This window comes from Variovorax sp. PEI5 (assembly GCF_056679935.1).
The window spans coordinates 227,751-450,787 of record NZ_JBWXPH010000003.1; the positions used below are offsets into that span (position 1 = coordinate 227,751).

The 223,037-nt window shown below is 70.6% G+C and carries 203 protein-coding genes and 1 pseudogene (2 of these 204 cut by a window edge); 103 read left to right on the top strand and 101 right to left on the bottom strand.

Annotated elements, in window-relative coordinates:
- From AC1MLT_RS20525 to AC1MLT_RS20555, 7 genes are all read right to left on the bottom strand, one after another.
- Window positions 1-1,196: the start of a response regulator gene (locus AC1MLT_RS20525; protein WP_481036103.1), read on the bottom strand. Its footprint begins 1,357 nt before the window's first position; 1,196 of the gene's 2,553 nt are visible here — the first part of the coding sequence; its start codon is at window positions 1,194-1,196; the stop codon falls past the left edge of the window.
- Window positions 1,189-1,647, bottom strand: a complete 459-nt coding sequence (locus tag AC1MLT_RS20530; protein ID WP_481036104.1) for a response regulator — start codon at window positions 1,645-1,647, stop codon at window positions 1,189-1,191. The genes AC1MLT_RS20525 and AC1MLT_RS20530 overlap by 8 nt, the downstream gene beginning before the upstream one ends.
- Entirely contained in the window at window positions 1,640-3,880 is a 2,241-nt protein-coding gene (locus AC1MLT_RS20535) for an ATP-binding protein (RefSeq protein WP_481036106.1), read from the bottom strand. The genes AC1MLT_RS20530 and AC1MLT_RS20535 overlap by 8 nt, the downstream gene beginning before the upstream one ends.
- Window positions 3,881-4,002: 122 nt before the next feature.
- Window positions 4,003-4,458, bottom strand: coding sequence for a Cu(I)-responsive transcriptional regulator (gene cueR, locus AC1MLT_RS20540; protein WP_481036108.1), 456 nt, complete (start codon window positions 4,456-4,458; stop codon window positions 4,003-4,005).
- Entirely contained in the window at window positions 4,455-6,800 is a 2,346-nt protein-coding gene (locus tag AC1MLT_RS20545; RefSeq protein ID WP_481036109.1) for a heavy metal translocating P-type ATPase, read from the bottom strand. Before AC1MLT_RS20545 ends, cueR begins: the two co-directional genes overlap by 4 nt.
- Before the next feature lie 89 nt (window positions 6,801-6,889).
- Window positions 6,890-8,866, bottom strand: a complete 1,977-nt coding sequence (locus tag AC1MLT_RS20550) for a putative bifunctional diguanylate cyclase/phosphodiesterase (RefSeq protein WP_481036111.1) — start codon at window positions 8,864-8,866, stop codon at window positions 6,890-6,892.
- Window positions 8,867-9,007: 141 nt separating this feature from the next.
- Window positions 9,008-9,871 (bottom strand): SDR family oxidoreductase, encoded by an 864-nt coding sequence (locus AC1MLT_RS20555; protein ID WP_481036113.1) that lies wholly within the window; start codon window positions 9,869-9,871, stop codon window positions 9,008-9,010.
- A gap of 258 nt (window positions 9,872-10,129) precedes the next feature.
- Between AC1MLT_RS20555 and treF the strand changes: the two genes are divergently transcribed.
- The 3 genes from treF to AC1MLT_RS20570 are packed head-to-tail and all read left to right on the top strand — an operon-like array spanning window position 10,130 to window position 12,977.
- Entirely contained in the window at window positions 10,130-11,782 is a 1,653-nt protein-coding gene (treF, locus tag AC1MLT_RS20560) for an alpha,alpha-trehalase TreF (RefSeq protein WP_481036114.1), read from the top strand.
- On the top strand, window positions 11,779-12,627 hold the full coding sequence (locus AC1MLT_RS20565) for a PA4780 family RIO1-like protein kinase (protein WP_481036115.1): 849 nt from the start codon (window positions 11,779-11,781) through the stop codon (window positions 12,625-12,627). Before treF ends, AC1MLT_RS20565 begins: the two co-directional genes overlap by 4 nt.
- A 14-nt stretch (window positions 12,628-12,641) precedes the next feature.
- Window positions 12,642-12,977 carry a DUF1090 family protein gene (locus tag AC1MLT_RS20570; protein WP_481036117.1) on the top strand — a complete coding sequence of 112 codons (336 nt, stop codon included), beginning with the start codon at window positions 12,642-12,644 and terminating at the stop codon, window positions 12,975-12,977.
- A gap of 87 nt (window positions 12,978-13,064) precedes the next feature.
- Here AC1MLT_RS20570 and AC1MLT_RS20575 read toward each other — a convergent pair whose 3' ends face one another.
- The 6 genes from AC1MLT_RS20575 to AC1MLT_RS20600 all read right to left on the bottom strand — a co-directional run bounded on the left by AC1MLT_RS20575 (window position 13,065) and on the right by AC1MLT_RS20600 (window position 19,462).
- Entirely contained in the window at window positions 13,065-15,353 is a 2,289-nt protein-coding gene (locus tag AC1MLT_RS20575; RefSeq protein WP_481036118.1) for a xanthine dehydrogenase family protein molybdopterin-binding subunit, read from the bottom strand.
- Window positions 15,353-16,369 carry an FAD binding domain-containing protein gene (locus AC1MLT_RS20580; protein ID WP_481036120.1) on the bottom strand — a complete coding sequence of 339 codons (1,017 nt, stop codon included), beginning with the start codon at window positions 16,367-16,369 and terminating at the stop codon, window positions 15,353-15,355. The genes AC1MLT_RS20575 and AC1MLT_RS20580 overlap by 1 nt, the downstream gene beginning before the upstream one ends.
- On the bottom strand, window positions 16,366-16,908 hold the full coding sequence (locus AC1MLT_RS20585) for a (2Fe-2S)-binding protein (RefSeq protein ID WP_481036121.1): 543 nt from the start codon (window positions 16,906-16,908) through the stop codon (window positions 16,366-16,368). Before AC1MLT_RS20585 ends, AC1MLT_RS20580 begins: the two co-directional genes overlap by 4 nt.
- Window positions 16,909-17,077: 169 nt before the next feature.
- Window positions 17,078-18,172 (bottom strand): TAXI family TRAP transporter solute-binding subunit, encoded by a 1,095-nt coding sequence (locus AC1MLT_RS20590; RefSeq protein ID WP_481036123.1) that lies wholly within the window; start codon window positions 18,170-18,172, stop codon window positions 17,078-17,080.
- Between the two features lie 25 nt (window positions 18,173-18,197).
- Window positions 18,198-18,824 carry a hypothetical protein gene (locus AC1MLT_RS20595; protein WP_481036124.1) on the bottom strand — a complete coding sequence of 209 codons (627 nt, stop codon included), beginning with the start codon at window positions 18,822-18,824 and terminating at the stop codon, window positions 18,198-18,200.
- Window positions 18,825-19,072: 248 nt separating this feature from the next.
- Window positions 19,073-19,462 carry a hypothetical protein gene (locus AC1MLT_RS20600; protein ID WP_481036125.1) on the bottom strand — a complete coding sequence of 130 codons (390 nt, stop codon included), beginning with the start codon at window positions 19,460-19,462 and terminating at the stop codon, window positions 19,073-19,075.
- Between AC1MLT_RS20600 and AC1MLT_RS20605 the strand changes: the two genes are divergently transcribed.
- The 5 genes from AC1MLT_RS20605 to AC1MLT_RS20625 all read left to right on the top strand — a co-directional run bounded on the left by AC1MLT_RS20605 (window position 19,461) and on the right by AC1MLT_RS20625 (window position 26,330).
- Complete coding sequence (locus AC1MLT_RS20605) at window positions 19,461-24,203, top strand: RHS repeat-associated core domain-containing protein (protein WP_481036127.1); 4,743 nt, start codon at window positions 19,461-19,463, stop codon at window positions 24,201-24,203. The genes AC1MLT_RS20600 and AC1MLT_RS20605 overlap by 2 nt on opposite strands.
- 18 nt (window positions 24,204-24,221) lie before the next feature.
- A complete protein-coding gene (locus AC1MLT_RS20610; RefSeq protein WP_481036128.1) occupies window positions 24,222-24,530 on the top strand; it encodes a hypothetical protein in 309 nt (102 codons plus the stop codon).
- Between the two features lie 351 nt (window positions 24,531-24,881).
- Window positions 24,882-25,613, top strand: coding sequence for an RHS repeat-associated core domain-containing protein (locus AC1MLT_RS20615; protein ID WP_481036130.1), 732 nt, complete (start codon window positions 24,882-24,884; stop codon window positions 25,611-25,613).
- A 15-nt stretch (window positions 25,614-25,628) separates the two neighbouring features.
- Entirely contained in the window at window positions 25,629-26,027 is a 399-nt protein-coding gene (locus AC1MLT_RS20620) for a hypothetical protein (RefSeq protein ID WP_481036132.1), read from the top strand.
- Window positions 26,028-26,156: 129 nt separating this feature from the next.
- Window positions 26,157-26,330 carry a hypothetical protein gene (locus tag AC1MLT_RS20625; RefSeq protein WP_481036133.1) on the top strand — a complete coding sequence of 58 codons (174 nt, stop codon included), beginning with the start codon at window positions 26,157-26,159 and terminating at the stop codon, window positions 26,328-26,330.
- Between the two features lie 670 nt (window positions 26,331-27,000).
- Here the strand turns inward: AC1MLT_RS20625 and AC1MLT_RS20630 are convergent.
- The 3 genes from AC1MLT_RS20630 to AC1MLT_RS20640 form a co-directional block, all read right to left on the bottom strand.
- Complete coding sequence (locus AC1MLT_RS20630) at window positions 27,001-27,507, bottom strand: universal stress protein (RefSeq protein ID WP_481036135.1); 507 nt, start codon at window positions 27,505-27,507, stop codon at window positions 27,001-27,003.
- An 88-nt stretch (window positions 27,508-27,595) separates the two neighbouring features.
- Entirely contained in the window at window positions 27,596-28,753 is a 1,158-nt protein-coding gene (argE, locus tag AC1MLT_RS20635) for an acetylornithine deacetylase (protein ID WP_481036136.1), read from the bottom strand.
- A 149-nt stretch (window positions 28,754-28,902) separates the two neighbouring features.
- Window positions 28,903-30,222, bottom strand: coding sequence for an MFS transporter (locus AC1MLT_RS20640; protein WP_481036138.1), 1,320 nt, complete (start codon window positions 30,220-30,222; stop codon window positions 28,903-28,905).
- Between the two features lie 211 nt (window positions 30,223-30,433).
- Here AC1MLT_RS20640 and AC1MLT_RS20645 point away from each other — a divergent pair, with 211 nt between their 5' ends.
- Window positions 30,434-31,741, top strand: coding sequence for an MFS transporter (locus tag AC1MLT_RS20645; RefSeq protein WP_481036139.1), 1,308 nt, complete (start codon window positions 30,434-30,436; stop codon window positions 31,739-31,741).
- Here the strand turns inward: AC1MLT_RS20645 and AC1MLT_RS20650 are convergent.
- Window positions 31,704-32,678: a LysR family transcriptional regulator gene (locus tag AC1MLT_RS20650; protein WP_481036140.1), complete on the bottom strand. Its 975-nt coding sequence runs from the start codon at window positions 32,676-32,678 to the stop codon at window positions 31,704-31,706. The genes AC1MLT_RS20645 and AC1MLT_RS20650 overlap by 38 nt on opposite strands.
- 139 nt (window positions 32,679-32,817) lie before the next feature.
- On the opposite strand from AC1MLT_RS20650, the gene AC1MLT_RS20655 reads away from it, so the two are divergent.
- From AC1MLT_RS20655 to AC1MLT_RS20670, 4 genes are read left to right on the top strand one after another with little or no spacing between them, the layout of a single operon-like run.
- On the top strand, window positions 32,818-33,792 hold the full coding sequence (locus AC1MLT_RS20655) for a tripartite tricarboxylate transporter substrate binding protein (protein ID WP_481036142.1): 975 nt from the start codon (window positions 32,818-32,820) through the stop codon (window positions 33,790-33,792).
- Window positions 33,793-33,818: 26 nt separating this feature from the next.
- Window positions 33,819-34,832: a Bug family tripartite tricarboxylate transporter substrate binding protein gene (locus tag AC1MLT_RS20660; protein ID WP_481036143.1), complete on the top strand. Its 1,014-nt coding sequence runs from the start codon at window positions 33,819-33,821 to the stop codon at window positions 34,830-34,832.
- 34 nt (window positions 34,833-34,866) lie between these two features.
- Window positions 34,867-35,946 (top strand): isocitrate/isopropylmalate dehydrogenase family protein, encoded by a 1,080-nt coding sequence (locus tag AC1MLT_RS20665; RefSeq protein ID WP_481036144.1) that lies wholly within the window; start codon window positions 34,867-34,869, stop codon window positions 35,944-35,946.
- Window positions 35,933-36,820 (top strand): amidohydrolase family protein, encoded by an 888-nt coding sequence (locus AC1MLT_RS20670; RefSeq protein ID WP_481036145.1) that lies wholly within the window; start codon window positions 35,933-35,935, stop codon window positions 36,818-36,820. Before AC1MLT_RS20665 ends, AC1MLT_RS20670 begins: the two co-directional genes overlap by 14 nt.
- Before the next feature lie 76 nt (window positions 36,821-36,896).
- Here AC1MLT_RS20670 and AC1MLT_RS20675 read toward each other — a convergent pair whose 3' ends face one another.
- The gene (locus tag AC1MLT_RS20675) at window positions 36,897-37,433 is read right to left on the bottom strand and encodes a pyridoxamine 5'-phosphate oxidase family protein (protein ID WP_481036146.1); all 537 of its coding nucleotides are present in this window, start codon (window positions 37,431-37,433) and stop codon (window positions 36,897-36,899) included.
- Between the two features lie 193 nt (window positions 37,434-37,626).
- On the opposite strand from AC1MLT_RS20675, the gene AC1MLT_RS20680 reads away from it, so the two are divergent.
- The 4 genes from AC1MLT_RS20680 to AC1MLT_RS20695 are packed head-to-tail and all read left to right on the top strand — an operon-like array spanning window position 37,627 to window position 42,537.
- Window positions 37,627-38,289 (top strand): (2Fe-2S)-binding protein, encoded by a 663-nt coding sequence (locus tag AC1MLT_RS20680; protein ID WP_481036147.1) that lies wholly within the window; start codon window positions 37,627-37,629, stop codon window positions 38,287-38,289.
- Window positions 38,290-38,291: 2 nt separating this feature from the next.
- A complete protein-coding gene (locus AC1MLT_RS20685) occupies window positions 38,292-39,293 on the top strand; it encodes an FAD binding domain-containing protein (protein ID WP_481036148.1) in 1,002 nt (333 codons plus the stop codon).
- Window positions 39,294-39,316: 23 nt separating this feature from the next.
- Window positions 39,317-41,593 (top strand): xanthine dehydrogenase family protein molybdopterin-binding subunit, encoded by a 2,277-nt coding sequence (locus tag AC1MLT_RS20690; protein ID WP_481036149.1) that lies wholly within the window; start codon window positions 39,317-39,319, stop codon window positions 41,591-41,593.
- A gap of 38 nt (window positions 41,594-41,631) precedes the next feature.
- Window positions 41,632-42,537, top strand: a complete 906-nt coding sequence (locus AC1MLT_RS20695) for a hypothetical protein (protein ID WP_481036150.1) — start codon at window positions 41,632-41,634, stop codon at window positions 42,535-42,537.
- A gap of 33 nt (window positions 42,538-42,570) precedes the next feature.
- Here AC1MLT_RS20695 and AC1MLT_RS20700 read toward each other — a convergent pair whose 3' ends face one another.
- The 3 genes from AC1MLT_RS20700 to AC1MLT_RS20710 all read right to left on the bottom strand — a co-directional run bounded on the left by AC1MLT_RS20700 (window position 42,571) and on the right by AC1MLT_RS20710 (window position 46,127).
- Window positions 42,571-43,548 carry a Bug family tripartite tricarboxylate transporter substrate binding protein gene (locus AC1MLT_RS20700; protein ID WP_481036151.1) on the bottom strand — a complete coding sequence of 326 codons (978 nt, stop codon included), beginning with the start codon at window positions 43,546-43,548 and terminating at the stop codon, window positions 42,571-42,573.
- Window positions 43,549-43,624: 76 nt separating this feature from the next.
- A complete protein-coding gene (locus tag AC1MLT_RS20705) occupies window positions 43,625-44,890 on the bottom strand; it encodes a DUF1254 domain-containing protein (protein WP_481036153.1) in 1,266 nt (421 codons plus the stop codon).
- Window positions 44,891-44,918: 28 nt separating this feature from the next.
- Complete coding sequence (locus AC1MLT_RS20710; protein WP_481036154.1) at window positions 44,919-46,127, bottom strand: CaiB/BaiF CoA transferase family protein; 1,209 nt, start codon at window positions 46,125-46,127, stop codon at window positions 44,919-44,921.
- Between the two features lie 91 nt (window positions 46,128-46,218).
- Between AC1MLT_RS20710 and AC1MLT_RS20715 the strand changes: the two genes are divergently transcribed.
- Together AC1MLT_RS20715 and AC1MLT_RS20720 are read left to right on the top strand one after the other, a co-directional pair.
- Window positions 46,219-47,202: a LysR family transcriptional regulator gene (locus AC1MLT_RS20715; protein WP_481036155.1), complete on the top strand. Its 984-nt coding sequence runs from the start codon at window positions 46,219-46,221 to the stop codon at window positions 47,200-47,202.
- A 144-nt stretch (window positions 47,203-47,346) separates the two neighbouring features.
- Complete coding sequence (locus AC1MLT_RS20720) at window positions 47,347-47,493, top strand: hypothetical protein (protein ID WP_481036156.1); 147 nt, start codon at window positions 47,347-47,349, stop codon at window positions 47,491-47,493.
- A 45-nt stretch (window positions 47,494-47,538) separates the two neighbouring features.
- Here the strand turns inward: AC1MLT_RS20720 and AC1MLT_RS20725 are convergent, their stop codons facing one another.
- Window positions 47,539-47,943 carry a Fur family transcriptional regulator gene (locus AC1MLT_RS20725; protein ID WP_481036158.1) on the bottom strand — a complete coding sequence of 135 codons (405 nt, stop codon included), beginning with the start codon at window positions 47,941-47,943 and terminating at the stop codon, window positions 47,539-47,541.
- A gap of 197 nt (window positions 47,944-48,140) precedes the next feature.
- On the opposite strand from AC1MLT_RS20725, the gene AC1MLT_RS20730 reads away from it, so the two are divergent.
- The 6 genes from AC1MLT_RS20730 to AC1MLT_RS20755 all read left to right on the top strand — a co-directional run bounded on the left by AC1MLT_RS20730 (window position 48,141) and on the right by AC1MLT_RS20755 (window position 55,560).
- Entirely contained in the window at window positions 48,141-50,288 is a 2,148-nt protein-coding gene (locus AC1MLT_RS20730; protein WP_481036159.1) for a TonB-dependent receptor, read from the top strand.
- Window positions 50,289-50,292: 4 nt separating this feature from the next.
- Entirely contained in the window at window positions 50,293-51,825 is a 1,533-nt protein-coding gene (locus tag AC1MLT_RS20735; RefSeq protein ID WP_481036161.1) for a PepSY domain-containing protein, read from the top strand.
- Between the two features lie 70 nt (window positions 51,826-51,895).
- A complete protein-coding gene (locus tag AC1MLT_RS20740) occupies window positions 51,896-52,909 on the top strand; it encodes a CobW family GTP-binding protein (RefSeq protein ID WP_481036162.1) in 1,014 nt (337 codons plus the stop codon).
- A 112-nt stretch (window positions 52,910-53,021) separates the two neighbouring features.
- Window positions 53,022-53,795 carry a metal ABC transporter ATP-binding protein gene (locus tag AC1MLT_RS20745; RefSeq protein ID WP_481036163.1) on the top strand — a complete coding sequence of 258 codons (774 nt, stop codon included), beginning with the start codon at window positions 53,022-53,024 and terminating at the stop codon, window positions 53,793-53,795.
- Window positions 53,792-54,670, top strand: a complete 879-nt coding sequence (locus tag AC1MLT_RS20750) for a metal ABC transporter permease (protein WP_481036164.1) — start codon at window positions 53,792-53,794, stop codon at window positions 54,668-54,670. Before AC1MLT_RS20745 ends, AC1MLT_RS20750 begins: the two co-directional genes overlap by 4 nt.
- Window positions 54,667-55,560 carry a metal ABC transporter substrate-binding protein gene (locus AC1MLT_RS20755; RefSeq protein WP_481036166.1) on the top strand — a complete coding sequence of 298 codons (894 nt, stop codon included), beginning with the start codon at window positions 54,667-54,669 and terminating at the stop codon, window positions 55,558-55,560. Before AC1MLT_RS20750 ends, AC1MLT_RS20755 begins: the two co-directional genes overlap by 4 nt.
- Window positions 55,561-55,582: 22 nt before the next feature.
- Here the strand turns inward: AC1MLT_RS20755 and AC1MLT_RS20760 are convergent, their stop codons facing one another.
- The 4 genes from AC1MLT_RS20760 to AC1MLT_RS20775 all read right to left on the bottom strand — a co-directional run bounded on the left by AC1MLT_RS20760 (window position 55,583) and on the right by AC1MLT_RS20775 (window position 60,805).
- The gene (locus tag AC1MLT_RS20760) at window positions 55,583-57,472 is read right to left on the bottom strand and encodes an AI-2E family transporter (protein WP_481036167.1); all 1,890 of its coding nucleotides are present in this window, start codon (window positions 57,470-57,472) and stop codon (window positions 55,583-55,585) included.
- Window positions 57,473-57,710: 238 nt separating this feature from the next.
- Window positions 57,711-58,298, bottom strand: coding sequence for a hemerythrin domain-containing protein (locus tag AC1MLT_RS20765; RefSeq protein ID WP_481036168.1), 588 nt, complete (start codon window positions 58,296-58,298; stop codon window positions 57,711-57,713).
- A 496-nt stretch (window positions 58,299-58,794) separates the two neighbouring features.
- Window positions 58,795-60,306 carry a tripartite tricarboxylate transporter permease gene (locus tag AC1MLT_RS20770; protein WP_481036169.1) on the bottom strand — a complete coding sequence of 504 codons (1,512 nt, stop codon included), beginning with the start codon at window positions 60,304-60,306 and terminating at the stop codon, window positions 58,795-58,797.
- Window positions 60,307-60,316: 10 nt separating this feature from the next.
- The gene (locus AC1MLT_RS20775) at window positions 60,317-60,805 is read right to left on the bottom strand and encodes a tripartite tricarboxylate transporter TctB family protein (RefSeq protein WP_481036171.1); all 489 of its coding nucleotides are present in this window, start codon (window positions 60,803-60,805) and stop codon (window positions 60,317-60,319) included.
- Between the two features lie 221 nt (window positions 60,806-61,026).
- Here AC1MLT_RS20775 and AC1MLT_RS20780 point away from each other — a divergent pair, with 221 nt between their 5' ends.
- Complete coding sequence (locus tag AC1MLT_RS20780; protein WP_481036172.1) at window positions 61,027-61,443, top strand: MarR family winged helix-turn-helix transcriptional regulator; 417 nt, start codon at window positions 61,027-61,029, stop codon at window positions 61,441-61,443.
- A 33-nt stretch (window positions 61,444-61,476) separates the two neighbouring features.
- Here the strand turns inward: AC1MLT_RS20780 and AC1MLT_RS20785 are convergent, their stop codons facing one another.
- A complete protein-coding gene (locus AC1MLT_RS20785; protein WP_481036426.1) occupies window positions 61,477-61,935 on the bottom strand; it encodes an Lrp/AsnC family transcriptional regulator in 459 nt (152 codons plus the stop codon).
- A gap of 220 nt (window positions 61,936-62,155) precedes the next feature.
- Between AC1MLT_RS20785 and AC1MLT_RS20790 the strand changes: the two genes are divergently transcribed.
- Complete coding sequence (locus AC1MLT_RS20790; RefSeq protein ID WP_481036174.1) at window positions 62,156-64,186, top strand: aminotransferase class V-fold PLP-dependent enzyme; 2,031 nt, start codon at window positions 62,156-62,158, stop codon at window positions 64,184-64,186.
- Here AC1MLT_RS20790 and AC1MLT_RS20795 read toward each other — a convergent pair.
- Window positions 64,173-65,075 carry an MBL fold metallo-hydrolase gene (locus tag AC1MLT_RS20795; protein ID WP_481036176.1) on the bottom strand — a complete coding sequence of 301 codons (903 nt, stop codon included), beginning with the start codon at window positions 65,073-65,075 and terminating at the stop codon, window positions 64,173-64,175. The two genes, AC1MLT_RS20790 and AC1MLT_RS20795, sit on opposite strands and share 14 nt — an antisense overlap.
- A 236-nt stretch (window positions 65,076-65,311) precedes the next feature.
- Between AC1MLT_RS20795 and AC1MLT_RS20800 the strand changes: the two genes are divergently transcribed.
- The 6 genes from AC1MLT_RS20800 to AC1MLT_RS20825 all read left to right on the top strand — a co-directional run bounded on the left by AC1MLT_RS20800 (window position 65,312) and on the right by AC1MLT_RS20825 (window position 71,555).
- Entirely contained in the window at window positions 65,312-66,319 is a 1,008-nt protein-coding gene (locus AC1MLT_RS20800) for a LysR substrate-binding domain-containing protein (RefSeq protein WP_481036177.1), read from the top strand.
- A complete protein-coding gene (locus tag AC1MLT_RS20805; protein ID WP_481036178.1) occupies window positions 66,316-67,761 on the top strand; it encodes an NAD(P)-binding domain-containing protein in 1,446 nt (481 codons plus the stop codon). The genes AC1MLT_RS20800 and AC1MLT_RS20805 overlap by 4 nt, the downstream gene beginning before the upstream one ends.
- Window positions 67,758-68,378: a DsbA family protein gene (locus AC1MLT_RS20810; RefSeq protein WP_481036180.1), complete on the top strand. Its 621-nt coding sequence runs from the start codon at window positions 67,758-67,760 to the stop codon at window positions 68,376-68,378. Before AC1MLT_RS20805 ends, AC1MLT_RS20810 begins: the two co-directional genes overlap by 4 nt.
- 29 nt (window positions 68,379-68,407) lie before the next feature.
- Entirely contained in the window at window positions 68,408-69,421 is a 1,014-nt protein-coding gene (locus tag AC1MLT_RS20815) for a membrane dipeptidase (RefSeq protein ID WP_481036181.1), read from the top strand.
- 66 nt (window positions 69,422-69,487) lie between these two features.
- Complete coding sequence (locus tag AC1MLT_RS20820; RefSeq protein WP_481036182.1) at window positions 69,488-70,552, top strand: porin; 1,065 nt, start codon at window positions 69,488-69,490, stop codon at window positions 70,550-70,552.
- 31 nt (window positions 70,553-70,583) lie between these two features.
- On the top strand, window positions 70,584-71,555 hold the full coding sequence (locus AC1MLT_RS20825) for a Bug family tripartite tricarboxylate transporter substrate binding protein (protein ID WP_481036184.1): 972 nt from the start codon (window positions 70,584-70,586) through the stop codon (window positions 71,553-71,555).
- Window positions 71,556-71,597: 42 nt separating this feature from the next.
- Here the strand turns inward: AC1MLT_RS20825 and AC1MLT_RS20830 are convergent, their stop codons facing one another.
- From AC1MLT_RS20830 to AC1MLT_RS20845, 4 genes are all read right to left on the bottom strand, one after another.
- Complete coding sequence (locus tag AC1MLT_RS20830; RefSeq protein ID WP_481036185.1) at window positions 71,598-72,587, bottom strand: Bug family tripartite tricarboxylate transporter substrate binding protein; 990 nt, start codon at window positions 72,585-72,587, stop codon at window positions 71,598-71,600.
- Window positions 72,588-72,604: 17 nt separating this feature from the next.
- Window positions 72,605-73,642, bottom strand: coding sequence for a tripartite tricarboxylate transporter substrate binding protein (locus tag AC1MLT_RS20835; protein WP_481036186.1), 1,038 nt, complete (start codon window positions 73,640-73,642; stop codon window positions 72,605-72,607).
- A gap of 85 nt (window positions 73,643-73,727) precedes the next feature.
- Window positions 73,728-74,231: a MaoC family dehydratase gene (locus tag AC1MLT_RS20840; protein WP_481036187.1), complete on the bottom strand. Its 504-nt coding sequence runs from the start codon at window positions 74,229-74,231 to the stop codon at window positions 73,728-73,730.
- Window positions 74,228-75,466, bottom strand: a complete 1,239-nt coding sequence (locus tag AC1MLT_RS20845; RefSeq protein WP_481036427.1) for a CaiB/BaiF CoA transferase family protein — start codon at window positions 75,464-75,466, stop codon at window positions 74,228-74,230. Before AC1MLT_RS20845 ends, AC1MLT_RS20840 begins: the two co-directional genes overlap by 4 nt.
- A gap of 144 nt (window positions 75,467-75,610) precedes the next feature.
- Here AC1MLT_RS20845 and AC1MLT_RS20850 point away from each other — a divergent pair, with 144 nt between their 5' ends.
- On the top strand, window positions 75,611-76,525 hold the full coding sequence (locus tag AC1MLT_RS20850) for a LysR family transcriptional regulator (RefSeq protein WP_481036189.1): 915 nt from the start codon (window positions 75,611-75,613) through the stop codon (window positions 76,523-76,525).
- On the opposite strand, the gene AC1MLT_RS20855 is transcribed toward AC1MLT_RS20850, so the two are convergent.
- Window positions 76,522-77,457 (bottom strand): LysR family transcriptional regulator, encoded by a 936-nt coding sequence (locus tag AC1MLT_RS20855; RefSeq protein ID WP_481036190.1) that lies wholly within the window; start codon window positions 77,455-77,457, stop codon window positions 76,522-76,524. The two genes, AC1MLT_RS20850 and AC1MLT_RS20855, sit on opposite strands and share 4 nt — an antisense overlap.
- Before the next feature lie 61 nt (window positions 77,458-77,518).
- Window positions 77,519-78,313 (bottom strand): crotonase/enoyl-CoA hydratase family protein, encoded by a 795-nt coding sequence (locus AC1MLT_RS20860; RefSeq protein ID WP_481036192.1) that lies wholly within the window; start codon window positions 78,311-78,313, stop codon window positions 77,519-77,521.
- 248 nt (window positions 78,314-78,561) lie between these two features.
- Here AC1MLT_RS20860 and AC1MLT_RS20865 point away from each other — a divergent pair, with 248 nt between their 5' ends.
- From AC1MLT_RS20865 to AC1MLT_RS20915, 11 genes are all read left to right on the top strand, one after another.
- Window positions 78,562-79,785 (top strand): CaiB/BaiF CoA transferase family protein, encoded by a 1,224-nt coding sequence (locus tag AC1MLT_RS20865; protein ID WP_481036193.1) that lies wholly within the window; start codon window positions 78,562-78,564, stop codon window positions 79,783-79,785.
- 59 nt (window positions 79,786-79,844) lie between these two features.
- Window positions 79,845-80,822 carry a Bug family tripartite tricarboxylate transporter substrate binding protein gene (locus tag AC1MLT_RS20870; RefSeq protein WP_481036194.1) on the top strand — a complete coding sequence of 326 codons (978 nt, stop codon included), beginning with the start codon at window positions 79,845-79,847 and terminating at the stop codon, window positions 80,820-80,822.
- 31 nt (window positions 80,823-80,853) lie between these two features.
- On the top strand, window positions 80,854-81,309 hold the full coding sequence (locus tag AC1MLT_RS20875) for a MaoC family dehydratase (RefSeq protein WP_481036195.1): 456 nt from the start codon (window positions 80,854-80,856) through the stop codon (window positions 81,307-81,309).
- A 16-nt stretch (window positions 81,310-81,325) separates the two neighbouring features.
- Window positions 81,326-82,126, top strand: coding sequence for an enoyl-CoA hydratase/isomerase family protein (locus AC1MLT_RS20880; protein ID WP_481036196.1), 801 nt, complete (start codon window positions 81,326-81,328; stop codon window positions 82,124-82,126).
- Window positions 82,127-82,248: 122 nt separating this feature from the next.
- Window positions 82,249-82,560 carry a Zn-ribbon domain-containing OB-fold protein gene (locus tag AC1MLT_RS20885; protein ID WP_481036429.1) on the top strand — a complete coding sequence of 104 codons (312 nt, stop codon included), beginning with the start codon at window positions 82,249-82,251 and terminating at the stop codon, window positions 82,558-82,560.
- Between the two features lie 16 nt (window positions 82,561-82,576).
- On the top strand, window positions 82,577-83,734 hold the full coding sequence (locus AC1MLT_RS20890; protein ID WP_481036197.1) for a thiolase: 1,158 nt from the start codon (window positions 82,577-82,579) through the stop codon (window positions 83,732-83,734).
- A gap of 38 nt (window positions 83,735-83,772) precedes the next feature.
- On the top strand, window positions 83,773-84,549 hold the full coding sequence (locus AC1MLT_RS20895) for an SDR family NAD(P)-dependent oxidoreductase (protein ID WP_481036198.1): 777 nt from the start codon (window positions 83,773-83,775) through the stop codon (window positions 84,547-84,549).
- A complete protein-coding gene (locus tag AC1MLT_RS20900) occupies window positions 84,546-85,703 on the top strand; it encodes an acyl-CoA dehydrogenase family protein (RefSeq protein ID WP_481036199.1) in 1,158 nt (385 codons plus the stop codon). The genes AC1MLT_RS20895 and AC1MLT_RS20900 overlap by 4 nt, the downstream gene beginning before the upstream one ends.
- Window positions 85,704-85,723: 20 nt before the next feature.
- Window positions 85,724-86,734 carry an acyl-CoA dehydrogenase family protein gene (locus AC1MLT_RS20905; RefSeq protein WP_481036200.1) on the top strand — a complete coding sequence of 337 codons (1,011 nt, stop codon included), beginning with the start codon at window positions 85,724-85,726 and terminating at the stop codon, window positions 86,732-86,734.
- Window positions 86,735-86,813: 79 nt separating this feature from the next.
- On the top strand, window positions 86,814-88,289 hold the full coding sequence (locus tag AC1MLT_RS20910; protein WP_481036202.1) for a CoA-binding protein: 1,476 nt from the start codon (window positions 86,814-86,816) through the stop codon (window positions 88,287-88,289).
- A gap of 11 nt (window positions 88,290-88,300) precedes the next feature.
- Complete coding sequence (locus AC1MLT_RS20915) at window positions 88,301-89,296, top strand: Bug family tripartite tricarboxylate transporter substrate binding protein (RefSeq protein ID WP_481036203.1); 996 nt, start codon at window positions 88,301-88,303, stop codon at window positions 89,294-89,296.
- Window positions 89,297-89,305: 9 nt separating this feature from the next.
- Here AC1MLT_RS20915 and AC1MLT_RS20920 read toward each other — a convergent pair whose 3' ends face one another.
- From AC1MLT_RS20920 to AC1MLT_RS20970, 11 genes are all read right to left on the bottom strand, one after another.
- Window positions 89,306-90,172 carry an SDR family NAD(P)-dependent oxidoreductase gene (locus AC1MLT_RS20920; RefSeq protein WP_481036204.1) on the bottom strand — a complete coding sequence of 289 codons (867 nt, stop codon included), beginning with the start codon at window positions 90,170-90,172 and terminating at the stop codon, window positions 89,306-89,308.
- Window positions 90,173-90,248: 76 nt separating this feature from the next.
- Window positions 90,249-91,343: a CoA transferase gene (locus tag AC1MLT_RS20925; protein WP_481036205.1), complete on the bottom strand. Its 1,095-nt coding sequence runs from the start codon at window positions 91,341-91,343 to the stop codon at window positions 90,249-90,251.
- Window positions 91,336-92,670: a phenylacetate--CoA ligase family protein gene (locus AC1MLT_RS20930; RefSeq protein ID WP_481036207.1), complete on the bottom strand. Its 1,335-nt coding sequence runs from the start codon at window positions 92,668-92,670 to the stop codon at window positions 91,336-91,338. Before AC1MLT_RS20930 ends, AC1MLT_RS20925 begins: the two co-directional genes overlap by 8 nt.
- Window positions 92,624-93,328, bottom strand: coding sequence for a TetR-type transcription factor C-terminal domain-containing protein (locus tag AC1MLT_RS20935; RefSeq protein WP_481036209.1), 705 nt, complete (start codon window positions 93,326-93,328; stop codon window positions 92,624-92,626). Before AC1MLT_RS20935 ends, AC1MLT_RS20930 begins: the two co-directional genes overlap by 47 nt.
- A 36-nt stretch (window positions 93,329-93,364) precedes the next feature.
- Window positions 93,365-94,528 carry an acyl-CoA dehydrogenase family protein gene (locus AC1MLT_RS20940; protein ID WP_481036211.1) on the bottom strand — a complete coding sequence of 388 codons (1,164 nt, stop codon included), beginning with the start codon at window positions 94,526-94,528 and terminating at the stop codon, window positions 93,365-93,367.
- Window positions 94,525-95,541 carry a branched-chain amino acid ABC transporter permease gene (locus AC1MLT_RS20945; RefSeq protein WP_481036212.1) on the bottom strand — a complete coding sequence of 339 codons (1,017 nt, stop codon included), beginning with the start codon at window positions 95,539-95,541 and terminating at the stop codon, window positions 94,525-94,527. The genes AC1MLT_RS20940 and AC1MLT_RS20945 overlap by 4 nt, the downstream gene beginning before the upstream one ends.
- Window positions 95,541-96,413, bottom strand: a complete 873-nt coding sequence (locus tag AC1MLT_RS20950) for a branched-chain amino acid ABC transporter permease (protein WP_481036213.1) — start codon at window positions 96,411-96,413, stop codon at window positions 95,541-95,543. The genes AC1MLT_RS20945 and AC1MLT_RS20950 overlap by 1 nt, the downstream gene beginning before the upstream one ends.
- A complete protein-coding gene (locus tag AC1MLT_RS20955) occupies window positions 96,410-97,162 on the bottom strand; it encodes an ABC transporter ATP-binding protein (RefSeq protein WP_481036215.1) in 753 nt (250 codons plus the stop codon). Before AC1MLT_RS20955 ends, AC1MLT_RS20950 begins: the two co-directional genes overlap by 4 nt.
- Window positions 97,159-97,947 (bottom strand): ABC transporter ATP-binding protein, encoded by a 789-nt coding sequence (locus tag AC1MLT_RS20960; protein ID WP_481036430.1) that lies wholly within the window; start codon window positions 97,945-97,947, stop codon window positions 97,159-97,161. Before AC1MLT_RS20960 ends, AC1MLT_RS20955 begins: the two co-directional genes overlap by 4 nt.
- Before the next feature lie 63 nt (window positions 97,948-98,010).
- Window positions 98,011-99,168: an ABC transporter substrate-binding protein gene (locus tag AC1MLT_RS20965; protein WP_481036216.1), complete on the bottom strand. Its 1,158-nt coding sequence runs from the start codon at window positions 99,166-99,168 to the stop codon at window positions 98,011-98,013.
- Window positions 99,169-99,222: 54 nt separating this feature from the next.
- The gene (locus tag AC1MLT_RS20970; protein ID WP_481036218.1) at window positions 99,223-100,374 is read right to left on the bottom strand and encodes an ABC transporter substrate-binding protein; all 1,152 of its coding nucleotides are present in this window, start codon (window positions 100,372-100,374) and stop codon (window positions 99,223-99,225) included.
- Window positions 100,375-100,568: 194 nt separating this feature from the next.
- Here AC1MLT_RS20970 and AC1MLT_RS20975 point away from each other — a divergent pair, with 194 nt between their 5' ends.
- The 4 genes from AC1MLT_RS20975 to AC1MLT_RS20990 all read left to right on the top strand — a co-directional run bounded on the left by AC1MLT_RS20975 (window position 100,569) and on the right by AC1MLT_RS20990 (window position 104,752).
- Complete coding sequence (locus AC1MLT_RS20975; protein ID WP_481036219.1) at window positions 100,569-101,333, top strand: crotonase/enoyl-CoA hydratase family protein; 765 nt, start codon at window positions 100,569-100,571, stop codon at window positions 101,331-101,333.
- Between the two features lie 67 nt (window positions 101,334-101,400).
- Entirely contained in the window at window positions 101,401-102,642 is a 1,242-nt protein-coding gene (locus AC1MLT_RS20980; protein ID WP_481036220.1) for a CaiB/BaiF CoA transferase family protein, read from the top strand.
- Window positions 102,639-103,628 (top strand): NADPH:quinone oxidoreductase family protein, encoded by a 990-nt coding sequence (locus AC1MLT_RS20985; RefSeq protein WP_481036221.1) that lies wholly within the window; start codon window positions 102,639-102,641, stop codon window positions 103,626-103,628. The genes AC1MLT_RS20980 and AC1MLT_RS20985 overlap by 4 nt, the downstream gene beginning before the upstream one ends.
- The gene (locus AC1MLT_RS20990; protein ID WP_481036222.1) at window positions 103,625-104,752 is read left to right on the top strand and encodes an NAD-dependent epimerase/dehydratase family protein; all 1,128 of its coding nucleotides are present in this window, start codon (window positions 103,625-103,627) and stop codon (window positions 104,750-104,752) included. Before AC1MLT_RS20985 ends, AC1MLT_RS20990 begins: the two co-directional genes overlap by 4 nt.
- Here the strand turns inward: AC1MLT_RS20990 and AC1MLT_RS20995 are convergent.
- From AC1MLT_RS20995 to AC1MLT_RS21005, 3 genes are all read right to left on the bottom strand, one after another.
- Window positions 104,724-105,713, bottom strand: a complete 990-nt coding sequence (locus AC1MLT_RS20995) for a Bug family tripartite tricarboxylate transporter substrate binding protein (protein ID WP_481036223.1) — start codon at window positions 105,711-105,713, stop codon at window positions 104,724-104,726. The two genes, AC1MLT_RS20990 and AC1MLT_RS20995, sit on opposite strands and share 29 nt — an antisense overlap.
- A 56-nt stretch (window positions 105,714-105,769) precedes the next feature.
- The gene (locus AC1MLT_RS21000; RefSeq protein ID WP_481036224.1) at window positions 105,770-106,792 is read right to left on the bottom strand and encodes a cyclase family protein; all 1,023 of its coding nucleotides are present in this window, start codon (window positions 106,790-106,792) and stop codon (window positions 105,770-105,772) included.
- Between the two features lie 170 nt (window positions 106,793-106,962).
- A complete protein-coding gene (locus AC1MLT_RS21005; RefSeq protein WP_481036225.1) occupies window positions 106,963-107,643 on the bottom strand; it encodes a TetR-type transcription factor C-terminal domain-containing protein in 681 nt (226 codons plus the stop codon).
- Between the two features lie 715 nt (window positions 107,644-108,358).
- Here AC1MLT_RS21005 and AC1MLT_RS21010 point away from each other — a divergent pair.
- Entirely contained in the window at window positions 108,359-108,694 is a 336-nt protein-coding gene (locus tag AC1MLT_RS21010; protein ID WP_481036227.1) for a LysR family transcriptional regulator, read from the top strand.
- A gap of 9 nt (window positions 108,695-108,703) precedes the next feature.
- On the opposite strand, the gene AC1MLT_RS21015 is transcribed toward AC1MLT_RS21010, so the two are convergent.
- The 6 genes from AC1MLT_RS21015 to AC1MLT_RS21040 all read right to left on the bottom strand — a co-directional run bounded on the left by AC1MLT_RS21015 (window position 108,704) and on the right by AC1MLT_RS21040 (window position 116,183).
- Entirely contained in the window at window positions 108,704-109,675 is a 972-nt protein-coding gene (locus tag AC1MLT_RS21015) for a DUF707 domain-containing protein (protein ID WP_481036228.1), read from the bottom strand.
- 255 nt (window positions 109,676-109,930) lie between these two features.
- Window positions 109,931-111,256, bottom strand: coding sequence for an MmgE/PrpD family protein (locus AC1MLT_RS21020; RefSeq protein ID WP_481036229.1), 1,326 nt, complete (start codon window positions 111,254-111,256; stop codon window positions 109,931-109,933).
- 67 nt (window positions 111,257-111,323) lie between these two features.
- Complete coding sequence (locus tag AC1MLT_RS21025) at window positions 111,324-112,202, bottom strand: alpha/beta fold hydrolase (protein WP_481036230.1); 879 nt, start codon at window positions 112,200-112,202, stop codon at window positions 111,324-111,326.
- Window positions 112,203-112,213: 11 nt separating this feature from the next.
- Window positions 112,214-114,301: an acetate--CoA ligase family protein gene (locus tag AC1MLT_RS21030; protein WP_481036432.1), complete on the bottom strand. Its 2,088-nt coding sequence runs from the start codon at window positions 114,299-114,301 to the stop codon at window positions 112,214-112,216.
- 44 nt (window positions 114,302-114,345) lie between these two features.
- Window positions 114,346-115,158, bottom strand: a complete 813-nt coding sequence (locus AC1MLT_RS21035) for an enoyl-CoA hydratase/isomerase family protein (protein WP_481036232.1) — start codon at window positions 115,156-115,158, stop codon at window positions 114,346-114,348.
- Window positions 115,159-115,184: 26 nt separating this feature from the next.
- Window positions 115,185-116,183, bottom strand: a complete 999-nt coding sequence (locus tag AC1MLT_RS21040) for a tripartite tricarboxylate transporter substrate binding protein (RefSeq protein ID WP_481036233.1) — start codon at window positions 116,181-116,183, stop codon at window positions 115,185-115,187.
- 167 nt (window positions 116,184-116,350) lie between these two features.
- On the opposite strand from AC1MLT_RS21040, the gene AC1MLT_RS21045 reads away from it, so the two are divergent.
- The 5 genes from AC1MLT_RS21045 to AC1MLT_RS21065 all read left to right on the top strand — a co-directional run bounded on the left by AC1MLT_RS21045 (window position 116,351) and on the right by AC1MLT_RS21065 (window position 120,855).
- Window positions 116,351-117,154 carry an IclR family transcriptional regulator gene (locus AC1MLT_RS21045; RefSeq protein ID WP_481036235.1) on the top strand — a complete coding sequence of 268 codons (804 nt, stop codon included), beginning with the start codon at window positions 116,351-116,353 and terminating at the stop codon, window positions 117,152-117,154.
- 219 nt (window positions 117,155-117,373) lie between these two features.
- A complete protein-coding gene (locus tag AC1MLT_RS21050; RefSeq protein WP_481036236.1) occupies window positions 117,374-117,565 on the top strand; it encodes a CsbD family protein in 192 nt (63 codons plus the stop codon).
- Window positions 117,566-117,749: 184 nt separating this feature from the next.
- Window positions 117,750-119,228, top strand: a complete 1,479-nt coding sequence (locus AC1MLT_RS21055; protein ID WP_481036237.1) for a helix-turn-helix transcriptional regulator — start codon at window positions 117,750-117,752, stop codon at window positions 119,226-119,228.
- Window positions 119,221-119,571 (top strand): hypothetical protein, encoded by a 351-nt coding sequence (locus AC1MLT_RS21060; protein ID WP_481036238.1) that lies wholly within the window; start codon window positions 119,221-119,223, stop codon window positions 119,569-119,571. Before AC1MLT_RS21055 ends, AC1MLT_RS21060 begins: the two co-directional genes overlap by 8 nt.
- A gap of 90 nt (window positions 119,572-119,661) precedes the next feature.
- Window positions 119,662-120,855: a GAF domain-containing sensor histidine kinase gene (locus tag AC1MLT_RS21065; RefSeq protein WP_481036239.1), complete on the top strand. Its 1,194-nt coding sequence runs from the start codon at window positions 119,662-119,664 to the stop codon at window positions 120,853-120,855.
- Between the two features lie 64 nt (window positions 120,856-120,919).
- On the opposite strand, the gene AC1MLT_RS21070 is transcribed toward AC1MLT_RS21065, so the two are convergent.
- From AC1MLT_RS21070 to AC1MLT_RS21120, 11 genes are all read right to left on the bottom strand, one after another.
- Window positions 120,920-121,909, bottom strand: a complete 990-nt coding sequence (locus AC1MLT_RS21070) for a Bug family tripartite tricarboxylate transporter substrate binding protein (protein ID WP_481036241.1) — start codon at window positions 121,907-121,909, stop codon at window positions 120,920-120,922.
- A 17-nt stretch (window positions 121,910-121,926) separates the two neighbouring features.
- Window positions 121,927-122,658: an L-threonylcarbamoyladenylate synthase gene (locus tag AC1MLT_RS21075; protein ID WP_481036242.1), complete on the bottom strand. Its 732-nt coding sequence runs from the start codon at window positions 122,656-122,658 to the stop codon at window positions 121,927-121,929.
- A gap of 228 nt (window positions 122,659-122,886) precedes the next feature.
- Entirely contained in the window at window positions 122,887-123,585 is a 699-nt protein-coding gene (gene arsH, locus AC1MLT_RS21080) for an arsenical resistance protein ArsH (RefSeq protein WP_481036433.1), read from the bottom strand.
- Window positions 123,586-123,589: 4 nt separating this feature from the next.
- Window positions 123,590-124,021, bottom strand: coding sequence for an arsenate reductase (glutaredoxin) (arsC, locus tag AC1MLT_RS21085; protein WP_481036244.1), 432 nt, complete (start codon window positions 124,019-124,021; stop codon window positions 123,590-123,592).
- A 70-nt stretch (window positions 124,022-124,091) separates the two neighbouring features.
- Window positions 124,092-125,378, bottom strand: coding sequence for an arsenic transporter (locus AC1MLT_RS21090; protein WP_481036246.1), 1,287 nt, complete (start codon window positions 125,376-125,378; stop codon window positions 124,092-124,094).
- A gap of 66 nt (window positions 125,379-125,444) precedes the next feature.
- Window positions 125,445-125,768 carry an ArsR/SmtB family transcription factor gene (locus AC1MLT_RS21095; protein WP_481036248.1) on the bottom strand — a complete coding sequence of 108 codons (324 nt, stop codon included), beginning with the start codon at window positions 125,766-125,768 and terminating at the stop codon, window positions 125,445-125,447.
- Window positions 125,769-125,814: 46 nt separating this feature from the next.
- Window positions 125,815-127,017 (bottom strand): MFS transporter, encoded by a 1,203-nt coding sequence (locus AC1MLT_RS21100; protein WP_481036250.1) that lies wholly within the window; start codon window positions 127,015-127,017, stop codon window positions 125,815-125,817.
- Between the two features lie 101 nt (window positions 127,018-127,118).
- On the bottom strand, window positions 127,119-127,571 hold the full coding sequence (locus AC1MLT_RS21105) for a type 2 periplasmic-binding domain-containing protein (protein WP_481036251.1): 453 nt from the start codon (window positions 127,569-127,571) through the stop codon (window positions 127,119-127,121).
- Window positions 127,568-128,911 carry a hypothetical protein gene (locus AC1MLT_RS21110; RefSeq protein WP_481036252.1) on the bottom strand — a complete coding sequence of 448 codons (1,344 nt, stop codon included), beginning with the start codon at window positions 128,909-128,911 and terminating at the stop codon, window positions 127,568-127,570. The genes AC1MLT_RS21105 and AC1MLT_RS21110 overlap by 4 nt, the downstream gene beginning before the upstream one ends.
- A gap of 89 nt (window positions 128,912-129,000) precedes the next feature.
- The gene (locus AC1MLT_RS21115) at window positions 129,001-130,008 is read right to left on the bottom strand and encodes a Bug family tripartite tricarboxylate transporter substrate binding protein (RefSeq protein WP_481036253.1); all 1,008 of its coding nucleotides are present in this window, start codon (window positions 130,006-130,008) and stop codon (window positions 129,001-129,003) included.
- 11 nt (window positions 130,009-130,019) lie between these two features.
- The gene (locus AC1MLT_RS21120; RefSeq protein WP_481036254.1) at window positions 130,020-130,985 is read right to left on the bottom strand and encodes a Bug family tripartite tricarboxylate transporter substrate binding protein; all 966 of its coding nucleotides are present in this window, start codon (window positions 130,983-130,985) and stop codon (window positions 130,020-130,022) included.
- A gap of 258 nt (window positions 130,986-131,243) precedes the next feature.
- Between AC1MLT_RS21120 and AC1MLT_RS21125 the strand changes: the two genes are divergently transcribed.
- The 3 genes from AC1MLT_RS21125 to AC1MLT_RS21135 all read left to right on the top strand — a co-directional run bounded on the left by AC1MLT_RS21125 (window position 131,244) and on the right by AC1MLT_RS21135 (window position 134,292).
- A complete protein-coding gene (locus AC1MLT_RS21125) occupies window positions 131,244-132,164 on the top strand; it encodes an amidohydrolase family protein (protein WP_481036256.1) in 921 nt (306 codons plus the stop codon).
- Window positions 132,165-132,235: 71 nt separating this feature from the next.
- On the top strand, window positions 132,236-133,276 hold the full coding sequence (locus tag AC1MLT_RS21130; RefSeq protein ID WP_481036257.1) for a porin: 1,041 nt from the start codon (window positions 132,236-132,238) through the stop codon (window positions 133,274-133,276).
- Between the two features lie 38 nt (window positions 133,277-133,314).
- Window positions 133,315-134,292 carry a Bug family tripartite tricarboxylate transporter substrate binding protein gene (locus AC1MLT_RS21135; protein WP_481036258.1) on the top strand — a complete coding sequence of 326 codons (978 nt, stop codon included), beginning with the start codon at window positions 133,315-133,317 and terminating at the stop codon, window positions 134,290-134,292.
- On the opposite strand, the gene AC1MLT_RS21140 is transcribed toward AC1MLT_RS21135, so the two are convergent.
- Window positions 134,261-135,202 (bottom strand): LysR substrate-binding domain-containing protein, encoded by a 942-nt coding sequence (locus AC1MLT_RS21140; protein ID WP_481036260.1) that lies wholly within the window; start codon window positions 135,200-135,202, stop codon window positions 134,261-134,263. The genes AC1MLT_RS21135 and AC1MLT_RS21140 overlap by 32 nt on opposite strands.
- A gap of 59 nt (window positions 135,203-135,261) precedes the next feature.
- Here AC1MLT_RS21140 and AC1MLT_RS21145 point away from each other — a divergent pair, with 59 nt between their 5' ends.
- The 6 genes from AC1MLT_RS21145 to AC1MLT_RS21170 all read left to right on the top strand — a co-directional run bounded on the left by AC1MLT_RS21145 (window position 135,262) and on the right by AC1MLT_RS21170 (window position 142,877).
- Window positions 135,262-136,029 (top strand): substrate-binding domain-containing protein, encoded by a 768-nt coding sequence (locus tag AC1MLT_RS21145; protein ID WP_481036261.1) that lies wholly within the window; start codon window positions 135,262-135,264, stop codon window positions 136,027-136,029.
- A gap of 24 nt (window positions 136,030-136,053) precedes the next feature.
- Complete coding sequence (locus AC1MLT_RS21150) at window positions 136,054-137,091, top strand: amidohydrolase family protein (RefSeq protein ID WP_481036263.1); 1,038 nt, start codon at window positions 136,054-136,056, stop codon at window positions 137,089-137,091.
- On the top strand, window positions 137,084-137,767 hold the full coding sequence (ligK, locus tag AC1MLT_RS21155) for a 4-carboxy-4-hydroxy-2-oxoadipate aldolase/oxaloacetate decarboxylase (RefSeq protein WP_481036265.1): 684 nt from the start codon (window positions 137,084-137,086) through the stop codon (window positions 137,765-137,767). Before AC1MLT_RS21150 ends, ligK begins: the two co-directional genes overlap by 8 nt.
- A gap of 175 nt (window positions 137,768-137,942) precedes the next feature.
- Complete coding sequence (locus AC1MLT_RS21160) at window positions 137,943-139,445, top strand: aminotransferase-like domain-containing protein (RefSeq protein ID WP_481036267.1); 1,503 nt, start codon at window positions 137,943-137,945, stop codon at window positions 139,443-139,445.
- Between the two features lie 106 nt (window positions 139,446-139,551).
- Window positions 139,552-142,146 (top strand): putative bifunctional diguanylate cyclase/phosphodiesterase, encoded by a 2,595-nt coding sequence (locus tag AC1MLT_RS21165; protein WP_481036269.1) that lies wholly within the window; start codon window positions 139,552-139,554, stop codon window positions 142,144-142,146.
- Complete coding sequence (locus tag AC1MLT_RS21170) at window positions 142,146-142,877, top strand: response regulator (RefSeq protein ID WP_481036270.1); 732 nt, start codon at window positions 142,146-142,148, stop codon at window positions 142,875-142,877. The genes AC1MLT_RS21165 and AC1MLT_RS21170 overlap by 1 nt, the downstream gene beginning before the upstream one ends.
- 83 nt (window positions 142,878-142,960) lie before the next feature.
- Here the strand turns inward: AC1MLT_RS21170 and AC1MLT_RS21175 are convergent, their stop codons facing one another.
- From AC1MLT_RS21175 to AC1MLT_RS21195, 5 genes are all read right to left on the bottom strand, one after another.
- Window positions 142,961-144,214: an MFS transporter gene (locus AC1MLT_RS21175; protein WP_481036272.1), complete on the bottom strand. Its 1,254-nt coding sequence runs from the start codon at window positions 144,212-144,214 to the stop codon at window positions 142,961-142,963.
- Window positions 144,215-144,216: 2 nt separating this feature from the next.
- On the bottom strand, window positions 144,217-144,669 hold the full coding sequence (locus AC1MLT_RS21180) for a MarR family winged helix-turn-helix transcriptional regulator (RefSeq protein WP_481036274.1): 453 nt from the start codon (window positions 144,667-144,669) through the stop codon (window positions 144,217-144,219).
- Between the two features lie 145 nt (window positions 144,670-144,814).
- Window positions 144,815-146,566 carry an IlvD/Edd family dehydratase gene (locus AC1MLT_RS21185; RefSeq protein ID WP_481036275.1) on the bottom strand — a complete coding sequence of 584 codons (1,752 nt, stop codon included), beginning with the start codon at window positions 146,564-146,566 and terminating at the stop codon, window positions 144,815-144,817.
- Window positions 146,567-146,608: 42 nt separating this feature from the next.
- Window positions 146,609-147,610, bottom strand: a complete 1,002-nt coding sequence (locus AC1MLT_RS21190) for a Bug family tripartite tricarboxylate transporter substrate binding protein (RefSeq protein WP_481036277.1) — start codon at window positions 147,608-147,610, stop codon at window positions 146,609-146,611.
- A 138-nt stretch (window positions 147,611-147,748) separates the two neighbouring features.
- Entirely contained in the window at window positions 147,749-148,723 is a 975-nt protein-coding gene (locus AC1MLT_RS21195) for a LysR family transcriptional regulator (RefSeq protein WP_481036278.1), read from the bottom strand.
- Window positions 148,724-148,869: 146 nt separating this feature from the next.
- Here AC1MLT_RS21195 and AC1MLT_RS21200 point away from each other — a divergent pair, with 146 nt between their 5' ends.
- The 10 genes from AC1MLT_RS21200 to AC1MLT_RS21245 all read left to right on the top strand — a co-directional run bounded on the left by AC1MLT_RS21200 (window position 148,870) and on the right by AC1MLT_RS21245 (window position 160,399).
- Window positions 148,870-149,790: a dihydrodipicolinate synthase family protein gene (locus tag AC1MLT_RS21200; RefSeq protein WP_481036279.1), complete on the top strand. Its 921-nt coding sequence runs from the start codon at window positions 148,870-148,872 to the stop codon at window positions 149,788-149,790.
- A 281-nt stretch (window positions 149,791-150,071) separates the two neighbouring features.
- On the top strand, window positions 150,072-151,004 hold the full coding sequence (locus tag AC1MLT_RS21205; protein WP_481036280.1) for a MurR/RpiR family transcriptional regulator: 933 nt from the start codon (window positions 150,072-150,074) through the stop codon (window positions 151,002-151,004).
- A gap of 142 nt (window positions 151,005-151,146) precedes the next feature.
- Complete coding sequence (locus AC1MLT_RS21210) at window positions 151,147-152,133, top strand: isoaspartyl peptidase/L-asparaginase family protein (RefSeq protein WP_481036281.1); 987 nt, start codon at window positions 151,147-151,149, stop codon at window positions 152,131-152,133.
- 59 nt (window positions 152,134-152,192) lie between these two features.
- Window positions 152,193-154,094 carry a dipeptide ABC transporter ATP-binding protein gene (locus tag AC1MLT_RS21215; protein ID WP_481036283.1) on the top strand — a complete coding sequence of 634 codons (1,902 nt, stop codon included), beginning with the start codon at window positions 152,193-152,195 and terminating at the stop codon, window positions 154,092-154,094.
- Between the two features lie 90 nt (window positions 154,095-154,184).
- Window positions 154,185-155,735, top strand: a complete 1,551-nt coding sequence (gene gsiB / locus AC1MLT_RS21220) for a glutathione ABC transporter substrate-binding protein GsiB (protein WP_481036284.1) — start codon at window positions 154,185-154,187, stop codon at window positions 155,733-155,735.
- Between the two features lie 85 nt (window positions 155,736-155,820).
- Complete coding sequence (gsiC, locus tag AC1MLT_RS21225; protein ID WP_481036285.1) at window positions 155,821-156,741, top strand: glutathione ABC transporter permease GsiC; 921 nt, start codon at window positions 155,821-155,823, stop codon at window positions 156,739-156,741.
- Between the two features lie 28 nt (window positions 156,742-156,769).
- Window positions 156,770-157,714 carry a glutathione ABC transporter permease GsiD gene (gsiD, locus tag AC1MLT_RS21230; protein ID WP_481036287.1) on the top strand — a complete coding sequence of 315 codons (945 nt, stop codon included), beginning with the start codon at window positions 156,770-156,772 and terminating at the stop codon, window positions 157,712-157,714.
- Window positions 157,711-158,781 carry a P1 family peptidase gene (locus AC1MLT_RS21235; protein WP_481036288.1) on the top strand — a complete coding sequence of 357 codons (1,071 nt, stop codon included), beginning with the start codon at window positions 157,711-157,713 and terminating at the stop codon, window positions 158,779-158,781. Before gsiD ends, AC1MLT_RS21235 begins: the two co-directional genes overlap by 4 nt.
- A complete protein-coding gene (locus AC1MLT_RS21240) occupies window positions 158,778-159,599 on the top strand; it encodes a M55 family metallopeptidase (protein WP_481036289.1) in 822 nt (273 codons plus the stop codon). Before AC1MLT_RS21235 ends, AC1MLT_RS21240 begins: the two co-directional genes overlap by 4 nt.
- Before the next feature lie 80 nt (window positions 159,600-159,679).
- Window positions 159,680-160,399: an aspartate/glutamate racemase family protein gene (locus AC1MLT_RS21245; protein ID WP_481036435.1), complete on the top strand. Its 720-nt coding sequence runs from the start codon at window positions 159,680-159,682 to the stop codon at window positions 160,397-160,399.
- 28 nt (window positions 160,400-160,427) lie between these two features.
- On the opposite strand, the gene AC1MLT_RS21250 is transcribed toward AC1MLT_RS21245, so the two are convergent.
- Window positions 160,428-161,327 (bottom strand): LysR family transcriptional regulator, encoded by a 900-nt coding sequence (locus AC1MLT_RS21250; protein ID WP_481036290.1) that lies wholly within the window; start codon window positions 161,325-161,327, stop codon window positions 160,428-160,430.
- 70 nt (window positions 161,328-161,397) lie between these two features.
- Between AC1MLT_RS21250 and AC1MLT_RS21255 the strand changes: the two genes are divergently transcribed.
- The 4 genes from AC1MLT_RS21255 (at window position 161,398) to AC1MLT_RS21270 (ending at window position 164,895) form a co-directional block, all read left to right on the top strand.
- On the top strand, window positions 161,398-162,519 hold the full coding sequence (locus AC1MLT_RS21255; protein ID WP_481036292.1) for a TauD/TfdA family dioxygenase: 1,122 nt from the start codon (window positions 161,398-161,400) through the stop codon (window positions 162,517-162,519).
- Window positions 162,516-163,487 (top strand): tripartite tricarboxylate transporter substrate binding protein, encoded by a 972-nt coding sequence (locus AC1MLT_RS21260; protein WP_481036294.1) that lies wholly within the window; start codon window positions 162,516-162,518, stop codon window positions 163,485-163,487. Before AC1MLT_RS21255 ends, AC1MLT_RS21260 begins: the two co-directional genes overlap by 4 nt.
- Window positions 163,484-164,356 (top strand): isocitrate lyase/PEP mutase family protein, encoded by an 873-nt coding sequence (locus tag AC1MLT_RS21265; protein WP_481036295.1) that lies wholly within the window; start codon window positions 163,484-163,486, stop codon window positions 164,354-164,356. The genes AC1MLT_RS21260 and AC1MLT_RS21265 overlap by 4 nt, the downstream gene beginning before the upstream one ends.
- A gap of 263 nt (window positions 164,357-164,619) precedes the next feature.
- A complete protein-coding gene (locus AC1MLT_RS21270) occupies window positions 164,620-164,895 on the top strand; it encodes a hypothetical protein (RefSeq protein ID WP_481036297.1) in 276 nt (91 codons plus the stop codon).
- Between the two features lie 121 nt (window positions 164,896-165,016).
- On the opposite strand, the gene AC1MLT_RS21275 is transcribed toward AC1MLT_RS21270, so the two are convergent.
- From AC1MLT_RS21275 to AC1MLT_RS21285, 3 genes are all read right to left on the bottom strand, one after another.
- Window positions 165,017-165,673, bottom strand: a complete 657-nt coding sequence (locus AC1MLT_RS21275) for a hypothetical protein (RefSeq protein WP_481036298.1) — start codon at window positions 165,671-165,673, stop codon at window positions 165,017-165,019.
- 50 nt (window positions 165,674-165,723) lie between these two features.
- The gene (locus AC1MLT_RS21280) at window positions 165,724-168,324 is read right to left on the bottom strand and encodes a two-partner secretion domain-containing protein (protein ID WP_481036299.1); all 2,601 of its coding nucleotides are present in this window, start codon (window positions 168,322-168,324) and stop codon (window positions 165,724-165,726) included.
- 65 nt (window positions 168,325-168,389) lie between these two features.
- On the bottom strand, window positions 168,390-170,075 hold the full coding sequence (locus AC1MLT_RS21285; RefSeq protein ID WP_481036300.1) for a ShlB/FhaC/HecB family hemolysin secretion/activation protein: 1,686 nt from the start codon (window positions 170,073-170,075) through the stop codon (window positions 168,390-168,392).
- Between the two features lie 356 nt (window positions 170,076-170,431).
- On the opposite strand from AC1MLT_RS21285, the gene AC1MLT_RS21290 reads away from it, so the two are divergent.
- Both AC1MLT_RS21290 and AC1MLT_RS21295 read left to right on the top strand, forming a co-directional pair.
- Entirely contained in the window at window positions 170,432-170,776 is a 345-nt protein-coding gene (locus AC1MLT_RS21290; protein WP_481036301.1) for a hypothetical protein, read from the top strand.
- An 85-nt stretch (window positions 170,777-170,861) separates the two neighbouring features.
- Window positions 170,862-171,593, top strand: coding sequence for a TorF family putative porin (locus AC1MLT_RS21295; RefSeq protein WP_481036302.1), 732 nt, complete (start codon window positions 170,862-170,864; stop codon window positions 171,591-171,593).
- Here AC1MLT_RS21295 and AC1MLT_RS21300 read toward each other — a convergent pair.
- Genes AC1MLT_RS21300 through AC1MLT_RS21315 form a run of 4 tightly spaced genes read right to left on the bottom strand, consistent with a single transcriptional unit; the run spans window position 171,571 to window position 176,381 of the window.
- Window positions 171,571-172,527, bottom strand: a complete 957-nt coding sequence (locus AC1MLT_RS21300) for a LysR family transcriptional regulator (protein ID WP_481036303.1) — start codon at window positions 172,525-172,527, stop codon at window positions 171,571-171,573. The two genes, AC1MLT_RS21295 and AC1MLT_RS21300, sit on opposite strands and share 23 nt — an antisense overlap.
- A 25-nt stretch (window positions 172,528-172,552) precedes the next feature.
- On the bottom strand, window positions 172,553-173,836 hold the full coding sequence (locus tag AC1MLT_RS21305; RefSeq protein ID WP_481036305.1) for an aspartate aminotransferase family protein: 1,284 nt from the start codon (window positions 173,834-173,836) through the stop codon (window positions 172,553-172,555).
- Window positions 173,833-175,407 carry a M81 family metallopeptidase gene (locus tag AC1MLT_RS21310; protein ID WP_481036307.1) on the bottom strand — a complete coding sequence of 525 codons (1,575 nt, stop codon included), beginning with the start codon at window positions 175,405-175,407 and terminating at the stop codon, window positions 173,833-173,835. The genes AC1MLT_RS21305 and AC1MLT_RS21310 overlap by 4 nt, the downstream gene beginning before the upstream one ends.
- Window positions 175,408-175,409: 2 nt before the next feature.
- A complete protein-coding gene (locus tag AC1MLT_RS21315; RefSeq protein WP_481036308.1) occupies window positions 175,410-176,381 on the bottom strand; it encodes a Bug family tripartite tricarboxylate transporter substrate binding protein in 972 nt (323 codons plus the stop codon).
- 392 nt (window positions 176,382-176,773) lie between these two features.
- On the opposite strand from AC1MLT_RS21315, the gene AC1MLT_RS21320 reads away from it, so the two are divergent.
- From AC1MLT_RS21320 to AC1MLT_RS21335, 4 genes are all read left to right on the top strand, one after another.
- Window positions 176,774-177,748: a Bug family tripartite tricarboxylate transporter substrate binding protein gene (locus tag AC1MLT_RS21320; protein ID WP_481036310.1), complete on the top strand. Its 975-nt coding sequence runs from the start codon at window positions 176,774-176,776 to the stop codon at window positions 177,746-177,748.
- 17 nt (window positions 177,749-177,765) lie between these two features.
- On the top strand, window positions 177,766-179,295 hold the full coding sequence (locus AC1MLT_RS21325) for a M81 family metallopeptidase (protein ID WP_481036311.1): 1,530 nt from the start codon (window positions 177,766-177,768) through the stop codon (window positions 179,293-179,295).
- Window positions 179,296-179,351: 56 nt separating this feature from the next.
- Window positions 179,352-179,900 carry a cupin domain-containing protein gene (locus AC1MLT_RS21330; protein ID WP_481036312.1) on the top strand — a complete coding sequence of 183 codons (549 nt, stop codon included), beginning with the start codon at window positions 179,352-179,354 and terminating at the stop codon, window positions 179,898-179,900.
- 145 nt (window positions 179,901-180,045) lie between these two features.
- Window positions 180,046-180,618 carry a 2,4'-dihydroxyacetophenone dioxygenase family protein gene (locus tag AC1MLT_RS21335; RefSeq protein ID WP_481036313.1) on the top strand — a complete coding sequence of 191 codons (573 nt, stop codon included), beginning with the start codon at window positions 180,046-180,048 and terminating at the stop codon, window positions 180,616-180,618.
- Between the two features lie 26 nt (window positions 180,619-180,644).
- Here the strand turns inward: AC1MLT_RS21335 and AC1MLT_RS21340 are convergent.
- Window positions 180,645-183,143 (bottom strand): annotated as a pseudogene (locus AC1MLT_RS21340) (PAS domain S-box protein).
- A 111-nt stretch (window positions 183,144-183,254) separates the two neighbouring features.
- Window positions 183,255-184,148, bottom strand: a complete 894-nt coding sequence (locus tag AC1MLT_RS21345) for a LysR substrate-binding domain-containing protein (RefSeq protein ID WP_481036314.1) — start codon at window positions 184,146-184,148, stop codon at window positions 183,255-183,257.
- A 113-nt stretch (window positions 184,149-184,261) separates the two neighbouring features.
- On the opposite strand from AC1MLT_RS21345, the gene AC1MLT_RS21350 reads away from it, so the two are divergent.
- The 4 genes from AC1MLT_RS21350 to AC1MLT_RS21365 all read left to right on the top strand — a co-directional run bounded on the left by AC1MLT_RS21350 (window position 184,262) and on the right by AC1MLT_RS21365 (window position 189,473).
- Window positions 184,262-185,251 carry a Bug family tripartite tricarboxylate transporter substrate binding protein gene (locus tag AC1MLT_RS21350; protein WP_481036316.1) on the top strand — a complete coding sequence of 330 codons (990 nt, stop codon included), beginning with the start codon at window positions 184,262-184,264 and terminating at the stop codon, window positions 185,249-185,251.
- 16 nt (window positions 185,252-185,267) lie between these two features.
- A complete protein-coding gene (locus tag AC1MLT_RS21355) occupies window positions 185,268-186,284 on the top strand; it encodes a M14 family metallopeptidase (protein WP_481036317.1) in 1,017 nt (338 codons plus the stop codon).
- 211 nt (window positions 186,285-186,495) lie between these two features.
- Complete coding sequence (locus AC1MLT_RS21360) at window positions 186,496-187,305, top strand: alpha/beta fold hydrolase (RefSeq protein ID WP_481036319.1); 810 nt, start codon at window positions 186,496-186,498, stop codon at window positions 187,303-187,305.
- 50 nt (window positions 187,306-187,355) lie between these two features.
- Window positions 187,356-189,473 (top strand): EAL domain-containing protein, encoded by a 2,118-nt coding sequence (locus tag AC1MLT_RS21365; RefSeq protein ID WP_481036321.1) that lies wholly within the window; start codon window positions 187,356-187,358, stop codon window positions 189,471-189,473.
- 49 nt (window positions 189,474-189,522) lie between these two features.
- Here the strand turns inward: AC1MLT_RS21365 and AC1MLT_RS21370 are convergent, their stop codons facing one another.
- Both AC1MLT_RS21370 and AC1MLT_RS21375 read right to left on the bottom strand, forming a co-directional pair.
- Window positions 189,523-191,121 (bottom strand): sensor domain-containing diguanylate cyclase, encoded by a 1,599-nt coding sequence (locus AC1MLT_RS21370; RefSeq protein ID WP_481036322.1) that lies wholly within the window; start codon window positions 191,119-191,121, stop codon window positions 189,523-189,525.
- Between the two features lie 91 nt (window positions 191,122-191,212).
- Window positions 191,213-192,178 carry a GGDEF domain-containing protein gene (locus AC1MLT_RS21375; RefSeq protein WP_481036324.1) on the bottom strand — a complete coding sequence of 322 codons (966 nt, stop codon included), beginning with the start codon at window positions 192,176-192,178 and terminating at the stop codon, window positions 191,213-191,215.
- A 304-nt stretch (window positions 192,179-192,482) separates the two neighbouring features.
- Here AC1MLT_RS21375 and AC1MLT_RS21380 point away from each other — a divergent pair, with 304 nt between their 5' ends.
- On the top strand, window positions 192,483-194,009 hold the full coding sequence (locus AC1MLT_RS21380; RefSeq protein WP_481036325.1) for a protein adenylyltransferase SelO: 1,527 nt from the start codon (window positions 192,483-192,485) through the stop codon (window positions 194,007-194,009).
- Here AC1MLT_RS21380 and AC1MLT_RS21385 read toward each other — a convergent pair.
- The 3 genes from AC1MLT_RS21385 to AC1MLT_RS21395 all read right to left on the bottom strand — a co-directional run bounded on the left by AC1MLT_RS21385 (window position 193,985) and on the right by AC1MLT_RS21395 (window position 196,099).
- Complete coding sequence (locus AC1MLT_RS21385; protein ID WP_481036327.1) at window positions 193,985-194,566, bottom strand: CinA family protein; 582 nt, start codon at window positions 194,564-194,566, stop codon at window positions 193,985-193,987. The genes AC1MLT_RS21380 and AC1MLT_RS21385 overlap by 25 nt on opposite strands.
- A gap of 231 nt (window positions 194,567-194,797) precedes the next feature.
- Window positions 194,798-195,661, bottom strand: coding sequence for a glucose 1-dehydrogenase (locus AC1MLT_RS21390; RefSeq protein WP_481036328.1), 864 nt, complete (start codon window positions 195,659-195,661; stop codon window positions 194,798-194,800).
- Between the two features lie 12 nt (window positions 195,662-195,673).
- Window positions 195,674-196,099 (bottom strand): response regulator, encoded by a 426-nt coding sequence (locus AC1MLT_RS21395; RefSeq protein WP_481036330.1) that lies wholly within the window; start codon window positions 196,097-196,099, stop codon window positions 195,674-195,676.
- An 852-nt stretch (window positions 196,100-196,951) separates the two neighbouring features.
- Between AC1MLT_RS21395 and AC1MLT_RS21400 the strand changes: the two genes are divergently transcribed.
- From AC1MLT_RS21400 to paoC, 5 genes are all read left to right on the top strand, one after another.
- Complete coding sequence (locus AC1MLT_RS21400; protein ID WP_481036436.1) at window positions 196,952-197,395, top strand: (R)-mandelonitrile lyase; 444 nt, start codon at window positions 196,952-196,954, stop codon at window positions 197,393-197,395.
- 88 nt (window positions 197,396-197,483) lie between these two features.
- Window positions 197,484-198,155 carry a carboxymuconolactone decarboxylase family protein gene (locus AC1MLT_RS21405; protein WP_481036332.1) on the top strand — a complete coding sequence of 224 codons (672 nt, stop codon included), beginning with the start codon at window positions 197,484-197,486 and terminating at the stop codon, window positions 198,153-198,155.
- Window positions 198,156-198,364: 209 nt separating this feature from the next.
- Complete coding sequence (gene paoA / locus AC1MLT_RS21410; RefSeq protein WP_481036334.1) at window positions 198,365-199,015, top strand: aldehyde dehydrogenase iron-sulfur subunit PaoA; 651 nt, start codon at window positions 198,365-198,367, stop codon at window positions 199,013-199,015.
- Window positions 199,012-199,965: an FAD binding domain-containing protein gene (locus AC1MLT_RS21415; protein WP_481036336.1), complete on the top strand. Its 954-nt coding sequence runs from the start codon at window positions 199,012-199,014 to the stop codon at window positions 199,963-199,965. The genes paoA and AC1MLT_RS21415 overlap by 4 nt, the downstream gene beginning before the upstream one ends.
- Window positions 199,966-199,969: 4 nt before the next feature.
- On the top strand, window positions 199,970-202,186 hold the full coding sequence (gene paoC, locus AC1MLT_RS21420) for an aldehyde oxidoreductase molybdenum-binding subunit PaoC (RefSeq protein ID WP_481036337.1): 2,217 nt from the start codon (window positions 199,970-199,972) through the stop codon (window positions 202,184-202,186).
- A gap of 13 nt (window positions 202,187-202,199) precedes the next feature.
- On the opposite strand, the gene AC1MLT_RS21425 is transcribed toward paoC, so the two are convergent.
- The gene (locus tag AC1MLT_RS21425) at window positions 202,200-203,123 is read right to left on the bottom strand and encodes a LysR family transcriptional regulator (RefSeq protein WP_481036339.1); all 924 of its coding nucleotides are present in this window, start codon (window positions 203,121-203,123) and stop codon (window positions 202,200-202,202) included.
- Window positions 203,124-203,227: 104 nt separating this feature from the next.
- On the opposite strand from AC1MLT_RS21425, the gene AC1MLT_RS21430 reads away from it, so the two are divergent.
- Window positions 203,228-203,989: a putative quinol monooxygenase gene (locus AC1MLT_RS21430; protein WP_481036340.1), complete on the top strand. Its 762-nt coding sequence runs from the start codon at window positions 203,228-203,230 to the stop codon at window positions 203,987-203,989.
- A gap of 24 nt (window positions 203,990-204,013) precedes the next feature.
- Window positions 204,014-204,415 (top strand): DUF1330 domain-containing protein, encoded by a 402-nt coding sequence (locus tag AC1MLT_RS21435; RefSeq protein WP_481036341.1) that lies wholly within the window; start codon window positions 204,014-204,016, stop codon window positions 204,413-204,415.
- A gap of 213 nt (window positions 204,416-204,628) precedes the next feature.
- Here the strand turns inward: AC1MLT_RS21435 and AC1MLT_RS21440 are convergent, their stop codons facing one another.
- A complete protein-coding gene (locus AC1MLT_RS21440) occupies window positions 204,629-205,519 on the bottom strand; it encodes a LysR family transcriptional regulator (RefSeq protein WP_481036342.1) in 891 nt (296 codons plus the stop codon).
- Window positions 205,520-205,537: 18 nt separating this feature from the next.
- Window positions 205,538-206,437, bottom strand: coding sequence for a LysR family transcriptional regulator (locus AC1MLT_RS21445; protein ID WP_481036343.1), 900 nt, complete (start codon window positions 206,435-206,437; stop codon window positions 205,538-205,540).
- Between the two features lie 117 nt (window positions 206,438-206,554).
- On the opposite strand from AC1MLT_RS21445, the gene AC1MLT_RS21450 reads away from it, so the two are divergent.
- The gene (locus AC1MLT_RS21450; protein WP_481036345.1) at window positions 206,555-206,773 is read left to right on the top strand and encodes a hypothetical protein; all 219 of its coding nucleotides are present in this window, start codon (window positions 206,555-206,557) and stop codon (window positions 206,771-206,773) included.
- On the opposite strand, the gene AC1MLT_RS21455 is transcribed toward AC1MLT_RS21450, so the two are convergent.
- From AC1MLT_RS21455 to AC1MLT_RS21485, 7 genes are read right to left on the bottom strand one after another with little or no spacing between them, the layout of a single operon-like run.
- Window positions 206,766-207,281 (bottom strand): MarR family winged helix-turn-helix transcriptional regulator, encoded by a 516-nt coding sequence (locus AC1MLT_RS21455; RefSeq protein WP_481036346.1) that lies wholly within the window; start codon window positions 207,279-207,281, stop codon window positions 206,766-206,768. The two genes, AC1MLT_RS21450 and AC1MLT_RS21455, sit on opposite strands and share 8 nt — an antisense overlap.
- Before the next feature lie 38 nt (window positions 207,282-207,319).
- On the bottom strand, window positions 207,320-208,516 hold the full coding sequence (locus AC1MLT_RS21460) for a Gfo/Idh/MocA family protein (RefSeq protein ID WP_481036437.1): 1,197 nt from the start codon (window positions 208,514-208,516) through the stop codon (window positions 207,320-207,322).
- An 11-nt stretch (window positions 208,517-208,527) separates the two neighbouring features.
- Window positions 208,528-209,499 carry a PDR/VanB family oxidoreductase gene (locus AC1MLT_RS21465; RefSeq protein WP_481036348.1) on the bottom strand — a complete coding sequence of 324 codons (972 nt, stop codon included), beginning with the start codon at window positions 209,497-209,499 and terminating at the stop codon, window positions 208,528-208,530.
- A gap of 10 nt (window positions 209,500-209,509) precedes the next feature.
- Window positions 209,510-210,487, bottom strand: a complete 978-nt coding sequence (locus AC1MLT_RS21470; protein ID WP_481036349.1) for a Bug family tripartite tricarboxylate transporter substrate binding protein — start codon at window positions 210,485-210,487, stop codon at window positions 209,510-209,512.
- 35 nt (window positions 210,488-210,522) lie between these two features.
- Window positions 210,523-211,512 (bottom strand): substrate-binding domain-containing protein, encoded by a 990-nt coding sequence (locus AC1MLT_RS21475; RefSeq protein ID WP_481036351.1) that lies wholly within the window; start codon window positions 211,510-211,512, stop codon window positions 210,523-210,525.
- 4 nt (window positions 211,513-211,516) lie between these two features.
- Window positions 211,517-212,836 carry a Rieske 2Fe-2S domain-containing protein gene (locus tag AC1MLT_RS21480; RefSeq protein ID WP_481036352.1) on the bottom strand — a complete coding sequence of 440 codons (1,320 nt, stop codon included), beginning with the start codon at window positions 212,834-212,836 and terminating at the stop codon, window positions 211,517-211,519.
- Window positions 212,837-212,866: 30 nt separating this feature from the next.
- Window positions 212,867-213,349 carry a bacteriohemerythrin gene (locus AC1MLT_RS21485; RefSeq protein WP_481036354.1) on the bottom strand — a complete coding sequence of 161 codons (483 nt, stop codon included), beginning with the start codon at window positions 213,347-213,349 and terminating at the stop codon, window positions 212,867-212,869.
- Window positions 213,350-213,529: 180 nt separating this feature from the next.
- Here AC1MLT_RS21485 and prpF point away from each other — a divergent pair, with 180 nt between their 5' ends.
- A complete protein-coding gene (gene prpF / locus AC1MLT_RS21490) occupies window positions 213,530-214,717 on the top strand; it encodes a 2-methylaconitate cis-trans isomerase PrpF (protein WP_481036356.1) in 1,188 nt (395 codons plus the stop codon).
- A gap of 12 nt (window positions 214,718-214,729) precedes the next feature.
- On the opposite strand, the gene AC1MLT_RS21495 is transcribed toward prpF, so the two are convergent.
- Complete coding sequence (locus AC1MLT_RS21495) at window positions 214,730-215,623, bottom strand: LysR family transcriptional regulator (protein WP_481036357.1); 894 nt, start codon at window positions 215,621-215,623, stop codon at window positions 214,730-214,732.
- Window positions 215,624-215,753: 130 nt separating this feature from the next.
- Between AC1MLT_RS21495 and AC1MLT_RS21500 the strand changes: the two genes are divergently transcribed.
- The 5 genes from AC1MLT_RS21500 to AC1MLT_RS21520 all read left to right on the top strand — a co-directional run bounded on the left by AC1MLT_RS21500 (window position 215,754) and on the right by AC1MLT_RS21520 (window position 220,445).
- The gene (locus tag AC1MLT_RS21500) at window positions 215,754-216,755 is read left to right on the top strand and encodes a Bug family tripartite tricarboxylate transporter substrate binding protein (protein WP_481036358.1); all 1,002 of its coding nucleotides are present in this window, start codon (window positions 215,754-215,756) and stop codon (window positions 216,753-216,755) included.
- A gap of 71 nt (window positions 216,756-216,826) precedes the next feature.
- Entirely contained in the window at window positions 216,827-217,876 is a 1,050-nt protein-coding gene (locus tag AC1MLT_RS21505) for an Ldh family oxidoreductase (protein ID WP_481036359.1), read from the top strand.
- Between the two features lie 3 nt (window positions 217,877-217,879).
- Entirely contained in the window at window positions 217,880-218,869 is a 990-nt protein-coding gene (locus AC1MLT_RS21510) for a Bug family tripartite tricarboxylate transporter substrate binding protein (protein ID WP_481036361.1), read from the top strand.
- 2 nt (window positions 218,870-218,871) lie between these two features.
- Window positions 218,872-219,675: an MBL fold metallo-hydrolase gene (locus AC1MLT_RS21515; protein WP_481036363.1), complete on the top strand. Its 804-nt coding sequence runs from the start codon at window positions 218,872-218,874 to the stop codon at window positions 219,673-219,675.
- Window positions 219,672-220,445, top strand: coding sequence for an ABC transporter substrate-binding protein (locus AC1MLT_RS21520; RefSeq protein ID WP_481036364.1), 774 nt, complete (start codon window positions 219,672-219,674; stop codon window positions 220,443-220,445). The genes AC1MLT_RS21515 and AC1MLT_RS21520 overlap by 4 nt, the downstream gene beginning before the upstream one ends.
- Here AC1MLT_RS21520 and AC1MLT_RS21525 read toward each other — a convergent pair.
- The 4 genes in view from AC1MLT_RS21525 to AC1MLT_RS21540 are tightly spaced (at most 31 nt apart) and all read right to left on the bottom strand, a layout consistent with a single transcriptional unit that may run on beyond the window.
- Window positions 220,442-221,437: a Bug family tripartite tricarboxylate transporter substrate binding protein gene (locus tag AC1MLT_RS21525; protein ID WP_481036366.1), complete on the bottom strand. Its 996-nt coding sequence runs from the start codon at window positions 221,435-221,437 to the stop codon at window positions 220,442-220,444. The two genes, AC1MLT_RS21520 and AC1MLT_RS21525, sit on opposite strands and share 4 nt — an antisense overlap.
- Entirely contained in the window at window positions 221,434-222,135 is a 702-nt protein-coding gene (locus AC1MLT_RS21530; protein WP_481036368.1) for a flavin reductase family protein, read from the bottom strand. The genes AC1MLT_RS21525 and AC1MLT_RS21530 overlap by 4 nt, the downstream gene beginning before the upstream one ends.
- Before the next feature lie 31 nt (window positions 222,136-222,166).
- Window positions 222,167-222,787 (bottom strand): glutathione S-transferase family protein, encoded by a 621-nt coding sequence (locus AC1MLT_RS21535; protein ID WP_481036369.1) that lies wholly within the window; start codon window positions 222,785-222,787, stop codon window positions 222,167-222,169.
- Window positions 222,787-223,037 carry the end of a CaiB/BaiF CoA transferase family protein gene (locus AC1MLT_RS21540; protein WP_481036370.1) on the bottom strand. The gene runs 979 nt beyond the window's last position, so the window shows 251 of its 1,230 coding nt (coding positions 980-1,230); its start codon lies beyond the right edge, outside the window; the stop codon is at window positions 222,787-222,789. Before AC1MLT_RS21540 ends, AC1MLT_RS21535 begins: the two co-directional genes overlap by 1 nt.

The following is a 223,037-nucleotide window of genomic DNA, read 5'->3' on the forward strand; positions in this document are numbered from 1 at the left end:
TCGGGATGGACCAGATCGCGGAAGGGCGTGCGGCGGATCTCGTCGCTGCTCCAGCCCAGCACGGCCTCCCAGGCCGGATTCACGCTCTCGAAGAAGCCATGCGGATTGGCCACGCCCAGCAGGTCCTGGTTGAGCTTCCAGGTCCGGTCGCGCTCGTAGGTGCGCTCCTCGACCTGGCGCTCCAGCGAGGCGGCGAAGCGGGCCAGTTCGATCTGCGCCGTGCGGCGGGCGATGGCCGCGCGCACCCGCTCGCCGATCTCGCGGATGAAGGCCAGGTCCTCGGCCGGCCAGCCGCGCACCGTGCCGTGGTTGGCATAGAGCAGGCCGACCACGCCACCCTTCTCGATCAGGGGCATGTTGACGGTGGCGCGGGCCTGGATCGCCACCAGCGCATCGGCATTGGCGGCCGTGCGGGCATCGACGAAGGCATCGCCGAAGGCCACCGTCACGCCCCGGCGCAGGTCGTCGATGTAGGAGCCGTAGTCGCGGAAATGCAGCACGCCCGCCAGACTCGGCACGCCCGGCGCGGTCCAGTCGCGCTCGATGGTGATGGTCTCGGCGGTGGTGTCGACGATGCCGTAGCCGGCGCGGTCGACCTGCAGCTGGCGCCCCAGGATCTCGGCGGCGGCATAGGCCAGCTCCCCGGGATCGTCCAGGTCGCGGATGCGGTCGCTCAGTTCGACCAGCGCCATGCGCCGCGACTCGACCCGCGTGAAGGCGTCGTCGGCCTCGCGCAGGCGGCTCTCGGCGGCGCGCCGGGCGGCCAGTTCCGCCGCCTCGCGCAAGGCGCGGTCGAGCACCACCGGCAGGCGCGCCATGCGGCTCTTGCTGACATAGTCGGTGGCGCCGCGCTTGAGCAGCTCGACCGCGTTGTCCTCGCCGATCACGCCCGAGACGAAGACGAACGGCACCTCGGGGCGCAGGGTGCGCGCGAAGTCCAGCGCCTGGGCGCCGGAGAAGCCCGGCAGCTCGACATCCGACAGGATCAGGTCGAACGGCTGCGTCGACAAGGCGTCGACGAAGCCGTCCTCGTCGCGCACCAGCGTCGTCGCCGCGTGCGGATAGACCTTCTTCAAGGCCTCCAGCACCAGTTCGGCATCGAAGCGCGAGTCCTCCAGCAGCAGCACGCGCAGGGACTGCGGCGGGGCCGGCGACACCGGCCGATGGTCGGGGTTGGCGTCCGGCCGGCTACTCATTGCGTCGCGCGGTCTTGAGCGAGCCGGGTGGCGGCTCGTTGAGCACGGCCCAGAACACGCCCAGTTCGGAGATGGCGGAGACGAAGCGGTCGAACGCCACCGGCTTCACGACATAGGCATTGACGCCCAGCTGGTAGCTGCGCAGCACGTCCGACTCCTCCTGCGAGGAGGTCAGCATCACGACCGGCACGCTGCGCAGCGACGGGTTGGCCTTGATCGCCTCCAGCACCTCCAGCCCGGTGACCTTGGGCAGTTTCAGGTCGAGCAGGATGACGGCCGGGTTGCCCTCCTCCCGGTCGGCGTGGTCGCCCTCGCGCAGCAGGTAGTCCAGCGCCTGGGCGCCGTCGCGCAAGGCCACCACCTCGTTGGCCAGCTGGCTGCGTTCCAGGGCGATCAGGGTCAGTTCGAGGTCGCGCTTGTCGTCCTCGACCAGCAGGATGGGTTTAAGCATGAGTTGTTCCTCCTCCTTCGACGGCGGACCCTTCGAGGGCCGTCCGGCGGGGCAGCACGAAGCCGAAGCACGCCCCGATCTTGATTTCTCCACGGCCCCAGACGGTGCCCCCATGGCGCTCCACGATGCGCCGCACGTTGGCCAGGCCGATGCCGGTGCCTTCGAACTCCTCGGCCGCGTGCAGGCGCTGGAAGACGCCGAACAGCTTGCCGACGTACTTCATCTGGAAGCCGACGCCGTTGTCCTCGATCTCCAGGCCGTCGCCATCGTCGCGCCGCACGGCACGCACCGCGATGCGCGCCGGCTGGCTGGCGCGCGAGTACTTGACCGCATTCTCGAGCAGGTTGCGCACCGCGATCTGCAGCAGCAACGGATCGGCCTGCAGCACCGGCAGGTCGGGCGCGATCGACCAGACGATCTCGCGCCCGGGCTCCATCCGCGTGAGTTCGGCGGCCAGGTCCTCGACCAGCGCGGCGGTCTCGGTGGCGCGGATCTTGAGGGCGGCGCGGCCCATGCGCGAGAAGTCGAGCAGGCCGTCGACCAGCTGGCCGGCGAAGGCGGAAGCCTCCTTGGCGTGCGCCAGGTAGCGCAGCGCGCGCTCGCCGAGGCGCGCGCCCTCGCTCTCCACCACCAGGTCGACATAGCCGGCGATGTGGCGCATCGGCGCGCGCAGGTCGTGCGAGACGGTATAGGAGAAGGCTTCGAGTTCCTTGTTGACGCGCCCGAGCTCGGCGGCGACCTGGGCCATCTCCTCGGCGCGCCGCAGCACGATGCCGATCAGCGCCTGGCGCAGTTCGGCGGCGGCGCCGAGCTGGGCCCCGGTCCAGGGCGCGGCGCGGCCCCGGATGGTCTCGACCCAGCTGTCGAAGCTGCGGCGCGGATGGATGCGGCCGTCGCCGGCGGCGGCATCGGCCTTGCGCGGATCGCCGGCCCAGGTGATGGTCTGCAGCAATTCCGGGCGGAACCACAGCACCAGATGCCGGTGGACCTGGGAGATCGAGATCGCCAGCACGCCGGCCGCGACCCGCCGCAGGTCCGGCGCGGCCGGCAGCCCGTCAGCCAGGGTGGCGGTCGCGTGGACGTCGTGGTGGAGCCCGCCGATCCAGTCGGCGATCAGCCGGATGTCGGCGGGCGCGGGCACGTCGCCGACGGTCCACAGCTGGTCGTCCAGCACCACGGCGGCGCCGGTGGCGCCGGCGAGCTCCAGCATCGGCGCCGGGGGCTCGACCAGCCGCGCCAGCGTGGCGTCGCTGTCGGAGAGCCGAGCGACGATGGCCATGGTGAGGCGCCGCAGCTCCAGCCGCTCGGCGACCGATCGATTGGCCTCCAGCGCCTGGATCTGCAGCGCCAGCAGCTGGCCCAGGTGCTCGCAGGCCAGGCGGGACGCCGGCGCCAGGCTGCGTGGATCGTGGTCGTGGCAGGAGATCAGGCCCCAGAGCCGGCCCTCGATCACGATCGACACCGACATCGAGGCCAGCGTGCCCATGTTGCGCATGTATTCCAGGTGCACCGGCGAGACGCTGCGCAGCTGCGCCTGCGACAGGTCGATGCGGCGCACCGCGGCCGCGTCGATCCCGGGCCGGCCGGGCGCGGCGACCAGCGGCACCGGGTCGTAGCGCGCATCGGCGATCAGCCGGAACGGATTGAGCACATACAGCTCGCGCGCCTGGCGCGGGATGTCGCCGGCCGGGAAGTGGTGGCCGGCATAGCTCGTGTAGCCGGGATCGCAGCGCTCGGCCAGCACCTCGCCGTCGCCATCGGCGTCGAAGCGATACACCAGGCAGCGGCCGAAGCCGCTCAGATGCTTCATCTCGCTGGCGACCAGGTCGGTCAGTGCCACCAGCGAGCCGGCGCCCTGCAGGCGCGGCAGGAACACCCGCGTGAGCGAATAGATCGGCGCCTCGCCGGCCGGAGGTTCCGGCGGTGCCTCCTCGTATTCCAGCAGCAGGTGCGCGCCGCTGCGGTGGGCCGACAGGGCCCAGGACCGGTCGCCGAGCCGCACCGCACCGAGCAGCGTCGGCGCCCGGCCATCGACCAGGTCCGCCAGCATCGCGCGCGGCAGCTCGGCCAGCGCGCCGGACAGCTCGTCCGCCGGCCAGTTCGCGCTGTGGGCGAGCGGCATCGAGCCATCCGCCGGATCGGCGGCGAGCACCAGCATCCGGCCATGCGGCTGGATGGCGCCGGGGACGCGGATCGGTTCGAGGTCGCAGGCCGTCAGGTCGGCGACGGACACTGGCGAGGCGGCGTGTTCAGGCGATGGATGGAGCAGCGTCGGCACGGTCGGGGCCGCCCCGGCGACGGGGTCGCGGGACAGGCAAGAAAAGTCTCGGATGATGCCAGTTTCGCGGCTTCCCCTCACGCCCGCGGGACACCGCCGGAATGGTCACGCGGCACGCCTTCGAGCTCCTCCAGGATCGGGCAGTCGGGCCGGCCGTCGCCATGGCAGCATGCCACCAGCTGCTCCAGCGTGCGACGCATCGTCGTCAGCTCGGCGATCTTGCGCTCCAGCTCCTCGACGTGCCGGCTGGCGATGCGGCGCACGCTGGCGCTGGCGCGCGCGCGGTCCTGCCAGAGCCGCAGCAGCTCGGCGATCTCGGCCATCGAGAAGCCCAGGTCGCGGGCGCGGCGGATGAAGCGCAGGGTGTGCACCTCGCGGTCGGTGTAGAGGCGGTAGCCGGCCTCGGTGCGGTCCACCGCCGGCAGCAGGCCCAGGGCCTCGTAGTGCCGCACCATCTTGGCCGACACGCCCGAGCGCGCGGCGGCGATGCCGATGTTGAAGCGGGCGCCGCCCGGGTCGCCGTCGGTCGTCACGTGCGGGTTCCCTTCCAGCGCCGCAGCCACAGCGCGTTGGTCACCACGCTGACGCTGCTGAAGGCCATGGCGGCACCGGCGAGCATGGGGTCGAGCAGGCCCAGTGCGGCCAGCGGCAGTCCCACCACGTTGTAGACGAAGGCCCAGAACAGGTTCTGCCGGATCTTGGCGCGCGTGCGGCGCGCGATGTCGATGGCATCGGCCACCAGTGCCGGGTTGCCGCGCATCAGCGTCACGCCGGCGGCCTGCATGGCGACCTCGGTGCCGGTGGACATCGCGATGCCGACATCGGCCGCCGCCAGCGCCGGGGCGTCGTTGATGCCATCGCCCACCATCGCCACGGTATGGCCGCCGGCGCGCAGCCGCTCGACCAGCGCCGCCTTGTCGGCCGGCAGCACCTCGGCGTGGACCTCGTCGATGCCCAGCGCGCGCGCCACGGCATGGGCGCTGCCGGCGTTGTCGCCGCTGACCAGCACAGTGCGCACGCCCTGGGCCCGCAAGGCCTCGACGGCGACGCGCGCGGTCGGCTTCAGGCTGTCGCCGAACGCCAGCAGGCCGCGCAGGCGCGGCACGGCGCCACCGGCGACCGGCACCTCGGCGAGCCAGGACACCGTGCGACCCTCGGCCTCCAGCGCCGCCGCGCGCGCCGCCAGCGGCGCCAGGTCGATGCCCGACTCGCGCATCCAGCGCGTGCTGCCCAGCCGCAACGGGCGCCCCCCCACCTCCGCCGCCACGCCGCGTCCGGGCACGGCGCGCGCATCCGTGGCCGGTGCCGCCGCTGCCGCCTCGGTCCGCGCCGCCTCCAGCACCGCGCGGGCCAGCGGGTGCGCGCTGCCGGCCTGGAGCGCGGCCGCGTCCGCCAGCAGGCCCGGCCGGTCGCCATCGGCGGCCTCGGCCGCCACCAGCACGGCCCGGCCCTCGGTCAGGGTGCCGGTCTTGTCGAAGGCGACGACATCGACGCGATGCGCCACCTCCAGCGCCTCGGCGTCCTTGATCAGGATGCCGCGCCGCGCGGCCGCCCCGGTGCCGGCCATGATCGCCGTCGGGGTCGCCAGGCCCAGCGCGCACGGGCAGGCGATGACCAGCACCGCCGCCGCGTTGAGGATCGCGCGCGACCAGTCGCCGGTGGCCAGCCCCCAGCCGAGCAAGGTCAGCACGGCGATGCCGACCACGACCGGCACGAAAACCGCGCTGACGCGATCGACCAGGCGCTGGATCGGCGCCTTCTTGGCCTGCGCCGATTCGACCAGCCGCACGATGCGCGCCAGGGTCGACTCGGCGCCCAGGGCGGTGGTGCGCACCCGCAGCAGGCCGTCGGCATTGACCGCGCCGCCGGTGACGGCATCGCCGACGCCACGCGCCACAGGCAGGCTCTCGCCGGTGATCAGCGACTCGTCGACGTGGCTGGCGCCCTCGACGACCACGCCGTCGACCGGCACGCGATCGCCGGGCCGCACCACGACGACGTCGCCGACCACGACCCGGGCCAGCGGCAGCTCGACCTCGATGCCATCGCGCCGCACGCGGGCGGTCTCCGGCCGCAGGGCGTTCAGCGCGCGGATGGCGGCGGTGGTCTGGTGCTTGGCCCGGGTCTCCAGCCACTTGCCCAGCAGCACCAGCGTGACGACGACGGCGGAGGCCTCGAAGTACAGGTGCGGCGTGGCGCCATGGCCGGCCCCGGCGGACGCGTGTCCGGCGGCGGCGAGGAGCTGGTACACGCTCAGGCCATAGGCCGCCGAGGTGCCCAGCGCGACCAGCAGGTCCATGTTGCCGGCGCGCGCCTTCAGGGCCGACCAGGCGCCGCGATAGAAGCGCGCGCCGAGGCCGAACTGCACCGGTGTCGCCAGCGCCAGCTGCCAGAGGCCGGGCAGCGCCCAGTCGGCGCCCAGGAGCATGCCGAACATCGGCGCCACCAGAGGCAGCGACAGCAGTGCCGAGACCACGATCGGCCACGCCGCCGGTCGCGCGCGCGCCACGGCGGGCGCGCGACCGGCGGTGTCGGCGGCGGCGGCGCCGAGGTCATCGCCATCGCCCGCCCCGGAGCCCGCTGGTGACGGCGCCTCGATCACCGCATAGCCGGCCTTGCGCACCGCCGCATGCAGCGCCTCGGCGCCGACGCCGGCCTCGGCGCGGACCGTCGCCACCTCGGTCGCCAGGTTGACGCCCGCCTCGACGACGCCCGGCACGCCGCGCAATGCCTTCTCGACCCGGCCGGCGCAGGCCGCGCAGCTCATGCCATCGATCGGCAGGCTCCATTCGGTCGCCGGCCCGGTGGGGACGGCGACGCTCGTGGCGCCGGCGGGGGAGCCGGCCGTGCCGGAGGGGAGGATGGCGGTGTTCATGCGATACGTCCTGGTCCCGCACATGCGGGCATGCGACGCAGTCTCAACCCTCCCATGATGGAAAGGTCAAGGCATCCACCCGCGCCGCGTCAGGCGGTCGCGGTCCGCCGGCGCGCGGCCCAGGCCACGACCTCCGGCAGCGGCGCCGGCCGGGCGAAGTGGTAGCCCTGTCCGAGCCGGCAGCCGAGGGTGCGCAGCACGTCGAGTTCGTCGACCGTCTCGATGCCCTCGGCCACCACCTCGATGTCGAGCGCGCGGCCCAGCTGCACGATGGCATTGACCAGCACCCGGTTGCCCGACGAGCCGCCCAGCCCGGCGACGAAGCTGCGGTCGATCTTGACCTGCCGCACATAGTGGTCGCGCAGCGAGGCGAGCGAGGAATAGCCGACGCCGAAATCGTCCACCACGATCGTCACGCCACCCGCCGCCAGCGCGTTCAGGCAGCCGCGCGCGGCCGGGGTGTCGAGCGCGATCTCCTCGGTGATCTCGATCTTCAGGCGCCGCGCGGCGATGCCCTCGCGCTCGAGCGAGCCGAGCACCAGGCGATCGACCGCCAGCTGGGCCATCTCGCGCGGCGAGACGTTCAGCGCGATCGGCACCGCCGCCAGGTCGCCGCCCACGGCGTCGAGCTCGCGCAACGCCGCGCAGACCTCCTCCACGATGTAGCGCAGCAGGGCCTCGGCCAGCCCGGTGCCGGCGGCGGCGAAGATCACCTGCTCGGGCGGCATGCGGCCGTGGCGCGGGTGATCCCAGCGCAGCAGGGCCTCCAGGCTGTGGACACGCAGGGTGTCGAGCGAGACGATCGGCTGGTACCAGAGCCGGATGGCGCGCGCCGCCATGGCGTCCTGCAGGTCGCGCTCGATGTCGCGGCGCACCGCCAGCCGCTTGTTGAGCGCGTCGTCGACGATCCGGCAGCGGTTGCGCCCGGCCCGCTTGGCCTCGTAGAGGGCCTCGTCGGCCAGGCTGATCATGTGGACGACGTCGGCATCGCGGCTGATGGCGATGCCCACGCTCATGCCCATGTGGCCGCCGCTGGAGGCCATGGCCCCGGGCAGCGAGGCGATCAGCGACTGCGCCAGCGCCGCCGGCGCCTGGGCCCGGTCCTCGTCGTGGTCGCAGAAGACCACGAACTCGTCGCCGCCCCAGCGTCCGACGGTGGCCTGCAGGCCATCGAGCTCGCGCTCCAGCCACCGCGCCACGTCCTGCAGCACATGGTCGCCGGCCTGGTGACCGAAGGCGTCGTTGACGCCCTTGAAGCCATCGAGGTCGAACAGGAACAGGCAGTGCGCCCGGCCGGGCCGCTCGCCGATGCGGCGCGTCGCCGCCTGGGTGAAGCCCTCGCGGTTGAGCAGGCCGGTGAGCGCATCGTGCGAGGCCCGCACCGCCAGGCGCCGGGTCGACTTCTGCAGCGCGTCGTGGGCCTCGCCGAGCTGCGCCGCCATGGCGGTGGCCTCGTTCTTCAGGCGGCAGCCCGAACGGATGCCGCGCTCGCTCTGCATCGCGGCCCGCACCAGTCCGGTGTAGTACACCACCACCATCGCCGCCAGGCAGCTCCGGTCGAAGCCGCCCGCCACCGTCAGGCAGACCGCCGTCGTCAGCAGAGGCGGCGTGATGAAGCCGATCGGCACCGCCGCGTAGGCGATGCCATAGCTCACGGCGCCGGCGCAGATGCCGCACACCACCACCAGATAGAACAGCGTCTGGTCCGAGGTGTAGCCGGCGCACAGCCACGGCACCAGCGCCCAGACGCCGCCCGAGGCCACCGCCGCCACCACCATCCGCCGCAGCTGCCGCTCCACGCCCGATGCCGAATCCTCGAACGATTGCCGGCACAGCATCCGGCGCAGCAGGTTGGCCACCAGCGAGAGCACGAACCAGAGCACGCCCTGGACGATCAGCCCGCCATGGATCGCCACCAGCATCGCCGTGACGCCGAGCACCAGGTTGATCGGGATCGCCGATTGCACGGTGCGCCGCAGCATGACCAGCTGGTCGCGTCGCACCATGCGCGACAGCAGCGTCTGATCGATGGCGGCGAGGGGCTGGGGCGGCGGGCTGGTGTTCATGGCGGGGACGGGGCGATGCGAGCCGGGTCCGGCCGTCGATCCGGCAAGAGGATACGGAGCTTCCCGCGCGCCGAAATCCCGAACAGGCCAGGAATCCCGCCACTTCTTTAGCGTTCGGCGCCCTGGCCCGGCCCTCCGCGATCACCCGCCGTGGGCGAATTCCGGGTAGAGCGCCATGCCGCCGTCGACGAACAGCGAGCTGCCGGTCACGTAATCCGACGCATCGGAAGCCAGCCACACCGCCGCCTGGCCGATGTCGTCGGGCTCGCCGATGCGGCCATAGGGCACCAGCTTCATCAGGTCGTCATAGGCCGCCGGCGTGCGCCAGGCGTCGGTGTTGATCGGCGTGCGGATGGCGCCGGGCGCGATCGAGTTGACGCGGATGCGCCGTGGCGCCACCTCCTGCGCCAGGGTCTTCATGAGCATCATCACGCCGCCCTTGGAGGCCGCGTAGTTGGCGTGACCGGCCCATGGGATGACTTCGTGGACCGAACTCATGTGGATGATCTTGCCGGCCGCGCGCGAGACCCCCTGGTCGACGCCACGGCGCATGAACTCGCGCACCGCGGCGCGCGCGCACAGGAACTGCCCGGTCAGGTTGATGCCGATGACGGTATTCCACTGGTCGAGCGTCATCTCGTGGAACGGCGCGTCCTTCTGCAGGCCGGCGTTGCACACGACGACATGCAGCGTGCCGAAGGTCTCGACCGCCCGCGCGAACATCGCCTCGACCTCCTCCTCCCGGCTGACATCGGCCTGGACGGCGAAGGCGCGCCGGCCGCAGGCCTCGATGTCGGCCACGGCGGCGGCGGCGCCCTCGTGGTCGTGCGCGTAGTTCACCACCACGTCGGCGCCGGCGCGGGCCAGGGCCAGCGAGACCGCGCGGCCGATGCCGGAGCTGGCGCCGGTGACGAGCGCCGGCTGGCCGCGCAGCACCGGGGCCGGCGCTGCGGCCGGTGCGGGGGAGGACGAGGAATCGGGGGAGCTGACGGTGGTGGTGTTCATGGTCTGGCCTCGAACGCGAGGTCGCGGCGTTGGGAAGGGTGAGGGGTGGACTGCGCCGGCGCGCTGCACCGATGGCGTCCACATCGAGCATGCGCCGCCACGGGCGATGCCGGGTGCCAGCGTTCCCGCCCACGCGCCGCCGGACAAGACGCGGAGCGGAGCGCCGACGCGCCCGACATCCGGTCGGCGCGCCGTCCTGCCGCCACTGGCTGGCCGGTCGATCGGGCGCGAGGCGCCGCGCTGCGGCAGAGTCCCGTCATGCAGAGTCCTCCTCCCGACACCACCGCGCGGCATGCCGCCGCCGCCGCCGCGCCGCCGGCCGACACCCACTCCCCGGCCGACCGCTATGCCGAGCTGTTCGTCGCCGTCCAGCGCGCGCGCGTGTTCGACGACTCCAAGACCTTCGTCGACTGCGCCCCCCGGCGACCGCCCGAGGAGATCCTGGCGGCCTACCGGCGCGAGTGCCGGGCACCGGGTTTCGACCTGGCGGCCTTCGTCGGCGCGCATTTCCAGGCCGAACGCCCGCGCGCCCAGCACCCTGGCGAGGTCGCCCCCGGCCTGCCCTTGGAAGCCCACATCGACGCCCTGTGGGACGAGCTGACCCGGCACCCGGCGCACCATCCGCATCGCGGCTCGCTGCTGGCGCTGCCGCATGCCTACGTGGTGCCGGGCGGGCGCTTCGTGGAGATGTACTACTGGGATTCGTATTTCACGATGCTGGGCCTGTCGGCGAGCGGACGGGCCTCGCTGCTGCACGCGATGACCGACAACTTCGCCTACCTGATCGACACCCACGGCCACGTGCCCAACGGCACCCGCACCTACTACCTGAGCCGCTCGCAGCCGCCGGTCTTCGCCCTGATGGCCGAGCTGTGCGAGTCGCACCAGGGTTGCGGCGCGGCGCGCTACCTGCCGCAGATGCGGCGCGAGCATGCCTTCTGGATGGATGGCGCCGATGCGCTGGCACCGGGCGGCGCGCATCGCCGCGTGGTGGCGTTGCCCGATGGCGCCCGGCTCAATCGCTACTGGGACGATCGCGACACGCCACGCGACGAATCCTGGCGCGAGGACGTCGCCACGGCCTCGCGCAGCGACCGGCCGGCGGCGCAGGTCTGGCGCGACCTGCGGGCGGCGGCGGAGTCGGGCTGGGATTTCAGCTCGCGCTGGCTCGACGAGACGGCGCCCGGGGGTGACGAGCACGGGGGTGGCGGCGCGGCCGGGCTGGCGACGATCCGCACGACCTCGATCCTGCCGGTCGACCTCAACGCCCTGCTGCACAAGCTGGAGACCACCATCGCCCGGCTCTCGCGCGACACCGGCGACGACGCCGCCGCGCGCGAGTTCGAGCAGCGGGCCGAGGCGCGGCGCGCGGCCATGACGGCCGTCTTCTGGTGCGACGACACCGGCGCCTTCCACGACCACGACTGGACCACCGGCCAGCGCCGCCGGGGCCTGAACGCCGCCACGGTGGCGCCACTGTTCACCGGCACGGCGACGCTGGAACAGGCGCGCGCCCTGGCCGCGACCGTGCGCTCGCGCCTGCTGGCGCCGGGCGGCCTGTCGACCACCGAGATCGCCAGCGACCAGCAATGGGACCGGCCCAATGGCTGGGCGCCCCTGCAGTGGCTGGCGGTGGAGGGTTTCGAGGCCTATGGCTGCCACGACCTGGCCAACGACATCCGCGAGCGCTGGCTCGACACGGTGGAACGGGTCTACGAGCGCGAAGGCAAGCTGGTCGAGAAGTACGCCCTGCGGGGCATCGCCCGCGATGCGCCCTGCGGCGGCGGCGGTGGCGAGTACCCGCTGCAGGACGGCTTCGGATGGACCAATGGCGTGGTGCGCCACTGGCTGGAGGGGCGTGGCGCCGGTCCCGCACGGGCGGCCGCCCGAGCACCGACAATGGCGCCATGAAAGCACCCGCGCGCTTGCAGACCCTGATCGACGAAGGCCTGATCGACGAGGTGGTGCGCCAGCTCATGAGTGGCAAGGAGGCCATGGTCTACGTGGTGCGCTGCGGTGGCGAGACGCGCTGCACCAAGATCTACAAGGAAGCCACCCAGCGCAGCTTCCGCCAGGCCGTCGACTACACCGAGAACCGGCGGGTCAAGAACACCCGCCTGCAGCGCGCCATGGCCAAGGGCACGAAATTCGGCAAGCAGGCCACCGAGGCCGCCTGGCAGAGCGCCGAGGTCGATGCGCTCTATCGCCTGGCCGATGCCGGCGTGCGGGTGCCGCAACCCTACAACTTCGCCGATGGCGTGCTGCTGATGGAACTCGTCACCGATGCCGATGGCGCCGCCGCGCCCCGGCTCAACGATGTCGTCTTCACGCCCGAGGACGCACTGCGCCATCACGCCAGCCTGATCGGCGAGGTGGTGCGCATGCTGTGCGCGGGCATCGTGCATGGCGACCTGTCGGAGTTCAACGTGCTGCTCGCCGAGGACGGGCCGGTGGTGATCGACCTGCCGCAGGCGGTGGATGCCGCCGGCAACAACCATGCGCGCCGCATGCTGCTGCGCGACGTCGACAACCTGCGGGTCTTCTTCGGTCAGTTCGAGCCCCGCCTGCTGCCGACGCGCTACGGCGAGGAGATCTGGCAGCGCTACGAACGCGGCGAACTCGAACCAGGCTCGGAGCTCACCGGGCGCTTCGAGGCGCCCCGCAAGGCGGTCGACGTCGGCGGCGTGCTGCGCGAGGTCGACGACGCCCGCGCCGAGGAAGCCGCGCGGCGTCTGCGGATGGGACTCGGGCGTTGAAGGCGAGCGTCGTCATGCGACATCGCTGCGCCCATGCCCTCGCGTCCCTCGCGCTGTCGTGGGCCGGGGCTGCCGCCGCCGAGGCGGCACCGACCGCGCAGGACGCGGCCTGCCGCACCGAGGAGGCCACGCTGCAGCAGGAGATCGATGCCGCGCGCGCCCGGGGCCGCATGCTGCAGCGCCGCCAGCTCGCCGATCAGCTGGAGGCGGTGCAGATCCGCTGCGGCACCCTGCCGCCGGCGCAGAACCGCGAGGCGGTCATCGAGCGTTTGAAGTCGGACATCCTGGAATTGCGCAAGGAACTCGACCGCGCCGAGACCGAGCTGCGCAAGATCAGACAAGGCCTGTAGGACGACGCGGGCCCGGGCCACCCGTCGCGGATCGCCCGGGCCCACGCCCTCATCGAAGCGCGCCGGCGAGCGCCGGCGCGTGCCGCCTCACAGCAGCTTGTCGATCGTCACCGGCAACATGCGCTGGCGCTTGCCGGTCGCGTGGAAGATCGCGTTGGCGACCGCGCCGGCGGTGCCGACGATGCCGATCTCGCCCAGTCCCTTGACGCCCAGCGGCGTCACGTTCGGATCGGGTTCGTCGACGAAGATCACTTCGATGTCGTGGATGTCGGCGTTCACCGGCACGTGGTACTCGGCGAAGCTGTGGTTCATGACGCGTCCCAGGCGATGGTCGGTCATGCCTTCCTCGTGCAATGCCATGCCGATGCCCATCACCACGCCACCCAGGATCTGGCTGCGCGCCGTCTTGGGATTGATGATGCGGCCGGCCGCGACCGCGCAGACCACGCGCGTGACCCGCACCACGCCCAGTTCCTCGTCGACCTTGACCTCGACGAAGATCGCGCTGTGAGTGTTGCGCGCCTTGACCATCATGCTGACCATGTCGCCGACGCCGGGCTTGGCGGTCTGCTCCTCCTCCAGCACGTCCTTGCCGGTGGCGGCCATGGCCTCGGCCAGGCTGACCGAGCGCGAGGGGTCGGCCTTGACGGTGATGCGGCCGTCCTTGAACTCGACCTCGTCGAACTTGACCTTGCCCAGTGGCGCGCCCTCGATCTCCAGCGCCGCGTCGTGCAGCTTCAGGGCGATCATCCGACAGGCCAGCTGCGTCGCCGCGCCGGTCGAGGCCGCGCCCCAGGAGCCACCCTCCACCGGCGAGGCCGAGAGGTCGCTGTCGCCGAGCCGGGCGGTCACGCGCTCGAGCGGCACGCCCAGGGTCTCGGAGGCGATCTGCGCCACCACGGTGTAGGTGCCGGTGCCGATGTCCGAGCCGGCGCTGGAGACCTCCAGGTCGCCGGCCTTGGTGAAGCGTGCCTTGGCGGCGGTCTTCATGAACAGCGCGTCCCACATGCCGGTGGCCACGCCCCAGCCGACCAGGTCGCGGCCTTCCTTCATCGAACGCGGCTCGTGCGAGCGGGCCGACCAGCCGAAGCGCGCCGCACCCTCGTCGTAGGCCTCGCGCAATGCCTTCGACGTGTAGGGCTTGTCGTTCATGGCGTCGACTTCGGAGTAGTTCAGCCGGCGGAACTCGAGCGGATCGAGCTTGGCGGCATAGGCCATCTCGTCGACCGCCATCTCGAACAGCGTCATGCCGGTGGCGGCGCCGGGCGCGCGCATGTCGCCCGGCGTATAGGTGTCGACGGGCGCGATGGTGTAAGTGGCCGATGCGTTCTCGCAGGCATAGTTCATCAGCCCCCAGTTGCACACCACTTCCATGTAGTTCTCGAAGCGCGAGGTGGCGGTGGTGGCGTCGTTGATGATCGACTGCAGGCGCCCGTCCGCGTCGGTCGCCAGCGAGACCGACTGGATCGCCTCGGGCCGGTGCACATGGCTGAACATCTGCTGGCGCGTCAGCACCACCCGCACCGAACGCTCCAGCATCTTGGCCGCCAGGGTCGCCAGGTAGACGTGGTACTGCGGCCGCAGGCCCGAACCGAAAGCGCCACCGACATAGGCATTGACGACCCGCACGTCGTCCTTGGAGAAGCCGAAGATCGACGACAGGTAGCCCTGCACGTTCTGCGAACCCTGGGTCTTGTCGTACACCGTGATCTTGCCGCCGCCCTCCCACACCACGGTCGAGGCATGCATCTCCATCGGATTGTGGAAATGCGGCGTGACGCGATAGGCGCCGGTATGCTTCACGGCGGCGGCGTCGAACGCGGCCTTGGCGTCGCCGCGCGGCTTCGGCGGAATGAAGGTGCTGCGCTTCTTGGATGGCTCGAACTTCTCGCGCATGGCGGTGGCGAAGTCGGTGTTGTGCGACTCGATGTCGTACTCGACCCGCAGCAGCGCGGCGGCATCGCGCGCGGCTTCGAGCGAGTCGGCCACCACCAGCGCGATCGGCTGGGCGCTGAAGGCGATCTTGTCGTCGTAGAGCGCGCGGAACGGCGATCCGGGCACCGAGACCTCGTCCATGTAGTTGCTGTCGCGCAGCGGCAGGTGCGGCCGGTTGGCGTGGGTGATGATCTCCACCACGCCCGGCACGGCGCGGGCCCGGGTCTCGTCGAAGGCCACGATGCGGCCCTTGGCGATGTCGCTGGAGATCACCCAGCCATAGAGCAGGTCGCTCGCCGCGTATTCGGCGGCGTAGCGGGCGCGGCCGGTGACCTTGGCGAGTCCGTCGACGCGGTTGAAGGCATCGCCGATGCGCACGCTGGTGCCGGCCTCGGGCGCCTTCGTGGAGGTTGCTGTCTGGGTTGCAGTCGTCGTGTTCATCAGGCCACCCGCTTGTCGGTTTGGGATTGCGGCGTGCCATCGGCCGCCTGCTGGAGCGCGCGCACGATGGCGCGGCGTGCCAGCTCGATCTTGAATTCGTTGTCGCCGCGGCCGACGGCGCCCTGCAGCACGCGCTGCGCGGCACCGGCGAAGGCCTCGTGCGAGGGCGTCGCGCCGACCAGCGCCGCTTCGGCCTCCGGCACGCGCCACGGCTTGTGGGCCACGCCACCGAGCGCGATGCGGACCGTCTCGATGCGGCCGTCCGCGCCCAGCTTCATGGCCACCGCGACCGACACCAGCGCGAAGGCGTAGGACAGCCGGTCGCGCAGCTTCAGGTAGGTGTAGTGGGTGCCGAAGTCCTCGGCTGGCAGGTCGATGCCGGTGACCAGCTCGCCCGCCGCCAGCGTGTTGTCGCGCGTCGGATCGTCGCCCGGCAGGCGGTGGTAGTCGGCGAACGGGATGGTGCGCTCGCCATCCGGTCCCTCGACCCGCACCGTGGCCTCCAGCGCGGCCAGGGCCACGCACATGTCGGAAGGATGGGTGGCGATGCATTGCTCGCTCGATCCCAGGATGGCGTGGATACGCGTCACGCCGCCCAGCGCGCCGCAGCCCGATCCCGGCTCGCGCTTGTTGCAGGCGGTCGCGGTGTCGTAGAAGTAATAACAGCGCGTGCGCTGGTTCAGGTTGCCGCCGTTGGTGGCGCGATTGCGCAGCTGCGGGCTGGCGCCGGCCAGGATGGCGGAGGCCAGCAGCGGATAGCGCTCGGCCACGCGCGCGTCGTAGGCGGTGTCGGCATTGGTGGCCAGGGCGCCGAGGCGCAGGCCGCCGCCGTCGATGTCCTCGATGGCGGCGCAGGGCAGGCGCTGGATGTCGATCACCGAGGTCGGGCGCTCGACGTTCTCCTTCAGCAGGTCGACCAGGTTGGTGCCACCGGCCAGGAAGCGCGCGCCGGCGGCGGCGCCCAGACGCACCGCCTCGGCGCTGTCGTGGGCGCGGGCATAGTCGAAGCGGTTCATGACGTGGCTCCTTCGCGCTTGAGCACATGCATCACGGCATCGGCGATGTTGGTGTAGGCGCCGCAGCGGCACAGGTTGCCGCTCATGAGTTCGCGCACTTCCTCGCGCGTCTTGGCATGGCCTTCGCTGATCAGGCCGCGGGCCGAGCAGATCTGGCCGGGCGTGCAGTAGCCGCACTGGAAGGCGTCGTGGTCCATGAAGGCCTGCTGCAGCGGATCGAGCTCGCCGCCCTCCTCGCCACCGGCCAGGCCTTCGATGGTCCGCACCTCGGCGCCATCGGCCGAGACGGCCAGCACCAGGCAGCTGTTGACGCGCTTGCCGTCCAGCAGCACCGTGCAGGCGCCGCACTGGCCGTGGTCGCAGCCCTTCTTGGTGCCGGTCAGATGCGCTTCCTCGCGCAGCAGATCCAGCAGCGTGACCCAGGGCTCGACGCGCGTCGGATGCGCCTTGCCGTTGAGCTGGAGGGTGATCGGAAAGGTGACGTCGCGGGAGCTCTCGGGCGTCACGGCGAGGGTCGCGGGGTGAACGGTGTCGTCCATGGGGAATCCTTGTGGGGCGGGTCGTGGGGTCGTTCTGGTGCGGCAGGACAACCCGCCGTCCATGAAAACTAACGACCGCCTTTGGCGCCATTTGTAGGACGACCTCCGAAGGCATCCCGGACAAGCCTCACACGACGATCCGCCAGGCGGCGACGGACCGCTCCGGGACTCAGCCCTTGCAGATCCCCAGCACCTTTTCCTGCTCCGTGCAGGCGCGCGCGGCCGGTTGCGGCCGGGTCGACGTTCCCGCGGCCGCGCCCGCGCGTTCCGGCGCCTGCCGCGCCGCGATGCACTTGCGCAGGCGGCGCTCCATCGGCGCGAAGTAGCGCCAACCCTGGCTCAGCGCCGGCAGCTCCAGCCGCACCTGCTTCCACTTCGGATGACCGTTGGCCTGCAGCTGGTCGAAGTTGGCGCACAGCGACTCGGCGAAGCGGTTGAGGCCGTCGACGGTCGAGTGCAGGCCGTAGTCGTAGGTCACCAGATAGGCCCGCACGCTCAGGGTCGGCACGTCGCCGGCCAGCCAGGTCGGATAGCTCTGCGCGCGCAGGGTGGCCGGGAAATAGGTCTTCTTCGCCCGCGCGCTCTCGGGCGCGGCATCGTCGAGCTTGAGGATCTTGATGTACTTGCGCGCCTCGGGCTTCATGTCGGCGAACAGCTTGGCGGGCTGGCCGGCGACGATGATGGCGACGTCGATCGACTTGTCGACGGTGAGCTTGGCCAGCGCCTCCTCGTTGCTCAGGTAGTGGGCGTTGGCCGTCGGCAGGGTCTCGCCGAACATCATCTGGTAGAGCGTACGCGAGGTCAGCGCCGTGCCGCTGCCGATCGGCCCGACGCCGATGCGCTTGTCCTTGATCTCGTGGATGGCATTGATCGGCGCGTCGGCGCGGGCGACGAAATAGATCTCCTCGTCGTAGAGCGGCATGATCAGGCGCAGCGGCCGGATGATGTTGCCGGCTTCCGCGTTGCCGGCCTTGGCCTCGTCGAGGAAGGCCTGATAGACGTCCGACTGCACCAGCGCCATGCGCACGCCGGGCTCGAAGCGCATGCGCTGCACGTTCTCGGCCGAGCCCTTCGACTCCAGCACCTCGAGCTCGATGCCCGCCGGCGCCGCGACCCATTTCGCCAGGTCGTTGCCGATCTGGATGTACGTGCCGGCCCTGGACGCCGTGACGATCTTGAAGGGGGTGGCGGGCGGCGCCGCGAGCGCCGGCGGCACGATCGCGGCGAGCATCAGCAGCCCGGCGAGGATGGATCGGACGGTCATGCGGACTCCTTCGGAAGCGGATGGATCAGGGAACGGTGCACAGGGACAGCGCGGCGAGGGCCTCGTTGCAGGACGACGACGCCGTGCCCGGGGCGCTCTCCCTCGCATCGGCCGACGCCGCTGGCGTCACGGATGCCGATGCCGGCGCGCCGGTCGGGTTCGCCGCCGGCGGGGACACGGCCACGGCCGGGGTCCGCACGACCGGGCCGGTGGCGGTGGCCGAGCGGGGCGGCGTCGGGCGCTCCTCGCGCGATGTCGGCCCCGCGACGGATGACGTCGATGGCGATGTCGCCGCGCTCTGCTGCTTCACATAACGGTCGTAGGCCATGCCCAGCAGCAGCACGCCCGCCAGCAGCGCCACCACGCCGATCGCCTTGCGGCGCCGTCGCGCGGCTCCGCCATCGTCGGCCCGGGCGCCGAGACCCGCGCGCGTGAAGTCGCCGGCGCCGGCATCCGCGGCGAGCGGCAGCGGTCCGAATGCATCGGTGGCGCCGGATGCGAGCGCCGGTGGCTCGCTGGCACCGGCCTTGTCCGGCGCGACCGTCTGGTCCTTGCCGCAATGCGGACAAATGCGGTCCTGTTCGGGCAGCAGGTCGCCACAGTGGCGGCAAGGTACCAGGAACGACGTGTCCAGATCAGCCAGATTCGCCATGGTGGTCGTGATGTCCTCGAGCGCGATGCGCAGGTCTTGCGTGCGGGAGGCGCGCGTTCGTTAAGAGTATCCCCTACGTCCGCGAGCTCCATGAATCGGGTTTTCGCGCAGCGTGGTCCTCGCGATGCGGCCGGGCCGGGGTTCCGAGGAGCGTCGCATGGCACCGGGGCCGGCTCGGGATCGCCATGCGCTGCCTGCCCTTGGACGGGCGAATTGCGGATCCGCCAATTTCTTTTGGCAAGGTTCAGTCAATTGCTTGGAATTGCCAATTGTTCAAACTCATTCCTGGGCATCGCGCTTAAAAACCTCCGCCACGGCATCGGAATACCGATGAATTTCCTGGGCGCGACGGACAACAGAATGAATGATTCGAAAATTGCGGGTGTGTGGTGGGGTGGTGAGTTCTTGTCGATCACAAAGCGGGGACAGGCTTTTGCAAGAAGAATAAATAGCTCTTTTTCAACTGGCTCCTTTCCAACTGGCTCTTTATCAATTGGCTCCTTCCCAGGGGACTCTTCTCCAAGTCGGCGTTTTGCAAGTCGCCATCTCGCCAATGGATCCGTCGCCCGCAGTGCTGTCTTGCTGCGTTTTCTCTTTTCGCTTTTCTCGCTTTTCTCTTCTTTCCGCTCCCGCGCCATGCTGCTCGCACTGCCGGTGCTCGCCTGCTGCGCGTCCCCCGTCGCCTGGGCCCTGCCCGCGCCCACCGACGGCTTCGCGGACTACCCGACCAAGCTCTCGGTGCTCCTGGCCAAGATGCCAGGCAGCGTGGCGGCCAGTGCGGCGGCCTATGCGCTGCCCTACGCCACGCGCGCGACACCCGAGCTGGCCTGCCAGCAGGTGATCGGGGAAGCGACCGCGGCAATGTTCTCGGCCCAGACCGGGATATCCGTCACCCTGATCTCCGCCGTCGTCTCGGGCCAGGCCCCCGAGTTCCAGTGTGCGGTCCGCTTCCGCTACACCGTCACCCCCGAGTTCGTCATGGACTCGGCCCCCACCAACTTCAAGGTCTGGTCCACGCGTGTGTGCAGTCCGCATGCCACCGCCGTTGCTTCGGGCGCGACCGACAGCTGCCAGTGCGACGTCGGCTACCAGGAGGACCCCACCCACACGAGCTGCGAGAAGGTCGAGGTCGAAGCCCAGATGTGCAAGGCCCAGGCCTACGGCCTGTCCTTCGGCCATCCGATCCTGCCCGCGACGCGCGAGAAGTACCGCTTCGAGGAGGACGTGGTCGATGGCGGTCCCGCGCCATTGAGCTTCGCGCGCACCTATCGCAGCAGCTGGGGCCTGGATGCCACGCGAGCGGCCACGGGCCTGGGCCCGGCCTGGACGCACAACCACGACATGACGCTCAGGACGTCCTCGGCATCCTCGGCATCGTCCGCGTCCCCGGCCACCGGCGTCACCGTGACCGATCCCGAAGGCACCGCGCGCGAGTTCACCCGCGCCTCCGACGCCGCCGCCTGGGTGGCCGTGGGCGGCACCGACCGCCTGGCGGCACTGCCCGGGGGTGGCTGGCGCTACACGCGCGCCGCCGATGACGTCGCCTTCGACTTCACCGCCACGGGACGGCTGTCGCGGCGCATCGAGCGCAATGGCTGGGCGACGCTCTACCGGCGCGATGCGAGCGATCGGCTGGTGAGCATCGTCAACCCCTTCGGCCGCACGCTGGACATCGGCTATGACGCGCTGGGTCGCATCCAGCAGGTCGGCCTGCCCGATGGCACGCTCACGCGCTATGGCTACGACACCGTGGGTCGCCTCGCCTCGGTGCGCTACACCGATGGACGCACGCGCGGCTTCGTCTACGAGTCCCCGGCCTTCCCCTATGCGCTGACCGGGCTGATCGACGAGCAGGGCCGGCGCTTCGCCACCTTCGCCTACGACGACATCGGGCGCGCCACGCGCACCGAGCTGGCCGAGGCGAACGAGCGCTACGACGTCGCCTACCCCCCCGGGGGCGGCGCCGTCGTCACCGATCCGCTGGGCACCCAGCGCGAGTTCGGCTTCGGCACGACGCAGCGCAAGCTGGCCGTGACCTCCACGTCGCTGCCCGCGGCGACGGGCCAGGCCGGCGCCGAGGCGGCCACGCGCGAGCAGGACGCCCACGGCCTGGTCACGCGCGAGGTCGACTTCCAGGGCGTGGTCACCACCACCACCTGGGACACCACCCGGCGCCTGCCGCTGACGGTCACGCGCGCGGCGGGCCTGCCCGAGGCGGTCGCGGTCACCACCGAATGGCACCCCACCTTCGCGCTGCCCGCGCGCGTGATCGAGGCGACGCGCACGACCACCTACACCTACGACGCGCAGGGCCGACTGCTCTCGCAGACCATCGCCCCGGCCGGGGCACCGGCGGCCACGGCCATCCTCGGCAACGACTCCACCCCGGGCACCCAGGTGCGCAGCTGGAGCTACGACGCCGCAGGCCTGGTGGCCTCCGAGACCGCGCCCAACGGCGCGCGCACCACCCACGCCTACGACGCGCGCGGCAACCGCACGCAGTCGACCAACGCCCTGGGCCACGTCACGCGCTACACCTGGGACGCGGGCAACCGGCTGGCCAGCCAGACCGCGCCCAACGGCCTGGTCACCACCTACGCGTGGGACCCGCGCGGGCACCTGCTGAGCCAGACCGTGGGCGGGGTGCAGACCACCACCTACACCTACACCGAGAGCGGCGAGCTCGCCACCGTGCGCCAGCCCGACGGCCTGGTCGTGACCCATGCCTACGACGCCGCCCACCGGCCGATCGGCTGGCGCAACAACCGCGGCGAGTCGGCGACCTTCACGCTCGACCGCATGGGCAACCGCGTTCGCTCGCGGATCAGCGACGCCACCGGCACCACGGTCTGGGACCGTGTCATCGCTGTCAATGCCCTCAACCGCGTGTCCGACGAGTCCATTGGCGACTCCACGCGGCGCAGGTTCACCTATGACGCCAATGGCGAGCGCGTCAGCCAGACCAACGCCTACGACGAGACCACGCGCTATGGCTTGGACGCACTGCGACGCATCGCTTCGATCACCGTGCTTGATCGGAGCAATTCAGGCCCCACGGCCCGACGCGGTTTCGATGCGGCGGGCCATGTCACCCGCGCCACCGATTTCGGCGGCGTGGCCACCGACTATGTCCGCGATGCCCAGGGGCGGGCCACCTCCGAGATCAGCGCCGACATCGGCAGCCGCGCCACCCGCTACGACGCCCTGGGCCTGCCCGCGACGATCACCGATGCACGGGGTCAGACCACGACCTTCGAGCGCGACGCGCTGGGTCGCCCGACGCGCATCACCCATGCCGACGGCCAGTCCGCCAGCCTGCGCTACGACCTGAGCGGCGCGGCCTACAACGCCGCCGGCTCGCCCCAGGCGAGCGTGGGCGGCCTCTCGGAGATGACCGACCGCTCGGGCACCACGACCTACCAGCGCGATGCCTTCGGTCGCGTGGTGCGCAAGACCCAGCAGCTGGCCAACGGCATGACGCACGTGCTGGCCACGAGCTACACCGCCGCCGGCCAGATCGACACGGTGGTCTATCCCGGTGGCGCCGATCAGCTGCTGCGCCATGTCTACGACGACACGGGGCGCCTGGTGCGCATGGACTGGAAGGGGCAGCCCCTGCTGACCCAACTCACCTGGACGCCGCTGGGTCAACCCGCCAGCTGGGTCTGGGCGGGGGGCGGCAGTGCGGGGGCCAAGCCCATCGCCACACGGCGCTGGTACGACAGAGAAGGTCGCCTGATGGCTGCCGACGTGGATGGCCAAGCGATGCTGTCCTATTTCTATAACTCGAAGGGACAACCTTTTTACTTTAATCAGCTGCTGGCATTGCCAACGAATGCAGGTGATACCAACTCGACCATCGAGACCAGATGGCATCAAGCCACTGCTGTCTATGACTACTTTTCGCGGCTCGCGATCTGGGTCTTCCTCAGCGCCACCAATGCCTCGACATACGGCGACGTCGATTACTTCAATCAGGACGCCAACGGCAATCGCACGTTGCGTAGTCGCCTTCATTTCAAGCCAGATTATTGGGCTCGCGTGACGGCTGAAGGTCTCGAGTACAAGTCGATAGGCAACCGACTGACGGGCTTGGAACTGAGCACGTTTGCTGTAACACGTGATCCCAGTCATCCAGACCAAGACATTTATTCAAAACCCGTCCGCACGCAAGCCACCTACGACCACGATGCCAATGGCGCACGCACGGGCGATGGCTTGCGCAGCTATGCCTACGACGCCGCCGGCCGCCTGAGCAGCGTCACCACCGGCGCTTCGGCGACCAGCCCGACCACCCGCTACGCCCACAACGCGCTCGGCCAGCGCGTCTTCAAGACCGAGCCCATCTATCCGGCGTCCCCCACGGAGACGGGCTCCGGCCTCATGGCGTTCTTCGCCCGCCTGTGGGCCGGCGCGTCCGCCAGCACCACCACCAGCGAGGCCGAGCGCCTGGGCAACGCCTATGTCTACGACGAGGACGGCACGCTCATGGGCGAGTACGGCGCGGGCGGCGCCCTGAGCGCGGGCTCGCGTCAGTACATCTGGCTGCCCACGTCCGCCGGGCCGATGCCCGTGGCCACGGTGCAGAACAACTCGGCTGTCCAGTCCGTCATGGCCGACCACCTCAACACGCCGCGCCGCGTCATGCACGCCGACGGCACGCTGCTGTGGCAATGGCCGCTCTCCGCCTTTGGCGAGACACCTCCCACCATCGCGCAACGACGATTCGCCACCGTCGCGCCGGTCGAGGGCGAATTCGAGTTCAACTTGCGCTACCCGGGCCAGTACTTCGACAAGGAGTCGGAACTGCACTACAACGGGTTCCGCACGTACGACCCGAAGACCGGGCGGTACACGCAGCCTGATCCGATCGGGCTGGCGGGAGGGTGGAATCGGTTCAACTATGTGGGTAGCAATGCGCTGGCGTTCAGCGATCCGAATGGCTTGGCGGCACAGGCCGTGGCGCCAGTGGCCATGGCCCTGCCAGCCGTCATGGTGGGGTATGCGATCAGTCCCGGATTTCGGAGTCTGGTCAACAACACCGCAAGACAGTGTTTCGCTGCGATCGAGCGGATGTTTTCGGAAGAAGCGAAGAGCGAAAACAGATTTCCAGATCGCAAACTTCCGCGAACTCCGGATGGAATCGCGTTGCCAGATCCCGAAGCTGAAGGGCCTTACACACAACTCGGTCAACAAGAAGGACGTAATGGAAATTATGATCAGGCGCGCGAGTTTGACGCCAATGGAAATCCCGTAAGGGATATCGATTTCACAGATCACGGCCGTCCTAGTAGTCATCCCAGTCCGCATCAGCACGAGTATCTTCCTAACGCGACTGGGGGCACCCCACAGAGAGGACCCACGTCACCGCTGCGCTGAAACATAGGCCATAAAAAAATGAAAAGCTCTTTAGAAAATTTCCCTATCGATGGAATCACGTGCAGCAACGTCCTGAATAATGCTGCCACTTCTGAAAAAAATTGGATTTTGAGCAACATAGAAACATTAACAGATGTTCCTGCACTCGCACTTGGCGATCTTTGGAAAAAAGTTCAAAATGGACCATTGACAATCACCACATCCAATCTCTGCAAAGCTCTTGATTTAGCAAGTCAAGTAATTATTTTGGATGTGAGGCTGGCCGAAAATCCTTCCATTCAACTTTACATTGACGATGGCTTAATGATTGAATGCAACTTGCCGTGATTTTTAAAACTCAGCATTTTTTAAAGAATTTTTTCCGATAAACAATGATAAAAAACGGTAATATACAGACAGGATCGTGCTTCACGGCGCTTTTCGTCCGCCTGTAGGCTGACGCATCCACTAGCACCACCAGCGAGGCCGAGCGCCTGGGCAACGCCTATGTCTACGACGAGGACGGCACGCTCATGGGCGAGTACGGCGCGGGCGGCGCCCTGAGCGCGGGCTCGCGTCAGTACATCTGGCTGCCCACGTCCGCCGGGCCGATGCCCGTGGCCACGGTGCAGAACAACTCGGCTGTCCAGTCCGTCATGGCCGACCACCTGAACACGCCATGTCGCGTCATGCACGCCGATGGCACGCTGCTGTGGCAATGGCCGCTCTCCGTCCTTCGGCGAAACGCCCCCCACCATCGCGCAACGACGATTCGCCACCGTCGCGCCGGTCGAGGGAGAATTCGAGTTCAACCTGCGCTACCCGGGCCAGTACTTCGACAAAGAGTCGGAACTGCACTACAACGGATTCCGCACGTACGACCCGAAGACCGGGCAGTACACGCAGCCTGATCCGATCGGGCTGGCGGGAGGGTGGAATCGGTTCAACTATGTGGGTAGCAATGCGCTGGCGTTCAGCGATCCGAATGGCTTGGCGGCACAGGCCGTGGCGCCAGTGGCCATGGCCCTGCCAGCCGTCATGGTGGGGTATGCGATCAGTCCCGGATTTCGGAGTCTGGTCAACAACACCGCAAGACAGTGTTTCGGTGCGATCGAGCGGATGTTTTCGGAAAGCGCTAATTCGACTGTAAACCCCTCGGACGATGACTCAGCCTCCGGAACTAATCGCCCCGAAGGGGTGCCAGAAAACTGGGTTGAAGTTCCCAGCCGTGACGGCAAAGGCACAAAATGGATCGATCCAAACAATCCAAAGGGGGGCGATTATGTGAGGGAGCGTGGTGACGGAACTCTTACACAAGTGAAAAATGGGCGCGCTTTGGATTCAAACGGGGTGCCAGCTTCCAATCTATCTTCCACAGAAGCACACTTTCCACGTGATCATGGAAATTTAGACCATGACTCAAATTTTTAAATTTCAGAGGACGACATGATTCCTTTTGATATCCGCATGGCCAATTTTCTAGGAAGCACTGCCTTCATCGCAGATAAGAAATTACAACATGCAATGTGGGCCGAAAGAAACAAAAAAATATCTTCAATAATTTCGCTTGGAGAGCTTTATGCTCAATTTTTCGATGATAACGACATTGATAATTTCATTATAGATGAGCTTGATAAATCGCTTTTGACGAAAGAGCAAAAAGAAGCCATTAAAGTGATTAGAGATGCCCTAAATAATTTCACCAAGGCCCCCAACAGAAAAACATATCAGGCAAGTGACGCAGAGCTAATTGATGATCCAGAGTGGGGGCAGATTGTCTTGCTCGCACAGTCAACCCTGAATATTTTCGAAAAAGACAAAAATACTCAATTATTTCGACCTTAGTCCGAAAAACCGCATTCAATCAATCACCACTTGAAATTGAAGCCGTCAAATAGCGTCAGATAAAATGGTCGGGTCGTTGCAGGTCATCGGACTAATCTGCCTCGCAATCCTCGTTAAGGAGCGAAAAAATTGAAATTTGAAAAAATCGAATCATTATTTGCAAAGCTATTAGAGGCAACCATGCCAGCATTGTCTAGTTACGAACAAGAGGAAGTACAACGATTCGTAGATGCTGGAGAGTACGGCTTGGCTCTGGAAAAACTGCCGCTGTTTATGTTGAGGAAAAAAAATTTGTGTCTTTAGAGGTTATTGATTTGATGAAGTGTTTAGCACTGGCTATGTCTATAGATCCTTCAAAGCTTTTATCTGATAAAAGAAAATAACTTTTGGTCAGCCACGAAATGATCGTGCGAACCCGTGCGCAACATGCCTGTCATCTGAAGATTGAAGGCAGCACTCTTGGGCTGCCCGACTAAGTTCATTGACCCAGCAACACATAGCCTTTTGCCTGGCAGGCCTGAACTCAATGCATCAGACTAACGGGAGGGTTTGATCGGTTCAACCACATAGGCGGCAATGCATTCAGCGATGCAGACGGCACGGGATTACAGACCGACGGATTGAATCGACAAATCCATCCATACTCAATCCCTAATCCGACCTTATATTCGCAGCGACTTTGGCATGCCGATTGATGCGAGATTCGCACGAGATCGCGTTCCCTGAGCCCAAGGTCGATCCACCTTGCACGCAACTCGATCGACAGGGAGGACGTAACGAAAATTACGATCAGACTCGCGAGTCCAACGCCAATGGAATTTAGTGAACGATATCGACTTCACGGATCACAACTGTCCTCGTAGTCATCCGAATCCGCAGCCCACTTGGCTAGCGTCGCACGGATCCCACGTGATCACACACCGCGCACGCCCCCCTCGTCACGTGCGCCAACCCCGCCCCTCCACTCGCCCCTTCACTGCTGCGCCAGCATCCCCGCCGGCAGCGCGAAGTCCTCCGACTCCGCCGTTGCCAGTTCGGGCGCGCGCACCAGCAGCACGGGCACGGGCGCGTGGCGCAGGATGTGCTCGGCGCTGCTGCCCATCACCCAGCGGCCCAGGCCGCGGCGGCCGTGGGTGCCCAGGACGATCAACTCGGCGTGGGAATGCACGGCTTCCGCGATCACCTGCTCGTGCACCGGCCGGCGGAAGCCGTCGAGCAGCACGGTGTCGGCCTCGACATGCGAGGCGGCGGCTTCGGCCTTGGCTTCCTTGAGCAGCTTGGCCGCGTCGCCGCGCAGGGTGCCGAGCCAGTCGCCGGTGTAGCCGCCATAGGCATCCATCACCAGCGCGAAGGAGAGCTCGTCGATCACGTGCACCAGCCGCAGGCGCCCGCCGGAGAGCTGGGCCAGGCGGATGGCCTCGCGCAGTCCGGCGCGCGACGTCGAGCTGCCATCGATGGGAACAAGGATCTTCTGGTACATGACGGGACTCCCGGCTGTGGATGAAGCAGCCCAGTGTCCGCGCCGATGCGGCGGCGGAACTTGACGTCGATCAAGCCCGGCCGTGGTTTCAGACCGTCAGCGAATGTCCGAGCTTGCGCAGGAAGCCCTCGCAGGCCGCGAGCTGGTCGAGCGCCACGAACTCGTCGGGCTTGTGGGCGTGCTCGATGTGGCCGGGACCGCAGATGACGGTCGGAATGCCGGCCTGCTGGAACAGCCCGCCCTCGGTGCCATAGGCCACCTTGCGGGTCTCGCGGTCGTCGGTCAGGGCGCGCACCAGCTCGATGATGGCTTCCTGTTCCGCCGTCTCCATGCCGGGCGCCGAGGCGCTGGCCGTGATGTCGATGTCGGCATCGGCGTATTCCTGGCGCATGCGCGGCAGCAGCTCGTCGCGCACGTACTGCTCGACCTGCGCGCGGATGCCATCGACCGACATGCCCGGCAGGTTGCGGAACTCGTACTGGAACTCGCACAGCTCGGGAATGGTGTTGACCGCGATGCCGCCCTGGATCTGGTTGGTGGTCAACGTGGTGAACGGCACGTCGAAGTACTCGTCATAAGGCCCGTGGGCGCGATAGTGGTCGGCGATGTCGCGGATGCGGCAGATCAGGCGAGCCGCGTACTCGATGGCATTGCAGCCGCGCGGCGTGAGCGACGAATGCGCCGCCCGCCCATGGACCCGGCAGCGGAACAGGTTGATGCCCTTGTGCGCCACCACCACCTGCATGCCGGTCGGCTCGCCGACGACGCAGCCATCGGCGCGCAGTCCGCGTTGCTTGAGCTCGGCCAGCATCACCGGCGCGCCCACGCAGCCGACCTCCTCGTCGTACGAGAACGCCAGGTGCAGCGGCTTCTTGCGCGGCATCGCCAGGAACTCGGGCACCAGCGCCAGCGAGGTCGCGATGAAGCCCTTCATGTCGGCCGAGCCACGCGCATAGAGCTTGCCGTCGCGCTCGTCGATGCGGAAGGGATCGCTGTGCCAGTCCTGGCCATCGACCGGCACCACGTCGGTGTGGCCCGACAGGATGATGCCGCCGTCGGCGCGGCCATCGGCCGCCGGCAGGGTCGCGAACAGGTTGGCCTTGCGGCCGTCGGGCGAGGCGATGACGTCGGCGCGCACGCCGTGGCCGGCCAGGCCCTCGCGCACGGACTCGATCAGGTCGAGGTTGGAATTGCGGCTGGTGGTGTCGAAGGCGATCAGGCGCTCGAGCCATTGGCGGGTGTTCATGGGCGGGAAACTCGCAAAGCGATCAGTCTAATTGCCGGCTCCATTCCGTCGCCGCTCGTCGACCATCGACCCATCGACCCATCGACCCATCGACCCGTCGAGGCGACGAACGACGCGCGACCGGGGACGTGCCCGCCGCATCCCGCCGTTCAGTCCAGCACGCGGTTGCGCGACTCCACATCGACCATCGCGATGGCGATGGCGCCGGCGACCAGCATGCTGGAGATCAATGCCAGCGCCAGCGTGAAGTGCGTGCTCATCACCGGCGCGATGATGGCCGGCGCGAACAGCCCGCCGAAGCGCGCGACGGCGCCGGCCATGCCCATGCCGCTCGCGCGCAGGTCGGTCGGATAGACCTCGGGCGTGAAGGCATAGAGGGCGCCCCAGGTGCCCAGCAGCGAGAAGCTCATCAGCAGCGTCGAGCCGACCACCAGCGCCGGCGTGGTGCCCAGGCTGTAGAGCATGGCGCCGACCGCGCTGAGCAGCAGGAAGCCGATCAGCGTCGGCTTGCGGCCCCACTTCTCCACGCCATGGGCCGACAGCGCGAAGCCCGGCAACTGGACCAGCGCCAGCACCACCAGGAACACCTGGCCGCGCATGAACGCGAAGCCCTCGGAGCTCAGCTTGATGGGCAGGTGGACGAACACGCCGTAGTAGGCGATGGAGATCAGAGCCCAGGCGGCCAGCAGCGCCAGGCTGCGGCGCAGGTGGTCGGGCGAGAACAGCGCGAACATCGATTGGCGCGCCATCGTCTCGGCGCGCAGCGGCGGGATCTCGGCCGTGCTGCCGTTGGCCCTGGCCACGCGCTGGAGCACCTGCCGCGCCTGGTCCGAGCGGCCGTTGCGGTTCAGGAACATCGGCGATTCGGGGATGTGGAAGCGCAGCACCACGCCGATGAGCGCGGGAATGCCGGTGACGAAGAAGATGACGCGCCAGGCGTCGTTGCCGTAGGCCACCGCGGCCAGTGCCAGCAGCGCCAGGAAGATCGTGCCGATGGCCCAGAACGATTCCAACAGGACCAGCCACCGGCCGCGCCGGTCGCTCGGCAGGAACTCCGCCATCATGGTGTAGTCGACCGGCAGCGTGCCGCCCACCCCGATACCGGTGAGGAAACGCAGCACCAGCAGCCAGGCCAGGTCGGGCGCGAAGGCCGAGGCGACGCCGCACAGCGCGTCGATCACCACCGCCATCATCAGCACCGGCCGGCGACCGATGCGGTCGGCCAGCCGGCCGAAGACGAAGGCGCCGATCATCATGCCGATGAAGAAGAAGGTGCCGGTCCTCAGGGCCTCCGGCACGCTGATGCCGAAGGTCCTGGCGATCGACGGCGCGCTGAAGCCGATCGACAGCACCTGCATCGCGTCGGCCAGCCACACCAGGCCGAAGATGACGAACAGCCGGTACTGGAATCGTCCGACACCGGCGGTCCGGATGCCTGTTTCGACGCTGATGGGCAGGGATGACGTCATGAAAGCGACTCCAGGCGGATGTTGGGGCGGGTGAGGAAACGGGGACGGGGGAGCGACGGGACGCGGCGACGCCATCGGGCCGGCCGCCGCCGACTCCGCCGCGACGTGGTCGCCGTGCGCGCCGGCCGCGACTCGCGCATGATCGGCCCTCCCCAGCGGGCGCCATCGGCGCCCGCGGGCGTCCGATCATTCTCAATCCCGATCCGTTCCGATGCAGACAACCACCACCCAATCCTCCAAGAAAAGCATCCTCGCGGCCGTCATCGGCAATGCGCTGGAGTGGTACGACTTCCTGGCCTTCGCCTTCATGACGCCCATCGTCGCGAAGCTCTTCTTCCCCAACAATCCGGCGGATCCCGACAACAACATCAACCAGATCCTGCTGACCACCGCCGTCTTCGGCGTCGGCTTCTTCATGCGCCCGGTCGGCGGCATCGTGCTGGGCCTCTATGGCGACCGCAAGGGCCGCAAGGCGGCGATGGTGATGGTCACCGGCCTGATGGCGGTGGCGATCGCGTTGATCACCATGGCACCGACCTACGCCGCCGTGGGCATCCTGGCGCCGCTGTTCATCGTGCTGGCGCGACTGCTGCAGGGCTTCGCCGCCGGTGGCGAGTTCGGCACCTCGACCGCGCTGCTCATCGAGATGGCGCCGCCCGGCAAGCGCGGCTTCTATGGCTCCTGGCAGATGACCGGCCAGATGGTCGCCCTGCTGCTGGGCGCGGCCGCCGGCACGCTGATCACGGAGATCTTCACGCAGCAGCAGCTGATGGACTGGGCCTGGCGCCTGCCGTTCGCCTTCGGCCTGCTGATCGTGCCGGTGGCGATCTACATCCGCCGCCACGTCGAGGAACCCGAGGCCTTCAAGCAGATGAAGGCGGCGCAGGCCACCGGCCAGGTGCGCCAGGCGACGCTGGGCGAGATGCTGCGCAACCACCGGCGCGAGACGCTGGTCGGCATGGGCCTGGTGGTCACGCTCACGGTCTCGATCTACATCACCTTCACCTACCTCACGACCTTCTCCACCGTCACGCTCAAGCTGCCGCTGCGCGACACCTTCCTGGTGCAGATGGCCAGCGCCGTCTTCATGATCGTGCTGATGCCGCTGATGGGCGCCTGGTCCGACCGCATCGGCCGCCGGCCACTGATGATCGGCTCGCTGATCGGCTACCTGCTGGTGCTCTATCCGGCCTATGCCTGGCTGACGGCCGAGCCGTCGATCACGCGGCTGCTGGTGGCGCAGCTGGCGATCTGCGTCTTCGTGTCGGTCTACTTCGGCGTCTTCAGCACCGTCATCGCCGAGCTGTTCCCGGCCAACGTGCGCTCGCTGGGCATGTCCCTGGCCTACAACATCGCGGTCATGATCTTCGGCGGTTTCGCCCAGTTCATCGTCACCTGGCTGATCCGCGCCACGGGCTCGCCGATGGCGCCGGCCTACTACGTGATGTTCGGCGTGACGGTGGGCCTGATCGCGGCCTTCTTCATCCGCGACCGGACGCACGACGCCTCGATCCAGTAGTCGTCCGGCCACCCGGATGGCCACCGGGCCGGTCGCCCGGTCGGCCGGCCTCGCGATGCGCCGCGACCAGCGCATCGTGGAAGGCCTGCGCCGCCGCCCCCGACGGGCGACCGCGCCGGCGCACGATGCCCACGCTGCGCGCCAGCTCGGGCTCGACCAGCGGCACGCCCACCAGCGACGAGCCGGCGCCGCCGGTCAATGCCAGGCGGGGCACAGCGCCCACGCCGACCCCGGCCTCGATCAGGCTCAACTGCGCCGGCACGTGCTGCGCCTCGCAGGTCCAGCGCGGTCGCTCGGCCACCCTGGCCAGGCCCTGGTCCATCAGCAGCCGGTTGCCGCTGCCCGGCGCCAGCACCACGCAGTCGTGATCGGCCAGCTCGGCCCAGCGCACCGAGCGCTGGCGCGCCAGCGGGTGGTCGGCGCGGCAGGCCAGCACGAAGGGTTCCTCCACCAGCGGCTCGAATTCCAGGTCGGGCTCCTGGGCGCCCAGGTAGGTGATGCCGAAGTCGGCCTCCAGGCGCGCCACCGACAGCAGGATGGCGGGTGCCGGCTGGTCCAGCAGGCGCACCCGGATGCTCGGGAAGCGGCGATGGAAATCGCGCACCACGCCGGCGACGAAGTTGTCGACCGCCGAGGGGATGCAGGCCACCGTCACCAGCCCGTGGATGCGCTCGGACAGGTCGGCCATGCCCAGCAACGCGACATCCAGTTCCCCCAGCACATGGCGCGCGCGCGGCAGGAAGGCGCGCCCCATGGCGTTGAGCTCGACCTTGCGCGTGGTGCGCTCGAGCAGCCGGAAGCCGAGCGCCTGTTCGAGCTTGTCGACCCGCCGCGAGAGCGCCGGCTGCGACAGGTGCAGGGCCTCGGCCGCCGCGCGGAAGCTGGCGAGGTCGGCCACGGCGACGAAGGCGCGCAGGTCGGAGAGGTCGAAATTCATGCGTGGATCGGATCAATCGAGAGTTTCTTTGCAATTTACAGCAAGGCAACGCCATCGGATCATCCACCGCACGACTGGCCCCGCGGCAGCCCCCGGCCCGCCGCGAAGGGCCCGCGCGACGCAACCCGACGGAGACACCATGACCCCTTCCCACCGCAGCCGGCGACTGCTGCTGGCCGCGCTCGCCATCCTGCCGATGGCCGCGCTCGCGCAGGCCCCGTGGCCGACGCGGCCGATCACGCTGATCGTCCCCTTCGCGCCCGGGGGCGGCACCGACAGCATCGCCCGCGACATCGCCAAGAACATGGCCGACCGGCTCGGACAGCCCGTGATCATCGACAACCGGGGCGGCGCCGGCGGCTCGATCGGCGCCAACGCGGTGGCCAAGGCGCCGGCCGATGGCCACACCCTGCTGTTCGCCACCTCGACCTTCGCGACCAACGCCGCCATCGAGCCCCGGCTGCCCTTCGATCCGTCGAAGGACTTCAGCCCGGTCGCGATGATCGGACGCGGGCCGCTGCTGGTGGTCGCCAACAAGGGCCTCGGCGTCTCGACCATCGCCCAGCTGGTCGCCGCCGCCAGGGCGAAGCCGGAGGGACTGAACTACTGCTCGGCCGGCAACGGCAGCATCAATCACCTGTCGGGCGAGATGTTCCGCCAGCGCACCGGGCTCGAGATGACGCACGTGCCATTCAAGGGCAGCGCGCCGGCCACGGTGGAACTGCTGGCCGGCCGGGTCGACCTGTTCTTCGCCACGGTGCCGACGATCCAGACGCACCTGAAGGACGACAAGCTGAGCGTGCTGGCCGTGACCAGCGCCCGGCGCTCGCCGCTCTTCCCCGCCGTGCCCACCCTGGCGGAGGCCGGCGTGCCGGGCTTCGACGTCACGACCTGGTGGGGCGTGCTCGCCCCGGCCCGCACGCCGGGCGCCATCGTCGAGGCGCTCAACCGCGCCGTCAACGACGCGGCGGCCGCCGAGCCGGTGAAGAGCCGGCTGCTGCACGAAGGCGCCGACCCGGTCCGCCTGACGCCCGTGGCCTTCGGCGAGGAGCTGCGCAAGGAGCTCGCGCTCTGGCGCGACGTCGCCCAGAAGCCCGGCATGCAGCTGCGTTGATCCCCCCGAACCGGAACCTTCCCCTCATGTCCCTCGATCTCGCTCTCGCTCTCGCTTCCACGCCGGCGCTCCACCGCCGCCGCTTCCTCGGTGGCTGCGCCGCCACGACGGCGCTCGCCCTGGCCGGCAATGCCTTCGCCGCCGACTGGCCCGAACGCACCGTGACGGTGATCGTCCCCTACGCGCCCGGTGGCCAGGGCGATGTCTTCGCCCGCCTGGTGGGCGACCGGCTGGGTCGCGCCCTGGGCCAGCCGGTGATCGTCGACAACCGGCCCGGCGCCAGCGGCGCGCTGGGCGCCCGGCTGGTGGCCAAGGCGCCGGCCGATGGCTATACCCTGCTGCTGGGCCAGACCGGCGAGGTCGCCATCAATGGCACGGCCATGAGGAAGCCGGGCTACGACGCGCTGAAGGAATTCCGCGCCGTGGCGCTGGTGGGCAACGCGCCGCTGGTGCTCGCGGTGCCGGCGGACTCGCCCTGGCGCAGCGTCGCGGACCTGGTGCGGACGGCGCGCGAGAAGGCCGGGGGCGTCGCCTATGCCTCTTCGGGCACCGCCACGCCCGGCCATCTGGCGGCGGCGGCCCTGGCCGCGGGCACCCGTACCGACATGACCCACGTGCCCTACAAGGGCGCCGGCCAGGCCATCACCGACCTGATCGGCGGCCAGGTGCAGTTCTTCTTCGCCAGCGCGTCGTCGATCATGCCGCACCTGCAGGGCGGCCGCGTGCGCGCGCTGGCGGTCTCGACGCCGACGCGGCTGGCGGCGCTGCCGCAGGTGCCACCGGTCGCCGACACGCTGCCGGGCTTCGACTTCAGCCTGTGGGGCGGCTACTTCGCCCCGCGCGCCACGCCCGACGCCATCGTGCGCAGGCTCTCGGACGAGATCAACCGGATCATCGCCGAGCCCGAGCTCAAGCAGCGCTTCGAGTCCGAGGGCAGCGCCGTGACCCCCCTGACGCCGGAGCGCTTCGACCGCTTCGTACGCGACGAGATCGCCAAGTACGCGCGCCTCATCAAGGCCACCGGCGCGACCCTCGAATGACATCCTCCCTCCACTCCCACGCCCCCACGCTCCCATGAAAATCGTTGTTCTTCCCGGTGACGGCATCGGCCCCGAAACCATGGCCGCCACGCTCGAGGTGCTGCAGGCGGCATCGGCGCGCTTCGACCTCGACCTCCAGTTCGACCACGACGTCGCCGGCCACGAGAGCCTGACGCGACACGGCGCCACCGTGACGCCGGCCCTGCTGGCCAAGGTCAAGGCCGCCGACGGCCTGATGCTCGGCCCCATGGCCACCTACGACTTCAAGGACGAGGCCAAGGGGGAGATCAATCCCTCGAAGTTCTTCCGCAAGGAGCTCGACCTCTACGCCAACATCCGTCCGGCGCGCACCTGGAATGGCGTCCCGCACAAGGTCGACGCCTTCGATCTGGTGGTGGTGCGGGAGAACACCGAGGGCTTCTATGCCGACCGCAACATCGAGTCGGGCGCCAGCGAGATGCTCATCACATCGGACGTGGTGATCTCGCTGCGGCGCATCACGCGCCACTGCTGCGAGCGCATCGCCCGCTCGGCCTTCGAGCTGGCCATGACGCGCCAGCGCCACGTCAGCATCGTGCACAAGGCCAACGTGCTGAAGATCGGCGACGGCATGTTCATCGACGAGTGCCGGCGCGTCGCGCTGGAGTTCCCGGAGGTGCGGGTCGACGACTTCATCGTCGACGCCATGATGGCCCACGTGGTGCGCGCGCCGCAGAAGTTCGACGTCATCGTGACGACCAACATGTTCGGCGACATCCTGTCGGACCTGACGGCGGAGCTCTCCGGCAGCCTGGGCCTGGGCGGCTCGCTCAACGCCGGACGCGACCACGCCATGGGCCAGGCGGCGCATGGCTCGGCGCCCGACATCGCCGGCCAGGATGTCGCCAATCCGTTCTCGCTGATCCTCTCGGCCGGCCAGCTGCTCGGCTGGCACGGGCAGCGGCGCGCGCTGCCGGCCTTCGTCGCCGCGGCGCAGGCGATCGAGGACGTGACGGCCGAGGCGATCCGCGCCGGCGACGCCACGCGCGACGTCGGCGGCAGCCTGGGCACCGCCGCGACCGGCAGGGCCTTCGCGCAGCGGCTGGCGCGCGGGGCGCGGCATGACGGCACCTGAGCAGCCGGAGCAGCCGGAGCACCCCGGCGGGGCCTGGCCGGCCGATGGCTGCGACTGCCACGTGCATGTGATCGGCGATCCGATGCGCCATCCCATGGTGCCGCAGCGGCACTACACGCCCGGGCCGGCATCGGTCGCCGCGCTGCGCCATCACCTCGACGGCCTGGGCCTGCGGCGCGCGGTGATCGTGCAGCCGAGCGTCTATGGCAGCGACAACCGCTGCCTGCTCGAGAGCCTCGAACAGCTGGCCGGCGCGGGTCGCGGCGTCGCCGTGCCGGCCGACGATGCCGCGCCGGCCGAATTGCGCCGCCTGCATGCCGCCGGCGTGCGGGGCGTGCGCCTCAACCTGGAGAGTTCCGGCAACCAGGACGTGGCGACGCTGGAGCGCCTGCTGGTCGAGTGGAGCGGCCGCATCGCCGACCTGGGTTGGCATCTGCAGCTCTACGCCGCCACCGATGTCGTCGACCGCATCGCCGGGCGGCTGGCGACATTGCCGGTGAAGGTGGTGCTCGATCATTTCGCGCTGGTGGCCGGCGCTCCCGGCACACCCGGCACGCCCGGCGCAGGCACCGTCGAGGACCTGCTGCGCAGCGGCCGCGTGCTGGTGAAGCTCTCCGCGCCCTATCGCCTGCCCTCGCCCGCGCTGGCCGATGCGTGGGCGCGGGCCTTCCTGGCCGCGGCGCCGGAAGCGGTGCTCTGGGGCAGCGACTGGCCCCACACGGCGCGCCGACCCGGCGCCGGCGCGCACGAGGTCAGTCCCTATCGCGACGTGCCCCCGGACACGCTCGCGGCCGACCTGCGGACCTGGCTGCCCACGGCCGAGGCGCGAACGCGCGTGCTGCGCGACAACCCGGCGGCGCTCTACGATTTCTGAATGCGCGACGCGTGCCTGCCGCGCCGGCGCTTCCCGGACATGGCCCGGGCCCGGCACGTCGCGCGCCGCGGCGGGCTCAGGGCCGCAGCTGCCCTTCGATCGAATCGTCCAGCGTCTTGCCGATCGCCGCGCCGATGACCATCTTGGTGGCCGCGACCAGGCCGCCGTGCTTGTTGTCCCAGTAGTAGCCCGAGACCGGCGCGACCTTGATGACGGTGATGCGCGGGTCGTCCTTGCCCCCGGTGAACCAGGTCTTCATGATCGGGCTCCACAGCTCTTCGATGCGCGCCGGGTCGCGGCTGATGGTGGCATGGCCCTCCAGGGTCAGGAAGCCCGAGTGCTTGGCGCCCTGCAGGAAGATCCGCACCTTGGGGTCGGCCTCGATCTCGCTGTTCTTGTGGCTGTCCGAGGCGCTCAGGAACCACAGGTTGCCGGCGTCGTCGGCCTTCTCGACGCTCATCGGGCGGATGCCCTGCGTCTGGCCGGACGTGGCGCTGGTGCAGAAGAAGCACGATTGCGCGTCCTCGCTCATGTCCTGGATGCGCCGGGCGGCCTCGACGCCCGAGAGATCGGCATGCGTGTCTTCCGGCTGGTTGCGGTTGATGGAGTCCATGTGCGTTCCTTCGATGATGAGGGTCGCATTAGCGGGCAGGACCGGCGCCGCGCCTGTAGGAAAAGCGGCGGCCTGGGGGTGCGACCGGGGTTGTCGACCGCGATGCAGGTCCTATCGCCGACGGCTATGCTGGCCGGCGCGTCTTCCCCCGGCGGCCTCGCCGCCGCGCCCCACCCCAGAAACGGAAACTGCGATGAAAGACAGTGGATCGGAATTCCAGCTGAGCCGGCGCTCGCTGCTCGGATCGGGGGTGAGCGCCCTCGCCGCCCAGGTCGCCACGGCGCAGGCGCAGGCGGCGACGCCATCGCCATCGGCCGCACCCGGCGACGCGGGCACGGCGGCGGCCCCGCCCGCCGCGCTCGACGGTGGCGTGCCGCTGACCCTGATGGTCAACGGCCAGCGCCGCCGCTTCGAGGCCGACGTGCGCACCACGCTGCTCGACGCGCTGCGCGAGCACCTGGGCGCGACCGGCAGCAAGAAGGGTTGCGACCACGGCCAGTGCGGCGCCTGCACGGTCCACGTCGATGGCCGCCGCGTGCTGGGCTGCCTGACGCTGGCCGTGTCGGTGCAGGGCAAGGCCATCACCACCATCGAGGGACTCGCCAGCGGCGGGACGCTGCATCCGGTGCAGCAGGCCTTCCTCGATCACGATGCCTACCAGTGCGGCTTCTGCACGCCGGGCCAGATCATGAGCGCCGTGGCGCTGCTCGCCGAGGGCCGGGCCACCAGCGACGATGCCGTGCGCGAGTCCATGAGCGGCAACCTGTGCCGCTGCGCCGCCTATCCGAACATCGTCGCCGCCATCCAGGACGCGCGCGGCCGCATGGCCGCGTCGCCGGCCGCGAAGGGAGCCTAGTCATGCGTCCCTTCACCTACCGGCAGGGCACCGACGCGCCCGGCGCCGTGCGCATCGGCATCGCCGCTCCTGCCACCACCGCCTACCTCGCCGGCGGCACCACGCTGCTCGACCTGATGAAGCTCGACGTCATGCGCCCGGCCGTGCTGGTCGACATCAACCCGCTGCAGGAGCGCCATGGCGGCATCGAGCCGACATCGCGCGGCCTGCGACTGGGCGCGCTGGCGCGCATGGCCGATGTCGCCGCCGATGCCGGCGTGCGGCGCGACTATCCGGTCGTCGCCGAGAGCCTGGCGCTCGCCGCCAGCGCCCAGCTGCGCAACATGGCCAGCCTGGGCGGCAACCTGCTGCAGCGCACGCGCTGCTCGTACTTCCGCGACACCAGCTACGATGCCTGCAACAAGCGGCGCCCGGGCAGCGGCTGCGCCGCGCTGGAGGGCGTCAACCGGATCCACGCCGTGCTGGGCACCACCGACAAGTGCATCGCCAGCTATCCCGGCGACTTCGCGCAGGCGCTGATCGCGCTCGATGGCGAGGTCGAGACGCTGGGCCCCGACGGCGCGCGTACGATCCCGTTCGCGCGCCTGCACCTGCCGCGCGCCGACACGCCGGAGATCGAGACCGTGCTGCGGCCGGGCGAGCTGATCACGGCGCTGTTCATCCCGGCCGGGCCCCACACGCGGCGCTCGACCTACGTCAAGGTGCGCGATCGCGAGTCCTACGCCTTCGCCCTCGCGGCGGCGGCGGTCGCGCTCGACCTCGGCCCCGATGGCGTGGTGCGCGACGTCCGCATCGGCCTGGGCGGCATCCACTACGCGCCCTATCGGGCGACGGCGGCCGAGGCCGTGCTGCGTGGCCGGCCGCTCGACGAGGCCGCGGCCGGCGCCGCCGCCACCGCCGCGCTGGCCGGCGCCGTGACCCACGGCCACAACGACTACAAGCCCGAGCTGGCGCGCCGCACGCTGGTGCGGGCGCTGCTGCAGGCGCAGCGCATGAGGATCTGACGATGGCCATTTCCAATGCCTCCATGGCTTCCACTGCCGCCACGGCGGTCCCCGGCGGCATCGGCGCGGGCGTGCCGCGCGTCGATGGCCGGCGCAAGGTCACCGGCGCCGTCGAGTACGGCTCCGACGTCACCGTCAAGGCGCCGCTGCATGCCTACTTCCACACCAGCGCCATCGCGCTCGGCCGCATCCTGGAGATCGACGAGGGCGAGGCCCGCGCCCTGCCCGGCGTGGTCGAGATCCTGACGTGGCGCAACACCGCCGGCCAGCTGCAGCCGATGCCGCCATCCAAGGGCGGCTCGACCTCGATCACGGTGCTGGAGTCGCCCGAGATCCGCCACGACGGCCAGATCGTGGCGGTGATCCTGGGCGAGGACTACGAGACCGCGCGCGATGCCTCGCACCGGCTGCGGGTGCGCTACGACCGGCGCCAGCCCACCGCCACCTTCGGCAGTCCGGGCCTGACGCCGGAGGTCGCGCGCTCCGATGCCCGCTTCGAGAATCCGGAGGTCGGCGACGCCGCCGCCGCCTTCGCCGCCGCGCCGGTGCGCATCGACCAGCGCTATGCGACGCCGACCCAGCACCACAACGCGCTCGAACTGTTCACCACCACCGCGCAGTGGGACGGCGACGAGCTCACGGTCCACGAGCCGAGCCAGTTCATGGTCGGCCTGCAGCACGCGCTGGCGGCCAGCCTGCGCATCGAGCCATCGAAGGTCCGCGTCCTGAGCCGCTTCGTCGGTGGCGCCTTCGGCTCCAAGGGCGCGCTGACCCAGCGCACCGCCCTCGTCGCGCTGGCCGCCAGGCGGCTGGGCCGGCCGGTGAAGATGGTGGCGACGCGCGACCAGAGCTTCACCATCGCCACCTACCGGGCCGAGACCCGGCACCGCGTGCGGCTGGCCGCGACCCGCGACGGCCGCATCACCGCGCTGGTCCACGAGGGCGAGGAACTCAGCAGCCGGCCCGATGCCTACAAGGTCGGCGGCACCGAGACCACGGCGCGCATGTACGCCATCCCGAACATCGCCTCCAAGGTGACGGTGCAGCATGCCGACCGCAACACGCCCGGCTTCATGCGGGCGCCGGCCGAGGTGCCCTACATGTTCGCGCTGGAGAGCGCGATGGACGAGCTGGCGATCGCGCTGGGCATCGACCCGGTGCGGCTGCGGCGCCTCAACGACGCCCAGGTCGAGCCGGTCAAGGGACGGCCCTACAGCAGCCGCTCGCTCAACGAGTGCTACGACGCCGCCGCCGCGGCCTTCGGCTGGAGCCGGCGCGACCCGCGGCCGATGTCCATGAGCGAGGGCGACTGGCAGATCGGCTGGGGCTGCGCCACGGCCTGCTATCCATCGAACATCGCGCCGTGCTTCGCGCGCGCCACGCTGACCGAGGCCGGCGCCCGGGTGGAGGTGGCGGGCCACGAGATCTGCACCGGCGCCTACACCATCTACGCCCAGACGGCGGCGCAGATGCTGGGCCTGCCGGTCGAGCGCGTGACGGTGCTGCTGGGCGACAGCCGCCTGCCGCCCGCTCCGGTGGCCGGAGGCAGCAACAACGCCGCCAGCATCTGCAATGCCATCGCGCTGGCCTGCGCCGAGCTGCGGCAGCAGCTCGCCAGCGCCGCCGTGGCCGACGACGCCAGCCCGCTGCGCGGCCGCGACCCGGCGGCGCTGGTGCTCGACGCCGGCGCCCTGCGCGCGGCCGACGGCGCCGCCGAGACGCTGGCCCGGGCGCTGGCCCGCGTGCAGGGCGGCGTGGCGGAGGCGGCGGTCGGCAACGCGCCGAAGAACGTGCCGCCCGGCGCCCTGGCCGGCCTGCGCCAGGGCAAGGTCGCCTTCGGCGGCGGCCATGCCGACAAGGACTCGGTCAAGTACGCCTTCGGCGCGGAGTTCGTCGAGGTACGCGTGCATCGCCTGACGCGCGAGGTGCGGGTCGCGCGCATGGTCGGCGCGTTCGCGGCGGGCACCATCATCAATCCCGTCACCGCGCGCAGCCAGCTGATGGGCGGGATGATCTGGGGCCTCGGCTCGGCCCTGCACGAAGCCACCGAGATCGACCGGCGCCATGCGCGCTACACCAACGATAACCTGGCCGAGTACCTGATCCCGGTGAATGCCGACGTGCCGGAGGTCCAGGTGCTGCTGGTGCCTGAGACCGATCGCGAGGTCAATCCGCTGGGCATCAAGGGCATCGGCGAGCTGGGCTGCGTCGGCACCAATGCCGCCATCTGCAATGCGATCCACCACGCCACGGGCGTGCGCATCCGCGAGCTGCCGGTGCGCATCGAGCAGCTGCTGTGACGCCCGCTTCCGATCCCGCACACCCCAAAGAGGCCGCCGTGTCCCCCTTCCTCCTGACCCGCCGCGCCCTGCTCGGCGCCCTGGCGTTGCCCGCGCTGCCCGCGCTGGTGGGCTGCAGTTCGCCCCTGCCCCTGATCGGCGCGCCGCCGGGCCAGGCCGATGCGGCGCGCGTCCTGGGCGAGAGCGCCCAGGCGCACGGCCTGGCCGCCTATCGGGGCCTGTCCGACATCAACGTCGCCTACGAGGGCGAGTGGCGGCCGCTGATCGGCCGCATCCAGCCCGAGGTCACCGACACCGGTTTCCGGGGCCGCTCGCAGGAGCGGCTGATGCCCGCGCTCGCCCTCTCCGCCCAGGCCTACACCGGTCCGCGCGGCCGCAAGCAGGTGGTCTGGCGCCGTGGCAAGGGCACCGACGACGACCAGGGCGAGGTGGCGGTCTGGTTCAACGGCGAGCGCAGCGTCGACCCGGCGGCGCAGCAGGCGGCGGCCCTGGTGGCCGAGGCCTATGGCCTGTTCCTGCTCGGCCCGCTGTGGCTGGCCGATCGCGCCCCGCCCGCCCGGCTGGCCGGCACCGAGCGCGTCGACGGCCGCCTCTGCGACGTGGTGGAGGTGTGGATGACGCCGGGCCTGGGCCGCGTGCGCTCGGACCGCGTGGCGCTCTGCGTCGACCGCGCCGACCGCCTGACCCGGCGCCTGCGTTTCACGCTGGAGGGCTTTGGCAACACCCAGGGCGCGGTGGCCGAGACCGACACCTTCGACCACCAGCGCCTGTTCGGCGTCACCTGGCCGATGCGCTCGCACGAACGCGTGGTGCATCCGATCGCGCTGCCGGCGCACGACTGGCGCATCGCCGGGCTCGATGTGAACCGGGGCTATCCGGCGCAGGCGCTGAGGGGCGCGGAGTTCGAGGGCGCCGCGCGCCGCCCCGCGACGCCGCTCGGCTGAGGCATCGCGCCGGGACCGGGCGGGCGATGCCGGTTACTCGGACGTGATGTTCGCCGCCTTGACGATCTGCGCCCACTTGCGCGATTCGCTGGCGATGAAGGCGCTGAACTCGGCGGCACCGCCGCCGCGCAACTGCAGGCCGGCGGCCTCGGCCTTGCGGCGCACGTCGGCATCGGCGATGGCCAGGTTGATCTCCCGGTTGAGCCGCTCGACCACGGCGGGGGGCGTTCCGGCCGGGGCGAGCAGGCCATACCAGCCATAGCCCACGACGTTGGCCATGCCCTGCTCGCGCAGGGTCGGCGCCTCGGGGTAGAGCGGCGTGCGCTCCTCCGTGGCCACGCCCAGCACCCGCAGCTTGCCGGCCTGGATGTGCGGGATCGCGGTCGAGATGGCGGTCAGCGTGGCGTCGATGCGGCCGGCGAGGAGCTCGGTATAGGCCGGCGCGTCGCCCCGGTACTGCACCACGATGCCCTTCGCGCCGGCGGCGCGCAGCAGCAGCTCGGCCGTCAGGTGCGGCGCGGAGCCGGCGCCGGGCGAGCCGAAGGTGGCGCCCTCGGGTCGCGCCTTGACGTGGCGGATGAACTCGGCGAGCGTCCTGTAGGGCGCCTCGGCATTGACGATCAGGAACAGCGGCGCGATGGCGGTGCTGGCGATCGACGCGAAGCTCTTGTGCACGTCGTAGGGCAGGTCCTTGTAGAGCGCCTCGCCGATGGCGATCGGCGCGGCCGCGTGCAGCAGCGTGTAGCCATCCGGGGGCGCCTTGGCCACGTAGTCGTTGGCGATGCGCGTGCCGGCGCCGGCCCGGTTCTCCACCACCACCGCCTGGCCGAGCCGGCGGCCGAGGAAGTCGCCGAGCACCCGCGTCAGGATGTCGTTGGAGCCGCCGGCGCCATAGGGCGAGACCAGGCGGATCGCCCGTTCCGGCCAGGCCTGGGCGTGGCTCGCCGCGCTCCAGGGCAACAGCAGGCCGGCGCTGGTGGCGGCGAGGAAGTGTCTGCGGTCGAGGGTCATGATCGTCTGTCTCCGTGCTGGTTGTCGGTCCGTCTTCTCTTCTTTTCTTCTTCTTTTCTTCCCGGCGCATCGTCCGCTAGGCCGGCCGGATCGGCGGGTAGTCGAAGCGCAGCGCGAGATGGTCGGCGTGCGGCTGGTACAGGCGCAGCACGACATAGAAGGGCTCGCCCGGTGGCGCCGGCAGCCAGTTCGCATCCGGCCCCGGATCGTCGGCCTGCAGCCGGAGGGTCAGGCCGCCATCGGCATCGTGGCGCAATCCCGGCGTGCGGTCGCCGATCGAGTAGCGATGGATCGGATTGGCGACCAGCAGGCAGTCGGCGCGCCGGTACATCGTGAGGGACCAGAAGGCGCCCACCTTCGGGCCGCGTCCCGGCGCGAAGCGCAGCTCGTAGCGCCGCGCGCCATCGAGCGGCGCGCCCTCGGCGTCGACCTCGGCGGTCGGATACATCGCCTCCTCCACGCCCAGCGCGCCGATGAAGTTGCGCGCGATGCGGGCCCGGGTCCGGTGGTCGTCGCCCCAGTGGGTGCGGACCATGACGGGAATGGCCCAGCCACCGCCCAGGTCGTGCGGCTGGCCGGCGGCGCGCAGATGCTCGTAGACGGCCGGCAGCGCCGTCGCCAGTTCGGCATCGGCCGGCGGCCAGGCCAGCCGTTCGCCGGCCGGGGGCGGATTGCGCGCCAGGGCGGCATCGACCACGGCCCGGTAGCGCCGTGGCGATGGCACGCCGCCGTCGCGGCCGTCCAGCCCGGTGTCCACGCGCATCGCCGCGTCGGCGCCATCGAGCCGGACCAGCCGCATCGCGGCCTGGGTCGAGCGCACGCGCTCGATGTCGTCGCCATCGTCGTCCACCAGGTGACGCCCGATCAGCCAGACGTCGTCGCCCGGCGCCGCGATGGTCAGCGTGATGTCCGCCGGCACGATGCCGCGCCAGCCGGGACCATGCACCAGCGTGCGCTGCGGCCGGTTGCCGGTGGTCCGCCGGCCGACATAGGCGAACGGGTTGGTCCAGGCATCCAGCAGTCCCAGGGTCCAGTAGCGTTCGCCCATCTCGGGCGACTCGATGACCACCGGCCCCTCGGACAGGTCGAGCCAGGCATTGCTGTAGACGGTGTCGTTGTTGGGGCTGACGACCTCGCGGTCGTCCGGCCCCAGGCGGCGATGCGTGTGGGTGAACTGGTTGACCCAGCGCAGGGTCGAGCCCGGCTCGGGTGCCGCGAAACCGAGGCGCGGATGGCGCCGCGCGGTCGTCGCCGCGCGCATCCGCATCATCTCGAACAGCGGCAGGGTCTGGACCACCACGTCGTCGGCGGTGGGCGGGGAGGAAGGCGGGGTCGTGGTCATGGGATCGGTCTCCGTGGTCGTCATCGCGCTAGGCCACCGCGCCGGCGCGGCGGAGCTGGTCGATCTCGTCGGGCGACAGGCCCAGCTCGCCCAGCAGCCGGTCGGTGTCGGCGCCGCAGGCCGGGGCGGCGCCGGGCGCGGCGCGCGGCGCGTCGCCCAGCCGGTAGGGCAATGCCAGCGACCGGTAGCCCGCGCCATCGGCATCGGCCGCCTCGACCAGGATGCCGCTGGCCTGCACGTCCGCGCTTTCCAGCACCTGCGCATAGCCGCGCACGAAGCCGACGACGATCTGGTGGCGGCTCAGCAGCGCCACGCATTCCTCGCTGCTGTAGGCGGCGAAGTGCTCGCGCAGGACGAGCCGCAGTTCCTCGCGATGCCGCACGCGCAACGCATTGGTGGCGAAGCGCGGATCGGTCGCCAGGGCCTCGCGGCCCATCACCCGGCACAGGCGCGCCCAGTGCTCCTGGGCATAGGCCGACAGCACGATGTGGCCGTCGCGCGTGGGCACCACCTCCGCCGCCGGGGCGTTGTGGGGCTGGCCGTCGCCGATGCGCACCGGCTCGGGCGCGCCGCCGAGGTAGTCGCACCAGGTGGTGGCCTGCAGGTGCATGGCGACCTCCAGCAGCGAGGTGCGCAGGGTCTCGCCGACGCCGGTGCGGGTGCGGCCATGCAGCGCGGCCAGCACGGCCTGGGCGCCCAGGTGGGCGGCGGCGGCGTCGATGATCGGCACGCCGACCTTCTGCGGCAGCCGGTCGGGCTCGCCGGTGACGGACATCAGTCCGCTCTCGGCCTGGGCCGCGATGTCGTAGCCGGGCCGCCCGCTCGACGGACCCTGGTCGCCGAAGCCCGAGATCGACAGGTGGATGATCCGCGGGAAGCGCTCCCGCACCGCCGCCGCGCCCAGGCCGAGCGCCTCCACGGCGCCGGGGCGCAGGTTCTGGATCACGACGTCGCTCCCGGCGATCAGGCGCCACGCGATGTCGCGCCCGGCCTCGCTCTTGAGGTCCAGCGCGATCGACTGCTTGCCCCGGCTGTAGGCGCGGATCATCGACTCGCCATAGCGGCCGATGTGCCGGGCCTGGTCGCCCTCCGGCGGCTCGATCTTGATCACCCGCGCGCCCAGCTCGGCCAGCACCATGGCCGCGCCCGGCCCGGCGATGTACTGGCCCATGTCGATCACGCGCACGTCGGCGAGGGGACGGGCGGGTGGATTCGTCTCTTGATTCTTGTCGTTCATCGGCAGGCACGTTAGCGCTGCGGCCGATGCTTGAAAATTTGATAATCGTGAGGGAACGATCACGAATGGCTATGGCCCGGGACCCATCGACATGGACGCGAAGACCGATCGCCTGATCCGCACGCTGCGCCTGCGGCACCTCGAACTGCTGGTGGTGCTGTCGGAGACCGCCACCATGCGCGGCGCGGCGGCGCGGCTGCACCTGAGCCAGCCCGCCATCAGCAAGATGCTCGGCGAGATCGAGGCCTGCTTCGGCGCCCGGCTGTTCGAGCGCGGCCACCAGGGCATCCAGGCCAACGCGCTGGGCGCCGGCGCGGCGTTCCGCGCCCGGGTGGCGCTCAACGAGCTGGCGCGCGCGACCGAGGAGGTCGACGCATTGCGTGGCGGCGCGACGGCGGTGCTGCGCGTGGGCGCGCCATCGGTCACGGCCACGCTGCCGGCCGCCATCGTCCGGCTGCGCCGGCAGTGGCCCGGCGCCATCGTGCAGCTGGTCGAGGGGCGCGTCCACGAACTCATCCAGCGCCTGCTCCAGGGCGAGCTCGATGGCGTCTTCGGCGCCATCACCCCGGAGCTGGTGACCAGCGACCTGTTGCCACGACTCGAATCGGTCGTGCTGCTGAAGGACGAGCTGTGCGTGCTGGCCGCAACCGATGGCGACCACGCCGCCGGGCGGACCTGGCGCTGGGCCGACCTGCGCGCCTCGCAATGGGTGGTCCCGCCCAAGGACACGCTGGTGCGGCAGGCCTTCATGACGGCCTTCCTCGACAGCGGCGCGACCCCGCCGGTGCCGGTCATCGAGGCCCAGTCGTCCGTGACGATCGGCACCGTGCTGCGGCTCGATCCGGCGCTGCTGTGCGCGGTACGGCTCGAGCACGCGGCCGACGAGATCGCGCGGGGCGGCGTGCGGCGCCTGCGGGTCGTGCCGCGCGTCGTGCTGCCGTCCTTCGGATTGTTCGTGCGGCGCGACGACCTCGAGCGGCCGGCGATCCTGACCGCCTTCGCGGCGGCGATCCGCGGCGCGAGCGCGGGTCCAGCGCGTCGGCAGGGCGACAAATTAAAACAAATTCACACTTAAGACTTACATTTTCCGGCTTGACCAGAATTGATGAACGTAGGTCGCCCTAAAGTATCAATTCAAGAGACAGGCCGATGTCGTGTCGACGGTCACCAGACCCTGTGCTCGCCTTCCAACTCCGAACCTCTCCTTCGAGACGACCTCATGATGACGAGCAACTGCACGAACCCCGGCACCTGGCCGGACATCGCGCGCACCAACGCGCGCATCGACCAGCGTGTCGAACGTCCCACGCAGCCGCCGCTGCGCGTGCTGATCGCGAACTGGCTGCGCACCCTGCGCGCGAAGTGATCCACGGCGCCGGCCGCACGGAAGGCCGCCGCGACGCGCGGCCGGTCAGCGCTTCCTGGCGGCCCGGTCCCGGCGCCGCGCCTTGACGCAATCGCCGCAACGCCCGTAGAGCGTGAGCTCGTGGCGCGCCACCTCGAAGCCGGCCGGCGCGAGCCGGTCGAGGTCGCCCGGACAGTCGTGCACGTCGAACACCTTCCTGCAGTCGTCGCACTGGAAGTGATGGTGGTGGCCGTGATGCACGGCTTCGTAGCGCGGGCTCTCGCCCGGCAGCACCACCGCGGCGATCTCCTCGGCCTCCACCAGTTGCTTGAGGTTGCGATAGACCGTGGCGATGCCCAGCCCCGGGGCCTCGGCCTGGGCGGCATCGCAGATCTCGACGGGCGACAGCGGCCGGCCCGCGGCATCGATCACGGTGCGGATGGCGGATCGCTGACGGGAAAAACGTTCCATGGAAAGAGACCGGGAGTTCGGGTCGGACGGATCGGGAACCTGCATTCTTGCATGGCTCGATATTGATAACGCGTTATCATTAAAGCCCACATCGGGCCTCGTCGGCCCGCCCTCCGCCCGCGTTCCGGCCGTGCCGTCGCGTGGCGTGGAGGCGTGCCGTTCCTCCCTTCCCCGTCGATCCTCCCAGGAGCACAGATTTGACTTCGCGCATCGTCCGCAGGCGCGCCGTGGCCCAGGCCACGGCCATGGCATTGATCGTTCCATGGGCCGCGCCGCCCGCTGGCGCGCAGTCACGTCCGGCGCCCAGCCTGGCCGCCGTCGAAGTCACCGACAGCGCCGTCGCGCCGGGCAGCACGCTGGGCCTGGACGTCGCGGGCACGACCGGCTCGCGCCTGGGACTGGCACCGCGCGAGACGCCCGCCAGCATCAGCCGCCTGGACCGCCAGGACATCGCCGAGCGCGGCCTCGCGCGGGCGCAGGATGTCGCCATCCGCACCCCGGGCCTGACCGAATCGCCCTCGCCCGGCAATGGCGGCACCAGCCTGGTCGCGCGCGGTTTCGCCGGCCACGGCTCGGTGGCGCAGATGGTGGACGGCACGCGGCTGGTGGCCGCGGCCGGCACCATCACCTATCCGTTCTCGACCTGGCCGCTGGAATCGGTGGAGGTGCTGCGGGGTCCGGCCTCGGTGCTGTATGGCGATGGCGCCATCGGCGCGGCGGTCAACTACATCACCCGGCAGCCGTTGTTCGAGCGCAGCGAGCGCGAGGCCTTCGTCGGCCTGGGTTCCTTCGGCACGCGACGGGGCGGCATCGGCCTGCGCGGTCCGATCGGCGAGATCCTGGCGTATTCGATTTTTCTCGATGCCAGCCGGAGCGATGGCTACCGGCGCTTCGAGGACCACGACCGCCGCAACCAGTCGATCGCGCTGGCGGCGCGGCCCACGCGCGACCTGCAGGTGACGGTCTCGCTCGATGGCGGCCGCAACGACGACGCCCGCTACTTCGGCACGCCGCTGCGCGATGGCGTGCTCGACCCGCGCCTGCGGCGCACCAACTTCAACGTCGAGGATTCGGTGGTGCGCTACGACGACCGCATGTGGCGCGCCCGGGTGCAGTACCAGGCGGGCGACGGCGTGCGGCTGCGCAACGAGACCTATCACCTGACGACCGGGCGCCACTGGCGCAATGCCGAGGCGGCCACCTTCGACGCCACCGGCACCCGGGTCGCGCGCAGCGACTACCTGGAGATCCTGCACGACCAGACCCAGGACGGCAACCGCTTCGACGCCACCCTCGATGGCGCCGTCGCCGGCCTGCGCCACCGGCTGGTGCTGGGCGTCGACGCCTATCGGACCCGGCTGCTGCACACCAACAACGCGCCCTATGGCGGCGCCAGCAGCGTCGATCCGTTCGACTTCGCGCCGGGCTCCTTCGTCAGTCCCGAGACCACCCGGCCGGGCCGCCGGGCGACCCTGGCGACCACCGCGCTGTTCGCCGAGAACGCGCTCGACCTGTCGCCGCGCTGGAAGCTGGTCGGCGGCCTGCGCCACGACCGGATGGACTTCGACAACGACGACCTGCGCCAGGGGCTCGTGCTGGGCAAGTCCTATTCGCCCACCACGGGCCGCGTCGGCGCGATCTGGACGCCGCGCGAGGCGCTGTCGCTCTATGGGCAGTATTCGACCGCGACGGACCCGCTCAGCGGAGCGCTGTCGCTGCCCAATGGATCGACGGCCTTCGACCTGACCCGGGGCCGGCAGCTCGAGGCCGGCGCCAAGGGCGCGCTGCCGGCGGTGCGCGGCGAATGGACCCTGGCGGTCTATCGCATCGAGAAACACAACCTGCTCTCGCGCGACCCGGTCGATCCGACGCGGGTCCAGCAGGTCGGTCGCCAATCCTCCACCGGCGCCGAGCTGGCCGTCGCCGCCGAGCCGGTGCGCGGCTGGACCATCGATGCCAACGCGGCGCTGCTGCGCGCCCGCTACGACGACTTCAACGAGGTCGTCGGCGGCACCCTGGTGCCGCGCGCCGGCAATGTGCCGGTGGACGTGCCGCAGCGCATGGCCAACCTCTGGACCGCCTACCGCTTCCAGCCGCGCTGGCAGGCCGGCCTGGGCCTGCGCCACGTCGGCGTGCGCCAGTCCGACGCCGCCAACACGGCGAGCCTGCCGGCCTACACGCTGGTGGACGCCACGCTCGCCTATGCGCCCCACCCCGGCCTGACATTCACGCTGGCGGTGCGCAACCTGACCGACCGCGACTACGCGGTCTCGGGCACCGGCAACGTGCGCTGGCTCCTGGGCGCGCCACGCACCGTGGAGCTGATGGCACGCGCGATGTTCTGAGCCGATGGCGACGTCGCGCCCGAAACGGCTGCTGATCGAGGTCCACAAGTGGCTGGGCATCGTGCTCGCGCCGTTCTTCCTGATGTGGTTCCTCAGCGGCCTGGTCCTGCATTTCGTCGCCTTCCCGGAGCTGACGCCGGACGAGCGCCTGCGCGCGCTGCCGGTGCTCGATGCGCCATCCGGCTGCTGCCTGGGGCCGGACGCGGCGGCGGCGCGCGCCGGGCTGGCCTTCGACGAGGCACGCTTCGGCCTGCGCGGCGACGAGCCGGTCTGGCGGCTGCGCGGCCGCGCGCCGGGCACCGGCGACGCGGCCCACTGGCACGTGGTCGACGCCCGCACCGGGGCGCTCCGGCCCGGCCTCTCGACGGCGGCGGCGGCGCAACTGGCCGAGACCTTCAGCGGCCGCCGCGCGCTGCGCGCCGAGCGCCTGGAGCGCGACCAGTGGACGGTCCCGCAGGCCCTCGACCCCTACCGGCCGCTGGCCAGGGTCGACCTCGACGGCGCCGATGGGCTGGTGCTGTACGTCTCGCTCGATGCCGCCGAGGTGGTGCGCGACACGCGGCGCGCCGAACGGTTCTGGAACTGGATCGGCGCCGTGCCGCACTGGATCTACCCGACCGTGCTGCGACGGTTCCCGCAGGCGTGGCACCAGGTCGTGGTGGCGCTGGCGCTGCCGGGCGTCGTGCTGGCGGCGAGCGGCCTGATGCTGGGTCTGTGGCAACTGTTCCTCAATCGCAGCCGCTGGATTCCCTACCGCCAGCCCTGGCTGCGCTGGCATCACATCCTGGGCCTGGTGGCCGGCGCCTTCACGCTGACCTGGATCCTCTCGGGCCTGCTGTCGATGAATCCCTGGGATGTGTTCACCCCGCGCGGCGCGGCGGCGCCGGAACTGGCGCGCTGGCGCGGGCCACCCGCAGCCGCCACCAGCGACCCGGCCGCCATCCTGGCCCGGGCGCGGGCGCGCGGCCTGCGGCCCCGGGAACTCGAGCTGGTGCGCATCGACGGCCAGGCCTGGTACCGGCTGGACGACGAGCTCGATCAATGGCTGGTGCGCGCCGATGGCGCGGGCGGCGCTGCCGATGCCGATGCCGAGCCCCTGGCGATGCTGCCGGACGCGACCATGACCGCGGCCCTGCGCCGGCTGCGGCCGGACGCCGGATCGCCCGCCCTCGCGCGCCTGGACGCCTACGACACGCTCTACTACGCCGCCGCGCCGGCCGACACCGCCGGCACGCGCCATCGCCGGCCCCTGCCGGTCTGGCGCGCGGACTGGGCGGACGGCACCACGCTGTACGCCGATCCGCGTGCCGGGCGCATCCTGCTGCGCGCCGAGGAATCCGGCCGCTGGCAGCGCCACCTCTACCACGGGCTGCACACCTTCGACTATGCGGCGCTGACCACGCGCCCCTGGCTGCGCCACGCGCTGATCGTCGGCATGTCGCTGCTGGGCGTGGGCCTGTGCGCCACCTCCTGCGTGATCGCCTGGCGGGTCCTGCGTCCGGGTCGACCACGCCGCCGGAACACGCCCGCGTGCTAGGATAGTGATAAATCATTATCGATAACCAGTCGCTGTCGGCCCGGCCGGCGCGGCTCATCCGGTCCGCCCCATGCCCCACGCCCTGCTCCCCGTCACCATCCTCACCGGCTTCCTGGGCAGCGGCAAGACCACGCTGCTCAACCACATCCTGCGCGGCGAGCATGGCCAGCGCGTCGCGGTGATCGAGAACGAGTTCGGCGAGACCGGCATCGACCACGAACTGCTGGTCCAGGACTGCGACGAGCAGATCGTCGAGATGAACAACGGCTGCATCTGCTGCACGGTGCGCGGGGATCTGGTGCGCATCCTGGGCGAGCTGGCCGACGGGCGCGATGCCGGCGCGCTGCGCTTCGACCGCGTGATCATCGAGACCACCGGCCTGGCCGATCCGGCGCCGGTGGCGCAGACCTTCTTCGTCGACGACCGGGTCGCCGCGCGCTACCGGCTCGATGCCATCGTGACCCTGGTCGACGCCCGCCACGCGCCAGACCAGCTCGATGCCAACCACGAGGCGCAGGAGCAGGTCGGCTTCGCCGACCGCCTGCTGATCTCCAAGACCGACCTGGTCGATGCCGCCGCGCTGGCGGCCCTGCGCCAGCGCCTGGCGCGCATCAATCCGCGCGCCCGCATCGCCGAGGTCCGCCACGGCGTCGCGGCGATCGACGACCTGCTCGACATCCATGGCTTCGACCTCGACGCCATCCTGGAGATCGAGCCGGACTTCCTCGGCGATGTCAGCCACGCGCACGACGACGAGGTCACCTCGTTCGTGTTCCGCGAGCAGCGGCCCTTGGACCTCGACCGCCTGGAGGACTTCCTGGGCGCCATGGTGCAGGCGCATGGCGCCCGGATGATGCGCTACAAGGGCGTGCTCCATGTCGCGGGCGAGCGGCGCCGGGTGGTGTTCCAGGGCGTCCACATGCTGATGGGCGCCGAGACGGGCGCGCCCTGGGCGGCGGACGAGGCGCGCGAGTCGAGGATCGTCTTCATCGGCCGCGACCTGCCGCGCGCGCTGCTGCTCGACGGCCTGCGCAACTGCGTGGTCGGCGCCGCCCTCGCGCAGGCCGGAGCGGCCGGAGCATGAGGCGCGCCGAGGGCCTGCGCACCCTGCTGGGGGCGGCGGCCGGGACGCGGGTGCTGGGCGCGCTGCTCCTGGTGGCGCTGCTCTGGGTGGCCGTCGATTGGGCGCTGGCCTGATGGCCACCGATGCGATGGCCGCGCCGTGCCGGCCCGGCGCGATCCGGCTGCGCGAACTCACGGTCGCCTATCGCGACCGGCCGGCGGTGCAGGACCTGTCGGGCGTGTTCGCGCCGGGCTCGCTGACCGCCATCGTCGGGCCGAACGGCGCCGGCAAGAGCAGCCTGCTGGCGGCCATCTCGGGCCGCGTGCCACTCGCCGGCGGCAGCGTCGAGTTCGACGCCGCGCCGGACCGGCGCGTCGCCTGCCTGCCGCAGCAGGCGGAGATCGACCGCGGCTTTCCGATCCGGGTCTTCGACCTGGTGGCGATCGGCCACTGGCACCGCGTCGGCGCCTTCGGCGGCCTCGACGCGGCACGACGCCGCGCGGTCGTCGACACCCTGGCGATGGTCGGCCTCGCGGGCTTCGAGCGCCGGGGCATCGCGGAGCTGTCGGCGGGGCAGTTCCAGCGCGTGCTGTTCGCGCGCCTGCTGCTGCAGGACGCGCCGGTGATCCTGCTGGACGAGCCCTTCAACGCGATCGACGCCCGCACCACGGCCGACCTGCTGGCCCTCATCGGCCGCTGGCATGGCCAGGGCCGCACCATCGTCGCCGTGCTGCACGACATCGAACAGGTGCGCACGCATTTCGAGCGCACGCTGCTGCTGGCGCGGCGCGGCATCGCCTGGGGTCCGACCGCCGAGGTCCTGCGCGCCGACCACCTGCTGCGCGCGCGCCGCAGCGCCGAGAGCTGGGACGATCCGGCACCGGCGCGCATGGAGGCCTCGGCATGACGCCGTCGGAGCTGCTGTTCCAGCCCTTCGCGGACTATGGCTTCATGCGTCGCGCGCTGGTCTCGACCCTGGCCCTGAGCCTGGGCAGCGCGCCCATGGGCACCCTGCTGGTGCTGCGCCGCATGAGCCTGGTGGGCGACGCCATGGGCCATGCCCTGCTGCCGGGCGCGGCGGTCGGCTTCCTGCTGGCCGGGCTCTCGCTGCCGGCGATGAGCCTGGGCGGCTTCGCGGCGGCGCTGGCGGTCGCGCTGGCGGCCGGCTGGGTGACGCGCGCCACCTCGCAGCGCGAGGACGCGAGCTTCGCCGCCTTCTACCTGATCGCCCTGGCGCTGGGCGTGCTGCTGGTGTCGGTGCATGGCAGCAGCGTCGATCTCATGCACCTGCTGTTCGGCAGCATCCTGGCGGTCGACGACGCGGCGCTGCGGCTGGTGGCGGGCGTGGCCAGCATCACGCTGGTCGTGCTGGCGCTGATCCACCGCCCGCTGGTGGCCGAGTGCCTGGATCCCGGCTTCCTGCGCGGCGTCGGCGGGCACGGCCCCCTGGTGCATGGCGTCTTCCTGGTGCTGACCGTCGCCAACCTGGTGGCCGGATTCCAGGCGCTGGGCACCCTGATGGCGGTCGGCCTGATGATGCTGCCGGCGACGGCGGCGCGCTTCTGGGCCGCCGAGGTCTGGAGCCTGGCGCTGGTGGCCGGCGCCATCGCCGCCGTCTCCGGCTTCGTCGGCCTGCTGCTGTCCTACCACGCCCAATGGCCGTCCGGCCCCGCCATCGTGCTGGTGGCCGGCGGCGCCTACCTGCTCTCCGTCGTCGCCGGCAAGCGCGACGGTCTCCTGTGGCGCCGGTGGCGGCGCTCCCCCATGAAAGGCCTGAAATGAATCCCTCGCGTCGCTCCTCGCTGGCCGCGCTGCTGATGCTCGCCGCCGCTCCCGGCTGGTCGCAGCCGGTGGCCGGACATCCGCTGCGGGTCGTGGCCAGCTTCTCGATCCTGGCCGACATGGCGCGCGAGGTCGGCGGCGATGCCGTCGAGGTGACGGCCCTGGTCGGCCCCGATGCCGATGCCCACGTGTTCGAGCCGCGCCCGGCCGATGTGCGCCGCCTCGCCGGCGCCGACCTGGTGGTGGTCAACGGCCTGGGCTTCGAGGGCTGGCTGGAGCGGCTGGTCGCCGCCTCCGGCTATCGCGGTCCGGTGCAGGTGGCCAGCGCCGGCATCGCGCCGCGCCTGCTGGGCGCGGGACCGGACCCGCATGCCTGGCAGGACCTGGCCCTGGCGCAGCGCTATGTCGCCAACCTGCGCGATGCCCTGGCGCGCGCGCGGCCGGAGCGCGCCGCCGTGTTCGAGGCGCGCGCCGCCGACTACACCGCACGCCTGCGCAATCTCGACCGCGAGGTGCGCGCCCGCTTCGATGCCATCGCGCCGGCGCAGCGCCGCGTGATCACCTCGCACGATGCCTTCGGCTACTTCGGCGCCGCCTATGGCATCGAGTTCCTGGCGCCGCAGGGCACGAGCACCGACGGCGAGGCCTCGGCCGCGGCGGTGGCGCGGCTGATCGACCAGATCCGCGGCGAGAGGGTGCGTGCCGTGTTCATCGAGAACATCTCCGATCCGCGCCTGATCGAGCGCATCGCGCGCGAGGGCGGCGTCCACGTCGGCGGGCGCCTGTATTCCGATGCGCTGTCGCGCCCGGGCACGGCGGCCGACACCTACCTCAGGCTGTTCGACGCCAATGCCCGGACGCTCGCGACGGCGCTGCGCGGCCCGCGCTGAGGCGCCGGACGCGCGGGATCGCTCAGGCCGCCTTCTCGCCCTCCAGCATGAAGGTCTCGGCCTCGGCATACGAATGCAGCACCAGGTCGACCTGCGCGGCCACCTCCTCCTGCGACGCCAGCGCGTGATCGAGCGGCAGCCGGATCGTGGCCAGCACGGCATGCGGCAGCGCGGCGCGGAACTCGGTGGTCAGCGCGACCCACGCGGCGAATGCGTCCTGCGGTGGATAGGTGACGAAGACCGTGCCGACCAGCTGCGCCTTGTCGTCGGCGGAGCGATCCGGCGGCTCGCCCATCGACACGCTGCGCGCGTCGATGGCGGCGTCGTTGAGGGCCCGGACCAGCAGCTCGGTCAGCAGTTCGTCGCGATCGGAACCCGAGCTGACGCACAGCGCGATCGAGCCGCTCGGCACGTCGAGCTTGCCCTGCCAGCGGCCCAGGCGCGCTTCCCGCATCTCGCGCAGGCGGGTGCCGACGTGCGCGTCGGTCAGGACGATCGAGGCGCGCCGCCGCGCGCGCCAGCCCAGCTTCGTCGTCGCGAAGGATTCCGCCAGGCGCACGACCTGGGTCTGGATGCGGGCGAGTTGCTGGCCGTCGATGCGACCCGAGCGGAAGTCCGCCAGGCCGAGCGCCAGGCCCGGCAGCAGCGTCTGATCGCAATAGCGCGCGAAGCTGTCGCGGCGCAGGAAGGCGCGCGCATCCTGGATGATGGTGGCGGTGCTGCCGCCCAGGGCGCGCTGGTAGAAGCGCTGGCCGGCATTGAGGCCGGGCGACTCGGTCAGCAGGATGGTCAGTGGCTCCAGCGCCGCGACATGCCGCCCGACCACCACCAGGCAGAGCGTCAGGGGCGTCGACAGCAGCAGCCCCACCGGGCCCCACAGGGCGCCCCAGAACAGCGCCGAGACGATCACCGCGAGCGGCGCCAGCCCGGTGCTGTGCCCATAGACCTGCGGCTCGATCACGTGCGCGACCAGCAGCTCCAGCGCCAGGAACAGGCCCAGGCTCGCGAACACCAGCGTCCAGCCCGGATCCACCGCCGCGCTGAACAGCGCGATCAGCGCCGCCGCGCCGAGCACGCCCACATAGGGCACGAATCGCAGCACGCCGCCGATCGCCCCCCACAGCGCCGCGTGCGGGATGCCGATCAGCCACAGCCCGGCGGCGACGACGACGCCGAAGGCGGCATTGACGGTCGCCTGGGCCAGGAAGAAGCGCGAGACGCCCTGCGCCGTGTCGTTGAGCGCCTGCACGGTGGTCCCCAGCCGGGACTCTCCCACCAGCCGGATGAAGCGGTCGCCGAGCGACTCGCGCTCGAGCAGGATGAACACCAGCAGCACGAAGACGATGCCGACCTCCGCGATGGGACCGACCAGCGCCGACAGCAGCTTCGAGACCAGGTCGCTGGTCGATGGCGCCTGGGGCGGCGCCGGCGCTGGCGCCGGCGCCGGGGTGGCGACCGCCGCCTGGTTGGCGCGGGACTGCCGCGCCGACGACCGCGCCGGGGCGCCGGCGCGGTCGCGGCCGACCTCCGTCGTCGGCAGGGCGCCCCGGAGCTGCTCGTCCAGGCGCTCGAACGGCCGCACCGTCCGCTCCCGCACCGATTCGACCTTGGCCTCGATGGCGGCGCGGTAGCGCGGCAGGTCGCCCGCCACCGAGACTAGCTGGATCGTCAGCACCGCGCTCATCCACACCACACAGGCCGCCACCAGCGCCACCGACACCAGCGTCGAAGCCGTGGCGCCGAGGCCGCTGCGCGAGAGCCGGCGCACCAGCGGCGCGACCACCAGCGCCAGCATGCTGGCGATGGCCAGCGGCTGCAGGAAATCCTGGCCGAAGTGCAGCAGCACCAGCACGCAGGTCGCCGGCACCACGCGGCCGAGCCGCACGCCGCGCTCGGACAGGAAGTTAGCCATGGGAAACGCTCGGAGGACGTGGGGATCGCATCCGCCGATTGGAGCAGATCGCCCGGCGGCGACCCGGCGCCCGCGCCGCCTCGGAGAGCGGGAAGGCACCGCACGCACGTGCCACGCGCGGCCCCGATGCCCAGGACGTGCGCGCCGGCCGGCCGCTCCCGCCGCCGGCACCGTGTCCTGCCACTTCGGCTGAACGCGGCGGGCCGCCTACGCGCCGGGCCGCGTCAGCCTGCGCGCCTCAGGACAAGCGCTGCGACTTCTGGTGGCCGTACCAGGCCGCCAGCGCGGCGCCCGACAGCAGCATCACGCCGGCCGTCACGGTGGCCTTGGGCATGGCGCGCGCGAGATTCAGGGCGATCTCGCCGGTGCGCGGCACCACCAGCTGGAGCCGGCGCCGCGTCATCGCCGCGCCCAGTTCGTCGAGCCGGTCGGCCAGCAGGCGCTCGGCCTCCGGCAGCACGATGGTCTCCTCGTCGGCCACGTGGTGCAGCACGTCGCGCAGGAGTTCGAAGAAGGTGTCGTCGTAGGCCGGGTCGGTCGGATCCATCTCGCGCAGCCGGGCGATCAGGCGGCGCATCTCGTCGTGCTCGGGCACGCTCTTCCTGAGCGCCTCGTTCCCGGTCACGGCGCGCACCGCCGGATAGAAGATCTCCTCCTCCAGCTGGGCGTGCACCTCGAGGGCGGTGCAGACCGTCAGGACCAGGCCTTTCTTGACCATCGGCGCGCTGTAGCCGCGGTACTGGTGGAAGGTCGCCACGACATGCGTGTGGTCGAGGCGGATCATGGTGATGGCGTCCGGGCTGAGCCGGCGGGTGAGCGCATTCATGGGGTGGATTCCTTCTGGGTGGGGGATTCGGGGTCGACGTCCGGCACCCGGCATGGCGGTACGGCCCGGCGCCGATGGCAGGACTTGCCGCAGGAACTGCCATCGCCAGGGGGCGGCGGGCGCCGGGGGCGGGGGGCATCCGCGCAGGTCTCGCGGTGGGCATGGCATGAGCGAGCCGTCGTCGGGACGAGGTGCGCTCCGGCGTGGGGATGTGCCCGGCTCGCGGCCATCGGGCCGGCGGCGCACGATCGCGTCGTCACGACCACGACCACGAGCGCGTGGGTCCCGCGACGCAGCACGATGCCCTCGGGGCGCGCTTCGGAAGTCGATGCCGGCATGAGCCTCTCCGGTGGATGGAAGAGGCCGCGGGGGGGGGTCGGACTCGATGTCCCGTCGCGCGGCCATGTCCTTGCCCGGCAATCGGCGTGCCAAGCCGATGGCGATGCCGCCCTGGGCTCGCTGGCGCCACCGGACCCTGCTTGCCGGGTCCGGCCGGTCAGTCCTCGACGAAGGCCTCCTCGCGCTTGGAGCGCACGGAGGGCAGCAGGACGATGGCCAGCAGCACCGCCGCGCCCACCAGCAGGCTGGCGGAGATCGGCCGCGTCACGAGCACGCTCCAGTCGCCGCGCGACAGCAGCAGCGCGCGCCGCAGGTTCTCCTCCATCATCGGTCCCAGGATCAGTCCGAGCAGCAGCGGCGCCGGCTCGCAGCCCAGCTTCAGGAAGGCATAGCCGACGACGCCGAAGAGGCCGACCATCCAGACGTCGAAGGTGTTGTTGTTGGTCGAGTAGACGCCGATGGCGCAGAACAGCACGATGGCCGGGAACAGCCAGCGATAGGGCACAGACAGCAGCTTGATCCAGATGCCGATCAGCGGCAGGTTCAGGATCACCAGCATCAGGTTGCCGATCCACATCGAGGCGATCAGGCCCCAGAACAGCTCGGGATTGCTGGTCATGACCTGCGGACCCGGCTGGATGTTGTGGATCGTCATGGCGCCCACCATCAGCGCCATCACGGCGTTGCCGGGGATGCCCAGCGTCAGCAGCGGGATGAAGGAGGTCTGCGCGCCGGCGTTGTTGGCCGCCTCCGGCCCCGCGACGCCGCGGATGTTGCCCTTGCCGAAGGCGACCTCGCCGGAGCGCAGCTTGATCTTCTTCTCGAGCGTGTAGGAGGCGAAGGCCGACAGCAGCGAGCCGCCGCCCGGCAGGATGCCCAGCGAGCAGCCCAGCGCCGTGCCGCGCAGCACCGCCGGGAACATGTTGCGGAAATCCTCGCGCGTCGGCATGAGGCCGTGCAGCTTGGCCGTGAAGACCTCGCGCTCGCCCTCGTCCTGGGCCAGGTTGGCGATGATCTCGCCATAGCCGAAGATGCCCATCGCGATGGCGATGAAGCTGATGCCGTCGGTGAGTTCGGGGATGTCGAAGCTGAAGCGCGCGACGCCCGAGTTGACGTCGGTGCCCACCAGGCCGAGCAGCAGGCCCAGCATGATCATGCAGATCGCCTTGATCAGCGAGCCCGAGGCCAGCACCACCGCGCCGATCAGGCCCAGCACCATCAGCGAGAAGTACTCGGCCGGGCCGAACTTGAAGGCGACCTCGGTCAGCGCCGGCGCGAAGCCCGCCAGGATCAGCGTGCCGACGCAGCCGGCGAAGAACGAGCCCAGGCCGGCGGCGGCCAGCGCCGGTCCGCCCCGCCCCTGCCGCGCCATCTGGTGGCCGTCGATCACGGTCACCACCGAGGACGACTCGCCCGGCAGGTTGACCAGGATGGCGGTGGTGGAACCGCCGTATTGCGAGCCGTAGTAGATGCCCGCCAGCATGATCAGCGCGGCGACCGGCGGCAAGGCGTAGGTGGCCGGCAGCAGCATCGCGATGGTGGCGACCGGGCCGATGCCGGGCAGCACGCCGATGAGCGTGCCCAGCAGGCAGCCCACGAAGGCGTACATCAGGTTCTGCAGCGTGAAGGCGGCCTCGAAACCGAGGCTGAGGTTGTTGATCAGGTCCATGTCGTGCGCCTCAGCCGGAGATGAAGGTGGGCCAGACCTGGAACTGCAGGCTCAGACCGATGATGAAGGTGAGATAGCTGCCGATCGCGAGGATGGTCGCCAGCACCAGCGCGTTCTTGATCGAGAAGCGCGTGCCCGCGAGGCTCGCGATGACGACGAGCGCGTAGATCGCCGCGATCAGTCCCAGCGCCGGCAGGCCCAGCGTCGGCAGGCCGCCCAGCAGGAGGCCGAAGACCAGGTTGGCGCCGATGATCAGGCCGAGCGGCTTCCAGGCGATGCGGCCGATCGGGTCGCCATCGGCGGCTCCGGACGACAGCGAGCCCAGCATGACGATGCCGCCACCGACCGACAGCAGGATGCCGATCATGAGCGGGAAGTAGCCGGGGCCCATGCGGGCGCCGGTGCCGACGTTGTAATGGGTCGCGCCGATGGCGAACGCCAATCCGACGCAGGTGAACATGAGGCCGGACACGAAGTCCTTCTGGCTCTTGGGTTTCATGGATGGCAGGGGTGGGACGGAGGGGATGAACCGACCGGACGGCGACCGCGGGGGAGCTGCGATCGGAACCGTCGGACGCCGATGGAGACGCCGATCCGCGACGTTTCCGAATACATCATGCTATGACATGTTTTATGTCACGTTATGAGTATTTACCCTGCGCGGCGCGTGTCGGACCGCAACGGGCCGGTGCTACATTTCCCGATCAACAGAGGCCCGTCATGTCCCCAAGTCAGAGTGCCATCGAGAAGGAGCGTTTCGAGGCGTTGTCGGAGTTCCGCTTCCGGCTGCGGAGCTTCCTGCGGTTCAGCGAGGACGCGGCGCGCGTCGAAGGCATCACGGTGCTGCAGTACCAGCTGATGCTGCACACGCAGGGCTTCGCGGGCCGTCAGTGGGCCAGCATCGGGGAGATCGCGGAGCGGCTGCAGGCGCAGCCGCATGGCGTGGTGGCGCTGGTCTCGCGCTGCGAGGAGGCTGGGCTGGTCGAGCGCAGGGCCAGCACGGTCGATCGCCGGCAGGTCGAGGTGCACCTGTTGCCGGCCGGGCGCAAGAAGCTGGCGCGGCTCGCGGTCCAGCACACCGACGAGCTGACCGAACTGGCCGAAGCGGTGCGCCTGGCCAGCCGCATCTCCGGCTGACATGCCGCCGCCGGGCGACCCCGCCGGGGTCGCTCAGGCGTACTCGAGCGGCAGCGCGGTCGTGAACTTGATCTGTTCCATCGCGAAGCTCGAACTGACGTCGGACAGGTCGATCTCGCGGATCAGCCGCTTGTAGACGGCGTCGTAGGCCTTGATGTCGGGGACCACGATGCGCAGCAGGTAGTCGACGTCCCCGCTCATCCGGTAGAACTCGACGATCTGCGGGATCTGCTCGACCACCGAGGACAGCCGCCGCAGCCACTCCTCGTTGTGCTCGTTGGTGCGGATCGACACGAACACGGTGACGCCGACATTGAGCTTGTCGGCATCCAGCAGCGCGACCCGCTTGCGGATGATGCCCTCGCTCTCGAGCCGCTGGATGCGGCGCCAGCAGGGCGTGGTCGACAGATTGACGGCTTCGCTGACCTGCTGGAGCGAAGCGCTGGCGTCGGCCTGCAGGACCTCCAGGATCCGGCGGTCGATGGTGTCGATGTTGCGCATGAGATGGACCGGGCTGGCTGGCGCCCCGTGCGCCAGGCGGGCGGATTCTATGCCGCGCCCAGACAGCTTGAGAAAGATTTGCTCCCGATCGCGTCGGCGGCGCGAACCGGTTGCGGTCTTCGGGCACGGCGTGAGCAAGATCGCAAGCCCTTTGTGCGAGCCGCGCCGCAGAATTTCCGGCTTCCCTCCGTTTCTCCAGGACGCTTCCTCCATGGACATCTATCTCGACGCGAACGCGACCACGCCGGTGCTCGCCCCGGCCCGGGCGGCCGCCCTCCACGCCATGCAGGAGCACTATGGCAATCCCAGCAGCATCCATGGCACGGGCCTGCGCGCCCGGGCCATCGTGGACCGGACCCGGGAACTCGCGCGCGCGACCCTGGGCGCCACGACCGGCCGGATGCTGTTCGTCAGCGGCGCCACCGAAGGCATCCAGACCGCCGTGCTGTCCGCGCTGCGCGCCATCCGCGAGCGCCACGCGACGGCGTCCCGGCCGCCCTGCCTGCTCCATGGCGCCACGGAGCACAAGGCCGTGCCCGAAGCGCTCCGGCACTGGAACGCCCTGCTCGGCCTGGACCTGGAGGTGCTGGCGATCCCGGTCGACCGCGACGGCCGCCACGACCTGGACTGGCTGCGTCGCCAGGCGCCGCACGCCGCCCTGGTCTGCACCATGGCCGCCAACAACGAGACCGGCGTCGTCAGCGACCTCGACGGCATCGAGGCGGCGCTCCAGGGCAGTCCGGCCCTGTGGCTGGTGGATGGCGTGCAGGCCCTGGGCAAGATGGCGCTGGACCTGGCCTCGCGCCGCATCGACTATGCGTGCTTCTCCGGCCACAAGCTCTACGCGCCCAAGGGCATCGGCCTGCTCTACGTGCGCGAGGGCGCGCCCTTCACGCCGTTGATGGCCGGTGGCGGCCAGGAGGGCGGCCTGCGCTCGGGCACCGAGAACATGGCTGGCATCGCCGGCCTGGGCGCGGTGCTCGCGGCCCTGGACGACGGCCACAGCTTCCGCAGCGCCGCGACATTGGCCGGCTACCGGGACCGGCTGGCGACGGCGCTGCAGGATGCCTTCCCCGGGCTGGTGTTCAACGCGCCGCCGGCACTGTGCCTGCCCACCACGCTGAACTTCTCGGTGCCGGGCCTCGAGGCGCGCCTGCTGCTGGATGTCTTCGACGCCGCCGGCGTGCGGGTCAGCGGCGGTTCGGCCTGCGGCGCGGCGCGGGCGCTGCCCAGCGAGGTGCTGGCCGCGATGGGCCTGCCGACGTGGCGGTGCGCCTCGGCCGTGCGCCTGTCCTTCGGCCCGGCCGAGGAGGAGGCGGTCGTCGAGCAGGCCTGCGAGCGCATCCGGGCCTGCGGCGCCGCGCTGCGCGCCAGCGGCCTGAACGGCCCGCAGCCCCGGCAGGCGCTGCCCGCCGACGGCCTGCTGCGGCTGCACGAGGATGGCGCGAACTGCTGGTTGCTGGCCGATGCCGGCAGCGGCCGCTGCGTGGTGGTCGACCCGACGACGGGCCTGGCGGATCGCATCGCCCAGTGGGTGGCCGCGCGCGGCCTGCAGGTGGCGGCGGTGCTGTGCACCACGCTGGAGACCCCGGCCGCCCGCCTCCTGCGCCAGACCCTGGGGGTGCCCGGCCCCGTCGAGGCGGGCGGCTGGCCACGAGGCGCCGAGTCGTTGGCCCTGGGTCGCCGGACGCTGTTGCGCCTGGCGCTGGACGCCACCCGGGCCTATGCCCTGCGCCAGGACGACCGGCCGCGCGCGATCTTCATCGGAACCGCGTCCCCCGCCCGGCTGGGCGGGGCCGTCGACCCCGACACCCTGCTGCTGCCGGCGCGCGACGATGCCGACCGCTTCGCCACCACCCTGCGGGCCGAGCGGAGCGCCAGCGCCGGCGCGCCCGCCACCCCGGGCGTCGAGCTCGACGCGGCCGGCCTGGCGGCGCTGCTGGGCCGCTTCGCCGGAGCGATGGTGGTGGACGTGCGCGAGTCCTACGAGCAGCGCCTGGGCGCGCGCCCCGCTCTCGACGACCGCGTGCAGTTCCAGGCGGCCAGCCTGTCGACCCTGGCCGATGCCTTCCCGGAATGGCTCGGCCAGGCGCCGATGCGGCCGGTGGTCTTCTTCTGCCGCTCGGGCCAGCGCAGCGCCCGCGCCGCCCGCGCGCTGCGCCGGCTGGGCCACCCCCAGGCCTGGAGCCTGGTCGGCGGCCTGGCCCAGTGGCCCGCCGAGCCGGCCCTCAGAAACGGTTGAGCGGAATCCGGAGGTAGCTCACGCCATTCGCCTCCGCCACCGGCAGCTGCCCGGCCCGCAGGTTCACCTGCAGCGCCGGGAACAGCAGCGATGGCGCGGACAGCGTGGCATCGCGCGCGCGCCGCAACGCCACGAAGGTCTCGACATCGGTGCCCTCGCGCACGTGGATGTTGAGGGCGCGCTGCCGCGCGACCGTGCTGGCCAGGCGGGGCGCCTCGCCGCGCGCCGGATAGTCGTGGCACAGGTGCAGCCGCGTCGCGTCGGGCAGGGCCAGCAGGCGCTGGATGGAATGGAACAGCACCCGCGCATCGCCACCCGGGAAGTCGCAGCGCGCCGTGCCGACCTCGGGCGCGAACAGCGTGTCGCCGACGAAGACGTCGGTCCCGCCCTCGCCCACCACATAGCTGACGCAGGCCGGCGTGTGACCGGGGGTGTGCATGACGCGGACCGGCACGCCGCCGATGCGGAATTCGTCGCCATCGGCGAACAGATGGTCGAAGCGGCCCTCGCCCGATGCCGCTCGCCCGGGGTCGTCGAAGACGGCGGCGAAGTTCTCCCGCACCGCCGCCACGTGCGCGCCGGCGCAGATCCGGCCACCGAGCCGCGACTTCAGGTAGTGCGCGGCCGACAGGTGGTCCGCGTGCACGTGCGTCTCGAGGATCCATTCCAGCACCAGGCCCCGGCCCAGGATGCGGTCGATCCAGCGGTCGGCGGCGCCGGTCGTGGTGCGGCCGGAACCCGCGTCGAAGCCCAGCACGCTGTCGACGAGCGCGCAGCGGCGCGTCGCCGGATCGCTCACCAGGTAGGTCGCGGTGCCGGTGGCCGCGTCGTGATGGACCTCGACGACGGGATCGCCCGCCCTCCCCGGTCCGGTCGTCGTCGTTCTCATCGCTCTTTCCTCCCTGTCGTGTCGGTGAACGGATCACTCTAGGAGGTCGTTCGCGCAAATGGCTTTCCAACCTCGGCCGCATCCGGTCGATGAGGGGAAAAATTTTCCAATCCGCACGTCCGGGGTGGCAGGAGCTTCGCCTCCGACGGGCTTTCGCCCTGCACCAATCACCAGCGTGCGCCTGGCACGACATATGCGTATAGTCGATGCGAAACGACGATTCATCCATCTTCAGCATGTGTTACGCCTTCGATCTCAACCAAATCGGTGCCTTCTCGGCCGTGATGACGCATGGCGGCATCACGGCGGCGGCCCAGGCGCTCGGCCGGGCGCAGTCGGTGGTCACGCGGCAGATCCAGGACCTGGAGGCCCGGCTCGGCTTCGCCCTGTTCGACCGCGAGGGACGCGGCGTCGTGCCGACCGAGCGCGGGCGGCTGTTCCACGTCGAGGTCGAGCGTCACCTGGCCGGCCTGGAACGACTGGGCGCGCTCGCCGATGCCATCCGCGTCGGCGCCCACGCCTCGCTCGACATCGCCTCGATCCCCGCCTTCGCCGCCGGCCTGCTGCCGCTGGCCATCGCCCGCCTGCCCGATGTCGAGGCCACTCCCATCAACCTGCGCGCCCTGGGGGGCGAGGAAGTCGCCGCCCAGGTGCGCGGCCGCCTGAGCGATCTCGGCTTCTGCAGCCTGCCGGTGCGCGGGGCCGGCCTGCAGGTGCACTGGGCGATCGAGGTCGACTGCGTGGCCGTCCTGCGCGAGGAGGACCCGCTGGCGGCCCATGCGGTGCTGCCGCTGAAGGCGCTGGACGGCCGCCGGCTCATCACCACGGCCAACCCCTATCGCCAACGCCGCCACGTCGACGAGGCCCTGCAGGGCGCCGGCCTGTCGCGCCGGACCCCGCTGGACACCAACACCTCGCTGAGCGCGATGGCATCGGTGCGGGCCGGGCTGGGCATCGCGCTGATCGAGCCGCTGTCGATCACCGGGGCGCCGATGCACGGGCTGGTCCAGCGCCCGCTCGATGTCGCCCTGCCGTTCCGCTATGGCGTGATCACGCGCGGCGGCTTCGAATTGCCGGCTCACCTGCGCGAACTGATCTCCCACGTCGCGGCGGTGATCCGCGAGGCGATCCCCTCCTGCGTGCAGATGCCCGCCGCCCGGGACGACGTGATGGGCGCGAGCGGCGCCACGCGCGCGACGCGGGCCGGCCGGGCCGCCGAAGCGAAGGACGGGACCCGCTCATGAGCCTGCGCGAACTCGAAGCCCGCCTCGCCGGGGAACTCGACCTGCTCGGCCTGCCCGCCCGGGCCTGGCTGACGCCGCGCGCCGGCGTGCGCGATGTCGTCGTCGTCGGCGCCGGCCTGTCGGGCCTGTGCGGTGCCGCCGCCCTCCGCTTCCTGGGCATCGCCGATGTCGAGATCCTCGACCGCGCGCCGGCCGGCCGGGAGGGCCCGTGGGTCACCTTCGCCCGCATGAACACGCTGCGCACGCCCAAGGAGGCCACGGGCCCGGCATTGGGCGTGCCGTCGCTGACGCCGCGCGCCTGGTATGTGGCCCGGTTCGGCGCGGCGGCCTGGGACGCGCTCGAACGCATCCCGCGCGAGACCTGGATGGAGTACCTGGTCTGGTATCGCCGCGTGCTCGACCTGCCGGTGCGCAATGGCGTGTCGGTGCGTCAGGTGCGGCCGCGCGCCGATGGCCTGATCGAGGTCCACACCGATGCCGGGGCCGAGCCGGTCCTGGCGCGCCGCGTGGTCCTCGCCACCGGCCTCGACGGCCTGGGCGGGCCGCTCGTGCCGGACGTGGCGCGCTCGGTGGACCCGCGCTTCTGGGCCCATTCCTCGGCCCCGCTCGATGTCGCCCGGCTCCGGGGCCGGCGCATCGCCGTGGTCGGCGCCGGCGCATCGGCCATGGACAACGCGGCCCACGCGCTGGAGGCCGGCGCCGCCTCGGTCGACATCCTGGTGCGCCGCCCGGCGATGCCGCGCGTCGACAAGTTCAGCGGCGTCGGCAGCCGGGGCACGGCGCATGGCTTTCGCGACCTGCCGCTGGAGACGCGGGCGCGGCTGCTGCGGCTCGACCAGGCGGCGCAGCTGCCGGCGCCGCGCGCCAGCGTGCTGCGGGTCTCGCGGCATCCGCACGCGCGCTTCCATTTCGGCTGCCCGATCCAGGCCATGACCGAGGCCGGCGACACGGTGCGCGTGCGCACCCCCCGGGGCGAGGCCGGCTTCGACTTCGTCGTCTTCGCCACCGGCTTCGTGGTCGACGCGATGCGTCGCCCGGAGCTGAGCGCGATCGCGCCGCAGCTCCTGCTCTGGCGCGACGTCCGCGATGCCCCGGCCGCCGGGGCCGCCGATGCCAGCGCGTCCAACCCGGTGCTGGGCGCGGCCTTCGAGCTGCAACCGAAGTCGCCGCAGGCCAGTCCGTTCCTCGACCGCATCCACGCCTTCAACCATGCCGCCGTGGCCACGCACGGCAAGCTGACCAGCGGCATCCCCTCCATCAGCGACGGCGCGCGACGGCTGGCGCAGGGCATCGTCGGCAGCCTGTTCGTCGAGGACCGGGACGAGTTCGTGCGGCGCTTCGCCGACTACGACGTGCCCGAGCTGCTGGGCGACGAATGGACCGAGGCCGAGCGGCTCGACGACCCGGTGCCGCCGCCACTCCGAGAACAGGAAACATCATGAGCTCCCACCCGACCCTGCAGGTCTTCTATGGCATCTCCAGCCCCTGGGCCTACTTCGGCGCCCGACGCGCCCAGGCGATCGCCGAGCGCCATGGCGCGACCCTGTCGCTGCGCCCGATCCGCATCATCGAGGCCAATGGCGGCATCCCGCTGCGCACCCGCCTGGCGCCCCGGCAGGACTACCACGCGCTGGAACTGGCGCGCTGGCGCGAGCACCTGGGCATCCCGCTGAACCTGGCGCCGCGCTTCTATCCCTGCCGCACCATCGAGATCGCCGCCAAGGCCGTGATCGCCCTCCAGCAGGCCGGCCTGGACGCGCCGGCGTTCTCCTTCGGCGTCCAGCGCGCGCTGTGGGCCGAGGAGCGCGACATCGCCGATGTCGACACGCTGCGGCGGATCGCGCTGGCCACGGCCGGCGAGGCCGCCGTCGCCCTGGTGCGCGACCCGGCGCCGGCCGACGTCGAGGCGCAGTGGCACGCCAACCTGGCCGAGGCCGAGCGCCTGGGCATCTTCGGCACGCCGACCTATGTCGTCGACGGCGAGCCGTTCTGGGGCCAGGACCGGCTCGACTTCGTCGACCGCCGGCTGCAGGCCCTCGCCCGATCCACCGCTTCCTGATCCACCGCATCCCCCCCGAGCACCGCACCATGGACCCCATCACCCGCACCCCCGAGTCGACCGCCCTGCACGAGCGCTCCATCGTCATCGACGCCCTGCACACCTGCAACTGGAGCCGCGAGATCTTCGAGGAGGCGCACGCCGCCGGCATCACCGCGCTGAACGCCTCCAACGTGCTGTGGGAGAACTTCAGCCAGGGCATCGACGAGGTGGCGGCCTGGAACCACCGCTTCGCCGAGCATGCCGACCTGATCATGCCGGTGCGGACCGTGGGCGACATCGAGCGCGCCAAGGCCAGCGGCAGGACCGGCATCATCATGGGCTGGCAGAACACCTCGCCGCTGGAGGACCGGCTCGACTACCTCGAGATCTTCAAGCGCCTGGGCGTGGGCATCATGCAGCTGACCTACAACACCCAGAACTACTCCGGCAGCGGCTACCTGGAGGCCAACGACAGCGGCCTGTCGGGCTTCGGGTGCGAGGTGGTCGACGAGATGGGCCGCGTCGGCGTGCTGTGCGACCTCAGCCACGTCGGCGACCGCACCACGGCCGATGTCATCGCCCACTCGCGCCAGCCGGTGGCCATCACCCACGTGCTGCCCCGCGCGCTGCACGACGTCAAGCGCAACAAGCCCGACGAGCTGTTCCTGGCCTGCGCCGAGAAGGGCGGCGTCATCGGCATCAGCTTCTTCTCGCCCGGCCTGAAGGCCGGCAACGACTCGACCGTGCACGACGTGCTCGATGCCATGGAACACGTCATCGACCTGGTCGGCTGGGACCACGTCGGCATCGGGACCGACTACAGCCAGGGCCACGCGCGTCCCGGCCCGTGGCTGCTGTGGGCCAACCGCGACAAGGGCACGGCGCGCAAGCTGACCGAATTCGGCTCGGTGAAGATCAACAAGCCCGCCGGCGTCGAGAAGCTGCACCAGTTCCCCCACATCACCGCCGCCATGCTGCAGCGCGGCTGGAGCGAGACATCGATCACGAAGCTGCTCGGCGGCAACTGGCTCGCCCTGCTGCGGCGCGTCTGGGGCGCCTGAGACGCCTGAGACGTCACTACCGCCACCGCCACCACCGCCCGCTTTCCCCCACCCCCTGGAGTTCCCATGAAGTCTCGCGTACGTGCCGTACTGCCCCCGGCGTGCCTGATCGCCTCCGCCCTGCTGCCGTTCCAGACCCAGGCGCAGGGTTCGGTCACGGTCTATGGCGTCATCGATCTCAACCTGGAGCGCTCGAACCACCGCAACATCAATGGCGGCTATGGCGACCTGACGCAGCTGAAGTCCGACGGCCTGTTCGGCTCGCGCCTGGGCTTCCGTGGCAGCGAGGACCTGGGCGGCGGCACCAAGGCCCTGTTCACGCTCGAGGCCGGCCTGGGGCCGGACAGCGGGACGGCCGGCAACGCGACGCGCTTCTTCAACCGGCTGTCGTTCGTCGGCCTCGAGAACGACAGGCTGGGCCGGCTGACCTTCGGGCGCCAGTACACGGCGCAGTTCGACGTGCTGTCGCGCTACTTCCCGCTGACCCGCGCGCCGCAGTACGAACCCTATGCGCAGATCGAGTCGATCTACACCGACAACTCGGTCAAGTACACCTACCTCTCCGGGCCGGTGAAGCTGGAGGGCCACTATGGCTTCGGCGAATCGACCCAGGGCCGCCGGGGCGCCGCCAACTACTCCGTCGGCATGGCCTACGAGCCCACCGGATGGGGCGTCGCGCTGTCGTACGACCAGACCAACACCGCCTACGCGACCACCGGCGACCTTGGCAACTACGGCTATGTGCGCAAGCTCGTTGCCGCCGCCCGCTACACCCTGGGCGCCGCCACCTTCTACGCCGGCATCCGCGACGGCCGCACGGTCAACCCCAACGCCGTCCTGACGACCCGCGACAACATCGCCTATGCCGGTGTCGAGTACCAGTTCACGCCGACCATCAATGCCGCCATCGGCTACTACCAGAACAACGTGCACTCCACCACCGCGCCCTCCACCGGCACGCCCCGGTCGATCGCGGCCCGCGCGACCTATGCGCTGTCCAGGCGCACCGATGTCTATGCCGTCTACGGCACGGCGCGCAACGCGGCGCTGAACTTCAATGCCCTGTCGACCCTGCAGCCGGGCACCGACGACCAGACCGCCTTCGCGCTCGGCATCCGCCACCTCTTCTGAAACCGCTCCACCGCCTCCAAGGACTCCTTCCATGCGCCTGCTTCCCCGCGTACTGACCGCCTGCCTCGCGGCCCTCGTCGTCGGCTCCAGCCTGGCCGACACCTTCCCCAGCCGGGCCATCAAGCTGGTGGTGCCGTTTCCGCCCGGCCAGTCGTCCGACACCCTGAGCCGCCTGGTCGGCGAGCAGATGGCGGCCCGGCTCGGCCAGCCGGTGGTGATCGACAACCGCCCGGGCGCCGGTGGCGTGATCGGCACCCAGTACGTGGCGACGCAGCCGGCCGACGGCTACACGCTGGTGGCGGGTGGCAGCGGCCCGATGACCGTCTCGCCGACCCTGCAGCCCGGCGTCGCCCGGTACGACGCCGTCAGGAGCTTCAGCCCGGTGGCCGGCGTGGCGCGGATCGCCCAGGTGATCGTGGTGTCCAGCGACTCGCCGATCCGCGACCTGCAGGCCCTGGTGGGCAGCGCCCGCCGCAAGGCCGGCGCGGTGACCTATGGCTCGTCCGGCAACGGCACGACGCAGCACCTGTTCATGGAGATGCTCAATGCCGCCGCCGACATCCGCATGACCCACGTGCCCTACAAGGGTTCGGCTCCGGCCCTGAACGACCTGATCGGCGGCCAGATCGACTTGATGTCGGACACCATCACGGCCATGACGCCACTGATCCGCGCCGGCAAGGTGCGGCCCATCGCCGTCACCTCCGCCAGGCGCTGGCCGACGCTGCCGGAGGTGCCGACGGTGGCCGAGCAGGGCTACCCCGGCTATGCCGCCGAGGGCTGGGTCGCGTTCCTGGCGCCGGCCGGCACGCCGCCGGCCGTCGTCGGCCAGCTCGAGGGCTCGGTCAGGGCGGCGCTGGCGGACCCGCCGACGCGCGCCCGCATCGCCGAGCTCGGCTTCCTGCCGATGGACCTCGACCAGGACCAGCTGCGCGACTTCCTGCAGTCCGAGACGCGCAAGTTCAAGCAGGTGATCGAGACCGCCCACATCAAGGTCGAGTGAGTCCTGCGCGCGCGCCGGCGACGGGCGCGCGCCACGAGCGGCTCACTGCCGCGGAACCCGGGCCTCGGTCGCGATGCGCTTCCACAGCTCGATCTCCGCGCCCTGGAAGGCGCGCATCTCCTGCGGTCCGCCGCGCATCGTCTCGGCGCCGATGCGCTCGTAGAACTCGCGCGTCTCGGGCAGGGTCTCGATGCGCGTCAGCAGCTCGGCCAGCCGCTCGGTCTCGGCCCGGGGGGTGCGGGCCGAGACCATGGCGCCGACCCATGTGTAGGCCGCGAAGCCCGGCAGGCCAGCCTCGGCGGCCGTCGGCACGTCGGGCAACGCGGGCACGCGCCGGTCGGCCGCGACGGCGAGAGCGCGCACCCTGCCCGACTGCACCAGCTCCCTGACGCTGGTGACCTCGGCGAAGGCCATGTGGACCGTGCCGGACACCACCCCCACCACCGCCTCGCCGGCGCCCTTGAAGGGCACGTGGGTGGTCCGCACCCGGGCCACGTCGTTGAAGAGTTCGCCCATCAGTTGGTAGCCCGCCGATCCGGCGCCATAGTCGATCACGCCCGGCCGGGCGCGGGCACCCGCGATCAGATCGGCCAGGCTCGCATGGGGCGAGGCGCCCGGCACGACGATCAGCGCCGGCGCCCGCATCATCATCGTCAGGGGCGCCAGGTCGGTGGTGGGGTCGTAGGGCAGCGCCCTGAACAGCGCGACATTGACCGCCAGCGTCGAGTTGCTGCCGACGAAGACGGTGTAGCCATCGGCCGGGCTGGCGAGCACGGTCTTGACGGCGATGAAGCCGTTGGCGCCGGGCTTGTTGTCCACCACCACCGGCTGGCCGGTCAGCTCGGTGAGCTTGCGGCCGAAGTACCGCGCCGAGGTGTCGGTGCCGCTGCCCGGCGGGAACGGCACCACGAAGCGGATCGGCCGCGAGGGGAATTCCTGCGCGGCGGCGGGCGCGGCGGGCGCGATGGCCAGCAGCAGGGTGGCGCTCAGCAGCGCCAGGGTGGCGGCGACGGTACGACGGGTCGTTGTCATGGATGTGCCTCCCGCGCTCAGTCGAGCGTGATGCCGGTGGACTTCACGACGCCGGCCCAGCGCGTGAGTTCGCGCTGGACGTAGGCGCCGTACTCCTGCGGCGTCGAGCCCAGCGGCTCGGCGCCCTGCAGCGCCAGTCGCTCGCGCACGTCGGGCGCCTGCAGGGCCTTGCGGATCTCGGCGTTCAACCGCTCGACCACCGCCGGCGGCGTGCCCGCCGGCACCATCACGCCCTGCCAGGCGCCGACCTCGAAGCCCGGCATGCCCGACTCCGCGAGCGTCGGCACGTCCGGGAACAGCGACATGCGCCGGGCGGTCGTCACCGCCAGCATCCGCATGCGCTTGTCGTGCACGAAGCCCATCACCGAGTTGACGGTGTCGGTCATGAACTGGATCTGGTTGCCCACCAGGTCGACGTCCGCCGGGGCGCTGCCCTTGTAGGGCACGTGCGTCGCCTCCAGCCCGTGCGCCTGCACGAACTGGTAGGCCCCCAGGTGCGTCACGTTGCCATTGCCCGCCGAGCCGTACGACAGCTTGCCCGGATGCGCCCGGGCATGGGCCACGAACTCCCGCACCGTGGTCGCCGGGATCGACGGATGCACCACCAGCGCCAATGGCACCACCGCCACCAGCGCGACCGGCGCCAGGTCCTTGCGCACGTCGTAGGGCACGTTGCGGTAGAGCGCCGGGCTCAGGGCGATGGACGAGGTGTTGTAGAGCACGGTGTAGCCATCGGCCGGCGCCTTGACCACGGCCTGCGCGCCGATGTTGCCGTTGGCGCCGCCCCGGTTGTCGACCAGCACGCTCTGGCCCATCTGCTCGCCCAGCTTCTGCGCCAGCACGCGCGCGATCAGGTCGGTCGGGCCGTCGGGCGGGAACGGCACCACCATCGTGATCGGCCTGGCCGGATAGGGCGCGGGCTGCGCCAGGGCGGTGGTCGTCGCGCCGAGCGCGAGCAGCGCGCCGCCGAGGACGCGCCAACCGGGACGGCGTGCCGTGGCCGCTGGCGGGGTCGATGCGGATGCGGCTGTGGATGCGGATGCGGGGTGGGCCATGCGTTGTCTCCGTGGCGTTGTGCTTCTTCGGGGGGGGGGAACCGTCGGGGCGCGGCCGGGGCGCCGTCGCGGCGCCTCGTCGCGCTCAGGCGATCGGCGTGTCGGCGCCGGCCAGCAGGCGCCGCGCGTCGTAGTGCATGACGCAGCGGTCGTGCTGGTTGAAGACCGTGATGCGCGAATCGACGATGGCGCGGCCGCCGCGCGAGGTCGGCCGGATGCCCGTGACCTCGACCACCGCGTCGATGCTGTCGCCCACGCGCACCGGCGCGTGGATCCGCTGCGTCAGCTCGAGCATGGCGAGCCCGGTGCCCTGGATCATGGTCTGCAGGATGAAGCCCTCGATCAGCGCATAGGTCAGCGCCGCCGGCACCGGCCGGCCGGCGATGGCGCCGGCCTCGTAGTCGGCGTCGATGAAGATCGCCTCCAGCATGCCGGTGACGCCGATGAAGCCGACCAGGTCGGCCTCGGTCACGGTGCGCCGGAAGGTGCGCAGCCGCTGGCCGATGCCCAGCTGCTGCCAGACGAAGCCCTGGCCGAGGCGCGGCAGCATGGCGTCCCCGGGCTGGCGGTGGGTGTCGCGATCGGTCATGGCGTGGGCTCCTGGAGGGATGGGACATGGGCGGCGTCGGGGACGTGGGGCGCGCGGGACGCGTCGGCGCCGGCGATCAGCGCGTCGATGCGCTCGGGCGGCCAGCCCGCGGCGGCCAGGCTCTGGCGCGTGTGCTGGCCCAGGCGCGGCGGCATGCCGACCGGGGGCCGCGCGCCGTCGAAGCTCACCGGCACGCCGGGAAAGCGCAGCGTGCCCATGGCGGGATCGTCCAGCGTCGCGAAGAAGCCGGTCGCCACCAGGTGCGGATCGGCCGGCAGGTCGTCGAGGCGGCTGACCGGGGCGGCCGGGATCTCCAGTCGCTCGCAGGTGGCGAGCCAGTGCGCCGTGGTGCCGCGCGCGACATGCCCGCCGGCGATCTCCAGCAGTTCCCCGATGTGCCGCGTGCGCGCCCCGACGTCGACGAAGCGCGCATCGTCGGCCAGCATCGGCGCGCCGACCTCGGCGAAGAAGCGCCGCCAGTGCGCGTTCGTGTAGGGCATCATGCAGACGTGGCCGTCGGCGGTGCGCCAGGGCCGCCGCCAGGGCGTCAGCAGGCGCGGATAGCCCGCCGGCGCGAGCGGCGGCTCGAAGTGCGCCCCGTACAGGTGCTCGACCAGGTTGAAGGCCACCATGGTCTCGAACATCGGGATCTCCACCACCGCGCCACGCCCGGTGCGCTCGCGCCGGAACAGCGCCGCCAGGATGGCCTGGGCGCCGACCAGCGCGCAGGTCTTGTCCGCCGCGATGGTCGGCAGGTAGCGCGCCTCGCCCGACTGCATCTGCATCAGTGCGGCCAGCCCCGACATGCCCTGGATGACGTCGTCGTAGGCCGGCCGGCCGGCATACGGGCCATGCTGCGCGAAGCCGTGGAAGCCGGCGTACACCAGCCGGGGGAAGCGCGCGGACAGCGTCGCCGGGTCGATGCCCAGCGGCGCCAGCTTCTGCGGCCGCATGCTGTGCATGAAGACATCGGCATCGGCGAGCAGCGCCATCAGCGCCTCGCGCGCGGCCGGCCGCTTGAGGTCCAGCACCACGCTCTTCTTGCTGCGGTTGCTGCCCAGGAACAGCGCCGACATGCCGGGCTCCGTCGCCGGGCCGGTGTGGCGCGTCGAGTCGCCCTCGGGCGGCTCGATCTTGATCACCTCGGCGCCATGGTCGGCCAGCGTCTGGCTGGCCAGCGGCCCGAACACCACGCTCGACAGGTCGAGCACCTTGATTCCTTCCAGCGGCAGCATCGTTCGGCGTCCCCTCGTCATGGCCGGTGGTCCGGCGTCGTCGGTTGTTGGTCGTCGTCTCACGTCGTCTCCGGCCGCCATTCTGGAAAGCGCCGCCGGCGCGGTCCAATATCAATCGCGCGCCCTGTGATACCTTCCGCGCCCATGGACACGCGACTCCTGCGTCACTTCATCGCGTTGGCCGAGACGCTCAACTTCCACCGCGCCGCCGAGCGCCTGCACATCGCCCAGCCGCCACTGTCGGCCTCGATCCGGCGGCTCGAGGCGCGCGTCGGCGTGCCGCTGTTCGCGCGCAACCGCCGTGGCACCGAGCTGACACCGGCGGGCGTGGCGGCCCTGGAGCACGCGCGGCGCGCGGTGTTCTTCGGCGACGAGTTCACGCGCTCGGCGCTGGCGGCGGCGCGCGGCGAGGCCGGCGTGCTGCGGGTCGGCTTCGTCGGCTCGGCCACCTACGCGCTGATGCCGCGCGTGCTGCCGCACTTCCGCACCCGGCATCCGGGGGTCCAGCTGGCGCTGTCGGAATCGACCACGGCGCGCATCGTCGACATGGTCGAGCGCGGCGACATCGACGTCGGCCTGGTGCGCTTCCCGATCGGCCGCGCCTGCCAGGCGCGCATCGTCGCGGCCGAACGCGATGTCTTCGTGGCCGCGCTGTCGGCCGACCACGCGCTGGCCCGGCGGCGCCGCGTCAAGCTCGCCGACCTGGCGGCCGAAGCCTTCGTGATGTATGGCCCGACCGAGGTGCCGGGCCTGCATGCCGCCGCGATGCTGGCCTGCCAGGAGGCGGGTTTCGTGCCGCGCGTGGCGCAGGAGGCGACCCAGGTGCAGACCGTGATCAGCCTGGTGGAGAGCGGCATGGGCATCGCCCTGGTGCCTTCCGTGGCGGCGCGGCACACCACGCGCAAGGTGGTCTTCAAGCCGCTGTCGGGCGCCGGCGCCGCGACCTCGATCGGGCTGGCGCTGGCGCTGCCGCCGACCGGCGGAACCTCGGCCGCGCTGCGCTTCCTGGAATGCGTGCTGGCGCGGCCGGCCGGGGATGGGACGGCCGACGGCGCCTAGGCGCCGGGCGGCGCGCCGTCGGTGGCGGACCGCGCCGGCGCGCCCGCGAACTCGCGCTCCGCGAGGCGGCGGAAGCTCTGCGCGGCGCCGCTCTCCATGTCCGGCCGGTAGGCCAGCGCGAGGCCGATCGCCGCTCCCTCGGGCAGTCCGGTCAGCGGCCGATACACCATCTTCTGCGAGGCGAAGCGCTGCATGACCGAAGGCACCAGGGCGACGCCGAGCCCGCTCTCGACCATCGCCAGGACGGTCTGCACCTGCGTCGCCTCCTGCGCCACGCGCGGCACGAAGCCCGCGTGCTGGCAGGCCAGCATGGCCGCGCCGTGCAGGCCGGCCGCGAAGCCGCGCGTGTACAGCACGAAGGCCTCGTGCGCCATCTCGCCGAGCGACAGTTCGGACCGGGCCGCCAGCGGGTTGCCGCGCGGGATGGCGGCGACGAACTCGTCGCGCTCCAGCGGCACCAGGCGCGCGCGCGTGCCGTCGAGCAAGGGCGTGCGCACGATGCCGACGTCGAGCTCGTCGCTCTCGATCTGCTGCAGGATGAGCGTCGAGGTCGCTTCCTTCAGGGTCAGCTCGACCCCCGGATAGGCGGCGCGGAACAGCGGCACCAGCCGCTGCAGCATGCCGGAGGTGCACGAGCCGACGAAGCCCACGCGCAGGCTGCCGCCGGTGCCCTGCGCGGCATGGGTCGCCGATTCGACGAACTGGTCGTTGTGGAACAGCAGGCGGCGCGCCTCGACCAGCGCCGCGCGGCCGCTGGGCGTGAGGGCGACGCCGCTGCTCGAACGCGTGAAGAGCCTGGCGCCGAGTTCGGCCTCGAGCTTCTGGATCGACACCGACAGCGGCGGCTGCGCCATGTGCAGGCGTTCGGCCGCCTTGCGGAAATTGAGCGTGTCGGCGAGGACGACGAAATGGCGGATGCGCCGGAGGTCCATGGTGGTCGCGCGAAAGGGTGGGTTCAGCATAACCGTTCACCCCGCGCGGACCGCCGCGCCCTCAGCCGCCGAACCGGGGCGCGCGCTTCTCGATGAAGGCCATGACGGCTTCGCGATGGTCGGGCGTCTGGTGCGACACCGCCTGGTACATCGCGGCGAGTTCCAGCAGGGTGTCCAGGCGGGTCGTCATGCCCTCGCGGATCAGGCGCTTGGTCAGTCGCACGGCATGGGGTGGATTGGCCGCGATCTCCTCGGCCAGCCGGCGGGCGCAGGCCATCAGCTCGGCCGCCGGCACCACCTGCGAGACCAGGTTCCAGTCGAGCGCGCAGCGCGCGTCGATGGTGCGGCCGGTGTAGGAGAGCTCGGCCGCGCGCGACAGCCCGATGATGCGCGGCAGCAGCCAGGCGCCGCCATCGCCGGCGACGATGCCGACCTTCACGAAGCTCTCCGCGAACCTGGCGCCGTCGGCGGCGATGCGGATGTCGCACATGCAGGCCAGGTCCAGGCCGGCGCCGATGGCATGGCCGTTGACGGCCGCGATCACCGGCACCTCCAGGTTGAACAGCGCGAGCGGCAGGCGCTGGATGCCGGCGCGGTAGTCGTGCCGCACCTGCATGGCGTCGACCTCCCCGGCGGTCTGGCGCAGCATCGCCTTGACATCGCCGCCGGCCGAGAAGGAGCCGCCGTTGCCCGTCAGGATCACGGCGCGCACCGAGCGGTCGCCATCGATGCGCCGCACGGCCTCCAGGAACTCGTCGACCATCGTGTTGCCGGTGAGCGGGTTGTGGCGTTGCGGATCGTTCATCGTCAGCGTGACGACGTGGTCGCTTTGCTCGTAGAGCAGGCATGGGTTCATGGCGGGGATTTTGTTGGCCGTGCCGGCACCATGCCGGCCACGGGGCGAGCCTAAGCCGCCGCGTGCCATCGGTCCAATATCGATTTCGCTGACGGCGATACCGTTTCGACGACGTGCCATCGCCAGCGCGACCCCTCATCGACCCCGACCCTGTCAGTGCAAACCCGCATCGGCGATACCGGAACGCTATCGATATTCCTCCAAACAATATTGGACGGCGGGTCGGCTGGGCTCTTACGCTCGTCGCCATGACATCGCTTCTGGGCCACATCAAGGTTCTCGACCTGACCCGCATCCTGGCTGGCCCGTGGGCGACCCAGAATCTCGCCGACATGGGCGCCGAGGTGATCAAGATCGAACGCCCCGTGCAGGGCGACGACACCCGCACCTGGGGCCCGCCGTTCCTGAAGGACGCCGAGGGCCACGAGACGCGCGACTCGTCGTATTTCCTCAGCGCCAACCGCGGCAAGAAGTCGTTGACCTGCGACCTGTCGTTGCCCGAGGGCCAGGAACTGATCCGCGCCCTGGCCAGGGATGCCGACGTGGTGGTGGAGAACTACAAGGTCGGCACGCTGGCGCGCTACGGCCTGGCCTACGAGGACCTGCGGCGCATCAACCCCCGGCTGGTCTACTGCTCGGTGACCGGCTTCGGCCAGGACGGCCCCTACGCGGCATTGCCGGGCTACGACTTCGTCTTCCAGGGCATGGGCGGGCTGATGAGCATCACCGGCCAGCCCGAGGGCACGCCGGGCGACGAGCCGATGAAGGTGGGCATCGCCATCACCGACCTGCTCACCGGCATGTACGCCACCACCGCCATCCTCGGCGCGCTGGAGCATCGCCACGTGAGCGGCGTCGGCCAGTACATCGACATGTCCCTGCTCGACTGCGTCGTCACCGTCAACTCGTACATGGCGATCAACTACTTCCTCTCCGGGAAGATGCCGCGCCGCATGGGCAACGCCCACGCCAACATGGTCCCCTACCAGGTGTTCCGCTGCCGCGAGGGCAGCCTGATCGTCGCGGTGGGCAACGACTCGCAGTACCGCGCGTTCTGCCGCGTGATCGACCGCCCGGACCTGGCGGCGGACGAGCGCTATGCCAGCGCGGCCAACCGCAACCGCCACCGGGAAACCCTGATCCCGCAGCTCGCCGAGGCCCTGCTGGCGCGCTCGATGGCCGAGTGGGTCGAGCTGCTGGAGGCGGCGAACGTGCCCTGCGGCCCGATCCACGACATGCAGCAGGTGTTCGACGACCCGCAGGTGCGGCATCGCGGCATGAAGCTGTCGCTGCCCCACGGCGCGGGCGTGGAAGCGCCGGCGGTGGCCAGCCCGCTGCGCTTCTCGGAGACGCCCATCGTCTATGGCCGCCATGCGCCGACGCTCGGCGAGCACACCGACGCCGTGCTCGGCGAAATGCTGGGGCTCGATGCCGAACGCATCGCCGGGCTGCGCGAGCGCGGCGTCGTCTGAGCGGCCAGGCCCGGCCACCCGATCCACCCCGCCCCGCGCACCCGATCCGAGGACCCCACATGCGACGCCCACTGCAGCCGGCCTTCCGCGCCCTCGCCGGCGCGCTCCTCCTCGCGATGGCCGCCCTCGGCGCCGGCGCGCAGGAACGCGCGCCGATCCGCTTCGTGGTGCCCTACCCGGCCGGCGGCGCCGCCGACCAGATCACGCGCCTGGTGGCCACCGCCGCCGCGCGCCACCTGGGCGCGCCCATCGTCATCGACAACAAGGGCGGCGCCGCCGGCATGATCGCGGCCGAGGCCGCGCTGCGCGCCGAGCCCGATGGCCAGACCTTCTTCGTCGGTTCGAACGCGCCGCTGGTCATCAACCAGGCGATCTACGCCCGCATGCCCTACGACCCCGAGAAGGACTTCGTGCCGGTGGCCGGCATGGGCAAGTCGCCCTTGCTGCTGGTGACCCGCAAGGGCCTGGGGGTGACGGACGTGCCGGGGCTGATCGCCCTGAGCGCCAAGGCCGGCACCGGCTTCACGATGGGATCGGCCAGCAGCGGCAACATCACCCACCTGGCCGGCGAGGGCGCCAGCCGCGCGATGGGCTTTCGCGTGACGCACGTGCCCTTTAGCGGCAGCGCCCCGGCCATCACCAGCATGCTGGGCGAGAACGTCGACATCATGTACGACGCCCTGCCCTCCTGCCTGCAGCAGGCCAAGGCCGGGCGCATCGTCCCCTTGGCGATCCTCGATGCCCGGCGCTTCCCGCAGCTGCCCGACGTGCCGACCCTCAAGGAGGCCGGCTACGCGGGCCACGACGCCAGCGCCTGGTTCGGCGTCATGGCGCGCGCCGGCACGCCGCGCGCGGCCATCGACGGCATGAACAAGGCGGTCAACGACGCCCTGGCGCAGCCCGACCTCGTCGCCCGGCTGAACCAGATCGGCGCCCAGCCCATGCCCGGATCGCCCGCGAGCTTCGGCCGCTTCATCGCCGACGAGCGCGCGCGCTGGATCCCGCTCGCGCACCTGCTCGGCGTCAAGGCCGACTGAGCCTCCCTCCCTCCCTCAAGGAAACGAACCCATGGTGACCCTGGACTCCCCCGACGCCATCCGCGCCTTCGTCGGCCAAAGCACGACCAGCACGTCGATGCTGGTGGACCAGAAGATGATCGACGTCTTCGCCGACCTGACGCACGACCACCAGTGGCTGCACGTGGACGTGGCGCGCGCCGCCACGGAATCGCCCTATGGCACCACCATCGCGCACGGCCTGCTCACGCTGGCGCTGCTGCCGGCCTGGTATGGCCAGTGCCTGAGCTTCCCCAACCGCCGTCACGGCGTGAACTACGGCTTCGACAAGGTGCGCTTCACCGGCCCGGTCAGGAGCGGCTCGATGCTCTCGGGCCGCTTCACCCTGGCGCGGGCCGAGGACGTCCGCCCGGGCGACCTGCGCTGCACCTGGGAGGTCGAGGTGCGGGTCGATGGCGTCGAGCGGCCGGTGCTGGTCGCGCAGTGGCTCATCCAGATCACGCACTGAGCGCCGCGCGACCGCCATGGCAGCCCTCCTGATCGAACGCGTCGGCGCCACCGCCGTGCTGACGCTCAACCGCCCCGAGGCCCGCAACGCCCTGGACTACGGCATGCGCGCCGAGCTGGCCGTGGCCGTGCCGGCCCTGCGCGACGACCCCTCGGTGCGCGCCGTCGTCATCACCGGCGCGGGCCGGCACTTCTGCGCCGGCGGCGACGTCAAGGTGCTGGCCGAGTCGCAGGGCGCGGCGCGCGATGTCTTCGAGGGCCGCGACCGCATCCTGGCGATCCATCGCTGGTTCGACGAACTCATCGACATGGAGAAGCCGGTGATCGCCGCCATCGATGGCGTCGCCTTCGGCGGTGGCCTGTCGTTCGCGCTGTGCGCGGACTTCGTGCTGGCGACGCCGCGCGCCTCGTTCTGCTCGGTCTTCAGCCGGCTCGGCTATGTGCCCGACATGGCGGCGATGTACCTGCTGCCGCGCGCCGTCGGCCTGGCGACGGCCAAGGAGATGGTCTTCACGGCCCGCGTGGTGGATGCCCAGGAGGCCCGGCGGATCGGCCTGGTGCATCGCATCGTCGAGGACGACCCTCGCGCGGCCGCGCTGGAACTGGCGGCGCGTTTCCACGACGCGCCGGCCGGCGCCCTGGGCGTCGCGAAGTCGATCATGAACCGCGCCTTCGAGAGCGACCGCCGCAGCGTCTGCGCGCAGGAGGCCATGGCGCAGGCCATGTGCCGCGAGAGCGCCTTCCACCAGGAGGCGGTGCGGCGCTTCGTCGACAAGCAGCCTCCCCTCTACAGCTGGCCCACGGAGACCCGTCCATGATTCCATCCTCCCCATCCTCCCCATCCTCCCCATCCTCCCCATCGGCCGCGTCCTCCGGCGCCGCCGCCGAAGTGCTCAAGCCCGAGCAGGCGTACTTCGCCTTCCTGGCGCAGGGCCGCTTCATGATCCAGCGCTCGCGCTCCTCGGGCGAGCATGTCTTCTATCCCCGCGTGGCCGCCCCGCGCACCGGCGCGCTGGACCTGGAATGGGTGCCGGCGAGCGGCGACGGCATCGTCCACGCCACCACGGTGGTGCGGCGCAAGCCGCCCGAGCCGGCCTTCAACGTCGCCCTGGTCGAGCTCGCCGAGGGCCCCCGCATGATGAGCCGGGTCGAGGGCGTGGCGCCCCAGGACGTGCGCATCGGCATGGCCGTGAAGGCCCGCATCGACACCGTCGACGGCAAGCCGCTGGTCGTGTTCGACGTCGTGCAATGAGAAAGCCAGGATCCCCATGAGCGAAGACCGATTCCCGCGCGGCAGGACCGCCATCGTTTCCACCGCCACCTATGGCATGGGCGAGGCGCCCGGCCTGTCGTCCATCGACCTGGCGGTCTCCGCCAGCGTGCGCGCCCTCGGCGCGGTCGGCCTGGCGCCATCCGACGTCGACGGACTGTTCATCGCCCTGCCCGACGACTTCCTCTCCGGCCTGACCTTCGCCGAGTACCTGGGCATCACGCCCCGGGTGACCGACAACAACCGCACCGGCGGCTCGGCCTTCCTCACCCACTGCATGTGGGCCGCGCTGGCGCTGGAGGCCGGCCAGTGCGACGTCGCGCTGGTGGCCTACGGCAGCAACCAGCGCAGCGCCGCCGGCGGCCTGGTGAGCGCCATGCGGCCGACGGCCTACGAGGGTCCCTACAGGCTGCCGCGCCCGGTCGGCGCCTATGCGCTGGCGACCTCGCGCTACATGCACCAGTACGGCCTGCGGCGCGAGCAGCTCGGCGCGGTGGCCATCGCCGCGCGCCAGTGGGCCGGGCTCAATCCCGATGCCTTCATGCGCGAGCCGCTGGGCATGGACGAGTACCTGGCCTCGCGCCTGGTGTGCGATCCGCTCTCGGTGCGCGACTGCTGCCTGGTGACCGACGGCGCGGCCGCGCTGGTCATGACGCGCGCCGACCGGGCGCGCGACCTGAGCCGCAGGCCGGTCTACATCCTGGGCAATGCCGCCTCGACGCACCACCGCGACATCACCTCCATGCCCGACCTGACCACCACCGCCGCGGCCATCTCCGGCCCGCGCGCCATGGCCCAGGCCGGCGTCACGCCCCGCGACATCGATGTCGTCGAGGTCTACGACGCCTTCACCATCAACACCTTGCTGTTCCTGGAGGACCTGGGCTTCTGCGCCAAGGGCGAGGCCGGCGCGTTCGTCGAGGGCGGCCGCATCGCGCCGGGCGGCGAACTGGCGGTCAACACCAATGGCGGCGGACTCTCCTGCGTGCATCCGGGCATGTATGGCCTGTTCACCGTGGTCGAGGCGACCCAGCAACTGCAGGGCACGGCCGGGGCGCGCCAGGTCGAGGGCGCCCGGCTGGCCGTGGCCCACGGCAACGGCGGCGAGCTCTCCAGCCAGGCGACGATGGTGCTCGGCACCGAAGAGACACTGTAGGCGCCCCAGAGACACCCCCCATCCATCGAGGAGCCCGCGTGCAGACCCCTGATTTCTCCCTCCACAACAAGCAAGTCATCGTCACCGGCGCCGGCCAGGGCATCGGCAAGGCGCTCGCCGCGACCGTGGTCGCCCTGGGCGGCCGGGTCGTCGCCGTCGACGTCAACGCCGGGGCGCTCGACGCCCTGCGCGCCGAGCTGGGCGACGAGCGCTGCGTCACGGTCACCGGCAGCGTGGCCGACGCGGCCGTCGCGCAGGCGGCGGTCGATGCCGGCGTGGCCGCCTTCGGCGGCGTCAACGGCCTGGTCAACAACGCCGGCGTCACCCGCACCGCGATGATCGACAAGATGACGCTCGAGGCCTGGCAGACCGTCATCGACGTGCACCTGACCGGCTCGTTCCACTTCCTGCAGGCCCTGGGGCGCCACCTGCTGGCGCGCGCCAAGGCGGGCGAGAAGATCGCCGGCTCGATCGTCAACATCTCCTCGGACGCCGGCCGGCGCGGCACCATCGGGCAGATCAACTACGGCACCGCCAAGGCCGGCGTGCTGGGCATGACCATGTGCGCGGCGCGCGAGTGGGCGAAGTTCGACATCCGCTGCAACACGGTGGGTTTCGGCGTCGTGGAGACGCCCATGACCGAGACCATCCGGGGCGAGAAATTCGCCGACACCTACCTCTCGCAGATCCCGCTCGGGCGCTGGGGCGAGGCCGGCGAGGTGGCGCGGCCGGTGTGCTTCCTGCTCTCGGACGCCGCCTCCTACATCACCGGCCAGCACCTGTCGGTCAACGGCGGCTACACGATCGGCCTATGAGCAGCCTGCTGGACAACTTCCATTTCGCCCGGCTGCCGGCGCAGGCGGAGGCCTTCCGCGCCGAAGTGCGCGCCTTCCTGGCGGCCGAGCAGCCGGTGCTGCCGGCGGATGCGCGGGCCCGCTCGTGGATGGGCTTCGACGGCGACTTCAGCCGCAAGCTCGCCGCGCGCGGCTGGGTCGGCGTCACGCTGCCCCGGACCTATGGCGGCGCCGAACTCGACGCCTTCTCCCGCTTCGCGCTGATCGAGGAACTGCTGTCGGCCGGCGCGCCGGTGGGCGGCCACTGGATCGCCGACCGCCAGAGCGGCCCGCTGATCCTGAAGTTCGGCACCGAGGCGCAGCGCCGCTTCCATCTGCCGCGCATCTGCGCCGGCGAGTCCTTCTTCTGCATCGGCATGAGCGAGCCCAACAGCGGCTCCGACCTGGCCAGCGTGGGCACGCGCGCCGTCCGCACCGCGACCGGCTGGACGCTCAACGGCCGCAAGATCTGGACCACCAACGCCCACAACTGCCACTACATGATCGCGCTGGTGCGCAGCTCCGGCGCGCCGGAGGACCGGCATCGCGGCCTGTCGCAGTTCATCATCGACCTCTCGCTGCCGGGCATCACGATCCGCCCGATCCGCGACCTGGCCGGCGACGCGCACTTCTCGGAGGTGTTCTTCGACGACGTGGCGCTGGCCGGAGACGCCCTGATCGGCAGCGAGGGCACCGGCTGGGAGCAGGTCACGGCCGAGCTGGCCTTCGAGCGCAGCGGTCCGGAACGCATCTACTCGAGCATCGTGCTGCTCGACCGCTGGCTCGAGGCACTGCGCGCGAGCGGCGACGCCGCGGCGCACGTGGCGGCCGTCGGGCGCTTCGCCGCCCACCTCTCGGCCTTGCGCAACCTGTCGCTGTCGGTCACGGCGCGCCTGGCGGCGGGCGAGAGTCCGGTGGTCGAGGCGGCCCTGGTGAAGGAACTGGGCACGACCTTCGAGCAGGAGATCCCGGCCGTCATCGAGGCCGCGCTGGGCGCCGATCCCACGCGCGAGATCGACGCCGAGCTGCTGCGCACCTCGGCCTACGTGAGCCAGATCGCGCCCACCTATTCGCTGCGCGGGGGCACGCGCGAGATCCTGCGCGGCATGATCGCGCGCGGTCTCGGCCTGCGCTGAACGACCGAGAGACCGACCCCATGTTCACCGAAGCATTCGAAGACATCCTGCGCGACCACTGCACGCCGGCCCTGGTGCGCGCCATCGAGGCGGGCGGCAGTCCGGCGCCGCTCTGGGACGCCATCGCGGAGGCCGGCTTCCTGGAACTGCTGGCGCCGGAGACGGCGGGCGGCGCGGCCCTGGGCCTGGCCGACCTGTTCCCGATCCTGCACGCGCTGGGTCGCCATGCGATGCCGTTGCCGATCGGCGAGACCCTGGTCGCCCGCGCCCTGCTGCCGGCCGATGCGGTGCCCGGCGGCATGGTGACGCTGGCGCCCGCCGCGCGAGCGCTCGAGGGCGGCGGCTGGCGCTGCCCCAACGTCCCGTTCGGCGCCATCGCCGACCACGTCGTCGCCGATGCCGGTGATGCCCAGGTGCTGCTGTTCGACTGCGCCGGGGCCAGGCGGCACCGGGCGGGCGTCGGGCGCAGCCTGGTGGCGTCGCTGGAGTTCGGCGCCGACGCCGCGCCGCGCCGGTTCGCGCTCGCCGGCGGCGGCGCCGGCGCCGGCGACCCTGGCGGGGGCGTGCGCGTCTTCGCAGCCGCCCTCTATGCCGCCCTGCTGGCCGGCGCGCTGGCGCGGACCTTCGAGATCACGCTGCAGTACGGCAACGACCGCGTGCAGTTCGGCAAGCCGATCGGCAGGTTCCAGGCCATCCAGCACCAGCTGGCGGTGATGGCCGAGCTGGTGGCGGCCTCCCGCGTGGCGGCCGAGGCGGCCTTCCAGGGCGGCGGCGCGATGCCCGCGCCGATGGCCGCCGCCCTCGCCAAGGCGCGCGCCAGCGATGCCGTGTCCGCCTGCGCCGGCATCGCGCACGCGGTGCATGGCGCCATCGGCGTGACGCAGGAATACGACCTCCAGCTGCACACCCGGCGCCTGCACGAATGGCGCCTGGCCCATGGCTCGGAGGACCACTGGCATGGCGTGATCGGCCAGGCGGTGATCGCCTCCGGCCAGCCGCTCGCGGACTTCGTGCGCACCGCGACCCACTGAGCGCCCCGCCGAGCGCCGCGCGGCATCGCGCGCTGCCCGCCGGCGCGGGCGCCCGTTCCCTCCCAGGAGACCAGCCACCATGCAGTCCTCGCGCGACACCGTGTATTCCCACGCCCAATTGCACCCCCTGCTGGCGCCGTGCAGCGTGGCCATCATCGGCGCCTCCGGCCGGCCGGGCTCGTTCGGCGAGCGCACGCTGAGGAACCTGCGGGCGCATTTCGCCGGCCCGGTCCACCTCGTCAATCCGCAGTACGGGCGGCTGGGCGACGACCCCTGCCACCCGGAGGTGGCCGCGCTGCCCGAGGTGCCGGACTGCGCGGTGATCGCGGTGCCGCGCGAGAAGGTCGAGCCGCTGGTGGCGCAATGCGTGGCGGCGCGGGTGCCGGGCGTGCTGGTGTTCGCCTCCGGCTATGCCGAGACCGACCTGGACGAACGACTCGACCAGCAGCGCGCGCTGGCCGCGCTGGTGCGCGGCACGTCGACCCGATTGCTGGGCCCCAACTGCATCGGCTTCGCCAACTACGTGGCGGACGTCCACCTGTCGTTCTCGGCCTTCCCGTCCTGCCGGCCGGGCCCGGGCGCCATCGGCATCGCCAGCCAGTCCGGCGCCCTGGCCATGGCCATCGCGCAGGGCGCCAGCGTGGGCACGCCGGTCAGCCACGCGCTGGCCTGCGGCAACATGGTCGATGTCGACGTCGCCGACTGCGTGAGCTACTTGGCCGGCGAGCCGGCCTGCCATGCGATCGTCTGCGTGCTCGAGGGCCACGAGCATCCGGCGCGGGTCGAGGCGGCGGCGCTGGCGGCGCTGGCGGCCGGCAAGCCACTGGTGGTGCACAAGCTCGGCCGCACGCCGCGCGGCGCGCTGGCCGCCTGGCGCCACACCGCCTCCGTCGCCGGTTCGCACGACGACTGGCGCGCGCTGTTCGAGCGCTGCGGCGCCATCGAGGTCGAGCAGTTCGACCGCGTGATGGAGGTCGCCGCCTTCTTCGCCAAGGCGCCCCGCGCCGGCGGGCGCGGCGCGGCCGTGCTCAGCACCTCCGGCGGCGCCTGCATCATCGCCGCCGACGCGGCGGGCGCGCACGATGTCGCGCTGCCGCAGGCGGTCGATCCGGCGACCGGACGCCTGCTGGCCGAGGCGATCCCGGCCTTCGGCTATCCACTCAATCCCTACGACACCACGGCCCAGGTCGTCAGCGATCCGTCCCTGTTCACCGCCTGCGTCGGCGCCGTGATGGCGGACGACGCCTTCGACACCGTCGTCATGCCGCAGATCCAGGCCTACGACGCCGCCACGCCGCGCATCGCCACGCTCGACGAGGCGGCCGGGCGCTGCGGAAAGATCGCCTGCGACGTCTGGCTCACGCAGTGGATGGGCGGCCCCGGCTATGCCGAGGCGGCGGCGGCGCCGCACGTGGCGCTGTTCCGTTCCATGGACACCTGCTTCTGGACCCTCGCCCAATGGCAGCGGCGCCAGCGCCGGATCGACGCGCGGGAGATCGGGCGCTCCGCCCCGGCATCCGACCAGCGCTCCACCCCTGCCCGCCTCCTTCCCTGAAAGGCCACTCCATGCGATCCGTCCCGCGCGCCGTCCTCCGCCTGCCGCTCGCCCGCCGCCGCCTGCTCTGCGCCCTGGCGCTGGGGGGGTTCGCGCTCGGCGCCGCCGCGCAGGATTTCCCGACCAGGCCGCTGCGCATCGTGGTCGCCTATCCGCCGGGCGGCGGCGCCGACATGCTGGCGCGCGACTTCGGCCAGAAGCTGCAGGAGCGGCTCGGCCAGCCGGTGATCATCGAGAACAAGCCCGGCGCCGGCACGCTGCTGGCGGCCGCGCAGGTGGCCAAGGCGCCCGCCGACGGCCACACGCTGCTGCTGGTCACCAACACCCTGCTGATCTCGCCGCAGCTGCAGAACGCCAGCCCGGTCGACGTGCTGGCCGAACTCCGGCCCGTGGCCTCGCTCACCGGCATCGTGTTCGTGCTGGTGACGCCGCAGAAGCTGCCGCAGAGGACGTTGCCCGAACTGGTCGCCCACATGAAGGCCCATCCGGGCGAGGTCAACTACGCCACGCCCAGCCAGGGCGGCATCACGCACCTGATCGGCACCCAGTTCCAGGAGGCGCATGGCGTGCGGATGGTGACCGTGCCCTACAAGGGCACCTCGCCGGCCCTGGTCGACCTGGTCTCCGGCCGGGTCCAGACCATGCTCGACGCCATGGCGACCTCGCTGCCCTACATCCGGGACGGCCGGCTGCGGGCCCTGGGCGTGGCCGACGACCAGCCCTGGCCGGGCATGCCGGACGTGCCGCCGATGTTCGCGCCGGGCCAGCGCTTCGGCCGCGGCTGGTATCGGCTGTTCACCGGCGCGGGGGTGCCCGACGCGGCGGTCCGGGTGCTCAACGGCGCCACCGCCGAGATCCTGGCCGAGCCCGCCTTCAACGCCAGACTCAAGGCCCTGGCGCTGGTGCCCCTGGGCCAGGACGACCCGGCCGCGCTGCGCGCCGAGACGCGCTCCGAATACCGGCTCTGGGGCGACCTGATCCGGGAGAAGGGCATCAAGGCCGAATGAGCGAGGGGCTCAGCCCGCCAGCATGTGCAGGCCGGACCCGAGGTGGGCCGCGCCGTCGATCTGGATCAGCTGCCCCGACATCAGGTGCGCCGCCGGCGTGGCCAGGAAGGCGACCAGCTCGGCCACCTCCTCGACGCTGGTGGCCCGCCCCATCGGCGTCGCCTCGACCAGCCGGTCGAGCATCGGCTTGGCGGCCTCGCCGGACAGGCCTTCGGTCAGCACGGCGCCGGGGCCGATGCAGTTGAGCGCGATCCGGTCCCGGGCCCATTCCAGCGCCAGCGTGCGCGTCAGGCCGAGCACGCCGGCGCGCGCGGCGATCGAGTGGGCGATCCCCATCGAGCCGCGATCGACGCCGGACAACGAGATGTTGACCACCGTGCCCTGGCGCGCCTTCAGGTAGGGATGGGCGGCCCGGGTGACGGTGAAGACGGCCGACAGGTTGACGTCGATCACCGCGTCCCAGCCCTTGCGGTTGATGAGCGTCGCGGGCGAGAAGAACTGGCCGCCGGCGTTGTTCACCAGCAGGTCGATGCCATGCGCCTCGCCCGCCCGGCGCACCAGCGCCTCGATGGCCGGCGTGTCGCGCACGTTGCAGGTCTCGAAGCGGAACGTGCCGGCCAGCGGGTCCGCCAGGGCGGCGGTCTCCTGCAGCGCCTCGGCGCGCCGCCCGGTCCCGAAGACATCCATGCCGAGCGCCAGCAGGCGCAATGCGATGCCCCGGCCGATGCCCGAGCCGGCGCCGCTGACGAAGGCGCTGCGGCCGGCGTGGACATCGGGCGCCAGCACGTGGATGGCCCGGGCGGCGGAGGCCGGCGCGGCGCCGGTGGCGGCGACGCTGGCGCCGGGATCGATGTCGGGACGGAAGGGACTGTTCATCGGGAGGGACCTCGGGGGCTGGGTCGGTGGGGGGGTCGGTGGGGTGGTCGGGGGGTGGTCGTCTATGACGCCGCGCTCAGTCCGGGCGCCGCGCATCGCCGATGGCGGGGCTCGCGTCGCGCACGGGCCGCCTGCCGTCGAACAGCAGCGGGAAGGCCGGGACGTGCTCGCCCGAGGGCAGGCGCCGCGAGACCGCCCCGGGCCGGGCCGCGCGCACCCGCTCGATGGCGGTGGCGGGGTCGTCGACATGGCCGGCCGGGATCTGCAGCGAGCGCATGCGCGCGAGCACCGCCGCCTTCGGCTGCGCGACGGTCCAGGCCTCGACCACGGCGTCGAAGTGCGCGGCGCGCGCGATGCGTTCGTCGATGGGCGCGGTCTCGCCACCGACCAGGGGCCGCAGCCGCTCCCAGTAGGCATCCAGGCCGCCCAGGATGTAGACATGGCCGTCGGCGCAGCGATAGATGCTCGACGGCGCCGAGGCGCGGTCGCGGTTGCCGCGCGGCGGCGCCAGCTCGCCGCCCTCGGCCAGGGTCAGCACGGCCGGGCCGATCATGGTCGCCATCGCGACCTCCATCATCGACAGATCGACCACGCAGCCGCGCCCGCCCGGCGCCAGCAAGGCCATCGCGGTGGCGAAGCCGGCATGCAGGCCACAGAACATGTCCACCGGCCAGCCCGAGGACAGCCGGGGCGTGCCATCCTCGTCGGCATTGAGCCGCGCGAAACCCGACTCGCATTGCGCGATGGTGTCCATGCAGGGCCGCGGATCCTGCTGGCCATGACCCGAGATCAACGTGACGACCAGGTGCGGGAAGCGCGTGCGCAGGGTCGCCGCGTCCAGGCCGAGGCCGGCGAGCGAGGCCGGCGCCAGGTTGCACACCAGCGCGTGGGCATCGGTCAGCAGCGCGTCCAGCGCCGCCCGGTCGCCCGGTGCGTGCAGGTCCAGCACGCGGCTGGACTTGCCGGTGTTGAAGCTGCGCGCGTAGTAGCTGCCGAAGGCGTTGCCCGGCAGCGTGCGGGCCCGGTCGCCCTGCGGCGACTCGATCTTGGTCACCTCGGCGCCATAGTCGGCCAGGTACTGCGCCGCCGTCGGACCGGCGATGAACTGCGACAGGTCGACGACGCGCTTGCCCGCGAGCGTGCGCGGCGGACCGCCGGCGGCCTCAGGCACGCAGCACCCGCGTGGCCTTGTGCACCGTGCGCGGCAGCGTGCCGGCCTCGACCACCTCGACGTGGAAGCGGACCTGCAGCTTCTCGCGCAGCCGGTGCGACAACCGCTCGGCGAGGTCGGGCCCGGCATCGCCCTCGCGCTCGACCCGCAGCCGCACGCCGGTGAGGAAGCCCGTCAGCGGGTCCTTGACGCTGTCGTCCAGCACGATCAGGTATTCGTTGGACAGGCCCGGGAAGGCGCGCACCACGTCCTCCACCGCCGAGGGAAAGAGATTGACGCCGCGCACGATCAGCATGTCGTCGGCGCGGCCGAGCACGCCGCCCGACAGCCGCGCGTGCGTGCGGCCGTCCGGCGCCGGTCGGCTGTCGCGCACGACCATGTCGCCGGTCCACCAGCGCACCAGCGGGCAGGCCTGCTTGTCCAGGTGCGTCAGCACCAGCACGCCGCGCTCGCCGTCGGCCACGGGCTCGCCGCTGTCGGGATCCACGATCTCGACGTAGATGAAGTCCTCCGCCAGGGTCGGGCCGAGCTGCGCGGCGGTGTCCCAGCCGATCGGCTGGCATTCCAGCGCGCCGTAGCAGTCGAACATCCGCGCGCCCCACTGGCGCTCGATGCGCTCGCGCGTGCCGGGGATGCTGGCGCCGGGCTCGCCGCCGACGCACACCATCCGCACCGTCGAGGCGCTCAGGTCACGGCCCATCTTCTCGGCCGCCTCGGCCATGTGCGCCATGAACGACGGCGTGCCGATCACGCAGCGGCTGCCATATTCGAAGATGGTCTCGATCTGCCGCTGGGTGTCGCCCGACGAGGCCGGGATCACCAATGCGCCCAGGCGCTGCGCCGCCAGCGTGGCGCCCAATCCGCCGACGAACCAGGCGTAGTTGAACATGCACTGGAAGACGTCGCCGCGCCGCAGGCCCTGCGCGTACAGGTAGCGGGCATAGAGGTCGGCCCAGCGGGCGATGTCGGCCTCGGTCCACAGCACCGGCGCCGGCCGCGCCGTGGTGCCGGAGGAGAAATGCACCCGCACCGCCTCGCCCGGCCGCACCGCCGCCAGGCTGCCGAAGGGCGGCTCGGCCGCCAGCCCCTTCACATAGTCGGCCTTGCGCGTGAACGGCAGGCGCCGCAGGTCGGCCAGGCTGCGCAGGTCGCCGGGCTCGAAGCCGGCCTCGGCGAACACCCGCCGGTAGTGGTTGCTGGTCTCGCCGACGCGCCGCAGCTGGCGGCGCAGGGCATCGAGCTGGAACTGCTCGATCCGGTCGCGCGACCAGGTCTCGGCCTCATCCCAGTGGGTCTCGGAGAAGGGTTGGCTGGCTGGCTGGTTCATGCTGGATGTCCTTCAGAATGCCGCGCATCGCGAAGTCCGCGAGCGCGTGGGCGATGTAGTCGACGGCCTCGGGGCGCTGCAGGCGCCGCTGGCCATACCAGACGGTGGTCCAGTTCAGCGCCCCGAAGAAGGGTTTGGTGGCGAGCCGGGGCGGCAGGTCGACGAACGCGCCCGAGCGCACGCCCTGGTCGATCACCTCGCCGAACAGCCGCTCGTAATCGTCGCGCATGCGCAGCACCAGACGCAGTCGCCGGGCGGACGATGGCGTGTCCGCCAGGCGCCGGCCGAGCCCCTGCACCGCGACCTTCTGCATCGGCAGCTCGGTCAGCAGGATGCGGACGTGGCGCAACGCCATGGCCGCGAGCCGTTCCTCGGGCCGGCCCGGTCCGCGCGCGATCGCCCCGACGGCATCGTCCAGGCGGCGCATCGCCGCCAGCTGGACCTCGAGGTAGAGGTCGGACTTGCTGCGGTAGTGGTGGTAGATGCGGCCCTTGGTCGCACCCAGGCGCCGGGCCACGGCATCGATCGAGGTGGCGGCATAGCCCGCTGCCATGAACAGCTCGGCCGCCGCCCGCAGGATCTCCTCGCGCGAGGCGTCGCCGGGCGTGGACCCGGCCCCGGCCCCGGACGAGGGCGCCCGCTTCGTGGGGCCGGCCACCGTCGTCGCCCTCCGTGTCCGGGCCCGCGTCCGGCCTCATGCCGCCGGTGTCTCCGCCTCCTTGCGGATGGCGCGCGACAGCACCAGCCGCTGGATCTCGGAGGAGCCCTCGTAGATCTCCAGGATGCGCTGGTCGCGGTAGAGGCGCTCGACGACGGTCGGCTTGCAGTAGCCGAGCCCGCCCCAGATCTGCACCGCGTCGTCCGCCGCCTGGTGCGCCACCTCCGACGTGAAGAGCTTGGCCATGGCGCCGAGGTTGGAGACGTCGTCGCCCCGGTCGTAGGCGCGCGCGGCCTCGTAGAGCATCATGCGGGCCGCCGAGATCCGGGTCGCCATGTCGGCCAGCATGAAGCCGATGCCCTGGTTCTCGCCGATCGGCTGGCCGAAGGTGCGCCGCTCGACGGCGCGGCGGGCGGCCTCGCGATAGGCCGCGATGGCCAGCCCCATCGACTGGGCCGAGACCATGATGCGGCCGACGTTGAGCGTCTGCAGCGCCAGTCGCAGCGCGCGATGCAGCTCGCCGATGCGCGCGCTGTCGGGCACCACCAGGTCGACCTTCAGGTTGGAGGTCTGCGTGCCGCGGATGCCCATCTTGTCCGACAGCTCGTCCACCACCGCGCCCGGCTGCTCCTTGTCGACCATGAAGGCCGAGATGCCGCGGCCGGCCTGCGCCGGATCGGTCTTGGCGAAGACCACGTAGTAGCGCGAGGCGCCGCCGTTGCCGATCCAGTACTTCTCGCCGCGCAGGCGCCAGCCGTCGCCCTCGCGCACCGCCGTCGCCTCGATCGCCGCCGCGTCCGAGCCGGCGATGCGCTCGGACAGCGCGAAGCTGGTGGCCCGGCCCTGCGTCATCTCGCGCAGGTAGAAGTCCTTCTGGGCATCGGTGCCGGCCAGCAGGATCGGGAAGGCGCCGAGCTGGTAGGCGCACATGATCGCCGCGGTCGAGGCGCAGTGCGTGCCCAGCGTCTCCACCGCCGCCACCGTGGCGACCAGGCTGGCGCCCTCGCCGCCCCACTGGCGCGGCAGGAACAGGCCGACGAAGCGATGCTCGACCAGCGCCTCGATGGTCTCCCAGGGATAGCGCTGGTCGCGGTCGAGCTCCGGGGCCAGGGGCGCGAAGCGTTCGCGGCCGAGGCGCTCGGCCAGGGCCTGCCAGCGGGCGGCGGATTCGTCGAGGGTCGGTTGCCAGAGTACGGTCACTTGGTTTTCTCCATCAATGTCGTTGCGGGTGGTTGGGCGGCGCCCGCGCGCCGCGCCGTCCCGCGCGCCAGGCGCGCGAGCGGACGCACGAGCCCCATGAGGCCCTGCGGGAAGAAGGCGAGGACCAGCACCAGCACGCTGCCGAGGATGATCTTGTCGACATAGCCGCCGAGCGAGAAGAACTTCTCCTGCACCAGCACCAGCGCGGTCGCCAGCAGCGGCCCGAGCAGTTGCCGGCGCCCGACCAGGATCACCGCCGTCAGCATCAGGATGAGGAAGTAGTTCTCCAGGATGTCGGCGCTGACGTAGGCGCGCTGGTAGGCGTAGAGCCAGCCGGCGGTGGCGGTGATCGGAGCGGAGAACAGGAACACCTCGAGCCGCACGCGCGCCGGATCGATGCCGCCGATGGTGGCCAGGCGCGGGTTGAGGTGCGTCATGATCGCCGCGGCGCCCAGTCGCGAGTTGCGGAAGCGGTCGACCAGGTAGATGGCGACCACCAGCAGCACGAAGGCATAGGGCCAGAGCTCGCGATCGCTGCGCGCCGTGAGCGTCAGGCCGGCGAACGACAGGTCCAGCATCGGCAGGCCGCGCACGCCGTCGGAGCCGCCCAGGAACGACCAGTTCGCCGCCAGCGACATCGCCACCACCGCCACCGCGTAGGTGACGAGCGAGAACACGAACTCGCGCAGGCGCAGCGTGACCAGGCCGATCACCAGCGCGAACAGCAGCGCGACCGCGATCGACGCCCCCAGGGTCGCCCACGAGCTCCAGCCGGCGCGTGTCGACAGCAGCGCGGTGGCATAGGCGCCGGCGGCGAAGAACACCGTGTGGCCCAGGCTCACCTCGCCCAGGTCGGAGACGATGACGTCGAGCCCGTAGGCCATCACGGCCAGGATCGCGATCAGCACGGCCGCGCTGTAGACCGAGGCGCCGCCGCCGGCCAGCGCGGGGGCGAACCAGACCGCGACGCCCACCAGGGGCAGCGCGGCGCGGCGCACGGACGGGCGCGCCATCAGTGCGCTCCCCCGGCCGCGCCGGTGCTCAGGCCGCCGGGGCGCAGCACCAGCAGCGCGATCAGCATGAGGAAGGCCGCCGCCGTGGTGTAGGCCGGCGAGACCAGCGCGCCGAACAATGCCGTGAAGATGCCCAGCCCGACACCGGCGAAGTAGCTGCCCCTGACGCTGCCGATGCCGCCCACCACCACCACGACGAAGGTCATGATGACCTCCTCGAAGCCCATCGAGGTGAGGATCGGCGTGCGCGGCGCGACCATGCCGGCGGCGAAAGCCACGGCCGCGCCCTCGAAGGCGAAGACGCCGTAGTACACCCGCCGCACGTCGATGCCCGCGAGCTGCGCGAGCTGCGGATCCTCGGCCACCATGCGCACCAGGCGGCCGACGCGCGTGCGCTCGAGCGTCCAGCCCAGCGCCAGGAACACCGCCACCGTCGCCACGACGATCGCCGCGTCCTGCCAGGTCAGCCACAGCGGGCCGAGGTCGATGTCGCGCGTGGACAGCGCGGTCTCCAGGATCTGCCCGGTCGAGCCGAACACCAGCGCCGCCGCGCCATGGAGCACATAGCCGAAGCCGAGCGTCATGATCATGATCGACACCAGGTTCTGCTCGAAGGTGGCGCGCAGCATGATGCGCTGCATCAACAGGCCGAAGGCGGCGCCGACCGCCATCGCCAGTGGCAAGGCCAGGCCGTAGGGCACGCCGGCCCGCGTCACGGCCCACCAGGTGACGAAGGCGCCGAGCATGTAGAGCTGGCCGTGGCCGAAGTTCACCAGCCGGGCCACGCCCAGCAGCACGGTCCAGCCGATGGCCACCAGCGCGTAGGCATGGCCGAGCACGATGCCGTTGACGAGTTGTTGCGCGAGGTTCATGCGGCATGCGCTCCCAGGTAGGCGCGCGCGATGCGCGGGTCGTCGCGCAGCGCGCCGGCCGGTCCCTCGAGCGTCACGCGCCCGCGTTCGAGCACCAGCAGGCGGTCGACCACCTCCATCGCCGCGCGCACGTTCTGCTCGACCAGCAGGATCGACAGACCCGAGCGCGCCAGCGCGCGCATGGTCTGCAGCACCTGCGACACCAGCATCGGCGCCAGGCCAATCGAGGGTTCGTCGAGCAGCAGCAGCTTCGGCCCCAGCATGAGCGCGCGGCCGATGCCCAGCATCTGGCGCTCGCCACCCGAGAGCTGGGCGCCGAGGTGGCCGCTGCGCTCGCGCAGGCGCGGGAACAGCTGGTAGATCTCCTCGCGCGCATAGACGCGCCGCCCGGGCGCCGCCAGCGGGGCGAAGGCGGTCGAGAGGTTGTCCTCCACCGTCATGCGCGAGAACACCAGCCGGCCCTCGGGCACCAGCAGCAGTCCGGCGCGCACGCGCTCGTGCGTCGGCCGGTCGTCGATGCGCCGGCCGTCGAGCGCGATGTCGCCGGCCACGCGCGGCGCGCCGCGCGACCAGCCCGCCAGCGCGTTGACGAGCGTCGACTTGCCCGCGCCGTTGGCGCCGATGACGCCGACGATCTCCCCTGGCGCCACGTCCAGCGCATCGACGGCGACGGCCTGGTTGCCGGCATACGCCACCCGCAGGTCGCGCACCCGCAGCACGGCGTCGGTGCGCAGCCCGTCGGCGGTCATTGCGGCTTCCCCAGGTAGGCTTCGCGCACCCGGGGATCGCGCTGGATCTCCGCCGGCGCGCCATAGGCCAGCTGGCGGCCGAGGTCGAGCACGCAGATGCGGTCGGCCACGGCCATGATGAGTTCCATGTGGTGCTCGATGACGACCAGCGCGACGCCCTCGCGCTTGAGTGCGGCCAGCAATCGCACCAGCGCGTCCATGTCCTCGCCACCCAGGCCGGCGGCGGGTTCGTCGAGCAGCAGCACATCGGCCCCGCGCCCATAGGCCAGGGCGATCGACAGCATGCGCTGGACGCCATAGGGGATCTCCTTCGGGCTCTGCGCGTGGTAGGACGCCGGGATGCCGAAGCGCGCCAGCTGGACCGCCGCCAGCTCGCGCGCGAGCGCACGCCGGCGCGCCGCCGAGAACGGATTGAGCGCGCTGGCCAGGAGTCCGGCATAGGCGTGCTCGCCGAGCACCGCGACGAAGTTGTCGAGCACGCTGAGGTCGTCGAAGAAGGCGTTCTGCTGGAAGGCGCGCTTGAGTCCGAGCGCCGCCAGTCCATGGGGCGGCACCCCGGTCACGTCGCGCTCGCCCAGGTGCACGCGGCCGGAGCGCCGCACCATGGCGGTGACGGCGTCGTAGCAGGAGCTCTTGCCGGCGCCGTTCGGGCCGATGATGCCCAGCAGCTCGCCGGCACGCACTTCCCAGGTGACGCCCTCGAGCGCGACCAGTGCGCCATAGCGCACGCCCAGGCCTTCCACGCGCAGCGCGGGCGGGGCGCCGATGCGGGCCGGCGCCGCCATCGCCCCGGCGCGGGCCGGGCCGGCGGCCGTGGAGGAGATCGTCGCGGTGTCCATGCCGGCCCCTCAGCGCGTGACCGCGATCTTGCGATCCTGCACGGTGAACAGATAGTGCCGGGAGAGCAGCTGGCCGTTGGCTGCGAAGGTGATGTCGCCCATCACCGTGTCCTTGAAGGCGCCGCCGCGGATGCGCCGGGCGATCGGCTCGCGCTCCAGCGTGCGCAGTTCGTTGGCCGCCAGCGCCCACACCTGCAGGGCGGTCGCGCCCAGCGCCATGAACTTGTCGGGGGTGTACTTGAACAGTTCCTGCGTGCGGGCCACGAAACGCTGGTTCGCCGCGTTGGAGGCGAAGGGCTCGACATTCGGGAAGTAGATGTCGGCGCCGACCAGGCCGTTGGCGGCCTCGCCGGCGACATCCAGCACGCTCGGCGCGACTGTGCCGACCGCCGCCACCAGCGTGCCGGGCAGGCGCGACTGCCGGGCCTGGCGGATGATCGCGGGCATGCCCAGGCCCTCGTTGGCGTTGATGGCGATCGTCACGTCCGGGTTGGCGGCGCGCACGTTGGTCAGCGCGACCCGGAAGTCGGCCTGGGTGAACGGGAATTTCTCCTCCGCCACCTTCTCGTAGGCGTGGCCGAGCTTCTTCAGCTCGCCCTCGATCGACTCCTGCGCGCCGTTGCCATAGGCATCGTTCTCGGTCAGGAAGGCCACGCGCCGGGCCTTGGCCACGGTGGCGATGTAGTTGGCGATGACCGCGCCGTCCTGGGAGTTGGAGCTGTTGAGGCGCGCCGCCAGCGGATTGGCATCGCCCGAGAGGATGGGGTCGGCCTTGGAGATGGCGGTCAGGTCGAGCACGCCGGCGCGCGCGATCACCGGCTGCATGGCCAGCGTGACCGGGCTGTTCCAGCCTTCGATGATCACCGAGACGCCCGCGCTCACGAGTTCGGTGGCGCGCGAGACGCCGATGGCCGGGGTCGACTCGTCGTCGCGCGAGAGCAGCTCGATGCGGCGCCCCATCACGCCGCCGGCGTCGTTGATCACCGACGCCATGGCCTGGATCGCCTGCGTCACGTGCTGGCCCTGCGGCCCGGCGCCGCCGGAGAGCGGGAAGATGGTGCCGACCTTGACGGTCGCCTGGGCCGGCGCCTGGGCGCGCACCAGGCCGCACAGGCCGATGCCGAGCCCGAGGCCGGCCGCGACGAGGGTTCTTCGATGCTGGTTCATGCTGCTTGTCTCCTGTTGCTTGTCGACGCCGCGCCGAGGGGGACGCGGGCCCTGCTACCTGCGCACGACGATGCGGCCGTCGGCGACCTGGAACGGATGGGCCTTCAGGTCGAGCTGCCCGTTCGGCGCGAAGGCGATGTCGCCGAACACCGTGCCCTTGAACGCGCCGCCGCGGATGCGGCGGGCCACCGCCTCGCGCTCCAGCGTCCGGCCTTCGTTGGCGGCCAGGGCCCAGATCTGCAGGGCGGCCGCGCCGACCGCCATGAACTTGTCGGGCGTGGTCCTGAACATGGCGCGCGTGCGCTCGACGAAACGCCGGTTCGCCGGCTCCGAGGCGAAGGGCTCGACATCGGGGAAGTAGATGTCGACCCCGGAGACACCATTGGCCGCCTCGCCGGCGACCGCGATCACGCTCGGCGCCACCGTGCCGAGCGCGGCCAGCAGCTCGCCGGGCACCCGGCCCTGGCGGAACTGGCGCAGGATGGCCGGCATGCCCAGGCCCTCGTTGGCGTTGATGGCCACCGTGACATCGGGATGGGCGGCGCGCACGTTGGTCAGCGCGATCCGGAAATCGGCCTGGGCGAAGGGAAACTTCTCCTCGGCGACGCGTTCGTAGGCGTGGCCGAGCCGCTGGAGTTCGGCCTCGATGGCCGACTGGGTGCCGACCCCGTAGGCATCGTTCTCGGTCAGGAAGGCGATGCGGCGGGCCTTCAGGGTCTCGGCGATGACACGCGCGACCGCCGCGCCACCCTGGGCGTTGGAGGCATTCAGCCGGATCGCCAGCGGATTGCCCTCGCCGGAGAGCACGGCGTCGGCGCTGGCGAAGAGCGTGATGTCGAGCACGCCGGCGCGCGCGATGACCGGCTGCATCGCCAGCGCGACCGGGCTGCTCCAGCCCTCCAGGATCACCGAGACGCCCTGCGCGATCAGGTCGTTGGCGCGCGACACGCCCACCGCCGGGGTCGACTCGTCGTCGCGCAGCAGCAGTTCGAGCGGCCGGCCCAGCACGCCGCCGCCCTCGTTGATCAGCGCCGCCATCACCTGCACGGCCTGGCTCACGCGCTGACCCTGCGGCCCGGCGCCACCCGACAGCGGCAGGATCACGCCGACCTTGATCGGCGCCTGGCTCGGGGCCTGCGCCCAGGTCGTGGCTGGCAGCACGCACGCCATGAGCAGGATCGCGAGAAAGCGGGACAGGGCCTTCAATGGTGTCTCCTTGCGAACGCCATCGAGGCGCCGGATACGAACATACCATCAGGTATGTTTTTGGGTCAACGAAAGCCGAAGAAGATTGGCATAGCGCTTTCCCTACCCATTGAATGCAGGGAAATCACTGGTGCCCTTGCGCCATGTCGCACGATACTTACCGGTATGTTCATGCCGTGGATAGGACCAGTCCCATGACCGAGGAGATCCTCACCAGCGTCCGCGAGGGCGTGCTGACCATCACCATCGACCGGCCCCGGGCCCGCAATGCGATGACGCTCGCGGCCGCCCGGGCGATCGCGGCGGCGCTCGACCGCCTGGACGACGACGACGAACTGCGCGTCGGCATCCTGACCGGCGCGGGCGGCCATTTCTGCGCCGGCATGGACCTCAAGGGCTTCCTGCGTGGTGAGCGGCCGAGCATCGAGGGCCGAGGCTTCGGCGGCCTGACGACGAAGCCACCGCGCAAGACGCTGATCGCGGCGGTCGAGGGCTATGCGCTGGCGGGCGGCTTCGAGCTGGTCCTGGCCTGCGACCTCATCGTGGCCGCCGAGGACGCGCAGTTCGGCATCCCGGAGGTCAAGCGCGGCCTGGCCGCGACGGCGGGCGGCCTGCTGCGATTGCCGCGCCAGCTGCCGCATCGAGTCGCGCTCGAACTGGCCCTGACCGGCGAGATGTTCCCGGCGACGCGCGCCCATGCCCTCGGCCTGGTGAACCGGCTCGCCGCGCCCGGCCAGGCGGTCGAGGAGGCGCATCGGCTGGCCCGGGTCATCGCCGCCAACGGGCCGCTGTCGGTCGCGGCCAGCAAGCGCGTGGTGCAGGAGTCGCGCGACTGGCCGATCGAGGAGATGTGGGCGCGCCAGGCGGCGCTGACCGAGCACATCTTCGGCTCCGACGATGCGCGCGAGGGTTCGGCCGCGTTCGCCGAGAAGCGTCCGCCGGTCTGGCGCGGGCGCTGAACCGCCGGGCGCCCGGCGGGCCCGTCCCGATCCTTCCTCCCTCCTCCCTCCCTCCTCGAAGGTTGCCATGAGCGCATTGCTGTCGAAGATCCGCGTGCTGGACCTCAGCCGCGTCCTGTCGGGTCCCTGGAGCACGCAGATGCTGGCCGATCTCGGCGCCGACGTCATCAAGGTCGAGCGCCCCGGCGGCGGCGACGACGTGCGCCAGCAGGGCGTGCCGCTGAAGGACCGCGAGGGGCGCGAGACCGGCGAGCGCTCCACCTTCCTGGCGCTCAATCGCGGCAAGCGCTCGGTCGCCATCGACATGGCGACGCCCGGCGGACAGGCCCTGATCCGCCGGCTGGCCGCCGCCTCGGACGTGCTGGTCGAGAACTTCAAGAGCGGCGACCTGGCGCGCTACGGGCTCGACCACAAGTCGCTCGTGCACCTGAATCCGAAGCTGGTGTATTGCTCGATCACGGGCTTCGGCCAGACCGGTCCCTACAGCCACCTGCCCGGCTACGACCTGATCTTCCAGTCGATGAGCGGGGTGATGAGCCTGACCGGCGTGCCCGACGGCCAGCCCGGCGCCGGACCGCAGCGCGCCGGCTACCCGATCGCCGACACCACCGCCGGCTTCTACGCCACCATCGGCATCCTGGCCGCGCTGCACCACCGCGACGCCGTCTCCGGCGTCGGCCAGCACATCGACCTGTCGCTGCTCGATGCCCAGGTGGCGGCCGTGTCGTCGATGGCCATGGGCTACCTGGTGGGCGGCGAGCTGCCGAAGCGCTCGGGCATCCGCTCGCAGCTGACCTGTCCCTACCAGGACTTCGAATGCGCGGACGGGCCGATCATGATCGCGGTGGGCAACGACGCGCAGTACCGCCGGCTCTGCGCCGTGCTCGAGCGGCCCGACCTGGCGAGCGACCCGCGCTTCCTGACGACGCCGCAGCGCGTCGAGCAGCGCGAGCAGCTGGTGCCGCAGATCGCGGCGATCCTGCGCGAGCGGCCGATCGCGCACTGGATGCCCTTGCTGCGCGAGGCCCAGGTGCCGGCCGGGCCGATCAACGACTTCCGGCAGGTCTTCGAGGACCCGCAGATCCGGCATCGCCACCTGGTGCGCGAGGTCGAGCATCCGCTGTCGGGCCCCCTGTCGGTGGTCGCCAATCCGCTGAACTTCTCCGCCACGCCGATCGACTACCAGCGCGCGCCGCCGCTGCTCGGGCAGCACACGGCCGAGGTACTGCGCGAGGTGCTCGCGCTCGACGACGCGGCGATCGAACGACTCGCGGACGCGGGCGCGATCGGCCTGGGGGCCGTCGCATGAAGGCCGTGCTGTGCCGCGCGTTCGGACCGCCGTCCGTGCTGCGCGTGGAGGACGTGCCCTCCCCCCGGCCCGGCGCCGGACGGATCGTCATCGCCACGCGCGCCTGCGGCGTCAACTTCCCGGACACGCTCATCATCCAGGGTCGCTACCAGTTCAAGCCCGACTTCCCGTTCTCGCCGGGCGGCGAGGTCGCGGGCGTGGTCAAGGAACTGGGCGAGGGCGTGACCGGGTTGCGCATCGGCGACCGCGTGATCGCCGCGACCACCCATGGCGGCTATGCCGAGGAGGTGGTGGCGGAGGCGAGCCGGACGATCCCGATGCCCGAGGGCATGGACTTCGAATCCGCCGCGGCCTTCGTGCTGACCTATGGCACCTCGCACCACGCGCTGAAGGATCGCGCGCGGCTCCAGCCCGGCGAGACCCTGCTGGTGCTGGGCGCGGCCGGTGGCGTCGGGCTGTCGGCGGTCGAGCTGGGCAAGCTGCTGGGGGCACGCGTGATCGCGGCGGCGTCCAGCCCGGACAAGCTCGCGGTCTGCCGCGCGCATGGCGCCGACGAGGTGATCGACTATGCCCGCGAGGACCTGCGCGCCCGCATCAAGGAACTGACCGAGGGGCGCGGCGTCGACGTGGTCTACGACCCGGTGGGCGGCGACTACAGCGAGCCGGCGCTGCGCGGCATGGCCTGGAACGGCCGCTTCCTGGTGGTGGGATTCGCCGCCGGCGCGATCCCGAGCCTGCCGCTGAACCTGCCGCTGCTCAAGGGCTGCGCCGTGGTCGGCGTGTTCTGGGGCGGCTTCACGCGCAACGAACCCGAGCGCAACCGGGAGAACCTGGCGGAGCTGGGACGCTGGGCCGCCGCCGGCGAGCTCCGGCCGCACGTCTCGGCGCGCTATCCGCTCGAACGCGCCGCCGATGCGCTGCAGGCACTGATGGATCGCCAGGTGCGCGGCAAGGTCGTGCTGGTCACCGACGCGGCGCGCCCATGAGCAGCGCGCGCCGCACGATCCTGGTGGCCGGGGCGCTGGGCGTGGTCGGCCGGGCGGTCGTGGAGCGCTTCGCCGCCCGCGCCGATGCCACGGTGATCGCGCTGGCGCGCCGCGCCAGCGACTTCGCGCCGCAGGCGACCTGGATCTCGGTCGACCTGCGCGACGCGGCGGCGACCCGCGCGGCGCTCGCCGCCCACCCCGATGTCACGCACCTGGTCTACGCCGCGCTGCACGAGCAGGCCGACCTGCTCGAAGGCTGGCGCGCGCAGGCCAATGTCGACCTCAACACGGCGATGCTGCGCCACACGCTCGATGCCCTGGCCGGGGCGCCGCTAGCGCACGTGACCCTGCTGCAGGGCACCAAGGCCTATGGCGTCCACACCGGTCGCGCGATGCGCGTGCCCGCGCGCGAGACCGACGCGGTCCGCGATCACGCCAACTTCTACTTCGACCAGCAGGACCTGGTGGCCGCACGCGGCGCCGCCACGGGTTTCGACTGGACCATCTTCCGGCCCCAGATCGTGCTCGGGGTCGCGGTGGGCAGCGCCATGAACCCGGTGGCGACGCTCGCGGCCTATGCGCTGCTGGCCCGCGAGCGGGGCCTGCCGCTGGTCTATCCCGGCTCCATCGACCTGCTGACCGAATGCACCGATGCCCGGCTGATCGCCCAGGCCATCGAGTGGGCCTGGGACGCGCCGCGGGCGCATGGGGAAGCCTTCAACATCGCCAACGGCGACGTGGTGGTCTGGGCCGAGCTGTTCAAGCGCCTGGCCGACCACTTCGACATGCCGCTCGGCGCGCCGGCGCGCCAGCGGCTGCGCGACGCCATGCCGGCGCAGGCCGCGTCGTGGAGGACCCTGGCCGAGCGCGAAGGTCTACGCGTGGCCGACCTGGGCGCCCTGATCGGGCTGTCCTGGCAATATGCCGAAGCGACCTGGGCGGCCTCGCGGCCGCTCGCCGTGCCGCCGCTGGTCTCGACCATCAAGCTGCGCCAGGCCGGCTTCGGCGCCTGCATCGACTCCGAGGAATGCATCGTCGAGCACCTGGAGGCGATGAGCGCGCGAGGCTACCTGCCCGCGCGCCGGGTCCCGCCGGTCACTCGGCCCGGATGTCCAGCCGCTTGATGAGTCCGGCCCACAGCCGGCTCTGCTCGCGCGTCGTGCGCAGCAGCTCGGCCGGCGTGCCGGACTTGGCCTCGTTGCCGACCTTGCGCATCGCCTCGACATAGCTGGGCGACGTCGTGATGGCCCGCAGCGCGGTGCTCAGGCGCTGGACCACCGGCGCGGGCGTGCCGGCCGGCGCGAAGACGCCATACCAGGTCTCGCCGACCACCGAGGGATAGCCGAGCTCGCGGAAGGTCGGCGTGTCGGGCAGCAGCGGCATGCGCTCGGCGCTCAGCACCGCCAGCGCGCGGTACTGGCCGGCGGCGACGTTGGGCACGACATTGGTCAGCGCTTCGACGTTGGAGTCGACCACACCGCCGATCATGTCCATCATGGCCGGCGCCGCGCCCTTGTAGTGCACCTGGGTCAGCTTGACGTCCAGTCCGCTGGCCACCAGTTCGCCCAGCAGATGGACCATGCTGCCCTGGCCGTTGGTCGCGTTGTTGATGCGCCCGGGATTCGCCTTGGCGTAGGCCACGAACTCCGGCAGCGTGGCGGCCGGGAAGTCCTTCTTCACCACGAACGCGAAGGGCACCGTGGCGACCGGCGCCACCGGCTCGAAGTCCTCCAGCCGGTAGGGCAGCTTGTCGTTGAGGTTGGGCGTCACCGTGAAGGTGCTGCCCGAGGACAGCAGCAGCGTGTAGCCGTCCTTCGGCGCGCGGGCGACGTGGGTCGCGCCGATCGCGGTGGCGGCGCCGGCCTTGTTCTCGATCACCACCGGCACGCCCAGCGACTCCGTCAGCCGCTGCGCCAGCAGTCGCCCGACGACGTCGCTGGCGCCGCCGGGCGGAAAGGGCACGACCAGTGTCATGGGCTTGGTCGGCCAGGCGGCCTCGGCGGCCTGCGCGAAGGCCGCCGGGTGCGCCAGCGGCAGGGCCAGCGCGGCGATGGCGGCCAGCAGTCTCAGTCGGATTCGCATCATGTCTCGGCTCTCCGGGTTGTCGTCGGTGGGAACGGGCGGCCGGCGCGGGCCGGGACTCAGACGGTCGCGACCGGTGTCGCCGGCGAGCCGACGGCACCGGGCAGGCGCAGCGGCGGCGCCGTCAGCAGGAAGCTGGACCTGCCATGCGCGCGCAGCCACTGCGCCAGTTCGGCGAAATGCCACAGCTCGCCCAGGTGCAGCCCCAGCTTGAACAGGCAGTGCGCGTGCAGCGGCAGCCCCGGATAGGACCCGGTGGCGCCCGGCGCGGCCGGATAGGCCTCGACCGCGAAGTTGTCGGCGCAGATCGCGACGATGCCGGAGTCGGTGATCCACTGCAGCAGGCGTTCGTCGCGGCCGTCGAGCACGGCGCAGGAGCGGGCCAGCACCGCGCCATCGGGGTTCTTGCGCATCTCCAGCACGAGGTCGGCGAAGCCGGTGTAGAGGCACAGGAAGTCGCCCGCCTCGACCCGGGCGCCCTGGGCGTCGAGGGCCGCCATCAGGCCGTCGTAGCCGACCAGCACGCGCTCGCGGCCATGCAGGCGCTCCAGGTCGACCAGCACGCCGCGCCCCTGCACGCCGGCGGTGGCCAGGTTCTCGATGCCGATCGAGCGCGCGCCCCAGCCGCGATCGGACTCGTCCGGGCCGATCAGCTCGATGCCCGCGCGATAGCCGTTGTAGTAGACCTTCTCGAGCCGCCCGTCGCCATCGGCATCGAACATCTGGCCGACGTGGCCGAAGCCATCCCACTGCGTCGAGTACTGCAGGAACATCAGCACCGCGTCGTCCGAGACCACGTCGCAGAAGCGATCGTCCAGGTTCGACAGCCGGTAGTTGAAGTTGAAGCCCTCGCCACGCTTCTCGTAGACGAACCTGGGCGCCTTGCGATGCTGGAACAGCGTGTTGCCGCCGGGATAGTCGAGCGGCAGGCTCAGACAGAAGGCGACGCCGTGCTCGACCTCGCGGATGGCCCGCAGCCGCGTCTGCGGCGTCAGGAGATTCATGCGCCCGATCTGGTCGTCGGGGCCGAAGTCGCCCCAGTTCGATCCCTCGGGCCGGCGTTTCCAGCGTTGCGTAGCCATCGATCATGTCTCCTCGTGTTGGCACGAGGATGAACATACTTGGTGGTATGTCGCGCGTCAACGGGGTTAACCGTCGGTTCCCTTACCGGCTTTCGATGGCCTCGAATCGCGGGATCGACGTCCGACCTCCACATACCCCAGGGTATGCCTGGGCCTTGCGAGCCTGCCGGTCAGGATCGCTGGTCGCCCAGCAGCGCGGTGCGGCGGGCTTCCTCGTGGCCGACGTCCTTGAGGATGCCGCGCATGGCGAAGGCGGCGAGCGAGCGCGCGATGTCGTCGATCGCATCGGCGCTCTGCAGGCGCCGCTGGCTGTACCAGACGGTGGCCCAGTTCATGGCGCCGAAGAAGGGCTTGGTCGCCAGCTTGGGCGGCAGGTCGACGAACACGCCGGCGCGGATGCCCTCGTCGATGACCTCCACGAACAGGTCCTCGTAGTGGTCGCGCATCTTGACCACGGCGCGCAGCTGGCGCGCATCCGACGAGGCCAGCAGATGGCGCTCCAGTCCCTGCACCGCGACCTTCTGCATCGGCAACTCGGTCAGCAGGATCTGCGTGTGCCGCAGCGCCATCGCGGCCAGGCGCGCGATCGGCCCGCCCTCGCCGCGCGCGATCGGCTCGACCGCCTCGTTGAGCCGGGTCATGGCCGCGATCTGCACGTCGAAGAACAGATCGGCCTTGCTGCGGTAGTGGTGGTAGATGCGGCCCTTGGTGGCGCCGAGCCGCTGGGCCACGGCATCGATGGATGTCGCGGTGTAGCCGAACTCCATGAACAACTCCGCCGCCGCCTGCAGTATTTCCTCGCGCGAATCGCTGTCCACCCCCTCGGTCGCGGTCCGTTGTCCTGTCGCCATTCCTGTCCTCATGCCTGATCCATCGTCATTGCCACCCTGTCACACATTATTTACTGCCGTCGCGCGGCGGGTCGGCGTGGGGTGGCTCGTGGCGGCGGGAGGCGCCGCCGGGACCGGGCAGCGCCGAGGCGGGCAGCGGGAAACAGGCCCCGGGCGCCGCAAAAACTTCGCCGGAGCTTAAAACTTGGCCATTAATTAAAATAATATGGCGACATGCAATCGTGTGGCTTCATCTCTGCTTCTGCACCGGCGACAGGCCGGGGCAAGAACCTGCCACGCGGTTTCTTCCATTCGGTCACTCCCCCATGACGCGCGGGCCGTCCCACCGGCCTCCCCTGTCGAGTCGAGCCCGCCGGCATCCGCCCGGCGCCGGTCCCGCTCCCCGATCCACGCGCTGATCCGATGACGCATCGGCAGGCGCCTCGCGCCATGCGCAGCCGCGTCCGCGGCCCGCGTGGCCTGGAGACGCGACGTGCGCCCGCATCCCTCGAGACGCGCGCGCCCGTCATCCTCCGACGCTTCGACCCCCGGCTCCGCCGCGGGTTGGCTCGATGTCGACCCGTGGGTCGAGCGATGCCTCCTCCCGATCCCGTCCCAGTGAAACGACCGTGACCCAGACCCTTTCCGCATCGATCCTGGTGGCTCCCGCCGCCACCGTCCGCCCTTCCCACGCCGCGGCGACGGCCTCCCGGCGCCAGGCAGGCGCAGCGCCGCGATGACCGTCAGCCTCGACGATCTCGTCATCTTCGCCGCCGTCGCCCGGGCGGGTTCGTTCCGCTCGATCGCGGGCGCCCGGGGCCTGAGCCCCTCGGCCGTGAGCAAGGCGGTACGGCGGCTCGAATCCCAGATGGGCCTGACGTTGCTGGAGCGCACCACGCGCAGCGTGTTCCCGACCCACCACGGCGCGCGCCTGCTGGAGCGGCTGGAGCCCGCGCTGCTGGAAGTGGAGGCGGCGGTGGCCTGGGTCGCCCGTCCGCCGGACCCCGGCCTCGGCGACGCCGGGACGGCGGAGCGGACCATGCCCGAGCTGGAGCGCCGGACGTGGCCCTGAGGCCAGGTCTCAGGTCGCGAAATCCATCGCCTTGGCGTCGACGCTCTTGAACGTGCGCACACCCATCGGATTGAGCCGCAGCTGCGCCGGGCGATAACTGGCCTCGGTGAAGGCCTGCATCAGCAGGCCCACGCCCTTGCGCAGGATCTTGAAGGGCGTCTTGGTCCGGTGCGCCGTCGTGATCAGGTGGGCGCTGTTGCGCAGTTGCGTCTCGACGTTGCCGACGCGGCGTCCGCTGCTCGCGATGCCGCCGTAGACCACCGTGCGCTTGGGGAAGTTCTCGAACAGCGCCGTCACCGTCTTGACCTCGTCGAACGGGTTCACGCCCTGCTTGTCGAAGCTGTCGTAGAGGGTGCCGGTGTAGAACGCCCGGGTGTGCTTCATCGTGACCTCGTCGAGCACCGCCGCCTTGAACGCGGGCTCCTCCATCAGCATCGCCCAGATGTGGTCGGCGCCCCAGCCGCAGACGTACTTCTCGATGATCGGCAGCAGCTTCTTCATGTACGACGTCTTGATGCACGGCGACATGCATTCGAGATGGTTGACATAGCGCAGCTTGAAGCCCGGACACTGCATCAGCACCGGATAGGACACGAAGCTGTCCATCGTCATGGCCGGCTGCGCCAGGGTGAAGTCGTGGGCCGCCGTGATCTCGAAGATGCGGTTGATGTCCGACGCCGTCATGAGCAGGTCGTCGTCGGGCAGCATGACGTAGTCGTAGTGGTCGAGCAGCTCCGGGTGGGCGCGGAAGTGGCGCGCCAGGCTGTCCCACTTGGTGCCCTGGTCGACCACTGTGGGCAGGTCGGCATCGGCGATCCGATCCGCCTTGTCGCCATAGGCGTTGAGCTGGAGGTCCCAGGTCCTGACGCACTGGCGATCCTCGACCCAGGCGTGATGCAGCGACTTGCTGCCCACGCGGCCGATGACGAGATAGCGTTGCCGGGACGGTCGCGCCGTGGCGGACGGGCTGATGGCGGTCATGAGGTGCTTTTCATCGAACCAGAAAACGGAGGGGCGCGAGGTTCGAACCAGGGCACCGCACAGGCGCGGCCCCGACCTCTCGACACCGGGATTTATCTCTTTTCGCGCCGTCCAGGTCCTGAATTTGTTGTGAAGTCTTAAGTATTAAATTTAACTTCACGCCTCATGAGTTGCAACTGTTTTCAAGGAATTTAGTTTGTTTCATTTGTGAATGCATACTGAAAGCAACATCCACCCTTGAAACGCGACCGCCGTTCAGCGCAGCGACCCGGCCTCGTCCAGCTTCCAGAGACGCCGCATGAAGGTCCCGGCGGCGCCGGCGCCGAGCACCGGGCCGGCCAGTTCGAGGAATTTGCCTTCCAGTTCGAGATCGCTCAGGGGCTCCTCCGGATCGCCCTTGCGATGGGTCTGCAGATGCTCGAGGCGCCGGCCGTCGCGGGTCTCGATGACGACGCGGGCGGCGCGCTGGCCGGGGAAGGCGGCATCGAGCGCCGGGTCGACGGCGACGACGACGCGCTCCATCAGCGCGCGCGTGGCGGGATCGTCGAGCCGCGCGGGCTCGTAGGCCGCGAGCCGCACGCTGCCATGCGCCAGCGCCGTCGCCACCACGTAGGTCAGGCTGAAGCGCGCCTCGTTGGGCGTGGTCGGGCGCGTGTAGCAGGCGATGTCGAGCGCCGGGCGATAGGTCGCCACGTGGACGCTGGCGATGTCCCCGGCCGCCAGGCCATGCCGCTCCTTGAGCACCAGCGCGCCGTCGATGGCGGCGAAGGTGTGGCCGCAGCCGATGTGGTTCTTGAATGTCAGGCGCGCGACGTGGAAGTCCCGCCCCAACGTCGCATCGATCGACGACCAGTCGGGGCCGTCGCTCATCGCCCGGCCGAGCCCGCCCTCGCCATCGAGCACGTCGAGCGAGCCGGTCACGCCCTCCCGCGCCAGCCGGGCCGCGACCAGTCCGGCCTCGGCCGCCCGTCCGGCATGCAGCGGCTTGGACATCGAGTCCATCCGGAAGGCCTGCTGCAGCCCGGCGGCGAAGGTCGCCGACGTCGCCAGCGCATGCGCGAAAGCGTCCTCGTCCAGCCCCAGCAAGGCCCCGGCCGCCGCCGCCGCGCCGAAGGTGCCGATCGTGCCGGTGCTGTGCCAGAAGCGATAGTGGGAACGCCCCATGACGACGCCGATGCGGGTCGAGACCTCGTAGCCGAGCACGACCGCGCGCAGGAAGCGCGCTCCGTCGGCATCGACGTCCTGCGCCGCCGCCAGCGCCGCCGCGATGGTGGCCGCGCCGGGGTGGTACATGGCATCGCGGAAGCTGTCGTCGATCTCGGCGGCATGCGCGGCGGTGCCGTTGATCAGGGCCGCCGCGCGCGCGGTCGCCGGCCGGCCGCGCGCCAGCCGCGCATGCCCGTGGTCCAGGTCCTCGGCCAGCACGGCCTCGAGCTGCGCCACGGGATCGGCGGCGAGGCCGGGGAACAGCGAGGCGTACCAGTCGATGACGGCGCGCTTGGCGTGATGGAGGACCTCGTCGGGCAACGGCTGCGACTGGAGCCGGAGGGCGTGGCGCGCGAGCGTCTGGGTGGCGTGCATGGGATCGCTGGAGGGTGATGGGGTTGACGGTTGGAGGGCGATGGCGCGCGGGACGCCCCGCGATGGGTCAGGCCGGGTCGTGCGCCAGCCAGTGGGCGAGGCGCTCGTTGACCCGCGCGGCCTGTTCGTATTGCACCCAGTGGCCGGCATCCGCCACGATCTCCAGGGCGCCCGGCGCCGGGCGCGCCGCGTGCGCGACCGCCAGGGCGGCCGGGTCGGCGGTGACGTCGTGCTCGCCCCACAGCATCAGCAGCGCGCCGCGATGGCCGGCCAGCACGTCGTGCAGGCCGCCGGCGCGCGAGATCTCCTTGCTGCGGAAGCGGGTGCGCAGGCAGGCCTGCGTGTGGAGCGCCAGCGCGAGCGGGTCGATCGCCGCCGGCTCGGCGCTGAGCATGTGCATGGCCAGGTTGTGGCGCATGACCGCCTCCAGCGCGGCGGCATCGCCGGATTCCGCCGCCGGCTTCCAGGCCCGCAGGGCGCCGCGCGGCCGGCGCCGGCCGCCGTGGCCGCCCGGCCCCAGCAGGGCCAGCCGTTCGACCCCCGCGCGCGCGGTCGCCAGGTGCGCGGCGACCAGGCCACCGAAGGAGAAGCCGACGACGTCGACCGCGGTGCGCGGACCCACCAGCTGGTCGAGCGTGGCCGCCAGGGGCCGCACGACGCCCGCCAGGCCGTCGTCCGGCGCCGCATCGTCCGAATCGCCATAGCCGGGCAGGTCGGGCACCCAGACCTCGCGTTGCCGGGCCAGCGCCTCGACATTGCGGATCCAGTGCGCCCAGCTGCCGTGGCCGCCATGGATCAGCACCAGGGGCCGGCCGGCACCGAAGCGCCGCCAGGCGACGTCGCGGCCCGCCCACGCGACCCGCCGATGCCCGGCCAGGGCGTCCACCCGCTCCAGCTCCGATGCCGCCGTCGCCGCCACGGGCCGCGGGTCCGTTCCGAGCGTCATGGTCGCCACGCTCAGGCCGCGGCCAGCACCGCGACGCCATCGGCGGCGCGCACGCCCTGCCCCTCGGGCAGCACGAAGACCGGATTGATCTCGGCCTCGACCAGGCGCTCGCCGAGCTGTGCGGCCATGCCGGAGAACGCCACGATGGTCGACACCAGCGCCTCGACATCGGCCTTGGGGCGGCCCCGGAAGCCATCGAGCAGCGGCCAGGTCCTGAGCTCGCGCAGCATCTCCAGGGCCTGCTCGCGGCCGAGGGCGCCGGTGGCCGGCAGCAGCCGCATCGTCGTGTCCTTGAACAGCTCGGCGGTGACGCCGCCCATGCCCAGCAGGATGGCGGTGCCCAGCGGGTCGCGGTGCATGCCCAGGATCATCTCGGTGCCGCCGGCGACCATCTCCTGCACCAGGAAGCGGTCGGGCACGAGGCCGGACTTCCGCTGCACCTCGGTGGTCATCGCCGTCAGCCGCGCGCCGACCTGGTCGGCGGTGAGGTTCACCGCCACGCCGCCGACGTCGCTCTTGTGCGTGATCTCGCCGGACAGCACCTTGAGCACCACGCGGCCGCCGAAGGCCCCGGCCGCCGCCTCGGCCTCGGCCGGGGTCGACACCACGGTCTCGCGGGCGCAGGGGATGCCGAAGCGCGCGAACAGCTGCTTGGCCTCGGCCTCGTCCAGCGATCCGGCGCGCACGTCGGCCACGTCCACGGCGTCGCCGACCGGTGCCGCCGCGTGCTCGGTCCAGCGCGTGCGGCGCAGCATGCCGTCGAGCGCCACGGTGCAGCTCTCGGCCGCCGCGAAGGCCGGCACGCCGGCCTGCGTGAGGATGGCGCCGACCTCGGGCGCGTGCGGGCTGACGTAGGCGATCACGGGCTTGTCGCTCGAGGGCAGGCAGTCGCGGATGGCGTTGGCCATCAGCTCGGGCATGGCCAGGCTCGACGAGCCGACGATGATGGTCAGCGCGTCGTAGCTCGGGCTGTCCAGCAGGGCCCGGATGGCGCCGCGCAGCAGGTCGGGCTGCAGGCCGGCGAGCGTGACGTCGATCGGGTTGCGGTCGAGCGCGGCATGGTCGCCGGTCTGCAGGGCGCGCAGGCGCGCGGCCGTCTCGGCATCGGGCGGCGGGGTCTCGAAGCCCGAGACGCCCAGGCTGTCGGACACCAGCGTGCCGGCGCCGCCGGTGGAGGTCAGGATGGCGACGCGATTGCCGCGCAGCACGCGACCGGTGGCCAATGCCGCCGGGATGTCGAGCAGGTCGCCGAAGCTCTGCGCGCGGATGATGCCGACGTCCGCGAAGAGCGCGTCGTACATGCGGTCGGCGCCGGCCAGGGCGCCGGTGTGCGAGACGGCGGCGCGCGCGCCGGCCTCGGAGCGGCCGATCTTGAAGGCCACGACGGGCTTGCCCGCGCGCGCCGCCTTCAGCGCGGCGGCGCGGAACTTGGCCGGATGGCGCACGCTCTCGACATACAGCGCGATGACCCGCGTGTCGGGATCGTCGGCCAGGTGATCGACGAAGTCGGCCAGGTCCAGGTCGACCTCGTTGCTGGTGGAGATCAGCTTGGACAGGCCGATGCCGCGCGGCGCGGCGCGCGAGAGCAGCGCCCCCAGGATGCCGCCGCTCTGCGACACCACGCTGATGCCGCCGACCGGGAAGTGGTCCATCTCCAGCGCGCCGCTGGCCGACAGCACGATGCCATCGGTCAGGTTGACCAGGCCAATCGTGTTGGGGCCCAGGATGCGCATGCCGCCGGCGGCCTCGATGAGCTGCTGCTGTCGGCGCGCGCCCTCCTCGCCGGTCTCGGTGTAGCCGCTGGCCAGCACGATGGCGGCGGCCGTGCCGCGCGCGGCCAGGTCGCGCACCGCCAGGTGGGCGCGCTCGGCGCCCAGCAGCACGATGCCGACGTCGGGCGTGGCGGGCAGCGAGGCGATGTCCGCATAGCACGGCAGGCCGCCGATGGTCTCGGCGCGCGGGTTGACCGGATAGATGTCGCCGGAAAAGCCATGCTTGCGCAGGTAGGCCACCGGGCGGCCGGCGGTCTTGGTGGCATCGGCGGAGGCGCCGATGATGGCCACGCTGCGTGGCTTGAGGAGTCGGGCGATGGCATCCATGGCGTGGCTCTCGTCCAGGTGCTCGATGTCCGTGCGGTCGTTCATCACTTGGACTCCTTGCGCGCCGCGCTCTTGGCCAGGAAGGCCATCACCGACTCGCGATGCTCGGTGCTGGTGTAGCAGATGCCCTGGGCCTGGCTGCCCTGGGCGAAGACCTGGTGGGCGGACATCTCGAAGGTCTGGTTGAGGATCGTCTTGCCCAGGGCCAGCGCCGTGGCCGAGCCCTGGGTCATCTCGGCGGCCCATTGCCGGGCCTCGGCCACCAGGCCGTCGGCATCGGCGCGGCGGTCGGCGATGCCCAGGCGCAGGGCCTCGTCGAGCTCGACCTTGCGGCCGGTGAAGATCAGTTCCTTGGCCTTGGCCAGACCGACGCGGCGCGGCAGGAAGTACATGCCGCCGCCGTCGGGGATGATGCCGCGATGGATGTACGACCAGGTGAAGCTGGCCGCATCGGAGGCGATGATGAAGTCGCAGGCCAGTGCCGTGTCGGCGCCGAGGCCCGAGGCCGCGCCGTTGACGGCCGCGATGGTCGGCTTGGGCATGGTGTGCAGCAGCGACTGCGTGTGGTGCACGCGCTGCTGGCGGCTCCAGCCGTTGAAGCCGACCTCGCCCTGCGGCGCGTTCATGCGGCGTTCCATGCCGGCGACGTCGCCGCCGGCGCAGAAGCCCTTGCCGCGACCGGTCAGCACCAGGGCGCGGATGCCCTTGTCGTAGGTCACGTGTTCGAGCGCGGCGATGAATTCGCTGCGCATGTCGTCGCTCATGGCATTGCGCTTGTCGGGGCGGTTCAGCCACAGCGTGGCGATGCCGTCGTCGACTTCCAGCTCGACCAGGGTGGTGTTCAGGGGATGGGTCATGGGGTGCTCCTCGGGATGTCTCGGGTTCAGTCGTTGGTGATGTTGTTTTCCTTGACCACCTTGCGCCAGCGCACTTCCTCGCCCTTGACGTACTTGTCGAAGTCCTGCGGCGAGCCGCCATTGATGATCAGGCCCTCGCTCTCCACGCGCTTCCTGAAGGCATCGGTCTGCACCGCCTTCTTCGCCGCCGCGTTGAGCCTGGCGATGACATCGGCGGGCGTGCCCGCCGGCGCGTAGAGCCCATACCAGCTGTCGGCCACATAGCCCGGCACGCCGCTCTCGGCGATCGTGGGCACCTTGGCCAGCGCCGGCGTGGGAGAGCGCGTGGCGGTGGTCACGGCCAGCGCGCGCAATTTGCCGCTCTCGACGAAGGTGCCGACCGCCGCGGCGGTGGCGAACATCACGTCGACCTGGCCGCCCAGCACGTCGGTGATGGCCGGGCCGGCGCCGCGATAAGGGATGTGGGTGATCTGGGTCTTCGTCAGGTTCTTGAACAGCTCGCCGGCCAGATGCGCCGAGGTGCCCGCGCCCTGCGAGGCGAAGGACAGCTTGCCGGGATTGGCCTTGGCCGCGTCGATCAGGTCCTTGACCGACTTCAGCGGGCTCTCCGCGCGCACCACCAGCACGTTGGGCGAGACGCCCACCAGCATGACCGGCGCAAAGGCTTTCTCGTAGTCGTAGGGCAGCTTGTTGTGGATGCTCGGGTTGACCACGTGGGCCACCGTCGCCATCACCAGCGTGTAGCCATCGGCCGGGCTCTTGGCGACCGCGTCGGTGCCGATGATGGTGCCGGCGCCGGGCTTGTTGTCGATGATCACCGGCTGGCCCAGCTCCTGGCCCATGGTGATGCCCATGGTGCGGGCCACCAGGTCGGTGCCGCCGCCGGGCGCGAAGGGCACCACGATCTTCACCGGCTTGTCGGGGAAGGCGGCTTGCGCCGGCACGGCGGCGAGCGTGCCCAGCGCGAGGGCGAGGGACAGGACGAGGGGCTGCCTGGCGCGGGCCAGGAACGAGAAACGCTGCATGGATTTGTCTCCGGATGGCGGGTCGGGATGAAAACGGTTTCGAGGGCGGCGTTCGGCTCTTCTCCTCGGTCAGGGGAGCTTAGGCACTCGGCCGCCCGGAAGCAGCCCCCCGATTCCACTGGCTGGAAAGGCCTGTTAAGCTGGCCCCTGGCCGCCATCTGCCCGCGATGTCAGTTCCCACCGATCCATCCACGCGCCGCGCGCACCACGAGGACCCGATGCTCAACCGGTCGCTGGTGCGGGGCGTCGAGATCCTGCGCGCCTTCCGGCCCGGCGCCGACCTGCTGGGCAATGGCGAGATCGCCGAGCGCACCGGCCTGTCGCGCGCCACCGTCAGCCGCCTGACCCAGACCCTGGTCGACACCGGCCTGCTCGAGCACGATCGCGGGCAACGGGCCTATCGCCTCGCGGCGCCGGTGCTGAGCCTGGGCCACGCCATGCGCGCGGGCTCGCCGGTGCTGGCGGCCCTGTCGCCGCCGATGCGCGCGCTGGCGGAGCGGCTGCGCATCAATGTCGGGCTGGCCTTGCCGGACCGCGACGAGATGGTCTATCTGGAATCGGTGCGCTACAACCGCCGCGTGGCATTGCGCCACGTGGTCGCCGGCCAGCGCGTGCCGATGGAGCTGACCTCGCTGGGGCGCGCCTACCTCGCCATCGCGCCGGCCGCGCGGCGCGCGGCGCTGCTGGCGCAGTTCGCGGCCCGGCGCGGCGACGATGGCGAACGCATCGCGCGGGAGATCGAGGCCGCGCGCGTCGGCGTGGCGGAGCGCGGCTACTGCATGGCGTGCTGGCAGCCCGACGTGGTGGCACTGGCCACGCCGCTGGTCACGCACGGGCGTCCCGTCTATGTGCTCAATGTCAGCGTCACCACCACCGTGGCGGCGGCCGAGATCGAACGGGAACTCGGCCGCCCGCTGATGCGGCTGCGCGAGCAGGCGGTGGCCGCGCTGGCCGCCGATCGGCCGTCCTGAGACGTCGGGCGCGGACGTCGGCCGAGGGTCGCTCCGGGCATCGGGCCATCGCCTACGCGCGTGGAGCTTCCAACGACAGGAAATGGTTCAAATGCACTACGCCACCTAGTGCATCTGCGGGCAGCGGGCCGGTCGATCCTTGCTTAACCTCCAAGGGTCGAGATCGACGCCAATGCCCCATGCATCCACGCTGCGGGGCTCATTTTCCGGAGCGAATGCATGAACCAGAACACGGCCGAGGGCCAATTGAAGGAAGTCAAGGGTTCCATCAAGGAGGCGCTGGGCAAAGTGGTCGGCAGCGACAGCCTCGAAGCCGAGGGCGCGACCGAGAAGGTCGTCGGACGTGCCCAGAAGGAGACCGGCAGGAGGCAGGACGCCGCTGGCGACGCTCTCGGGAAGACGGCTCCATAGGCCCGCCCCACGGCGTTCCCCCGCCACCCATCCATCCGAAGGCTCGCGCGCACCGGAAGACCCGGGCGTCGGCCGGTCCACGATGGCCGACGCCGGCCCGCGCGACCTGATTCCCAGACCCCCAGACCCATGCGGCATCCGGCACGACCCGCGAGTCACCGGCCGGAACCTCCGCCCCCATCCCATGACCGATCACGCCCTGCAAGGCAACGCCGACCGCCGGCAGTTGCAGCAAATCATCGCCGGACTGACCGAGGGTGTGATCCTGGTCGAGCCCGACCAGACGATCCTGTGGGCCAACGAGGCGGCATTGACGATGCATGGCGTGACGCGCGTGGACGACCTGGGCCGCGACGTCACCCAATACCGCCAGCGCTTCAAGCTGCGCTATCGCAACAACCATGCGCTCGAGCATGGCCGCTATCCGATCGAGCGCGTGATCTCGGGCGAGCGGTTCACCGACGTGGTGGTCGAGGTCTACCTGGCCACCGACCCGGCCGCGAGCTGGGTCCACCGGGTGCGCAGCCTGGTGCTGACCGATGCCGAGGGCGAACCCGACGTGCTGGTGCTGATCCTGCACGATGCCAGCGAATGGGCCGAGGCCGAACGGCGCTTCGAACGCGCGTTCAACGCCAATCCGGCGCCGGCGATCATCTGCAGGCTGAGCGACCAGCGCTACATCAAGGTCAACCGCGGCTTCCTGGACATGACCGGGCACGAGAGCGACGATCTGCTGGGGCACACAGTCTACGAGTTCGACGTCTTCGAGGGCGCGCAGCAGCGCGACGTCGCCATCGAACGGCTGAGCCAGGGCGAGACGATCCCGCAGATGGAGGCCGAGCTGCGCCTGCGTGGCGGCCGCAAGCCGGTGGTCGTCGCCGGCCAGCCGATCGAGATCGGCGAGGAGCCCTGCATGCTCTTCACCTTCGTCGACCTGGAGCCGAGGCGTCGCGCCGAGACCTCGCTGCGACTGAGCGAGGAACGCTTCCAGAAGGCCTTCCGCATGCTGCCGGTGCCCAGCGCGGTGCTGCGCGCCGACGACATGCGCGTGCTCGACGTCAACGAGGCGTTCTGCATGGCCATGGATTGCCGGGCCGAGGACCTGATGGAACCCCGGAGCGCCCGCGTGGCGTCCTGGCTCGATCCGTTCCTGGGATCGCTGGCGCAGCATCTCGCGCGCCGCGTCAGCTGCCGCAACCTCGAACTGACGATCGGGACGGGGCGGCGCGAACCCATCGAGTGTCTGGTGTCGGCCGAGCGCGCCTCGCTCGACGACCAGACCTGCATCCTGGTGACCTGGCTCGACATCACCGAGCGCAAGCGCTCCGAGGTCGAGCTGGTCACGGCCATCGAGAGCGTGCTGCAGGACACCTCCTGGTTCAGCCGGTCGCTCGTGGAGAAGCTGGCCAACGTCAAGCAAGGCGGCGACCAGGCCGTCAAGGCCGAACTCGACGACCTGACGCGGCGCGAGCAGCAGGTGCTGGAGGCCCTGTGCCGCGGCCAGGCCGACAAGGAGATCGCGCAGCAGCTGGACGTGGCGCTGGGCACGGTGCGCAACCACGTCGCCAGGATCTACGCCAAGCTGGGCGTCCACAGCCGCAACGCGGCCCTGCTCTGGGCCCGCGACCGGGGCCATTTCACACCTTCCAGACGCCATGACTAGGACCCTCGCCATCGCATCCGCCACCCTCGCCGTGGCCATGCTCACGGGTTGCGCCTCGCAGCGCATCGCCAGCGCCCTCGAGCGCTATGGCGTGCCGCCGGAACAGGCCGGCTGCGTCGGCGACAGCCTGTCGCAGCGGCTGTCGTTCTCGCAGTTGCGGGCCCTGGACCGCGCGGCGACGAGCTATCGCGAGCTCGATCGTGGCCGCGCATCGCTCACCCTGTTCGACCTGGCGCGCGTGGCCCTCGAACTGCGCGATCCCGTCATTCCGCTGGAGATCGTGCGCGCGGGCGTCGCATGCAGCGTGCTGCCCGCCGGGTCAGCGCCCGGTCGGTCGCGCTGACGGCGCCGCCGCCAGGCACCCCCCACGCGAGGGGTGCGCCACCTAGAATGCCCCCTCCATGCCTTCCAGCGCGCAAAGGACGTCACGCCGATGAGTGAAAGAGCCGAGGACATCGAGCGCGACGTTGCCGCCATCGCTCGCATCGACGCCGTGCCCGCGCTGCTCCAGTTCATCTGCCAGTCCACCGGCATGGGTTTCGCCGTGGTCGCGCGGGTGACGGAGGACCTGTGGACCGTCTGCGCCGTCGAGGACAAGCTCCAGCTGGGGCTCGCACCGGGCACCTCGATCGACGTGCACACCACGCTGTGCAAGGAATCACGGGCCCTCCAGCAACCCATCTTCATCGACCAGGTCAGCGCCGACCCGGTCTACTGCCGCCATCCCGGCCCGGCGCTCTACCAGATCGAGAGCTACGTCACGGTGCCCATCGTGCGCCAGGACGGCCGCTACTTCGGCAACCTCTGCGCCGTCGATCCCCAGGCCCGCCAGATCTCCTCGCCGCAGACGCGCGCCATGTTCACCATCTTCGCCGACCTGATCGCGATGCAGCTGGACAGCGAGGACCGGCTGCAGGCGGCCCAGGTCGCGCGCCTGGACGAGAAGGCCGTCTCCGACCTGCGGGAGCAGTTCATCGCCGTGCTGGGACACGACCTGCGCAATCCGCTGTCGGCCGTCAGCACGACGGCGGAACTGCTGATCCGGCGTCCCGAACCCGACGTGGCGCGGCTGGGTTCGCGCCTGAAGACCACCAGCCGCCGGATGGCCAAGCTGATCGACGACGTGCTGGACTTCGCCCGGGGGCGTCTGGGCACCGGCATCGGAGTCGACCTGGAGATCGAGCCCGACATGACGCAGGCCCTGCTCGACGTCGTCGATGAATTGCGCCAGGCCCATCCCGAGCGCGAGATCCAGGCGGACCTGCGGATCCACCAGGCGCTGCGCTGCGATCGGGGCCGCCTGCAGCAGCTGCTGTCCAACCTGATCGGCAACGCCCTCTCGCACGGCACGCCGAGCGGCCCGGTGGTGGTCTCCGCCGTGGTCGAGGGCGACGCGCTGGTGCTGAAGGTCGCCAACAGCGGCGATCCGATCAAGCCCGAGAACCTGTCGCGCGTGTTCCAGCCCTACTGGCGGCCCAACACCAGCAAGCCCGGTGGCGGCCTGGGTCTGGGGCTGTACATCTGCACCGAGATCGCCAAGGCCCATGGCGGCAGGATGGAAGTGGCCTCGTCCGCCGCCGCCGGCACGGTCTTCGGCGCGCGCCTGCCGATCGTCGCGAGGCCTTGAGGCGGATGCGCGGGCGCGGGTCGGGCCCCACGCTCGCGCCATCCGGTCGACGTCGCCCGCAGGCTCAATCGGCCCGGATCCCCATCTTCCGGATGATCCGCCCGTAGTACGCCGTGTCGCGCCGGACCACGGACGCCAGCTGGTCGGGCGTGCCGCCGGCGGGTTCGAAGCCCTGCGCCCGCAGGGTCCTGGCGACCTCGGGGTTGGCGAGGGCGGCGTTCAGGGCCTCGTTGAGCTTCCTCACGATCGCCGGGGGCGTGCCCGCCGGCGCGAAATACGCCAGCCAGCCGACCGCCTGGAAGTCCGGCAGGCCCGACTCGTGGAGCGTCGGCACGTCGGGCATCTGCGGCGAGCGGCGCAGGCCGCCGCTGCCGATCGCCTTGACCTTGCCGGCCTTGATGAAGGGCAATGCGGTCGAGACGCTGATGAAGAACAGCTGCACCTCGTCCGCGCTGGTGGCCAGGATGCCGGGATTGCCGCCCTTGTAGGGCACGTGCACCAGCTGCAGCCCGGCCTGGTCGCGCAGGATCTCCATGGAGAGATGCTGCGGCGAGCCGATGCCCGTCGAGGCGTAGTTCAACGCCCCCGGCTTGGCCTTGGCCAGCGCGATGACGTCCTTGATGTCGGTGGCCGCCAGGTTCGGGCTGGCGAGCAGCACGTTCTCGAGCGTCACGCCCAGGATCACCGGCGCCAGGTCCTTGGCGACGTCGAACGGGACCTTGGCATAGAGCTGCGGATTGGTCGCGATGGAGGACTGGTCGACCAGCAACGTGTAGCCATCGGCCGGCGCCTGGGCGACGGCGGCGCCGCCGAGCATGCCGGCGGCGCCGGGCCGGTTGTCGATCACGACCGTGGTGCCCAGCTGGCGGCCGAGCTCGGTGCTGACGACGCGGGCGAACAGGTCGGTGCCGCCCCCGGCGTTGTAGGGGACCACGACCTTGATGGTCCTGTGGTCCGGATAGGCGGCCTGCGCCTGCGCGGCGCCCGCGTGCAGCAGCCACAGGCAGGCCAGGCCCAGGACGGCGCGCGCCGTCTTCCCGATCTTTTCTCGCATGGTCGTCCTCCGTCGTCTCAGACCAGGCTCATCGGTCCGGAGCTCGGCCGGTCCGGCAGGCGCAGGTCGAACTCGCGCGCGAGCAGCGCCTGGATCTGCTCGTAGCAGCAGCCGAAGCGCAGCACGCGACGCGTGCCCATCTCGAGGATGGTGCTGCCCACCAGCCATTCGTTGGCGTGCTTGCAGATGCCGTGGTCGACATTGAGGTCGACCTGCTGCAGCACCTCGGGCTCGATGTCCTGCAGGGCGAACTTGTTGCCCGTCAGCGAGCGGTTGGCGGAGGACCCCATGAGCGGCACGCCGGCATCGAAGGAGATGCGCGCGAGTTCGGCATGCAGCGCGCCGGCGTTGAGCAGCAGGTCCATGGTCGGCCCCTTCGTCGCGCGGCGCAGCGCGCCGAATTCGGTCGTGCGCAGGAAGTCGTGGTCGGCCCGGTACGGCGCGACGATCGACAGCGGCAGGTCGTGGTCGCGGATCACGCAGCTCACGAGGTCCTTGTCGGCCTGCGAGGTCTCGGCCAGCTCCGAGAAGATGTCCCAGTTGCCGATGACCCCATTGGGCTTGGCCGAACTGCGGTTCTTGATCTCGTAGATGCGTTCGACCGCGCGCGCCGTGTGCGCGAAGATGGCATACGAGACATCGAAGGGCATGATCGCCACGCCGCCGGCGCGCATGATGCCGAAGATCTCCCGCGCTTCGACGCGCAATGCGTCGCCCTGTGGCACCTGGCCAGTTCCAATCTGCTTCATCCGGTTGTCCTCATGGTTCTTTGATCGACGTCGTGGAGCGATCCACGAGATCGGGGGCGCAAAGACCATGCCATCGGAAGCCGGATCGCAAGTGCTTCATTCCATTGGGTTTTCCGCCGGAACGTCGCGCGCGGTGTCGCGTCGCGTGTCGCAGGGGTCGCGGCGCGACGACCCATGCGACGCTCCCATGCCGCGCGAGCGCCCGCCCCGGGCCCGCGCGGCGACCGCTCAGAGGCCGCGCTGGTTGACGCGCCTGGACAGCGCCTCCGCGCTCTCGAGGCGCTCGCTGTAGCGGTCGACCAGGTAGTCGGCGCCATCGCGCGTGAGCAGCGTGAACTTGACCAGTTCCTCCATCACGTCGACCACCCGCTCGTAGTAGGACGAGGCTTTCATGCGCCCGTCCTCCTCGAACTCCAGGAAGGCCTTGGCGACGGAGGACTGGTTGGGGATCGTGATCATGCGCATCCAGCGGCCGAGCACCCGCATCTGGTTGACGGCATTGAAGGACTGCGAGCCGCCCGAGACCTGCATCAGCGCCAATGTCTTGCCCTGCGTCGGCCGGACCGATCCGATGGCCAGCGGGATCCAGTCGATCTGCGCCTTCAGGATGGCGCTCATCGCGCCATGGCGTTCCGGCGAGGTCCACACCATGCCCTCGGCCCATTGCGCCGACTCGCGCAGCATCCGCACCTTCGGATGGTCGTCCGGCGCGGCATCGGGCAGCGGCAGGTCGCGCGGGTCGTGGATGCGCGTCTCGCAGCCCAGCGCGCGCAGCAGGCGCGCGGCCTCCTCGGTCAGCAGGCGGCTGTAGCTGCGCTCCCGCAGCGAGCCGTACAGCAGCAGGATGCGCGGCGGATGCGTGGCGCGCGGCTCGGGGAAGAGGCGCGCCGGATCGGGCCGCTGGAACTGGGCGGCATCGACGTGCACGAGTTCAGGATCGAGCGACACGCCGGCCCTCCGCGTCGATCACGGCTTCGCCGTCCTCCTTGGCAAACGCGCCGCGCTGCGGCCCGGGCAGGATGTCGAGCACCGCCTCCGAGGGCCGGCACAGGCGCGTGGCCCGGGGCGTGACGACGATCGGGCGGTTCATCAGGATCGGGTGCCGCGCGATCAGGTCGATCAGTTCGGCGTCGCTCCACTTCGGGTCGTCCAGGCCCATTTCGTCGTAGGGCGTGCCCTTGCGGCGCAGCACCTCGCGCACCGGCACGCCCATGTCGGCGATCAGCCGTTCCAGGGTGGCGCGGTCCGGTGGCGTCTTCAGGTACTCGACGATGACGGGTTCGGTGCCGGTGTTGCGGATGAGCGCGAGCACGTTGCGCGAGGTGCCGCAGGCGGGGTTGTGATAGATCGTGATGTCGCTCATGGTGGCTATGTGGATCGGAAGGATCGGAAGGATCGGGTGGAGGGTCGAGAAGGACGGAGGTCGCGATGCTTCAGCCCGCGCCCAGCCGCAGCGCCAGCGCGGTCAGCGTGAGGGCCAGCACCGGCACGGTCAGCACGATGCCGACCCTGAAATAGGCGCCCCAGGTGATGGTCGTGCCCTTGCGGGCCAGGACGTGCAGCCACAGCAGCGTGGCCAGGCTGCCGATCGGCGTGATCTTCGGACCCAGGTCGCAGCCGATCACGTTGGCGTAGATCATGGCCTCCCGGATGGCGCCGGTCGCGCTCGTCGCCTCGATGGACAGCGCGCCGATCAGCACCGTGGGCATGTTGTTCATGACCGAGGACAGCAATGCCGTCAGGAAGCCGGTGCCCAGCGCGGCGCCCCACACGCCACCGCGCGCGAAGACCTCGAGCAGCTGCGCGATGCGGTCGGTCAGGCCGGCATTGCGCAAGCCATAGACCACCAGGTACATGCCCAGCGAGAAGACCACGATCTGCCAGGGCGCCCCGCGCAGGACCTTGCGGATGTCGATCGCCGGGCCGCGCGCGGCCACGGCCAGCAGCAGGGCCGCGCCGGCGGCGGCCACGGCGCTGACCGGCACGCCCAGCGGCTCCAGCGCGAAGAAGCCCACCAGCAGCAGCACCAGCACGACCCAGCCGGCGCGGAACACGGTGCGGTCCCGGATCGCGCTGGCGGGCGCGCCCAGCGCCGCGACGTCGTAGCGCGCCGGGATGCCGCGCCGGAAATACAGCAGCAGCATCACCAGGCTCGCGAGCACCGAGGCGACATTCACCGGCGCCATCACGGCCGCGTAGTCGCCGAAGCCGATGTCGAAGAAGTCGGCCGAGACGATGTTGACCAGGTTGGAGACGACCAGCGGCAGGCTGGCGGTGTCGGCGATGAAGCCCGCCGCCATGACGAAGGCGAGCGTGGCGGCCGGCGTGAAGCCCAGCGCCACCAGCATCGCCATGACGATCGGCGTCAGGATCAGCGCGGCGCCGTCGTTGGCGAACAGGGCCGAGACCGCCGCGCCCAGCAGCACGATCAGCGCGAACAGCCAGCGTCCGTGCCCGCCGCCCCAGCGCGCGACATGCAGCGCCGCCCACTCGAAGAAGCCGGCCTCGTCGAGCAGCAGGCTGACGATGATGATGGCGATGAAGGTGGCCGTCGCGTTCCAGACGATGCCCCACACCACCGGCACGTCGGCCGGCTGCACGACGCCGGTCGCCAGCGCCAGCGCGGCGCCGATGGCGGCGCTCCAGCCGATGCCCAGGCCGCGCGGCTGCCAGATGACCAGCACCAGCGTGCCGAGGAAGATGAGGAAGGCGGTCGGCATGGGAGGGTCGGGACGAGCGAGGGAGAAGAGGAAGAACGGGTGCGGGCGGGCGGGCGGGTCGGCGGATCAGCCCTCGCAGGCCGGCGCGCCCGGCACGGCGCAGGGCCGGCCCTGGCAGCAGTTCTCGGTGAGATAGCCGAGCAAGGCGTTCATGCGGTCGAACGACGCCCGGTAGATCAGGTTGCGGCCCTGCCGCTCCTGCGACACCAGGCCGGCGTTCGCCAGTTCCTTGAGATGGAAGGACAGGCTCGTCGACGGCAGTTCCAGGGCCTCGCCGAGCGCGCCCGGCGTGAGGCCCTCCGGACCCGCGACGACGAGCGCGCGGAACATGCGCAGGCGGCTGGGCTGGGCCAGCGCGGCCAGTGCCTTGACGACGGTTTCTGTTTCCATAGTTCAATTATTGTTGAAATATGGGAGGCCCGCCAGCCGCGTCGCTTCAGGCGCGGGAGACGGCCGCGCTCCGGCCGGAGCGCACGAGGACGATGGCGCACAGCGCCAGGACCAGTGCCACAGCCAGGAAGCCGGCCCGGTAGCTGCCGAATCCTCCCGCGACGGCGCCGAAGATCGCCGGCCCCAGGACATTGCCCAGGAAGGTGATCGCCAGGGTGCCGCCGGTGGCGATGCCGGCCTGGTCCTTGGGCGCGGCGCGCGCCACCTCGGACAGGTAGACGCCATTCCAGCCGATCGCCGAGGCCCCGAAGACGAACAGCACGGCCGCGACCACGGCGACCGGCACGACCGCGTGCAGCAGCGCGGTGGCCAGGGCGGAGGCGCTCATCAGCACGGCCAGCACCACCAGCATGCGGCGCGCGCCCAGCCAGCGGTCGGACACGTACCCCCACCAGACCCGGCCCAGCACGCCGCCCGATTGCGAGATGGCGAAGATGGCGCCGGCGGCCACCAGGCCCTGCCCCAGGTCGCTGGTCAGGTAGGTCACCGCATAGGCCGTGAGGGCGAGCTGGGCGAAGGCGAACACGAACGAGCTGAGGGCGAGCAGCCGCAGCGGCGGGTGCCGCATGACCAGCCGCACGGGCTCCAGCAGCTGGCCGAGCGCCAGCCGGCGCCCGATGTCGCGATCGGCATCGAATCGCTGCCGCAGGGTCTGGGCGCCCCAGGCGCACAGCACGCACAGCAGCGCGACGCAGAGGATGGCGGACTGCCATCCGACGACCACCTGCAGGCCCGGCACCAGGACGCCGGCCAGCACGCCGCCCAGCGGCACGCCGGTCTGCTTGACCGAGAACACGAGCGCGATGCGATGGGCCGGCGTGGTGCGGGCCAGCAGGTGCGAACTCGCCGGCGTGATGGGCCCGTAGCCCAGGCCCACGAACATCGCGCCCAGCGCCAGCGTCCAGAGCGACGCCAGGGTGCACAGCACCAGTCCCGTGGCGCACAGCAGCAGGCTGATCTGGCTGACGCGGATGCTGCCGTAGCGCGCCGTCGCGGTGCCCGAGGCCAGGCTGGCGAAGATCGCCGCCGCATAGGCCACCGAGACGAACAGGCCGACATAGGTGACCGAGATGCCGAGGCTCTGCGCCACGCGCGGCGCCACCGAGGGAACGGCCAGGACCGCCGCCGCCACCATCGCCTGGATCGCCAGCGTGATGATGAGGGGGGTCCATCTGTGGAGGGGCGCCATGGGGAGGGATCTCGATCGAGTGCCGTGGAGGGGGCTCGATTGTGCGCAGGGTGGTGGACCGCCCCGTGGCCCCGTGGCCCCGCGGCGCCGTGGCGCCGGCGTCAGGGCAGGCGCAGCACGACGCGCACGGCGGCGCCGGTCGGTTCCTGCGTCAGGTAGCCCACCGCGCTGGGATCGGCGCGCAGCCGCTGGATGATGGCCGCGTCGTCGCCCAGTGCCGGCGGTGGCTGCACCTGGCCCGTGAAGTGCAGGCGCGCCCAGTAGCTGTTGATGCGGGCCATGTCCATGCCGGTGAGCGTCTGGTAGAAGTCGGCCCGGGCCGCGCTGTCGCGGGGCTGGTCGAAGGGCGTCGCCGGCTCGCCGCCGGGCCAGGTCCGGGTCCGCCCGGTGTAGATCGCCAGCAGGTCCTTCTGGGTCAGGGCCCGTATCGCGCTCTGGGCCGAGACCACCACGTACAGGGTGTCGGCCGCCAGGGCCGCCGCCGGCGCCCCCGCGAGCAGCAGCGAGAGCATCAGCGCAGGGATCCTGCGGCGCGAGAGGATGGTGCGCATCATTGTCCCCATACGAAGTCCACCAGCACCGACACCAGGGTGCCCCGGGCGCCCCGGCTGTCGGCGAAGCGCCAGCCCGCCGCGCCATTGGAGCGGACGTCGAATCGATCGACCTGCAGCTTCAGCGCGGCATTGGGCATGAAGTCCCAGCGCAGTCCCACCCCGAGGGTGCTCTGGTCGAAACGGAAATTGTCGCCCGCCGCCGCCGCGATGCCGACCAGCGCCTGCGCGGCCTGGGCGTCCTCGGCACCGAGGAAGGGTGTCGCCGGCCCCGCCAGGTCGGGCGCGGTGAAGGCCGGCTTGTCGGGCTTCACGCGGCTGGCGATGCCATAGTAGGTGAAGGCACCCGAGCGGTAGCCCGCGCTGACATAGGCGCGCCGGGCACTCAGCGGACTGCGCGGCACCCGCAGCTGGCTGCCCTCGGCGGTGAAGGTCCAGGAGCCCGTCTCGTATTGCGCCGCCAGCGCCCAGTAGCTGGAGAAACCGCCGTTCCACAGGTTCTGGCTCAGGTCGTCGAGCGCGCCGGCGAGCCCGGGCACCGGCAGCTGGCCGAGCTGGCCCAGCGCGTCGCGCAACGGGCCGACGCCGGCGCCGGTGTCGACCTGCAGCCGGCTGCGCAGGTAGCTGCCCTTGAGCAGCAGCCCGCCCTCCTCGCGCGTCAGGCCGAAGGCCCAGGTGTCGCGCCCCTTCATCTTCACGCGTCCGCCATTGACATCCGTCACGCTGGTCTGGACCGAGCCGGCGGACAGCCGGGCGCGCCAGGTCGATGCCTCCGTGAACCAGCGCTGCTCCAGGTCGGCGCCATCGACGGAAGCCAAGGGCACGAAGCCATAGAAGTCGACCGGCGGGCGGGCCCATGGCAGGGCGAAGCCGACATTGCGGCTGTCGGCGAACAGGAAGATGTCCGGCGCGACGCGGCCGATGCGCAGTCGCGTGTCGGGCAGCGGCCGGTAGCCGACATGGGCCCACTCGATGCTCTCGACGGCCGGCGTGCCCGATGGCTTGGGCAGCAGGACGCCCTGGATGCCGGCTTCCCACCGGGTGCCGGGATTCCAGTTGAGCTGCAGTCCGGCGCGCGAGTCGGGCGCGGCGCTCAGGCGCGAGCTCGCGCCGAGCTGCGTGCTGTTGCGCACGAAGCCCCACTCGTGGCCACCCGACTGCTGCACCGCGCCCAGGGTGCCGAAACCGCTCACGCGCCAGGGCGAGTCGAGCGAAGCCGTGGAGCGTTCCTGCGCCAGGGCCAGGAACGGGAGGGTCGCCGCCGCGACGGCGAGCACGGCCGCCGTCGAGCGCGATCGCCGGCCGCCCGGCACGCGCCCGGAGGACGCCTGAGAGAGATGCATGTCATTTCCAAGGTTGCGTTCACATGGAACTCCCTGGTCTTCGGCATGTCCTCGGCAAAGTTGAGAGTGATCGCTTCCCTCGGCCGCAATCAGTCGGCCTTGATGTTCGAGGCCTTGACGATCCGGCCGTTGCTCTCGTACTCGGTGGCGATGGACCGGGCGAAGTCCGCCGCCGTGCCGCCCGTGGGCACGTTGTCGGTCGCGGTCAGCCTGGCGCGCAGTTCCGGCGATTTCAGCGCCTTGTCGATCTCGGCGTTGTAGCGCGCGGCGAGCGCGGCGCTCAGGCCCGCCGGCGCGAAGACGCCGAACAGCGAGGACAGGTTGGCCGCCGGATAACCCAGTTCGGCCAGCGTCGGCACCATCGGCAGGCTCTCCAGCCGCGCCGGGGCGCCGACCGCCAGCGGCCGCATCCGGCCGGCCTGGATGTGCTGGGACAGCGTGGCGCCGGCGTTCGTCGAGAGGATCTCGAACTGGCCGCCCAGCGCGTCGTTCATCTGCTGGCCGCCGCCCTTGTAGGGCACGTGCGTGACGTCGATGCCGGCGGCGGCGCGCAGCTGCTCCAGCATGATGTGCCCGAGCGAGGCCTGGCCGGAGGTCGCCCAGCGGATCGCTCCGGGACGCGCCCTGGCCTCGGCCAGCAGCCCCGCGAAATCCCGGGCCGCGCTGGCGGGCGTCGCCATCAGCAGCACGGGCGAGTACATGACGCTGGCGATCGGCTGGATGTCCTTGCGCGCGTCGTAGGGCAGCCGGCCGAGATGCGGGCTCAGCACCAGCGGGCTGATGGCCGAGAAGCCGAGCGTGGCGCCATCCGGCGCGGCCTTGGCGACGGCATCCATGCCGATGGTGCCGCTGGCGCCGGCGCGGTTCTCGATCACCATCGTGATGCCGAGCTGGGCGGAGAGCCGGTCGGCCAGCGCGCGGGCGATGGTGTCGCTCACGCCGCCGGCGGGATAGCCGACGATCATGCGGACGGTGCGGGGCGGGGTCGGCGCCGTCGGTGCCGTCTGCGCCACGGCGCCGAGGGCGGTGGCCGAGGCGGCCACGGACAAGGCGACGCGCAGGAGCGCGCGGCGCGGGAATCCTCCATTCGTTGGCATCGTGGTCCTCCTCAGTCGAGTTGCAGCTTGCGCTCGCGGATCAGCCGGGCCCACTTCTCGTTGTCGGCCTTCACGAAGGCCGAGAAGGCGGCCGGACCCTGCGGGTGGACCTCGGCGCCGGCGCCGGCGAACTTGGCGCGGATGCCGGGCTGCGCGAGCACCTGGGCGAGTTCGCGCGACAGTCGCTCGACCACCGGAGCGGGCAGGTTGGCGGGGCCGACCAGCCCCTGGAAGCCCACGGCCTCCATGCCGCCCAGGCCCAGCTCGCCGACCGTCGGCACGTCGGGCAGCTGGGGATCGCGCTTCGGCCCGGTCACCGCCAGGGCCTTGAGCTTGCCGCCGATGACCTGCGGCAGCACCACGCTGCCGGCGTCGATCAGGATCTGCGTCTGGCCGCCGATCAGTTCCTGGATCGCCGGCGCGCTGCCCTTGTACGGCACGTGCGTCATGTCCAGGCCGGTCACCTGGTTCATCAGCTCGCCATTGAGATGGGTCGAGGTGCCGGCGCCGCCGGAGGCGAAGTTCACCTTGCCCGGCTGCGTGCGGGCCCAGGCGACGAACTGGCGCAGGTCGGCCGCCGGATGGTCGACGCGGGTCACCGCGATGTAGCTGCCCTGGCTGATCTGGCCGATGTAGGTGAACTGCTTGAGGGGATCGTAGGGCGGCCTGGCCTGCAGGTAGGGCGCGATGGCGAAGGGCCCGGTGTTGGCCAGCAGCAGCGTGTAGCCATCGGGCGCGGCGCGCGTCAGCTCGGTCGCCGCGATCATCCCGCTCGCGCCGGGCTTGTAGTCGATGACGACATTGGTCTTCAAGGCGTCCTGCAAGGGCACCTGCACCGTGCGGGCGGCGAAGTCGATGCCGCCGCCGGGCGGATAGCCGACGATCAGCCGGATCGGCTTGGAGGGATAGTCCTGCGCGGCGGCGAGGCCGCCGACGGCCAGGAGCGCGATGGCGGCCCAGCGGAGTCTGGTTGTCATGGGGTGTGTCGTCCTTGGTGTCTGGATGTCCGATGGCGGCGCCCGGTCGCGCGAGGGAGGTCGGGCGCGCATCGGGCGATGCGCGGGCGATTGTCCCGGATGCGCCGATGGCCGGCGCGCGGCGGGCCCGGCCCGCCGGGCGCCGGGCGCCGAGCGTGCGACCGCGTTATGCGCTTTTGCGATAACTCGTAGATGGACAACCCGCTTTCGCATGGGGCCGCCAGCCGACAAGATGCGGCAACTCCCTGGAAAGCAGACATGTCCTTCGACAAGACCCCGGGCTGGCTGGACTTCCATCCGGCGCCCTCGATCCCCTCGTTCCAACCGCCGCCCGGCGCGGTCGACGCGCATTGCCACGTCTTCGGTCCGGGCGCCGTGTTCCCCTATGCGCCCGAGCGCAAGTACACGCCCTGCGATGCCGGCAAGGAGCAGCTCTTCGCGCTGCGCGATCGCCTGGGCTTCGAGCGCAACGTCATCGTGCAGGCGACCTGCCATGGCAGCGACAACCGCGCGCTGCTCGATGCGCTGGCGACGGCCGGCGACCGGGCGCGCGGCGTGGTGACGCTCGCCCCCGACGTCAGCGATGCCGAACTGCGGCGCATGCACGAGGCCGGGGTGCGCGGCGTCCGCTTCAACTTCGTCAAGCGCCTGGTGGACTTCACGCCCCGGGAGGACCTGCAGCGGATGGCCGAACGCATCGCCCCGCTGGGCTGGCATGTCGTGGTGTATTTCGAGGCGGTCGACCTGCCCGAGCTGTGGGACTTCTTCGTCACCCTGCCCACCGTGGTGGTGGTGGACCACATGGGCCGCCCCGATGTCGGCCTGCCGGTGGACGGTCCGCAGTTCGAGCTGTTCGTGCGGCTGATGCGCGAGCATGCCAACGTCTGGAGCAAGGTCAGCTGCCCGGAGCGCCTGAGCATCACCGGACCGAAGGCGCTCGATGGCGAACGCGAGGCCTATCGCGACGTCGTGCCGTTCGCCCGCCGCCTGGTCGAGACCTTCCCGGACCGCGTGCTGTGGGGCACCGACTGGCCGCACCCCAACCTCAAGGACCACATGCCCGACGATGGCCTGCTGGTCGACGTCATCCCCCACATCGCGCCGACGCCGGCCCTGCGCCAGGCATTGCTGGTCGACAACCCGATGCGGCTGTACTGGGACGGCCGGAGCGCGACCTGAGCGCTCGGGGCCGCCCTCGTCCGGCCCGTCGCGGCCGAGGCATCGATCGAACGACACAGGAGAGACACTGGATGCAGAAGCGGGTGGGAACCATCGCGTCGCTGTGCGCGCTGGTCGCGGGTGGCGCGTCGCTGCCGGCGGCGGCGCAACAACAGGGGGGCCCGGCCGGCACGGTGTCGGCCTATGGCGTCATCGACGCCTATGTCGGATCGGTGCGGCGCAGCGACCAGCCCGGCCGGGCCACGGTGCTCAACAGCGGCGGCCTCACCACGTCCTATTTCGGCTTCCGGGGCAACGAGGACCTGGGCGGCGGACTGCGCGCGTTCTACGTGCTCGAGAGCTTCCTCCAGGCCGACACCGGCATCGCGGGCCGCACCACGGCCGATCCCTTCTTCTCGCGCAACGCGCTGGTCGGCCTGGCGAGTCGCCAGGGGGCCCTGACACTGGGCCGTCAGACCAATCCGCTGTTCGTGGCGACCGGCAACTTCAACCCCTTCGGCCTCTCGGCGAACCTGGCGCCGGTCATGCTGCAGGTGTGGAGTCCGGCCTACGACCGCACCGTGCTGGGCGACAGCGTCTGGGACAACGCGCTGCAGTACTCGATGCCGAGCCTGGCCGGCTTCACGGCATCCGCGACCTACGGCTTGGGCGAGCGCACCGACACCACGGGCGTGCGCAACGTCAACCTGACGGTGAACTACGCGCGCGGTCCGTTCGCGGCCGTGCTCTCGGCCCAGCAGGTGAAGTACGGCCCCGGCGTGGTCGCGCCCATCGGCAGCGAGAAGGCCTCCATGGCCGGCCTGTCGTGGGACCTCGCCTTCGCCAGGCTGTTCGGCCAGTACTTCCATACCGACACGCCCGCGACCTCCCTGGTCACCCGGACCACCCAGCTGGGCGTGTCGACGCCATGGGCCGGCGGCACGGTGATGGCCTCGGTGGCCCGGACCCGGCGCGACTCGCCGACCGTGGAGGCCAGCCGCACCACGGCCGCGCTGGGCTACGACCATTTCCTGTCGAAACGCACCGACCTCTACGGCGTCTACCTGTCGGACCGCGCGAGCGGCTTCACGCGCCGGAACTCGCTGGTGGTCGGCATCCGCCACCGCTTCTGATCCCCCGCCTTCGATCCCCGATTGCAGAAAGAGACATCGTGAACATCCAACGACTTCCCATGCGCCGCGCCTTCGTGACCGCCCTCTGCGCCCTGGCCTGCGTCGCCGCCGGCGCGCAGACCTCCAGCACCCGCCCGATCCGCCTGGTGGTCCCGTTCGGCCCCGGCGGCGTCGCCGACCTGACCGCGCGCGTCGTGGCCCAGAAGATGACGCAGTCCACCGGACAGGCCATCGTGGTGGACAACAAGCCCGGCGCCGGCGGCGTGGTGGCCGCCGACACGGTCGCCAAGGCCGCGCCGGACGGCCTGACCCTGCTGCTGATGTCCAACGGCAACGCGGTCAGCGCGGGCCTGTTCAGGAAGCTGCCCTTCGACCCGATCGCGAGCTTCACGCCGGTGTCGATGCTCGGCTACTTCGACATGGCATTGATCGCCAGTCCCAAGTCGCGCTTCAAGACCCTGCCGGCCCTGGTCGCCTATGCCAAGGCGAACCCCGGCAAGGTCAACATCGCCACCATCAACACCGGCAGCACGCAGAACCTGGCGGCCGAGCTCTTCAAGCGCAGCCTCGGCATCGACGTCCAGATCGTGCCCTTCAACGGCAGCGCGGCCGTCATCACCGCGCTGCAGGGCGAGCAGGTCGATGCCGGCGTCGAGATCCTGGCGCCGGTGCTCGGCCAGGTGGCCGGCAACACCCTGACCGCGCTGGCCGTGATGGGCGAGAAGCGCTCGCCCGCGCTGCCGAACGTGCCCACCGTCGCCGAGAGCGGCGCGCCGGGCTTCAATGTCGCGAGCTGGAATGCGTTCGCCGCGCCGGCCGGCACGCCGGCCGATGTCGTCGCGCGCCTGAACAAGGCCACCAACGAGGCGCTCGAGTCGCCCGAGGTCAAGGAGCGCCTGGCCAGGCTGGGCGTGCAGGGCAAGGGCAGCACGCCCCGGGAGCTGGCCGACTTCTATGCCCGCGAGATCAAGCGCTGGTCGGACATCATCCAGCAGGCCGGGATCGAGAAGCAGTGAGCCGCGCGGATGCGTCGGGATCCAGCTGCGCGACCAGTTCGTGGATCAGCTCCGTGACGGCGCGCTGGGTCGCCGTGACCGGGCGCCGCGAGCTCGACGCCAGCGCCAGGCGGCTGCGCAGCACCGGCTCGACCAGGCCGCGCGCCGCGATGGCCGCCGGATCGGGCGCCGTCAGCACCGCGTTCATCGGCAGCACCGCATGACCGAAGCCATCCTGCACCAGGTCCAGGATGGCGGCGACGCCATCGATCTCCATCGCGATCCGGGGCCGCCGGCCGATGTCGGCCATGGCATGGTCGACGATCGTGCGGATCGCGTTCGGCCGCGTCGGGATCACCAGGGGCAGCTCGGCCAGCTGGTGCAGCGTGACGGGCGCGCCAGCGGCCTCCGGCGTCGCCGGCCCGACCAGGAACAGCTCCTCCTCCAGCATCACCACGCTGTCGATCTCGGGCGATGGCAGGGGGTTGTAGACCAGCGCGATGTCGAGATGGCCAGCGGCCAGCGCGCCCTGCATCGCCGTGGAGAGCGACTCGGTGATCGACAGCGTCGCATCGGGCAGGCGCTGGCGGAACGCGCGGCTCAGCGGCACGGTCAGGCGCTTGGCGAGGCTCGGCGGCAGGCCGACGGCGACGCGTCCGGCCAGGGTGCCCAGGCGCTGCTGCTCCATGGATTCGCGGGTGCGCTCGACCTGGTGCAGGATGCCGCGCGCGTGGTCGAGGAAGCGTTCGCCGGCCTCGGTCAGCGTCACGCCGCGACCATTGCGCAGCAGCAGGTTCTGCCGCAGTTCGACCTCCAGGAGGCGCACCTGGCGGCTGAGCGCGGGTTGCGCGACATCGATGCTGATCGAGGCGCGCGTGAAGCTCCGCAGGTCGGCGACGCTGACGAAGTACTCGAGCTGTTTCAGGTCCATGGATGCAGTTTAGGGACAACATCGCCACGCGCCGCCGGCGCGCGGACCGGACGACCCGCATGACAAGGACCACCGACATGGACCGCGCCATCCTTCCCCCTTCCCAGCCCCTGCGCTGCATCTCGTCGATGGCGACGCGGCAGTGGCTGGCCGCGCTGTGCGAACGCTGGACCCGCGACGGCGGCGGGGCGGTCGAGCTCGAATCGGTCGGCGGCGTCGATGCCGCGAACCGGATCGCGGCCGGCGAAGACTTCGATGTCGCCGTGCTGGCAGCCGATGCCCTCGACCGGCTGGCGGCGGCGGGCCACGTCGGCCCGCTGACCGGCCTGGCGGTGTCGCAGGTCGCCATCGCCGCGCCGGCCGGCAGAGCGCCGCCGGTCGCCACCGTCGCCGAGCTGCGGCGCACGCTCGGCGCCTGCCGGGCCATCGGCTACTCGACCGGGCCGAGCGGCAAGGCCCTGCTGGCGCTGCTCGCGCGCTGGGACCTGCTCGACGCGCTGCGGGAGCGGCTGGTGCAGGCGCCGCCGGGCGTGCCGGTGGGCGAGCTGCTGGCGCGCGGCACGGTCGACCTGGGTTTCCAGCAGCACAGCGAACTGATCCACTGCCAGGGCATCGCCCTGCTGGGTCCGATGCCCCCGGGCGCCGAGATCCCCACCCTCTTCGCCGGCGCCACCTGCCAGGCCAGCGCCCGGGCATCCCGGGCGGCGGCGCTCGTCGCCTACCTGGCCGGCGCGTCCGGCGCCGACGTCATCCGCGCCGAGGGCATGGAACCCGCCCTCGCGGCGCCACCCGCCCCCCGACCGATCTTCCCTGACCGCCTTTCCTGACCGACCTCCACCGGAGTCTTCCCCATGATCATCGACTGCCACGGCCACTACACCACCGCGCCGAAGGCGCTGGAAGCCTGGCGCCAGCGCCAGCTCGCCGCTTTCGACGCTGGCACCCCCCCGCCCGACCCGGCCGACCTGCGCATCGGCGACGACGAGCTGCGCGAGTCCATCCAGACCAACCAGCTGCGGCTGATGGACGAGCGCGGCATCGACCTGACCATCTTCAGCCCGCGCGCGAGCTTCATGGCGCACCACCTCGGCGACTTCGCCGTGTCCGCCACCTGGGCCGCGCTGTGCAACGACCTCTGCGCGCGGGTCGCGGGCCTGTTCCCGGAGCGCTTCGCGCCGGCCGCCATGCTGCCGCAGTCGCCCGGCGTGGATCCGGCCACCTGCATCCCGGAGCTCGAGCGCGCGGTCACGGAGCTCGGCTGCGTCGGCATCAACCTCAATCCCGATCCCTCCGGCGGCCACTGGACCAGTCCGCCGCTGTACGACCGCCACTGGTATCCGATCTACGAGAAGATGGTGGAGCACGACATCCCGGCCATGATCCACGTGAGCACCAGCTGCAACGCGTGCTTCCACACCACCGGCGCGCACTACCTCAATGCCGACACCACGGCCGTCATGCAGTGCATCCAGGGCGACCTGTTCAAGGACTTCCCCACCCTGCGCTTCATCGTGCCGCATGGCGGCGGCGCGGCGCCCTACCACTGGGGCCGTTTCCGGGGCCTGGCGCAGGAGATGAAGAAGCCGCTGCTGGAGGACCACCTGCTCAACAACGTGTTCTTCGACACCTGCGTCTACCACCAGCCGGGCATCGACCTGCTGACCCACGTCATGCCGACCAAGAACGTGCTGTTCGCCTCCGAGATGATCGGCGCGGTGCGCGGCATCGATCCGCAGACCGGCCACCCCTTCGACGACACGCGCCGCTACATCGAGGCCAGCCGGCTCGATCCGGCCGCGCGCGCGCAGGTCTACGAAGGCAATGCCCGCCGCGTCTTCCCGCGCCTGGACGCGCGCCTGCGCCACCTGGAGGCCACCCGTCATGCATGAGCTCGGCATCGTCCATCGCACCATCGTGCGCACCGAGAGCACCGTGGCCGACGCCCTGGCCGCGCTCGGCTCGGCCACGGTCCACGAGGCCATGGGCCGGGTCGGACTGCTGGCCTCGTACATGCGGCCCATCTACCCCGGCCGGCAGGTCTCCGGCACGGCCGTCACCGTGCTGCTGCACCCCGGCGACAACTGGATGCTGCATGTCGTGGCCGAGCAGATCCGGCCCGGCGACATCGTCGTGGCGGCCCTGAGCGCGCCCAACGCCGACGGCTTCTTCGGCGACCTGCTGGCCACGAGCTTCCAGGCGCGCGGCGCGCGGGCGCTGGTCATCGACGCGGGCGTGCGCGACGTGAAGGTGCTGCAGGAGATGGACTTCCCCGTCTGGAGCAAGGCGATCAGCAGCAAGGGCTGCGTCAAGGCCACGCTGGGCTCGGTCAACATCCCGGTGGTCTGCGCCGGCATGCTGGTCGAGCCGGGCGACGTGATCGTGGCGGACGACGATGGCGTGGTCTGCGTGCCGCGCCGCCTGGCGGCGGCGACGCTCGAGCAGGCCCGCAAGCGCGAGGCCTTGGAAGCCGACAAGCGCGCCCGGCTGGCCAGCGGCGTGCTGGGCCTGGACATGTACGACATGCGCGGGGCGCTCGAGAAGGCCGGCCTGCGCTACGTCGACTGACGCTCGCCGGCGCGACTCCGGCCGGACCGGCACCGGAGCCGTGCCGGGCCGCGGCGTCGCCCGGACGCGACACTCCGGGTCGGTGCTTCCCCGCTTGCGTCGCCGCGCGCAAGGACTAGTCTGCGCAGACGTCACCCGCCCCGCCGGCAATCGACCGAGGCGTGGTGTCGACACCATGCGCAAACGCCCGAACGCCACCTCCACGAGGTACGCATCGCTGGCCCGGAACATCGAGCGGCAGATCGCCTCCGGTGTGCTGGGTCCCGGGGATCGCCTGCCTTCCGTGCGCCAGGCATGCGCCATGCGGGGTCTGAGCGCGAGCACGGTGTTCCAGGCCTACTACCTGCTCGAGTCGCGCGGCCTGGTCCACGCGGTGCCGCGCTCGGGCTACTTCGTCGCCACCCGCGCCACCGGCGCGCAGCTCGCGGAGCCACCGACCTCGAAGCCACGATCGGGCTGCCGGGTCGTCGATATCAACGACCTGGTCTACGACATCCTCGGCTCCGTGCGGACCCGCGACATCGTGCCCCTGGGTTCGGCCTTCCCGAGCCCATCCCTTTTCCCGCTCGATCGATTGCGTCGCGCGCTGGTCTCGAGCACCCGGCGACTCGAACCCTGGGACATGGTCGACGACCTGCCGCCGGGCAACCTGCAGCTCAAGCGCGAGATCGGCAAGCGCTACGCCCGCCTGGGCATGTCCGTCGCCACCGACGAGATCGTGCTGACCCACGGCGCCATGGAGGCGTTGAACCTGTGCCTGAACGCGGTCGCTCGGCCGGGGGACGCCGTGGTGGTGGAATCGCCGACCTTCTACGTCGCGCTGCAGGCGCTGCAGCGCCTGGGCCTGCGTGCCATCGAAGTGCCCACCCACGTCCGCGAGGGCATCGACCTCGGTCGCCTGGCGCAGGTGATCGAGCTCTACCGCCCCAAGGCCTGCTGGCTGATGACGAGTTTCCAGAATCCCCTCGGCAGCCTGATGCCGCAGGAGAAGAAGCGCGATCTCGTCGCCCTGCTGGCTCGCCACGACCTGCCGTTGATCGAGGACGACGTCTACGCCGAGCTCTACGAAGGCGCGGTGGCACCGCTGCCGGCCAAGGCCCACGACCGGCACGGCCTGGTGATGCACTGCTCGTCGTTCTCGAAGTGCCTGGCGCCGGGCTACCGCGTCGGCTGGGCCGCGCCGGGGCGCCTGGCGCGCGAGGTCGAGCGGCTGAAGCTGATGACCAGCCTGTCGGGCTCGATCCCCGTGCAGTCGGCGCTGGCCGCGTACCTCCAGGAAGGTGGCTACGACCACCACCTGCGCACCCTGCGCCAGACCCTGCAGACCCAGCGCGAGAGCCTGTTGGACGCCGTGACCCGGAATTTCCCCGACGGGACCCGGGTGGCGCGGCCGGCGGGCGGCTACTTCGTGTGGATCGCATTGCCCGGCGCGGTCGATGCGATGACGCTGCATCGCGCCGCGTTGGCACGTGGCATCAGCCTGGCGCCCGGACCGATGTTCTCGGCGCGCGGCGAATTCCAGCACCACATCCGGCTGACCTGCGGGCAGCAGTGGGACGCATCGCTCGAGCGTGCGATCCGGACCCTGGCGCGGCTGGTCGGCGACGCGGCGCGCGCCGGCGCACCGGTGGACCGGTGCAACCGGCCATCTGATAGGGTGGTCCAGGCCGGGGACTGATCACACCGCCGGCGCAGACCCGCCGAAATACTGCGGCATGCCCAAAGACATGCCGTCCCGCCCCTGCCCCGCCCCGGACACCGCGCCGGACACCGCGCCGGCGGCAGTGTCCCTACCCCTTCCCGCGCCACTCGACCCGGCCATCGCACGGCACGAGGTCCTCGACCGGCTGGGGCCGTCCATCTTCGCCGGGCTGCTCGATACGGACGGGGTGCTGCGCTACGCCAACCACGCGGCACTGCGCGCCATCGACAGCACGCCCGAGCAGGTGCTCGGCCGCCCCTTCGACGCCACGCCCTGGTGGCAGGCGTGCGATCACTCGCGGTGGCGGCTGCGCCAGGCGGTCGCGAGCGCGGCGCGTGGCGAGGCGTCGCGCTTCGATGTCCGCGTGGCGGTCAGCGGCGGCGCCACCCTGTCGATGGACTTCTCGCTGCTGCCGCTCCACGATCCGGAGGGCCGCGTCGTCTGGCTGATCCCGTCCGCGCGCGACGTCAGCGACCGCGAGCAGGCGCAGCGCCAACTGCAGCTCACCCGCCTGGCAGTCGAACAGGCCAGCGACGCCCTGATGCAGGTCGGACCCGATGGCGCCGTGCGCGATGCCAATGCCGCGGCCTGCCGACTTCTGGGCGTGGACCACGCGCAGCTCCTGCGACTGCGGGTGCCCGACATCGATATTCAGGTCGATGCGACGCAGTGGCCGCAACGCTGGCGCGCGCTGTGCGAACGGGGCGCCCTGCGTTTCGAGACCAGCATCCGCCACCAGGAGGGCCATGAGATTCCGGTCGATGTCTCCGTCAGTCTGGTAACCAGCGACGAGGCATCCTTCGCCCACGTCTGCATCGACGACCTGCGCGAGCGCCGCGCCGCCGAGCGCCGCATCCGGCAGCTGGTGGAATTCGACCAGCTCACCGGGCTGCCGAACCGTCGGCTGCTGTTCGAACGCCTGGGCGCGACCCTGCAGACCGGCAGCCAGACTGCGGTGCTGGTGCTCGAACTCGACCGCTTCAAGCGCATCAACGACGGCCTCGGCCCGCACGTCGGCGACGCGGTGCTGCGCGAGGCGGCGCGACGCATCGCCGCCGCCGTGCGCAGCATCGACCTGGTCGCGCGTCGCGGCGGCGACGAATTCGTGGTCGTGATGCCCTCCGTCCTGATGGAGGCGGTGCAGCTGGCACGGGCACTGCTCGCCGGCGTCGCGTGCCCGATGACGCTCGAGGGACACGAGGTCCACCTCACCTGCAGCATCGGCATCGCCATGGCGCCGGCCGATGGCGACCACGCCGACACCCTGCTGCGCCATGCCAACGCCGCCCTGCACCAGGCCAAGCGGCTCGGCCGCAACCAGATCAGCGTCTACGCCGGCGCTTCGCACGACGACGATCCCGAGCGGCTGGTGCTGGAGACCGCCCTGCGCCACGCGTTGCGGGACGATCAGCTCGAACTGCACTACCAGCCGCAGGTCGATCTCCGGCACGGCCGGATCGTCGGCGTGGAGGCCCTGCTGCGCTGGCGCCATCCGACGCTCGGCGGCGTGGCGCCGGATCGCTTCATCCCGATCGCCGAGGAGACCGGACTGATCGTCCCCATCGGCGAATGGGTGCTGCGTCGCGCCATGGAGCAGGCGTCGCTCTGGCAGCGGCTCGGCCTGCCGCCGCTGCGCATGGCGGTCAACCTGTCGGCGCGGCAATTGCTGCTGCCGGACCTGGCGCGGCGCATCGAGGACCTGCTCGCCGTGACCGGACTCGACCCCCGGCTGTTTGGCGTCGAGGTCACCGAGAGCATGCTGATCGGCAATTTCGAACAGGCGGTGGCGCACCTGCGAACGCTGCGCGCGCTGGGTGTCGAGGTCTCGCTCGACGATTTCGGCACCGGCTACTCCAGCCTGAGCTACCTGCGCCGGCTCCCCGTGGACGTGGTCAAGATCGATCGATCGCTGGTGCCCGACGTCACCGCGCCGGCCGAGGACGTGTCGATCACGCGCGCCATCATCACGATGGCGCACCAGCTGCGCATGAAGGCGCTCGCCGAAGGCGTCGAGAGCGAGGGCCAGGCGGCACTGCTGGCCGCCAACCGGTGCGACCAGATGCAGGGCTACTGGTTCAGCGCCGCATTGCCGGCGCCGAGGATCGAGGCGATGCTGCGCGAGGGCCGGCGGATCGACGTGGCGCCGTTCGGTCGGCACTCGCGACAGCGCGCCCTCTCCAGGTTCCTGGCCAGACGCTGGGATGTCGAGCAGCTGCGCTCCCACCTGCGCGAGGCCTTCGCGTCCAAGGACATGGCCGACCGCCACCGCCAGCTCGGCCAGGAGCTTCAGACCGCCCGCAAGGAAATCGACGACCTGAACCGGCAGCTGCAGAGACTGCTGAATGTCCGGCTCGAGCGCAACCGCTACGACATCGACCCCTGCGAGACGGCGCAGGACGTGCTCGACGCGATCCCGGTGCCCGTGCTCGGGATCGACGACGACGGCCAGCTGACATTCGCGAACGCATCGGCGCAGGCCCTGTGCGGACTCGACGGCGATCCTGCGGAGGTGCCGGCGACCGAGCGCTTGCTGCCCACCCTGCGCCAGGCACTGCACGACGATCTCACGCTGGTCACGCTGGCGAAGCGACAGTGGTGGGCGATGTGCCGGCCGCTGGGCGACGGCGCGCGGGGTCGCCTGCTGGTGCTGCTCCCGCAGACCGGGGAGTCGACGTGATGGTCGCTGCGTCCACGGACGCCCGGCCCTGGACGCTGCTGGCCGTCGATGGCGACGCCTATGCCCTGGCCGCCCTGCGGCGCGTGGTCCGCCCCACGGGCTGGCGCCTCCTGACGGCCGGGCGCGCGGCGGAGGCCCGGGCGCTGCTGGCCACCGATCCCATCGACGTCGTGCTGTCCGACCTGCGCCTTCCGGACGGTGCCGGCTGGGAGCTGTTCGAGCGGGTGGGCCGGGGATGGCCGGATGCCGCGCGCGTGCTGGTGACGGCGCGGCCCGATCCGGCGCTGCTGATCGAGGCGATCAACCATGGCCGGCTGCATGGCTGCATCGCCAAGCCCTGGAACGACGACGAGCTGGTGTCGACGCTCCGCCGGATCGTCCAGCGGCGGCGATTCGAGGCCGCCCGACATGCCCTGGCACGGCTCGCGCCGGAGCGGGACGACGCGAACCCGCATGGCGCGCTCGACGATGCGGCGGTGGTCCGGCCGCCGACGCCGCCGGACGACCCCGGAGCGCGTGGCACGCTGTGCCTGCGCACGTCCGACCTGCGCCGCGGCCAGACGCTGGCGCGGGATTTCAGGTCCCCCGCAGGCGCGTTGCTGCTGTCGGCCGGGCACCGGCTCGACGATGCGCTGATCGAGCGCATCCGAGACTTCGAGCGCCAGCATCGCCTGTCGCTCACACTGGCCGTGCTGCCTCCCGCTCCTGAAGCTCCTGAAGCTGCGGCATGAAGCGGACGGGCACATGACGACGGCCCGGCACCGTCGACCACGTCTGCCCCATGCGGCGTCCCCGGCAGGAGGAGCACGCCGCATCACCCTCGGATCGGCGCCTCCCCCGGCCGCTCGACGGCGACCGCCGCAGGTCCGGGCCGGGTCCGGCGCAGATACACGATCCCGATGCCGGCGACGACCAGGCCGGCGAGCGCGCCGACCCCCAAGGCCCAGCGCGGACCGAGGCTGTCGGCGACATGGCCGATCAGCGGCGCGCCCAAGGGCGTGCCGCCCAGCAGCAGGGCCAGCAGGATCGCCATGACCCGGCCGCGCATGGCCGGCTCGGTGCTCAGCTGCACCAAGGTGTTAGTGGTCGTGTTGAAGGTCTGCGCGGCCACGCCCAGGACCATCAGCACGGCGGCGAAGAGCCACTGGTTGGGCATCAGCGCCGCCATCACGCAGCCGACGCCGAACACCGCGGCGGCCGCCACCAGCAACGGGAAGCGCGGCTTCTCGCGGCCGGCCGACAGCAGCGCGCCGCTGACCGAGCCCACCGCCATGGCGGAGCTCAGCAGGCCGTAGGCGCCGGCATCGGCATGGAACACGCCCACCGCCATGGTCGAGATGTAGATCGGGAAGTTGAGCCCGAAGGTCGCGAAGATGAACAGCATCAGCAGCGTCGCCTTCAGGTCGGGCCGGGCCCAGACATAGCGCGCGCCATCGGCCAGGCCGCCGACGGCCCGGGGCGAGACCTCGCGCCGGTGCAGGTCGGTCACGCGCAGGCGCCGCAACGACACGATGACGGCGACGAAGGACGCCGCGTTGAGCAGGAACACCCAGCCCGCGCCGATGCCCGCGATCAGCAGGCCGGCGGCCGCCGGTCCGATCATGCGGGCGGCATTGAAGGACGCCGAGTTCAGTCCGACGGCGTTGGGCAGGTCGTCCTCGCCGACCAGCTCGGAGACGAAGGTCTGGCGCGCCGGCGCATCGAAGGCGCTGGTGCACCCGAGCAGGAACGCGAACACGTCGACATGCCAGAGCCGGACCGCCCCACTCAGCGTCAGCAGGCCCAGGCCGAGCGCCAGCAGGCCCATCACGGCCTGGGTGCAGCACAGCAGCTTGCGCCGGTCCAGCCGGTCGGCCGCCAGGCCGGTCACCGGCAGCAGCAGCATCTGCGGGCCGAACTGCAGGGCCATGACGACACCGACCGCCGTGGCGCTGTGGTCGGTCAGCACCGTCAGCACGATCCAGTCCTGGGCGGTGCGCTGCATCCAGGTGCCGATGTTGGAGACCAGCGCCCCGCCGGCCCAGAGCCGGTAGTTGCGCCCGCGCAATGAACGGAAGGTGGCCGCCATGCTCAGGGCTCGATCAGGCGTTGCAGCAGGCGGCAGGCGGCGATCAGCTGGGCCTGCTCGTCAACGTCGAGCTTCTGGCGCATGGCGCCGAAGAGCCAGTCCTCGCGCGCGCTGCGGTTCGCGCGCAGCGCGCGCTCGCAGGCCGGCGTGAGCGAGATCAGGGTCTGGCGACCATCGGCCGGATCGGGCGCGCCGGCCAGCAGGCCCCCGGCCTTCAGCACCGCGACCATCTCGCTCATGGACTGCGGCCGCATGCCCTCGGCCTTGGCGAGGGCGCTGACGGTGGCCGGTCCATCGCGCTCCAGGCGCAGCACCACCTGCAGCTGGTTGAAGCTGAAGTCACCCAGGGTGGCTTCCTGGCGCAGGCGCTTCCTCATGCCGACCAGCACGATGCGCAGGTCGGCCGCCAGCGCGTGCAGGTCGGCGTCGGTGACCTCGGCGGCGGGTCTTCTCATCACGGGGCTCCATCGAGTTATACAGGCAACCTGCGCAGTTTGCCTGTAAATCCGGCGGCCCGCCGGCCACCGGCGCAGAACCCCGACGCGACGCCCAGGATCCGTCGGTCGGTCGGTCGGTCGGTCGGACGTCGGCGCCGCCGGCCTAGCGCGGCGTCTTCCCGACCATCGTCGCGGCGCGCAGGAAGTCGAAGTCCACGCCCTGGTCGGCCTGCGTGACCGAACGCAGGAACAGCTTGCGGTAGCCGCGTTCCGCGGTCGGCTCGATCACCGGCGACGCCTCGGCGCGCCGGGCGAGCTCCTCGTCCATGACCAGCAGGCTGATCTCCCGGTTGCTCACGCTCAGGCGCACGCGGTCGCCCGAGCGGACATGGGCCAGCGGCCCGCCCACGGCCGACTCCGGCGTCACGTGCAGCACGATGGTGCCGAACGCGGTCCCGCTCATGCGACCGTCGGACACGCGCACGATGTCCTTGACGCCCGCGCGCGCCAGCTTGCGCGGGATCGGGATGTAGCCGGCCTCGGGCATGGAGGCCCCCTTCGGACCGATGTTCTTGAGCACCAGCACGTCGTCGGGCGTGACGTCCAGGTCGTCGCTGTCGATGCGCGCGACCAGGTCCTCCAGTCCTTCGAAGACCACGGCCCGGCCCTCGTGCTCCATCAGGCGCGGATCGGCGGCCGACTGCTTGATGATGGCGCCCCCCGGCGCCAGGTTGCCGCGCAGCACGGCGATGGCGCCTTGCGGATAGATCGGCTGGCTCATCGGACGCACGACGTCCTGGCGGAAGCCCGGACCGGCCGACGCCAGCTCCTCGCCCAGGGTCCGGCCCGTGACGGTCAGGGCGTCGAGCCTGAGCAGCGGCTTGAGTTCGCGCAGCAGCGTGGCCATGCCGCCGGCCCCATGGAAGTCCTCCATGTAGTGCTGGCCCGAGGGCTTCAGATCGAGCAGCACCGGCGTCTCGCGCCCCATGCGGTCGAGCGCCTCCATGTCGATCTCCAGGCCCATGCGGCCCGCGATCGCCGCCAGGTGGACGATGCCGTTGGTGGAGCCGCCGATGGCCAGCAGCACCCGGATGGCGTTCTCGAACGCATCGGCGGTGAGGATGCGGTCGATGGTGAGGCCGGTGCGGGCCATCCGGACGGCCTGCGCGCCGGTCTGCTCCGCGATGCGGATGCGGTCCGCCGTCACGGCCGGGGGCGAGGCGCCCCCCGGCACGGTCATGCCCAGCGCCTCCGCGACGCAGGCCATGGTGCTGGCGGTCCCCATGACCGAGCAGGTGCCGACGCTGGCCACCAACTGGTTGTTGACGTCGACCGATTCCTGGACGTCGATCTCGCCGGCCCGGAACCGGCCCCAGTAGCGGCGGCAGTCGGTGCAGGCCCCGACCCGCTCGCCGCGGTGGTTGCCGGTGAGCATCGAGCCGGTGATGAGCTGGATGGCCGGGATGCCGGCGGATGCCGCGCCCATGAGCTGGGCCGGGACGGTCTTGTCGCAGCCACCGATGAGCACGACGGCATCCATCGGCTGGGCGCGGACCATCTCCTCGGTGTCCATCGACATCAGGTTGCGCAGGTACATGCTCGTCGGCGCGGCGAAGCTCTCGTGCACCGAGATGGTCGGGAAGTCCATCGGCAGGCCGCCGGCCAGCATCACGCCGCGCTTGACCGCCTCGATCAGCTGCGGGACGTTGCCATGGCAGGGGTTGTAGGCGCTGCCCGTGTTGGAGATGCCGACGACCGGCCGGTCGAGCGCGCTGTCGGTGAAGCCGGCGCCCTTGATGAAGGCCTTGCGCAGGAACAGGGAGAAGCCCTGGTCGCCGTAGCTGGTCAGGCCCTTGCGCATGCCGGTACCGGTCGTCGTCGCGTCGGGCTCGAAGGGGGACTTTTCTTCGCTCATGGTGTGTGCTTTCCTGGTGGTGCGTGGGGGGGCGCGCGGGCCCTATTCATCCGCCTTGATGTCGACTTCCCTGATGAGTTTCTCCCAGCGGGCGACCTCCTGCCCGATGCGGGCGGCCGACTGCGTCGGACTGCTCGGCGCGGCGGCATAGACCCCCTGCTTGAGGAAGGCGGCCTTGGCCTCGGGCGACTCCACGATCTGAGCGAGCGCGGCATTCAGGCGCGCGACGATGGGCTCGGGCGTCCCGGCGGGCGCCAGCACGCCGAAGGTGGATGCGATCTCCAGCGACGGCAGTCCCGCTTCGGCCGTCGAGGGCACGTCGGGCAGCATGGAGATGCGTTGCGGCGTCGTCACCGCGAGCGCGCGCAACCGGCCCGAGGTGATGAACGGCAACGCGGCCGGCACGGTCTCGACCATCATGTTCACCTGGCCGGCCACCAGATCGGTCATCGCCGGACCGCTGCCCCGGTAGGCGACGTGCTGCATCCGGATGCCCGCGTCCTTGCGCAGGATCTCGCCGGCCAGGCGCTGCGGCGCGCCCGCGCCCGAGGAGGCGAAGTTCAGCTTGTCCGGATGGGCCTTGCCATAGGCCACGAGCTCCCTGAGCGAGCGCACCGGCAGGTCGGGGTTGACGACCACCACCAGGGGCACCGAACCCACCACCATCACGGGAACGAAGTCCTTGACCAGGTCGTAGCGCAGGGTCGCCTTCTCCAGCGTGGCCATCGTGGCATGCGTGGTCAGCGCGCCCATCAGCAGGCTGTAGCCATCGGGCGCCGAGCGCGCGACCGCCTCGGCGCCGATGTTGCCGCCGGCGCCGCCGCGGTTGTCGACGACGACCTGCTGGCCGAGCTGCCTGCCCAGTTCGAGGGCGACGATGCGGCCGATGACGTCGGTCGCGCCGCCCGGCGGATAGGGCACGATCAGGCGGATCGCCTTGTCCGGGTAGGCGGCCGAGGCGGCGCCGGCGCCCAGCAGGGCCGCGAGCGCGAGACCGGCGCGCAGGAGTTGGCGCCGGGACGCCGGCGCGAGGGATGAATGCATTCTTGTGTCTCCATCGGGTGGACTTCGCGTCCGGGTCTCGAACGGGTCGAGATCGAAGCCGCAGTGTGGCAAGCGCCGGCTTCGCCACGAAGTCGCCGCCACAGCGATAGAAGACAAAATTCTTGTGGTCCGGGTCCGCTAGGTGCGCCGTCGCGTGCGGACCGCCCCGGGGCTTCCCGTCGCGGCTGGCCTGGCCGTCGCGGCGTCGGAGGCGGCGAGCTCCCGGCGCTGCCGGCGGCTCGCCTCGCTGAAGACGGCCTGGGCCTCGACCAGCAGCGTCCGCGCCAGGGCCGCGCGGGGTCCCTGCCGGGCATGCACGATGCCCACGCGGCGCACGGGCGCGCGCGCCGGCAGCTGCACGCGCGCGATCTCGTGGCCGCTGTGCCACATCGGGCCCCAGTCGGGCAGCAGGGCCACGCCCAGACCCTGGCCCACCACCGATGCGATGGCCATCAGGCTGTCGATCTCCAGGCGCTGCCGCACCGCGATGCCATGGTCGCGCAGATAGCGGTCCGCCAGCTGGCCGCCCAGGACGGAGCGGTCGTAGCGGATGAACGGCTCGCGCCCCAGGAGTTCGTGCGCGCCCACCCGGGCCAGACGTTTCGGCGCGACCACCACCAGCGGTTCCTCGACCAGCGGGGTCCAGGCGCAACCCTTGCCGATGGCGAACTGCGGCTCGACGACGATGGCGGCATCCAGCGCGCCATTGGCGACCTGCCGGCACAGCTCCACCGAACTGCCCGGCGCCACGAACACCGACAGGTCCGGATAGCGCTCGTAGAGCCGCTTGAGCACCGGCGCCAGCATGCTGGTCATGGCCGAGCCGAAGACGCCGAGCCTGAGCTCGCCCAGCGACACGCCATCGCCCGTCGCGGCCAGCATGTCCCGCACGTCCCGCAGCAGGTGGCGCGCCCGGTCGAGCATCTTCAGGCCGGTCTCGGTGGGCCGCACCGACCTGCCCGAGCGCTGCACCAGCGGGGCGCCGACCTCGGTCTCCAGGGCCTTGACGCGCGCCGCGATGGCCGCCGGCGTCAGATCCAGGCGGCGCGCGGCCTCCGCCATGGAGCCCAGTTCCACGACCGCGACGAAGCTCTGCACGTAGCGCGTATCCATCGGCCGAATGTAAGGCCGACGACCGACCGGCCGGCCGGAGTGAAAAAATCTTGTTGTCTGACATTCCCTCCGGGGCTGGTTGCCCGTGCGGATGTTCGTGAAACTGCTCCGCCATCCCCCTCCATCTCCACCTCGACGAGCCCGACATGACACAGCGAATCCGTGGCGTCCTCGCCCCTGTATTGACCCCGTTCACCGACGATCTCGCGCCGGACACCGCCCGCTTCGTCGCCCACTGCCGGTGGCTGGTCGACCACGGCGCCGGCCTGGCCGTCTTCGGCACGAATTCCGAGGCGGCGTCGATCTCCGTGGCCGAGCGCCTCGCGTTGACCGACGCCCTGCTGGAAGCCGGCATCCCCGGCGCCCGTCTCATGCCCGGCACCGGTGCCTGCGCGCTGCCCGACGCGGTGGCGCTGTCGGCCCACGCGAGCCGGGCGGGCGCGGCCGGCCTGCTGGTGCTGCCGCCGTTCTTCTTCAAGGGTGTCTCGGACGATGGCGTGTTCGCCTATTACGCCGAGCTCATCGAGCGCGTCGGCAGCGGCTGCGCGCCCATCTACCTCTATCACATCCCCCAGTTCACGCAGGTTCCCATCACGCTGCCGCTGATCGAGCGCCTGCTGGCGCGCTATCCGACGGTGATCGCCGGCGCCAAGGACTCGTCGGGCGACTGGAACAACACCCGGGCGATGCTCGACAACTTCGCCTCCGCTGGCTTCGACGTCTTTCCCGCCAGCGAATCCTTCCTGTCGGCGGCGTTACCGCTGGGCGCGGCCGGCTGCATCAGCGCGACGGTGAACATGAATCCGGCCGGCATCCGCGCCGTCTACGATGGCTGGAACGGCGCGCGAGGCCCGGCGCTGCAGCAGGCCGCCGATGACGTTCGCAAGGTGTTCCAGGGCGCCCCCATGATCCCGGCGATGAAGCACGCGGTGGCGCTGCAGGCCGACCAGCCGCAGTGGCGCCACGTGCGTCCTCCCCTGACCCCGCTCGCCCCCCAGGTCGCGCAGGACCTCGAGCGCCAGCTCGACGCCATCGGCTTCTCCATGCCGGGCTATCCGCGGATCTGACGCCGCGCACCGGCCCTCCCGGTCGAACGTCCGCGGACCGCCCGCGCGGAAGAGGTCCGCCACGGCGCCATCGGCATCCACCACGTGGGCCCGCACCACCCGCGCGATGTCCCGGGCCGACGTCTGGGCGAAGCGGTCCTGCGGTCCGGACTCCCTGGTCGAGGCGAGGGAGCCAGGCGGCACGCCAGGGAGAACGAAAAATAACCCGAAATGATCATTTATTTTCTTTATGATTCTTTAACTGAAAATTTTTAGTCATTTCGTTCTTGTCTCTTCGAGCCATGTCTCCGTCTGCCTCCCACGATCCCGGGTCCATCGCCATCCGGATCGCCCATGCCCGCGTCAAGCTGACGCGGTCGCACCAGCAGCTGGCCGACTACGTGCTCGCGCATCCGCTGCAGGCGGCGACCATGCCGATCGACGAACTGGCGGCGGCGGTGGGCGTGTCGGTCGCCACCGCCAACCGCTTCGCGCGCGCCATCGGGCTGGACGGCTATCCGATGCTGCGCTCGGAGCTGGTGCGCGGCTTCGAGGCGATGCTGGCCCCGATCGAGAAGATGCGCATCCGGATCGAGAAGCCCAGCAGCGTGCGCGACGTGTTCGCCGCCGCCCTCGAGGAGAGCCAGCGCAACATCGCCGCCACCCGCGAGTCGCTGGACACCGCCGCCTGCGAGGCCGCGGTCGCGGCCATCGTGGAAGCGCGCCGGATCTACATCGCCGGCTTCGGCGCCAGCGGCTGGCTGGCCGGCCTGCTGCAGCGCAGTCTCGACGGCTATTGCGACAACGTGCATCTGCTCGCGAGCGTGGCCGGGGCGTCCTATGGCGCGCGCCTGCTGCCGCGCATGCGGCCCGACGACCTGCTGATCGCCATCACCTACCCGCGCTACCTGACCGACACGGTGATGCTGGCGCAGGGCGCCTTCGAACGCGGCGCGCGGGTGCTGGCGCTGACCGACGGCCCGCACTCGCCCCTGGTGCCCCATGCCCACGTCTGCCTGTTCGCCCAGACGGAGAACCAGTACGCGGCCAATTCCGAATCCTCCGCCCTGGCGCTGATCGAGGCCCTGGCCAGCGCGGTCGCGCACCAGGCCGAGGGGTCGGTCCAGTCGGCCGCGCGCGTGACCGAGGCGGTGCTGCCCTGGTTGCACGACAGCAGCCGCAACCGGCTGGGCGCCGGCGAGCCGGACAGGCAGGCGGTCGCCAGGGACGAATGACGCCATCGATCCCGGGCCGGATCGCCCGACACCCGGCGCGACACCGTCGCGTCCCGGGCGCCGCGCCCGCCATCCGACGTCCCGCCACCTCCTTCACCCTCACCCATTCCCACTCCCACTCGTCACCTCGCGTCCCTCGTCCATGTCCGCCGTTCCCCCTCCCTCCCCCGTTCCTCCCGTGATCGCGATCCACGGCGGTGCCGGCACGCTCAGTCGCGCCACCATCAGCCCCGGGCAGGTGGAGGCCTACCAGCAGGCCCTGCGGGACATCCTGAAGGCCGCCTCGGACCTGCTGGGCCAGGGCGGCAGCGCGGTGGACGCGGTGTGCCTCGCGGTGCGGCTGCTGGAGGATTGCCCGCTCTTCAATGCCGGCCACGGCGCGGTCTTCACCGCCGACGAGACCCACGAGCTCGACGCCGCCGTCATGGATGGCGCGAATCTGGCCGCCGGCGCGGTCGCGGGCATCAGCCGCGTCCGCCATCCCATCGACGCCGCGCGCGCCGTCATGCGCCATGGCCAGCATGTGCTGATGGCCGGTGCCGGCGCCGAGGCGATGGCGCGGGAGGCGGGCCTGCCGATGGTGGAGCCCGGCTACTTCTCCACCGATGCGCGACGCCAGCAGCTGCATGCCGCCCGCGCGCGCCAGGCCGGCGCGGTGCTCGACCACGATGGCGCCGCCGCCATGGGGGCGATGGCCCCGCTGGCCGAGAACACCAAGATGGGCACCGTCGGCGCCGTGGCGCTGGACGCCAGCGGCCATCTCGCCGCCGCGACCTCCACCGGCGGCATGACCAACAAGCGTCCGGGCCGCGTGGGCGACTGCCCGCTGATCGGGTCGGGCACCTATGCCGACGACCGCAGCGCCGCCGTCTCCTGCACCGGCCATGGCGAGGCCTTCATCCGCGTGGCCGCCGCGCACGACGTCTGCGCGCGCATGGTCCATGGCGGCGCCGACCTGCGCTCGGCCACCGACGCGGTGGTGCACCGGGCGCTGCCCGCCATCGGCGGCACCGGCGGCCTGATCGCCGTGGACCGCCTCGGCAACGTCTGCATGCCATTCAACACCGAAGGCATGTACCGCGGGTCGGCACGTCCGGGCGGGACGCCCGAAGTCTTCATCTTCGGCTGAGCGCCCGGCCCGTCGCCCCACCGGTCCTCCGCCGCCACCTCATGATCCCCGCTTCCGCCATGACCCTTCCGACGAATTCGTTCCTCCACGACCTGCCACCGCAGCGCGTGCTGGCGGTCGAAGACCTGACCGTTCGTTTCGCCAATTCGGAACGCACGGTGGATGCCGTGCGCAACCTGTCCTTCCACGTCGACCGCGGCGAGACGCTGGCCATCGTGGGCGAGTCGGGCTCCGGCAAGTCGGTCACCTCGCTGACGCTGATGCGGCTGGTGGAGCACGGCGGCGGCCGCATCCTCGACGGCCGGATCGCGCTGCGCCGGCGCGATGGCGAGGTGCTGGACCTGGCGCGGGCCCGCAACTCGGTCATGCGGCCGGTGCGCGGCGCCGACATGGCGATGATCTTCCAGGAGCCGATGACGTCGCTCAACCCGGTGTTCACCGCCGGCGACCAGATCGCCGAATCGATCCGCCACCACCAGGGCATGGACCGCGCCGCGGCGCGCGCCGAGGCCCTGCGCATGCTGGAGCTGGTGCGCATCCCCGAGGCGCGCAACGTGCTCGACCGCTATCCGCACCAGCTCTCCGGCGGCATGCGCCAGCGGGTGATGATCGCCATGGCGCTGTCGTGCAAGCCCCAGCTGCTGATCGCCGACGAACCCACCACCGCGCTCGACGTGACGATCCAGGCGCAGATCCTGCAGCTCATCCGCCAGCTGCAGGACGAGATGCACATGGGCGTGATCTTCATCACCCACGACATGGGCGTGGTCGCCGAGGTGGCCGACCGGGTGCTGGTGATGTATCGCGGCGACAAGGTCGAGGAAGGCCCCTCCGAGCAGGTCTTCGGCCAGCCCCGGCATCCCTACACCCGGGCGCTGCTGTCGGCCGTGCCCAAGCTCGGCGCGATGCGGGGCACCGACCTGCCGCGCCCCTTCGAGCTGCTGCGCGACGGCGTCGTGGTCCCGCCGGAAGGTGCGGCCGATGGCGATCGCGCCGCCGCGCCGGCCGACACCCGCCCGGCGGGCGAGCCGCCGATCCTGCGCGTGAAGGACCTGGTGACCCGCTTCGACCTGCGCTCGGGCCTGTTCAACCGCGTCACCCGCCGGGTGCATGCGGTGGAGAAGGTCAGCTTCGACCTCCATCCTGGCGAGACGCTGGCGATCGTGGGCGAATCGGGCTGCGGCAAGTCCACCACCGGGCGCTCGCTGCTGCGGCTGGTGGACAGCCAGGAAGGCGCCATCGAATTCGGCGGCCGCAACATCCTGGAGCTGCCGACCTCGCAGGTGCAGGCGCTGCGCCGCGACATCCAGTTCATCTTCCAGGACCCGTTCGCCTCGCTCGACCCGCGCCTGACGGTGGGCTTCTCCATCATGGAGCCCCTGCTGGTGCACAAGGTCGCCAGCGGCCAGGCGGCGCAGGACCGGGTCGACTGGCTGCTGCGGAAGGTCGGCCTGCCGCCGGACCACGCGCAACGCTATCCGCACGAGTTCTCCGGCGGCCAGCGCCAGCGCATCGCCATCGCGCGCGCCCTGGCGCTCAACCCCAAGGTGGTGGTGGCCGACGAGTCGGTGTCGGCGCTGGATGTCTCGATCCAGGCGCAGATCGTCAACCTGATGCTCGACCTGCAGCGCGAGCTGGGCGTGGCCTTCCTGTTCATCTCGCACGACATGGCGGTGGTCGAGCGCATCAGCCATCGCGTGGCGGTGATGTTCCTCGGCCAGATCGTGGAGATCGGCCCGCGCCGCGCGATCTTCGAGAACCCGCAGCACGCCTACACCCGCAAGCTCATGAACGCGGTGCCGATCGCCGACCCGGCGCGCCGCCACCTCAAGCGCGCCCTGCTCGAGGGCGACATCCCGAGCCCGATCCGCGCCATCGGCGACGAGCCGGACGTGCGGCCGCTGGTGCAGGTCTCGCCCGGCCACTTCGTGGCGCGCCATTCGATCGCCAACCTGTACTGACGCGCCGCGCGCCCCCGGGGCGTCCGGCTCGTCCTCTCCTCCCTTCCTCCTTCCCCCATCGCATCCGTCCTCTTCCCATCGGAGTTCCCCATGAAGAAAACCACCACCTCCCGTCGCATCGCAGGCAGCCTGCTGGCCCTGGCGGTCCTGGCTGCCTCCGGCTCCGCGCTGGCCGCCGGCAATGCCGTCCTGGCCATCTACCAGCAACCCGAGACGCTCGACCCCTACAACACCAACACGACCATCACCACGGCCGTGACCAAGAGCTTCTACGAAGGCCTGTTCTCGTTCGACAAGGACATGAAGCTCAAGAACGTGCTGGCCGAGGGCTACGAGGTGTCCAAGGACGGCCTGGTCTACACCTTCAAGCTGCGCACCGGCGTCAAGTTCCACGACGGCACCGACTTCAACGCCGCCGCCGCCAAGGCCAACCTCGACCGCGTGATGGACCCCGCCAACCGCCTGCTGCGCGCCAACCAGTTCAACCGCGTGTCCAAGGTCGAGGCCGTGAATCCGCAGACCCTGCGCGTCACGCTGAAGGAGCCCTTCGGCCCCTTCATCAACGCCCTGGCCCATGCCTCCGCCGCCATGATCTCGCCCGCCGGACTGGCCAAGTGGGGCAGCAAGGACATCGCCTTCCATCCGGTGGGCACGGGTCCGTTCGAGTTCGTCGAATGGAAGCAGACCGAATCGATCGTGGGCCGGAAATTCGCCGGCTACTGGAAGAAGGGCTATCCCAAGGTCGACCAGGTCACCTGGAAGCCGGTGACCGAGAACAACACCCGCGCCGCCATGCTGCAGACCGGCGAGGCCGACTTCGCCTTCACGCTGCCCTACGAGCAGATCGCCACGCTCAAGAACAGCGACAAGTTGGAGGTGGTGTCCGCGCCGTCGATCATCCAGCGCTTCCTGACCTTCAACAACCTGCAGAAGCCCTTCGACAACGTCAAGGTGCGCGAGGCCATCGGCTATGCCATCAACAAGGAGGCATTGGCCAAGGTGGCCTTCAACGGCCATGCGTTCCCGGCCCAGGGCTTCGTGCCGCAGGGCGTGGAATACGCGGTCAAGATGCAGCCCATCCCCTACAACGTGCAGAAGGCGCGCGAGCTGCTGAAGGAAGCGGGCTATCCCAACGGCTTCGAATCCGTGCTGTGGAGCCACTACACCAACACCACCAGCCAGAAGGTGATCCAGTTCCTGCAGCAGCAGCTGCAGAAGGTGGGCATCAAGGTCACGGTGGAAGCGCTGGAGCCCGGCAAGCGGGTCGAGCTGGTCGACTCCTGGCCGGATCCCAAGACCTCCAAGCTGCGCATGCACTACGTGGGCTGGTCGTCCTCCACCGGCGAGGCCGACTGGGCCTTGCGCCCCCTGTTCTCAACCGAGTCGTGGGCGCCGAAGCTGGCCAACTACGCCTTCTACAGCAACCCGGTGTTCGACGAGGCCGTCGCCAAGGCGCTGGTCACGACCAATGGCGCCGAGCGCGCCGCCTTCTACAAGACCGCGCAGGAGCAGCTCGCCAAGGATCTGCCGCGCATCCCGCTGGTGACCGAGGACGTGCTCTATGCGCACTCCAAGCGCCTGTCGGGCGTCTACGTGATGCCCGACGGCAACATCAACAGCGACGAGATCGCGCTGAAGTAAGCCCGCGGCCCCCATCCATCGGTGCGGGCCGCCTTCCGTTCCTTCCCGGTTTCCTCACATCGCTGCGCACTGCAGCGGCGCATCCATGCTGAACTACTTTGTCAAACGACTGCTGGGACTGCTGCCCACGCTGCTGATCGTGGCGGTGCTGGTGTTCCTGTTCGTCCACCTGCTGCCCGGCGACCCCGCGCGCCTGGCCGCCGGCCCGGACGCCGACGAAGCCACCGTGCAGACGGTGCGCCAGGAGCTGGGCCTGGACCGGCCGCTGCCCGAGCAGTTCGTGCATTTCTTCTCCCGCATCGTGCAGGGCGACCTGGGCACCTCCATGCGCAGCCGCCGCCCGGTGGCCACCGAGATCGGCGAGCGCTTCATGCCGACGCTGCTGCTGACGCTCTCCAGCATGGCGTGGTCGGTGCTCTTCGGCATGGGCATCGGCATCCTGTCGGCCGTCTATCGCAACAAGTGGCCCGACCGCCTGGGCATGACGCTGGCGGTCTCGGGCATCTCCTTCCCGGCCTTCGCGCTCGGCATGATGCTGATGCAGGTGTTCTCCGTGCAGCTGGGCTGGCTGCCCACGGTGGGCGCCGCGACCTGGCAGCACTACATCCTGCCGTCGCTCACGCTGGGCGCGGCGGTGGCCGCCGTGATGGCGCGCTTCACCCGGGCCTCGTTCGTGGAGGTGGTGCAGGAGGACTTCGTGCGGACCGCGCGCGCCAAGGGCCTCGACGAACGCGTGGTCATCCTCAAGCACTGCCTGCGCAACGCCCTGATCCCGGTCATCACCATGATGGGCCTGCAGTTCGGCTTCCTGCTGGGCGGCTCGATCGTGGTGGAGACGGTCTTCAACTGGCCCGGCCTCGGCCGCCTGCTGGTGGATGCCGTGACCATGCGCGACTACCCGGTGATCCAGTCGCTGGTCCTGCTGTTCTCGCTCGAGTTCATCCTGATCAACCTGGTGGTCGACATGCTCTACGGCTACATCAATCCCACCATCCGCTACAAGTGAGCGCAGCCCGACCTCGAGGTTCCACGGCATGACCACGCCTTCCATCCCCACCCCTCCCGACGCGACGCGGACCGCGGCCGCGTCCGTCGCCGCCACGGCGGTCGCCGCTTCCGCCGGCGCGATCCGCACACCCTGGCGCGAGTTCTGGCGCAAGTTCAAGAAGCAGCACGTGGCCGTCGCGGCGCTGGCGTTCGTGCTGCTGCTGGTGGCGGTCGCCGCCCTGGCGCCCTACCTCGCGCCCTTCGACGCCGAGAACTACTTCGACTACGACCGCCTCAACGAGGGCCCCTCGGCGCTGCACTGGTTCGGCGTCGATCCGCTGGGTCGCGACATCTTCAGCCGCATCCTCATGGGCGCGCGCATCTCGCTGGCCGCGGGCTTCCTGTCGGTGCTCGCCGGCGGCGCGATCGGCACCGTGCTGGGCCTGCTGGCGGGCTACTACGAAGGCTGGTGGGACCGCATCGTGATGCGCATCTCGGACGTGCTGTTCGCCTTCCCCGGCATCCTGCTGGCGCTGGGCGTGGTGGCCATCCTGGGCAGCAGCATGACCAACGTGGTCGTCGCGGTGGCGGTGTTCAGCGTGCCGGCCTTCGCGCGCCTGGTGCGCGGCAACACGCTGGTGCTCAAGCAGATGACCTACATCGAGTCGGCGCGCAGCATCGGCGCCTCGGACTGGACCATCATCGCGCGCCACATCCTGCCGGGCACCATCTCGTCGATCGTCGTGTACTTCACGATGCGCGTGGGCACCTCGATCATCACGGCGGCGAGCCTGTCCTTCCTCGGCATGGGCGCCCAGCCGCCGACGCCCGAGTGGGGCGCGATGCTCAACGAGGCCCGTGCCGACATGGTCAACGCGCCCCACGTCGCGCTGTTCCCCAGCCTGGCGATCTTCTTCACGGTGCTGGCCTTCAATCTGCTGGGCGACGGCCTGCGCGACGCGCTCGACCCCAAGATCGACCGCCAGTCATGACGCCGGCGCCCTCGACCGGCGCGGCCCGGCCGCCGCGCATCGGCGGCCTGGCCGGCGGCGCGCTCGACGCCATCACCGACGTGCCGGGCGTCCGGGTCGGCCACGCCACGCTCGACGACGGCGACGTGCAGACCGGCGTCACCGTGATCCGGCCGCACGCGGGCGACGCCTATCGCGACAAGGTGCCCGCCGGCCTGGCGGTCATCAACGGCTTCGGCAAGAGCATCGGCCTCCTGCAGCTCGAGGAGCTGGGGCAGATCGAGACGCCGATCGCATTGACCAACACCTTCGGCGTCGGCGCCGTGGCGCAGGCCCAGATCCGGGCCTGCGTGGCGGACAACCCCGGGACCGGCCGCCACCTGCCGACCGTCAATCCGCTGGTGCTGGAGTGCAACGACGGCTTCCTCAACGACATCCAGCGCATGGCGGTCGGCGAGACCCATTACCTCGACGCACTGGCCTGCGCCTCGACCACCTTCGCGCAGGGATCGGTCGGCGCCGGGCGCGGCATGTCGAGCTTCCAGCTCAAGGGCGGCATCGGCAGCGCCTCGCGCCGCGCCCCGGTGCGCGGCGGCGCGACCCACACCGTCGGCGCGCTGGTGCTGGCCAACTATGGATTGCTGCCCCACCTGGTGTGGGCCGGACGCCCGGTGGGCGCCGACATCGCCACCCGCATCGACGACCAGGCCCGGCGCCAGGCGATCGAGGCCGAGAAGGGCTCCATCATCATGGTGCTGGCGACCGACGCGCCGCTCGACGCGCGCCAGCTGCGCCGCCTCGCGCTGCGCGCCGCGGCCGGCCTGGCGCGCACCGGATCGGTCTATGGCCACGGCAGCGGCGACATCGCCCTGGCCTTCAGCACCGCCTACACCCATCCCCACCTGCCCGAGGCGACACCACCCTCGCCTGCGCTGGTCCACGAGAGCCTGCTCGACCCGCTGTTCCAGGCCGCCGCCGACAGCGTCGAGCAGGCCATCGTCCATGCCCTGTGGCACGCCACGCCGGTCACCGGCCGCGCCGGTCACCACCGCGCCGCCCTGCGCTCACTCCTCGCAACGACACCATGACCAAAATCCTCATCTCCGTGGACATCGAAGGCGTGGCCGGCGTCTACCACCCCGAGCAGGTGCGCCCCGGCAATCCGGAATACGAACGCGCCCGGCGCCTGATGGCGGCCGAGGCCAACGCCGCCATCGCCGGCGCCTTCGACGGCGGCGCCGACGAGGTGTTCGTCAACGACTCGCATGGCGGCTTCCGCAACATGCCGCCCGACCTGCTCGACGAGCGGGCCCAGGTCATCCAGGGCAAGCCGCGCTACCTGGGCATGGTGTCCGGCGTGGAGCTGGACGTCGACGGCGTGTTCTTCGTCGGCTACCACTCGCGCGCGCAGGGACGGGGCATCCTCGCGCACACCATCAACAGCTTCGCCTTCGCGCGCATCGCACTCGCTGGCCGCGAGCTCGGCGAGGCCGGCCTCTATGGCGCGCTGGCCGGCGCCTATCACGCCCCGGTGCTGATGGCCTCGGGCGACGACGTCTTCATCGCCGAGACGCGCGAGCTCTTTCCGCAGGCGCGCTGGGTGCGGACCAAGCGCGCCGCCGGCGCCCACAGCGGCACCAGCCTGTCGCCCGCGCGCTCCTGCGCCGCCATCCGCCAGGGCGCGCACGAGGCCATGGCGCTGTGCGGCGGCGTGGCGCCATTCGTGATCGAGGGTCCGATCGAGGTCGAACTGCAGACGCAGACCACCGCGCTGGCCGACCTGTTCTGCCAGTGGCCCACCCTGCGGCGCGTCTCGGGCGATGCCCTGCGCTTCGAGGCCGATGGCATCGAGGCGGCGGTGCGCATGCTCAACTGCCTGTCCGCCATGTCCAGCATGCTGCGCTGACCGCCATGGGCGCACTCCTTCGCGACATCCGGCCCGACGGCGGCCCCGACGGGTCCGGCGCGTCGTTCGAGCATCCCGCGATGGTCGGCATCCTGGGTGGCATGGGTCCGGCCGCCGGCGTGGATTTCGCGCGGCTGTTCGTCCAGGCCTGCGAGCAGTGCCTGCGCGACGCGCGGCGCCCGGTGAGGGACCAGGCCTTTCCGGCGCACTGGCTGGGGCAGTTGCCGATCGTCGACCGCACGACGGCACTGCAGGACGACCAGGCCGCGCAGCCGCTCGACGGCATGCGCCAGGGCCTGGACCAGCTCGCGCGCATCGGCGTGCGCGTGGCCGCCGTCTCCTGCAACACGGCCCATGCGTGGCACGACGCGCTGCGGCACGCGGTGCCGGGCCTGCGGCTGCTGCACATCGCGCACGAGACCGCCGCCACGCTGCGCGCCCGGGGCCACGGGCGCGCCATGCTGCTGGCCACGCGAGGGACCTATCGCATCGGGCTCTATGCCCGCGCCTTCGCCGACGCCGGCATCGACTGCGTGCAGCCCGACGAGGCGCAGAAGGACCTGCTGATGCAGGGCATCTACGACGGCGTCAAGGCGGGCGACACGACGCTCGCGCAAGTGCGCTTCGCGACGGTGGGCCGGGAGCTGCGCGAGCGGCACGGCGCCCTGCCGCTGGTCATGGCATGCACCGAGATCCCGCTGGCCCTGCCCTTCGCCGCCGAGGCGGCCGGCTGGGACCTGGTCGATCCCTCGGCCATCCTCGCCATGGCACTGGCGCGCCGGGCCTACGGCCTGGACTGAGGCGGCGCCGGCGGGAGGCCGGGCATCCTCACACCCCGCTCGCCGTGCGCTGGCGCTGGGCATCGATGCAGACCGAGGTCATCGCATCGCGCAGCACCCCCAGCGCGCGGTCGTCGTCGTCGGCCTTGCGGGTGACCAGCGACAGCTGCAGCACCGGCGCGCCGCGGCCGAGCCGGATGATGCGCACCGGATGGATCTGGCACAGCCTCGGGTCGGCCAGCTGCACCAGGGAGATGCCCAGGCCGGCGCTGACCATCGCGACGATGGCCGCGACCGTGTCGAACTCGAACTTGCTGCGCTTGTCCTTGAAGTGGGTGGCGACATAGCGCGCCGCCAGGACGCCGGTGACCGTGTCGCGGTCGTAGCGGATCCAGTCGTGCTGGCGGAACAGCGCGGCGATGCCGCTCTCGTTCACGCCCGGCGGCGCGATCAGCACCAGTTCGCGCCGCAGCATCGACTGCCAGCGCAGCCGGCTCGACGCGCCGCGCTCGGGCTGCGCGACCAGCGCGGCATCGAGTTCGCCCGCCTTGACGGCGGCCACCAGTCCCGTGCTGCGGCCGCGCGTGGGCCGCACCTCCAGCGCCGGATAGCGCTCGCGCAGCAATCCGAGCACGCCGGGCATCAGCACCGGCTGCATCGACTCGATCATGCCCAGCCGCACCACGCCCTCGATGCTCACGCCCGGGCGCTTGCGCAGCGACTCGATGCGCTGCAGCGCATCGCGCATGGCGGTCGCGACATCGTGGGCCAGGCGCGTCGGGCGCACCTGCGCGCCCGAGCGGTCGAACAGCGGCTGGCCCATGTAGACCTCCAGCTGCTTCATCTTCATGCTCACCGCGCTCGGGGTGAGATCCATCTCGGCCGCCGCGGCGGCGAGCGTGCCGCCGCGCAGCACGGCGTCGAGCGTGAGGAAGGCGTCGAGCTTCATCAAATTTCCTGACTTGAGACACCAAGGAACATCGCTATTTTCCTTGCGTCGGGCTGCCTAGACTGCGCCCATGAACAGAGACATCCCCGAACACCTCAGTGCCGGCCCGCGCGCCTGGCTCGCCGCCGACGTCCAGCAGGACGACTCCTGGGTCCAGCACCTGAGCGCCGAGGCCGTGGCCGGCTTCGATGCCGCGCTGGCGCATGCCCGGCGCGTCGACCAGCCCTTCCTGTCGATGACGCAGGCCGACTTCCCGCTCAACGAGGCCGCATCGGGCGCGCTGGCGCAGGCCATGGCGACCACGCAGGGCCGCTGGGGCATGTGCCTGCTCAAGGGCTTTCCGGTCGAGCGCTGGAGCGAGGACGAATCGCGGCTCGCCGTCTGGGGCATGAGCCTGTACATGGGCGTCGCGCGGACCCAGAACCGCGCCAGCCAGATCATGAACGACGTCCGCGACGAGGGCGGCAGCTACAAGGTCAAGGGCGGGCGCGGCTACAACACCAACGCCGGGCTCGACTTCCACCAGGACTCCTGCGACGTCGTCGGCCTGCTGTGCCGCCGCACCGCCAAGACGGGTGGCACCAGCAAGGTCGTGAGCTCGATGGCGGTGGTCGACGAGGTGCGGCGCGTGCGGCCGGATCTGGTCGACGTGCTGAAGCAGCCGATCCACCACAGCTACCAGGGCACGCAGGACCCGAGCCAGCCGCCGTTCTACAACTGCCCGATCCTGGGCAGCGACCCGACGCACTTCGCGATGCGCACCAACCGCAAGAACACGGTCGCGGCGCAGCGCGATTTCCCGGAGGCGCCGCGCCTGACGCCGGCGCAGGTCGAGGCGCTCGACCTGCTCGACGAGCTGCTGCCCGACCCGCGCTTGTGCTACACGATGTCGCTCGAACGCGGCGACATGCAGTTCCTCAACAACTACGTCACCCTGCATTCGCGCACGCCCTTCGAGGACTTCGAGGACGCGGATCGCAAGCGCCACCTGTTCCGGCTCTGGATGTCGATCCCGTCGTCCCAGCCGCTGCCGCCCGAGTGGGAGGACTACTACGGCGACGTGCGTGCCGGCGCGGTGCGCGGCGGCGTGCGCGGCAGCGCCATCACGCCGGAGTTCGTCGACTACGAGCGCCGCCAGGCGGCCGCCATGGGCATGCCGCTGAAGGCCTGGCAGACGGTCGCCGCATCATGAACCGGCGCCAGCTGATCGCACGGGCCAGCGCCCTGGCCATGCTGCCGACCGGCCTGCTGTCGCTCGGCGACGTCCTGGCGCAGCCGCAGGCCACCAGGCTGCTCGTCGGCGCCACGCCCGGCGGCGGCACCGACATCGTCGCGCGGGCCATCGCCCTCGAACTGGGCCGGCGCCTGGACCGCCCGTTCATCGTCGACAACCGCCCCGGCGCGGCCGGCAACATCGCCGCGCTGGCCACGGCCAAGGCCGAGCCCGACGGGCAGACGCTGCTGCTGAGCTACACCAGCCACGCGATCAACGCCTCGCTCTACGACAACCTGCCCTTCGACCCGGTCAAGGACTTCACGCCCATCAGCCAGATCGCGAGCTCGCCGGCGATCCTGGTGGCCCGCCCGTCGTTCAAGGCCAACAACGTCGCCGAACTGATCGCCCTGGCCAAGGCCCAGCCCGGCAAGCTCAACGTGGCGGTGGCCGGCATCGGCTCGGCCAACCATCTCGCCGGCGAGATGCTCAAGCGCGATGCCGGCATCGACATCGTCGGCGTGCCCTACAAGGGCACCGGGCCGGCGATCCAGGACGTGGTGGCCGGGCAGATCGACCTGGTGTTCGCGGGCGTGGCCACGGTGCAGTCGCTGGTCAAGGGCGGACGCCTCAAGGCGCTGGCCGTCACCAGTCCGAAGCGCCTGCCCGCCTACCCGGACGTGCCGGCGATCTCCGAGGTGCTGCCGGGCTACGAGTACAGCTCCTGGTATGGCCTGTTCGGCCCGGCCCGGATGCCCCGGGAGATGGTCGACCGGCTCGCCGGCGCCGCCCGCGCGGCGCTCGCCTCGCCCGAGATGGCCAGGCGCCTGGCCGACGAGGGACTGGTGCCGGTGGGCAGCTCGCCCGCCGAGTTCCAGAAGTTCGTCGCCACGGAGATCGTGCGCTGGGGCAAGGTCGTGACGGCGGTCGGGGCGAAACCCGAATGAGCGCGCCCCGCCTCCCGTTGCGCGAGCGCCTGATGCAGCCGCGCCCCCTGCTCGCGCCCGGCGTCTACGATGCCCTGACCGCCCTGCTGGCCGAACAGGCCGGCTTCGAGGCCCTCTACCTCTCGGGCGGCGCCGTCGCCTATTCGCAGCTCGGACGCTCCGATGTCGGCCTGACCACCGCCAGCGAGACCGCCGACGTGCTGGCGCGCATCACCGACCGCGTGTCGATCCCGGTGATCGTGGATGGCGACACCGGCTATGGCAACGCGCTCAACGTGCAGCGCACGGTGCGCTCCTTCGAGGCCGCGGGCGCGGCCATGATCCAGCTCGAGGACCAGGGCTTCCCGAAGCGTTGCGGCCACCTGGACGGCAAGACGCTGGTCTCGGTCGGCGAGATGTGCGGCAAGCTGAAGGCGGCGGTGGATGCGCGGCGCTCCGACCGCACGCTGATCCTGGCGCGCACCGACGCGGTGGCGATCGAGGGCCTCGAAGCGGCCTTCGAGCGCGCCGAGGCCTATCGCCAGTGCGGCGTCGACGCGCTGTTCATCGAGGCCCTGCGCAGCGAGACCGACATGGACGCGGCCTGCGCGCGCTTCGCACCGCATCTGCCGATGCTGGCGAACATGGTCGAGGGCGGCAAGAGTCCGGTGCAGAGCGCCGAGGCACTGGGCGCCCGGGGCTTCCGCATCGTCATCTTTCCCGGCGGCACCGCGCGCTTCGTGGCGGCGCAACTGCAGCGCTACTTCGCGAGCCTGCGTGCCCATGGCACGACCGCGCCGATGCAGGACGGGATGCTGGATTTCGACGGTCTCAACGAGGTCATCGGCACGCCCGAGCTGATGGCCCTGGGACAGCGTTTCGCGCCATGAGCACGCACCCCGCGCGATCGCCCGCCCTCGGCCGTGGCGTACGCCATCCGTGGGACGAAAGCGCCCGGCACCGGACATCCGGGCCCTCGGCCTGCTGCTCGTTTGAGCTCTAATGCACCGGGGCGAAGCGACTGCCCACGGCCTGGCCGGTGACGGCACCGCCAGGACGATCTGCGATACAAGGAGTGATCCGCGCCATCGCCGATCGATCGAGGGATCGGCATCGGCGCCCCGATTCTCTGCACTCTCAACTGGATGGAACCATGCTCGTCGACACCTACAGCAGCAACAAGCACTTCGGCAAACGCTTGACGGTTCCCGCGGGTTCCAGGGACTACAAGCTTCCGCTGGGCGTCGACCCCGACTTCGGCTCCATGACGCTGATCAGGGCGGGCTTCGAGATCCTCTCCGACACGCCGCATGCGGAGCTCGATACGGCGGACGTCATCGCGCAGATCGATGCCAGAGGGTATGCGTTCCATTCCTATCGCCGCTCGCAGTCCGCGGAGGCCGCGCCCGAGACGCCCGAGCTTTCCTAGGCGCGTCGGTCCCGTCGCGTGACCTCGACGAGGCCGCGGCGATCCCCGTCCCGCGCGACATCGGCCAGGATGCCCGGCCCACGGGGACCCGCCCCCGGAGCCGCTCGTCGCCACGCTGGCGTCAGCGCTCCCGAGGCCGATCGGGATCCGGCGCCAGCATCGGGAAGACCTGGGCGAGCGAGCGGGTCTCGGGCAGGATGTAGACCACGCCACTGGTGCCCGTGAACGTCGGGCTGACGATCCGCTCGTAGAAGTCGACGGGCACGTTGACGCAGCCATACGAGATGCGCCGATCCCGCGGCCGGGCGCTGGCCAGTCGCCGGGCCCGCTGCTCGCGGGGCTGGCCGGCGATGACGGGGTGCAGCGAGAGCGCCATGCCGTAATCGATCCACAGGATCTCCCGACCCTGGAGGTTCTCCCCGATCGACACCGTGAAGCGCCCGGCCGGCGTGGTGCGTTCCTCGGGACGGATCGACGACAGCCGACGGGTGCCGATGTCCGGCGTCGAATCGTCGCCACTGGCACTGCCCAGCAACGCCGGCGCGCCGCCCAGGGGCCGGCCTCGGGCATCGAACACCCGCACCTCGGCGGCGGTCTTGTCGACGATGGCGAAGGGCGAGCCGTCGTTGTCGCCCGATGCGACGATCCATCCGACCATCCGTCGCACGGCGCCGGACGCGACATCCGCGACGACGGCAGCCGCTTCGGGCGCCGCCGCGTGCGCGCCCGTGACCGGCAGCCCGGCGACGAGCAGCGCGCAGAGCGCAACGGCGGACACCGATCGCCGGCGCGGTCCTCCGGGGGCCGGCCAGGCCCTGCGCGGGTGGCTCAATGCCGATCCTGCTTGCGCGGATAGGCCGGCGCGACATAGGGCCGGGGCTGGGCCGCGCGGGCGGCCGGACGCGCCGCCGGCGTCGAGCGGGGCGGGTCGATGGGCTCGAAGCGCCGGACGTCGGGGATCGCCGGCTCGACGATGTCGAGCGCGACCGGGAAGCCAGCCCTGGACAGCGCGATCGGACCGCCGGGAACCTCGTTGAACCACCGTGTTCCCTGGAGCGGCACGGGCCGGCCGGCCAGGAGCGTGGAATCCAGGGGCGCCGGGTCGAGCACCACCAGGGTCGGCACGATCACGGGCGTCGGTCCCGCGACGGGGGAAACCACCACCGGCACGCCACCGACGACGGGCGTCGCGCCGGGCGTCACGGGCCCCGGTGAGGTGACGGGCGCGGGCGCCGGCGCTGGTGTCGGCGTCGGCGTCGGCGCGGGGGCTGGAACGGGAACCGGTGCGGGTGTCGGTGTCGGTGTCGGTGCCGGTGCCGGTGCCAGTGCCGGTGTCGACGTCGGGGGCGGCGCAGGCGCTGGAGTCGGCGCGGGTGCGGGTGCGGGTGCGGGTGCGGGTGCGGGCGCGGGTGCGGGCGCGGGCGCGGGCGCGATCGTCGCCCGCGTCGAGTACGCCGTGGGTGCGCAGCACGACGTGGCCAGGGCATAGCTCGCGGCATCGCTGCCGCCCAGGCCATAGCCGGAGAAGGTCACCACCTTGCCGGTGCCCACATCGGCGCTGTCGAAGCTCGCCGTGCTGCCCGGCCCGGCGACCAGGGTGACGCCATTGGGGTTGCCTCGCAGCGACGAGAGGGTCGCGGCCGTCGTGCCATCGAAGGTCTTGTCGGCGCCCTGCGCGAACACCAGCATCCGCTGCGTCAGGGCGGCGCCGCCGCTGAGGATGAGACGGCCCGAATAATCCGTCGGCGCCAGGTAGGAGGTCGGGTTGTAGAGCACCTCCACCCGCGCATCGGGACCGACGACCGTCATGGCCGGCGCCAGTGGCGCGAAGACCACCGTGCCGGCGACGGCCGCGGGATCGCCGGCCCCGTAGCCGCCCAGCAGCAGCAGGCCCGGCGGCAGGTCCAGGCTCTGTCCGGGCAGGGTGCTGCCGCGCGTCAACGTGAGCTTGGCGGCGATGTTGACGTTCTGCGCCGCGCACATGGCGATGTTGCCATCGGTGGTGGTGATGGCGGCGTCCATGTTGACGTCGCGCCCGGCGCTCAGCAGGATGCTGCCGTTGGTCGTCGTGAGCGGCGCGCGCACGTTGACGTCGCGGCCGCAGCAGGCCGTCAGGTTGCCATTCGTCGCCACGATGGGCGCATCGATGTTCACGTCCCGCGCGGCGTTCAGGGTCAGGGTCGTCGGTGACGAGCCGGCCGACCAGCTCACCGCCTGGTTGATGAAGATGTCGCCATTGCCCGGAGTGGCTGAATTCAGGCCCGTGACGGGCGGGGTGCCGGCGATGGTGGCGTCCGGGCCCGTGGCCAGCGTGCTGATGGTGACGCTGTTGGTGACCAGCAGCGCCGACAGCGTCGCGCCCGAGATGTTGTCGGTGGCGTTGCCCCCGACCGTGAAGTCCTGCGGATCGATCAGCCACTCCCCCGCGGCACCGCGCGCGGCCGAGGTGTCGATCCTCACGCCGTCGGCGATCCTCACGGTCGCCGCCGAGGTCTCGACGAAGCCGCCCCTGCCACCGGCGGGCGCGCTGGCATCGAGGATGCCGGCCACGTTCACGGTGCCCTCGTGCATGCCGCCCAGCAGCTTGATGACGCCGCTGACGTTCTCGATCGTCTGCGCCTGCACGACACCGGTGTTGTTGACCGCGTTGGCCAGCAGGCTGCCGGCGGCCTGCGTCGTCATGAGCACCGTGCCGCCATCCGCGCGGATCGCGCCGCCGTTGTCCACCAGGGCGTTGAGCGCCCCCCGGTCGATGGTCACGCCCAGCAGGCGGTCGCCCGCCATGTCCAGCGTCATGGCTTCCCCGCCGGCCAGGGCCACCGTGCCGAGCCGGGCCGTGATCACGCCCTGGTTGCTCACGGTGGCGCCCAGCAGCGCGACATATCCGCCCGGGCCGGCGGTGATGCTGCCCTGGTTGACGACGCCGCCGCCGGCACCCGGCGTGAACGCGAAGTCGCGCGCCAGGAAATCCGCGTCGCTGATCGAGAGCGCGGAGGCCACCAGGCCGCCGACGTTGACCGAGGCCCCCGGTCCGAAGAGGACGCCGTGGGGATTGACCAGGAACACGTTGCCGTTGGACGACAGGCTGCCGAAGATGCGCGAGGGCTCGGCGCCGACGACGCGGTTGAGCACGATGGCACCCGGACCGGGCTGGACGAAGCGCACGGACTCGCCGGCCCGGATGCCGAAGCTCTGCCAGTTGATCACCGCCTGCGGCGTCGTCTGGGTGACGACCGTGTGGGCGGCCGTGCCGCCGATGGCGGCCGCGCCGGCGGCCACCACGCCCCCCGTGGGCTCGGCGCGGACCAGGCCGCCGCAGGCGAGGGCCATCGAGAGCGCCAGCACGCGCAGGCCGAAGACGCCCCGATCGGCGGGGATCGCGGCAATGGGGGCGCGGCGGTTCGACGGGCTCGGGGCGGTGCGGTCCATGGAAACTTTCGAAGGCGGTCTGGAAGGTCGGAATGGATCCGGCCCGAGGTTCGGGATGCGCGGGCTCACAGGAACTTCACCGCCTGCACCCAGAACCGCCCCGAGCGGTCGGGTGCCGAGAGGGCCGGCTCGCTGCCGACCTTGCGGGCATAGAACGCGCGCACCAGGTAGTCGTTGGCCTGCGACCAGGAGACGCCGACGCCCGCGCCGCTGAGGGTGCGATGGTTGTCGCCGGCCAGCCATGGATTCTTCTGCAGGGTGGCGCCGGCGGTGTCGAAGAAGCCGATCAGCTGCCACTGGCCACGCTGCCCGGCCGGGAACGCGGGCAGCCTCAGGCGTGCCTCCAGGGTCAGCACATGGCCACGATCGGCATAGGCCTCGCCTTCCGGGTAGGCCCGCACGCCATACAGGCCTCCCAGCGCCATCTTCTCCGACACGTCCAGGTTCCTGGAGGCGAACTGGCCATTGACGCCGGCGAAGAGCGACAGGCTGTCGGTCACGCCCTGGAGCCGCGCGATGCTGAAGGTGATCTTGTCGAAATGCCCGCTGCTCTGCGAAGGCGCCTGGCGAAGGGCCAGTTCCGGGGTTCGCGGCTCGACGCTGCCGGTGCCCCAGGCCAGCGCGTAGCTGCTCGCGCCGCCGGCGCCCAGGGTGTCGCGCTGATCGCCGCGCAGGCTGGCGGTCATGACGCGGGCCGACTTGTCGGCCACCGGCATGTCGAGGTCGAGGCGGCTGCGGTCGGTATAGCGCTTGGCATCCAGCGCCAGGCCCGCATACAGGTTGGCATGGCGCGCGCGGATCAGCGGATAGCTGCCATAGAGGCTGGCGACGCGGGCGGTGCCGCTGGCGCCCAGCGGGGCGAACTCCCGGCCCAGTTCGTAATGCAGCCAGCTGTAGGCCGCGCCCAGGGTGGCCCGGCCGACCTGGATCTGGTAGGAGGGCCGGACGAAGCTGAGTCCGGAGCCCGAACTGAGCACGCGCAGCGAGGCCACGTCGCCCAGGCCGGCCGGGTTGTTCAGGTTCACCGTCGCGCCGACGCGGTAGCTCCCGGTGTAGCGGTTGCCGGCGTTGTCGGCATCGATGCTGCCGGTCACGCGCCGGCCCTCGGAGACATCGACCGTCAGGTCGGAGCTGCCCGGCGCGGCTCCGGGCGCCAGGGTGGAAGCCACGGCCACGCCGGGGAGGTCGGACAGCAGCAGCAGCCGGTTCTCCAGCGTGCCGATGGCCACCGCATCGCCCGGTTCGATGCCCGCGAGGAGGTCCGCGAGCAGGCCGTCGGAGAGCCGGCTCCGGTTGCGGGTGACGATGCGGCCGTAGCGGCCTTCGATCACGGCGATCGTCACGCTGCCATCGACGATCTCCTGCGGCGGCAGGTAGGCCCGGGCCACGATGTACCCCGCGGCGCGATAGCGTTCGGTGATGCGCGCGGCCAGCGCGCGCAGTCCATCCAGCGACAGGTCGCCGCCGCGTTCGAAGCCCAGCCCGGCGACCAGCTCGTCGGACGTGAACAGTTGCGCGCCGGTGATGCGCAATTCGCGCACGGTGATCTTCGCGCCCTCCGTCGCGGCGGCCTCCGGCGTCCTGGCGGGTTCGAGACGGATCGCCGGCGACGAGGGCTGGAGCGCGGGTGCGGGCGGGATCTGCTGGAGCTGGGTACCCGCACTGGGCACTTGCTGCGCCAGGACGGGGGGACTCCACAGCAGCAGCAGGAATGGCAATGCACCCGCCGGGATCGCAAAATGCTTTTGCATGGGCCAATGGATTTCATAGCGGTCAAAATCGACCGAACTGGCTGCAGAAGCGAATCAATTTAGTAGTTATAAATCGCTATATAAAATGTGCCGTATGCTGCAACGCGCACCCATTAAGCGCTCATATACAAATAATTACTGATAATTAATTTATTAATTATCGAATTAACTTTTATTACTTCTAAAGTTCGCGTCGATGGGCCCATCGACGAAGGGATCGATGGACTGACCGATGGACGACCCGGCGGTCCGGGCCTTTCCTTTACGCTCATTTGTCGCCACGCCCCTGGATCTTTGCACCGTCTTTTCACGGGCATCGAGACAATGGATTTCTCCTTTTTCCAGGCAAGAAATCCATGGCCTACGCCGCCTATCGAGACCATTCCATCACCGCCGAGACCACCCGCAGCGATGCGTTCCTGGTGCTCGATCTCACGATCCCGTCGGTCGACTCCTTCCGCGTCCGTCGCGCCTTGTCGTCGTGCGAGGGAACCGGTGTGCTGCGCTGCGAACCCTTGCTGCATCCGGGCGGTGCCTATGGCAACGACGCGCCGCGCGTGCGCCTGTGGGTCCGCCTTCCGTCGTCGAGCTATGCCAGCGTCCTGCATCGTGTCCTCGAATGCGTGCCCGATGGCGAGATCGGTCATCTGACCGACTGGCGCCGGTATCTGCGGCACCGGAACATCGCCCATGGCGGTTGAAGCGATCCGCCTCGACCGTCCGACCGACCGACCTCCCTTCTCCCCCTCCCCCCAGACCAGCCACCGCGTCCCCATGACCCCTGCCATGAACGACATCCCTCTCCGAGCCTCGCTGATCGCCGCCCTCCTCTGCGCCCCGATGCTCGCCGCCGCCCAATTCACGGGCAACGTCGCGCTGACGAGCAACTACAAGTTCCGTGGCCAGGATCAGGACACCAGCAAGAACCGCGCGTTCAAGCCGGCGATCCAGGGCGGTCTGGACCATGCCTTCGGTGAGACGGGCTGGTACGTGGGCAACTGGAACTCCAGCGTCAACTGGCTGCCGGGCAACAGCATCGAGAGCGACTTCTACGGCGGCTACAAGTTCGCCGCCGGCGGCATCGCCTGGGACGTGGGCGCGCTGACCTATGTCTACCCCGGCAACAGCACCGGCAACACGACCGAGCTGTATGGCGCGGGCACCTATGGCCCGGTGACGCTGAAGTACGCGGCCACCGTCTCCAAGGACTACTTCGGCTATGCCGGCTATCGCAACGACTCCGGCCTCAAGGGCACGGGCACGGGCTACCTGAGCCTGATCGTGGCCCAGGAGATCGCCCCTTCGCTGACGCTCAAGGGCGCCATCAACTACACGCGCTTCGCGAGCGACATCCGCGACATCGGCGTGCCCAGCTATGTGGACTACGCCGTGGGCGTGTCCTGCGACTTCGGCAACGGCCTGGCGCTGTATGGCGGCGTCCAGGGCGCCACCAAGAAGAGCTACTTCGGCGACATCAACAAGGCGCGCGCCATCGTCACGGTGAGCAAGACGCTCTGAGCCCTCCAGCGACGCGGGGGTCCGTCGCGCAGGTCGTCGACCAGCTGCGTGCATCGATCCGGCGACTCAGGAATTCCCTGAAGGCCCGCACCCTCGGACTGTGCTGCTCGCGATGCGCATGCACCAGATGGACAGGCTCGGGCATGGGCAGGTGGTGCTCCCGCAGGAGCGGGACCAGCCGGCCCGCCGCGATGTCCTCGCCGATGTGGAAGGCGGCCAGGCGCACGATGCCGGCACCCGCCAGGGCGAGATCGCGCAGCATGTCGCCCTGCGTGAACGAGGCCCGGCATTCGACGGGCACCACCACCACGCCGCCGTCGCGCCGGAACGCCCAGCTGTTCCAGGGACTGGCGAAGCTGAAATTGAAGCAGACGTGTCGCAGCAGGTCCTCGGGGGCGCGCGGCACGCCGTGCGCCGCGAGATAGTCCGGCGCGGCGCACACCAGCCAGTCCGATGCTCCGATGCGATGCGCCACATGGGAGGAGTCGGGCAGCACGCCGCTGTGGATGGCGATGTCGACCCCCTGTTCGAACAGGTCGACATACTGCGCCCCGACCGACACCTCCACCTTGAGTTCGGGATATTGCGCCAGGAAGTCGGGCAGCCAGGGCAGCAACTGGTGCCTGGCGAACGTGGGGAGGGCATGGATGCGCAGGACGCCGGCCACCCGCTGCGGCAGCGACTGGCCGATCGATTCCGCGGCCGCCACGGCATCGACCACGGCCTGGGCACACGGCCGGTAGGCGATGCCCTCGGCGGTCAGCCGATGCGCATGCGGCCCCCGATGGAACAGCTTGACGCCGAGCTTGTGTTCGAGGGCGGCGACGGCCTTGCTGACGGTGGAGGGCGCCAGGTCGTTGTCGCGCGCGACCGCCGAGAAATTCTCGGCATCGGCGGCCCACAGGAACATGCGCAGCTGGGTGTGGAAATCCATGGCGCGATGCTCCCCGGCCGGCTCCTCAGGCCGACGCGGACTCGTCCGTCCGCTGTCCGGGCGCGGGCTTGCCGAAGACCGCCGCCAGGCTGGCGGCGGCCCGCGCGAAAGCGGTCTTCATCTCGCGCAGCACGCCCTCGTGGTGGTCGAAGGACAGATAGAGACGGCCATAGGGCGAGGGCATGACGAGGACGCCGGCCTCGCGCAGGGCCAGGTGCAGCGCCTTCGAGAATTCCGGCGAGGCCATCCGGCTCGCCTCCTCGTAGGTGCGGGGCGCGGCCGCCGATGGCCAGATGCTGAAGACCGTGCCGAAGCCGGAGGTGGCCACGGTGATGCCCTGCGCGGCGAACGTGGCTTCGATGAACGCGCGCAGGTCCTCGCCCCGGGCCGACAGGGCCTCGTAGTCGCTCGCCTGCAAGCCCTCCAACGTGGCGAGCAGGGCGGCGCAGGCCATCGGGTTGCCGCTGAAGGTGCCACCCCGCAGCACGATGCCCTGCTCGAACCCGTCCAGCACTTCGGCGCGACCCACGACGGCCGACACCGGCACGCCATTGCCGATCGCCTTGCCGACCGTCGCGATGTCGGGCGACAGGCCTTCCCGCAGGCTGGTCAGGCCGGCGAACAGGCGGAAGCCCATGAGGACTTCGTCGGCGATGACGAGGGCCCCGTGCCGGTGCGCCACCGCCTGGACATGCCGCAGGTAGCCCGGCGCGGCCATGATGCAGCCGGCATTGGCGAGCATCGGCTCGACGATGACGGCGGCGATGTCGGGGTCTTCCTCGAAGAGCCGCTCGACATCGTCGAAGTCGTTGAAGCGCAGCAAGGTCGTGCGTTCCGTGCGGGGCCGCGCGCCATCCGCGAAGGCCGCCTCCGGACTCGACACGTTGCCGAAGCTGACCTCGTCGAACCAGCCGTCGAAGCCCGCCGCCATCTTGGCGATCCGGCGGCGCCCGGTGAACGCGCGCGCGGCCCGGCTGGCCAGGTGGACCGCCTCGCTGCCCGAATTGGTGAACATCACCTTGCGCATGTCGCCGGTGAAGCGCGCCAGGGCGGTCGCGGCGGGGTGCTCGCGCACATGCGCCCACGAGGGCGCGGCCGCGTCCTGCAGCGCGCGACCCACGCTCTCCAGCACCGCCGGCCGCGAATGGCCCAGCAGCACCGCGCCGAAGCCCAGCGCCGTGTCGATATAGCGGCGACCCCGTTCATCCCACAGACAGGCGCCCCGGCCCGTGGCGATGAAGAGCTTCTCGCCATTCAACGTCGGCAGGATGCGCGCCGCGCTCGAGACATCACCCACCAGATTGCTCATTGATTCCCCAGGACCGATCGCTCGGTCGAAACATCGGCCGTCCCGCGCATCGGCCCGGGCCCCGCGCGGCCGCGGGTCGGTACCGCCTCGGCCTGGAAAAACGGATCGTCGAGCGGATAGAGCGGACGCGCCTTCTCCAGCCCGAGCACGAACGGATCGAAGACGGTCAGGCCCGGTGTCTCGATGCACACGCATTCGCCCCAGTCACCGAAGGCCAGCTTGAAGTGGTAGCCGGACTTCACCACCACCACGTCCGCGTCGTCCAGGCCGATGCCGGCATCGAGGAAGCAGCCCGGATCCTGGCTCATCAAGGGATCGCGGGTGATGAGCAGCGTCACGCGATCGGCCTCCAGCACGGCGTACTCGCCGATCCGCAGGGTCGCACCGCGCATGAAGGCCCCCCGGTTGCGATACATGCCCACGCCGGTCGACCGGACCGTGCCGGTGAGCACCAGCGGGGGCTCCGCGCCGGTGATGGCGCCGCCCACCGCCACGGTGACCCGGGCGCCGGCACCGGCCCGGCCGCAGAGCGCGACCGCGGCGGGATCGGTCACCGGCGCCACGACGCGCCGGGGCGCGTGGTGGGCCAGGACCTCGCGCACCACATGCAGGCTGTCGCCCGGCGCGCCGGCCAGCACGCGGTCGCCGAAGTCGCCCAGGACGACCCGGCCGGCGACGCGCGCCAGCGTCTGCGCGAGCGTCGGCAGCACGTGCCGGAACTCGCCCCGGGCGGCCCACATGCCGTCCGCCAGCACGCGTGCCAGGGCCGCCGCGGGCTCGCGGCCGGCCTCGTGGCGGGCGTAGACGACGATGGTCTGCCCGACGCCGGTGCCGTCGATGAACGGATTGACATTGAAGATGGAGGCATCGAGCAATGCGGGGTCCGCGGCCACTCCTTCGCGAGCGGTCGCGTGCAGCTCCCGCAGCGGGCCGCTGCCCGTCTCGTCGTTGCCGCCGGTCAGCATCGGCACCAGCACCTTCATGCCGACGGGCGACAGCCGGCCCTGCAGGATGCCGGCGAGCACCATCGCCACGCGCTCGCCGGTGGCGCCGGCATCGCCATGCGGATTGGTCTTGTAGGCGGATGCGAAATCGAGGTGATCGAGCATGCCGCCGCCGGCATGACCATGCAGGTCGAAGCCGGCCACGATGGGCACGTCCGGTCCGACGATCTCGCGCAGGCGCCGCAGCAGGTCGGCTTCGGCGCTGTCGAGGCTCTCGGTCTGGATGCAGCCGTGCAGGCACAGCGCGATGGCATCCAGCGGAGCCGACCGCGCGGCGTCGAGCAGCGCGGACAGCAGGTGGGCATAGGCATCGTCGGTCACGCGGCCCCCCGGGCTCGCCCGCGCCGCGATGGAGGGCACCAGGTCCCAGCCTTCGGCGCTGCCGATGCGCAGGATGCCGCCGAGCACCGAGTCGGCTTGCATGTTCCGCGTCACGACCGCGTCGCCCCGCTCGATGGCGAAGGCGTCCAGCGGCGTGCGCAGCGGGGTGAACCCATGGGCTTCCTGGAAGATCTGGCCGACCAGCACGCGCGGTGCGCGACCCGTCGCGACGTGGGTGGGTTCCACGTTCATTCCAGGCGGATGTCGCCGGCGTCGGCGAGGGTCTTGAACTTCTTCAGCTCGCGCTCGAGCAGGGCCTTGAAGACCTCCGGCTTGCTGCCCACGCCGACACCGGCGAACTTGTCCATCGTCGCGACCATGTCGGGCGTGGCCAGCACCCGGGCGGACGCGGCCTGCAGCCGGCCCACGATGGCGGCCGGTGTCTTCGCCGGCGCGACCAGGCCGAACCACGAGCTGTCGTTGACCGGCTTCAGGCCGACCTCCTCGAAGGTCGGGACGGCCGGCAGTTGTGGGATGCGCCGGGGCGCGGCGACCGCCAGCGCCCGCAGCCTGTCGGTCTGTATGAAGGGCAGGGACGAGGGCAGATTGTCGAAGACCGCGTCGATCTGGCCCGCCATCGCATCCTGCAGGGCCGGGCCGCTGCCCCGGTAGGGCACGTGCAGGACGCGGGTTCCCGCGCTCTGGTTGAACAGTTCACCCATCAGGTTGGCTTCGGAGCCGGGACCGGGCGAGCCATAGGTGAATCGGCCGGATTGCGCCTTGGCCCCGGCGACGAACTCGGCCATGGTGGTGACGCCGAGCCTGGGCGAGACCGTCATCACGTTGGGCACTGAGACGAGCTGGGTGACCGGTGCCAGGTCCCGCAGGACGTCGTAGGCGAGCTTGGGAAAGACCGCCGGATTGACCGCGTGCGTGGTGACGGTGGCCATGCCGATGGTGTAGCCGTCCGGTGCCGCCTTGGCGACGAAGTCCGAACCGATGGCGCCGGACGCGCCGGCCTTGTTGTCCACGATCACCGGTTGGCCGAGCTCGCGGGTCAGGCGATCGGCCATCGCGCGGGCGATCAGGTCGGTCGTCCCGCCCGGGCCGAACGGCACCACGAGCTTGATGGGCCGGGTGGGCCAGGACCCGGTCTCTGCCCGGGCCGGCAGCGAGACGACGGAGGCGGCCAGCGCAAGTCCGAGGAGGATGTTGATCATTGCGGGATTCGGAGTTGAAGTCGGGGTCGGGGTCGGGGTCGGGACCGGATGCCCCTGCCGCGCCATCCAGCGCGATGCCGCAGTCTAGGAAGGGCATGCCGGGTCTGAACAGGGGTCGCGGACGCTGCGTCCACAAAAGTAGACCGGCGGGCGTCGAGCCCGGCCGCCGCGCCCACCCTGGTGCATCGATCCGCGCGCAGGACGGCCTGCCATCGATGCCCGGATCGGTGCGTCGCGCGCCGCCGCGACGCACCGATCCGGAGGATGCGCGCGGCCGGATCGGCCGGGAACTGGTGAATATATTCACCACGACCGCGCGGCCCCGTATCGCGGCCGGGCAAACCGCCGCACAGTTGGCCGGCCCAGCCCACCGTCTTCACCGGACCCCTCCCATGCACCCCATCGCCCGACGTTCCCTGCTCATCCTGACCGTGATGGCGATGACCGGTTCGCCGGCGTTCGCCGCCGATGTCTTTCCGAGCCGCCCGATCAGGATCGTCGTGCCCTTCGCGCCGGGCGGAACCACCGACATCCTCGCGCGCATCATGGCCGATGGCATGGGCCGGCATCTGGGCCAGTCGTTGATCGTCGACAACCGGGCCGGGGCGGCGGGCGCGATCGGCTCGGAGATGGTGGTGCGGGCGGCGCCCGACGGCTACACCCTCGGCATCGCGACGGTGACCTCCCACTCGGTGTTGCCACTGACGCGCAAGCTCAACTACGACGTGCGCAAGGACCTCATGCCGGTCGTCAACATCGCCAACTGCCCGACCGTCTGGTCGGCGGGTCCTCGCGTCGTCGCCAACAACCTCGCCGAGTTCATCACGCTCGCCAAGGCCGAGCCGGGCAAGTATTCGTTCGGCTCCTCGGGCACCGGCGGGGGTGGCCACCTGAAGATGGAGATGTTCCAGTACCGCACCGGCACGAAGCTGCTGCATGTCCCGTACAAGGGCATCAGCTTCGTCATCCAGGACGTGCTGGCCGGCCAGGTCGACACCCTGAGCGACGACCTGCCCTCCTCGCTGCCCTACATCCAGAGCGGCAAGCTCAAGGCCCTGGCGGTCTCCGGCACGCGGCGCGTGCCCAGCCTGCCGGACGTGCCGACCTATGCCGAGCAGGGCCTGCCGGAGCTGGGTCTGTTGTCGTGGTTCGGCCTGGTGGCGCCCGCGAACACCCCGCCGGAGGTGATCGCCCGACTCAACAAGGCGGCCAACGACGCACTGGCCGAGCCGCAGATCCGCGAGGCCATCGAGAAGCTGTCGGTGTTCCCGGCCGGCGGGACGCCCCAGGAATTCGGCCGGACGATGGAGAACGACCGCACCAGCCAGAGCGCGTTGCTCAAGGCGGTGAACGTCAAGCTCGATTGACCGGCGCACCGATCGCCATGCAGCAGGAACCGGAGGAAGCCATGCCCCACCAGACCATCCTGAGCGGCTCCATCTATCAGGAGTCGCACAGTTTCAATCCCATCCGCACCGGCCGCGACCAGTTCCAGATCGCCTTCGGCGAGGACGCGCTGAAGGGCTTCAGGGGCACCCGGACGACGCTGGGCGGCGTCATCGACACCGCCGAGGCGGCCGGCTTCGAGGTCGTGGTGCCGGCCTCGTTCCGGGCCTCGCCCTCGGGGATCGTCGACGACGCGGTGTATCTCGAATTCAAGGCCGTGATGCTCGAGGCGGCGCGCCGGGGCGGCTTCGATGCGATCGTGCTGGCATTGCATGGCGCCATGGTCACGACCGGCTTCACCGATCCGGAGGGCGATCTCATCCGCAGCCTGCGCGACATCGTGGGACCGCGCGTGCCGATCACCGCCGGCCTGGATCTGCATGCCCATGTCACGCCCTACACGTTGGCCGCCTGCGACTTCATCACCGGCTACAAGACCAATCCGCACGCCGACATGGCCGAGACCGGGCGACTCGCCATGCAGGCCGCGCAGGCGATGCTGGCGGGCACGTTCGAGCCCGTGTGCGTGTCGGTGCATTTTCCGATGCTGACGCTGGGCCAGGACCGCACCGACGAGGAGCCGCTGATGGGGCTGCATGCCCGCGCGCGCCGGCTGGTCGAGGAGACCGGCCTGTTCGACATCAGCATCTTCAACGTGCAGCAGTTCCTCGACATCGCGCATATGGGTCAGACCGTCCTGGCCTATGGCAACGGCAAGCTCGATCCCGCCTGGACCGCGGCCCACGAGATCGCGGATGCCCTGTGGCGGGCGCGCGATGCGCTGGTGGGCGTGCTGCCGGACATCCAGACCTGCCTGGCGCGGGCGAGCGAGCCGGGTCGGACCCGGCCGGTCGTCATCGGCGACCAGGGCGACCGGGTGGCGGCCGGTGGGCCGGGCGACAGCACCTTCGTGCTGACCACCCTGCTGTCCGATTTCCCTTCGCTCGCCGCGGCGGTGCCGATCCGCGACCCGGCCTCGGTCGACCGCTGCCAGGAAGCCGAGGTCGGCGACCTCGTCGAGCTGGTCATCGGCGGCCGCCACTCGATCGAGACGCCACCGGTGCGGGCCGTCTGCCGCCTGCTCGCCAAGGGCCCGAACATCGAGGCGGTGATGAAGGGCCCGGCGCATGGCGGCATGGCGGTGCAGATCGGCCCGTACGCGGTGGTGCGGCTCGGCCAGGTGTCGATCGCCCTGACGGAGCTGCCGCTGACCTACCTCGACCCGAACTTCTACGAAGCCATGGGCATCCGCGTGGCCCAGCAGCAGGTGGTGGTGGCGCGCTCGGGCTACCACTTCTCGTTGAACTATGCCGATGTCGGCGACTGCATGACCTGCGACACCGTCGGCATGACCGCCTACCGACCGGCCGAACAGCCGTTCACCGTGGCCCGGCCCTTCCATCCGGTGGACCCGGTGGCCTACCAGCCGGTGACCGCGGTGCGCCGACGCCTGGCGCCGTCGAACTGAGGCGCGGCCGCGGGGGCTGGCGGCCATAATGCCGGCCTGTCGACAGCGAGGGCACCATGGCACAGATCGGCATCCATCTCAAGCGTCTGCGCCTGCGCAGGAAGCTGTCGGTACGCGACCTGGCGGAGCGCTCGGGCATCTCCCACGCGACCATCTCCCTGGTCGAGCGCGACAGGACCAGCCCGAGCGTCGACACGCTGTCGGCCATGCTCGACGCCCTCGGCACCACCCTGGTCGGCTTCTTCGACGGCCTGCAGACCACGTTGACGTATTCACCGTTCTACGACGAAGAGGATCTGGTGGAGATCGGCGACAAGGACACGATCTCCTATCGCATGCTGGGCATGAACCACCCCAACCGGCACATCCTCATGCTGAGGGAAACCTACGAGGTCGGGGCCGACACCGGGGAAGCGTTCTCGCACCGCTCCCAGGAGACCGGCTTCGTGCTGAGGGGTCGGGTCGAGGTGACGGTGGGCGACCAGATCCGGGTGCTCGAACCGGGACAGGGCTACTACTTCGACAGCCAGACGCCCCATCGCTTCCGCAACGTCGGGCCGGACCGGGCGGAGATCATCAGCGCCGTGACGCCGCCCACCTACTGAGGCCGATGCGCGACCGGGGCGACGCTGTTCCGGACCGGCACACCCCCTGGTCGGGTCGACGCCTGGGCAGCCCGATGGCGCGGACCTAAGCTGCATGGACCTCGACGGTTTCGTCGCCTCCCCATCGCAAGAAAGCATCCCGACCATGAATGTCGCCGCCCCCTCGCCTGTCGCGCCCGCCGCTGCGGCCACCGCCGGACCCGACCAGCTGGCCATCCCCTATGCCCTGCCGCAGGTGCCCTACATGTCGCCCGACCTGGTGCACCTCAACGTCCTGGACCGATGGCTCGAGAACGACGAGATGTGGGTGCCGGTGACCGCGAGCGTGTCCTTCAAGCCCCTGCTGCTGTGCACGAGCGGTGGCTACTACGTGAACCTCCTGCGCGTGCGCAAGGCGGGCGTGCTGTCGCGCCATCGTCATTCCGGCGCGGTCCACGCCCTCGTGCTCAAGGGCCGATGGCAGTACCTCGAGCACGACTGGGTCGCGGAGGAAGGCTCCTATGCCCACGAACCCGCCGGCGAGACCCACACCCTGGTCGTGCCCGAAGGCGTCTCGGAGATGATCACCTGGTTCCATGTCACCGGCGGCTACACCTATGTCGATCCGCAGGGCGTCGCGGTCGGCTACGAGGATGTGTTCACGAAGCTGGAAGCCGCCCGCAGGCACTACAAGCAGCTGGGTCTGCCGGACGACTACATCGAACGCTTCATCCGCTAGCGCGGCGCCGCGATCGATGCGGCGGGTCAGTGCTCCAGCAGACCCTTGACCTTGTGGGCCAGGGCATCGATGGTGAAGGGCTTGGCCAGCAGGTCCATGCCCTCGGCCAGGAACTCGTCCTTGACGGCGGCATTGCCCGCATATCCCGTGATGAACAGGACCCTGAGGCCGGGGCGGCTTCCACGCATCATCTCGGCGAGCTGCCGGCCGTTGGTACCCGGCAGCCCGACGTCGGTGATCAGCAGGTCCAGCTGCGGCAGCTGCGCCTGGAGCGTCATCGCGCTCGGGGCATCGACCGCTTCGTGGGTGCGGTAGCCCAGCTCGTTCAGGATCTCGGCCAGCACCTGCCGGACACCGGCTTCGTCCTCCACGAACAGGACCGTCTCGCCCGTGCCCTGGGGCGACCTGGCCACGGACTGCTCGCGCGTGGCCGACGGTATCCATGGCGCCAGGTTGCAGGGCAGGTAGATGTTGACCGTCGTCCCCTCGCCCACCACCGAATGGATGCTGGCATGCCCGCCGGTCTGGCGCGCGAAGCCATAGATCATCGAGAGTCCCAGGCCGGTGCCCTGGCCGATGGGCTTGGTGGTGAAGAACGGGTCGAAGGCCTTGGCCAGCGTCTCGGGCGACATGCCCGTGCCGTTGTCCGAGACGCTCACCATCACGTACTGCCCCGGGGCGACCCCCGGATGCATGGCGGCATAGCCCGCGTCGAGTTCGCGCGTCGATGTCCTGACCCGGATCACGCCGCCCTCGGGCATGGCATCGCGCGCATTGATGGTGAGGTTGAGCAAGGCGTTCTCCAGCTGGTTGCGATCCGACCGGACCGCCGGCAGGCCGGGCTGCAGCGCCATCTCGAACTGGATGTTCTCTCCGATGCTGCGTCGCAGCATGTCCTCCATGTGGGCGATCAGGCCATTGACCTCGAACGATTGCAGGTCCAGCGTCTGCTTGCGCGAAAACGCCAGCAAGCGCTGGATGAGGGCGGCCGAGCTCTGCGCCGCCGTCGATGCCATGGTGATGTAGCGGCTCAGGTCGCCGCCCTTGCCCGCGGCGATCCGGCGGTTCATCAGCTCCAGGCTGGACGTGATCGTGGCCAGCAGGTTGTTGAAGTCGTGCGCGATCCCTCCTGTGAGCTGGCCGATCGCCTCCATCTTCTGCGACTGGCGCAACTGCTCCTGCGAGGCCTGCAGTTCCCTGGAGCGCTCTTCGACGCGCTGCTCCAGCGTCTCGGTGAGCGCGCGCAGCGCCGCCACGTTGCGGTCCCGGTCCTCCTGCAGCGCGCGGCGTTCCTGGACGTCGAGCAGCACGCCCGGGAACTGCAGCGGCGTGCCGTCCGCGGCATGGTCGACGCGCCCGTTGGCCTCGATCCAGTAGTACTGGCCATCGGTGCGACGCACCCGGTACTGGTGCGCGTAGGCGCCGCCACGCCGCAGCACCTCGCACATGGCGGCCACCATCCCGGGCTTGTCGTCGGGGTGGACGGCGGCGATGACCTCCTGGGGGCTCAGGCCCCCGTGGCCGAGTTCGGGGTCGAGGCCGAAGGCCGTCGCGAAGGCCTAGTCGACGGTGACGCGGTCGGTCGTCAGGTCCCAGTGCCAGGTGCCGATGATCGCGCCCGCCGCCAGCGCCAGCTGCACGCGCTCGGCGTTCTCGCGCGCGATCTTCTCGCTCGCGCGCAGTCGCTCCTCGGCCTTGCGCCGGTCCGTGACGTCGTTGAAGAAGATGGCGATCTGTCGTTCCTCGGGCTCGCCCACGCGGATGGCGCGCACGTCGAACCAGCGGCCGAAGGCCTCGGCATAGCTCTCGAAGTTCGCCGGCTCCCCGGTCAGGGCGACCCGCCCATAGGTGTCGAACCAGAAGCGCTCCAGGTCGGGCGCGAACTCGGTCACCCACTTGCCCTGCAGGTCGACGCCGGCCTGGCGCTCGAAGGCGGGATTGGCCTCGATGAAGCGGTAGTCCACCGGCCGGTCGTCGGCGTCGAACTTCACCTCCACGATGGCGAAGGCGGTCTCCACCGTCTCCAGCAGGGTCTCGAAGCGGTCCTTGAACTCGCGCAGCTGCTTGCCGGTCTCGTGCTGGCGCGTGCGGTCGCGCAGGATCTTGACGTAGCCCTGGTGGGCGCCCATCTCGTCGCGCAACGGCATCATTTCGCCCGAGGCCCAGAAACGGCTGCCGTCCTTGCGCAGGTGCCAGCGTTCGTCCTCGGCGCGGCCATCGGCGACCGAGAGTCGCATCTCCTCCTGGGCCCGCCGGATCGTCAGGTCCTCGGGCGTGAAGATGCATTCGATCGTCCGGCCGACGATCTCCTCCTGCTTCCAGCCGAAGACGTTCGTTGCGCCTCGGTTCCAGTCGGTGATGAGGCCATCGAGGTCCGTGACGACGATGGCGAAATCGATCGCGCTTTCGGTGATCTGGTTGAGATGGTGTCGTACCGTGGCTGCCATGCGTGGAAATCGGAAGAGTTGGGTTGGGGGGGCTGGCTCGGACAGCCACGTTCCCCGTTGCCGCAGATTGGACCGCACAACGAAAGAACGCCTGGTGCGCCCAGGATTGCCGGCCGGGCGACTGCAGGCCGCGACCGGCATGGTCCACATCTGCGCAACGCGACCCTGCGGGCTCCGGCGGATCGGACCCTAGCGACGCACCGCCGAGCGCCATACCGCTTCGGCCAGGGCGTGCATGCGTCGTTTGGGCCGGTAGAGCCGCACCTCGAAGCCCACGGCCGCGTTCCGCTCCCCGGCCACGGCCATGCGTCCGGCCTGGCAATCGGATTGCACCATCGACCACGGCAGCCAGGCGATGCCCAGCCCCTTGAGCACGTACTCGGCCAGGGCGTCGGCCGAATCGCATTCGATGCGCCGCGAGAGCGCGGGCATCGCCGGGTTGTGCGACAGGTGGTCCTCCAGCAACCGGCTCAGCGCCAGGCCGGGACCATAGGTCATGACGGGGGGCGGGACCGGGTCGGCCAGCGAATGGATCGGTTCGCCCCGCGCGTTCGCCCGCGCCACCGGCACCAGGCGGTCGGACGCGAGCGTGAGGTGCGCGAACTGACGGCCGTCCAGGCGCATGGTCAGGGCGGCGTGATGCACGACGAGCATGAAATCGCATTCGTTGCGTTCCAGCATCTGCACCGTGTCGAGCAGGGCCCGGGTGGCGACGCGGACCCGGCCGTCGCCCAGCACCGGCTGCAGGCGGACCAGCCAGTCCGCCAGCACCGTGCGCGCCAAGGTGCGCCCGGTGGCGATGGTGACGGTGCGGGCCTGCCGTCCCGCCTCGCCCAGCATCTCGATACGCGATCCCTCCAGGCCGCGGATGGTCTGCGACGCGGTCTCCAGCAGCAGCGATCCGGCCGATGTCAGCTGGACCGGACTGCGGCCGCGCTCGACCAGTGGCGTGCCCGCCCATGCCTCGAGCGCCCGGATGCGGCGCCCGAACGCCGGGTGCGTGACATGGCGGATCTCCGCCGCGCGGCTGAAATTCGCCGTCTCGGCCAACGCCACGAAGTCCTCCAGCCACTTGATCTGCATCCCGCGCCTTATACCTTGTCTTTTCAGACGGCAACTCATTGTGCTGAAACGGCACAACGTCCAGGGGTGGCGCATCGAAGAATGGCGGCTTCCTTTTCCCACCTTCCGGATCCATGACGCCATTCGCTCCATCGCTTCGCCACCGTGTCGCCGTGCTGGCCGCCTGCGCCCTCGGCCTGTCCGCCAGCGCGTTCGCCCAGGGGACGGCCTGGCCGCAGAAACCCATCACGCTGGTCGTCGGCTATCCGGCCGGCGGCAGCACCGACCTCGTCGCCCGCACGCTGGCGCAGGACCTGGGCGCCCGCCTGGGCCAGCCGGTCGTGATCGAGAACCTGGGTGGCGCCGGCGGCTCCATCGGCGCGCAGAAGGTCGCCTCGGCGACGCCCGATGGCTACACGCTGCTGGTGGGGGCCAACAACGAGATCGCCATCAATGCCCTGGTGCGCAAGTCGGTCAAGTACTCGCTGAAGAACTTCACGCCCCTCGGGCTGCTGGCCTCCCAGCCACTGGTCCTGACCGCCTCGGCGGGCAACCCGACCCGGACCACGGCCGACTTCCTGCGCGCCGCCAAGGCGAATCCGGGCCGCTATTCGTATGGCAGCTCCGGCGTGGGCACGTCACTGCACGTGGCCGGCGAGATGATCAAGCAGCAGGGCAGCCTGTTCATGACGCACATTCCCTATCGAGGCACCGGTCCGCTGACCAACGACCTGATCGGCGGCAGCCTCGACTACGGCGTCTATGTGCTCTCCAGCGCATTGCCGCTGATGAAGTCCGGCAAGATCGTCGCGCTCGGCACCACCGAGAAGAAGCGCTCCGCCGTGACGCCGGACGTGCCGGCGCTGGCCGAGACCCCGGCGCTCAAGGATGTCGACATCGGCGTCTGGTTCGTGCTGATGGGACCGGCGGGACTGCCGGAGCCCATCGCCGCGAAACTGAGGACGGCGCTCGCCGAGACCCTCAAGGCGCCCGACTACCGCAGGAGCATGGAAGCCTCCGGCTCGGTCGTGCCCGTGACGCAGCCCGACATCGGCCGCTTCCTCGTCGACGAGACCGAGAAGTACCGCCGCATCGTGCAGTTCGCCAAGATCCAGGACGAGTGAAACCATGACCTCCCCCATGACCCCCGTGACCCCCGTGACCCCGACCCCCTCCGTGTCCTCGACCGCTCGCTTCCGGCTCGCCAAGCCCGAACTGGGCGCCTGGCGTGCCGGCAACACCGGCGTCGAGGGCGTCTGGCATTTCGATTCGGGCCGGCCGGGCCGCCATGCGATGGTCGCCGCGCTGGTCCACGGCAACGAGCTGTGCGGCGCCCTGGCGGTGCTGGGCCTGCTGGAAGCGGGCCTGCGGCCCAGCCAGGGGCGGCTCACGCTCGCCTTCTGCAACCTGGCGGCCTTCGACCGTTTCGACGCCGCCGATGGCGATGCCTCGCGCTTCGTCGAGCAGGACCTCAATCGGCAGTGGACACCCGAGCGGCTGGCCGAGGGCGGCACGCTGGAGCGCCGGCGTGCCCGCGCATTGGCGCCATGGGTCGACCAGGCCGACTGGCTGCTCGACCTGCATTCGATGCACGAGGAGGCACCACCCCTGTGCCTGACCGGACTGTTCGACGAGAACATCGCCCTCGCCCTGGCGCTGGGCACACCGGCGGACATCGTGGTCGACGCCGGCCACAAGGACGGCGTGCGGATGCGCGACTTCGGCCGTTTCAGCACCGCCGAGGGCATGGCCGCCGGCGCGCGGTCGCTGCTGGTCGAATGCGGCTTCCATGGCGATCCGGCCAGCCTGGACGTCGCACGCGACCAGTGCCGGCGCTTCCTGGTGGCGAGCGGGGTGATCGACGCCGCTCGCATCGACGCGGCACTGCCCGGGTGGCTCGGACCGGACGTCCCGGGGCAACGCATCCTGCAGGTCACGGGCGCCGCGGTGGCCCGGACGGCCGATGCGTCGTTCGTCCAGGCATTCCAGGGACTGGAGACGATCGAGCATGCCGGCACGGTCATCGGCAACGACGGCATGGCACCCATCGTCACGCCCCACGACGACTGCGTGCTGGTGATGCCATCGTTGCGCCAGGCGCTGCCCGGCGTGACGATCGTGCGATTCGCGCGTCGCATCGACCCGGCCTCGACTTGAAACCGCGAGCGGTCCGCATCGCTTTTTCTCCGGATCACGACGCGGATCGCGCAATCACATGGATGTGACAGATCCGCATTGAAATGCCCACCATTCATTGCTTTATTTAATTAAAAAGTATTCTGAATTTGGTCAATTACCTTACTTCGTATAACAAATTGCGTTTTACATTAAGCTAATGAACTGAAAGTTATCATTAAGTTTTAATGTGATGTCCGTTCTTCAACGTCACAACGTCACGCGCGCCGGCACCGCCACTGGCACCGGCAAGACGTTGATCTTCACGCATGGCTATGGCTGCGATCAGAACGTCTGGCAGCCGGTCGCCCATGCCCTGGCACAGACCCATGAGGTCGTCCTGTACGACTGCGCGGGTTGCGGGATGGCGGATCCATCGCTCTACGACCCGGTGCGCCATGCCACCCTGGAAGGCCATGCCGACGATCTCATCGCCGTGTGCGAAGCCGCGCGACTCGATCGTCCCGTGCTGGTCGCCCATTCGGTGGGCACGATGATCGGCGTCCTCGCCGCCCGGCGTCGCCCGGACCTGTTCGATTCGCTGATACTGATCGCGCCCTCGCCCTCCTACATCAACGATGGCGCCTATGTCGGGGGCTTCGAGCGCGAGGACATCGACGACCTGCTCGACACCCTGGAGTCCAATCATTTCGGCTGGGCCCGGATGATGGCGCCCGTCGTCATGGGCAATCCGGACCGGCCCGAACTCGCCGGCGCCCTCGGCGACAGCTTCTGCCGCATGGACAGCCGCATCGCGCGCCATTTCGCGCGCGTGACCTTCCTCGCCGACCACCGCCAGGACCTTCAGGGTGTCACCGTGCCGAGCCTGCTGCTGCAATGCAGCGACGATGCGCTGGCGGCGCCGGAGGTCGGCGACTACGTGGCTCGACACATGACCGGCAGCAGCCTGATGCGGCTCGCCGCGACCGGTCACTGTCCCCACATGAGCGCACCCGACGAGGTCGTGCAGGCATTGACTGCATTTCTCGGACGACATCACTAGTCCCGGGGATGGCTCCTGGTCCCGGCGACAGCGCCGCGCTATCGAAAGTAGTGCTCGATGAATCCCCCGAGACGCCTTGGGGCCTGCTGACGACGAGCTCGGACGGCACGATCGTCGACACCAACGCGCGGTTCGCGCTCTGGACCGGTCGGTCGCGCGACGCCCTGTGCAGCGGCCTGCGCTGGAAACAGCTGCTCGCGCCGGCCAGCCGGATCCTGTACGAGACGCATTTCATACCGCGACTCGAAGCGCAGAACGCGGTCAGCGAGGTCTCGCTCGATCTGGCGCGCGAGGATGGAAGCCGCTTTCCCATCCTGGCGAGCGCATTGCGGCGGATCGATCCCGCCAGTGGCGATGCGACCGTCACCATCACGGTCTTCGATGCGACCGAGACCCGGCGCTTCGAGAAGGTGCTGCGCAAGGCGCGACGCGATGCCGAGGCGGCGACCGAGGCATTGGCCGTGTCGCACCAACGGCTGCGCGTGGAACACGAACAGCTGACCGTGATGCTGCGATCGATCGCCGACGCGGTGATCACCACCGACGCCGGGGGTCGCATCACGTCGTTCAATCCGACCGCCGAGACAGTCACCGGCCTGGCCGCCGGAGCCGCGATCGGCGCATCCATCGATTCGATCGGCCTGTTGCTGGAAGCGGCCTCCCGGCGGCCGGTCGATCTCGACGGCCTGCACCGCCGCTGGTCCCCACGGGGATCCTCCGATTTCCTGCTCGTGCGCGCGGGGGGTTCCGAGCGTCACCTGGAAAGCACGATGGCCCCGCTGCGCAGCGAGGCGGGACAGGTCGAAGGCTGGGTCTATGTCTGGCGCGACGTGACGCAGAAGCGCATCGACGACGCCGAGCGGCAGTTCGAGGCGACCCACGACCGGCTGACCCGGCTGCTCAATCGACAGGAGTTCGAACGCCTGATCAGCCTGGAGCTGACCACCGCGAAGGAGGTCGCCGCGCCACCCAGCCTGCTGCTGCACATCGGACTCGACCAGTTCAAGATCATCAACGACACGGCGGGTGCCACCGCGGGCGACGACTTCCTGGTCGCGGTGGCCACCCTGCTGCGCCGCAGCCTGCGCCAGACGGATGTGCTGGCGCGGCTGGGGGGCGACGAATTCGGCGTGCTGCTCCTTCAATGTCCCGTGGCCGCCGGCAAGACCGTCGCTGCCACGATCCGGCAGGACATCGAGAATTTCCGCTTCCGCCATGCCCGGGTCTTCCATACGTTGACGGTCAGCATCGGCCTGGCGGTGCTGCCCCAGACGGGGGGGTCGGCCGACGACGCCCTCGCCAGCGCGAGCATGGCCTGCCAGACGGCGAAGGAGGCCGGCCGCAACCGCGTGTACGTGGTGGATGCGCAGGACGCGGACATCCGCCAGCGCCGCGAACAGATGGGCTGGGTCTCCCGCATCCGGCGTGACCTCGACGATGCCCGCTTCGAGCTCTTCTTCCAGCCGATCGTCCGGGTCGACGGCGCATGGGAAGCGATGCGCCATGGCGAATTGCTGCTGCGCCTGCGCGACGAGGAAGACCAGCTGGTGCCGCCAGGCGCCTTCATCCATGCGGCCGAGCGTTATCACCAGATGGGCCAGATCGACCGCTGGGTCGTGCGCCAGGCCTTCGACTGGCTGGACCACGGCGCGCCCGTGCAGGTCTCGATCAATGTCTCGGGCCAGTCCTTCGGCGACGCGGGCTTTCTCGATCACGTCATCGAGCAGATGGAGGGGCGCCGCTGGAAACCGTCGCAGGTGTGTTTCGAGATCACGGAGACCGCGGCCATCGCCAATCTGCCGGCCGCCCTGCGCTTCATCGCCTGCCTCAGGCAACGAGGGTGCCTCTTCGCGCTGGACGACTTCGGCGCCGGACTGTCGTCGTTCGGCTATCTGAAGACGCTGCCGGTCGACTTCGTCAAGATCGACGGGAGCTTCGTCAAGACGATGGTCGAGGATCCGGTGAGCAGGGCGATCGTCGAATCGATCCATCGTGTCGCGGGCCTGTGCCATCTGAGGACCGTGGCGGAATGGGTGGAGGACGAAGCCATCCTGGCCGCCCTGCGGGAGATCGGCGTGGACCGCGCCCAAGGCTGGGGGGTGGGCCGACCGATCCCGCTCTCGGAGGTCGACATCGAGGCTCGGGGGACGGAATCGGCCCGGCGGTGAGGTCTTCGATGGCGCCGCGCAGGCTCCGCGGCAGGTGGCGAGCCGATGCTCAAGCGCTGTCGGGTCGATGCACGACCACCTGGTTGCGGCCGAGCGCCTTGGCCCGGTAGAGGGCTCGATCGGCCGCGTCGAGCAAGGCGCGGGCATCCTGGATATCGGTCTCGGTGTCGGGCGCATGGGCCGCGACGCCCAGACTCGCGGACACGTATCCCGGCGACTGGCCCGCGTGGGGAATGCCCATCGCCTCGAGCGCCGTTCTCGCGCTGTCGGCCACCACGGCGGCACCCGCCGCGTCCGTGTTGGGCAGCACCATCACCAGTTCCTCGCCACCATAGCGCGCCACGAAGTCCAGGGGTCGGCGCGCGGCCGACTGGATGGCCTGCGCCACCTGCTGGAGACAGCGGTCGCCGGCCGGATGACCATACAGATCGTTGTAGGCCTTGAAGTGATCGACATCGACCATCACCAGGCTCAGGGGCTGTCCGGAGCGGCAGGACTCGGCGAAGGCGCGCTCCATGGTCTCGTCGAAGAATCGCCGATTGGCGAGGCCCGTCAGCGCGTCGTAGCTGGCGAGCTGCGCCAGCCGGGCATTCGCCTGCGTCAGGGCGTCCCGCGTCCGGCCGAGGTCGAGTTCGACCTTCACTCGTCGACGCACGGAGCGGATGACCTGACTGCCGGCCAGCGCCGTGACGATGCACAGCAGCACGATCCAGAGCGTCTGGATCCAGGTGTTCTCCCGCCATTCACGCAGCATCTCGTGCTTGGACAACGCCACGGACACGAGCAGTGGATGGTTGCGCGCGTGCTGGAAACTACCCAGCCGCTCGATGCCGTCGAATGGCGAGATGTTCTGATACGTGCCGGCGGGCCGCGCCGTGAAGTCCTGGTGCAACTGGGTGCCCGCGATGGTCTTGCCGAAGTTCTCGACGTCGAACGGCCGGCGCATGAGGATCGCGCCGTCTTCCAGTGCCAGAGTCACCGCGCCATGCCGGCCGATCTCGAACTTGCCGAGGATTCGACTCAGATGGTCGACATGGATGGTCGCGAGGACGACGCCGGCGAATCGGCCCGATGCATCGTTGATGCGTCGAGAGACGGGAATGATCCACAGGCCCGTCGAGCGACTGGTGATCGGCTTGCCGACCTGGGTCCCGAGCGAGGGGTCGTCGCGATGACGGATGAAATACTCGCGATCGGCATTGCGCGTGCGGGACGGCTTCTCGCCCAGGGAATTGACGATCCACGCGCCTTGCGCGTCGAAGACGAAGACGCCGTGGATGTGCCGATTGCTGGCTGCGTGGTTCTTCAGGATCGGCTCGAGATGCGCCAAGGCCCGGGTCCTCGAATGCTCCAGTTCCAGCTCGAAGGCGATGCCATCGAGCAGGTACCCGACCTCGGAGACCATCTCATCCATCTGCTCGGACACCGCCGCCGCCAGGTTGGTGTTACTGGTGACGGCCTGGCGCAGTTCCTGATCCCTCGATCGCCACGCCAGCCAGACATCCACCGCCAGCAACGACAGGCAGACGAACACGACGAAGAGTGTCGTGACGCGCACGGTGCGATGTTGAGCCGATCGCGCCGTGGCGCCATTCCTATGCATGCGGGTGGGTTCGTCGATCAGACAACGCCTTTGAATGTCGTTCATCAGCCGGGATGGCGGGCGAGCCCCTCGGATGTGTCGTTCCCATCGTCGATCCGTAGATTCGCAGGGCCGACGAGGGGTCTGCACGCTCGATCTACATGACCCCCCTGCGCCGCTTCATCTCGTACATCCGCGCATCGGCTTCGGCCAGCAGCATGTCGACCGTGCGGAAGCCGGACGGGTCGGTGGTCGCCTGACCGACGCTGAAGCGAAGTTCCTGGCCGTGCCCCACGGCGTGGTTGTGGGCCTCGAGCGCGATCCGCAGGCGCTCCACGGCGCTCCGCGTATCGGCTTCGGAACAGTTGGAGAGCAGGACGCCGAACTCGTCCCCACCGAGCCGCCCGACCACGTCGGAATCACGGAAGACGGCCAGCAGCAATGCGGCGAAGGCGGTCAGGGCCCGATCCCCCTGCGCATGGCCCCACCCGTCGTTGAGGGTCTTGAATCCATCGAGATCGAAGAACAGGACCGACACGGGCAGCCGCAGGCGCCAGCACCGGTCCAGCGCCCGCTGGGCCAGGGCCTGGAAGCCGCGCCGATTGGAGACCTGCGTGAGCTCGTCCATGTGGGCCAGCTGCCCGATGGCGAACTCCTGTTCGGCCATGTCCGCCAGGTCCCTGAGCAGCCTCAGGTCCTCCTCGCCGAGCGAGCGTGGGCGGGTATCCATGACGCACAGCGTGCCGATGCGGCTGCCATCGGCCACCGACAGGGGACAGCCCGCATAGAACCGTACATGGGGCTCGCCGATCACGCCCGGGTTGTCGTGGAAACGCGGATCCCGCAGGGCATCGGGGACGAGCAGGATGTCGTCCGCGGCGATGGTGTGGCCGCAGAAGCTGATGTCGCGCGGTGTCTGCGTGATCGACGTGCCCGCGCACGACTTGAACCACTGTCTGTCCTGGTCGATCAGGCTGATCAGGGCCATGGGGACGTCGAACAGGCGCTTGGCCAGGCGCGTGTATCGATCGAAGCGCTCCTCCGCTGGCGTATCGAGCAGGCTGAGCTGGCGCAGCGCAGCCAGGCGAGTGACTTCATTGGCCAGCGGTGGAGCGACGTGCATGGGTACTCTGGGATTCTTGAAAACGCGGGAGGGACATACGAGAACTGACTTCGAAGCCCGGGTCTGCAATGAAAGAGTCGATGACCTCTCGAGATCCGGGAGGAGTGACGAAATGGGAAGGAAAGGGAGCACGCCCTTGAGTCACATCTTCAAGAAATTAGCCGCTTTAGAATAACTATTACATTCAGCCCTGTCTATAACACGTTCGTGTTATTCAATTAATGAATTAATTCACATCAGGGGCGCGCGGAGGTGTCGGCATTGACCCACAGGCCTGGCACCGCTGCCTGCATACCCTCGGGTCATGGCACACCCCGATCAACCCCTGTTCGACTTCGACAACACCTTCGCCCGCGATCTCCCGGGCTTCTACCAGTCCTGGAAGCCGGCATCGGTGCCGGCACCGCGCCTGGTCTTCTTCGATCGGGCGCTGGCCGAATCGCTCGGTCTCGACAGCACCGCCCTGGACGGCGAACGAGGCGCCGCGATCTTCGGCGGCAATCACGTTCCCGAGGGCGCCGAACCACTCGCCCAGGCCTATGCGGGCCACCAGTTCGGTGGCTTCTCGCCCCAGCTGGGCGATGGGCGCGCGCTGCTCCTGGGCGAGATCCTCGACCAGCGGGGTCATCGGTACGACCTCGCGCTCAAGGGGTCCGGCCGGACTCCCTACTCGCGCGGCGGCGACGGCAAGGCCGCGCTCGGCCCGATGCTGCGCGAGGTGCTCGTCGGCGAGGCCATGCATGCCCTGGGCATCCCCACCACGCGCGCCCTCGCCGTCGTCGGGACGGGCGAACCGGTCCATCGTGAGACCATGCTGCCCGGCGCGGTGCTCACGCGGGTGGCATCGAGCCATCTGCGCGTGGGCACGTTCCAGTTCTATGCGGCCCGCCAGGAACTCGACCGTCTGCGCCAGCTGGCGGACTACGCCATCGCCCGCCACGATCCGGACCTCGCGCAGCATCCGGCCCCGGGGCGCTATCTCGAGCTGCTGCGCCGGGTCTCGCAGCGCCAGGCGGCATTGATCGCCCAGTGGATGAACGTGGGCTTCATTCATGGCGTCATGAACACCGACAACATGACCCTCTCCGGGGAGACCATCGACTACGGACCCTGCGCGTTCATGGAGGCCTTCGATCCCGAAGCCGTGTTCAGCTCGATCGACAGGACCGGGCGCTATGCCTATGGCAACCAGCCGACCATCGCGCGGTGGAATCTGGCACGTCTGGCCGAGGCCTTGCTGCCACTGATCTCCGCGGGCAACGGCCCGGGCGACATCGACCAGGCGGTGGCGGAGGCCACGGCCGTGATCGAGGCCTTCGCGCCGCTCTACCAGGCGCACCTGCTGCAGGGTCAGCGGGCCAAGCTGGGCCTCGAACACAGCACGGACCCGGCCGATGCGGCCCTGGTCGATGACTGGCTGGCGCTGATGCATGCGCATGGCGTGGATTTCACGCTCGGCTGGCGACGTCTGGGCGATGCCGCGGCGGGAGACGACAGCTGGCTGCGCACCTTGTTCGAAGACGCACCGGCGCTGCAGGACTGGCTGGCGCGCTGGCGTGAGCATTGCGGCAGGGAGGACCGGGCGACCCGCACGCCGTCTTCCATCGAGCGCGCGACGCGCATGGCGCGGGTCAATCCCTGGATCATCGCGCGCAACCACCGCGTCGAGGAAGCCCTGGAGGCGGCTTCACAGCGGGACGATCTGGCGCCCTTCGAGCACCTGCTCGCGGCCTTGCGCCATCCCTACGAGGTCACATCGTCGAACACGATGTATGGACAGCCCGCGTCCCGGGAAATCACGGCCGGCTATCGGACGTTCTGCGGCACCTGAGATTCCACCGGTCGCGCCATCGGATCCGAGGATCGCATCGCCATCGACGGCGTCTCTCTCGACGCGTCGTGGTAATGGGCGATCCGGTCCAGGGCATGGTCGGCGCTGGCCTCGCGGATCTCGTTGCGCGTTCCGCGGAAGATCCGGGTCTCGGTGAATTCGCGACGGTCGCCCGTGGCGTCGCGGAAGATCCAGGCATAGCACTGGGTTCCCGCCGGGATCGCCGGATCGGAATCGTCGGCGACGCCGGTGTTGGAGATCGCCACGTTGGCGTCGCTGTTGTTCAGGGCCCCCCGGGCCATCTCCAGCGCGACGGGCTCGCTGGTCAGGTTGTGGCGTTCGAGCGTCTCGTCGAGGACGCCCAGGCAGCGTTTCTTGGCCTTGGGGTCGTAGACCACGAAGGCCGATTCCAGGACGCTGCCGGCGCCGGCCGTGCCCGCCAGGCGCGAGGCGATCAGCCCGGCCGTGCATGACTCGGCCGTCACGACGACGAGTGAATGCTCCTTGAGGTAGGCCACGGTCCGGTCGTGATGGGTTTCAGGGACTTGGGCTGGCATGTCTTTCCTCGTCGTTCCTGTTGGAGAGCGCCGTGGTGGATCGACGGCTGCCGATCGAGCCGACCTCGGGCCCATTGGGCACGCACGAGCGCTTGAACTGGCTGGTCTTGAAGAAGTGCCAGACGAAGGTGCGCAGGTGGGCGCGGATGGCCGCGAGTCCGTAGGCGTTGCGCTCCTCGCCCTCCAGCGCCTCGGACCAGGGACCGCGCTCGCGCTCGGTCGATCGCCCCCCTAGATGAAAGGCACGCCACCGGTGACGGCGATCGTCGCTCCGGAGATGTAGCTCGCCTGGTCGGAGGCCAGCAGCACATAGGCGCCCTGCAGTTCATGCGGCTGGCCAGGACGCTTCATGGGCGTCTGCTCGCCGAATTTGCCGACCTGATCGGCCGGCATCGTCGAGGGAATCAGCGGTGTCCAGACAGGCCCGGGGGCCACGCAGTTGACGCGGATCCCCTTGTCGGCGAGCAATTGCGCCATGCCACCCGACAGGTTCTGGATCGCGCCCTTGGTCGATGCATAGGCCACCAGACTGGCATTGGGCTTGTCCGCATTGACCGAGGCCGTGTTGATGATCGACGAACCCGGTGTCATGTGCCGCACGGCCGCCTTGCAGAGATAGAAATTGGCATGGACATTGGTGCGGAACGTGCGATCGAACTCCTCGGCGGAGATGTCCTCGAGGCTTTCGTGACTCATCTGGAACGCGGCGTTGTTCACCAGGATGTCGAGACGGCCGAAGCTCGCCATGGCTTTCTCCACCAGCGCACTGCAATGCGCTTCGTCGCGAATGTCCCCGGGCATCTCCACGCAGCGCTGGCCCGCGGCCTCGATCCAGCATCGGGTCTCGGCGGCATCACTGGCTTCCTCGGCGAGATAGGAGATCAGGACATCCGCCCCTTCGCGCGCGAAGGCCAGCGCCACCGCGCGACCGATGCCGCTGTCGCCGCCCGTGATCAGCGCGGCTTTCCCGACGAGCTTTCCGGAACCCTCGTAACTCGATGCTCCGAAATCGGGAAGAGGACTCATCTCGCTCTCGAGCCCCGGAGGCTTCTGCGGTTGTTCGGCGAAAGGAGGGGTGGCATTTCGTGTCGTCATGGTGTTTCCGGATCAGTGCCAAGCGAGCTGGCCTTGTTTCGCGATCAGGATCATCAGGTCGCGAAGTTCGAGGGGTTTGGGCAGCACATGGTCGAACAGGCTGGATGGCTCGATGCCATCGCCCTGCGGGTGGTTCGCCATGAGCGCGATCATCAGGGGCCTGGAACCCGCGCATCCGGCGAGCACGGCGCCCGCGCACACCGCGCCGCTTGCCGTCCGCCACCCCAGGTCGATGATGGCCACGTCGGGTCGGAACTCCTGCGCCAGCGCGGCCGCGGCGCGCGAGCCGTGCGCGCTGGCGGTCGTCACACCCGGTGAACTCAGCCGCAACAAGGTCGCAAGCACTTCCGAGGCTTGCGCATCCGCATCCGCGTCCGCGTCGACGAGCAGGACGCGTTGGGATCTGAAGGCCGCCGTGGGACTCTCGATGGACGACATGGGCATCTCCTTGGACTTGATGGATACGGCAGGCGATCGCGCCTGCCCGCACACATCGGGCAAATGGCATGCCCGTCCGTCCAAGGCATGGCGCGCATCGGCGACGAGGCATGTCACGTCGCTTCCGGGCGGGCCGTGCCCCCATCCCGGGTGGTCACCGCATCGCCGGCACGAGCGCCGATGCGTCCCGGGCGTCAGTCAGGGATCGGTAAAAAAGACGGCAGAAAAGGCGAGCGCCCGACGCGCGGCTTTTTCTTCAAGGACGAGGAATCGCCCCATGACGGATCACTGGCAGGTATCGCAGCCCGATCCCGTGCCCGGCCATCGGATGGAACGCGTACCGCACTCGATGTGCTGCCGATGATGTCGACGTGGCATCCAATCGTGGCATTCATGAATCGATCTCATGGGTCCTTGCGGTTCCCGACGGCTAGTGGCCGACGGCGGGTCCGCCTAACCTTGAGGCATCTTCTCAAGGAGGCGTCGCATGAAGCTCATCCGGGCAGGAACTCAACCATCGATCAAGGGACCAGCGGAATATTTCACCGGCACCGTCCGGATCGACCCCCTCCACAGTCCACCGCTCCCCGCGCGGACATCGTGCGCCAGCGTCACGTTCAAGCCTGGCGCGCGTTCGGCCTGGCACGGCGATGACGCACATCGCCATCCAGGAGGCCCTCGACGGCAGGAACGTCGTCCGGCTCGAACACGTCACGAACGAGGACTGCCTCGCGGGACCGCCCGATGGCCGCGGCCAGTGAATCCGACGCGTCCTGCGTCAACTACAGGAGACATGCACCCATGCGCGCATCCGTTCTGATCCTTGTCGGTCTGTCCGCGCTGCACGCCGTCATGGCCCAGGCGGCCGGCCCCGCCGTGGGGGCCCCGGCCAGCGGCCAGGTCGTCGTCCGCGTGGGGACCCAGGCCTCCGTGCCGGGCCCGGAGGCGTTCTTCACCGGCCATGTGCGCGTGGATCCGATCTGGAACGCCAATGACGACATCAATGCCGCCGGCGCCCACGTGACCTTCGAGCCCGGCGCACGCTCGGCTTGGCACACGCATCCGAAGGGGCAGCGTTTGCTCGTCGTCTCCGGCGTGGGCAGGACCCAGCAATGGGGCCAGCCGATCCAGGAGATCCGGCCCGGCGATTCGGTATGGTGTCCACCCGGCGTCAAGCACTGGCACGGCGCGGCCCCGACGACGGCGATGACCCATCTGACCGTGTCCGGCACGATCGATGGAAAGAACGTCGAATGGATGGAGAAAGTCAGCGATGACCAATACACCGCACGCTGACCCCGCGGCCCGACTCTGCGCCGCGCTGGCCCTCGGCGTCGCCTCCGCGCTCGGCCACGCGGCGACACCCCCAGGACGACCCGACTCCATGATCCAAGCCCCCACCCAGGCCCAGGCCGACACGCTATCGGCTCGCCAGCAGGCCATCGTCCCGATCGCAGCCCATGCCGCCGCCGGCGACATGCCTCGCCTCGCCGAGGCCCTCGACCAGGGACTCGACGCTGGCATGGCGGTGAGCGACGCCAGGGAAATCCTGGTGCAACTCTACGCCTATGCCGGCTTTCCGCGCAGTCTGAACGCATTGGGAGAACTGATGAAGGTGACCGGGGCGCGCAGGCAGCGCGGCATCCAGGATGCTCCGGGGCGCGAGCCGAGCCGCCCGATCCCAAAGGGCGATGCGCTGCTGGCCGCCGGCACCGACAACCAGACCCGGTTGTCGGGAGCGCCGGTGACAGGGCCCTTGTTCGACTTCGCCCCGGTCGCCAACGAGTATCTGCGCGCGCACCTCTTCGGCGACATCTTCGAGCGGGACAACCTCGACTGGCAGAGCCGCGAGATCGCCACGGTGAGCATGCTGTCCGCACTCCAGGGCGTCGATTCCCAGCTGCAGTCGCACATGGGCATCAGCATGAACGTCGGGATCTCGGCGGGCCAGCTCACCCAGCTGACGCAGGTGCTCGCCGACCGGGTCGGTCCGGAAGCCGCGACGCGGGCCCGGGGCGCGCTGTCCCGGCAGATCGCCGCGAGAGCCAAGCGCTAGCGCGAGGCGACCGGACCCAAGCCGACCCGATCCGATCCGACACACGTAGGCCACGACGCCCACATTGCTGCCCGTGGCGCAACGGTGCACTGCCCGGGCGCGACTGGTTTTCCCGGACCGCACTTGGGAGACTGGTTCTAGGCGGCCACGTCCAACCTGCCAGCCGCATGGCGGCGCGAGCAATCCCGATCACCCACGAACGAAAGCCCATGGAAGACACCAGCCATCCCAGGATCAATCGACGCGAACTCCTCGTGTACGGCGCGGGAGTCCCGGTCGTCGCCCATTGCGAAGCCGCGCCCCAGGAGACCAACGCCATGAATCCCGCTCCAGTCCCACATGTCGAATCGGCCCACCGTGTGAGCCTCCAGGTGAACGGCAAGGCTCGACACCTTGAACTCGACCCGCGCACGACCCTGCTGGACGCCTTGCGCGAGCACCTGCACCTCACCGGTACCAAGAAGGGTTGCGACCACGGCCAGTGCGGTGCTTGCACCGTGATCGTCGACGGGCGCCGGCTGAATTCATGCCTGACTCTGGCGGTCATGCACGGAGGCGCCCAGGTCGTCACCGTGGAAGGCCTGGGCACGCCCGCCGCCATGCATCCCATGCAGACCGCCTTCGTGAAGCACGACGGTTTTCAGTGCGGCTACTGCACACCTGGACAGATCTGCTCGGCGGTGGCCGTTCTGGACGAAATCAAGCAAGGCATTCCGAGCCACGTCACCCACGACCTCATGGTTCGGCCGATGTCCAGCGCCGACGAGCTGCGAGAGCGCATGACCGGCAACCTCTGCCGCTGTGGCGCCTACGCCAACATCGTCGATGCGATCTCCGGAGTCGCAGGGGGCACGGCATGAAATCATTCAGCTACGAGCGCGCGCGCACGCCGGCCGAGGCCGCCGCGCTGGCCGCCCGCGCACCGGCGGCCAGCCGGTTCATCGCCGGCGGCACCAACCTGCTCGACCTGATGAAGCTCCAGATCGAGACGCCGGCGCATCTGATCGACGTCAATGGCCTTGGGCTGGATCGGATCGAGGCCACGGCCATGGGCGGCCTGCGCATCGGCGCCCTGGTGCGCAACACCGATCTCGCGGCCGACGAACGCGTGCGACGCGACCATGGCGTGCTCTCCCGCGCGCTGCTCGCCGGCGCGTCCGGCCAATTACGCAATCGCGCGACCACCGCCGGCAACCTGCTGCAGCGCACCCGTTGTCCGTACTTCTACGATGTCAACCTGCCCTGCAACAAGCGCTCGCCTGGTAGCGGCTGCGCGGCCATCCAGGGCTCCAGCCGCTCGCTGGCGGTGCTGGGCGCGAGCGCATCGTGCATCGCCACGCATCCAGGCGACATGGCCGTGGCCATGCGGGTGCTCGACGCGGAAGTCCACACCATACGCCCCGATGGCGGGACGCGCACCATCCCGATCGCCGATTTCCATCGGTTGCCCGGCGACACACCACACCTGGAGACGGCGCTCGAACCCGCCGAGTTCATCACCGCGGTGACCCTTCCCCGCCCCCTGGGCGGCACCCACATCTATCGCAAGGTCAGGGACCGCGCGTCCTATGCGTTCGCGCTGGTTTCCATCGCTGCTGTGGTGCAGCGCGATGGAACGGGGCGGCTCGCCGCCGGTGGCCTGGCGGCCAGGCCATGGCGGACCGACACGGCCGACGCCGCGATGGCGAGCGGCTCGAAGGCCGCGGCCGAGGCCCTTCTGGCCGGCGCGAAGCCGACCCAGGAGAACGCGTTCAAGCTCGTCCTGACCGAGCGCACGATCGGCGCCGTGCTGGCGCAGGCGAAAGGATGACATCATGAAATTCGACACGCCCGCGGGCATCAATCCCATCGATCGCCTCCGCGTCGTCGGCCAGCCGACCGACCGCATCGAGGGCCCCTTGAAGACGACCGGCACGGCCCGGTATTCATACGAGTATCCGGAGCGGGAGATCGGCGGCGCGCCGGCCTATGGCTACGTACTGGGAGCCTCCATCGGCAAGGGCCGGATCACCGGCATCGACGACGCCCGGGCGCGCGCGGTGCCGGGGGTGCTGGCCGTCGTGACGGCCGCGAACGCCGGGAGGCTCGGCGTCGGGGCCTTCTACGTCGACCGCGCACTGGCGGGCCCCGAGGTGGATCACTATGGCCAGGCGGTGGCCATCGTCGTCGCGGAGACCTTCGAACAGGCGCGCGACGCCGCATCCCTGATCGACGTGCGGTACGTGCGCGCCGAGGGCGCCTACGACCTGGCTGCCGCGAAGGCCACCGCGTTCGCGCCGAAGCCGTCCGAGTTCGGCCCGCCGCCCCAGTCGTCGATCGGGGACTTCGATGGCGCCTTCGCGGCCGCGCCGGTGCGGCTCGACGAGCTCTACACCACGCCAGACCAGTCGCACGCGATGATGGAACCCCATGCCACGATCGCGGCCTGGAAGGGCGACCGACTGACCTGCTGGTGCCCGATCCAGCAGCTCAACTGGGGTGCGCGCGACCTGGGCTTGATACTGGGCCTGCCCAAGGAGAACATCCGCCTGGTGGCCGCCTACATCGGTGGCGGCTTCGGCGGCAAGGGCACGGTGCTCGCGGACACGGTGTCGGCGGCGCTGGCAGCCCGCGCCGTGGGCCGGCCCGTCAAGGTCGCGCTGACCCGCCCGCTCGTCTTCAACAGCACGACGCATCGCCCCGCCACGATCCAGCGCCTTCGCATCGGCGCGATGCCCGATGGCAGGATCACCGCCATCGGGCACGAGAGCTGGTCGGGCAACCTGCGCGGCGGCCGCACGGAAGCGGCCACGGCGTCGACGCGGCTGCTCTACGCCGGCGCCCATCGGATGACCCGGCTGCGTCTCGCGGTGCTGGATCTGGCCGAAGGCAACGCCATGCGCGCGCCGGGCGAGGCGCCGGGCATGATGACGCTCGAGATCGCCATGGACGAGATGGCCGAGAAGCTGGGGCTGGATCCGGTCGAATTCCGCATCCTCAACGACACCCGCGTCGACCCCGAGCAGCCCGACCGTCCGTTCTCGACGCGGCAGCTGGTCGAATGTCTGCGCGTGGGCGCGGCGCGTTTCGGCTGGGACCGCCGGCGGGCGACGCCCGGGCAGGTGCGCGAACATGACTGGCTGATCGGCATGGGCGTGGCCTCCGCCATCCGCGGAGCACCCATCGCGAAATCAGCCGCGCGAGTGCGGCTCGATGCCCGGGGCATGGTCACCGTCGAGACCGACATGACCGACATCGGCACCGGCAGCTACACCATCGTCGCGCAGACAGCAGCCGAGATGATGGGTGTCGCTCTCGAGCACGTCGTCGTGCGGCTGGCGGACAGCGACTTCCCCGAATCCCCGGGCTCGGGCGGGCAATGGGGCGCCGCCTCGTCGACCTCGGGCGTGTATGCGGCTTGCGTCAAGCTGCGGGAGGCCGTCGCGCGGAGGCTGGGCTTCCAGGGCCCCGATGTCGAGTTCGCCGACGGCATCGTCCGCGCGGGCGATCGCAGCCTGCCACTGACAAAGGCCGCCGAGCTGGGCGAACTCGTGGCCGAGGACGAGATCACCTATGGCGACCTGTCGAAGCGCTATGCGCAGCAGACCTTCGGCGCGCATTTCGTCGAGCTTGGGGTCCATGCATTCACCGGCGAGGTCCGGCTGCGGCGCATGCTGGCGGTGTGCGCGGCCGGACGCATCCTGAACCCCAAGGCGGCGCGCAGCCAGGTGATCGGCGCGATGGTGATGGGCGCCGGCGCGGCGCTGATGGAGCATCTGGTGGTGGACAAACAGGTCGGCTGCTTCATCAACCACGATCTCGCCGGCTACGAGGTGCCCGTGCATGCCGACATCCCCCAGCAGGACGTGATCTTCCTGGACGAGGTCGACCCCACCATGTCGCCCATGAAGGCCAAGGGCGTGGGCGAGCTCGGCCTGTGCGGCGTCGCGGCCGCCATCGCCAACGCGATCCACAACGCCACCGGAGCCAGGGTGCGGGACTATCCCATCACGCTGGAAAAGATTCTCGACAAGCTGCCCGCCCTGGCCTGAGGCGCGCGCGCCTTCAATCCGGGGCGCCGAGCAGCGGCCGCAGCTCGGTGCGCAGGAAGTCGACCACCATCCGGACGCGCCGCGGCAGATGCTCGCGCGAGGCGTACAGGAGCCAGACCGCATTGTCGAAATGGGTCGAGGTCACCTCGTATTCGGGAAACAGGACCACCAGGCGTCCCGCCTGGACGTCGGCCTCGACCAGCCAATCCGCCAACAGGACGGGGCCCAGTCCATCGACGGCCGACGCGAGCAGCGACATCGACGAGGATGCCGAGAGCCAGCCACCGATGGGAACGACTTCGACCTCGGCATTCGTGTCGCCCCGGCGGCGGAACGACCAAGCGCTGTTGAATCCTGGCAGCGCGATCCGCAGGCAGTCCCGATGCGAGAGTTCGGCGGGGATTTCGGGCCGTCCATGGTCCATGAGATAGCCGGGACTCGCGCAGACGCGAAACCGCATGGGACCGAGTCGCAGGCCGATCAGGGACTCGTCGATCGACGGGCTCTGGCGCAGCGCCACGTCCACCTGCTGCCCGACCAGATCGACGACGAGGTCGCTCAAGCGCAGCTCCAGCTGGAGGCCCGGATGCTGGCGATGCAGTTTCTCCAGCAGCGGCACGACCAGTCTCTGTCCAAGCGCGAGGGAAGCCGTCAGGCGCACCAGTCCTCGGATCGCCCCCGTGCTGGCGCGTGCGTCGTCGGCCGCCGCGTCGAGCTCGTCCATGAGCGAGCTCACCCGGCGAAAGTAGGCCGCGCCTGATTCCGTCAATGTCAGCTTGCGCGTGGTGCGATGCATGAGGCGCGTACCCAGGTCGGCCTCGAGCGCGGCGATGGCGCGGGTGACCTGCGAGGACGCCAGATCCAGACGACGCGCCGCGCCCGCGAAGCTGCCCTGCCGCACGACCTCAATGAAGGTTCTCAGATGCTGGGTTTCCATGAACGATGCGTGGGAGGACCATGCGGCGATTGTTGCGCAATCGACAGCGCTCCACTGCTCGGACGCGGCTTGGTGCCGCGCCGGGGCGGGCGGAGACTCGATGCATGAATCTCTCCTGCCTCTTCCATCCCACCATGCGACGCGCCGGCACTTGGCGACTGCTGGCCGTCGGCGCCGCCGGCGCGACCATCGCGCTGTTCATCGCCGCCTGCGCCTCGGTGACCTCCAGGCCGACACCCTCCGCGACGCCCTTCGTGCGATTGGCCGAGCTCCGGATCGACGGCGCGCGCTCGAAGGATTTCGACGCGGCGACGGCGACCCACGTCGCGGCGGCGATCCGGCTCGAACCCGGCATCCTGGCCTTCCACACGGTGGCCGAGAAGACCGATCCGACGCGCATCCGGGTCTTCGAGATGTACCAGGACGAAGCGGCCTACCGGACGCATCTGCAGTCACCGCATTTCCAGGCGTTCCTGGCCGCGACGCGCAGCATGGTGACCGAACGCCGGTTGTTCGACGTGGTTGCGGTGCACATCGGTTCGAAGAAGGCGTTGCCATCCTCGCCCGTCGTGCGAGTCGCCGATCTGGAGATCCTGCCCGCCCGACTGGATGCCTACCGGGCGGCGGTCACCGAGGAGATCGATGACTCCATCCGGCTGGAGCCCGGCGTCGCGGCCATCTACGCCGTGTCGCTCCAGGACGCGCCGCAGCAACTCCGTTTCTTCCAGATCTATGCCGACGACGCCGCCTACCGCCAGCACATCGCGTCCGCTCACTTCCGGAAGTATGTCGACACCACCAAGGACATGATCACCGGCCGACGCTTGCTGGAGACCGAGTCGTCGCGCCTCCACATCAAACCCTGAGCGCGACGTTCAAAGGAGCACACAATGCCGATTCCCAAGCACCTCCTCGTCGGCGCCATGTTGGGCATCGCCGCCCTCGCCGCGCCACTGCCGCAGCACGTCCACGCGCAGACCACACCGGCCACCACAGGTCCGGCCATCTATGTCTCGGAGTTCGAAGTGACCGACCCGGAGGGCATGAAGCCCTACAGCGCCCGGGTCGAGGCGAGTTTCGCCACGTTCGGCGGCCGCTACATCGTGCGGGGCGGTGCCGTCGTATCCCAGGAGGGCGCACCGAGCAAACGCATCGTGATGATCGAGTTCCCGAGCATGGAGCGAGCTCTCGCCTGGTACGACTCGCCCACCTATGCCGAACTCAAGCCCATCCGGCACCGGGCGGCCACGTCGCGCGTCTACACCGTCCAGGGCACCCCGCGCGGGCCATGAGCTTCCGCAAAAGCGGCTCGTCGCCGTGTCGCGGCAGATGCCGTGGGAGCATGGGCGATGCCCCGCGGGCGGCGCCACCGCAGAGCGATCCGCGCACCGCCGCCCATCGCGTGAGGCGCGTCGCCGGGATTGCGCGCCGTCTCGCTGGATGGCCGGCCATGGTCGGGCCGTCTTTCGGCTGTCGCCGATGCACGGCACGACGCCGACGCCGCGCTAGCGATGATGGCGCAAGGCCTCCACCACCAACGCGACGGCCCGGACCGTGGCGATGCGCCGGGCCATGGAGAGGTGCAGTCCCGGTACGGTGGGCGACCAGTCCTCCAGCACCCGGGACAGTCGTCCGGTGGCGATGTGCGCATCGACCAGGTCCTCGGGGACGAAGGCGAGACCGCAACCCGACAGTGCGGCCGCGATCATCGGATAGACGCCGTTGAAGATGGCCTGGCCCTCCACGCGCACCGAAAGCCTCCGGCGTCCACGCACCAGGCTCCAGGCGGCGATCTCGCCATCGGCTCGCCGCTGCGTGATGCAGTTGTGGCCGATGAGGTCCTGCGGCACGCCGCAGCGCGGACGTCGCGCGAGATAGTCCGGCGCGCCGACGATCGCCATGCGGCAGTCCGCCGCGATGCGGACCGCGACGCGATCCTTCGCCACCTGGTCGCCCCAGCGCACGCCGATGTCGTGCTGCTCGTCGGACCGGTCGTCCGGCCCATCGTCGATCGCGATCTCGACCCAGAGCGCGGGATGCGCCGAGAGCAGGCCCGCAAGCCGTGGGCGCAGCACGGTGTCGGCCGCGTAGTCCGTGCTCCGGATGCGCACCGTGCCGCTGCCCGGATCGCCCCGGGTGCCCACGGTGCCGAGCGCGGTCTCGATCTCCTGCATGCGCGGCCCCAGGGTGCGCAGGAGCCGCTCGCCGGCCTCGGTGGGCGACACGCTGCGGGTCGTCCGGGTGAGCAGTCGCACGCCGATCCTCGACTCCAGCGTCCGCACCGCGTGGCTCAGCGCGGACTGCGATACCCCCAGCCGCGCCGCGGCGCGCGTGAAGCTGTGCTCGCGCGCGACGGCCATGAAGGCCAGCAAGGGACGCAGTGAGTCGAGCGGCACGTGGGACTGAGGTCTGCTTCAATTCGCGCGGTGGCGCAGCGCGTCGATGACCAACGCCTGGGCCTTCGAGTGCTGGCGCTGACTCGGGTAGTAGAGGAAGAAGCCGGGCGCGGCGGGCCACCACTCCTGGAGCACCGGATGCAGCCGTCCGGCCTCGATGTGGGGACGCGCGAGTGGCTCCGGCGTGAACGCCAGCCCCACCCCGGAGAGGGCGGCCCCCAGGATCTGCTGCGTGTTGTTGAAGGTGTGTTGGCCCGCGACCCGCAGCGTCCGGGCCCGCCCGCCCTTGCGGCGCAGTTCCCACGGGAAGCGGCCGCCGCTGGTGGCCAGCCGCATGGTGATGCAGTCGTGCCGCAGCAGTTCGGCTGGCTCGACGGGCGCCGGATGCCGTTCGAAGTAGCGCGGCGATCCCACCACCGCGCGTCGGTAGTCGGCGGAGATGCGCACGGCCACCATGTCCTTGGCCACCTGGGCGCCGGCGCGCACGCCGAAGTCGAAGCGCTCGGCCACGATGTCGATCATCCGGTAGCTGGCATTGATCTCCAGCCGGACGTCGGGATAGGCGGCGAGCAGCGGCCAGAGCCGGGGCCAGAGGATGGTCTCGGCCACGAAATCGAGCGCTGTGATCCGAATGGTGCCCGCCGGACGTTGCGACAGTTCGCCGATCGAGGCGACCTCGGCATCGATGGCCGCGAGGCTCGGCGCCACGCCCTCCAGCAGCCGCTGGCCCTCGGCGGTCGGCGTGACGCTGCGCGTGGACCGATCGAGCAGTCGCACGCCGGTCTTCGTCTCCAGGGCCCGCACCGCGTGACTGGCGGCGGAGGCCGTCACGCCCAGCTTCTCGGCGCCGCGCACGAAACTCCGGGCCTCGGCGACCGCGACGAAGGTGAGGAGATGACTGAGCGGATCGTCGGGCATGGCGCCTATTTTGCCCATGCCGATGGTGACCGACGGAACGCCCCCGCGTTCATGGCATGCAGGTCCGGGTGGCGGGTCTCTCCGGGGTCGGCGACTCATCCGACGACGACCCAGCGCATGCCCCATCCGATCGATCCCGCTCTCCCGCCTTCCCTTCGTGAAAAGATGATCGAGCCTCTTGAAAACCAGGAAAGCCGCTGCCCGGATCAGGACGTGATCACCAGCCGCACGTTCGGCGGATCCGACATGAGAACCCGCCATGTCACCGCCGCACGCACGCTCTCCGGGATCCGCGGGAACATCTGCCGCGGGAGGCAGCGCCGCACACTCACCTGACGGGATCCGGAACGGCCTGGTCGCGCGCCAGGTTGTCGATCATGATGAGCAGCGCCCGGCGCACCGTGGCGACCTCGCGCTCGCTGATGCCCTCGAGCGCCAGGGCGTTGACCTCCTGGGCGAGCGGCACCAGCTCGCCTTCCAGTCGGCGCCCCAGCGGGGTGAGCCGGACATAGATGTTCTTGCGGTTCTCGGGGCGCTGCTCCAGGCTGACATAGCCGAGCGATTCCATGGCCCGCAACGCGATGACGGTGGTGGGCTCCATGACGCCGGCCTCGATGCTCAGCTCGCGCTTGGTGATGCCATCGCGTTCCCACAGGATGCGCAGGAAGGTCCAGTGACCCGGCAGCACCTGGTGCTCGGCCAGGCGCGACTGCAGCGAACGCATGAACCCGCGCGTGGCGTCCTTCACCAGATGCGCCATCCGGTCGTCGGGAACGGCATGGTGCCAGCGGCGCAGGACGCGCGCGGCGACTTCGGCTTCGTACTTCGCGGAGGATTTGGACAAGGGCGCGGGGGAGAAAGTGGACGATCGCCCCCATTGTGTCAGCCGCCCCGGGGTAGCGGTTCGACGTCCCGGTTCGAGCCCGCCGAATCCAGCAAGGCCAGGCAGACGGCGAGCGTCGAGCGGGCCCAGGTCCCGTCGTGCAAGGGCGCGCGACCCGACACGATGGCCTCGGACAGTTCGTCGATGACCTCGAAGCGCGGCACGGAGGGCGCGGCCAGGGGTCGCTGCGCCTTCTCGCGATCGCCATAGACCCAGGTGCCGTCGGGCAGGGGTCGCACGTCGCCGCGCTCGCACGACACCACCACCGGCCCGAAGTGCTGGTGCCAGGCGGCGCCGGCCTCCGGTGGCCGGGGCGCCGGGTCCGTGCCGCCATAGGTGCCGGCCGCCTTCAGGCGCGCCTCGTCCTGCGGCGATGTCGCCGCGGCCAGTCGCCGCCGCGCCGCGCCATGGGCCTCGGGCGACTTGGCCCGGCCCATCTCGCCGATCCAGCCGCACCATTCGTCGGAGTCGAAATGCCCGTAGCCGCTGTAGCAGAGGTTGGCGAAGGCACCGTCCTCGAACCACAGCAGCGCCGAGTAGGCGCCCTGCGTCGACCGCATCGGGTCCCAGTCGCCGGTGATGGCGCGCACCCGCGTCACCGGCGAGCCCGCCAGCAGTCGCACCACGTCGACCTGGTGCGCCGCCTGGCTGAAGACCACGCCGCCGCCCTCGGCGGTGCGCAGCTCCTCGGGGCGTCGCGGTCGATAGAGGAAGTCGGTGTAGTTCAGGGCCTGGATCATGCGCACCCGCCCCAGCTCGCCGCTGGCGATGATGTCGCGGGCCTGCAGATAGGGCGAATCGAAGCTGTGGCAATGGCCGACGATCAGCCACACGCCGGCCGCGCGGCAGTCCTCGATCATGGCGTCGCATTCGGCGAGCGACAGCGCCATCGGCTTCTCGCACAGGACGTGCTTGCCGTGGCGCGCGGCGATCCGGGTCTGCGCCGCGTGGAACTGGTGCGGACTGGCGATGTAGATCGCGTCGACCTCCGGCTCGCCGGCCAGGCCCTCGATGTCGGCATGGACCGGCGCGTCGAAATCGCGCGCGAAGCGGGAGCGCGCCTCCTCGCGCGGATCACAGGCGGCCACCAGCCGCACCCGGGGATCGCGCAGCAGCGTCGGCAGCATCAGCGTGAAGGCCCGGCCCAGACCGGCGACGCCCAGGCGGATCGGTCGCGGCGCGGCCGGGGGTGCGATCGTGGGCACGGTCACAGGTCGAGCACCAGTTCGGCGGACTTCGCGCGCGAGACGCAGATCATGATCTGGCGCTCCATCTCCTCGGGCATCAGCACCATGTCGCGGTGATCGGCCTCGCCGGCCAGCAGTCCGGTGCGGCAGGTGCCGCAGGTGCCGCTCTCGCACGACGACGCGGTATCGCAGCCATGCTCGCGCAGCACCGAGAGGATCGACTGGCCCACCGGCACCTCGTAATCGACGCCGCTGCGCGCCAGCCTGACCTTGAACGGCTGGTCGTCCGGCCGCACGCCGCCACCCTCGTTGAAGCTCTCGAAATGCACATGGGCCGGCGACCAGTGGCCGGTCATGTCGCGCACGGCTTCCATCAATGGTCGGGGGCCGCAGCAGTAGACATGCGCGGTGTTGGGCTTCTCCAGCGCCGGCCACAGATCGAAGGTGCGCGCGGGATCGCCCTCGTCGTGATGGATGCGCACCTGCTTCTTCAGCTCCGGCCGGCTCAGCTCGTCCAGGAACGCGGAGGTGGCCGGGGACCGGGTCAGGTAAAACAGCTTCCACGGCGCCGGCGGCAGTTCGCCGAACGAGCGGATCATCGACAGGATCGGCGTGATGCCGATGCCGCCGGCGATGAACAGATAGCCCTTGGCCCGGTCGACCAGCGGGAAGGCGTTGTCGGGCACGGAGGTCGGCAGGGTGTCGCCCTCCTCCACGTCCTCGTGCATGCTGATCGAGCCGCCCTGGCCCGCGTCGTCGCGCTTGACGGTGATCACATAGCGGTCCCGCTCGGCCGGGTCGTTGCACAGGGAGTACTTGCGCAACGCGCCACCGGGCGTCTGCACCTTCACGTGCGCGCCGGGCGTGAACGGCGGGAGTTCGCTGCCATCGGGCTGCACCAGCTCGAAGCTGCGGATGCCCTGGGCGACGTCGTGGACGCGGGCGACGCGCAATGGCATTGGGGTGTCGGCATGGGTCTGGATGTCGGTCATGGCCATCTCCTCACTCGGCCTTGAGCTGGGCGCGCCCGGCGGCATCGGTGACGCGCGCGGTCTCGCTCTTCAGGGCCTGAGCGAGCTGCTCGGGCGTGCCGCCGACCGGATCGACCCCCGCCAGGCGCAGCTGCTCGATCACGTCGGGACGCTTGACGATCCGGGCGATCTCGCTGCTCACGCGCGCGATGGCCGCGGCCGGCGTGCCGGTCTTGGCGAGCACCGCGACATTGAAGGCGAAGTCGAAGCCCGGGATCTTCTCGGCCAGCGCGGGCATCTGCGGCGCCAAGGGCGAGCGGGCCGTGCCATTGGTGGCCAGCAGCCTGGCCTGGCCGGCCTTGACGAAGCCCATGAGCGAGGGCGGCGAGGCGAACACCATGTCGACCTGCCCGCCGATCATGGCCGGCACCGAATTGGCGCTGCCCCGGAACGGCACGTGCGTCATGACGATCCCGAGCCTCGAATTCATGGCCTCGGTGGTCAGGTGATGGATGCTGCCGGTGCCCGAGGACCCGTAGTTCAGCGCGCCGGGCTTGGCCTTGGCCAGCGCGATCAGCTCGTCGAGGGTGTCGGCCTTGACGCTCGGATTGACGGCCAGGAACAGCGGCGCCTTGCCGACCAGCGAGACCGGCATGAAATCGGTGGTGGCGTCGTAGCTCATCTTCCTGATCAGGAGCGGCGTGATCGACAGCATCGGGCCATCGGTGACCAGCAACGTGTAGCCATCCGCCGGCGACTGGGTCAGCGTGGACGCGGCACCGGCGCCGCCGGCGCCCGGCTTGTTCTCGACGAAGACCGACTGGCCCAGCGCCTCGCCGAGCGGGCGCGACAAGATCCGCGCCACGGTATCGGGCAGGCCGCCCGGCGAGTAGGGCACGACCAGCTTCACCGGACGCGATGGGAAGGTGTCGGCCCGCGCCGGCGCGGTGAGGATCAGGCAGGCCATGGCGGCCGAGGCGGCCAGCCAGCCCAGCATTGTTCGTTTCATGGGGATGTGTCTCCGTCGTTTTCTGGATGTCAGCGTCAGATGCTGTAGGACTCGTAGGTCGCGGGATGGAACAGCTCCTCGACCGGCACCTCGCGCGCCGACAGGCCCTGCGCGTGGTGCGTGCGCACGAAGGCCTCGAGCGTCCGGCGGGCCGGTGCGACGCCGTAGGACCAGAAGTCCTCGCCCATGGTCTCGCGCGCGGCCTGCAGTTGCTCCTCGACGAAGGGCAATGTCACCTTGGTCGCCGAGGTGTCCGAGAGCAATTGCAATGCCGCCGCCTTCGACTGGGTGAAGGCCTTGACGAGGGCGCCCGGCAGCCACGGGTGGCGTTCGGCCAGTTCCTTGCGGACGGCCGCGACATGCATGATCGGAAAGATGCCGGTGCGGCGGAAATAGTCCTTGGCGACGGCCGTCGGATCGTCGAACAGCCAGCCGATGTCCGGGTTGGCCAGCGCCGCGCGGCTGGGGGGCCGGGGCGCCATGAAGCCGTCGATCTCGCCGCGATCGAGCATCTCGGAGATCGTCGTGTGCTCGGGCGCCTGCTCGATGCGGATGTCGCCCGGCAGCTGCAGCCTGATCTTCTCGGGCCGGCCGGGTGTCTCGATGCCGCCCCGCACCCAGACCACGTCCGAGGGACGCACGCCGTGATCGTCCTCCAGGATGGCGCGGGCCCAGACATTGGCGGTGAGCTGGTATTCGGGCAGGCCGATGCGCCGGCCCTTCAGATCGGCCGGCTGGCCGATGCGGTCCTTGCGCACATAGATCGACGTGTGGCGGAAGGCGCGCGACAGGAACACCGGCAAGGCGATGTAGGGGCAGTCGCCGCGCGCATGCCTGACCAGGTAGCTGGAGAACGAGAGCTCGGTGATGTCGAAGTCGACGCTGCGCATGGCGCGGAAGAACATCTCCTCCGGATTGAGCAGCATGTAGACCGGGTCGACGCCATCGATCTGCACGCGGCCGTCGTACAGCGCCCGGGTGCGGTCGTAGTCGCCCATGGCGATGGAGAGCTGGAGCTTGCTCATGGGATCAGGCCTTCACGGAATAGGAGTCCTCGAACTCGGGGTGGTCCACGCCGGCGTGCCAGATGAAGCGGGTCTCGTGGATGCGCCAGTCGGTGGTCTTGGGCACGATCGCCTGGAAGGCGCAGACCGCCGGCGTGGCGGCCTCGATGCCGGTGCCGATGGCGGGCGCTCCCTGCATGAAGGCACGCACGGCCTCCAGCATCTGCTTGCGGAATTCCACGATCGCCAGGTCGCTCGCGCCCAGCCGGTCGTGCGTGCGGTCGGCGATCGGGCCCATGGTCAGCCACATCGCCACGTCCTGATTGGGGAAGCCGGTGATGCCGGTGAAGTTGCCGGCCTTCATGGCGTTGCGGTCCTGCCAGAACATGTTGTCCATCGTGCGCAGCGGGCGATACCGGGCATCGAGGTCGACGCCCACGGTCTGCCGCAGAAAGCGTCGCCAGGTCTCGGTCTCCGGCGTCTGCGCGGGATGGCCCCAGGCGATGAAGTAGAACGCGGTGTTCGTGTCGTCCATCGGCACGTTGATGTTGGCCACGTTGTAGAGGTTGTTGGGCGGGATCAATGCGGTGGCCGGCGCCACGAAGACGGTCGAGCGCACGTAGTCGTTCACGGCGGCGTTGGTCAGCGGCCGGCGCAGCGCGGCATAGCGGAAGCCATAGCCGGTGCGCTGCACCTGCATGCGCGGCGCCTTGTCGGTCGACGGCCGCAGCCAGGTGTTGGCGGTCGCCTGGGCGCTGTCCACGCGGGCCGGCACCATGTCCGACGAATGCAGGCTGGAGCTGTGCGCCGAGTCGATGGCGCCTTCCAGGATCTGCGCCCAGTTGCAGGGCAGCAGCACCTTGGCGATGCTCACGCGGGTCTCGGCCGTGGGCGCCCAGGCCGGCGGCCGGAAGGCCGGCACGTCGTCCTTCGGACCCATGTAGGCCCACACCAGGCCGCCCCACTCGCTCGTCGGATAGGCCGTGTGCTTGACCTTCTCGGCCATGCCGCTGGCGGCCGGCTCCGAGGCCATCTCCAGCACGTTGCCATCGACATCCATCTTCCAGCCGTGATAGAGGCAGCGCAGGCCGCCCTCCTCGTTGCGCCCGTAGACCAGCGACGCGCGGCGGTGCGGGCAGTACTCGTCCATCACGCCGAGCCGGCCGTCGGTGTCGCGGAACACCACCAGGTCCTCGCCGAAGACGCGCGCCTTCACCGGCGCGCCATCGGGCTCGCTCACCTCCTCCACCAGGCAGACGGGGGTCCAGTGGCGTCGCATCAGCTGGCCCATCGGGGCAGCGCCTTCGACGCGGCAGAGCAGATCGTTTTCTTCCGAAGTCATCATGAAATGGGTCTCGTGGGGTGGTGAATGGGATCAGGTGGCGACGGCGTCGCGACGGTCCGGGCCCGCGCGGCGCCGGTCGTCGCCAAGGTGCAGCACGACCGGCCGGGCGCCGTGGCGCAACTTGCACAGCCAGTGCGACAGGGCCGAGTCGAGGTGCTGGACATGCGCCGGGAACCAGGCCGCCAGTTCCGCCGACAGGCGCCGCGCGACCTCGTGCTCGCCCCGCGCCAGGCGCCCGGCGACGCCGCGCAGCGTGGCGAGCACCGCGTCGTGCTCCTTGATGTGGCAGTCGCGGGGCGGGAAGGCGGTCGCCGTCATCAGGTCGTCCTCGGCCGCGAAATGCGCCATCGCCTCGTCCGACAGGGCCCGCAGCGCGGCGGGCAGTTCGTCGTCGGCGGCTTGCTGCAGCCGGGCGATGAGCGCGACCAGGTGCTGGTGCTCGTCGTCGATGCGCGCGTGTCCGAGCGCCATCGAATCGGACCAGGCGAGCGGCTCGTTCAGCGTGGGGTTCATGCAGGTCCTCGGGCGGTATCGACACCCGTTTTTAGTTAGCTTGCTAAGTATCTTAGACAGAACTCGTCAGCGTCGCAACCGGCCGGGATCGGTGTTTCCCCTGGATTCCCGGATCGGTCCCCCAGCGCGAGGGCCCGTGGCGCGACACTCCGTTCCTCCAAAATCCAGTCGTTCCGCTCCATGACACCGATCCCGACCCAGATCGCCATCCGCGCCACGTACATGCGCGGCGGCACCAGCAAGGGCGTGTTCTTCGCCACCGACGACCTGCCCGAATCCGCGCGCGTGGCGGGTCCGGCGCGCGATCGCCTCATGCTGCGCGTGACCGGCAGTCCCGACCCCTACGGCAAGCACATCGATGGCATGGGCGGCGCCACGTCGAGCACCAGCAAGGTCGTCCTGGTCGCGCGCAGCAGCCGGGCGGACTGCGATGTCGACTACCTCTTCGGCGCGGTGGCCATCGACCGGCCGGTGGTCGACTGGAGCGGCAACTGCGGCAACCTGACCTCGGCCGTGGGACCTTTCGCCATCGCGCGCGGACTGGTCGAGGCGCCCGCCGACGGCATCGCCGTGGTGCGCATCTGGCAGGCCAACATCGGCCGGCGCATCGTCGCCCACGTGCCGATGCGGCAGGGCCGGGTGGTCGAACTCGGCGACTTCGAGCTCGATGGCGTGGCCTTCCCGGCGGCCGAGATCCGGCTGGAGTTCATGGATCCGGGCGCCGATGGCGAGGGCGAGGGCGAGGGCGGCGCCATGTTCCCCACCGGCCGCCTGATCGACCGCCTGCGGGTGCCCGGCGTCGGCGACATCGAGGCCACGCTGATCGATGCCGGCAACCCGACCATCTTCGTCGACGCCGCCGCGCTGGGACTGGTCGGCGCGGAGATGCAGGACGACGTCGACCCCGACGCCGCCCTGCTGCTGCGCATCGAGGCGATCCGGGCCCACGCGACGGTCGTCATGGGTCTGGCGGCCAGCGCCGCGGAGGCGACCGACCGGCGCCCGCACACGCCCAAGATCGCCTTCGTCTCGCCGCCGCGGTCCTATGTGGCGTCGAGCGGCAGGATGGTCGAGGCGGCGATGCTGGACCTGACCGCGCGCATCCTGTCCATGGGCCGCCTGCACCACGCCATGACGGGCACGGGGGCGGTGGCCATCGCCGTCGCGGCGGCGATCCCCGGCACGCTGGTCAGCCGGCTGCTGGCCGGCGGCGCGCGTGGCGAGGTGTGTTTCGGCCATCCCTCGGGCAGCCTGAGCGTCGGCGCCATGGCCGAACCGGGCGCGGATGGCTGGGTCGTCACCCGGGCCGTCATGAGCCGCAGCGCGCGCCGCCTGATGGATGGCGAGGTGTTCGTGCCGGCCGAGTGAGTCGCGCCCGCCTCAGAGGACCGTCTTCTGGGCCACCAGCATGTCGTACAGCAGCCGGGCCGCGGCCGACAACGGCTTGCCGCGGCGCGAGATCAGGCCCAGCGTGCGACTCACCGTCGGCTCGACCAGCGCCACGGCCGTCATGCCGGCCTGGCCATCCGGTGGCAGCGCCATGCGCGGCACCACGCCGATGCCCAGACCGGCCGCCACCAGGCTGACCAGCGCCGGCACGTGGTTGACCTCCCAGATCCACCGGGGCCGCGAGGTCGAGTGCGCCAGCGCCTGGTCGATGAGGAAACGGTTGCCGCTGCCCTGGGCCAGCGCGATGTAGGGATGCGCGCCGAGGTCGCTCCACCGCACGGATTCGCGTTCCGCGAAGGGATGGCTCGAAGGACATGCCAGCACGAAGGCCTCCTCGATGAGCGGCAGGAAATCGATGTCGGATTCCTGCGTGCCGATGTAGGTGACGCCGAAGTCCGCGTCGCCGCGCGTGACCGCCAGCAGCACGGCGCTCGACGATTCGTCGTGCACCCGCATGCGGATGCGCGGATAGAGCCGGTGGTAAGCCTCGAAGACCGAGGGCAGGAAGTACCCGACCGCCGATGGGACGCAGGCCAGCGTGACCTCGCCCGACAAGCGCTCGGCGACGTCGGCGATGCCCAGCAGGGCGCTGTCGAGCTCGTTGAAGACATTGCGGGCCCGGTGCACGAAGGCGCGACCGACGGTCGTGAGCTCGACCTTGCGCGTGGTGCGGGTGAAGAGCTGCACCCCCAGGGCGTCCTCGAGCTTGTCGACCCGGCGGGACAGCGCCGACTGCGACAGATGGAGCGCATCCGACGCGGCGCGAAAACTGCCCAGGTCGGCGACCGACAGGAAAGCACGCAGATCGGCGAGATCGAAGTTCATGGAGTAACAGGGTTCCTGGATTGGCGCGTCCGACGCAAGAATTGAACGGATATTTGCACTTTACGCCTTCGGAGCCCACGCCGATCATTCGCGCCGATCCACAAGAACCCATCGGAGACCGCGCTTGAACATGACCTCTTTCCCTCAGACCGGCCGGGCCGTCCGGCGTGCCTTCCTGGCATGGGCGGCGTGTGCCACGCTGCTCGCATCGGGCCTCGCCGCCGCGCAGGAATGGCAACCCACGCGCCCGATCCGGCTCATCGTGCCCTATGGTCCCGGCGGCAGTTCCGACGTCATCGCGCGCGCCATCGCCGCGGAGATGGGCCAGGACCTGGGCCAGGCCGTCATCGTCGACAACAAGGCCGGCGGCCAGGGCGTGATCGCGATGCAGGAAACGGCTCGCGCCGCGCCCGATGGCCACACCATCGTGCTCGGTCATGTCGGCACCCTGGCGGTCAATCCGGCCATGATGTCCAGGCTGCCCTACGACGTCCGAAAGGACTTCCTGCCGGTGACCCTGCTGACGCGGGTGCCGATGGTCTTCGCCATCGGCACGAAGGTGAAGGCGACCACCCTGCCCGAGTTCATCGCCCTGGCCAAGGCCGAACCGGGCCGGCTGAACTATGGCTCGGCGGGCAATGGCAGCGCCGGGCACCTGGCCTTCGAGATGCTCAAGGCCACCACGGGCATCGATGTCACCCATGTGCCGTACAAGGGCACTGGCGCGCAGATGACCGATCTGCTGGCGGGCAACATCGATGCCGCGTCGGCCGGGCTGCCCGGATTCCTGCCGCACGTGAAGGCCGGCAAGATGAAGATCCTGGCGGTCGGCTCGGCGCAGCGCCTCGCCGCCATCCCGGAGGTGCCCACGGTGGCCGAACTGGGCCATGCGAACTTCGAGAGCTCGCAGTGGTTCGGCCTCCTCGCGCCGGCCGGGACACCCGATGCGATCGTCCAGCGTCTGAACCGGGAAGCCCTCAAGGCCCTGGCCTCGCCCGCCGTGCAGCGCCGGCTGGAGGAGGACTCCAGCACCGCCGCGGGCATGGGTCCGCAGGACTTCGCGGCCTTCATCGCCACCGAGCAGAAGCGCTGGGCCACCGTCGTGCGCAGCGCGCGACTCACGGCCGACTGACCGCGCGGCTCCGGGCCGCGACCGATCCCTCCCACTTCCATTCCCATTGCCCGCTCGACCTCCAGGACCCCATGGACACCCACACCACGACCTCCCCCCGCATCCCGGAGACCGAACTCCGCGACCTCGGCCAGCGCGCCTTCGAAGGCCTGGGCCTGACTGCCGGCCATGCCAAGGACGTCGTCGACGTCCTGGTGCTGGCCGACCTGTTCGGCCTCTCCACCCATGGCCTGAGCCGCATCGAGTCGTATGGCGAAAGGCTCGATGTCGGCGGTATCGCCAAGCATCCCGCCATCACGGTCGAACGCGTGGCGCCGGCCCTGGTCACGGTCGACGGCGCCAATGGCGTCGGCCCGCTGGTGGGCATGCACGGCCTGCGCGCCGCGATGGAGGTGGCGCGCGAATGCGGCATCGGCGCCGCCTTCGTGCGCGGCAGCAACCACTTCGGGCCGATCTCTCCCTACAGCTTCCTCGCCGCCGAGCAGGGCTTCGCCAGCATGATCGGCAGCAACGCAACCACCACCATCGCGCCCTGGGGCGGCAGCGACGCACGCCTGGGCAACAGCCCGCTGGGCTTCGGCGTGCCCGGCGCGGAGGGCCGGCACTTCATGCTGGACATGGCCATGAGCGTGGTGGCGCGCGCCAAGATCCGCAATGCGCTCAAGGCCGGCGAATCGATCCCCGACACCTGGGGCACCGACAAGTCGGGTCGCAAGACCACCGACCCCCGGGCCGCGCTCGATGGCTTCCTGCAGCCCATCGGCGGCCACAAGGGCTACGGACTCGCATTGCTGGTCGACCTGTTCGCCGGCGTGCTGTCCAACGCGGCCTACCTGACCCATGTCAAGTCGTGGGTGGATGCGCCGGACGAGCCACAGAACCTCGGGCATTTCTTCATCCTGATCGACACCCGGCGTCTGGGTTCGGGAGCCTGGCTGGCCGGGCGCATGCGCGACTTCGCCGAGATCCTGCATGGCAGCCCGGCGGCCGAGGAGGGGAAACCGGTCATCGTGCCGGGCGAGATCGAATTGCGCCGGATGCGCGAGCAACGCGCCCATGGCATGGACATCGAGGCCGACGTCCTGGCGCTGCTGCGCCGACGCGCCCCAATGGTCGCGTGAGCCATGACGCGGATCCCGAACCTCGCGCGCCTCGCGCTCCTCGCGCTCCTCGCCATCGCCGCGATGCAGGGCCCGGCACGGGCGCAACCCGGCTATCCCGACAAACCGGTTCGCATGATCGTGCCGTATGCCGCCGGCGGCGCGGCCGACATCACGGCACGCATCGTCGGCCAGAAGATGTCCGAGGGCCTGGGCGTGCCGGTGGTGATCGACAACCGGGGCGGAGCCAACGGCAACATCGGCACCGATGCCGTCGCCAAGGCGGCGCCGGACGGCTACACGGTGCTGCTCGTGGCGAGCGGGCCGATCGTGGTCAACCAGTCCCTCTATGCCCGGTTGCCCTACGACCCGCTGAAGGACCTGGCACCGGTCACGCAGCTCACCAGCTATCAGTACGCCCTGGTGGTGCCGGCCGCCTCGCCCATCACGGGCATCCCTGAGCTGGTCCGGGCGGCAAAGGCCGAACCCGGAAAGATCAGCTATGGCTCCACCGGCATCGGCGGTGGCGGGCACCTGGCTGGCGAGCTCTTCGCCGGCCTGACCGGCACGAGGATGACTCATGTGCCGTACAAGGGCGCGGCCCTCGCGCTGGCCGATCTGCTGGGTGGACAGCTCTCCTTCACCTTCGACACCGTCGTCACGGCAGCACCCCAGATCGCCAGCGGCAAGCTGCGCGGCTATGCCGTCACCGGCCCGCGCCGCGCTGCGGCCCTGCCCCGGTTGCCGACCATGGCGGAACTGGGCTATCGCGATTTCGACGTCACCCAGTTCCAGGGCATCCTGGTGCCCGCGAAGACCGATGCGGCCATCGTCGAGCGCCTGCATGCCGAGGCGGTCAAGGCATTACGGGCGCCCGATGTGATCAAGCGCCTGGCGACCGAAGGTGGCTACGACCTGGTCGGCAGTTCGCCGGCGGACTTCCGCCGCCTGATCCAGACCGAGGCCGCATCCTATGGCCGGCTGATCAAGACCTCCGGCATCAAGGTGGAATAGCCATGTACCAGATCGATGTGCTGGTGCAGGGCTTCCCCGGCAAGGCGGTGTGCCACGGCGGGCTGGGCTGGAGCACGGTGACGCTGCTGCGCGGCTTCGGTCGCGTCGTCCTGATCGACGTCGGTGCCTTCGGCGTGCGGCGCGAACTCGCCCGCCAACTGAGCGCGGCCGGAGTGGCGCCACAGGACGTGACCGATGTGGTGCTGACCCACGCGCACTACGACCATGCGGTGAACTTCACGCTGTTCCCGCAGGCCAGGATCTGGATCGGCGCGCGGGAGCTGGCCTGGGCCCTGGAACAACCACCGGGCTTCGACCCGTTGCCCGAGCTCTACGTGCGCGAGCTGGGCATCGACCCCCGCGTCGAGCGCCTGGAGGCCGACCAGGAGTTCCTGCCCGGCCTGCGCGCCATCGCGGCGCCGGGTCACACGCCGGGGCATCTGATCTTCCTTCTGAGCGCCAACCCGGTCCCGTTGCTGTTCTGCGGCGATGCCGCGAAGAACCGGGCCGAACTGCTCGGTGGCCGGGTCGACGCCAGCGTCGACCATGAGCAGAGCGAGGCCTCGCTCGAGCTCATCTGGCGCCACTGGCGCGCCACGCCGGGCACGATCGTCGTTCCCGGCCACGACCTCTGCATGTCGCTCGACGATACCGGCCGACCCGTCTACATCGGCGAGCGCCGCGCCGCCATCGAGGCCTGGTTCGGCGAAAGGCTCGGGGACGAGACGCGCATCGACCTCTGCGGCCCATCGTCCCCCGGCCTCTTCACCCACCTCCTGTCCACGCCGACACCGATCCGACCATGACCCAGATCCCCCACGCCCTCGACCCCTCCGTCATCCAGGCCTTCACGCCCACGGGCGTGCTGCGCGCCTCCATCAACCTGGGCAATCCGATCCTCGCCCACCAGGATGCGGCCACCGCTGCCCCCGGCGGCGTGTCGGTCGACCTGGCGCGCGCCTTCGCCGGGCGCCTGGGCGTCGAGCTCGAACTGGTGGTGTTCGATGCCGCCGGCAGGTCGGTCGAGGCGGTGGCCGACGAGCGCGCCGACATCGGCTTCTTCGCCATCGATCCGGTGCGCGGCGCGCAGATCGCCTTCACCGCAGCCTATGTCCACATCGAGGGTGCCTACCTCGTGCGCGAGGCCTCGCCGCTGCGCGCCAACGACGAGGTCGACCGCGCCGGCACGCGCGTGGTCGTCGGCAAGGGCAGCGCCTACGACCTGTACCTGACGCGCGAGCTGAAGCGGGCGGAGATCGTGCGCGCGCCGACCTCGCCGACGGTGGTCGCGACCTTCCTGGAGCAGCGGATGGACGTCGCCGCCGGCGTCAAGCAGCAGCTCGAGGCCGACAGCGCGCGCACCCCCGGGCTGCGCCTGCTGCCCGGGCACTTCATGGTGATCCGCCAGGCGATGGGCGTGCCGAAGTCGCGCGGCGAAGCGGCCGCGCGGGTGCTGGGCGATTTCGTCGAGGAGATGAAGGCCAGCGGCTTCGTCGCCGAGGCGCTGCGCCGCCATGGCATCGAGGGCGCCTCGGTGGCGCCGGCCGCGACCCGCCACGCCAGCCGAGATCGTTAGCGTTCGAGCAGGTCCAGCGAGCCCAGCAGCTTCGCCATCGCCACCTTGTCGGCCTGCACGAAGGCGGTCGTCTCGCGCGGCGACGCATTCAGCGCCTCCGCGCCCTGCGACACCAGCAGCTTCTGCCAGGACGCGTCGGCCTGCACCTCCGAGAGCGCGACGCGCAGCTTCTCGATCACATCGGGCGGCGTGCCCCTGGGCGCGGCCAGCGTGTACCACGTGGGCGTCTCCGCGCCGCCGAAACCGGCCTCCGCCAGGGTCGGGACCCGGGGCAGCAGGGGCGAACGCTGGCTGCCTCCATAGGCCAGCGCCTTGAGCCTGCCCTGCTCGATGAAGGCCTGCGTCGCCGCCAGGTTCAGCATGCCCATCTGCACCTGGCCGCCCAGCAGGTCCTTGAGCGCCGGCGCGGCGCCGCCATAGGGCACGTGGGTGACCTTGATGCGCGCGCGCTGGAGGAAGGCCTCGGCCCCCAGGTGCGTCGCGCCGCCGGTGCCGGCGGAGGCGTAGTTCAGCCGGCCGGGCTCCCTGGCGGCCAACGCGATCAGCGCCTGCAGCGAGTCGACGCCCAGGTCCGGATGCACCACCAGCACGCTGGGCTGGCTGGCGACCCCGCCGACGAAGGCGAAGTCCGCGATGCCGTCGTAGGGAATGCGCTGCATCAGGGGCGTCACCACGTGGCCGGCCGAGGTGCCCAGCAGCAATGTCTGGCCATCGGGCCGGGCGCGCGCCACGAAGCCCGTGCCGATGGTCGCCGAGCCGCCGCCCCGGGCATCGACGATGACGGGCTGGCCGAGCGCCGAGGCGAGCCGATGCGCCAGCCCCCGTGCGAGCGTGTCCGCCGGACCGCCGGCGGCATAGGGGATGACCAGCGTGACGGGACGCGTGGGATAGGCGGTCCGGCCCTGCGCCAGCGGCGCGACGCCCAGCGCCGCCCCCAGGGCGACGCAGGTGGCGATGGCATGCGCGAACGCCGCGCGGCGTGTGTGATTCATGACCGGGGTCCCTTCGAAGGTCGGTTGTTGCCATTGCCGTCGCCACCCGGCGGCATCCAGCCCTCGCCGCCCGGAGGCTTCTGCAGCATCGGGCGATGGAACACCTCGCCCAGCGCCGCGTAGAAGGGCCCGCCCAGGCGGGCGATCGGCCGCATGCCGACCGTGTCGACGCGCTGGCCGTCGTAGATCCGGTCGGACAGGTGGAAGGCGACGACCTCGCCGATGAAGAGCGTGTTGACGCCGCGACCCAGCACGATCGCCTGGTCGAGCCGGCACTCCATCTGCACCGGGGAGATGGCGATGCGCGGCGGCCGCACGTGCCGGCTGGGCAGCAGCGCGATGCCCAGCGCCTCGGTCTCGCTGACCTCCGGAGCGAACTCCTGCGCGCTGCGATGCATCAGCTCCATGTTGTGCTCGGTCGCGACATTGACGACGAACTCGCGGCTGCGCGCGATGTTGCGGGCGGTGTCCTTGGTGTCCCCGCCATCGGCGCGCGCGGCGATGTTGACGGCGAGCATCGGCGGACTGGTCGCCACGTAGTTGTACGAACTGAAGGGCGCCGCGTTGACGCGGCCCTCCTCGTCGATGGTGGTGATCCAGGCCACCGGGCGCGGCGCCACGCAGCCGACGATCAGGCGATAGACGGTGGCCGTGTCCAGGGCGTCGCCCTCGACGCAGCTGAAGGTGGGCAGGTCCATGGTCGGCATCCCGGATGGCGCGCGAGGGGCCTCAGCCATCGAGCGGCTCCGTGGCGCGGAAGGATTCGCGCTCCCGCGCGTCGGCGAACCAGTCGGCCAGCCGTGGCGCCAGCATCCGCCACCGCAGCGCCTCGAAGCGGTAGTCCAGGTAGCCCAGCGCGCAGCCGACGGCCACGTGGCCGATGGCGAACGGCGCGGCGCCGAGCGCATCGGCTTCCTGGTCGAGCAGCGCCAGGCAGGCGCGCGTCTTGAGGTCGAAGGCATCGAGCAGCGGTGGCAGGGGCTGGTCGCGCTCGCGCTCGTTGCGCCACAGGATCAGCGCATCGAGCAGGCCGTCGCCCAGCGCATGCCAGCGCAGCGCCCGCCAGCGCGCCTCCCCCGTCCCGGGAAAGAGCTCGCCCCCCGCTTCGTCGTTCAGGAATTCGCAGATGACGGCCGAGTCGAACAACGGCGGTCCGTCGGCGCGCACCAGCGTCGGGATCTTCGACAGCGGGTTGTCGGCCATGAGGGCCGGGTTGGGCTTGAGCATCGCCGCCACGGAGCGCACCAGCTCCAGCCGGTCGACCAGGCCCAGCTCGTGGGCGCAGACCATCACCTTGCGCACATAGGGCGACTTGGGCGACCAGTGCAGCCGCAGCATCGGCGCCGCCATCAGATGGCTCCCGCCGTGCGCAGCGCGGCGATGCGCCGCGCGTCGTAGCCCAGCTCGCCCAGGATGTCCTCGCTGTGCTGGCCCAGCAGCGGCGGCGCCGCCGGCACGCGCAACGGCGCCTCGGCGAAGCGCATCGGACTACCGACCTGCGGCACGTCGACGCCCGCGGGATGCGGCACCCGGCGCAGCAGGCCGCGCGCCTTCACCTGCGGCTCCTCGAAGACTTCGGCGACGTCGTTGATCGGCCCGC

Bases quoted from the DNA above. Each gene is read 5' to 3' on its own strand.
- AC1MLT_RS20530 (WP_481036104.1), bottom strand. From the start codon at position 1,647: ATGCTTAAACCCATCCTGCTGGTCGAGGACGACAAGCGCGACCTCGAA.
- AC1MLT_RS20545 (WP_481036109.1), bottom strand. From the start codon at position 6,800: ATGAACACCGCCATCCTCCCCTCCGGCACGGCCGGCTCCCCCGCCGGC.
- AC1MLT_RS20550 (WP_481036111.1), bottom strand. From the start codon at position 8,866: ATGAACACCAGCCCGCCGCCCCAGCCCCTCGCCGCCATCGATCAGACG.
- AC1MLT_RS20555 (WP_481036113.1), bottom strand. From the start codon at position 9,871: ATGAACACCACCACCGTCAGCTCCCCCGATTCCTCGTCCTCCCCCGCA.
- treF (WP_481036114.1), top strand. From the start codon at position 10,130: ATGCAGAGTCCTCCTCCCGACACCACCGCGCGGCATGCCGCCGCCGCC.
- AC1MLT_RS20565 (WP_481036115.1), top strand. From the start codon at position 11,779: ATGAAAGCACCCGCGCGCTTGCAGACCCTGATCGACGAAGGCCTGATC.
- AC1MLT_RS20570 (WP_481036117.1), top strand. From the start codon at position 12,642: ATGCGACATCGCTGCGCCCATGCCCTCGCGTCCCTCGCGCTGTCGTGG.
- AC1MLT_RS20575 (WP_481036118.1), bottom strand. From the start codon at position 15,353: ATGAACACGACGACTGCAACCCAGACAGCAACCTCCACGAAGGCGCCC.
- AC1MLT_RS20580 (WP_481036120.1), bottom strand. From the start codon at position 16,369: ATGAACCGCTTCGACTATGCCCGCGCCCACGACAGCGCCGAGGCGGTG.
- AC1MLT_RS20585 (WP_481036121.1), bottom strand. From the start codon at position 16,908: ATGGACGACACCGTTCACCCCGCGACCCTCGCCGTGACGCCCGAGAGC.
- AC1MLT_RS20590 (WP_481036123.1), bottom strand. From the start codon at position 18,172: ATGACCGTCCGATCCATCCTCGCCGGGCTGCTGATGCTCGCCGCGATC.
- AC1MLT_RS20595 (WP_481036124.1), bottom strand. From the start codon at position 18,824: ATGGCGAATCTGGCTGATCTGGACACGTCGTTCCTGGTACCTTGCCGC.
- AC1MLT_RS20605 (WP_481036127.1), top strand. From the start codon at position 19,461: ATGCTGCTCGCACTGCCGGTGCTCGCCTGCTGCGCGTCCCCCGTCGCC.
- AC1MLT_RS20600 (WP_481036125.1), bottom strand. From the start codon at position 19,462: ATGGCGCGGGAGCGGAAAGAAGAGAAAAGCGAGAAAAGCGAAAAGAGA.
- AC1MLT_RS20610 (WP_481036128.1), top strand. From the start codon at position 24,222: ATGAAAAGCTCTTTAGAAAATTTCCCTATCGATGGAATCACGTGCAGC.
- AC1MLT_RS20615 (WP_481036130.1), top strand. From the start codon at position 24,882: ATGGCACGCTGCTGTGGCAATGGCCGCTCTCCGTCCTTCGGCGAAACG.
- AC1MLT_RS20620 (WP_481036132.1), top strand. From the start codon at position 25,629: ATGATTCCTTTTGATATCCGCATGGCCAATTTTCTAGGAAGCACTGCC.
- AC1MLT_RS20630 (WP_481036135.1), bottom strand. From the start codon at position 27,507: ATGTACCAGAAGATCCTTGTTCCCATCGATGGCAGCTCGACGTCGCGC.
- argE (WP_481036136.1), bottom strand. From the start codon at position 28,753: ATGAACACCCGCCAATGGCTCGAGCGCCTGATCGCCTTCGACACCACC.
- AC1MLT_RS20640 (WP_481036138.1), bottom strand. From the start codon at position 30,222: ATGACGTCATCCCTGCCCATCAGCGTCGAAACAGGCATCCGGACCGCC.
- AC1MLT_RS20645 (WP_481036139.1), top strand. From the start codon at position 30,434: ATGCAGACAACCACCACCCAATCCTCCAAGAAAAGCATCCTCGCGGCC.
- AC1MLT_RS20650 (WP_481036140.1), bottom strand. From the start codon at position 32,678: ATGAATTTCGACCTCTCCGACCTGCGCGCCTTCGTCGCCGTGGCCGAC.
- AC1MLT_RS20655 (WP_481036142.1), top strand. From the start codon at position 32,818: ATGACCCCTTCCCACCGCAGCCGGCGACTGCTGCTGGCCGCGCTCGCC.
- AC1MLT_RS20660 (WP_481036143.1), top strand. From the start codon at position 33,819: ATGTCCCTCGATCTCGCTCTCGCTCTCGCTTCCACGCCGGCGCTCCAC.
- AC1MLT_RS20665 (WP_481036144.1), top strand. From the start codon at position 34,867: ATGAAAATCGTTGTTCTTCCCGGTGACGGCATCGGCCCCGAAACCATG.
- AC1MLT_RS20670 (WP_481036145.1), top strand. From the start codon at position 35,933: ATGACGGCACCTGAGCAGCCGGAGCAGCCGGAGCACCCCGGCGGGGCC.
- AC1MLT_RS20675 (WP_481036146.1), bottom strand. From the start codon at position 37,433: ATGGACTCCATCAACCGCAACCAGCCGGAAGACACGCATGCCGATCTC.
- AC1MLT_RS20680 (WP_481036147.1), top strand. From the start codon at position 37,627: ATGAAAGACAGTGGATCGGAATTCCAGCTGAGCCGGCGCTCGCTGCTC.
- AC1MLT_RS20685 (WP_481036148.1), top strand. From the start codon at position 38,292: ATGCGTCCCTTCACCTACCGGCAGGGCACCGACGCGCCCGGCGCCGTG.
- AC1MLT_RS20690 (WP_481036149.1), top strand. From the start codon at position 39,317: ATGGCTTCCACTGCCGCCACGGCGGTCCCCGGCGGCATCGGCGCGGGC.
- AC1MLT_RS20700 (WP_481036151.1), bottom strand. From the start codon at position 43,548: ATGACCCTCGACCGCAGACACTTCCTCGCCGCCACCAGCGCCGGCCTG.
- AC1MLT_RS20705 (WP_481036153.1), bottom strand. From the start codon at position 44,890: ATGACCACGACCCCGCCTTCCTCCCCGCCCACCGCCGACGACGTGGTG.
- AC1MLT_RS20710 (WP_481036154.1), bottom strand. From the start codon at position 46,127: ATGAACGACAAGAATCAAGAGACGAATCCACCCGCCCGTCCCCTCGCC.
- AC1MLT_RS20715 (WP_481036155.1), top strand. From the start codon at position 46,219: ATGGACGCGAAGACCGATCGCCTGATCCGCACGCTGCGCCTGCGGCAC.
- AC1MLT_RS20720 (WP_481036156.1), top strand. From the start codon at position 47,347: ATGATGACGAGCAACTGCACGAACCCCGGCACCTGGCCGGACATCGCG.
- AC1MLT_RS20725 (WP_481036158.1), bottom strand. From the start codon at position 47,943: ATGGAACGTTTTTCCCGTCAGCGATCCGCCATCCGCACCGTGATCGAT.
- AC1MLT_RS20735 (WP_481036161.1), top strand. From the start codon at position 50,293: ATGGCGACGTCGCGCCCGAAACGGCTGCTGATCGAGGTCCACAAGTGG.
- AC1MLT_RS20740 (WP_481036162.1), top strand. From the start codon at position 51,896: ATGCCCCACGCCCTGCTCCCCGTCACCATCCTCACCGGCTTCCTGGGC.
- AC1MLT_RS20745 (WP_481036163.1), top strand. From the start codon at position 53,022: ATGGCCACCGATGCGATGGCCGCGCCGTGCCGGCCCGGCGCGATCCGG.
- AC1MLT_RS20750 (WP_481036164.1), top strand. From the start codon at position 53,792: ATGACGCCGTCGGAGCTGCTGTTCCAGCCCTTCGCGGACTATGGCTTC.
- AC1MLT_RS20755 (WP_481036166.1), top strand. From the start codon at position 54,667: ATGAATCCCTCGCGTCGCTCCTCGCTGGCCGCGCTGCTGATGCTCGCC.
- AC1MLT_RS20760 (WP_481036167.1), bottom strand. From the start codon at position 57,472: ATGGCTAACTTCCTGTCCGAGCGCGGCGTGCGGCTCGGCCGCGTGGTG.
- AC1MLT_RS20765 (WP_481036168.1), bottom strand. From the start codon at position 58,298: ATGAATGCGCTCACCCGCCGGCTCAGCCCGGACGCCATCACCATGATC.
- AC1MLT_RS20770 (WP_481036169.1), bottom strand. From the start codon at position 60,306: ATGGACCTGATCAACAACCTCAGCCTCGGTTTCGAGGCCGCCTTCACG.
- AC1MLT_RS20775 (WP_481036171.1), bottom strand. From the start codon at position 60,805: ATGAAACCCAAGAGCCAGAAGGACTTCGTGTCCGGCCTCATGTTCACC.
- AC1MLT_RS20780 (WP_481036172.1), top strand. From the start codon at position 61,027: ATGTCCCCAAGTCAGAGTGCCATCGAGAAGGAGCGTTTCGAGGCGTTG.
- AC1MLT_RS20790 (WP_481036174.1), top strand. From the start codon at position 62,156: ATGGACATCTATCTCGACGCGAACGCGACCACGCCGGTGCTCGCCCCG.
- AC1MLT_RS20795 (WP_481036176.1), bottom strand. From the start codon at position 65,075: ATGAGAACGACGACGACCGGACCGGGGAGGGCGGGCGATCCCGTCGTC.
- AC1MLT_RS20800 (WP_481036177.1), top strand. From the start codon at position 65,312: ATGTGTTACGCCTTCGATCTCAACCAAATCGGTGCCTTCTCGGCCGTG.
- AC1MLT_RS20805 (WP_481036178.1), top strand. From the start codon at position 66,316: ATGAGCCTGCGCGAACTCGAAGCCCGCCTCGCCGGGGAACTCGACCTG.
- AC1MLT_RS20810 (WP_481036180.1), top strand. From the start codon at position 67,758: ATGAGCTCCCACCCGACCCTGCAGGTCTTCTATGGCATCTCCAGCCCC.
- AC1MLT_RS20815 (WP_481036181.1), top strand. From the start codon at position 68,408: ATGGACCCCATCACCCGCACCCCCGAGTCGACCGCCCTGCACGAGCGC.
- AC1MLT_RS20820 (WP_481036182.1), top strand. From the start codon at position 69,488: ATGAAGTCTCGCGTACGTGCCGTACTGCCCCCGGCGTGCCTGATCGCC.
- AC1MLT_RS20825 (WP_481036184.1), top strand. From the start codon at position 70,584: ATGCGCCTGCTTCCCCGCGTACTGACCGCCTGCCTCGCGGCCCTCGTC.
- AC1MLT_RS20830 (WP_481036185.1), bottom strand. From the start codon at position 72,587: ATGACAACGACCCGTCGTACCGTCGCCGCCACCCTGGCGCTGCTGAGC.
- AC1MLT_RS20835 (WP_481036186.1), bottom strand. From the start codon at position 73,642: ATGGCCCACCCCGCATCCGCATCCACAGCCGCATCCGCATCGACCCCG.
- AC1MLT_RS20840 (WP_481036187.1), bottom strand. From the start codon at position 74,231: ATGACCGATCGCGACACCCACCGCCAGCCCGGGGACGCCATGCTGCCG.
- AC1MLT_RS20845 (WP_481036427.1), bottom strand. From the start codon at position 75,466: ATGCTGCCGCTGGAAGGAATCAAGGTGCTCGACCTGTCGAGCGTGGTG.
- AC1MLT_RS20850 (WP_481036189.1), top strand. From the start codon at position 75,611: ATGGACACGCGACTCCTGCGTCACTTCATCGCGTTGGCCGAGACGCTC.
- AC1MLT_RS20855 (WP_481036190.1), bottom strand. From the start codon at position 77,457: ATGGACCTCCGGCGCATCCGCCATTTCGTCGTCCTCGCCGACACGCTC.
- AC1MLT_RS20860 (WP_481036192.1), bottom strand. From the start codon at position 78,313: ATGAACCCATGCCTGCTCTACGAGCAAAGCGACCACGTCGTCACGCTG.
- AC1MLT_RS20865 (WP_481036193.1), top strand. From the start codon at position 78,562: ATGACATCGCTTCTGGGCCACATCAAGGTTCTCGACCTGACCCGCATC.
- AC1MLT_RS20870 (WP_481036194.1), top strand. From the start codon at position 79,845: ATGCGACGCCCACTGCAGCCGGCCTTCCGCGCCCTCGCCGGCGCGCTC.
- AC1MLT_RS20875 (WP_481036195.1), top strand. From the start codon at position 80,854: ATGGTGACCCTGGACTCCCCCGACGCCATCCGCGCCTTCGTCGGCCAA.
- AC1MLT_RS20880 (WP_481036196.1), top strand. From the start codon at position 81,326: ATGGCAGCCCTCCTGATCGAACGCGTCGGCGCCACCGCCGTGCTGACG.
- AC1MLT_RS20885 (WP_481036429.1), top strand. From the start codon at position 82,249: ATGATCCAGCGCTCGCGCTCCTCGGGCGAGCATGTCTTCTATCCCCGC.
- AC1MLT_RS20890 (WP_481036197.1), top strand. From the start codon at position 82,577: ATGAGCGAAGACCGATTCCCGCGCGGCAGGACCGCCATCGTTTCCACC.
- AC1MLT_RS20900 (WP_481036199.1), top strand. From the start codon at position 84,546: ATGAGCAGCCTGCTGGACAACTTCCATTTCGCCCGGCTGCCGGCGCAG.
- AC1MLT_RS20905 (WP_481036200.1), top strand. From the start codon at position 85,724: ATGTTCACCGAAGCATTCGAAGACATCCTGCGCGACCACTGCACGCCG.
- AC1MLT_RS20910 (WP_481036202.1), top strand. From the start codon at position 86,814: ATGCAGTCCTCGCGCGACACCGTGTATTCCCACGCCCAATTGCACCCC.
- AC1MLT_RS20915 (WP_481036203.1), top strand. From the start codon at position 88,301: ATGCGATCCGTCCCGCGCGCCGTCCTCCGCCTGCCGCTCGCCCGCCGC.
- AC1MLT_RS20920 (WP_481036204.1), bottom strand. From the start codon at position 90,172: ATGAACAGTCCCTTCCGTCCCGACATCGATCCCGGCGCCAGCGTCGCC.
- AC1MLT_RS20930 (WP_481036207.1), bottom strand. From the start codon at position 92,670: ATGAACCAGCCAGCCAGCCAACCCTTCTCCGAGACCCACTGGGATGAG.
- AC1MLT_RS20945 (WP_481036212.1), bottom strand. From the start codon at position 95,541: ATGGCGCGCCCGTCCGTGCGCCGCGCCGCGCTGCCCCTGGTGGGCGTC.
- AC1MLT_RS20950 (WP_481036213.1), bottom strand. From the start codon at position 96,413: ATGAACCTCGCGCAACAACTCGTCAACGGCATCGTGCTCGGCCATGCC.
- AC1MLT_RS20955 (WP_481036215.1), bottom strand. From the start codon at position 97,162: ATGACCGCCGACGGGCTGCGCACCGACGCCGTGCTGCGGGTGCGCGAC.
- AC1MLT_RS20960 (WP_481036430.1), bottom strand. From the start codon at position 97,947: ATGGCGGCGCCGGCCCGCATCGGCGCCCCGCCCGCGCTGCGCGTGGAA.
- AC1MLT_RS20965 (WP_481036216.1), bottom strand. From the start codon at position 99,168: ATGAACCAGCATCGAAGAACCCTCGTCGCGGCCGGCCTCGGGCTCGGC.
- AC1MLT_RS20975 (WP_481036219.1), top strand. From the start codon at position 100,569: ATGACCGAGGAGATCCTCACCAGCGTCCGCGAGGGCGTGCTGACCATC.
- AC1MLT_RS20980 (WP_481036220.1), top strand. From the start codon at position 101,401: ATGAGCGCATTGCTGTCGAAGATCCGCGTGCTGGACCTCAGCCGCGTC.
- AC1MLT_RS20985 (WP_481036221.1), top strand. From the start codon at position 102,639: ATGAAGGCCGTGCTGTGCCGCGCGTTCGGACCGCCGTCCGTGCTGCGC.
- AC1MLT_RS20990 (WP_481036222.1), top strand. From the start codon at position 103,625: ATGAGCAGCGCGCGCCGCACGATCCTGGTGGCCGGGGCGCTGGGCGTG.
- AC1MLT_RS20995 (WP_481036223.1), bottom strand. From the start codon at position 105,713: ATGATGCGAATCCGACTGAGACTGCTGGCCGCCATCGCCGCGCTGGCC.
- AC1MLT_RS21000 (WP_481036224.1), bottom strand. From the start codon at position 106,792: ATGGCTACGCAACGCTGGAAACGCCGGCCCGAGGGATCGAACTGGGGC.
- AC1MLT_RS21005 (WP_481036225.1), bottom strand. From the start codon at position 107,643: ATGGCGACAGGACAACGGACCGCGACCGAGGGGGTGGACAGCGATTCG.
- AC1MLT_RS21010 (WP_481036227.1), top strand. From the start codon at position 108,359: ATGACCGTCAGCCTCGACGATCTCGTCATCTTCGCCGCCGTCGCCCGG.
- AC1MLT_RS21015 (WP_481036228.1), bottom strand. From the start codon at position 109,675: ATGACCGCCATCAGCCCGTCCGCCACGGCGCGACCGTCCCGGCAACGC.
- AC1MLT_RS21020 (WP_481036229.1), bottom strand. From the start codon at position 111,256: ATGCACGCCACCCAGACGCTCGCGCGCCACGCCCTCCGGCTCCAGTCG.
- AC1MLT_RS21025 (WP_481036230.1), bottom strand. From the start codon at position 112,202: ATGACGCTCGGAACGGACCCGCGGCCCGTGGCGGCGACGGCGGCATCG.
- AC1MLT_RS21030 (WP_481036432.1), bottom strand. From the start codon at position 114,301: ATGGATGCCATCGCCCGACTCCTCAAGCCACGCAGCGTGGCCATCATC.
- AC1MLT_RS21035 (WP_481036232.1), bottom strand. From the start codon at position 115,158: ATGACCCATCCCCTGAACACCACCCTGGTCGAGCTGGAAGTCGACGAC.
- AC1MLT_RS21040 (WP_481036233.1), bottom strand. From the start codon at position 116,183: ATGCAGCGTTTCTCGTTCCTGGCCCGCGCCAGGCAGCCCCTCGTCCTG.
- AC1MLT_RS21045 (WP_481036235.1), top strand. From the start codon at position 116,351: ATGTCAGTTCCCACCGATCCATCCACGCGCCGCGCGCACCACGAGGAC.
- AC1MLT_RS21050 (WP_481036236.1), top strand. From the start codon at position 117,374: ATGAACCAGAACACGGCCGAGGGCCAATTGAAGGAAGTCAAGGGTTCC.
- AC1MLT_RS21055 (WP_481036237.1), top strand. From the start codon at position 117,750: ATGACCGATCACGCCCTGCAAGGCAACGCCGACCGCCGGCAGTTGCAG.
- AC1MLT_RS21060 (WP_481036238.1), top strand. From the start codon at position 119,221: ATGACTAGGACCCTCGCCATCGCATCCGCCACCCTCGCCGTGGCCATG.
- AC1MLT_RS21065 (WP_481036239.1), top strand. From the start codon at position 119,662: ATGAGTGAAAGAGCCGAGGACATCGAGCGCGACGTTGCCGCCATCGCT.
- AC1MLT_RS21070 (WP_481036241.1), bottom strand. From the start codon at position 121,909: ATGCGAGAAAAGATCGGGAAGACGGCGCGCGCCGTCCTGGGCCTGGCC.
- AC1MLT_RS21075 (WP_481036242.1), bottom strand. From the start codon at position 122,658: ATGAAGCAGATTGGAACTGGCCAGGTGCCACAGGGCGACGCATTGCGC.
- arsC (WP_481036244.1), bottom strand. From the start codon at position 124,021: ATGAGCGACATCACGATCTATCACAACCCCGCCTGCGGCACCTCGCGC.
- AC1MLT_RS21090 (WP_481036246.1), bottom strand. From the start codon at position 125,378: ATGCCGACCGCCTTCCTCATCTTCCTCGGCACGCTGGTGCTGGTCATC.
- AC1MLT_RS21095 (WP_481036248.1), bottom strand. From the start codon at position 125,768: ATGGAAACAGAAACCGTCGTCAAGGCACTGGCCGCGCTGGCCCAGCCC.
- AC1MLT_RS21100 (WP_481036250.1), bottom strand. From the start codon at position 127,017: ATGGCGCCCCTCCACAGATGGACCCCCCTCATCATCACGCTGGCGATC.
- AC1MLT_RS21105 (WP_481036251.1), bottom strand. From the start codon at position 127,571: ATGATGCGCACCATCCTCTCGCGCCGCAGGATCCCTGCGCTGATGCTC.
- AC1MLT_RS21110 (WP_481036252.1), bottom strand. From the start codon at position 128,911: ATGCATCTCTCTCAGGCGTCCTCCGGGCGCGTGCCGGGCGGCCGGCGA.
- AC1MLT_RS21115 (WP_481036253.1), bottom strand. From the start codon at position 130,008: ATGCCAACGAATGGAGGATTCCCGCGCCGCGCGCTCCTGCGCGTCGCC.
- AC1MLT_RS21120 (WP_481036254.1), bottom strand. From the start codon at position 130,985: ATGACAACCAGACTCCGCTGGGCCGCCATCGCGCTCCTGGCCGTCGGC.
- AC1MLT_RS21125 (WP_481036256.1), top strand. From the start codon at position 131,244: ATGTCCTTCGACAAGACCCCGGGCTGGCTGGACTTCCATCCGGCGCCC.
- AC1MLT_RS21130 (WP_481036257.1), top strand. From the start codon at position 132,236: ATGCAGAAGCGGGTGGGAACCATCGCGTCGCTGTGCGCGCTGGTCGCG.
- AC1MLT_RS21140 (WP_481036260.1), bottom strand. From the start codon at position 135,202: ATGGACCTGAAACAGCTCGAGTACTTCGTCAGCGTCGCCGACCTGCGG.
- AC1MLT_RS21145 (WP_481036261.1), top strand. From the start codon at position 135,262: ATGACAAGGACCACCGACATGGACCGCGCCATCCTTCCCCCTTCCCAG.
- AC1MLT_RS21150 (WP_481036263.1), top strand. From the start codon at position 136,054: ATGATCATCGACTGCCACGGCCACTACACCACCGCGCCGAAGGCGCTG.
- ligK (WP_481036265.1), top strand. From the start codon at position 137,084: ATGCATGAGCTCGGCATCGTCCATCGCACCATCGTGCGCACCGAGAGC.
- AC1MLT_RS21160 (WP_481036267.1), top strand. From the start codon at position 137,943: ATGCGCAAACGCCCGAACGCCACCTCCACGAGGTACGCATCGCTGGCC.
- AC1MLT_RS21170 (WP_481036270.1), top strand. From the start codon at position 142,146: ATGGTCGCTGCGTCCACGGACGCCCGGCCCTGGACGCTGCTGGCCGTC.
- AC1MLT_RS21175 (WP_481036272.1), bottom strand. From the start codon at position 144,214: ATGGCGGCCACCTTCCGTTCATTGCGCGGGCGCAACTACCGGCTCTGG.
- AC1MLT_RS21180 (WP_481036274.1), bottom strand. From the start codon at position 144,669: ATGAGAAGACCCGCCGCCGAGGTCACCGACGCCGACCTGCACGCGCTG.
- AC1MLT_RS21185 (WP_481036275.1), bottom strand. From the start codon at position 146,566: ATGAGCGAAGAAAAGTCCCCCTTCGAGCCCGACGCGACGACGACCGGT.
- AC1MLT_RS21190 (WP_481036277.1), bottom strand. From the start codon at position 147,610: ATGCATTCATCCCTCGCGCCGGCGTCCCGGCGCCAACTCCTGCGCGCC.
- AC1MLT_RS21195 (WP_481036278.1), bottom strand. From the start codon at position 148,723: ATGGATACGCGCTACGTGCAGAGCTTCGTCGCGGTCGTGGAACTGGGC.
- AC1MLT_RS21200 (WP_481036279.1), top strand. From the start codon at position 148,870: ATGACACAGCGAATCCGTGGCGTCCTCGCCCCTGTATTGACCCCGTTC.
- AC1MLT_RS21205 (WP_481036280.1), top strand. From the start codon at position 150,072: ATGTCTCCGTCTGCCTCCCACGATCCCGGGTCCATCGCCATCCGGATC.
- AC1MLT_RS21210 (WP_481036281.1), top strand. From the start codon at position 151,147: ATGTCCGCCGTTCCCCCTCCCTCCCCCGTTCCTCCCGTGATCGCGATC.
- AC1MLT_RS21215 (WP_481036283.1), top strand. From the start codon at position 152,193: ATGACCCTTCCGACGAATTCGTTCCTCCACGACCTGCCACCGCAGCGC.
- gsiB (WP_481036284.1), top strand. From the start codon at position 154,185: ATGAAGAAAACCACCACCTCCCGTCGCATCGCAGGCAGCCTGCTGGCC.
- gsiC (WP_481036285.1), top strand. From the start codon at position 155,821: ATGCTGAACTACTTTGTCAAACGACTGCTGGGACTGCTGCCCACGCTG.
- gsiD (WP_481036287.1), top strand. From the start codon at position 156,770: ATGACCACGCCTTCCATCCCCACCCCTCCCGACGCGACGCGGACCGCG.
- AC1MLT_RS21235 (WP_481036288.1), top strand. From the start codon at position 157,711: ATGACGCCGGCGCCCTCGACCGGCGCGGCCCGGCCGCCGCGCATCGGC.
- AC1MLT_RS21240 (WP_481036289.1), top strand. From the start codon at position 158,778: ATGACCAAAATCCTCATCTCCGTGGACATCGAAGGCGTGGCCGGCGTC.
- AC1MLT_RS21245 (WP_481036435.1), top strand. From the start codon at position 159,680: ATGGTCGGCATCCTGGGTGGCATGGGTCCGGCCGCCGGCGTGGATTTC.
- AC1MLT_RS21250 (WP_481036290.1), bottom strand. From the start codon at position 161,327: ATGAAGCTCGACGCCTTCCTCACGCTCGACGCCGTGCTGCGCGGCGGC.
- AC1MLT_RS21255 (WP_481036292.1), top strand. From the start codon at position 161,398: ATGAACAGAGACATCCCCGAACACCTCAGTGCCGGCCCGCGCGCCTGG.
- AC1MLT_RS21260 (WP_481036294.1), top strand. From the start codon at position 162,516: ATGAACCGGCGCCAGCTGATCGCACGGGCCAGCGCCCTGGCCATGCTG.
- AC1MLT_RS21265 (WP_481036295.1), top strand. From the start codon at position 163,484: ATGAGCGCGCCCCGCCTCCCGTTGCGCGAGCGCCTGATGCAGCCGCGC.
- AC1MLT_RS21270 (WP_481036297.1), top strand. From the start codon at position 164,620: ATGCTCGTCGACACCTACAGCAGCAACAAGCACTTCGGCAAACGCTTG.
- AC1MLT_RS21280 (WP_481036299.1), bottom strand. From the start codon at position 168,324: ATGGACCGCACCGCCCCGAGCCCGTCGAACCGCCGCGCCCCCATTGCC.
- AC1MLT_RS21285 (WP_481036300.1), bottom strand. From the start codon at position 170,075: ATGCAAAAGCATTTTGCGATCCCGGCGGGTGCATTGCCATTCCTGCTG.
- AC1MLT_RS21290 (WP_481036301.1), top strand. From the start codon at position 170,432: ATGGCCTACGCCGCCTATCGAGACCATTCCATCACCGCCGAGACCACC.
- AC1MLT_RS21295 (WP_481036302.1), top strand. From the start codon at position 170,862: ATGAACGACATCCCTCTCCGAGCCTCGCTGATCGCCGCCCTCCTCTGC.
- AC1MLT_RS21300 (WP_481036303.1), bottom strand. From the start codon at position 172,527: ATGGATTTCCACACCCAGCTGCGCATGTTCCTGTGGGCCGCCGATGCC.
- AC1MLT_RS21305 (WP_481036305.1), bottom strand. From the start codon at position 173,836: ATGAGCAATCTGGTGGGTGATGTCTCGAGCGCGGCGCGCATCCTGCCG.
- AC1MLT_RS21315 (WP_481036308.1), bottom strand. From the start codon at position 176,381: ATGATCAACATCCTCCTCGGACTTGCGCTGGCCGCCTCCGTCGTCTCG.
- AC1MLT_RS21320 (WP_481036310.1), top strand. From the start codon at position 176,774: ATGCACCCCATCGCCCGACGTTCCCTGCTCATCCTGACCGTGATGGCG.
- AC1MLT_RS21325 (WP_481036311.1), top strand. From the start codon at position 177,766: ATGCAGCAGGAACCGGAGGAAGCCATGCCCCACCAGACCATCCTGAGC.
- AC1MLT_RS21330 (WP_481036312.1), top strand. From the start codon at position 179,352: ATGGCACAGATCGGCATCCATCTCAAGCGTCTGCGCCTGCGCAGGAAG.
- AC1MLT_RS21335 (WP_481036313.1), top strand. From the start codon at position 180,046: ATGAATGTCGCCGCCCCCTCGCCTGTCGCGCCCGCCGCTGCGGCCACC.
- AC1MLT_RS21345 (WP_481036314.1), bottom strand. From the start codon at position 184,148: ATGCAGATCAAGTGGCTGGAGGACTTCGTGGCGTTGGCCGAGACGGCG.
- AC1MLT_RS21350 (WP_481036316.1), top strand. From the start codon at position 184,262: ATGACGCCATTCGCTCCATCGCTTCGCCACCGTGTCGCCGTGCTGGCC.
- AC1MLT_RS21355 (WP_481036317.1), top strand. From the start codon at position 185,268: ATGACCCCCGTGACCCCCGTGACCCCGACCCCCTCCGTGTCCTCGACC.
- AC1MLT_RS21360 (WP_481036319.1), top strand. From the start codon at position 186,496: ATGTCCGTTCTTCAACGTCACAACGTCACGCGCGCCGGCACCGCCACT.
- AC1MLT_RS21370 (WP_481036322.1), bottom strand. From the start codon at position 191,121: ATGAACGACATTCAAAGGCGTTGTCTGATCGACGAACCCACCCGCATG.
- AC1MLT_RS21375 (WP_481036324.1), bottom strand. From the start codon at position 192,178: ATGCACGTCGCTCCACCGCTGGCCAATGAAGTCACTCGCCTGGCTGCG.
- AC1MLT_RS21380 (WP_481036325.1), top strand. From the start codon at position 192,483: ATGGCACACCCCGATCAACCCCTGTTCGACTTCGACAACACCTTCGCC.
- AC1MLT_RS21385 (WP_481036327.1), bottom strand. From the start codon at position 194,566: ATGCCAGCCCAAGTCCCTGAAACCCATCACGACCGGACCGTGGCCTAC.
- AC1MLT_RS21390 (WP_481036328.1), bottom strand. From the start codon at position 195,661: ATGACGACACGAAATGCCACCCCTCCTTTCGCCGAACAACCGCAGAAG.
- AC1MLT_RS21395 (WP_481036330.1), bottom strand. From the start codon at position 196,099: ATGTCGTCCATCGAGAGTCCCACGGCGGCCTTCAGATCCCAACGCGTC.
- AC1MLT_RS21400 (WP_481036436.1), top strand. From the start codon at position 196,952: ATGGCCCAGGCGGCCGGCCCCGCCGTGGGGGCCCCGGCCAGCGGCCAG.
- AC1MLT_RS21405 (WP_481036332.1), top strand. From the start codon at position 197,484: ATGATCCAAGCCCCCACCCAGGCCCAGGCCGACACGCTATCGGCTCGC.
- paoA (WP_481036334.1), top strand. From the start codon at position 198,365: ATGGAAGACACCAGCCATCCCAGGATCAATCGACGCGAACTCCTCGTG.
- AC1MLT_RS21415 (WP_481036336.1), top strand. From the start codon at position 199,012: ATGAAATCATTCAGCTACGAGCGCGCGCGCACGCCGGCCGAGGCCGCC.
- paoC (WP_481036337.1), top strand. From the start codon at position 199,970: ATGAAATTCGACACGCCCGCGGGCATCAATCCCATCGATCGCCTCCGC.
- AC1MLT_RS21425 (WP_481036339.1), bottom strand. From the start codon at position 203,123: ATGGAAACCCAGCATCTGAGAACCTTCATTGAGGTCGTGCGGCAGGGC.
- AC1MLT_RS21430 (WP_481036340.1), top strand. From the start codon at position 203,228: ATGAATCTCTCCTGCCTCTTCCATCCCACCATGCGACGCGCCGGCACT.
- AC1MLT_RS21435 (WP_481036341.1), top strand. From the start codon at position 204,014: ATGCCGATTCCCAAGCACCTCCTCGTCGGCGCCATGTTGGGCATCGCC.
- AC1MLT_RS21445 (WP_481036343.1), bottom strand. From the start codon at position 206,437: ATGCCCGACGATCCGCTCAGTCATCTCCTCACCTTCGTCGCGGTCGCC.
- AC1MLT_RS21450 (WP_481036345.1), top strand. From the start codon at position 206,555: ATGCCCCATCCGATCGATCCCGCTCTCCCGCCTTCCCTTCGTGAAAAG.
- AC1MLT_RS21465 (WP_481036348.1), bottom strand. From the start codon at position 209,499: ATGACCGACATCCAGACCCATGCCGACACCCCAATGCCATTGCGCGTC.
- AC1MLT_RS21470 (WP_481036349.1), bottom strand. From the start codon at position 210,487: ATGAAACGAACAATGCTGGGCTGGCTGGCCGCCTCGGCCGCCATGGCC.
- AC1MLT_RS21475 (WP_481036351.1), bottom strand. From the start codon at position 211,512: ATGAGCAAGCTCCAGCTCTCCATCGCCATGGGCGACTACGACCGCACC.
- AC1MLT_RS21480 (WP_481036352.1), bottom strand. From the start codon at position 212,836: ATGATGACTTCGGAAGAAAACGATCTGCTCTGCCGCGTCGAAGGCGCT.
- AC1MLT_RS21485 (WP_481036354.1), bottom strand. From the start codon at position 213,349: ATGAACCCCACGCTGAACGAGCCGCTCGCCTGGTCCGATTCGATGGCG.
- prpF (WP_481036356.1), top strand. From the start codon at position 213,530: ATGACACCGATCCCGACCCAGATCGCCATCCGCGCCACGTACATGCGC.
- AC1MLT_RS21495 (WP_481036357.1), bottom strand. From the start codon at position 215,623: ATGAACTTCGATCTCGCCGATCTGCGTGCTTTCCTGTCGGTCGCCGAC.
- AC1MLT_RS21500 (WP_481036358.1), top strand. From the start codon at position 215,754: ATGACCTCTTTCCCTCAGACCGGCCGGGCCGTCCGGCGTGCCTTCCTG.
- AC1MLT_RS21505 (WP_481036359.1), top strand. From the start codon at position 216,827: ATGGACACCCACACCACGACCTCCCCCCGCATCCCGGAGACCGAACTC.
- AC1MLT_RS21510 (WP_481036361.1), top strand. From the start codon at position 217,880: ATGACGCGGATCCCGAACCTCGCGCGCCTCGCGCTCCTCGCGCTCCTC.
- AC1MLT_RS21515 (WP_481036363.1), top strand. From the start codon at position 218,872: ATGTACCAGATCGATGTGCTGGTGCAGGGCTTCCCCGGCAAGGCGGTG.
- AC1MLT_RS21520 (WP_481036364.1), top strand. From the start codon at position 219,672: ATGACCCAGATCCCCCACGCCCTCGACCCCTCCGTCATCCAGGCCTTC.
- AC1MLT_RS21525 (WP_481036366.1), bottom strand. From the start codon at position 221,437: ATGAATCACACACGCCGCGCGGCGTTCGCGCATGCCATCGCCACCTGC.
- AC1MLT_RS21530 (WP_481036368.1), bottom strand. From the start codon at position 222,135: ATGGACCTGCCCACCTTCAGCTGCGTCGAGGGCGACGCCCTGGACACG.
- AC1MLT_RS21535 (WP_481036369.1), bottom strand. From the start codon at position 222,787: ATGGCGGCGCCGATGCTGCGGCTGCACTGGTCGCCCAAGTCGCCCTAT.